The 228,029-nt window shown below is 68.7% G+C and carries 208 protein-coding genes and 1 riboswitch (1 of these 209 running past the window's edge); of the genes, 111 read left to right on the forward strand and 97 right to left on the reverse strand.

Annotation, left to right across the window (positions count from 1 at the left end):
* The 3 genes from LTT66_RS10485 to LTT66_RS10495 form a co-directional block, all read left to right on the forward strand.
* Positions 1-165, forward strand: the end of a protein-coding gene (locus LTT66_RS10485; RefSeq protein ID WP_233066320.1) for an alpha/beta fold hydrolase. The gene continues 777 nt to the left of window position 1, outside the view; only the last 165 of its 942 coding nucleotides appear in the window; its start codon lies off the left edge, out of view; it ends in the stop codon at positions 163-165.
* A 154-nt stretch (positions 166-319) separates the two neighbouring features.
* Positions 320-1,528 carry a hypothetical protein gene (locus tag LTT66_RS10490; protein WP_233066323.1) on the forward strand — a complete coding sequence of 403 codons (1,209 nt, stop codon included), beginning with the start codon at positions 320-322 and terminating at the stop codon, positions 1,526-1,528.
* A gap of 42 nt (positions 1,529-1,570) precedes the next feature.
* Complete coding sequence (locus LTT66_RS10495) at positions 1,571-1,873, forward strand: DUF1905 domain-containing protein (protein ID WP_181724937.1); 303 nt, start codon at positions 1,571-1,573, stop codon at positions 1,871-1,873.
* Positions 1,874-1,932: 59 nt separating this feature from the next.
* Here the strand turns inward: LTT66_RS10495 and LTT66_RS10500 are convergent, their stop codons facing one another.
* The 4 genes from LTT66_RS10500 to LTT66_RS10515 all read right to left on the reverse strand — a co-directional run bounded on the left by LTT66_RS10500 (position 1,933) and on the right by LTT66_RS10515 (position 3,674).
* Entirely contained in the window at positions 1,933-2,529 is a 597-nt protein-coding gene (locus tag LTT66_RS10500) for a hypothetical protein (RefSeq protein WP_233066326.1), read from the reverse strand.
* 165 nt (positions 2,530-2,694) lie between these two features.
* Complete coding sequence (locus LTT66_RS10505; RefSeq protein WP_220136065.1) at positions 2,695-3,024, reverse strand: hypothetical protein; 330 nt, start codon at positions 3,022-3,024, stop codon at positions 2,695-2,697.
* 142 nt (positions 3,025-3,166) lie between these two features.
* The gene (locus LTT66_RS10510; RefSeq protein WP_043699943.1) at positions 3,167-3,463 is read right to left on the reverse strand and encodes a hypothetical protein; all 297 of its coding nucleotides are present in this window, start codon (positions 3,461-3,463) and stop codon (positions 3,167-3,169) included.
* Positions 3,450-3,674: a hypothetical protein gene (locus LTT66_RS10515; protein ID WP_159846189.1), complete on the reverse strand. Its 225-nt coding sequence runs from the start codon at positions 3,672-3,674 to the stop codon at positions 3,450-3,452. Before LTT66_RS10515 ends, LTT66_RS10510 begins: the two co-directional genes overlap by 14 nt.
* A 109-nt stretch (positions 3,675-3,783) precedes the next feature.
* On the opposite strand from LTT66_RS10515, the gene LTT66_RS10520 reads away from it, so the two are divergent.
* Positions 3,784-4,575 carry an alpha/beta fold hydrolase gene (locus LTT66_RS10520; protein ID WP_233066329.1) on the forward strand — a complete coding sequence of 264 codons (792 nt, stop codon included), beginning with the start codon at positions 3,784-3,786 and terminating at the stop codon, positions 4,573-4,575.
* Between the two features lie 13 nt (positions 4,576-4,588).
* Here the strand turns inward: LTT66_RS10520 and LTT66_RS10525 are convergent, their stop codons facing one another.
* From LTT66_RS10525 to LTT66_RS10535, 3 genes are read right to left on the reverse strand one after another with little or no spacing between them, the layout of a single operon-like run.
* Positions 4,589-5,230, reverse strand: coding sequence for a TetR/AcrR family transcriptional regulator (locus tag LTT66_RS10525; RefSeq protein WP_233066332.1), 642 nt, complete (start codon positions 5,228-5,230; stop codon positions 4,589-4,591).
* Positions 5,231-5,235: 5 nt separating this feature from the next.
* Positions 5,236-6,015 carry a crotonase/enoyl-CoA hydratase family protein gene (locus LTT66_RS10530; protein WP_181724929.1) on the reverse strand — a complete coding sequence of 260 codons (780 nt, stop codon included), beginning with the start codon at positions 6,013-6,015 and terminating at the stop codon, positions 5,236-5,238.
* Positions 6,012-7,541: an acetyl-CoA acetyltransferase gene (locus tag LTT66_RS10535; protein WP_233066334.1), complete on the reverse strand. Its 1,530-nt coding sequence runs from the start codon at positions 7,539-7,541 to the stop codon at positions 6,012-6,014. Before LTT66_RS10535 ends, LTT66_RS10530 begins: the two co-directional genes overlap by 4 nt.
* A gap of 115 nt (positions 7,542-7,656) precedes the next feature.
* Here LTT66_RS10535 and LTT66_RS10540 point away from each other — a divergent pair, with 115 nt between their 5' ends.
* The 4 genes from LTT66_RS10540 to LTT66_RS10555 all read left to right on the forward strand — a co-directional run bounded on the left by LTT66_RS10540 (position 7,657) and on the right by LTT66_RS10555 (position 11,717).
* Positions 7,657-8,412, forward strand: coding sequence for a crotonase/enoyl-CoA hydratase family protein (locus LTT66_RS10540; protein WP_233066336.1), 756 nt, complete (start codon positions 7,657-7,659; stop codon positions 8,410-8,412).
* A gap of 176 nt (positions 8,413-8,588) precedes the next feature.
* Positions 8,589-9,695 carry a DUF4185 domain-containing protein gene (locus tag LTT66_RS10545; RefSeq protein WP_408638770.1) on the forward strand — a complete coding sequence of 369 codons (1,107 nt, stop codon included), beginning with the start codon at positions 8,589-8,591 and terminating at the stop codon, positions 9,693-9,695.
* Positions 9,696-9,787: 92 nt separating this feature from the next.
* The gene (locus LTT66_RS10550; protein WP_233066338.1) at positions 9,788-10,996 is read left to right on the forward strand and encodes an erythromycin esterase family protein; all 1,209 of its coding nucleotides are present in this window, start codon (positions 9,788-9,790) and stop codon (positions 10,994-10,996) included.
* A 49-nt stretch (positions 10,997-11,045) separates the two neighbouring features.
* The gene (locus LTT66_RS10555) at positions 11,046-11,717 is read left to right on the forward strand and encodes a class I SAM-dependent methyltransferase (RefSeq protein ID WP_195066213.1); all 672 of its coding nucleotides are present in this window, start codon (positions 11,046-11,048) and stop codon (positions 11,715-11,717) included.
* A 9-nt stretch (positions 11,718-11,726) separates the two neighbouring features.
* Here the strand turns inward: LTT66_RS10555 and LTT66_RS10560 are convergent, their stop codons facing one another.
* Positions 11,727-12,317 carry an alpha/beta hydrolase family protein gene (locus tag LTT66_RS10560; protein WP_233066340.1) on the reverse strand — a complete coding sequence of 197 codons (591 nt, stop codon included), beginning with the start codon at positions 12,315-12,317 and terminating at the stop codon, positions 11,727-11,729.
* A 368-nt stretch (positions 12,318-12,685) separates the two neighbouring features.
* On the opposite strand from LTT66_RS10560, the gene LTT66_RS10565 reads away from it, so the two are divergent.
* The 3 genes from LTT66_RS10565 to LTT66_RS10575 all read left to right on the forward strand — a co-directional run bounded on the left by LTT66_RS10565 (position 12,686) and on the right by LTT66_RS10575 (position 16,619).
* On the forward strand, positions 12,686-14,521 hold the full coding sequence (locus LTT66_RS10565; protein WP_233066341.1) for an acyl-CoA dehydrogenase: 1,836 nt from the start codon (positions 12,686-12,688) through the stop codon (positions 14,519-14,521).
* A 191-nt stretch (positions 14,522-14,712) separates the two neighbouring features.
* A complete protein-coding gene (locus LTT66_RS10570) occupies positions 14,713-15,465 on the forward strand; it encodes a helix-turn-helix domain-containing protein (protein WP_233066343.1) in 753 nt (250 codons plus the stop codon).
* A 68-nt stretch (positions 15,466-15,533) separates the two neighbouring features.
* Complete coding sequence (locus tag LTT66_RS10575; RefSeq protein ID WP_233066346.1) at positions 15,534-16,619, forward strand: DUF4185 domain-containing protein; 1,086 nt, start codon at positions 15,534-15,536, stop codon at positions 16,617-16,619.
* Between the two features lie 35 nt (positions 16,620-16,654).
* Here LTT66_RS10575 and LTT66_RS10580 read toward each other — a convergent pair whose 3' ends face one another.
* Entirely contained in the window at positions 16,655-18,553 is a 1,899-nt protein-coding gene (locus LTT66_RS10580) for a VanW family protein (protein WP_408638771.1), read from the reverse strand.
* Positions 18,554-18,869: 316 nt separating this feature from the next.
* On the opposite strand from LTT66_RS10580, the gene gnd reads away from it, so the two are divergent.
* Positions 18,870-19,898, forward strand: a complete 1,029-nt coding sequence (gnd, locus tag LTT66_RS10585) for a phosphogluconate dehydrogenase (NAD(+)-dependent, decarboxylating) (RefSeq protein ID WP_233066351.1) — start codon at positions 18,870-18,872, stop codon at positions 19,896-19,898.
* Positions 19,899-19,963: 65 nt separating this feature from the next.
* Here the strand turns inward: gnd and LTT66_RS10590 are convergent, their stop codons facing one another.
* Entirely contained in the window at positions 19,964-21,286 is a 1,323-nt protein-coding gene (locus tag LTT66_RS10590) for an acetyl-CoA C-acetyltransferase (protein ID WP_233066355.1), read from the reverse strand.
* A 208-nt stretch (positions 21,287-21,494) separates the two neighbouring features.
* Here LTT66_RS10590 and LTT66_RS10595 point away from each other — a divergent pair, with 208 nt between their 5' ends.
* Together LTT66_RS10595 and LTT66_RS10600 are read left to right on the forward strand one after the other, a co-directional pair.
* Entirely contained in the window at positions 21,495-22,853 is a 1,359-nt protein-coding gene (locus LTT66_RS10595) for a 3-oxoacyl-ACP reductase (RefSeq protein WP_233066358.1), read from the forward strand.
* Positions 22,850-23,740: a MaoC family dehydratase gene (locus LTT66_RS10600; protein WP_233066361.1), complete on the forward strand. Its 891-nt coding sequence runs from the start codon at positions 22,850-22,852 to the stop codon at positions 23,738-23,740. Before LTT66_RS10595 ends, LTT66_RS10600 begins: the two co-directional genes overlap by 4 nt.
* Before the next feature lie 77 nt (positions 23,741-23,817).
* Here the strand turns inward: LTT66_RS10600 and LTT66_RS10605 are convergent, their stop codons facing one another.
* The 3 genes from LTT66_RS10605 to LTT66_RS10615 all read right to left on the reverse strand — a co-directional run bounded on the left by LTT66_RS10605 (position 23,818) and on the right by LTT66_RS10615 (position 27,067).
* Positions 23,818-25,089, reverse strand: a complete 1,272-nt coding sequence (locus LTT66_RS10605; protein WP_233066363.1) for a DUF5685 family protein — start codon at positions 25,087-25,089, stop codon at positions 23,818-23,820.
* 111 nt (positions 25,090-25,200) lie between these two features.
* Complete coding sequence (locus LTT66_RS10610) at positions 25,201-25,800, reverse strand: TetR/AcrR family transcriptional regulator (protein WP_043700032.1); 600 nt, start codon at positions 25,798-25,800, stop codon at positions 25,201-25,203.
* Between the two features lie 100 nt (positions 25,801-25,900).
* Positions 25,901-27,067, reverse strand: a complete 1,167-nt coding sequence (locus LTT66_RS10615) for a glycoside hydrolase family 3 N-terminal domain-containing protein (RefSeq protein WP_233066364.1) — start codon at positions 27,065-27,067, stop codon at positions 25,901-25,903.
* A 365-nt stretch (positions 27,068-27,432) separates the two neighbouring features.
* Here LTT66_RS10615 and LTT66_RS10620 point away from each other — a divergent pair, with 365 nt between their 5' ends.
* From LTT66_RS10620 to LTT66_RS10640, 5 genes are all read left to right on the forward strand, one after another.
* On the forward strand, positions 27,433-27,906 hold the full coding sequence (locus tag LTT66_RS10620; RefSeq protein ID WP_233069112.1) for a universal stress protein: 474 nt from the start codon (positions 27,433-27,435) through the stop codon (positions 27,904-27,906).
* Between the two features lie 67 nt (positions 27,907-27,973).
* The gene (locus tag LTT66_RS10625) at positions 27,974-29,068 is read left to right on the forward strand and encodes an isochorismate synthase (RefSeq protein WP_233066366.1); all 1,095 of its coding nucleotides are present in this window, start codon (positions 27,974-27,976) and stop codon (positions 29,066-29,068) included.
* Between the two features lie 182 nt (positions 29,069-29,250).
* Complete coding sequence (locus LTT66_RS10630; RefSeq protein ID WP_195066204.1) at positions 29,251-29,421, forward strand: DUF2613 domain-containing protein; 171 nt, start codon at positions 29,251-29,253, stop codon at positions 29,419-29,421.
* A gap of 4 nt (positions 29,422-29,425) precedes the next feature.
* Complete coding sequence (locus LTT66_RS10635; protein WP_408638836.1) at positions 29,426-33,703, forward strand: alpha-(1->3)-arabinofuranosyltransferase; 4,278 nt, start codon at positions 29,426-29,428, stop codon at positions 33,701-33,703.
* A 53-nt stretch (positions 33,704-33,756) separates the two neighbouring features.
* Entirely contained in the window at positions 33,757-34,257 is a 501-nt protein-coding gene (locus LTT66_RS10640) for a DinB family protein (protein WP_408638772.1), read from the forward strand.
* A gap of 13 nt (positions 34,258-34,270) precedes the next feature.
* Here the strand turns inward: LTT66_RS10640 and LTT66_RS10645 are convergent, their stop codons facing one another.
* On the reverse strand, positions 34,271-35,455 hold the full coding sequence (locus tag LTT66_RS10645) for an acyltransferase family protein (protein WP_233066368.1): 1,185 nt from the start codon (positions 35,453-35,455) through the stop codon (positions 34,271-34,273).
* Between the two features lie 204 nt (positions 35,456-35,659).
* Here LTT66_RS10645 and LTT66_RS10650 point away from each other — a divergent pair, with 204 nt between their 5' ends.
* Positions 35,660-36,811 carry a DUF3068 domain-containing protein gene (locus LTT66_RS10650; RefSeq protein ID WP_233066370.1) on the forward strand — a complete coding sequence of 384 codons (1,152 nt, stop codon included), beginning with the start codon at positions 35,660-35,662 and terminating at the stop codon, positions 36,809-36,811.
* A 258-nt stretch (positions 36,812-37,069) separates the two neighbouring features.
* On the opposite strand, the gene LTT66_RS10655 is transcribed toward LTT66_RS10650, so the two are convergent.
* Positions 37,070-38,245: a polysaccharide biosynthesis protein gene (locus LTT66_RS10655; protein ID WP_220135596.1), complete on the reverse strand. Its 1,176-nt coding sequence runs from the start codon at positions 38,243-38,245 to the stop codon at positions 37,070-37,072.
* Positions 38,246-38,599: 354 nt separating this feature from the next.
* Here LTT66_RS10655 and LTT66_RS10660 point away from each other — a divergent pair, with 354 nt between their 5' ends.
* Positions 38,600-40,876, forward strand: a complete 2,277-nt coding sequence (locus tag LTT66_RS10660) for a hypothetical protein (RefSeq protein ID WP_233066372.1) — start codon at positions 38,600-38,602, stop codon at positions 40,874-40,876.
* 1 nt (position 40,877) lies between these two features.
* Here LTT66_RS10660 and LTT66_RS10665 read toward each other — a convergent pair whose 3' ends face one another.
* Positions 40,878-42,050 carry a glycosyltransferase family 4 protein gene (locus LTT66_RS10665; RefSeq protein ID WP_233066374.1) on the reverse strand — a complete coding sequence of 391 codons (1,173 nt, stop codon included), beginning with the start codon at positions 42,048-42,050 and terminating at the stop codon, positions 40,878-40,880.
* Between the two features lie 116 nt (positions 42,051-42,166).
* On the opposite strand from LTT66_RS10665, the gene LTT66_RS10670 reads away from it, so the two are divergent.
* Positions 42,167-42,952, forward strand: a complete 786-nt coding sequence (locus LTT66_RS10670; protein WP_233066376.1) for a class I SAM-dependent methyltransferase — start codon at positions 42,167-42,169, stop codon at positions 42,950-42,952.
* Here the strand turns inward: LTT66_RS10670 and LTT66_RS10675 are convergent.
* Positions 42,949-43,260: a hypothetical protein gene (locus tag LTT66_RS10675; RefSeq protein WP_159923239.1), complete on the reverse strand. Its 312-nt coding sequence runs from the start codon at positions 43,258-43,260 to the stop codon at positions 42,949-42,951. The genes LTT66_RS10670 and LTT66_RS10675 overlap by 4 nt on opposite strands.
* Positions 43,261-43,469: 209 nt before the next feature.
* Here LTT66_RS10675 and LTT66_RS10680 point away from each other — a divergent pair, with 209 nt between their 5' ends.
* Positions 43,470-44,921, forward strand: coding sequence for an aldehyde dehydrogenase (locus LTT66_RS10680; RefSeq protein WP_233066378.1), 1,452 nt, complete (start codon positions 43,470-43,472; stop codon positions 44,919-44,921).
* On the opposite strand, the gene LTT66_RS10685 is transcribed toward LTT66_RS10680, so the two are convergent.
* Positions 44,922-45,125, reverse strand: a complete 204-nt coding sequence (locus tag LTT66_RS10685) for a hypothetical protein (RefSeq protein WP_233066380.1) — start codon at positions 45,123-45,125, stop codon at positions 44,922-44,924.
* A gap of 345 nt (positions 45,126-45,470) precedes the next feature.
* Positions 45,471-46,421, reverse strand: a complete 951-nt coding sequence (locus LTT66_RS10690; RefSeq protein WP_233066382.1) for a GlxA family transcriptional regulator — start codon at positions 46,419-46,421, stop codon at positions 45,471-45,473.
* Positions 46,422-46,534: 113 nt separating this feature from the next.
* Between LTT66_RS10690 and LTT66_RS10695 the strand changes: the two genes are divergently transcribed.
* Entirely contained in the window at positions 46,535-47,287 is a 753-nt protein-coding gene (locus LTT66_RS10695) for an HD domain-containing protein (protein WP_233066384.1), read from the forward strand.
* A gap of 113 nt (positions 47,288-47,400) precedes the next feature.
* On the opposite strand, the gene LTT66_RS10700 is transcribed toward LTT66_RS10695, so the two are convergent.
* The 4 genes from LTT66_RS10700 to LTT66_RS10715 all read right to left on the reverse strand — a co-directional run bounded on the left by LTT66_RS10700 (position 47,401) and on the right by LTT66_RS10715 (position 53,051).
* Positions 47,401-49,233 carry a phosphoenolpyruvate carboxykinase (GTP) gene (locus LTT66_RS10700; protein ID WP_233066386.1) on the reverse strand — a complete coding sequence of 611 codons (1,833 nt, stop codon included), beginning with the start codon at positions 49,231-49,233 and terminating at the stop codon, positions 47,401-47,403.
* A 219-nt stretch (positions 49,234-49,452) separates the two neighbouring features.
* Positions 49,453-51,000, reverse strand: coding sequence for a hypothetical protein (locus tag LTT66_RS10705; RefSeq protein ID WP_233066388.1), 1,548 nt, complete (start codon positions 50,998-51,000; stop codon positions 49,453-49,455).
* Positions 51,001-51,067: 67 nt separating this feature from the next.
* Positions 51,068-52,201, reverse strand: a complete 1,134-nt coding sequence (locus LTT66_RS10710) for a P-loop NTPase family protein (RefSeq protein ID WP_233066390.1) — start codon at positions 52,199-52,201, stop codon at positions 51,068-51,070.
* A gap of 67 nt (positions 52,202-52,268) precedes the next feature.
* Positions 52,269-53,051: an SDR family oxidoreductase gene (locus LTT66_RS10715; RefSeq protein ID WP_233066392.1), complete on the reverse strand. Its 783-nt coding sequence runs from the start codon at positions 53,049-53,051 to the stop codon at positions 52,269-52,271.
* Between the two features lie 151 nt (positions 53,052-53,202).
* Here LTT66_RS10715 and LTT66_RS10720 point away from each other — a divergent pair, with 151 nt between their 5' ends.
* The 4 genes from LTT66_RS10720 to LTT66_RS10735 are packed head-to-tail and all read left to right on the forward strand — an operon-like array spanning position 53,203 to position 59,157.
* A complete protein-coding gene (locus LTT66_RS10720; RefSeq protein ID WP_233066395.1) occupies positions 53,203-54,549 on the forward strand; it encodes a lipase family protein in 1,347 nt (448 codons plus the stop codon).
* 59 nt (positions 54,550-54,608) lie between these two features.
* Positions 54,609-55,421 carry a tRNA (guanosine(46)-N7)-methyltransferase TrmB gene (gene trmB / locus LTT66_RS10725; RefSeq protein WP_233066397.1) on the forward strand — a complete coding sequence of 271 codons (813 nt, stop codon included), beginning with the start codon at positions 54,609-54,611 and terminating at the stop codon, positions 55,419-55,421.
* On the forward strand, positions 55,418-56,146 hold the full coding sequence (locus tag LTT66_RS10730) for an NYN domain-containing protein (protein WP_174189172.1): 729 nt from the start codon (positions 55,418-55,420) through the stop codon (positions 56,144-56,146). Before trmB ends, LTT66_RS10730 begins: the two co-directional genes overlap by 4 nt.
* Positions 56,146-59,157 (forward strand): MMPL family transporter, encoded by a 3,012-nt coding sequence (locus LTT66_RS10735; protein WP_233066399.1) that lies wholly within the window; start codon positions 56,146-56,148, stop codon positions 59,155-59,157. Before LTT66_RS10730 ends, LTT66_RS10735 begins: the two co-directional genes overlap by 1 nt.
* 24 nt (positions 59,158-59,181) lie before the next feature.
* Here LTT66_RS10735 and LTT66_RS10740 read toward each other — a convergent pair whose 3' ends face one another.
* Positions 59,182-61,521, reverse strand: coding sequence for a DUF2339 domain-containing protein (locus LTT66_RS10740; protein WP_233066401.1), 2,340 nt, complete (start codon positions 61,519-61,521; stop codon positions 59,182-59,184).
* A 142-nt stretch (positions 61,522-61,663) separates the two neighbouring features.
* Positions 61,664-62,116 (reverse strand): hypothetical protein, encoded by a 453-nt coding sequence (locus LTT66_RS10745; RefSeq protein ID WP_233066403.1) that lies wholly within the window; start codon positions 62,114-62,116, stop codon positions 61,664-61,666.
* 372 nt (positions 62,117-62,488) lie between these two features.
* On the opposite strand from LTT66_RS10745, the gene LTT66_RS10750 reads away from it, so the two are divergent.
* Positions 62,489-63,679, forward strand: a complete 1,191-nt coding sequence (locus LTT66_RS10750; protein WP_233066405.1) for a helix-turn-helix domain-containing protein — start codon at positions 62,489-62,491, stop codon at positions 63,677-63,679.
* Here the strand turns inward: LTT66_RS10750 and LTT66_RS10755 are convergent.
* The gene (locus tag LTT66_RS10755) at positions 63,676-64,044 is read right to left on the reverse strand and encodes a MerR family transcriptional regulator (RefSeq protein WP_233066407.1); all 369 of its coding nucleotides are present in this window, start codon (positions 64,042-64,044) and stop codon (positions 63,676-63,678) included. The genes LTT66_RS10750 and LTT66_RS10755 overlap by 4 nt on opposite strands.
* Positions 64,045-64,192: 148 nt before the next feature.
* Here LTT66_RS10755 and LTT66_RS10760 point away from each other — a divergent pair, with 148 nt between their 5' ends.
* A complete protein-coding gene (locus LTT66_RS10760; protein ID WP_233066409.1) occupies positions 64,193-64,684 on the forward strand; it encodes a beta/alpha barrel domain-containing protein in 492 nt (163 codons plus the stop codon).
* A 9-nt stretch (positions 64,685-64,693) separates the two neighbouring features.
* Here LTT66_RS10760 and LTT66_RS10765 read toward each other — a convergent pair whose 3' ends face one another.
* From LTT66_RS10765 to LTT66_RS10780, 4 genes are all read right to left on the reverse strand, one after another.
* Positions 64,694-65,338, reverse strand: coding sequence for a DUF1707 SHOCT-like domain-containing protein (locus tag LTT66_RS10765; RefSeq protein WP_195066505.1), 645 nt, complete (start codon positions 65,336-65,338; stop codon positions 64,694-64,696).
* Positions 65,339-65,457: 119 nt separating this feature from the next.
* Positions 65,458-66,123 carry a response regulator gene (locus LTT66_RS10770; protein WP_233066411.1) on the reverse strand — a complete coding sequence of 222 codons (666 nt, stop codon included), beginning with the start codon at positions 66,121-66,123 and terminating at the stop codon, positions 65,458-65,460.
* Positions 66,124-66,142: 19 nt separating this feature from the next.
* Positions 66,143-67,336 carry a MacS family sensor histidine kinase gene (macS, locus tag LTT66_RS10775; protein WP_233066413.1) on the reverse strand — a complete coding sequence of 398 codons (1,194 nt, stop codon included), beginning with the start codon at positions 67,334-67,336 and terminating at the stop codon, positions 66,143-66,145.
* Positions 67,296-68,591, reverse strand: coding sequence for an AI-2E family transporter (locus LTT66_RS10780; RefSeq protein ID WP_408638773.1), 1,296 nt, complete (start codon positions 68,589-68,591; stop codon positions 67,296-67,298). The genes macS and LTT66_RS10780 overlap by 41 nt, the downstream gene beginning before the upstream one ends.
* A 142-nt stretch (positions 68,592-68,733) precedes the next feature.
* On the opposite strand from LTT66_RS10780, the gene LTT66_RS10785 reads away from it, so the two are divergent.
* Genes LTT66_RS10785 through LTT66_RS10795 form a run of 3 tightly spaced genes read left to right on the forward strand, consistent with a single transcriptional unit; the run spans position 68,734 to position 71,757 of the window.
* Entirely contained in the window at positions 68,734-70,254 is a 1,521-nt protein-coding gene (locus LTT66_RS10785) for an adenylate/guanylate cyclase domain-containing protein (RefSeq protein ID WP_181722373.1), read from the forward strand.
* 4 nt (positions 70,255-70,258) lie between these two features.
* Positions 70,259-71,347 (forward strand): lysylphosphatidylglycerol synthase transmembrane domain-containing protein, encoded by a 1,089-nt coding sequence (locus LTT66_RS10790; protein WP_233066416.1) that lies wholly within the window; start codon positions 70,259-70,261, stop codon positions 71,345-71,347.
* 38 nt (positions 71,348-71,385) lie between these two features.
* Positions 71,386-71,757, forward strand: a complete 372-nt coding sequence (locus tag LTT66_RS10795; protein WP_233066419.1) for a DUF3054 domain-containing protein — start codon at positions 71,386-71,388, stop codon at positions 71,755-71,757.
* On the opposite strand, the gene LTT66_RS10800 is transcribed toward LTT66_RS10795, so the two are convergent.
* Complete coding sequence (locus LTT66_RS10800; protein ID WP_233066420.1) at positions 71,758-73,437, reverse strand: NTF2-like N-terminal transpeptidase domain-containing protein; 1,680 nt, start codon at positions 73,435-73,437, stop codon at positions 71,758-71,760. It lies immediately after the preceding gene.
* A 375-nt stretch (positions 73,438-73,812) separates the two neighbouring features.
* On the opposite strand from LTT66_RS10800, the gene LTT66_RS10805 reads away from it, so the two are divergent.
* Both LTT66_RS10805 and aroQ read left to right on the forward strand, forming a co-directional pair.
* Positions 73,813-74,412, forward strand: a complete 600-nt coding sequence (locus tag LTT66_RS10805) for a hypothetical protein (RefSeq protein WP_233066423.1) — start codon at positions 73,813-73,815, stop codon at positions 74,410-74,412.
* 53 nt (positions 74,413-74,465) lie between these two features.
* Positions 74,466-74,921 (forward strand): type II 3-dehydroquinate dehydratase, encoded by a 456-nt coding sequence (gene aroQ, locus LTT66_RS10810; RefSeq protein ID WP_233066426.1) that lies wholly within the window; start codon positions 74,466-74,468, stop codon positions 74,919-74,921.
* 2 nt (positions 74,922-74,923) lie between these two features.
* On the opposite strand, the gene LTT66_RS10815 is transcribed toward aroQ, so the two are convergent.
* From LTT66_RS10815 to LTT66_RS10825, 3 genes are all read right to left on the reverse strand, one after another.
* Complete coding sequence (locus LTT66_RS10815; RefSeq protein ID WP_233066429.1) at positions 74,924-75,370, reverse strand: nitroreductase family deazaflavin-dependent oxidoreductase; 447 nt, start codon at positions 75,368-75,370, stop codon at positions 74,924-74,926.
* A 159-nt stretch (positions 75,371-75,529) separates the two neighbouring features.
* A complete protein-coding gene (locus LTT66_RS10820; RefSeq protein WP_233069118.1) occupies positions 75,530-76,336 on the reverse strand; it encodes an ArsR/SmtB family transcription factor in 807 nt (268 codons plus the stop codon).
* Between the two features lie 167 nt (positions 76,337-76,503).
* Complete coding sequence (locus tag LTT66_RS10825; RefSeq protein ID WP_233066431.1) at positions 76,504-77,379, reverse strand: NAD(P)-dependent oxidoreductase; 876 nt, start codon at positions 77,377-77,379, stop codon at positions 76,504-76,506.
* Positions 77,380-77,523: 144 nt separating this feature from the next.
* Between LTT66_RS10825 and LTT66_RS10830 the strand changes: the two genes are divergently transcribed.
* Positions 77,524-77,874: a winged helix-turn-helix transcriptional regulator gene (locus LTT66_RS10830; RefSeq protein ID WP_408638774.1), complete on the forward strand. Its 351-nt coding sequence runs from the start codon at positions 77,524-77,526 to the stop codon at positions 77,872-77,874.
* Here LTT66_RS10830 and LTT66_RS10835 read toward each other — a convergent pair.
* Positions 77,871-78,995 (reverse strand): glycerate kinase, encoded by a 1,125-nt coding sequence (locus LTT66_RS10835; RefSeq protein WP_233066435.1) that lies wholly within the window; start codon positions 78,993-78,995, stop codon positions 77,871-77,873. The two genes, LTT66_RS10830 and LTT66_RS10835, sit on opposite strands and share 4 nt — an antisense overlap.
* 131 nt (positions 78,996-79,126) lie before the next feature.
* A complete protein-coding gene (locus tag LTT66_RS10840) occupies positions 79,127-80,713 on the reverse strand; it encodes an alpha/beta fold hydrolase (RefSeq protein WP_233066437.1) in 1,587 nt (528 codons plus the stop codon).
* Positions 80,714-80,871: 158 nt separating this feature from the next.
* Here LTT66_RS10840 and LTT66_RS10845 point away from each other — a divergent pair, with 158 nt between their 5' ends.
* Positions 80,872-81,183, forward strand: coding sequence for a GNAT family N-acetyltransferase (locus tag LTT66_RS10845; RefSeq protein WP_181722339.1), 312 nt, complete (start codon positions 80,872-80,874; stop codon positions 81,181-81,183).
* Between the two features lie 4 nt (positions 81,184-81,187).
* On the opposite strand, the gene LTT66_RS10850 is transcribed toward LTT66_RS10845, so the two are convergent.
* Positions 81,188-81,940 (reverse strand): lysophospholipid acyltransferase family protein, encoded by a 753-nt coding sequence (locus tag LTT66_RS10850; RefSeq protein WP_233066439.1) that lies wholly within the window; start codon positions 81,938-81,940, stop codon positions 81,188-81,190.
* 138 nt (positions 81,941-82,078) lie between these two features.
* Here LTT66_RS10850 and LTT66_RS10855 point away from each other — a divergent pair, with 138 nt between their 5' ends.
* The 3 genes from LTT66_RS10855 (at position 82,079) to LTT66_RS10865 (ending at position 84,135) form a co-directional block, all read left to right on the forward strand.
* Positions 82,079-82,723 carry a YqgE/AlgH family protein gene (locus tag LTT66_RS10855; RefSeq protein WP_181722341.1) on the forward strand — a complete coding sequence of 215 codons (645 nt, stop codon included), beginning with the start codon at positions 82,079-82,081 and terminating at the stop codon, positions 82,721-82,723.
* Positions 82,724-82,909: 186 nt separating this feature from the next.
* Positions 82,910-83,395 carry a sigma-70 family RNA polymerase sigma factor gene (locus tag LTT66_RS10860; protein ID WP_181722376.1) on the forward strand — a complete coding sequence of 162 codons (486 nt, stop codon included), beginning with the start codon at positions 82,910-82,912 and terminating at the stop codon, positions 83,393-83,395.
* Entirely contained in the window at positions 83,392-84,135 is a 744-nt protein-coding gene (locus LTT66_RS10865; protein WP_233066441.1) for an anti-sigma factor family protein, read from the forward strand. Before LTT66_RS10860 ends, LTT66_RS10865 begins: the two co-directional genes overlap by 4 nt.
* 65 nt (positions 84,136-84,200) lie before the next feature.
* Here LTT66_RS10865 and LTT66_RS10870 read toward each other — a convergent pair whose 3' ends face one another.
* Positions 84,201-84,731 carry an EXLDI protein gene (locus tag LTT66_RS10870; protein ID WP_195066176.1) on the reverse strand — a complete coding sequence of 177 codons (531 nt, stop codon included), beginning with the start codon at positions 84,729-84,731 and terminating at the stop codon, positions 84,201-84,203.
* A gap of 135 nt (positions 84,732-84,866) precedes the next feature.
* On the opposite strand from LTT66_RS10870, the gene LTT66_RS10875 reads away from it, so the two are divergent.
* The 4 genes from LTT66_RS10875 (at position 84,867) to LTT66_RS10890 (ending at position 89,368) form a co-directional block, all read left to right on the forward strand.
* Positions 84,867-86,555: a thiamine pyrophosphate-binding protein gene (locus LTT66_RS10875; RefSeq protein WP_233066442.1), complete on the forward strand. Its 1,689-nt coding sequence runs from the start codon at positions 84,867-84,869 to the stop codon at positions 86,553-86,555.
* Between the two features lie 56 nt (positions 86,556-86,611).
* Positions 86,612-87,271 carry an SRPBCC family protein gene (locus LTT66_RS10880; RefSeq protein WP_233066445.1) on the forward strand — a complete coding sequence of 220 codons (660 nt, stop codon included), beginning with the start codon at positions 86,612-86,614 and terminating at the stop codon, positions 87,269-87,271.
* Positions 87,272-87,290: 19 nt separating this feature from the next.
* Positions 87,291-88,325, forward strand: a complete 1,035-nt coding sequence (locus tag LTT66_RS10885; protein WP_181722377.1) for a 3-oxoacyl-ACP synthase III family protein — start codon at positions 87,291-87,293, stop codon at positions 88,323-88,325.
* 125 nt (positions 88,326-88,450) lie between these two features.
* Entirely contained in the window at positions 88,451-89,368 is a 918-nt protein-coding gene (locus tag LTT66_RS10890) for an aminotransferase class I/II-fold pyridoxal phosphate-dependent enzyme (protein WP_408638837.1), read from the forward strand.
* A gap of 235 nt (positions 89,369-89,603) precedes the next feature.
* On the opposite strand, the gene LTT66_RS10895 is transcribed toward LTT66_RS10890, so the two are convergent.
* Positions 89,604-90,686, reverse strand: coding sequence for an ABC transporter ATP-binding protein (locus LTT66_RS10895; protein ID WP_195068745.1), 1,083 nt, complete (start codon positions 90,684-90,686; stop codon positions 89,604-89,606).
* A gap of 183 nt (positions 90,687-90,869) precedes the next feature.
* Here LTT66_RS10895 and LTT66_RS10900 point away from each other — a divergent pair, with 183 nt between their 5' ends.
* The 6 genes from LTT66_RS10900 to LTT66_RS10925 all read left to right on the forward strand — a co-directional run bounded on the left by LTT66_RS10900 (position 90,870) and on the right by LTT66_RS10925 (position 96,116).
* Positions 90,870-91,664: an LLM class F420-dependent oxidoreductase gene (locus LTT66_RS10900; RefSeq protein WP_233066449.1), complete on the forward strand. Its 795-nt coding sequence runs from the start codon at positions 90,870-90,872 to the stop codon at positions 91,662-91,664.
* Between the two features lie 148 nt (positions 91,665-91,812).
* The gene (locus LTT66_RS10905; protein ID WP_233066451.1) at positions 91,813-93,609 is read left to right on the forward strand and encodes an ABC transporter substrate-binding protein/permease; all 1,797 of its coding nucleotides are present in this window, start codon (positions 91,813-91,815) and stop codon (positions 93,607-93,609) included.
* Positions 93,610-94,335, forward strand: a complete 726-nt coding sequence (locus LTT66_RS10910; RefSeq protein ID WP_181724092.1) for an amino acid ABC transporter ATP-binding protein — start codon at positions 93,610-93,612, stop codon at positions 94,333-94,335.
* Positions 94,336-94,444: 109 nt separating this feature from the next.
* Positions 94,445-94,741, forward strand: coding sequence for a hypothetical protein (locus LTT66_RS10915; RefSeq protein ID WP_233066453.1), 297 nt, complete (start codon positions 94,445-94,447; stop codon positions 94,739-94,741).
* 32 nt (positions 94,742-94,773) lie between these two features.
* Positions 94,774-95,613, forward strand: a complete 840-nt coding sequence (locus LTT66_RS10920; RefSeq protein WP_233066455.1) for an alpha/beta fold hydrolase — start codon at positions 94,774-94,776, stop codon at positions 95,611-95,613.
* Between the two features lie 98 nt (positions 95,614-95,711).
* Positions 95,712-96,116, forward strand: coding sequence for a nitroreductase family deazaflavin-dependent oxidoreductase (locus LTT66_RS10925; protein ID WP_233066458.1), 405 nt, complete (start codon positions 95,712-95,714; stop codon positions 96,114-96,116).
* A gap of 38 nt (positions 96,117-96,154) precedes the next feature.
* Here the strand turns inward: LTT66_RS10925 and LTT66_RS10930 are convergent, their stop codons facing one another.
* The 5 genes from LTT66_RS10930 to LTT66_RS10950 all read right to left on the reverse strand — a co-directional run bounded on the left by LTT66_RS10930 (position 96,155) and on the right by LTT66_RS10950 (position 101,784).
* Positions 96,155-96,394: a hypothetical protein gene (locus LTT66_RS10930; protein WP_233066461.1), complete on the reverse strand. Its 240-nt coding sequence runs from the start codon at positions 96,392-96,394 to the stop codon at positions 96,155-96,157.
* 219 nt (positions 96,395-96,613) lie between these two features.
* Positions 96,614-97,870 (reverse strand): CHAT domain-containing protein, encoded by a 1,257-nt coding sequence (locus LTT66_RS10935; RefSeq protein ID WP_233066464.1) that lies wholly within the window; start codon positions 97,868-97,870, stop codon positions 96,614-96,616.
* On the reverse strand, positions 97,867-99,393 hold the full coding sequence (locus LTT66_RS10940) for a tetratricopeptide repeat protein (protein WP_233066466.1): 1,527 nt from the start codon (positions 99,391-99,393) through the stop codon (positions 97,867-97,869). The genes LTT66_RS10935 and LTT66_RS10940 overlap by 4 nt, the downstream gene beginning before the upstream one ends.
* A 1-nt stretch (position 99,394) precedes the next feature.
* Positions 99,395-100,417 (reverse strand): hypothetical protein, encoded by a 1,023-nt coding sequence (locus LTT66_RS10945; RefSeq protein WP_233066469.1) that lies wholly within the window; start codon positions 100,415-100,417, stop codon positions 99,395-99,397.
* Positions 100,417-101,784, reverse strand: a complete 1,368-nt coding sequence (locus LTT66_RS10950) for a hypothetical protein (protein WP_233069120.1) — start codon at positions 101,782-101,784, stop codon at positions 100,417-100,419. Before LTT66_RS10950 ends, LTT66_RS10945 begins: the two co-directional genes overlap by 1 nt.
* Before the next feature lie 260 nt (positions 101,785-102,044).
* Between LTT66_RS10950 and LTT66_RS10955 the strand changes: the two genes are divergently transcribed.
* Positions 102,045-102,659 carry a hypothetical protein gene (locus LTT66_RS10955; RefSeq protein ID WP_233066471.1) on the forward strand — a complete coding sequence of 205 codons (615 nt, stop codon included), beginning with the start codon at positions 102,045-102,047 and terminating at the stop codon, positions 102,657-102,659.
* Positions 102,660-102,870: 211 nt separating this feature from the next.
* Here LTT66_RS10955 and LTT66_RS10960 read toward each other — a convergent pair whose 3' ends face one another.
* The 3 genes from LTT66_RS10960 to LTT66_RS10970 all read right to left on the reverse strand — a co-directional run bounded on the left by LTT66_RS10960 (position 102,871) and on the right by LTT66_RS10970 (position 104,260).
* The gene (locus LTT66_RS10960; protein ID WP_233066473.1) at positions 102,871-103,308 is read right to left on the reverse strand and encodes a DoxX family protein; all 438 of its coding nucleotides are present in this window, start codon (positions 103,306-103,308) and stop codon (positions 102,871-102,873) included.
* A 302-nt stretch (positions 103,309-103,610) separates the two neighbouring features.
* Positions 103,611-104,069 (reverse strand): hypothetical protein, encoded by a 459-nt coding sequence (locus tag LTT66_RS10965; RefSeq protein ID WP_233066475.1) that lies wholly within the window; start codon positions 104,067-104,069, stop codon positions 103,611-103,613.
* Positions 104,070-104,083: 14 nt separating this feature from the next.
* Positions 104,084-104,260 carry a hypothetical protein gene (locus tag LTT66_RS10970; RefSeq protein WP_233066476.1) on the reverse strand — a complete coding sequence of 59 codons (177 nt, stop codon included), beginning with the start codon at positions 104,258-104,260 and terminating at the stop codon, positions 104,084-104,086.
* A gap of 424 nt (positions 104,261-104,684) precedes the next feature.
* On the opposite strand from LTT66_RS10970, the gene LTT66_RS10975 reads away from it, so the two are divergent.
* Positions 104,685-105,056: a hypothetical protein gene (locus tag LTT66_RS10975; RefSeq protein ID WP_233066478.1), complete on the forward strand. Its 372-nt coding sequence runs from the start codon at positions 104,685-104,687 to the stop codon at positions 105,054-105,056.
* Between the two features lie 19 nt (positions 105,057-105,075).
* A complete protein-coding gene (locus LTT66_RS10980) occupies positions 105,076-105,441 on the forward strand; it encodes a hypothetical protein (RefSeq protein WP_233066480.1) in 366 nt (121 codons plus the stop codon).
* 247 nt (positions 105,442-105,688) lie between these two features.
* Here the strand turns inward: LTT66_RS10980 and LTT66_RS10985 are convergent, their stop codons facing one another.
* The 3 genes from LTT66_RS10985 to LTT66_RS10995 form a co-directional block, all read right to left on the reverse strand.
* Complete coding sequence (locus tag LTT66_RS10985; protein ID WP_233066482.1) at positions 105,689-106,231, reverse strand: hypothetical protein; 543 nt, start codon at positions 106,229-106,231, stop codon at positions 105,689-105,691.
* A 98-nt stretch (positions 106,232-106,329) separates the two neighbouring features.
* Positions 106,330-106,551 (reverse strand): hypothetical protein, encoded by a 222-nt coding sequence (locus tag LTT66_RS10990; RefSeq protein WP_233066485.1) that lies wholly within the window; start codon positions 106,549-106,551, stop codon positions 106,330-106,332.
* Positions 106,552-106,555: 4 nt separating this feature from the next.
* Complete coding sequence (locus LTT66_RS10995) at positions 106,556-107,044, reverse strand: DNA-directed RNA polymerase subunit beta (protein WP_233066488.1); 489 nt, start codon at positions 107,042-107,044, stop codon at positions 106,556-106,558.
* Between the two features lie 258 nt (positions 107,045-107,302).
* Between LTT66_RS10995 and LTT66_RS11000 the strand changes: the two genes are divergently transcribed.
* The 5 genes from LTT66_RS11000 (at position 107,303) to LTT66_RS11020 (ending at position 112,462) form a co-directional block, all read left to right on the forward strand.
* Positions 107,303-108,184: a helix-turn-helix domain-containing protein gene (locus LTT66_RS11000; RefSeq protein WP_233066491.1), complete on the forward strand. Its 882-nt coding sequence runs from the start codon at positions 107,303-107,305 to the stop codon at positions 108,182-108,184.
* Complete coding sequence (locus LTT66_RS11005) at positions 108,184-108,390, forward strand: DUF397 domain-containing protein (protein ID WP_233066494.1); 207 nt, start codon at positions 108,184-108,186, stop codon at positions 108,388-108,390. Before LTT66_RS11000 ends, LTT66_RS11005 begins: the two co-directional genes overlap by 1 nt.
* A 340-nt stretch (positions 108,391-108,730) precedes the next feature.
* Positions 108,731-109,267, forward strand: a complete 537-nt coding sequence (locus LTT66_RS11010) for a lipoprotein LpqH (protein ID WP_233066497.1) — start codon at positions 108,731-108,733, stop codon at positions 109,265-109,267.
* A gap of 98 nt (positions 109,268-109,365) precedes the next feature.
* On the forward strand, positions 109,366-110,166 hold the full coding sequence (locus LTT66_RS11015) for a hypothetical protein (protein WP_233066499.1): 801 nt from the start codon (positions 109,366-109,368) through the stop codon (positions 110,164-110,166).
* A 232-nt stretch (positions 110,167-110,398) separates the two neighbouring features.
* Positions 110,399-112,462, forward strand: a complete 2,064-nt coding sequence (locus tag LTT66_RS11020) for a PhoX family protein (RefSeq protein WP_233066501.1) — start codon at positions 110,399-110,401, stop codon at positions 112,460-112,462.
* A 124-nt stretch (positions 112,463-112,586) separates the two neighbouring features.
* Here the strand turns inward: LTT66_RS11020 and LTT66_RS11025 are convergent, their stop codons facing one another.
* Both LTT66_RS11025 and ggh read right to left on the reverse strand, forming a co-directional pair.
* On the reverse strand, positions 112,587-113,327 hold the full coding sequence (locus tag LTT66_RS11025) for a glycoside hydrolase family 25 protein (RefSeq protein WP_195097579.1): 741 nt from the start codon (positions 113,325-113,327) through the stop codon (positions 112,587-112,589).
* Positions 113,328-113,393: 66 nt separating this feature from the next.
* Positions 113,394-114,731 (reverse strand): glucosylglycerate hydrolase, encoded by a 1,338-nt coding sequence (ggh, locus tag LTT66_RS11030; RefSeq protein WP_233066503.1) that lies wholly within the window; start codon positions 114,729-114,731, stop codon positions 113,394-113,396.
* Positions 114,732-114,959: 228 nt separating this feature from the next.
* Between ggh and LTT66_RS11035 the strand changes: the two genes are divergently transcribed.
* Entirely contained in the window at positions 114,960-115,649 is a 690-nt protein-coding gene (locus LTT66_RS11035) for an SDR family oxidoreductase (RefSeq protein WP_233066505.1), read from the forward strand.
* Between the two features lie 283 nt (positions 115,650-115,932).
* Here LTT66_RS11035 and leuS read toward each other — a convergent pair whose 3' ends face one another.
* Positions 115,933-118,779 (reverse strand): leucine--tRNA ligase, encoded by a 2,847-nt coding sequence (gene leuS / locus LTT66_RS11040; RefSeq protein ID WP_233066507.1) that lies wholly within the window; start codon positions 118,777-118,779, stop codon positions 115,933-115,935.
* A 162-nt stretch (positions 118,780-118,941) separates the two neighbouring features.
* Between leuS and LTT66_RS11045 the strand changes: the two genes are divergently transcribed.
* A complete protein-coding gene (locus LTT66_RS11045; RefSeq protein ID WP_233066509.1) occupies positions 118,942-119,349 on the forward strand; it encodes an SdpI family protein in 408 nt (135 codons plus the stop codon).
* Between the two features lie 106 nt (positions 119,350-119,455).
* On the opposite strand, the gene LTT66_RS11050 is transcribed toward LTT66_RS11045, so the two are convergent.
* Both LTT66_RS11050 and LTT66_RS11055 read right to left on the reverse strand, forming a co-directional pair.
* Positions 119,456-119,839, reverse strand: a complete 384-nt coding sequence (locus tag LTT66_RS11050; protein ID WP_233066510.1) for a cupin domain-containing protein — start codon at positions 119,837-119,839, stop codon at positions 119,456-119,458.
* Between the two features lie 572 nt (positions 119,840-120,411).
* The gene (locus LTT66_RS11055; RefSeq protein WP_408638775.1) at positions 120,412-120,891 is read right to left on the reverse strand and encodes a winged helix-turn-helix transcriptional regulator; all 480 of its coding nucleotides are present in this window, start codon (positions 120,889-120,891) and stop codon (positions 120,412-120,414) included.
* Positions 120,892-120,990: 99 nt separating this feature from the next.
* On the opposite strand from LTT66_RS11055, the gene LTT66_RS11060 reads away from it, so the two are divergent.
* Positions 120,991-122,160, forward strand: coding sequence for a thiolase family protein (locus tag LTT66_RS11060; protein ID WP_233066514.1), 1,170 nt, complete (start codon positions 120,991-120,993; stop codon positions 122,158-122,160).
* A 418-nt stretch (positions 122,161-122,578) separates the two neighbouring features.
* On the opposite strand, the gene LTT66_RS11065 is transcribed toward LTT66_RS11060, so the two are convergent.
* Positions 122,579-122,917 (reverse strand): hypothetical protein, encoded by a 339-nt coding sequence (locus tag LTT66_RS11065; RefSeq protein WP_233066516.1) that lies wholly within the window; start codon positions 122,915-122,917, stop codon positions 122,579-122,581.
* Between the two features lie 44 nt (positions 122,918-122,961).
* On the reverse strand, positions 122,962-123,372 hold the full coding sequence (locus LTT66_RS11070) for a hypothetical protein (RefSeq protein ID WP_233066518.1): 411 nt from the start codon (positions 123,370-123,372) through the stop codon (positions 122,962-122,964).
* A 104-nt stretch (positions 123,373-123,476) separates the two neighbouring features.
* Here LTT66_RS11070 and LTT66_RS11075 point away from each other — a divergent pair, with 104 nt between their 5' ends.
* Positions 123,477-124,442, forward strand: coding sequence for an o-succinylbenzoate synthase (locus LTT66_RS11075; protein WP_233066520.1), 966 nt, complete (start codon positions 123,477-123,479; stop codon positions 124,440-124,442).
* Positions 124,443-124,883: 441 nt separating this feature from the next.
* Here the strand turns inward: LTT66_RS11075 and LTT66_RS11080 are convergent, their stop codons facing one another.
* Entirely contained in the window at positions 124,884-125,387 is a 504-nt protein-coding gene (locus LTT66_RS11080; protein ID WP_233066522.1) for a TIGR04338 family metallohydrolase, read from the reverse strand.
* Positions 125,388-125,511: 124 nt separating this feature from the next.
* Positions 125,512-126,354 carry a DUF2786 domain-containing protein gene (locus LTT66_RS11085; RefSeq protein WP_233066523.1) on the reverse strand — a complete coding sequence of 281 codons (843 nt, stop codon included), beginning with the start codon at positions 126,352-126,354 and terminating at the stop codon, positions 125,512-125,514.
* A 121-nt stretch (positions 126,355-126,475) separates the two neighbouring features.
* Here LTT66_RS11085 and LTT66_RS11090 point away from each other — a divergent pair, with 121 nt between their 5' ends.
* The 8 genes from LTT66_RS11090 to LTT66_RS11125 all read left to right on the forward strand — a co-directional run bounded on the left by LTT66_RS11090 (position 126,476) and on the right by LTT66_RS11125 (position 134,053).
* Entirely contained in the window at positions 126,476-127,777 is a 1,302-nt protein-coding gene (locus tag LTT66_RS11090; RefSeq protein WP_195068673.1) for an ABC transporter substrate-binding protein, read from the forward strand.
* A gap of 46 nt (positions 127,778-127,823) precedes the next feature.
* A complete protein-coding gene (locus tag LTT66_RS11095) occupies positions 127,824-128,852 on the forward strand; it encodes a carbohydrate ABC transporter permease (protein ID WP_233066527.1) in 1,029 nt (342 codons plus the stop codon).
* Positions 128,852-129,745 (forward strand): carbohydrate ABC transporter permease, encoded by an 894-nt coding sequence (locus LTT66_RS11100; protein ID WP_181724080.1) that lies wholly within the window; start codon positions 128,852-128,854, stop codon positions 129,743-129,745. Before LTT66_RS11095 ends, LTT66_RS11100 begins: the two co-directional genes overlap by 1 nt.
* 314 nt (positions 129,746-130,059) lie before the next feature.
* Positions 130,060-132,345 carry a transglycosylase domain-containing protein gene (locus LTT66_RS11105; RefSeq protein ID WP_233066530.1) on the forward strand — a complete coding sequence of 762 codons (2,286 nt, stop codon included), beginning with the start codon at positions 130,060-130,062 and terminating at the stop codon, positions 132,343-132,345.
* A 251-nt stretch (positions 132,346-132,596) separates the two neighbouring features.
* The gene (locus LTT66_RS11110) at positions 132,597-133,055 is read left to right on the forward strand and encodes a GyrI-like domain-containing protein (RefSeq protein WP_233066533.1); all 459 of its coding nucleotides are present in this window, start codon (positions 132,597-132,599) and stop codon (positions 133,053-133,055) included.
* Between the two features lie 9 nt (positions 133,056-133,064).
* The gene (locus LTT66_RS11115) at positions 133,065-133,490 is read left to right on the forward strand and encodes a GyrI-like domain-containing protein (RefSeq protein ID WP_043700307.1); all 426 of its coding nucleotides are present in this window, start codon (positions 133,065-133,067) and stop codon (positions 133,488-133,490) included.
* 39 nt (positions 133,491-133,529) lie between these two features.
* Positions 133,530-133,787 (forward strand): type II toxin-antitoxin system Phd/YefM family antitoxin, encoded by a 258-nt coding sequence (locus LTT66_RS11120; protein WP_043700309.1) that lies wholly within the window; start codon positions 133,530-133,532, stop codon positions 133,785-133,787.
* Entirely contained in the window at positions 133,784-134,053 is a 270-nt protein-coding gene (locus LTT66_RS11125; protein ID WP_233066535.1) for a type II toxin-antitoxin system RelE family toxin, read from the forward strand. Before LTT66_RS11120 ends, LTT66_RS11125 begins: the two co-directional genes overlap by 4 nt.
* A gap of 60 nt (positions 134,054-134,113) precedes the next feature.
* Here the strand turns inward: LTT66_RS11125 and LTT66_RS11130 are convergent, their stop codons facing one another.
* The 4 genes from LTT66_RS11130 to LTT66_RS11145 all read right to left on the reverse strand — a co-directional run bounded on the left by LTT66_RS11130 (position 134,114) and on the right by LTT66_RS11145 (position 137,791).
* The gene (locus LTT66_RS11130; RefSeq protein ID WP_195068676.1) at positions 134,114-135,214 is read right to left on the reverse strand and encodes an inositol-3-phosphate synthase; all 1,101 of its coding nucleotides are present in this window, start codon (positions 135,212-135,214) and stop codon (positions 134,114-134,116) included.
* Positions 135,207-135,764: a PadR family transcriptional regulator gene (locus tag LTT66_RS11135; protein ID WP_039803160.1), complete on the reverse strand. Its 558-nt coding sequence runs from the start codon at positions 135,762-135,764 to the stop codon at positions 135,207-135,209. Before LTT66_RS11135 ends, LTT66_RS11130 begins: the two co-directional genes overlap by 8 nt.
* Before the next feature lie 112 nt (positions 135,765-135,876).
* Positions 135,877-136,674: a DUF1707 SHOCT-like domain-containing protein gene (locus LTT66_RS11140; protein ID WP_233066537.1), complete on the reverse strand. Its 798-nt coding sequence runs from the start codon at positions 136,672-136,674 to the stop codon at positions 135,877-135,879.
* Positions 136,675-136,678: 4 nt separating this feature from the next.
* The gene (locus LTT66_RS11145; RefSeq protein ID WP_233066539.1) at positions 136,679-137,791 is read right to left on the reverse strand and encodes a DUF1707 SHOCT-like domain-containing protein; all 1,113 of its coding nucleotides are present in this window, start codon (positions 137,789-137,791) and stop codon (positions 136,679-136,681) included.
* Positions 137,792-137,904: 113 nt separating this feature from the next.
* On the opposite strand from LTT66_RS11145, the gene LTT66_RS11150 reads away from it, so the two are divergent.
* Positions 137,905-138,324, forward strand: coding sequence for a DUF5318 domain-containing protein (locus tag LTT66_RS11150; RefSeq protein ID WP_043734321.1), 420 nt, complete (start codon positions 137,905-137,907; stop codon positions 138,322-138,324).
* A 709-nt stretch (positions 138,325-139,033) separates the two neighbouring features.
* A complete protein-coding gene (locus LTT66_RS11155; RefSeq protein WP_233069122.1) occupies positions 139,034-141,226 on the forward strand; it encodes a transglycosylase domain-containing protein in 2,193 nt (730 codons plus the stop codon).
* 174 nt (positions 141,227-141,400) lie between these two features.
* Here the strand turns inward: LTT66_RS11155 and LTT66_RS11160 are convergent, their stop codons facing one another.
* Positions 141,401-141,700, reverse strand: coding sequence for a hypothetical protein (locus tag LTT66_RS11160; protein WP_233066541.1), 300 nt, complete (start codon positions 141,698-141,700; stop codon positions 141,401-141,403).
* A gap of 211 nt (positions 141,701-141,911) precedes the next feature.
* Here LTT66_RS11160 and LTT66_RS11165 point away from each other — a divergent pair, with 211 nt between their 5' ends.
* The gene (locus LTT66_RS11165; RefSeq protein WP_233069124.1) at positions 141,912-143,582 is read left to right on the forward strand and encodes a glycosyltransferase family 87 protein; all 1,671 of its coding nucleotides are present in this window, start codon (positions 141,912-141,914) and stop codon (positions 143,580-143,582) included.
* Between the two features lie 26 nt (positions 143,583-143,608).
* Here LTT66_RS11165 and LTT66_RS11170 read toward each other — a convergent pair whose 3' ends face one another.
* Both LTT66_RS11170 and LTT66_RS11175 read right to left on the reverse strand, forming a co-directional pair.
* The gene (locus LTT66_RS11170) at positions 143,609-145,174 is read right to left on the reverse strand and encodes a TerD family protein (protein WP_233066543.1); all 1,566 of its coding nucleotides are present in this window, start codon (positions 145,172-145,174) and stop codon (positions 143,609-143,611) included.
* Between the two features lie 28 nt (positions 145,175-145,202).
* Positions 145,203-146,633 carry a TerD family protein gene (locus LTT66_RS11175; RefSeq protein WP_233066544.1) on the reverse strand — a complete coding sequence of 477 codons (1,431 nt, stop codon included), beginning with the start codon at positions 146,631-146,633 and terminating at the stop codon, positions 145,203-145,205.
* 179 nt (positions 146,634-146,812) lie between these two features.
* Between LTT66_RS11175 and LTT66_RS11180 the strand changes: the two genes are divergently transcribed.
* From LTT66_RS11180 to LTT66_RS11195, 4 genes are all read left to right on the forward strand, one after another.
* Entirely contained in the window at positions 146,813-147,436 is a 624-nt protein-coding gene (locus tag LTT66_RS11180; protein WP_181721445.1) for an AIM24 family protein, read from the forward strand.
* A 7-nt stretch (positions 147,437-147,443) separates the two neighbouring features.
* Positions 147,444-148,142 carry an AIM24 family protein gene (locus LTT66_RS11185; protein WP_233066546.1) on the forward strand — a complete coding sequence of 233 codons (699 nt, stop codon included), beginning with the start codon at positions 147,444-147,446 and terminating at the stop codon, positions 148,140-148,142.
* Between the two features lie 2 nt (positions 148,143-148,144).
* Complete coding sequence (locus tag LTT66_RS11190) at positions 148,145-148,909, forward strand: AIM24 family protein (RefSeq protein ID WP_043734331.1); 765 nt, start codon at positions 148,145-148,147, stop codon at positions 148,907-148,909.
* 133 nt (positions 148,910-149,042) lie between these two features.
* A complete protein-coding gene (locus LTT66_RS11195) occupies positions 149,043-149,888 on the forward strand; it encodes a hypothetical protein (RefSeq protein WP_233066548.1) in 846 nt (281 codons plus the stop codon).
* Positions 149,889-149,897: 9 nt separating this feature from the next.
* On the opposite strand, the gene LTT66_RS11200 is transcribed toward LTT66_RS11195, so the two are convergent.
* Positions 149,898-150,695 (reverse strand): MBL fold metallo-hydrolase, encoded by a 798-nt coding sequence (locus LTT66_RS11200; RefSeq protein WP_233066551.1) that lies wholly within the window; start codon positions 150,693-150,695, stop codon positions 149,898-149,900.
* 47 nt (positions 150,696-150,742) lie between these two features.
* On the opposite strand from LTT66_RS11200, the gene LTT66_RS11205 reads away from it, so the two are divergent.
* Complete coding sequence (locus tag LTT66_RS11205) at positions 150,743-151,141, forward strand: MerR family transcriptional regulator (RefSeq protein WP_233066554.1); 399 nt, start codon at positions 150,743-150,745, stop codon at positions 151,139-151,141.
* Between the two features lie 68 nt (positions 151,142-151,209).
* On the opposite strand, the gene LTT66_RS11210 is transcribed toward LTT66_RS11205, so the two are convergent.
* From LTT66_RS11210 to LTT66_RS11235, 6 genes are all read right to left on the reverse strand, one after another.
* The gene (locus LTT66_RS11210) at positions 151,210-151,899 is read right to left on the reverse strand and encodes an esterase/lipase family protein (protein WP_233066557.1); all 690 of its coding nucleotides are present in this window, start codon (positions 151,897-151,899) and stop codon (positions 151,210-151,212) included.
* A 182-nt stretch (positions 151,900-152,081) separates the two neighbouring features.
* Positions 152,082-152,870, reverse strand: a complete 789-nt coding sequence (locus LTT66_RS11215) for an HAD family hydrolase (protein ID WP_233066560.1) — start codon at positions 152,868-152,870, stop codon at positions 152,082-152,084.
* 59 nt (positions 152,871-152,929) lie between these two features.
* Complete coding sequence (locus tag LTT66_RS11220) at positions 152,930-154,069, reverse strand: cysteine protease StiP family protein (RefSeq protein ID WP_233066563.1); 1,140 nt, start codon at positions 154,067-154,069, stop codon at positions 152,930-152,932.
* Complete coding sequence (locus LTT66_RS11225; protein ID WP_233066565.1) at positions 154,066-155,535, reverse strand: phosphoribosyltransferase domain-containing protein; 1,470 nt, start codon at positions 155,533-155,535, stop codon at positions 154,066-154,068. Before LTT66_RS11225 ends, LTT66_RS11220 begins: the two co-directional genes overlap by 4 nt.
* The gene (locus tag LTT66_RS11230; RefSeq protein WP_195097629.1) at positions 155,532-156,746 is read right to left on the reverse strand and encodes an HpcH/HpaI aldolase/citrate lyase family protein; all 1,215 of its coding nucleotides are present in this window, start codon (positions 156,744-156,746) and stop codon (positions 155,532-155,534) included. Before LTT66_RS11230 ends, LTT66_RS11225 begins: the two co-directional genes overlap by 4 nt.
* Before the next feature lie 13 nt (positions 156,747-156,759).
* Positions 156,760-157,977: a hypothetical protein gene (locus LTT66_RS11235; protein WP_233066568.1), complete on the reverse strand. Its 1,218-nt coding sequence runs from the start codon at positions 157,975-157,977 to the stop codon at positions 156,760-156,762.
* Between the two features lie 145 nt (positions 157,978-158,122).
* On the opposite strand from LTT66_RS11235, the gene LTT66_RS11240 reads away from it, so the two are divergent.
* The 3 genes from LTT66_RS11240 to LTT66_RS11250 all read left to right on the forward strand — a co-directional run bounded on the left by LTT66_RS11240 (position 158,123) and on the right by LTT66_RS11250 (position 160,678).
* Positions 158,123-158,698, forward strand: a complete 576-nt coding sequence (locus LTT66_RS11240; RefSeq protein ID WP_043734335.1) for a TerD family protein — start codon at positions 158,123-158,125, stop codon at positions 158,696-158,698.
* A gap of 161 nt (positions 158,699-158,859) precedes the next feature.
* Positions 158,860-159,960, forward strand: coding sequence for a DUF475 domain-containing protein (locus tag LTT66_RS11245; protein WP_195097742.1), 1,101 nt, complete (start codon positions 158,860-158,862; stop codon positions 159,958-159,960).
* A 94-nt stretch (positions 159,961-160,054) separates the two neighbouring features.
* Positions 160,055-160,678, forward strand: a complete 624-nt coding sequence (locus LTT66_RS11250) for a TerD family protein (RefSeq protein WP_233066571.1) — start codon at positions 160,055-160,057, stop codon at positions 160,676-160,678.
* Positions 160,679-160,742: 64 nt separating this feature from the next.
* On the opposite strand, the gene LTT66_RS11255 is transcribed toward LTT66_RS11250, so the two are convergent.
* Positions 160,743-162,128 carry a hypothetical protein gene (locus LTT66_RS11255; RefSeq protein WP_233066572.1) on the reverse strand — a complete coding sequence of 462 codons (1,386 nt, stop codon included), beginning with the start codon at positions 162,126-162,128 and terminating at the stop codon, positions 160,743-160,745.
* Between the two features lie 215 nt (positions 162,129-162,343).
* Here LTT66_RS11255 and rpsF point away from each other — a divergent pair, with 215 nt between their 5' ends.
* From rpsF to LTT66_RS11285, 6 genes are all read left to right on the forward strand, one after another.
* Positions 162,344-162,631 (forward strand): 30S ribosomal protein S6, encoded by a 288-nt coding sequence (gene rpsF / locus LTT66_RS11260; protein WP_043700353.1) that lies wholly within the window; start codon positions 162,344-162,346, stop codon positions 162,629-162,631.
* A gap of 88 nt (positions 162,632-162,719) precedes the next feature.
* Positions 162,720-163,256 (forward strand): single-stranded DNA-binding protein, encoded by a 537-nt coding sequence (locus LTT66_RS11265; protein ID WP_233066574.1) that lies wholly within the window; start codon positions 162,720-162,722, stop codon positions 163,254-163,256.
* 55 nt (positions 163,257-163,311) lie between these two features.
* The gene (gene rpsR / locus LTT66_RS11270) at positions 163,312-163,563 is read left to right on the forward strand and encodes a 30S ribosomal protein S18 (RefSeq protein WP_043700357.1); all 252 of its coding nucleotides are present in this window, start codon (positions 163,312-163,314) and stop codon (positions 163,561-163,563) included.
* A 17-nt stretch (positions 163,564-163,580) separates the two neighbouring features.
* A complete protein-coding gene (rplI, locus tag LTT66_RS11275; protein WP_043700360.1) occupies positions 163,581-164,033 on the forward strand; it encodes a 50S ribosomal protein L9 in 453 nt (150 codons plus the stop codon).
* Between the two features lie 711 nt (positions 164,034-164,744).
* Positions 164,745-168,530 carry a replicative DNA helicase gene (locus tag LTT66_RS11280; protein WP_233069126.1) on the forward strand — a complete coding sequence of 1,262 codons (3,786 nt, stop codon included), beginning with the start codon at positions 164,745-164,747 and terminating at the stop codon, positions 168,528-168,530.
* Positions 168,531-168,656: 126 nt separating this feature from the next.
* Positions 168,657-170,327, forward strand: coding sequence for a cutinase family protein (locus LTT66_RS11285; protein ID WP_233066576.1), 1,671 nt, complete (start codon positions 168,657-168,659; stop codon positions 170,325-170,327).
* A gap of 134 nt (positions 170,328-170,461) precedes the next feature.
* On the opposite strand, the gene LTT66_RS11290 is transcribed toward LTT66_RS11285, so the two are convergent.
* Complete coding sequence (locus LTT66_RS11290) at positions 170,462-171,694, reverse strand: phthiocerol/phthiodiolone dimycocerosyl transferase family protein (protein ID WP_233066579.1); 1,233 nt, start codon at positions 171,692-171,694, stop codon at positions 170,462-170,464.
* Positions 171,695-171,943: 249 nt separating this feature from the next.
* On the opposite strand from LTT66_RS11290, the gene LTT66_RS11295 reads away from it, so the two are divergent.
* The 5 genes from LTT66_RS11295 to LTT66_RS11315 all read left to right on the forward strand — a co-directional run bounded on the left by LTT66_RS11295 (position 171,944) and on the right by LTT66_RS11315 (position 176,868).
* Positions 171,944-172,849: a DMT family transporter gene (locus LTT66_RS11295; RefSeq protein ID WP_233066581.1), complete on the forward strand. Its 906-nt coding sequence runs from the start codon at positions 171,944-171,946 to the stop codon at positions 172,847-172,849.
* A 77-nt stretch (positions 172,850-172,926) separates the two neighbouring features.
* Entirely contained in the window at positions 172,927-173,364 is a 438-nt protein-coding gene (locus tag LTT66_RS11300; RefSeq protein ID WP_233066584.1) for a nuclear transport factor 2 family protein, read from the forward strand.
* 21 nt (positions 173,365-173,385) lie between these two features.
* The gene (locus LTT66_RS11305; RefSeq protein ID WP_233066587.1) at positions 173,386-174,051 is read left to right on the forward strand and encodes a class I SAM-dependent DNA methyltransferase; all 666 of its coding nucleotides are present in this window, start codon (positions 173,386-173,388) and stop codon (positions 174,049-174,051) included.
* Positions 174,052-174,184: 133 nt separating this feature from the next.
* Positions 174,185-175,525, forward strand: coding sequence for a WS/DGAT/MGAT family O-acyltransferase (locus tag LTT66_RS11310; protein ID WP_233066589.1), 1,341 nt, complete (start codon positions 174,185-174,187; stop codon positions 175,523-175,525).
* 218 nt (positions 175,526-175,743) lie between these two features.
* Entirely contained in the window at positions 175,744-176,868 is a 1,125-nt protein-coding gene (locus LTT66_RS11315; protein WP_181721424.1) for an NAD(P)H-dependent flavin oxidoreductase, read from the forward strand.
* A gap of 309 nt (positions 176,869-177,177) precedes the next feature.
* Here the strand turns inward: LTT66_RS11315 and LTT66_RS11320 are convergent, their stop codons facing one another.
* The gene (locus LTT66_RS11320) at positions 177,178-177,954 is read right to left on the reverse strand and encodes a GntR family transcriptional regulator (protein ID WP_233066592.1); all 777 of its coding nucleotides are present in this window, start codon (positions 177,952-177,954) and stop codon (positions 177,178-177,180) included.
* A 105-nt stretch (positions 177,955-178,059) separates the two neighbouring features.
* On the opposite strand from LTT66_RS11320, the gene LTT66_RS11325 reads away from it, so the two are divergent.
* Positions 178,060-179,550, forward strand: a complete 1,491-nt coding sequence (locus tag LTT66_RS11325; RefSeq protein WP_233066594.1) for an ABC1 kinase family protein — start codon at positions 178,060-178,062, stop codon at positions 179,548-179,550.
* A 135-nt stretch (positions 179,551-179,685) separates the two neighbouring features.
* Here the strand turns inward: LTT66_RS11325 and LTT66_RS11330 are convergent, their stop codons facing one another.
* The gene (locus LTT66_RS11330; RefSeq protein ID WP_233066596.1) at positions 179,686-180,285 is read right to left on the reverse strand and encodes a DUF459 domain-containing protein; all 600 of its coding nucleotides are present in this window, start codon (positions 180,283-180,285) and stop codon (positions 179,686-179,688) included.
* A gap of 86 nt (positions 180,286-180,371) precedes the next feature.
* Between LTT66_RS11330 and LTT66_RS11335 the strand changes: the two genes are divergently transcribed.
* Both LTT66_RS11335 and LTT66_RS11340 read left to right on the forward strand, forming a co-directional pair.
* A complete protein-coding gene (locus LTT66_RS11335; protein ID WP_233066598.1) occupies positions 180,372-181,160 on the forward strand; it encodes a 2OG-Fe(II) oxygenase family protein in 789 nt (262 codons plus the stop codon).
* Positions 181,147-181,917 carry an SDR family NAD(P)-dependent oxidoreductase gene (locus LTT66_RS11340; protein ID WP_233066599.1) on the forward strand — a complete coding sequence of 257 codons (771 nt, stop codon included), beginning with the start codon at positions 181,147-181,149 and terminating at the stop codon, positions 181,915-181,917. Before LTT66_RS11335 ends, LTT66_RS11340 begins: the two co-directional genes overlap by 14 nt.
* Positions 181,918-181,924: 7 nt before the next feature.
* On the opposite strand, the gene LTT66_RS11345 is transcribed toward LTT66_RS11340, so the two are convergent.
* Together LTT66_RS11345 and LTT66_RS11350 are read right to left on the reverse strand one after the other, a co-directional pair.
* The gene (locus LTT66_RS11345) at positions 181,925-182,794 is read right to left on the reverse strand and encodes an SDR family NAD(P)-dependent oxidoreductase (protein WP_233066601.1); all 870 of its coding nucleotides are present in this window, start codon (positions 182,792-182,794) and stop codon (positions 181,925-181,927) included.
* A 50-nt stretch (positions 182,795-182,844) separates the two neighbouring features.
* Positions 182,845-183,714 (reverse strand): polysaccharide deacetylase family protein, encoded by an 870-nt coding sequence (locus LTT66_RS11350; protein ID WP_233066604.1) that lies wholly within the window; start codon positions 183,712-183,714, stop codon positions 182,845-182,847.
* Between the two features lie 267 nt (positions 183,715-183,981).
* Here LTT66_RS11350 and LTT66_RS11355 point away from each other — a divergent pair, with 267 nt between their 5' ends.
* Positions 183,982-186,354 (forward strand): lysylphosphatidylglycerol synthase transmembrane domain-containing protein, encoded by a 2,373-nt coding sequence (locus LTT66_RS11355; protein WP_233066607.1) that lies wholly within the window; start codon positions 183,982-183,984, stop codon positions 186,352-186,354.
* 54 nt (positions 186,355-186,408) lie between these two features.
* Here the strand turns inward: LTT66_RS11355 and LTT66_RS11360 are convergent, their stop codons facing one another.
* Positions 186,409-187,092 carry a class I SAM-dependent methyltransferase gene (locus LTT66_RS11360; protein ID WP_233066610.1) on the reverse strand — a complete coding sequence of 228 codons (684 nt, stop codon included), beginning with the start codon at positions 187,090-187,092 and terminating at the stop codon, positions 186,409-186,411.
* A 98-nt stretch (positions 187,093-187,190) separates the two neighbouring features.
* Between LTT66_RS11360 and LTT66_RS11365 the strand changes: the two genes are divergently transcribed.
* Positions 187,191-187,769 (forward strand): TetR/AcrR family transcriptional regulator, encoded by a 579-nt coding sequence (locus LTT66_RS11365; RefSeq protein WP_233066612.1) that lies wholly within the window; start codon positions 187,191-187,193, stop codon positions 187,767-187,769.
* A gap of 15 nt (positions 187,770-187,784) precedes the next feature.
* Here LTT66_RS11365 and LTT66_RS11370 read toward each other — a convergent pair whose 3' ends face one another.
* The 3 genes from LTT66_RS11370 to fadD5 form a co-directional block, all read right to left on the reverse strand.
* The gene (locus LTT66_RS11370; RefSeq protein WP_233066614.1) at positions 187,785-188,549 is read right to left on the reverse strand and encodes a hypothetical protein; all 765 of its coding nucleotides are present in this window, start codon (positions 188,547-188,549) and stop codon (positions 187,785-187,787) included.
* 122 nt (positions 188,550-188,671) lie between these two features.
* Positions 188,672-189,274 (reverse strand): cysteine hydrolase, encoded by a 603-nt coding sequence (locus LTT66_RS11375; RefSeq protein ID WP_233066616.1) that lies wholly within the window; start codon positions 189,272-189,274, stop codon positions 188,672-188,674.
* A 67-nt stretch (positions 189,275-189,341) separates the two neighbouring features.
* A complete protein-coding gene (gene fadD5 / locus LTT66_RS11380; RefSeq protein ID WP_233066619.1) occupies positions 189,342-190,913 on the reverse strand; it encodes a fatty-acid--CoA ligase FadD5 in 1,572 nt (523 codons plus the stop codon).
* Positions 190,914-191,254: 341 nt separating this feature from the next.
* Between fadD5 and LTT66_RS11385 the strand changes: the two genes are divergently transcribed.
* Positions 191,255-192,232, forward strand: a complete 978-nt coding sequence (locus LTT66_RS11385; protein WP_233066621.1) for an NAD(P)H-dependent flavin oxidoreductase — start codon at positions 191,255-191,257, stop codon at positions 192,230-192,232.
* A gap of 6 nt (positions 192,233-192,238) precedes the next feature.
* Here LTT66_RS11385 and LTT66_RS11390 read toward each other — a convergent pair whose 3' ends face one another.
* Positions 192,239-193,210: an MBL fold metallo-hydrolase gene (locus tag LTT66_RS11390; protein ID WP_233066625.1), complete on the reverse strand. Its 972-nt coding sequence runs from the start codon at positions 193,208-193,210 to the stop codon at positions 192,239-192,241.
* Between the two features lie 154 nt (positions 193,211-193,364).
* On the opposite strand from LTT66_RS11390, the gene LTT66_RS11395 reads away from it, so the two are divergent.
* The 3 genes from LTT66_RS11395 to LTT66_RS11405 are packed head-to-tail and all read left to right on the forward strand — an operon-like array spanning position 193,365 to position 200,574.
* On the forward strand, positions 193,365-193,661 hold the full coding sequence (locus LTT66_RS11395) for an acyl carrier protein (protein WP_181721411.1): 297 nt from the start codon (positions 193,365-193,367) through the stop codon (positions 193,659-193,661).
* Entirely contained in the window at positions 193,658-198,718 is a 5,061-nt protein-coding gene (locus tag LTT66_RS11400) for a type I polyketide synthase (protein ID WP_233066628.1), read from the forward strand. Before LTT66_RS11395 ends, LTT66_RS11400 begins: the two co-directional genes overlap by 4 nt.
* Entirely contained in the window at positions 198,715-200,574 is a 1,860-nt protein-coding gene (locus LTT66_RS11405; RefSeq protein ID WP_233066631.1) for a fatty acyl-AMP ligase, read from the forward strand. The genes LTT66_RS11400 and LTT66_RS11405 overlap by 4 nt, the downstream gene beginning before the upstream one ends.
* A gap of 73 nt (positions 200,575-200,647) precedes the next feature.
* On the opposite strand, the gene LTT66_RS11410 is transcribed toward LTT66_RS11405, so the two are convergent.
* The 3 genes from LTT66_RS11410 to LTT66_RS11420 all read right to left on the reverse strand — a co-directional run bounded on the left by LTT66_RS11410 (position 200,648) and on the right by LTT66_RS11420 (position 202,369).
* Positions 200,648-201,052 carry an RNA-binding S4 domain-containing protein gene (locus LTT66_RS11410; RefSeq protein ID WP_233066633.1) on the reverse strand — a complete coding sequence of 135 codons (405 nt, stop codon included), beginning with the start codon at positions 201,050-201,052 and terminating at the stop codon, positions 200,648-200,650.
* Positions 201,053-201,055: 3 nt separating this feature from the next.
* Complete coding sequence (locus LTT66_RS11415) at positions 201,056-201,643, reverse strand: C40 family peptidase (protein ID WP_181721409.1); 588 nt, start codon at positions 201,641-201,643, stop codon at positions 201,056-201,058.
* A 78-nt stretch (positions 201,644-201,721) separates the two neighbouring features.
* Positions 201,722-201,890: riboswitch (cyclic di-AMP (ydaO/yuaA leader) on the reverse strand.
* A gap of 221 nt (positions 201,891-202,111) precedes the next feature.
* Positions 202,112-202,369, reverse strand: a complete 258-nt coding sequence (locus LTT66_RS11420; protein ID WP_233066635.1) for a hypothetical protein — start codon at positions 202,367-202,369, stop codon at positions 202,112-202,114.
* Positions 202,370-202,536: 167 nt separating this feature from the next.
* Between LTT66_RS11420 and LTT66_RS11425 the strand changes: the two genes are divergently transcribed.
* From LTT66_RS11425 to LTT66_RS11455, 7 genes are all read left to right on the forward strand, one after another.
* Entirely contained in the window at positions 202,537-203,718 is a 1,182-nt protein-coding gene (locus tag LTT66_RS11425) for an ATP-binding protein (RefSeq protein ID WP_233066637.1), read from the forward strand.
* A gap of 157 nt (positions 203,719-203,875) precedes the next feature.
* Positions 203,876-205,831, forward strand: a complete 1,956-nt coding sequence (locus LTT66_RS11430; protein ID WP_233066639.1) for an acyl-CoA dehydrogenase family protein — start codon at positions 203,876-203,878, stop codon at positions 205,829-205,831.
* Between the two features lie 305 nt (positions 205,832-206,136).
* The gene (locus tag LTT66_RS11435; RefSeq protein WP_233066641.1) at positions 206,137-207,099 is read left to right on the forward strand and encodes an alpha/beta fold hydrolase; all 963 of its coding nucleotides are present in this window, start codon (positions 206,137-206,139) and stop codon (positions 207,097-207,099) included.
* A 191-nt stretch (positions 207,100-207,290) separates the two neighbouring features.
* The gene (locus LTT66_RS11440; RefSeq protein ID WP_043700481.1) at positions 207,291-207,578 is read left to right on the forward strand and encodes a hypothetical protein; all 288 of its coding nucleotides are present in this window, start codon (positions 207,291-207,293) and stop codon (positions 207,576-207,578) included.
* Between the two features lie 770 nt (positions 207,579-208,348).
* Positions 208,349-209,179, forward strand: coding sequence for a hypothetical protein (locus LTT66_RS11445; protein ID WP_181721406.1), 831 nt, complete (start codon positions 208,349-208,351; stop codon positions 209,177-209,179).
* 25 nt (positions 209,180-209,204) lie between these two features.
* On the forward strand, positions 209,205-211,145 hold the full coding sequence (locus LTT66_RS11450; RefSeq protein ID WP_233066643.1) for a fumarate reductase/succinate dehydrogenase flavoprotein subunit: 1,941 nt from the start codon (positions 209,205-209,207) through the stop codon (positions 211,143-211,145).
* Positions 211,146-211,147: 2 nt separating this feature from the next.
* On the forward strand, positions 211,148-211,894 hold the full coding sequence (locus tag LTT66_RS11455) for a succinate dehydrogenase/fumarate reductase iron-sulfur subunit (RefSeq protein WP_233066645.1): 747 nt from the start codon (positions 211,148-211,150) through the stop codon (positions 211,892-211,894).
* Between the two features lie 48 nt (positions 211,895-211,942).
* On the opposite strand, the gene LTT66_RS11460 is transcribed toward LTT66_RS11455, so the two are convergent.
* The 5 genes from LTT66_RS11460 to LTT66_RS11480 form a co-directional block, all read right to left on the reverse strand.
* Entirely contained in the window at positions 211,943-212,080 is a 138-nt protein-coding gene (locus LTT66_RS11460) for a hypothetical protein (RefSeq protein ID WP_233066648.1), read from the reverse strand.
* 144 nt (positions 212,081-212,224) lie between these two features.
* Entirely contained in the window at positions 212,225-212,449 is a 225-nt protein-coding gene (locus tag LTT66_RS11465; RefSeq protein ID WP_233066651.1) for a DUF397 domain-containing protein, read from the reverse strand.
* A 198-nt stretch (positions 212,450-212,647) separates the two neighbouring features.
* Positions 212,648-212,980 (reverse strand): DUF1616 domain-containing protein, encoded by a 333-nt coding sequence (locus LTT66_RS11470; protein ID WP_227954530.1) that lies wholly within the window; start codon positions 212,978-212,980, stop codon positions 212,648-212,650.
* Between the two features lie 348 nt (positions 212,981-213,328).
* Positions 213,329-214,270 (reverse strand): DNA-3-methyladenine glycosylase family protein, encoded by a 942-nt coding sequence (locus tag LTT66_RS11475; protein ID WP_408638838.1) that lies wholly within the window; start codon positions 214,268-214,270, stop codon positions 213,329-213,331.
* Positions 214,271-214,586: 316 nt separating this feature from the next.
* A complete protein-coding gene (locus tag LTT66_RS11480) occupies positions 214,587-217,376 on the reverse strand; it encodes an FAD-binding and (Fe-S)-binding domain-containing protein (RefSeq protein ID WP_408638839.1) in 2,790 nt (929 codons plus the stop codon).
* A gap of 183 nt (positions 217,377-217,559) precedes the next feature.
* On the opposite strand from LTT66_RS11480, the gene LTT66_RS11485 reads away from it, so the two are divergent.
* On the forward strand, positions 217,560-219,440 hold the full coding sequence (locus tag LTT66_RS11485; protein ID WP_233066657.1) for an ABC transporter ATP-binding protein: 1,881 nt from the start codon (positions 217,560-217,562) through the stop codon (positions 219,438-219,440).
* A gap of 12 nt (positions 219,441-219,452) precedes the next feature.
* On the opposite strand, the gene LTT66_RS11490 is transcribed toward LTT66_RS11485, so the two are convergent.
* The 4 genes from LTT66_RS11490 to LTT66_RS11505 all read right to left on the reverse strand — a co-directional run bounded on the left by LTT66_RS11490 (position 219,453) and on the right by LTT66_RS11505 (position 224,094).
* Positions 219,453-220,937: an alpha/beta fold hydrolase gene (locus LTT66_RS11490; RefSeq protein WP_181721401.1), complete on the reverse strand. Its 1,485-nt coding sequence runs from the start codon at positions 220,935-220,937 to the stop codon at positions 219,453-219,455.
* A 151-nt stretch (positions 220,938-221,088) separates the two neighbouring features.
* Entirely contained in the window at positions 221,089-221,808 is a 720-nt protein-coding gene (locus LTT66_RS11495; RefSeq protein ID WP_233066659.1) for a TetR/AcrR family transcriptional regulator, read from the reverse strand.
* 182 nt (positions 221,809-221,990) lie between these two features.
* Positions 221,991-222,986, reverse strand: a complete 996-nt coding sequence (locus tag LTT66_RS11500; RefSeq protein WP_181721398.1) for an oxidoreductase — start codon at positions 222,984-222,986, stop codon at positions 221,991-221,993.
* 37 nt (positions 222,987-223,023) lie between these two features.
* Entirely contained in the window at positions 223,024-224,094 is a 1,071-nt protein-coding gene (locus LTT66_RS11505) for a DNA polymerase IV (RefSeq protein ID WP_233066661.1), read from the reverse strand.
* A gap of 176 nt (positions 224,095-224,270) precedes the next feature.
* Here LTT66_RS11505 and LTT66_RS11510 point away from each other — a divergent pair, with 176 nt between their 5' ends.
* Both LTT66_RS11510 and LTT66_RS11515 read left to right on the forward strand, forming a co-directional pair.
* The gene (locus tag LTT66_RS11510) at positions 224,271-224,855 is read left to right on the forward strand and encodes a TetR/AcrR family transcriptional regulator (protein ID WP_233066663.1); all 585 of its coding nucleotides are present in this window, start codon (positions 224,271-224,273) and stop codon (positions 224,853-224,855) included.
* Positions 224,852-225,304 carry a PaaI family thioesterase gene (locus tag LTT66_RS11515; protein WP_233066666.1) on the forward strand — a complete coding sequence of 151 codons (453 nt, stop codon included), beginning with the start codon at positions 224,852-224,854 and terminating at the stop codon, positions 225,302-225,304. The genes LTT66_RS11510 and LTT66_RS11515 overlap by 4 nt, the downstream gene beginning before the upstream one ends.
* 131 nt (positions 225,305-225,435) lie before the next feature.
* Here the strand turns inward: LTT66_RS11515 and lon are convergent, their stop codons facing one another.
* Positions 225,436-227,766 (reverse strand): endopeptidase La, encoded by a 2,331-nt coding sequence (lon, locus tag LTT66_RS11520; RefSeq protein ID WP_233069130.1) that lies wholly within the window; start codon positions 227,764-227,766, stop codon positions 225,436-225,438.
* Positions 227,767-228,029 lie beyond the last annotated feature (263 nt).

Here is a 228,029-nt window from a genome sequence, read left to right on the forward strand (position 1 = left end):
GTGCTCTGGGGCGGCGACGACCAATGGCTGCCGTCCGCACAGGCAACCCGATTGGCCGATCGCATCCCCCAGGCCCAAGCGGTCATCCTGCCCGGCTGCGGCCACACCGTGCACGAGGACTGCCCCGCCGCGACCATCCCCCGGATCACGACCTTCCTGAACTGATCACACGAACGAGAGCAGTTCGCAGGTTTCCAGAAGTGGGAAAGGAGATGCCGGATGGTCACGCTGGGACGTTAGCGTGGGAATCTCCGCCCCAACGGGGTGGTGATCCGCCTCTGGGACGGGTCGGTGGACGCGGTGCGAAGGCAAGGTGTGGATGTCGATACACGAGGAGCGGACTGCGCAACGGCAGTTCGCGTTGCAGGTCTATCAGGAAATGATGAAGGCCGGCGCCACCCGCGTGTCCTATGACCCGGATGAGTTCGTCATCCGATACGACGGCGACATGGTGCTCAATCTGAGCAACATCTTCCAGCAGGTGCGGGATTCCTCCGCCGAGGAACGACGAGCTGAGGTGGAGCGGTTCGTCACCGCGATGCTCGCTCCAGCTCTGACACTGTCGAGCTGGGACCAGGTCCGTCCGCTGTTGCGACCCGTTCTGCGGCCCTGCACGTACCTGCTCGAAGATTCCGTTTCCCGGTTGCGGCGGCCCGCTTTTCCGTTCATCGATGAGATGGTGGCGATCGATGAGCCGGGCCGGATCCGACTCCCGTCACAAGAGCAGCTGGTCGAATGGGGCGTGGACGCGGAGGAGGCGTTCGACGCCGCGCGGCAGAATCTCGCGGAAACGGTCATCACCACCGAGTTCGATGACGATGCCATTGTCCGCATCGTCGTGGACGACTCGAGCTATCTCCCGTCGTGGCTGCTGGTTCCGGGCTGGCTGGCGGCGTGCACCAGCAGCTACCGGCACCGGCCGGTGGCGTTCATTCCGGATCACACGTCGTTGATCGTCGCTCCAGGTGATCCGGCACTGCTCGAGCATCTGTATCAGACCGTGGAGCAGGAAGTCCGTGAAGCCGACCGCCCCCTGTCACCGCAGGCCTACACAGTCGACGACAACGGGATGGTGGTCCCACTGGATCGGGCGATCACCGGACCGTTGCCGCCCGCCGTCGCCCGAGCCCGTACGCTGCTGGCCTGCACTCGATACGGCGCGCAGCGGGAGTGGCTGGAAAGCAAGTACGACCTCGCCGGGGACTTCGATGACGACGAGTCCGCGTCTCTCTTCTTCGCCGACATCATGGTGCGGCAAGAGGAGGAAGACAGTTCGCCGCAGATGGTGACGGTGTGGGGCGAAGGGGTGCGCACCTCGCTGCCCGAGGCGGATTACATCGCATTCATACGTGAGGACATGGAACAGACACTCTGGGTTCCGTTCGAGACCGCCGTCGAGATCACCGGCATTACGCCGATCCCCGGGCTTCGCCCGACTCGATACCGTGCGGTCGACTGGCCCGACCAGGTGGCATGGTCCCGCCTTTCGGAGGCGGCTGTGCCGATCGAACCGGCACACCGAAGCTGAGTCGAGGTAACCGATGTCGGTGCCCGCCGCTACTGTCGCGGCGTGACTGGTTCGCGGTACTCGTTCACGGCGGAAGTGTGGGAACACCAGGGGGATGCCGCCTGGCACTTCGTCTCGCTGCCCGAGGACGTGGCCGATGAGATCGAGGAGCGGTACGCGCATCGTTCGGGTGGATTCGGCGCGGTGCGGGTGCACGTGGTCATCGGCGGCAGCCGGTGGTCCACTTCGCTGTTCCCGGACAAGTCGCGGTCGACCTACGTGCTGCCGGTCAAGAAGGCGGTGCGGGTCGCGGAGGGGCTGGAGGCGGGATCGGCTGCGCGAATCGAGCTCACCGTCGCACTCTGACGGGCGAATCCGCGCCGACGTCGAACCACTTCGCTGGACGCGCGCGTCGGGTTCGGGATTCAGTACTCGACCGAACGTCCCGGCGGCGGGAACCCTCCCGTGCGCTTGCTCGCGCTCCGCTTGACCGCCACCACCACGATCACGAGCACACCGAGCACCACGCCACCGAAACCGAGGGCGAGCGCACCGAGCAGGGTGCCCACGAACGACGAACCGAGTCCTCGGCCCACGGCCACTGTCACCTCGGAGCTACCGGCCGTCGTGACGCGGTATGCGCCCGGCTCGACGGCATCGAACGAGAACCCGGCCCGTCCCTCGTGCTTGCCGAAGGAATAGGTGACGGAGGCGTCGTATTTCCGCAGCTCCACACGCTTGCCAGCCGGATCGAGCACCCGCAGGTCGACCGTGCCGGAGGTGCCCCGTGACGACGCACCCGGGTACTCGAAGTACACGGTGTAGCCGCCGGACTCCGCCAGGTTCACCATGCCGGAGCCGGGCACCCTGACCCGCTGGAAATCATCGATCCGGCCGGAGGTCTGCAGGAAACCGACGGCCCCGAGCACGATCCCGCCGATGATTCCGAGGGCGATCAGCGCGCCGCCCAGCACGAACCAGCGGCCGGAGGGAGTGATCGGTGGCGGTGGCGGCGATCCCATCGGATAAGGCGACGTCGGGAAAGGCGGCTGTGACACGGTCGAATCCTCGGCTTCTGGTCGACTCCCGCGTCGACGTAGCGACAGCGTACGGTCTGCTCCGCCGCCCCGCTACGCGAATCGTCGGCTACCCGGCCGAGACCGCGGTGCACCGGCGATCGCGCGCGCTCAGCGCGGCTGGGCCGCCGACATGCACTCGCCGGCGATGCGACCGCTGGCGGCGCGCGCCTTGTCCGCGTCTTCCTTGGTCATCCCCAGCGTCTCCTGGTTGGGAGCCTTGGTGTCGTACTCGTCGCTGATCATGATCCGCAGTCCGGCCTGCGAGATTCCCTGGTCCACGAACACCTTCGCGGCGCAGTCGGCCAGTTGCTTGTTCTTGAGGCCCTTGTCCTGCAACGACTTGGCGAGATCGGCCTGCGTCACCGTGGGCGCCGCCGTGTCCTTGTCGCTGCCGCATGCCGCGAGCACCGGCAGCGCGATCAGCGCCGCGGCGATCATGCAGATCCGCACCTGACTCCTCTTCCTCGACTGACCACTGTCGGTGGCGTGGCCACCATAATGCCGTGCGGCGTCCAGCGGTAGTCGTTCCGGGCCTCGGGCACGGGATACCTTGCGACACAGCGATCACCGGGGACCGATCTCAGAGGTCCATCGCGGCGCGCAACGCGGTGTCGAGGCGCTCCAGGGTTTCGGTGTCCACCACATCGACCCGCTCGGCCAGCCACCCACGGAAGATGCGCCCGATGTTCCCGGCATGCACCCAGCCGTGTTCCTTTACCGGAACCGCGAGGATGTCCTGCGGATCGTCCTCGATGACCTCGGCCGCGATCAGCCAAGGGCGGGGCGATTCGTTGATGCCGTCACTGCTGATGAGCACGACCGTCCGGCGTCGCGGCGAACCATGCGGGTTGTAGATCCACAGTTCACCCCGACGCACGCATCTCCTCCTCGGCAGCCGCCAGCTCGGCCGCGTCGGCGGCGGCTTCGGCGGTCACATCCGACACCGGACCGACGCCGGTGCGCACGGCTTCCCGTCGCGCGGCCTTCGATATCCACGCCGACGGCGACATCCCCGCGCGAGCGGCCGCCTGTTCGGCGTATGACCAGGCGGCTTCATCCAGCGAAAGGGTGACCTTACGCGTTGCCATACCAATTATCGTACCGGGGGAAGCGCCTGCGGCGCCAGCCCTCGGCCCACCCGCCACGCCACCTGCGTGATCCCAACTGATGACAGGTGACTGCTGTTAGGGTTGGCCCATGACGACGTTGCACCATCACCGCGTCGGCGCGGGCGAGCCGCTCGTGCTGGTCCACGGGGTCGGAAGCCGGTGGCAGGTGTGGGAGCCGATCATCGACACCCTGGCCACGTCGTACGAGGTGATCGCGGTCGATCTGCCAGGCTTCGGCGGATCGACGCACCCGCTGGCGCACACCACGGTGCCCAACCTCACCGAGGCGCTCGCCGAATTCCTCGCCGCGCAAGGGATCGACCGGCCGCACCTGGCGGGTAATTCGATGGGCGGGCTGATCACCCTCGAACTGGGCGCTCGCGGACTGGCTCGCTCCGTCACGGCCTACTCGCCGATCGGGTTCTGGGACACCGCGGGTCGCGTCTGGTGTCAGCAGTCGCTGGGCAAGTCACGGGCGCTCGCGCGCCTGCTGCGGCCCGCCCTGCCGTCCGTCCTCGGCACCGCCGCTGGCCGGACCGCATTCCTGTCGCTGATCTTCGGCAAGCCGTGGGCACTGGACAAACAGGTGGCGCTGGAGACCGCCATCGGCGCGGCGGACTCGGCCGGATTCGAGGAGGCGCTCGCCTCGTTCACCGATGTCCGGCTGCCGGAAATCCGCGCTCTCGCCGACATTCCGGTGACCATCGCCTGGGGCAGCCGCGATATTCTGCTCACCTACGCGACCCAGAGCCGTAAGGCGCGCAGCGCGCTGCCGCACGCCGAGCACGTCACGCTGCACGGCAGCGGGCACACGCCGTTCTTCGACGACCCGGCCGGCTGCGCCCAGGTCTTACTCGAGACGATCACCCGCACGCGGTAGGCGTCCGCCCGGCTCAGCGTGCGGGCGGATCGAGCAACGTGTCCGCGGCCGCCGTGCCGAGCAGGACGCGTACGGCGTTGCCCCATCGGTGCCGCAGGATCTGATTACGGCTCGCGTCTCCGGTGAGCAGCACCCGCAGGGCCAGGCCGGTCATGATCTCGATGGTGAACTCGGTGATCGTGGGAACCCGTGGGTCGTCCGGGAATTCGCGGCGGAAGCTGTCGCGGATGCTGGTGTGCATCAGTTCGAACAGGCGAACCTCCAGCGGCAGGAACGCCGCACGCAGTTCCGGATCGGTGCGCGCGCCGACCCACATCTCCAACGCCGCCCAGAACGACGGCCCGCTGAGCATGCGCATGGTCAGTTCGACGGCCGTCTCCAACCGGTCCGCCTGGTCGGGGATCGCCTCGAATTCACTGGTCAGCTGGTCGAATCGGCGCTGCGCCACGTGCTCGACGGCACCGGCCAGCAGGTCGGCCCTGGTCGGGAAGTAGTGCTGCAACGTCCCGCGCGGCACGCCTGCCCGTTTCTGCACCTCGAGCGTGGTGGTGCCCGCGTAACCGACCTCCACCAGGCTCTCCACCGCCGCGTCCAGCAGCCGCGTGCGCATGCGCTCTCTGCGCTGCGCCTGCGGCTGCCGGACCGGTCGCGGCATGCCCCTCAGCGTCCCTGCCACTTCGGCTCGCGCTTCTGCGCGAACGCCAGCGCGCCCTCGGCGGCGTCTTTGGACAGCAGCGCGGGCAAGGCGATCTCGCCCTGCTTCGCGAAGGCCTCCGCGACCGGCCAATCCGGCGACTCATCGATGATGCGCTTGCTCGCGGCCACCGCCAGCGGTGCGGCGGCGGCGATCTCGGCCGCGAGTTCGAGCGCCGCCGACAGCGCCGCACCCGGCTCGGTGACCCGGTTGACCAAGCCGAGCTGATAGAGCCGCTCGGCTCCGATCCGCCCGCCGGTCAGCGCGAGTTCGGCGGCCGTGCTGCGCGGCAGCCGCTGGGTCAGCCGCAGCACACCACCGCCCGCCGCCACCAGACCGCGCTTGACCTCGGGGATGCCGAACTGCGCATCACGGGCGGCGACGATGAGGTCGCCCGACAGCGCCAGCTCGAAACCACCGGCCAGCGCGAAGCCCTCGACCGCGGAGATCATCGGTTTCGCCGGAGGCTTGGCCGAGATGCCGAGCGGACCGCGGCGCTGCGTCATCGGCATCTCGCCTTTCGACGCGGCGACCAGATCCATACCGGCGCTGAAGGTTCCGCCCGCACCGGTGAGCACGAGCACGCGCGCGGCGTCGTCGGCCTCGAACTCGTCGACGGCGGCCTCGATGGCCTGCGCGGTGGCCAGATTGATCGCGTTGCGCGCCTGCGGACGGTTGACCGTCAGCACGGTGATCGCGTCGCGCCGCTCGACAAGGACGAAGTCGGGCCTGCCCGCCTCGGTCATTTGACGCTCCTCTCGGTGAGCAGGGTGAACGAGTCCGCGGCGATCTCGGCGTCCGCGCCGAGCGGATCGCCCGCGGTGAACGCCGCGAGGGTGTCGGCATCCGACGCCCGGACCAGTATGCGGGTTCCCGCCGGTGTCAAGGCGCTCACCACAACGGCTTCCGGCTCGTCGGCACGGTCCGGCGCGGGACCCTTGCGGTAGGCGACGGTGTACGCCTCGACCGAGGCGGGACCGGTATACCCGGGCGCCGGTTCGCGCCGGGCCCGCGGCACCTCCGCTTCGACCGCGCGGAACAGCCGCTCGGGTGGCCGGGCCGAGTACACGCCGACGCCGTGCTTGGTGCTGTACCAGCCGAGCGCCGTCGCCAGGCCGTAGGCGCCCGGGTCCGCGCGCAAGATGCCGGACAATGTCGCGATCGAATGGGTCGTGTAGTTGTTGCCCGGTCCGCCCGCGAAGGTCAGTCCGCCGGTGACCGACAGCGGCCGTGCCGGATCATCGATCGGCAGGCCGAGTTCCTCGGCGGCGATCTGTACCGCGACCGGGAAGCAGGAGTAGAGGTCGATGTGGGCCACGTCGTCTATCGCGATTCCGGCCGCGCCGAGCGCCGCTTTCCCCGCCGCCGCGATGGCGGGCGAGCGGGACATGTCCATACGTTCGGAGACGAACCACTCGTCGGTCGCGGTGGCGCCGCCATGCGGGAACACCCACCGGTCGCGCGGCACTCCGGCGGCGTCGGCGGCCGCGGCGCTGCACAGGATCAGACCGGCGCCCAGGTCGACGGTCAAGTTCGCGACCATCAGCTTCGGATACGGCGTCGACACCATACGGTTGGCGGGCGCGGGCGTCACGAGGTCGGCTGCGCTGTGCGGGATGGGCTGCCACGCATACGGATTGTGGGCCGCGATCCGCGACAGCCGCGCCCACAGTTCACCGATCCGCTCCCGGTGCGCCGCCTCGCTCGATCCGAGCCTGCGGCGCAACGCGGTCTCCATGAGCGCGTAGAAGTACACCGGACCCCACAGACCGGCGGCGGTCTCCATGTCCGAGTTCGGCCCCCGGTCGGAGCCGATGACCTCGTCGGGGCCCACATCCTCCGCCTGCTCCGGCCAGTCCACCGCCGTGCCGGTGCGGGTAGCGGCGTTCCAGGAGGACACCGCTTCGGCTCCGGTGAGCAGTGCGACGTCCGAACGGCCGTCGGCGATGGCCTGCGCCACGGTGTTGAGCAGCCGCTGCGGTGCGTCGCCGCCGAAGCGCACCGACTGCACGGTCTTTCTCGGAGTGGCGCCCAGATCGGCGGCGACGAGCGCGCCCAAGTCACCGTAGGGACGGCTGACCGGGGCGACGGCGGCGATCAGGTCGGCCGATCGCAGTAAACGGTCACCGACACCGCTGTCGGCGCCCGCCCGGCGCAGCGACTCGGCGGCGAGGTGGACCGGGCCGGGCAAACCGGGCTCATCCGGTCGATGTACGACCTGCCCGGCGCCGACGAGCACCGGCGTCCTCGGGTCCATTCCGGCTGGCAGCATGCGTCCTCCGCTCGATAACCGTCAACATTGACGGTAACTTGAGTCCGATTAGAACAGAGCTCGAGCGCTCGGGCAACAGCCGCATCCAGAACTGACTCGCGAGTAAGATTCGCGCATGGGCACCAACATCGCATTGCGGTTCGACGACCACCGCGCGTACGTCACGCTCGACCGGCCGGACAAGCACAACGGCCTGACCGTCGACATGCTTAGCGGTCTGGTTGCCAGCGCTCGGAACATAGCCCGCCGCAGCGACGTGCGCGCGGTCATCCTGTCCGGCAACGGCCCCAGCTTCAGCAGCGGCCTGGATATTTCCGCGGCCGCTAGCGATCCACTGGCTATCATTCGGAACTTCGTACCGCGGCCCTGGCGCGGCACCAACGCCTTCCAAGAGGCGTGCTGGGCTTGGCGCCGCCTGCCCGTGCCGGTCATCGCGGCGGTCCACGGACGCTGTTACGGCGGCGGTCTCCAGCTAGCGCTCGCCGCGGACTTCCGCTTCGCGACCCCCGACGCCGAGTTCTCCGTCATGGAAACCAAGCACGGTCTCGTCCCCGACATGACCGGCGCGGCGACGCTGTCCAGGCTGATCGGGATCGACAAAGCCCTCCTGCTCACGATGACCGCGGACACCGTCGACGCGGCCTACGCCGCGAAGATCGGCTTGGTCACCGAACTGGCGGCAGACCCCGTCGCCGAGGCCGAGAAACTCGCCGACCGCCTCGCGCCCCGGTCGCCGCATGCCGTCGCCGCCGCCAAGCGACTGTTCGAGAAGTCGTGGCAGGCATCCACTCGGCGAACCTTCGCCGTGGAACGCGCGACCCAGCTCCCGCTGATCCTCCGCAAAGCACTCGGCCGCACCGAAGATAGATAGCTGGAAATTCGCCAGTCTTTGACATAAGCCCTCCGGCGACCGGTTCCGCTGCTAACATTTGCACGATTTGCCAGCCAGTCGACTAGTGGTGCACGGCACACTGCGAAGGGTCTGTGTATCGCGGGAAGTCCGTGGTTCGCACCGCTCTCGGGAAGAAACCGGAGGGCTCACAGACAGTGATCAAGACCGCATCCTTCCTACTCTCGGCGATGGCGGGTGTCTCGGCCTTGCTCGTCACGGCGACCACCCCCGCCATCGCCAACCCGAACGCCATCAATCCGATTCCAGTGCTCAACGGAACGACCGGGTTACCGAATCTGCTCGGCCGCACCAAGGCGGTCTTCCAGGTGACCGGCATGGCCAGCCCGAACAACACCCAGACCTATAACGTCCTCGGCACCGATCTCGGCATCATGTGGGACAACGGGCACGGCGAAATGCTCACCGCTTTCGGCGACACCGCGGGCGTCGGAGTCCCGAATCTCCTCGCGGGCAGCATGTGGTCCTGGCGCAGCAATATCCTGCTGCGCAGCCACACCACGGATCCCGCCGAGGGCATCTTCTTCGACAGCGTGGTGCGCGACGTGTTCGGTCAGGCGCGCGACCTGATTCCCAGCCCGAAGATTCCGTTCCTGGAGATCAGCCGGATTCCCACCGCGGGCATCGCTGTCGACGGCGCGCAGTACATGAGCCTGATGTCGGTGAAGACCTGGGACGACGTCGGTCAGTGGAGCACCAACTTCTCCGGCCTCGCCGTCTCCGGAGACAACGGCGAGACCTGGGCCGAACTGCCCGAAACCCGGCGTAACAACGAGGGCGGGAACGCCAACTTCCAAATGAACGCGTTTCTCGCCGACGGCGGATACATCTACGAATACGGCACCCGATCCGGACGGGGTCACACCGCGCACGTGGCCCGGGTGCGCGGACCGGACATCGGGAATCTCGCCGAGTACGAATACTGGGACGGCCGCGCGTGGCGGAAGAACGACGTCGATGCCGCCGCACCGATCATGTGGGGCGTCGGCGAACTGTCGGTGATGTACAACGCTTATCTCGGACAATACATTTCACTCACCACCGACCGATTCAATTCCGTGGTGATGCGGCGCGCTTCCTCCCCGGTCGGCCCGTGGAGCGATCCGGAAGTACTGATCGATAGCAGGGAATTGCCCACCGCCTACGCGCCTTCGATCTTTCCGTACCAGACAGGGCGTGATCTGTACTTCCTCACGACGGTGCACAGCCAGTACAACGTCGTGCTCATGCGTACGACGCTGTAACCCGTGGCGGCGATCCGGCGCGGCGCTTGACCTCAACAATGGTTGATGTATGAGGCTGAGCCGCGTCGGATCGTTCACATTCGGGAGGCATCATGCTCAGCACCACCGCCGACGTCCGCGCCTGGCTGCGCGACAACGCCGTCGCGATCGACAGCTCCGATCCGGAGGCTCCCGGCCCGGAGCTCGACACCTTGATCGCGCGGCTCGGCGCCGCCAGTGTCGTGGGGCTGGGTGAGTCGACGCGGTTCTCCCGGCAGACCTTCGGTGTGCGGGAGCGGATATTCCGCGGGCTCGTCGAACGGCATGGCTTCCGCGCCTTGGCGATTCAGGACAGCGCGCGTTCCGGCGAGCGCTGGGACCGGTTCGTCACCACGGGCGAAAGCGACCCGGAAACCGTGCTCGCCGGCGCCTGGCGCCCGTGGCGTACCGAGGAATCGGTGGCCACGCTGCGTTGGATCCGCGAATACAACCTGGCGCATCCGGAAGACCCGGTGCGCGTCTTCGGCGTCGAACCGCCCCATGCCGAGCCGAGCGACTACGACGCGGTGCTGGACTATGTGCGCCGTGCGGCCCCCGGCCGATCCGCCGCGATCGAGGCGCACCTCGCGCCGATCCGCACCGCGCACCAAGTCGACGAGCACGTCCAGCGCCACCAGGGCATCCATCCCGGCCGTCCGTTCGCCGAGCACGCCGAAGACGTCCTCGCGCTGCTCGCGCAGTTGCCGGACACGAAGGAGCGCGCCACGGCGTTCGCCCACGCCCGCCTGATCCTCGACTTTCACCGGCACAGCGTCGCGAGCCAGGGGTTCGCCCGGGACGAACGGCCTTCCGCCGAGACCGTGCTGCGGTGGCGACACTCGACCGGCGCCAAGATCGTCTACTGGGACGGGCTGGCGCACACCACCAACCTTCCGATCGTCTACGACACGGCCGAATTCCGCGGGGCGGGAAGTCATCTGCGTGCCGACCTGGGCGACGGATACCTGTCCGTCGGCATCGGCTTCCACCACGGCGACCTCGGTGTGGCCGTGGCGCCCGACCCGCAGCCGGACCTGGTGGACGCCGCGCTGGGCGCAGTCGACCTGCCCGCGTACTACGTGGACCTGCGCGCCGAGGCGCCGGACCCGGTGCGCGGCTGGCTCAACGCCCCCGCCAAATTGCGCACCATCAGCGGCGTCTACGACCCGGCCGCGGACGCCACGGCGAACGTCCGCCTCGCCTCGCTCGCCGACGCCTTCGACGTGCTGATCCACGTGCGCGAGACCACGCCGGTGCACTGGCTGTCGCAGGTATCGGCCTAACTCGAGCAACCCCCGGGGTCGCGGGCCGCGCGATCAATAGACTCGAGACATGGATGCGGCCGACTGGGACGAGCGCTACGCGCAAACGGAATTGGTCTGGGGCGCACCGCCGAACAACACCGTGGTGGAGCACGTCTACGGGTTGGAACGCCGTGCGCCGCTGCAGACCACACCCGAGGGCGAGGCTCCGGAGTTCCCCCGCGCCCTCGACTTGGCCTGCGGGGAGGGGCGAAACACCCTCTGGCTCGCCACGCACGGTTGGCAGGTGCACGCCGTCGACTACTCCCAGGTGGGCATCGACAAAGGCCGCACCGTGGCCTCGCGCTTGTCCCGCTCGGTCCGCAATCGCATCACCTGGCAATGCGCCGACGTCACCGACCTGGACGAGGCGGGGATCACCGGACCGTTCGAGCTGGTCTTGATGGTCTTCCTGCATCTGCCCGCCGAGCAGCGCCGCGCGCTGGTCCGCCGAGCGGCGGGGTTGCTGGCTCCGGAAGGCACCCTGCTCGTGCTCGGCCACGACACCACCAACATCACCGATGGCTGCGGCGGGCCGCAGGACCCGGCCATCCTGTTCACCCCCGACGACGTGGTCGCCGACCTCGGTCCCCTGGCGGCGGCGAGCCGGATCCGCGTCCGCATCGCCGACCGCGTCTACCGTCCGACCGAAACCGGCGACGCCATCGACGCTCTGGTCATCGCCACCCGGCCCGCCGAATAGGGTCGAAATTCAGGACCAGCGCTCCAGCCATGGCGCGACGGTCTCGGCGATCAGATCGAAACCGGCACGGAAGGCGTGCGGCTGCCCGGGAATGACACGCACTTCGGCGGCGTCGGCGGGCTCGGGAATGCCGAACGGGTCGTTGGCTCCATTGACGACCACCACGTCGATGTCGCCCGGGGCGAGCAGCTCGTCCCGGCGCGAGTTCTCCGGCTTACCCGGCGGATGCAACGGGAAGGACAACGCGAGCACGCCACGGGCCCGCGCCGCGACCGCCGTTCGACAGGCCACCCGCGCCCCGTTGCTGCGCCCGCCCTGGATCAGCGGAATGCGCTTGCGCCCGCGCAGCTGAGCGACGATCTCGAGCCAAGCCTCGTCCTGCTTGACCGCCGACCCCGGCGCGCGCCGCCCGGCGACCCGATACGGCTGCACCACCCGCCCCACCGCACCCCCCAGCCGCAGCGCCACATCACGCACCGCGAGCAGGTCCTTCGCATCCACCCCACCACCAGCGCCATGCGTGAGCAGCAGCAGGAACGCGGGCCTGCGCGGCTGTTCGAGCTCCACCTCAGCCGGCCCAGCACTCGTCTCGATGCGCATTGTGGCTATTTTGGCAGTTCCGGCGGCGCGGCGTACCCCTACCCCGCACGATCGCGACAGCGACTGCCCTGTCCGGCGAGTTCGAAGTCTCGGCCAGCCTTAACCAGCGGTAACGCATCGGCCCGGCTCCGTGGGCGCCGAAAGACCGAGCATGCGCCGTTCGCGACGAAGTCGCGGCCATCAAACACTGTAAAACGCGTCACATTGCCTGCTCAGCTCTTTGCGCAGTCATTACCGGTCGGTAATATGACGGATAAGTTACCCGCGAGTAGCATGCGGAAAACCGGCACGACTACCCGGTGGAGCGAACAACGGGCGGGAACGGCAACAACCGACCGCACCAACTCAACGGAGAGTGAGTACTGACAATGGGTCACTACAAGAGCAACGTCCGCGACCTGGAGTTCAACCTCTTCGAGGTTCTCGGCCTCGGGTCGATCCTGGACAGCGGCGCCTACGGCGATCTCGACACGGACACCGTGAAGGAGATGCTGAACGAGGTGCGCCGCCTGGCCGAAGGCCCGCTCGGCGAGTCGTTCGCCGACGCGGACCGCAACCCGCCGGTCTTCGACCCCGAGACCCACACGGTCACCCTGCCCGAATCCTTCAAGAAGAGCTACCGCACGCTCCAGGACGGCGGCTGGGACAAGCTGGGCATCGCCGAGGAGCTCGGCGGCCTGCCGATCCCCCGCGCGGCCTACTGGGCCGTCGCCGAACTGATCCTGGGCGCGCAGCCGGCCGCCTTCATGTACGCCGCCGGCCCCGGTTTCGCGAACATCTTCTACAACAACGCCACCGAAGAGCAGAAGGGCTGGGCGCAGATCGCCGCCGAGCAGGGCTGGGGCGCCACCATGGTGCTGACCGAGCCCGACGCCGGCTCCGACGTCGGCGCGGGCCGCACCAAGGCGATCAAGCAGGAAGACGGCACCTGGCACATCGAAGGCGTCAAGCGGTTCATCACCTCCGCCGACTCCGACGACCTGTTCCCGAACATCATGCACCTGGTGCTGGCCCGCCCCGAGGGCGCCGGTCCGGGCACCAAGGGCCTGTCGCTGTTCTTCGTGCCGAAGTTCCACTTCGACCACCAGACCGGCGAGCTGGGCGAGCGCAACGGCGTCTTCGTCACCAACGTCGAGCACAAGATGGGCCTGAAGGTCTCGGCCACCTGTGAGGTCACCTTCGGCGGCCACGGCATTCCGGCCAAGGGCTGGCTGGTCGGCGAGGTGCACAACGGCATCGCGCAGATGTTCGACGTCATCGAGCACGCTCGCATGATGGTGGGCACCAAGGCCATCGCGACCCTGTCCACCGGTTACCTGAACGCGCGGGACTACGCCAAGGAGCGGGTCCAGGGCGCCGACCTGACCAAGATGACCGACAAGGCCGCCCCTCGCGTCACCATCACCCACCACCCGGACGTCCGTCGTTCGCTGGCCACCCAGAAGGCGTACGCGGAGGGCCTGCGCGCGGTGTACCTGTACACCGCCGCCCACCAGAACGCCGATGTGGCCCAGCATGTTTCCGGCGCGGATGCCGACTTGGCCGCGCGGGTCAACGATCTGCTGCTGCCGATCGTCAAGGGTGTCGGCTCCGAGCGGGCCTACCAGTACCTGACCGAGTCGCTGCAGACCCTCGGTGGTTCCGGCTTCCTGCAGGACTACCCGATCGAGCAGTACATCCGCGACGCGAAGATCGACTCGCTCTACGAAGGCACCACCGCCATCCAGGCGCAGGACTTCTTCTTCCGCAAGATCGCCCGTGACCGCGGCGTCGCGCTGGCGCACGTGGCCGGTCAGGTGCAGAAGTTCATCGACGCCGAGGCGGGCAACGGCCGCCTGAAGGCCGAGCGCAAGCTGCTGGCCACCGCGCTGGAGGACGTGCAGGCCATGGCCGCCACGCTCACCGGCCACCTGATGGGCGCCCAGGAGCAGCCGAGCGAGCTGTACAAGGTCGGCCTGGGTTCGGTGCGCTTCCTGCTCTCCGTCGGTGACCTGCTGATCGGCTGGCAGCTGCTGCGTCAGGCCGAGATCGCCATCTCGGCGCTGGACAACGGCGCGACCGGCGCCGACGAGGCGTTCTACAACGGCAAGATCGCGGTCGCGCAGTTCTTCGCGCGCAACGTCCTGCCGGAGCTGACGGCCACCCGCGCGGTGCTGTCCAACCTGGACAACGACATCATGGAGCTGGACGAAGCCGCGTTCTGACGCTCGCACGACTACAACGACAACGGCCCGGAGATCTTCTCCGGGCCGTTGTCGTCTAGATTTGTCGATTCGTGACGTTCGATCACCGCTCGACGCCGATCCTCTCCGGTAGATTGCGTGCTCCCGGGGGGCAGCAGGAACCTCCCGCTTCACACAGTTCGACACGAGAATTGTCGGCAGGGGTGCCCGAGGTGACGCGCAACGCAACTGGCATCGGCGCTTATCTGCGCGAACGACGCCTCGCCGCGGGGTTGACGCCTGCCCATCTGGCCCAGCGCGCCGATCTCACCGAAGCGATACTGGACCAGGTCGAGACCGGTGCGAAAGCACCGGATCACGCGCTGCTGCAGCGGTTGTTCGACGCGCTCGAGGTGCCGATCCGGTACCGCAGGCACATCGTCGTGCTGAGCCTGCCGAGCTTCTGCACCGCCGCCTACGGACCGGGCCCCGCCGCGCCGACCCCGGACGACCGAGCCGATCTGCACAGCCTGCCCGATCCGGCCTGCTTTCAGCGGATGCCGACCCAGGATCTGGTGGAGGCCAATTCCGCCTACGAACGCGTCTTTCCCGGCGCGGTCGCGCGCGCGAACGTGCTGGAGTGGATGTTTCTCGACGCGGCCGCCCGGCGGGTGATGGTGGACTGGGCCGTGGAGGCGCACCTGCTCGTCGACGCCTTTCGCATCCTGTCGCCGCTGGCCCCGCGTGAGCGCGTCGAGGAGATCGCCGAACGCTGCCGCCGCTCCCCCGATTGGGACCGCATGTGGACCACCGAAGTGCGCGCCGCGGACATCCCGCGCGGCAGGTTGCAGGTGCGCGACCTGCGCACGGGACGGGTCCGCTCGATGAGCATGCGCGTCTACAGTCCCGAGTTCCCGGAACGGCCGTGGTGGCTCTACCGGCTGGTGACGATCGGCGGAACGCGCGCAGCGCACGCGTCGATGTAGGCGACATCGCGGCGGCGAGCGGGCACAATGACCGAGCAGACTGCGTCCCAGAGGAAGGGAATGTCCGGATGACTCGCTCGCTGTCCGCACTCGCCGGAGCCGGTGCGCTCGCCGCGGTCCTCGCGCTGGGCGCGGCCGCGCCCGCCGGAGCCGATCCGAACAACGTGATACCGATCCCGGCGCTCAACGGGATTCACGGACTGCCCAACCTGCCCGGACCGACCGAAGCGGTGTTCCAGGTGACCGGCATGGACAGCCCGAACCGCACCCAGTCGGTCAATGTGCTCGGCACCGATCTCGGCATCATGTGGGACGACGGCAACGGCCGCATGATCACCGCGTTCGGCGACAGCGCAGGCATCGGCATCCCCAACCTTCTCGCGGGCAGCGTGTGGGCCTGGACCAGCAACGTGCTGTTCCGCAGCTCCTCGCACAACCCGGCCGAGGGCATCATCTTCGACGACGTGGTGCCGAACCCGTTGCCGAGCCCCAAGATTCCGGGCATCGAGATCAGCCTGATTCCCACGGCGGGCATCTCGGTGGGCGGCGTGCAGTACATGAGCATGATGTCGGTCCGCGAGTGGGGCGATCACGGCAAGTGGCACACCAACTTCTCCACTCTGGCCGCCTCCGGTGACGGCGGCACCACCTGGTCGCAGCTCACCCACACTCGTCGCGCCAACGTCGACGGTCACGAGAACTTCCAGCAGAACGCCTTCCTGAAGGCAGGCGGCCACATCTACCGCTACGGCACGCCCGCGGGCCGCAACAATCCCGGGTTCGTCTCCCGCGCGAAAGAATCCGATATCGCGAACATCGACGCCTACGAATACTGGGACGGCAAGGAGTGGAAGCCCACCGACGCCAAGACCGCGACCCCGATCGTCGGCGGCGTGGCCGAGCTCTCGGTGATGTGGAACGAACATCTGGGCCAGTACGTCATGCTGACCACCGACCCGGCCAACAGCGTCGTCCTGCGCACCGCACCCGCCCCAGAGGGGCCGTGGAGCGAGCCCCGCGTCCTGATCGAGGCCCGCTCCCTCCCCACCGCTTACGCGCCGATGATCTACCCCTACCAAACCGGCCGGGATCTGTACTTCCTGGTCACTCAGCACACCCAGTACAACGTGCTGCTGATGCGAACACCGTTGTGAGCCCGCGCGACCGGTGAGGCCCGCTCAGGAGCTCCCTACTCGCATTTCACGACGGGAATCGGGTCGTACTTCACCGTGCGGGTCTTGCGGGAGACCTCGCGGCCTGTCTTGCGGTCGGTGATTACCCGAGTGTCGGAGATCGTGAAGCCGGGTGCGCCTTCGGAGGCGATGCAGTCCTTGCCCTTGGGCAGGGTGATGGTGTTGGGTTCGGTCGGTTTGGTCTTCTCGCCGGTGATGGATTCGACGTCGACCGTCTTCGTGCCCCACAGGCGGACGGTGATCTCGGAGTCGGTCGCGAAGGTCTCGATGTAGACACCGGTTTGGCCGTTGTTGCGGAATTTCAGATCGATCGCGCCGTCGAAGACGGTGGCTTCCCGGGCGGCTGGGTAGCGGGAGATGTAGTAGCTGTGCTCGGTGTGCCCCGCGTCCTCGAGGCCGGCGAAGTACGCCGCGTTGTAGAGCGTGGTGGCGAACTGGCTGATGCCACCGCCGACGGCGGTGCTGGGACGGCCGTGGTCGATGATGCCGGACTCGACATATCCCTCGGCGGTGCCGCGCGGACCGGTGAAATCGTTGAGCGAGAACGTCTCTCCCGGCTTCACGACCGCGCCGTTGACCTTCCTGGCCACAGTGCGGATGTTGACGCCGGAGGGGCCACTGAAACCGCTGGTGGTGAACGATCCGACGGTCTCGATCACGCCGAGGCCCTGCGCGGCCTCGGTGGTCAGTTTCGGCTCGATCCGCTCGTAGGCCACCTGCGCGGTCCGCTCGCCCGGTGCGGTCAGCAGCGCGGTGAACTGTTCGAAGGTCTTCGGCCAGTTGATCTTGTCGCCGACCACGGCGGGCACGACCGACGGCTTGCCGCCCGAGACCGCGAACGTCGCGTCCTTGGGCTCGACTTCCGTGGTGGCCAATTGCGGCGCGAGCAGACCGATCGCGGCGTCCTGATTCACCGACATGGCCAGACCGCCCTGCCCGTCCGGCGCGAAGGTCAGCACGGACGCGATCTGCTCGGGATCGAGCCTGCCCGCGCCGCCCTTGCCCGCGAACGAGATCGGCGCCCGCACGGCGGGCTGGGCGATCTCGCGCAGCGCCGTGTCGACGGCTTCCGGACGCACGCGCAACGGCGCGGGAACGACGGGGAGATCCACCGTGGTACCGGTGATCCAGCGGTCGGCCAATTCCGTTCGCGCGGCCGCGGCGTCGAGCACTCGTCCCGGCACCGGCGGCACCGCGACAGGTCTGGCCTTGTCGAAGGTGATGGTGCCCTCCACCGAGGGGCGGTCGTGCACCCGCAGCTCGGACAGCTGGCGATCCAGCACCGGCTCATCGATCGCGCTGACGATCGCCACGTCGCGCGTGGTGAAGAAGGACGCGAGCCGGGTGAACGGGTTGAGCGGCTGGGAACCGATTCGCGACCAGGTGGCGTCCCAGTCCACCGACAACCCGGCGGCGCTCGGCACGATGCTGGTCTGCACGTCGCCGATGTGCACCGGCAGTTCCCGGCCTGCCCTCGGGTCGAGTTCGGCGCGCAGGCGGGCGTCGGCGGCCGAGGTGTCCATGCCGCCCACGTCGACGCCCGCGACGACGGTGCCGCGCGGCACCTCACCGGAGGAGAGTGCCCAGTCCACCGCGTATCCGAGACCGACGACCGCCAGCACCGCGCCGACCGCGATACCCGCCCGGCGCACGACGGCACTGTCCAGGCGCTTCGGCGGTGGGGTCGAGATCGGGCGACGCGCGGACGCACGGCGGGGTGCGGGTGGCACGGGCCTGCGTCGGGTAGTTTGCAGGGGCTGCGTGAGCTGCGCGTCGTCGCTCCATGCGACCGACCGGTCCGATTCCTGGGGGCGCTCCGCCCCGAGGAGCTGGCGCCATCCGACTTCGCCACCAGGTTGTGGGCCGTGTCCTCCGGTGCTCGGCTGGCTCGTCACGAACCCGTCCTCCCCGTTCGATTGAGTTGTGGACCCGCACGATGCGAGTCCCCACCAACGATAGTGGTCCTCACCGACAGCGGTCGGCACAGCTCGGGCGTAGAGCAAATCCCGCGCAAAGAACCGGGTACACCACACAAAGAGGCCCGCGCAGTTGCCGGGTCGGGGGTCTGGCAACTGCGCGGAGCCGACCTGTTTATCGGCCTATGCGAAGCCGCGTTACACCCGCACGGCGAACCGTGACCGATCCCACGCGGGAGAATCGAGAAGGACCACCCCGCCGCAAGACTTCGCATACACGAGGGAGATGGATGGCATGCAGCTGGGAATGATCGGCCTCGGCCGGATGGGCGCCAACATCGTGCGCCGCATCGTCGGGGACGGGCACACCGCCGTCGGATACGAACGTCGCACTTCCCACATCGATGAGCTCCGCGCGGAGCTCGAAGACGGCTTCCGTGGCACCACCGACCTCACCGAGTTCGTGGGCATGCTGGACACGCCACGCGTGGTGTGGGTGATGATCCCGGCCGGCGCGACCGGGGCGGTGATCGAGCAGGTCGCCGAACTGCTCGAGCCGGGCGACATCGTGATCGACGGCGGCAACAGCCGATACCACGAGGACCTGGCACGCGCCGAGCGGCTGAAGCCCAAGGGCATCCACTACGTGGACATCGGCACCTCGGGCGGCGTGTTCGGCCTGACCCGCGGCTTCTGCCTGATGATCGGCGGCGAGACCGAGCCGGTGAAGTACCTGGACCCGCTGCTGAAGTCGATCGCGCCGGGTCTCGAGGCGGCGGAGCGCACACCGGGACGCACCGGCGAACCGTCCACCGCCGAATTGGGCTATCTGCACTGTGGGCCGGTGGGTGCGGGCCACTTCGTGAAAATGGTGCACAACGGCATCGAGTACGGAGCGATGGCCGCCTACGCCGAAGGACTGAACATCCTGCACCGGGCCAACTACGGGGCCGAGCACGCGGGCGAGTTCTCCGCCGAGGAGACACCGCTCGAGCACCCCGAGTACTACCAGTACGACCTCGACCTGCCCGAGATCACCGAGGTGTGGCGACGCGGTTCGGTGGTGGCTTCCTGGCTGCTCGACCTCACCGCCGCGGCGCTGCACGCCGACCCGAACCTGGACTCCTACAGCGGCCGGGTGTCCGATTCCGGCGAGGGCCGCTGGACGATCGATGCCGCCATCGACACCGGCGTGCCCGTACCCGTCCTGGCGTCCGCCCTGTTCGCGCGGTTCTCCTCCCGAGGCGATTCCCTATACGCGGACAAACTGCTCTCGGCGATGCGAAAAGCTTTCGGCGGACACCTCGAGCTGCCGGGCAAATGAGCGCGAAGGTGGTCCGACCGAGGATCTCGATCGGACCACCTTCAACGGTGCGGCTATCTCAGCCGTCAGCGCTCGAGGATGGCGACGACGCCCTGGCCGCCCGCCGCGCAGATGGAGATGAGCGCGCGGCCGGAGCCCTTTTCGGCCAGCAGCTTCGCCGTGGAGGCGACGATCCGGCCACCGGTCGCGGCGAAGGGGTGGCCCGCGGCCAGCGACGAGCCGTTGACGTTGAGCTTGCTGCGATCGATCGAGCCGAGCGCGCCGTCGAGACCGAGGCGCTCCTTGCAGTAGGCGTCGGACTCCCACGCGGCCAGGGTGGCCAGCACCACCGAGGCGAAGGCCTCGTGGATCTCGTAGTAGTCGAAGTCCTGCAGGGTCAGGCCGTTGCGGGCGAGCAGGCGCGGCACCGCGTAGGTCGGGGCCATCAGCAGGCCGTCGGGGCCGTGGATGTAGTCGACCGCCGCGACTTCGCTGTCGACCAGGTGAGCCAGCACCGGCAGCTTGCGCTCGGCGGCCCACTCCTCGCTGGACAGCAGCACCGTCGAGGCGCCGTCGGTGAGCGGGGTGGAGTTGCCCGCGGTCATGGTCGCGTCGCCCGCCTTGACTCCGAAGACCGGCTTCAGGGTGGCCAGCTTCTCGACGGAGGAGTTCGGCCGCAGATTGTCGTCGCGGGTGAGGCCGAGGAACGGGGTGATCAGGTCGTCGAAGAAACCGCGGTCGTAGGCGGCCGCCATGTTCTTGTGCGACAGGTAGGCCAGCTCGTCCTGCGCCTCCCGGGCGACGGCGAATTCCTTGGCGGTGATGGCGGCGTGCTCACCCATGGACAAACCGGTGCGGGGCTCGGCGTTGCGCGGGATCTCGATGCCGAGCATGCTCGGGCGCAGCTGGCCGACCAGCTTGAGGCGCTGGGAGTTGGTCTTGGCACGGTTGGCGTCGAGCATCCACTCGCGCATGCCCTCGCTCACGCCGATCGGGGCGTCGGAGGTGGTGTCGGTGCCGCCACCGACGCCGGCCTCGATGCGGCCCGCGGCGATCGCGTCACCGACGGTGACGATCGCCTGGAGCCCGGTGCCGCAGGCCAGCTGCAGGTCGTGTGCCGGGGTGTAGGGGCTGAGCTTGCTGCCGAGCACGCTCTCCCGGATCAGGCCGTGCTCGCCGACCCGCTTCAGCACGGCGCCGCCGACGACCATGCCGAGCCGCTCGCCCTGCAGACCGAAACGGCTGACCAGACCGTCCAGCGCGGCGGTGAACATGTCCTGGTTCGAGGCGTGCGCGTACGCCTTGTCCGAGCGAGCGAACGGAATCCGGCTTCCGCCCACGATCGCGACCGGGCGGGTGGTCTTACCGGTCTTGGCGGTGCTCTTCGCCGAACGGGCTTTGCTAGTCACTCGAGTCTCCAAGGTCTCGTGGATGGATGCCCCGGCGGCCCGGTCCAGCGCGGAATTCCACGCTGATCGGCGCCCCGTCGCGGTTGTTTACATTAAACTTACTCTGGAGTAAGTTTAATGTCGACACATACCCCCGCAAAAGTGCGCCAGTTGACCACGCCGGGGCGACCCCAGACCCGAGAGACAGAACTCAGAAAAGGTAGGAATAGTGGCAGCCAGCAAGAGCAAGGGTGCTCCCAACCTCTATGGATCGTTCGTACACTCCGCACCTGGCGCGTTCCTGGCCAGCAAGCTCGGCCTTCCGAAGCCGGAGACACTGCGCCGCTACGTCCAGGGCGAGCCGCCGCTGTCCGGTCCGGTGCTGATCGGCGGTAAGGGCCGGGTCGCCGAGCCGGTGCGCGCCCTGCTGTCGGACTACACCTTCGCCGACGCGCCGAGCCAGGGCGCCAAGTACGGCGCGCTGGTGTTCGACGCCACCGGCATCGGCAGCATCGAGGACCTCTCGCAGCTGTTCGAGTTCTTCCAGCCCGCCCTGCGCAGCCTCACCTCGTCCGGACGCATCGTGGTCATCGGCACCACGCCGGAGCTGGCGGGCGGCGTGGACGAGCAGATCGCCCAACGCGCGCTGGAGGGCTTCACCCGCTCGGTGGCCAAGGAACTGCTGCGCGGCTCGACCGCCCAGCTGGTCTACCTGCATCCGGAGGCCTCGGCCACGGCCACCGGCCTGGAGTCGACCTTGCGCTTCCTGCTCTCGGCCAAGTCGGCGTTCGTCGACGGCCAGGTGATCCGGGTCGGCAAGGACGACGCGAGCGCACCCGCCGACTGGGACCGCCCGCTGGACGGCAAGGTCGCGGTGGTCACCGGCGCGGCGCGCGGCATCGGCGCGACCATCGCCGAGGTGTTCGCCCGCGACGGCGCCCAGGTGATCGTGGCCGACATCCCGGCCGCGGGCGAGGCGCTGTCGCAGACCGCGAACAAGGTGGGCGGTACCGCCCTCGCGCTCGACGTGACCGCGCCCGACGCGGCGGAGAAGCTGGCGGAGTTCGCCACCGAGCGTTTCGGTGGCATCGACATCATCGTGCACAACGCGGGCATCACCCGCGACAAGCTGCTGGCGAACATGGACGAGGGCCGCTGGAACGCGGTCATCAACGTCAACCTCGCAGCGCCGCACCGGATCACCGAGGGCTTGGTGGCCAGGGGCGCGCTGCGGGAGGGCGGTCGCGTGATCGACGTGTCCTCGATCGCGGGCATCGCGGGCAACCGCGGCCAGACCAATTACGGCGCGTCCAAGGCGGGCGTCATCGGCATGGTGAACGCCGAGGCGCCGAAGCTGGCGGAGAAGAACATCACCATCAACGCCGTCGCTCCCGGTTTCATCGAGACCGCGATGACCGCGGCCATCCCGCTGGCCACCCGGGAAGCGGGCCGGCTGATGAGTTCGCTGCTGCAGGGCGGACAGACCGTCGACGTCGCCGAGACCATCGCCTACTTCGCGAGCCCGGCCTCGAACGCGGTGACCGGCAACGTCGTGCGGGTCTGCGGGCAGAGCCTGATCGGAGCATGATGACGCAGGCTCCAGCAGGCCGGGAGAAGACCCAGGTGATCACCCTCACCGAACCGCCGAAGAACAGCCGCCTGTTCGCCAAGGCCGCGCTCGGCGCGGTGCCGCTGCTGTCGGCGCGCAAGCCGACGCTGCCGGACCGGGCCGTTCGGCTCGACGGCCTGCGGGTGGATCCGGATCACCTGGCCGCCTACTGCCGGGCGACCGGCTTGCGGTTCGGTGACGCGCTGCCGCTGACCTATCCGTTCATCCTAACCTTCCCGCTGGCCATGCAACTGGTGGTGGCGCGGGACTTCCCGTTCGTCGCGGTGGGGGCGGTGCACGCGCAGAACGTCATCGAGCGCACCCGGGACATCTCGGTGAGCGAGCCGCTGGACATCCGCACGCACATCGAGAACCTGCGCGAGCACCCGAAGGGCTTGCTCGTGGACGCGATCAGCGATGTGAAGGTGGGCCGGGAGCTGGTGTGGCACCAGGTCACCACGTTCCTGCACCAGCAGCGCACCTCGCTGTCGGGCGGGCCGAAGCAGGAGCCGAAGCCGGACGAGGTTCCGCCGCCGCCGCTGCGCACCCTGCGGGTGGATCAGAAGACGATCACCCGCTACGCCGCCGCGTCCGGTGACCACAACCCGATCCACACTTCGGCGTTGGGCGCCAAGGCGTTCGGCTTCCCCCGATCGATCGCCCACGGCATGTGGTCGGCGGCGACCGTTCTCGGCGCCGTCGAGGGGCGCATTCCGGAGCAGACCACATACTCGGTCAAGTTCGGTAAGCCGATTCTGCTGCCTTCCACCGTCAACCTGTATGCCGACCAGGTCGAAGGCGGTTGGGATCTGGCGCTGCGCCACCCGAAGAAGGGGTACCCGCATCTGACGGCGACCCTGCGCTGAGCAATCCGAAGCCGCATCCCGATTCCCGCGAATCGGGATGCGGCTTCGGGCATGTCAGCGAGCTTCTCCGGGGCCGGTCAGCAGTCGCAACCGCAGTCACAGCAGCCGCATTCGCCGCAATTGCAGCAGCCGCAATCGCATTCGCCGCAATCGCTGCAGTCGCAATTCTTGATCCAAGCGTCCTTGCGTTCGCCGGTGCACGGTTGCGTGTGGTCGGCGCAGCACGCGTAGCCGGTGCAGTAGCCGCCCAGGATGAGTGCGAGGGACTCACCGACGCCCGGACGACGGGTCGGCGGACGGTGCCCGGTTCCGCGCCGGTGGGCGCGGACTTCGGCGCGCGGTGATTCCGCGGTATCGGGCGACATCGAGCAGGTGGGGGCGGCGAAGGTTCCGAGTCCGCCGCCGAGCCGCCGCAGCACCGCCGTCAGCGGGTCGAGCAGCATCCAGCGGACGGTGGGCACCCGGCTCAGCTCGGCCTCCGCGACGGCCGCGCGCAGGCGCGAATTCGATTGCCGCAGCAGGTCATAGGCTTCGGTCACGGTGGTGCCGGTAGCCGCGAGCGGGTTGAAGCGGCCGTGGGTGGCGTCGACGTCGTAGTCGGCGACGGCGTCGGCCAGATGCGCGATCCGGCCGAACTGCCATCCCGCCGCACGCAACGCCTCGATATTGTCCGGGCGCTCGGCCAGCACGGCGGTGTGGGCGAAGAAGGCCGACGCGCACAACTGAGTGGGGGCGGTCAACCGGTCCAGCGGGTCCGCCGAAGGAGCCATCGCCGAGCGCCAATACGGCGAAGCGGCAAGCGGTTCCGGCACGTACCCGGCCGATCGCGCCGCCGCCTCGCGCGAACCACCAACGGCGACCGGCTCTTTCGCCTCCTGCTCCAGTCGCACCTGCGCGTCGAGCGCCGCGACGAGCGGGTCGACGTCGAGACCGATCCGCGCCGCGCCCGCGCGGGCCTCCCGGCCCCATCGCGCCGCGGCTTTCGCCAGCGGCCTGCGCGCGAGCCCGGCCACGTCGCCATCGTCCACGTGGTCGCGAATCTTGGCCGCCGCCAGCAACAGCGAGGCGGTGGTGGCGAGCTGAACGCCTGGCGAGCCGGCGGTGACCACCGGCGCGCGGCGCATCCCGCGCAGCGGACACGGCGCGGCGGTGACGCGTGCGGCCGAACCGGACTGCGCCTCGGTGAGCATGCTCAGCACCAGCGCGTCCTTGTTGGTGGTGGCGCGAGCGAGCTGACCGTGCCCCTCCCGCAGCCCGAGACACAAACCGCACAGATGCGCCTGCCACTCGGCCGCATCGATTCCATACTTCTGAGCGCCGTGCGCACACGGCCTGAGCAACCCGAACACTTCCGCCCCGTTTCTGCCCGACTCGATCGAATGAGCCGGTCCGCGTTGTGCGAACTCACGCACTGTGGCAAAAGGGCGGCGCGGAAGCAACCGGGATGGGCAAAAGGCGGGTTACTCGGTTTTCTTCCGGCCCGCGAGACCGCGCCAGGCCAAGTCGTCGAGCAGATCGACGGCCTCGGCGACCTCGATCCGGCCACTGGCCAGCCGGTCGGCGATGGCCTCGCCCGCACCGATCACGGCGACCGCGACGACGTCGAAGTTCGTGCCCGGCTCGGCGTGCTTGGCGCTGGACTCCAGCAGTTTGGCGGTCAGCTCGATGACGCGTTCGCGCGCGTTCTCGATCTCCGAGGCGAACGCCTGCTGGCCGATCGCCTGCCGGTAGAGCACCTGCCAGGAGTGCCGGTTGCGGTCGACGAAGCCGAGGAAACCCTCCAGCGCGGTGCGGACCTGCTCATGCGGCGTCAGCAAGGGGTTTCCCGCGGGCGCGACGGACTCGATGAACCGCATCCCCTCCCGCTGGATGCACGCGCGGAACAATTCGTCCTTGGAGCCGTAGTACAGATACAGCATCGGCTTCGAGATCTTCGCCTCGGCGGCGATCGCGTCCATCGACGTGTCGTGGAAGCCTTTACGCGAGAAGACCTCCACGGCGGCGTCGAGCATCTGCTGCTCGCGTACCGCTCGCGGAAGCCGCTTCGTACCGCCCGCCATCAACACTCCTACCACAGGTGAATCTCATATATTACTCCAAGGTAAGTTCCGGTCGGTCCGATTTGCTCACCAGTCGCCCGACTCGGCCGTGCGGCCCGCCTCAGCAGCGCGGTAGCGCACCCTTGTACGCGGCCACGCGCAACACCGAGGCATCCACCTGCGCCATCGGCAGTCGTCCGCTCGACACCGCCTGCTCCAGCCGGTCGAGCACCTGCGGCACCGCGTCGGTGGTGATCCACAGGGCATTGTCCGCCCCGGCGACCAGCGCGGCCTCGACGGCGTCCTCGATCGACATCCGGCTGGTGATCGCCGCCATGCCGCCGAGATCGTCGGTGAAGATCGGGCCCTGGAACGGCGCGGCGCCGTAGCCGCTGCCCTCCCGCAGCAACCGCATCGCCTCGGGGCTGATGCTCGCCGGGACGTTCGGGGTGGTAAGTCCGGGCACGTCCAGGTGGCCGACCATCACGGCCGCGCCCGAACCGATCAGATTCCGGAACGGCACCAGGTCCACTTGCTGCAACTGGTCCAGCGGCGGGGTGCGCACCTCCCCGGTGTGCGAGTCGCCCGACCCGGAGCCGTGGCCGGGGAAATGCTTCATCACCGTGCCGAGACCGACCTCGCGCATGGCGCGGATGTAGGCGTCCGCGTAGCGGGTGACCTTCTCCGGATCGTCGGAGAAGGATCGGTCGCCGATCACCGAGTCGTCCGGCTGGGAGCTGACGTCGATGTCGGGGGCGAAATCCACCGTCACGCCGAGGTCCTTCAGCGCACGGCCTCGGACGAGCGTCGCGCTGTAGAACTGCTCGGGACTCATGGTCTGCGCCGTCTCCCGCGCCGACGGAGCCGCGCCGATCAGGTCGCGCACCCGCGAGACGCGGCCGCCCTCCTCGTCGATGGTCACCATCAGGGGCACTTTGGCGGCCTGCTGGACCTGCGTGATCTGTCCGGACGCGAGCAGCGCCTGGTCGGTCCATCCGCCCACGAAGATGCCGCCGATCTGCTCGTCGCGCACCACGTTCGTGGCGTCGTCGGCGCCGGTGACGCCGACCGTCAGCAGCTGGGCGAGCTTCGCGCGGGTGGTGAACTGCGCGAGATACCCGGCGTTGCAGTCCGGCGGCGCCGAACCGGTGGCCGGAACTGCGGCGGTGGTCGCTTCCCCTGTCGTGGTGGTGGGACTCGACGAGGCCGACTCGGTGGAGCCACCGTTCGAGCAGGCGGTCGCGACGGCGGCGAGAACGGCGAGGACGAGCAGAGGCGTCTTCCGCATAGAGGCCAACCGTACTCGCCGAGACGTGCGCGACCGCAGCCGCTACGTGGCTACCGGGCGGGTAACTCACACACCGGTATCGAATCGTTGTTCGAGAAATGGGCCGGATCGGACCGATCGGGCACGGACTCGTGCGTCGTGCGCCCGCACGCTACGCACCGTCGCAGTCTACGAGCCGCTCGGCGTGGTTGCGATCGCAGAAGCCGGTCCGGCAGCGCCACTGCACCCGTGCGGCCGAACCAGCGGGGGCGCGGGTCGGGCACGCTTGGCTTTTGCGCAGGTCATACCCAGAAACAAGCCGGTTCGAGCGGGCCCGAGCGGGGTAATCTCGGGGTGTCGCCGTGCGTCTCCCTCAGGAGGTCATCGTGCCCTGCGATTCGATGCTCATCGCCTACGACGGCTCCGAGAACGCCAAGCGTGCCGTCGAATATGCCGGGCGTTTCCTCAGCGCGAATCGAGCCGTCGTGCTGACCGCGTGGGAACCCATGGTGCGGCAAGCCGCTCGCCTGTCGGGGCTGTCGGGTGTCATGCAACCGGAGTGGGTGCCCGACGACGAGATCGAGGACATCGCCTACGTCGACGCGCGCGCCACCAACGCCGAGGGGGTGCGGCTGGCCGAGCTGGCGGGTCTGCGCGCCGAGGCGCGCACCGCCGAATGCACCACCACCATCTGGAACGCCATCGTCGATTGCGCCGACGAGCTGGACGTCGACATCATCGTCGCGGGCACCCGTGGCGCCACCGGGCTGCGCGCGCTCCTGCACAGCAGCGTCGCCGACGCCGTCCTCAAGCATTGCCACCGTCCGGTCCTGCTCGTCCCACCCGGCAAGAACTCGTGACCGCGCCCGCGTGAGATCTGGGTCGCTCCCGCGCTGCGGGACGCTGCGACGGAGCTAGGTTGGGGTCATGGATGGGTTCCTGCTTGCTCGGGCCGACGGGGTTGTTCGGGGTCATGGGAGCCGGTTCCGCTTCGACGACGCGCGACCAGCGGCGGCCGCGCTGCGCGAGGGCCGCGCGGAACTGATCGTCGGTGCGCTGCCCTTCGATCCGCGGGAGCCCGCCGCGCTGTGTGTGCCCGAGCGCGCCGAGCACACGGCTGGTCCGTGGCGGCCCGCCGCACTGCCCGACCTGCCCGCGGTGCGCGTGGTGACCGAGATACCGAGTCCGGCAGAGCATGTGGCGCGGGTGACCAAGCTGGTCGAGCAGCTCAACGATCCCGCGCAGCCGCTGCGCAAAGTGGTCGCGGCGCGTTCGGTGCTGGCCGAGGCGCGCTCCGCGCTCGATCCGGAGGTCGTCGCCGGGCACCTGCTGACCAGGCATCCGCACGCGAACGTCTTCGCCGTGGACCTCACAGCCGCCGGACGCGCCGGTGCGACCCTGGTGGGCGCGTCGCCGGAGGTCCTGGTCGACCGGCAGGGCGAGATCGTGACGCTACGGCCGCTGGCAGGAACCCTGCCGCGCCTGGCCGACCCGGACGCGGATGCCGCCCAAGCCCGAGAACTGCTGGCCAGCACCAAGAATCGCGCCGAGCACGCGTACGTCATCGACTGGATCCGGGAGCGGCTCGAGCCGGTGTGCGCGCAGCTGTCGATTCCCGCGAGCCCGGAGCTGATCAGCACCCATGAGGTGTGGCACCTGGCGACGCCGATCCGGGGCCGCCTGCGCGACACCACGGTCACCGCGCTCGACTTGGCGCTGCTGCTGCATCCCACGCCCGCGGTCTGCGGCACCCCCACCGATCTGGCACTGGACACCATCGCGCACGGCGAGGACGACCGCGGGTTCTACGGCGGCGCCGTCGGCTGGTGCGATGCCGACGGCGACGGCGCCTGGGTGGTCGCGATCCGCTGCGCCGAACTCGCGGCCGACGGTCGCACCGTGCGGGCGTACGCGGGCGGCGGCATCGTCGCGGCCTCCGACCCGCAGGCCGAGCTGGACGAGACCACCGCGAAGCTGCGCACCCTGCTCGGTGCGCTGCACTGCGCTCTCCCCCCGGGCTGACGCTCCCGGTCCGAACCGTCCCGAGCATCGCGTCGAGTCGTCGCGGAGCCGGCCGGTGCGTGCTCGCGGGCGACCCGCCGGAGAAAGTCGGCGGGGATTCCATGGCCTGAACGCATACAAATACCGGACGTCCTGCTAGGTTGACCGGGAACGTGCCTGCATCGACGTATTGGAGTGCCGCGATGAAGTTTGCTGTCCCTGGTGTTGCGAGTGCCGTCGCGGGCGCCGTGCTGGGCGTAATCGGTGTCTTCCTCATCACCATCGCGGTCCAGCAGAATTCGCGCCCGGACATCGACCGCAGCGGCGACAAGGACTCCTCGCTGCTGAACAACGTTGAGTACGGCAGCCGCTGACCCGCTGACCTCCGCTTCACCCGCCGACTCGCTCGGATACCCAACGGCGCCGGGGCAGAGCAGCACCGCGCCGCTGGGCAGACGCTGGTTCGCCGCGACAGTCGTCGTAGCGTTCCTGCTGACCTTCGCGCAGGCGCCCGGACTCACGGTCGCCGACACGAAATACGACCTGGCGCAGAATCCGCTCGGCTTCCTCGAACGCGCGAGCCATCTGTGGAGCAGCCAGGCGCCGATGGGCCAGGTGCAGAACCAGGCCTACGGATACTTCTTCCCGCACGGCGCGTTCTTCTCGCTCGGCCATGTGCTGAACGTGCCCGCCTGGGTGACGCAGCGGATCTGGTGGGCCCTGCTGCTGCTCGCCGGATTCTGGGGGATCGTCCGCCTGTGCGAGGCGCTCGGCATCGGCACGCGCGGGTCGCGCGTCGTCGCCGCGCTCGCGTTCGCGCTGTCGCCGCGTGTCCTGACCACCGTCGGATCGATCTCCTCGGAGACGCTGCCGATGATGCTCGCGCCGTGGGTACTGCTCGCGCCCGCCGCGCTCGGCGTCGCGCGGCGTAACCGGCGACCGGGCGCGGCCTCGCCCGCGATCAGCGCGCTGGCGCTGGCCTTGATGGGCTCGGTCAACGCGGTCGCCACGGTGGCCGCCTTCCTGCCCGCGCTGCTGTGGTGGATCTCCTACCGGCCGAACCGGCTCTGGTTGCGTTTCACGGCGGCGTGGATTCCGCTGCTGGTGCTGGCCACCTTCTGGTGGGTGGTGCCGCTGCTGCTGCTCGGCAAAGTGAGCCCACCGTTCCTGGACTACATCGAGTCCTCGGGCGTGACGACGCAGTGGGCCTCGCTCGGCGAAGTGCTGCGCGGCACCGACAGCTGGACGCCGTTCGTCTCGCCCGAACGCATCGCGGGCGCGGTGCTGGTGACCCAGCCTGCGGCGGTTCTCGCGACGGGCTTGGTCGCGGCTGCGGGCATGGCGGGCCTGGCGCTGCGGTCCATGCCGTACCGGGGCAGGCTGGTCCTGATCCTGTGTGTCGGGCTGGTCGGCATCTGCGCGGGGTTCGTGGGTGAGCTGGGCGGGCCGTTCGCGGAGTCGGTGCGCGTCTTCCTCGACTCCGGCGGGGCCCCGCTGCGCAACGTGCACAAGCTGGAGCCGCTGATCCGCATACCCCTCGTGCTCGGCCTGGCTCAGCTGCTCGCCCGGGTCCCACTGCCCGCGTCCGCCGCGCTGCCGGTCTGGCGTGGGGCGTTCGCGCACCCGGAACGGGACCGCGCGGTCGCGGTCGCGGCGCTGATCCTCACCGCGCTGGCGCTGTCCACCTCGCTGGCCTGGACCGGGAAGCTCGCCCCGCGCGGCGCCTACGATCACGTGCCCGAATACTGGCAGCAGACCGCGGACTGGCTGAAGGACAACGCCGCCGACACGCGCGCCTTGGTGGTGCCCGGCGCGCCCTTCGGCAGCCAGGTGTGGGGACTCACCCGCGACGAACCACTGCAAGCGCTGGCCGAAACCCCGTGGGCGATCCGGGACGCGGTGCCGCTGAACCCACCCGGCACCATTCGCGCGATGGATTCGGTGCAGCGGCTCATCGCCGACGGCAGGCCCTCGGCAGGCCTGGCCGCGACGCTGACCGCCCAGGGCATCGGCGTCGTCGTCGTGCGCAACGACCTGGACCCGGAGACCTCCCGCTCGACCCGGCCGATGCTGGCCCATCAGGCGCTCGACTATTCGCCGGGCCTGCGCAAGGTGGCCGAGTTCGGCAATCCGATCGAATCGCTGGTGATCGCCGACGGCCTGGTGGCCGACGGTGACCTGCGCCCGCCGTACCCGGCGGTCGAGATCTACCGGGTGGACGCGCCGGGGCGCGGGATACCCGCCGAGGTGCGGGGCGGTACCGGCGCGCCGGAGGCGTTCCCCGGCGCGTACACCGTTCCGCTCGGGGATGTTCCGATCGTGCAGGGCGGACCCGAAGTGCTCGAGCGGATGCACCGCGATCCTGGCGCCGCCCGTACCCCCGCGTTGCTCGCCGCCGACGCGACCCGGGCCGGGTTACCGACCGGTCCGGTGACCGTCACCGACACACCGATGGATCGCGAGGCCGATTTCGGCCGGGTGGACAACCACAACTCGGCGCTGCGCGCTCCCGACGACGCGCGCCGTACCCACAACCTGGTGCCCGACTATCCGGTGCCCGGCGCCGAGTTGGTGCGCGGTGAATGGTCCGGCGCCACGATCACCGCGTCGAGTTCGGCCGCGGACGCCACCCAGCTCGGCGGCGCGGCGCCGGGAAGCTCGACCGCCGCCGTCGTCGACGGCGATCCGGCCACCTCGTGGATCAGCAGCGGCATCGAACGCGCCTTGGGGCAGTGGCTCCGGCTCGATCTCGATCGCCCCATCCAGACCGGGCAACTGACCCTCACCACCAGTTCGGCCGCCATCGGCGACCCGGTCAAGTGGATCGAAGTGCGCACCGCCAACGGCACCGTCTCGGTCCGGGTGTCCGAACCCGGTGCGCCGGTCTCGGTCTCGCTGCCCGCCGGTCGCACCGAATGGCTGACCATCACCGCCATCCGCACCGAGAACGGTTCCGGAGGCGGGCAATTCGGCATCAGTGAGCTGAGGCTGGACGACTATTCGCAGCGCAACGCGCCGGTCCTGGTCGACATCCGGCATCGGACGGTGGTGCCGGCCGCTCCAGCGGGCGCGCAGGTGCGTGGCTGGGATCTCGGTCAGGAATTCCCCGGCCGCAGCGCGTGTTTCGACGCGCCCGACCGGGTGCGGTGCAGCAAGGGACTGGCCTTGGCGCCCGAGGAACCGGGTACGTTCCAACGCACGCTGACGGTTCCGGAACCGATGTCGGTCGTTCCGGAACTGACCGTCCGCACCAGGCAGGGCCCGGCCCTGGAGGCGCTGCTCACCGACAGCGCCCGCCCGGTGGCGCGGGGTAAGGCCGACGTCGGCGACTTGCGCGGGGCCGCTTTCGCCGCGACCGACGGCGATCCACGCACGAGCTGGACCGCGCCGGAGGACTCGGTCCGGGAAGTTACCGGCGGCAGGCCGACGCTCACCATCGAACTGCCCGAACCCACGCTGGTGACCGGCCTCGAGCTGACCCCCTCGCTCGGCGGCCTGCCCGCGGCGCCCACCTCGGTGACGGTGAATCTCGGAGACGGCCCCCAGGTCCGTGAGCTGGACGACGAGGACCCGGGCACACCCACGCGGATCTCCCTGCACCCCACCGTGACCGACCGGATCGAGCTCAGCTTGCGGACCTGGCGGCCGGTGCTCGACCAGACCGCGCTCGGCTTCGCCCAGACCCAGCCTGCCGGGTTGGCCGAGGTGACGGTCCTGGGACCGGACTATCCCGCGGCCGCACCGATGGACCGCGAGATCACCGTCCCGTGCGCACTGGGGCCGACGATCGACGCGGGCGGACGGACGCTGCGCACCACGGTGACCGCCACCGTCGGCGAATTGCGCTCCGGGGCCCCCGTTCCCGCGCGGGTCTGCGCCGACGAGGCGACCGAGCCGCAGGCGGGCACACCGGACGAGCTCGCGCTGCCGCAGGGCCGGGCCGACGTGGCGGTCGGGCCGACCGACCTGTTCTTCGTGGATCGGCTCCGCTTGCACCGCGCCGGGACGGAAGCTCCCGCTCCGCCCGGCTCGGATACGGGCACCCGGCTGCTCGTGCTGCCGCTGAGCACCAACGTCGGATGGCGCGCGACCAGCGCGGACGGACGCGTGCTCGAACCGGTGGTGGTCGATGGCTGGCAGCAGGCCTGGCTGCTGCCCGCCGACGCCACCGGACCGGTGACGGTCTCATTCCCGGTGGACCGCTGGTACCGCCTCGGCATCTTCGGCGGCCTGCTGCTGCTCGTACCACTCGCGGCCCTGGCCATCCCCCGTCGCGCGCGGCGGGACACCGCTCATGCCGAGGCGGGCGGAGCCGATCAGTCGGATCCGCGCACCGAAGCGCCCCGCACCTGGGGCCGGCGCTGGATGGGCGCCGTGGGGCTCACCGGAGCGGCCACTGTCATCGCGGGGCCGGTGGGCGCGGGCGCGACGGTGATCGCCTTGGCCGCAACCCGTTTCACGCCGTATCTCACGCCCCGGGTGCTGGTCGTCGTGGCGGGCGTGGGCACCACGCTCTCCGCCGCGGCACTGTCCACCGGCCCATGGCGCTCGGGTGACGAATATATGGGCGGGTCCGTGCTGGTACAGCTGCCCGCGCTGATCGCGATCATCGCGGTGGGCATCGCGGTGCTGCCGCGACGCGTCACCGCTCGATAACACCCCCGATTCGCCGTGCGCCGCAATAGCACTCGTTGCTAACGTGACCATGCGTGAACACCTGTGCCGAATGCGGTTTCGTCTACGACTTGACTTCGGCGGCCGACGTGCCGTCGTTGGCGCGGGAGCACGCCGTGGAATACGCCGACCTGCTCGGCGCCGACAGCGGCAAGTTACGGCAGCGCGGCAAGCCCGACGTGTGGTCGCCGTTGGAATACGCCTGCCACGTCCGGGATGTGCTGCTGGCCCAGCGTGAGCGAGTGCTTGCCGCCCGTCGTTCGGACAACCCCACCATCACGCCGATGGGCCGGGACGAGCGAGTCGAGCACGACGGCTACGCCCAGCAGAACCCCACGGACGTGGCCCGCCAGATCCGCGACGCCGCCCTGCTGTTCGCGAACGTGCTGGAGCGACTCGGCGACGACGACTGGGAGCGGACCCTCGGCTTCCCCTACCCCGAGCCCGCGGATCGTTCCCTGCGCTGGCTGGCGGTGCACACCCTGCACGAGCTGCGCCACCACCTGCTGGACATGCACCGGCAACTCGACGGCTGACCTCGAACGGAGATCAGGGCGCCGGCTCGGGTTCGGGAGTTCGCCGCACCCGGTCCCGGTGCCGCACCCAGCGCCGCACCGGCTCCTCCACCAGTGCGTAACTGGCCGCGGCGACCGGAAGGGTGATGGCGATCGTGAGCACCAGGACGTAACCGAAGTCCCCCTGGAAGGGCAGGATGCCGAACACCGGGAACACGATCGACAGCACCGCGAGGTGCCAGATGAAGATGCCGTAGGACCAGCGTCCGAGGGTCGCGGCCACCGGCGACTCCAACCAGCGGTGCCCGCGCGCCGCCCGGTCCCGCAGCACCAGCGGCGCGAGCAACGCGAACCCGATGACCGCGCCCAGGCCCATCTTGACCACGTACTGCCAAGGCTCGGCGCGGGTGAGCCCGGCGGGACCGGCCAGATCGGTCGCCGCGAGCAGGAACGCGACGGTCGCGACGGTCCACATCAGCGGCTGATTCGCCCCGATTTTCCACCAGCGTGATAGCCGAACGCTATGTTCGGCGAGTTCCGCGAGGAGCATGCCCGCGGCAAACCAGGGCAGATAACCCGGCAGCCAGTTGTCCGCGTGAATCGCGTCGGGAGTCGGCACCGGAATGAAATTCCAGCCGAGGCTGATGAGGGCCACCGCGAGCAGCACCGGCACCCGAAGGCGCGCCGCCGGTCCGCGCAGCCGCACCAGCGCGAACGCCAGCAACGGCAGCACCAGATAGAAGGCCACCTCCACCGAGAGACTCCACATCTGGGTGAGTCCGTCGGTGAGCGTCAGCGGTACGAACACCTGCAACAGCGCCAGGTTCGACACCCAGACCCGCAGGCCCGCGGTCCCCGCTGCGCTGGGCAGCAACACCAGGACCGCGCACACCACGACCCAGTACGCGGGCAGGATGCGGGCCGCACGATGCCGCAGGTAGTAGCCCACAGGCGGTGCGGTGTCGAGCCCGCGCGCGGCCGCGGCGTGCGGGCGCCAGAGCAGGAACCCGGACAGCGCGAAGAACACCGCCACCGCCATGTCGAACCGCCCCCACACCCGGCCGAGGATCGGCGTGCCCGAGGCGCCGGTCTGGAAGGCGACGTGGGTCAGCAGCACACCGAGCGCGGCCATTCCGCGCATGCCTTCCAGCGCGGGCACGAACGAGCGCGGGCGCACCCGTTCGGTCGCTGGCGCGGCGGTGGGCAGGGTGGCGGTCATCGATCTCCAGTCTGCCGGGTGAATCCACAGTTGATAACCCGACGTTTCAGATTTCGCGTTAGACTCGGGCGATTTCTGGGCCGTTTCCGGCCTCGACGCCGCATAGTACGACATCGGACTGTTAGTGTCGGGGCTCACGAGTGCCGCGGCATGCCCGCAGTGCTCGCCGGAGCGACCTGCTGTTCTACGACGAGGAGAGTTTGCATGGCACTGAGTGCCGGTACCAGAAGGACGGTGGCCTGCCTGCTCGTGGGTCTCGGCGCGTTGCTGATCGTCGCCGCAATCATGATCCCGACTTACACCGTCGACAAGCTGGCGAAAACTCCCCTCGATCTGGAGATCACCACGATCGCGACGAACCAGCCGGGTGAGGACAGCCTCGTGCTCGACTCCAAGTCGCTGACCGCGCCGGAGGGTTCGGCCAAGGTCGACACCAACGTCCCCCTGGTCTCGCAGCGCTTCCTCACCGTCGAGGACCCGGCCGACGCCGAGCAGATGACGGTGCAGGCGGGCCAGACGCTGCGGCGCATCGACAAGCAGGGCGACACCGGCCTGCTCACCGCGACCATCGACCGCGTGACCATCGACCGCGTGACCGGCGAACCGGTCGCCACCGACCCCAACGGCTCGATCGCGGTGTCGGCGAACCTGGAGGGCCAGAGCATCGCCGAGCCGGTGCAGCACACCGGCCTGCAGTACCGGTTCCCGATCGGCACCGAGAAGAAGACCTACCCGTACTTCGATCTCAACGTGCGTAAGACCTACGACGCCAACTTCCTCGAAGAGACCGAGATCAACAACACGAAGGTCTACCACTTCCAGATGTCGGTCCCGGCCACGAGCCTGTGGGACGTCGTGCAGGCGCCGACCAACCGGCTGAGCCTGCCCGCCGCCAAGTGGGGCGTCGAGGGCGGCGAGGCCCCGGTGACCATGACCCGCTACTACACCAACACCCGCGACCTGTGGGTGGAGCCGGAGACCGGCACGGTGGTCAAGGGTGGCGAGGCGCTGCACCTCTACTACTCGCGCACCGCCGACAAGCCGGAGGTCACCGCGCTGAAGTCGCACATCGTGTTCGACGAGAACACGATCGAGTCGCAGCTGGCGGTGGCCAAGGAGAACATCGACAAGCTGTCGCTGTACGGGCGGGTCATGCCGATCATCCTGGGCGTCCTCGGTGTGATCGCCCTGATCGCCGGTGTGGTCCTCGGTATCCGGGGCGGCTCGGCTCCGACGCCCGCGCGTGCGGGTGGCGCTCCGGGCCAGCGCCCGAGCGGCTCGGCTCCCTCCCGCCCGGCTCCGCGCGGCGGCGACGACGCGCCGACCGAGCAGATTCGCATCAACAAGCAGCCCTGACCGGCTGAACGCCCTGAATTCGGCTCCCCCGCCCTCCGGCTGGGGAGCCGAATTCGTTGCGGGGCCCTACCGCACCGAACTGAGTGCATTCATCAGCTGGGCGACGCTGCGTCACCTGTTTGCTGCTCGACTCCCAGTAGGCGGTTGACCGGCTTATGGGCACGGGTCAGGGCGCCGCATAGACCACCGGATGTACCGGATTCTGTAGCAGCGCGTTTGTTCGCGGCCGCCGACCGCGATGAGGTGCAGCGGTGCCGGTCAGCCGACCGGGCGCAACGGCTCCGGACGCGTCGAGTGGTCGGCCGCCCGCAGGACGACGACGGCGACCAGGACGGTGGTGGTGGCCGCGACCGATACGGCCGTGATGATCAGCGCCGGGATGGAGCGGGCCAGCGACAGCATCAGGGTGACTTCGACGGCCAGCCCCAGCCAGGTGACCAGCGCCAGGGACGTGCGATCGACGGCGATGGCCGAGAGCACCGCGCCCTGCAGCACGGCCAGCAGCGCGCCGTGCAGCGCGAAGACCCACAGCAGGCCCTGGATCGGCGCGTAGTCCTCGCCTGCCAGCAGCGGAGCGACCGGCGCGGCGAGCGCGGCCCCGAGCACCGCGATGAGGCCGATCCCGCTGAGCACCGCCAGCGCCGCCCGGATCGCGCTCGCCGAGTGCGTCGGCTGGGCCATGCGCGGGTAGAGCACGACGCCTACCGCTTGGGGCAGCCAGAAGGCAATCTTGGTGGCGATGGTGCCGAGCGCGTAGCGGCTGGCGTCCACGTCGTCGAGCACGATCCGGACCACGATCAGGTCGGCCGACGACAGCGCCATCATCGCCGCCTGCACCTGGGCGGCCCGCAGCACCGGCAGCACGCCGGGGGCGGCGGCGATCTTGCCCGGGTCGATCGCGGCGCGGGCGCGCGCCGACCGCGCACCGGCGACGAGCCTGGCCAGCAGCGCCGCCGCCGCGATCCCGCAGGCCGCCGCCCAGAGCGCGAGCGTCGCGCCGCCGCCCAGCGCGAGGACCACCAGCGCGGGCGTGACCCGGGCGATGCCCGCGGCACCGAGCACCACCCCCAACGCGCGAAACCGCTTGCCGCCCTGCAGCACTCCCTGCTCACCGGACAGCAGCACCAGCGCGGGCGCGGCACCGAGCGCCGCGGCCGTGGCGGCCACCCCGACGTTCAGCGTGAGGGCGACCAGCGGGACCAGCACCGCCGCCACCGCGGCCACGATCACCGCGCACCGCCATTGGAGCCCGCGCAGCGCCGCCGTCCCCGCACCGCGCACGAGTTCCCGGGCGACCACGTTCTGCAACGCCAGGGCGGGCACCGCGCACAGCAGCTGCACCGCGAGCAGACTGGCGAACTCGCTGTACCCGGTGACGCCCAGCCACCGTCCGGCCAGCAGTTGCAGCAGATACCCGGCGACGTTGGCGGTCATCGCGCCCGCCGTCACCCACGTCAGATCCGCCACCACAGGTAACCGACGGACAGCAGACACGCTCCCCCGCCTCTCCGGGTCTTCAGGCCGTACCAGCCGGGTGACGCTGTCGCAAGCCACTCTCGGCGCGAGGGCGGCTGGCTGCCCTGTCTTCGAACCACCGACCGATGACGCCCGGCACACAATACAGCGTGCGGTCGGCGTCCTGGTAGGCCGACTCGAGCCGGGCGAGGGTCGTCGCCGATTCGCCGAGCGGGGCCGGACGCGGTTGGCGAATATCGCGCGACGGACCGAACCGGCCTTCCTCGTCGCTCGCTCCGCGGCGGCGGGGATCGGGACGTACAGTGCTCAGGCGTGAGTGGGAGCGGTCGAGACCGGGCGGTAGCCGCGGGATACAGCGCGGCTGGGGCGCTGCTGGTGACCGCGCCCCTGCTGGCGCCGGGTTACCTGCTCCTGCGGGACGCGGTGAGCACGCCGCGCAGTTATCCGACCGCCTCGGCGCTCGGTCTCGGCGACGCGGCGCCGCGGGCGGTGCCGCAGGACGCGCTGCTGGCCGTGCTGTCGGCGTTCGTCGACGGCGGCCTGCTGGTCAAGACGATTCTGGTCGTCGCGCTGTGGGCCGCGGGGTACGGCGCGGCGATGCTGGCCCGCGCGCTGCTGCGCGCTTCGCTCGGGCCGCAATTGGTCGCCGCGACGGTCGCGCTGTGGAACCCCTACGTCGCCGAGCGGCTCTTGCAGGGACACTGGAGCCTGCTGGCCGGATATGCCGCGCTGCCGTGGACAGCGCTGGCCGCGTATCGCCTCCGATCGTCCGCCACCGCGAAACGGCGTCGGCGAATCCTGGCGAACGCACCGGTACAGCCCGGAAACGGCCTGGTCGGACCGGCCGCACCGCAGGAGGCCGAACGCGCCGAAATTGCCCCACCGATCGACCCCACACAGCACGATCGGCAGGCCGGACCCACCGGCCGAGCTGAAACACCGCTGGCTACGCCCGGCGCATCCGAGCCCCCCGATGGCGCTGCCCCAGCCGGCACTTCTGAACACCCCGGCGGCGCTACCTCAGCCGACACCTCTGAAAGCCCCCACAGCTCCACGCCAGCCGACGAACCTGAACATCCCCACGGCGCTACACCAGCCGACACGCCGGACAAGGGCCAGGTAGATCAGCCCCTCGTCACCGCGCCAACCGACACGCCGGGCAAGCACCAGGCGGATCAACCCCGCGTCACCGCACCAACCAACACGCCGGGCAAGCACCAGGTAGATCAACCCCTCGTCACGGCTGCACGGCGCAGGAGTATCCGGACGGTGTCCGCTTGGGCCGCCCTGGCCGGATCGCTCGCCGCCGCGGGACTCACACCGACCGGAGCGCTGCTGGCGGGCGTGACCGCGCTCGCCTTGGTCCATCGACGCCAGTTGCTCCCGGCGCTCGTCCTCTGGGTCGCGGCCTCCGCGCCATGGCTCGCCGCGACCGCGCTGTCGGGCGCGGGCGCCGAGCCGTCCGATCCCGCGGGCATCGCGGCCTTCGCCGCACGGGCCGAGCCCGGCCTCGGCACCCTCGGCAGCGTGGCCGGTCTCGGCGGGATATGGAACGCGGAGGCGGTTCCCGATTCCCGCACCACGCCGCTGGCCGCGATCGCGACCTTGGCGCTGCTGGGGATCGTCGCGCTGGGCGTGCGCGCCGTCGCCTCGGGCGGCGCCGATCCGGACAATCGCCACGTGCGCCGCGCGCTGCTGCTGCTCGCGGCGATCGCGGTGCTGTTCCCCGCGCTCGGCGCGACGGTGTGGGGCATGCACGCACTGGAGTGGCTGGTAGCCCACGTGCCCGGTGCGGGTCTGCTGCGAGACACCCAGAAGTACGTGGCCTTGGCCGTGCCCGCCTACGCCCTGTGCGCGGCGGCGGGCTGCACGGTGGCCGCCCGGCGGCTTTCATCCGCTCCGGTGGATCGCCCCACCACGGCGCACCCGGCCGTGACGTCCGCGATCGCGGCGGTATTCGTCGCGCTTCTCGTGCTGCCGCTCTACGATCTCGCCTGGGGTGCCGGTGGAGCCGTCCGGACGGTGCACTACCCCGCTGGCTGGCAGCGGGTCGCCGAACGGATCGACGGTCCCGGCGACGTCGCGGTGCTGCCGGGCGGGATGTTCCGCAAGTTCCGCTACAGCGGCCCGGCGCCCGTGCTCGACCCGGCGCCGCGCATGCTGCCCAACGACGTCTTACAGACCGGCGAGCTCCCGGTGCGCGGGCGTACGGTGTCCGGCGAGGGAGACCGCGCCGGAAAGGTGGAAGCCCTTCTCCTGCAGGGTGGTTCGGCCCCGGACCTGGCCCGCCTCGGCGTGGGCTGGGTGCTCGTGGAGCGGACCACTCCCGGCCCGCTCGGCGCATCGGCGACGACGCTGGCCCAGCTCGAGCGAAGTTACGAGGACGCCGACCTCGCGCTGTATCGCGTGCCCGGAGTCGTCGAGCCCCGCGGATCGACAACGGCACAGCGTTCCGTCATCGCCACGGCCCATTCGCTCTGGGGCGCGTTGCTCGTCGCGAGTCCGCTTGTCGTCCTGGGCATTCGGGCACGATCCCGTACGAGAACGCGGCGCTGGAACCGAGCCGCGCACGGCAGTCTTTCGCAGTAGTTCAGTCGGCCGTCCGGGGCGCGATCAAACCGGTCACCTGTTCGCCACGGGCGGCCGCGGCCAGCACCTCGTAGACGCCGATTCCGGTTTGCTCCCAGGAGAATTCGCGAGCGCGGGCGCGCGCCTTCTCGCCCATGACGGTGCGCGCGCCCGGATCGTCCAGCAGATCGCCGACGGCTTCGGTCAACTGCGCGACGTCGTCGACCAGGATGCCGGTGGCGCCGTCGACGATGGAATCGGTGAGCCCGCGTGAACTCCGGTAGCCGACCGTCGGCACGCCGTGCTGGGCGGCCTCGATCACCGCGAGCCCCCACCCCTCTTTCCGGGAGGGCAGCACGTGCACCCATGCGCGGGCGAGCAGTTCGTGCTTACGGCGCTCGTCCACGTGCCCGTGGAAGGTGACGGCGTCGGCGATGCCGAGTTCGCGAGCGTTGTCCCGCAGGTTGTCCGCCCACCAGCCGTCGCCGATCACGTCCAGGCGCAGGCCGGGGACGCGGTCGCGCAGCCGGGCCACGGCCGCGAGCGCGTCCTCGATCTGCTTGTGCGGCACCAAACGGGACAGCACGACGACGGTGGGTGCGGAAGTGCGGGTCTCCGCGGCGCCGGTGGGCGCGTCGAATGGAACCGGTTCCGCTCCGTTGCGGACCACCGCGATGCGCGAACCGTCCACACCGAGCGCGGCCAGCTCCTCCGCCGAGGGAAGCGAGACGGTCAGATATTGGTTACGCCGATGCACGCGGGGCGACAGCCGCGACTCGATCCACCAGCCCACGCGACCGACCAGCTTGCCCGCCACCGGCCACTGCTCGCGATGCCCGTGGTGCACCAGCACCACCGACGGCGCCTTGGTGACGGTGGTGGCGAAGAACGGGATGCCGTTCTGGGTGTCGATCACCGCGTCCGGGCGCACCCCGCGCAACGAGCCGAGACCGATCTTCCCGAGCAAGATCGCGGCGAGCGCCCGCGGATACACGGTGTAGCGGCCGCCCGCCCGGCTGATGTCGATGCCGTCGATGCGCTCTCGCCGCGGCGCCCCGGGGTAGCGTGCGGTGCGCAGGGTGACCTTGACCCCCCGGGCCGCGAGGTGCGCGCCGACCTGCTCGAGGTACCGCTCGCTGCCGCCGCCCTGCGGGTGCCCGGTGTCACGCCAGCAGAGCAGGAGGACTTCGCGCACGGTGGAGCTTCTCTCGGTCAGTAGGTCCCGGTGGGGAACGTCGGATGTCGCGGTACACCCTAACCCGAGCACCCGCCCGCGATGCCCAGCATCGGGGTTGTGCGAGACTCGGCGCCGTGCTCAAAGCCGAAAACACGCCTGCACGCGGCAGCTCGCCACGGTTCGCCCGCCGGGCGACCCTGCGCCGGTCGCTGCGGCTGCTCGGCAGCTTCCGGTTCGAGCAGACCGATCCGGCGCTGTTCTACGGCGGCCTGGCCGCCGACAGCACGGCGATGATCGCCGACTTCTACGCCGACCTCACCGGCCGGTCGCTGGACGGTGCGACGATTCTCGACGTCGGCGGCGGACCGGGCTACTTCGCCGACGAGTTCACCCGCACCGGCGCGCGCTATATCCCGGTGGAGCCCGACCCTTCGGAGATGCACGCCGCGGGCCTCTCGGTAGCAGGCGCGGTGCGCGGGTCCGGGATGGCGCTGCCGTTCCGTGACGACGCGCTCGACATCTGTTTCTCGTCGAACGTCGCCGAACACGTCTCGAAGCCGTGGGTGATGGCCGACGAGATGGTGCGGGTGACCAGGCCGGGCGGGTTGATCGTGCTCTCCTACACGGTGTGGCACGGCCCGTTCGGCGGGCACGAGACCGGGCCGTGGCACTACCTCGGTGGCGAGTACGCCGCACGCCGGTACCGGCGCAAGCACGGACGCGAACCCAAGAACAGGTTCGGCCGGTCGCTGTTCGCGGTGCGGGCCGCGGACGGATTGCGCTGGGCGGCAGGCACTCCGGCCGAGGTGCACACCGTCTTTCCGCGCTACCACCCCCGCTGGGCGTGGTGGTTGGTCCGGGTACCCCTGGTGCGCGAGTTACTTGTCAGCAATCTGGTCGTTGTGGCAACTAAAAGTTAGCCGAGGTAAGGCTCCAGCCATCCGCGACGCCAGTGCCGCTTCCCGCACGGCGCGTGCACGGGCTCGCTCCACGGCGATTCCCGCATAGCCAACCCGACGGTCTCGAGCGTGGTCAGACCGACCATGTCGGCCAGCATCCCGACGGCGGCGACCGCCTCCGCTGCCTGCATAGCCGCGGTCGCCTGCTCGATCGTCAGGGTGCGGCCGGGTAGGAAGGAGACCACCCACCCGCCGCTGCCGACACACTTAGCCTGATGCTCGGTTTGATCACTGGTCATCAGCGACCGGCCGATCACTTGCACCGCCATGACTCGGACTCCCCAGTTTGCGGTAACGATTCAGTAATGGAGCGAGCTGATATGTCGCTACAGCATCCCTCCTCCAGCAACAGAACGCAATAGTGCGTTCGGCGAAAAGCGAACCGAGAGGTCGGGATTCACACTGGCCAGAGCGTCGCGGGTGCGCAAAACTGGAACAGGTTACAGACAGAAGGCGGGCAAAACTGTAACGTGTTCTCATGCATTACGAGAGCTTGTTCATCGGCGGCCGCTGGACCGCGCCAGCCACCGCCGAGCGCATCCAGGTCATCTCGCCGGCCACGGTCGAGCCGGTGGGCAGCGTCCCCGCGGTGAGCCGGGCCGACGTCGACGCCGCGGTCGCCGCGGCCAGGCACGCTTTCGACCACGGCCCGTGGCCCGCCACGCCGCCGAAGGAGCGCGCCGCGGTGCTCACCCGCGTGGCCCGGCTGATCGAACAGCGCTCCGCCGACCTGCTCGCCGCGCTGACCGCCGAGGTCGGCGCGCCGCAGATGATCGCGATGACGCTGAACCAGATCCCCGCGGTCGCCGCGCTCGACGCTTACGCCGCGCTGGCCGAGACCTTCCCGTGGCGGGAGACCCGGGTGGGCGGGTTCGGCACCACGCGGGTCACCCGCGAGCCGCGCGGGGTCGTCGCGGCGGTCACCGCATGGAATGTCCCGCTGTTCCTCGCGGTGAACAAGCTCGCCCCCGCCCTGCTGGCCGGCTGCACCGTGGTGCTGAAGCCCGCCCCGCTCACCCCGATCACGGCCAACATGGTCGCCGACATCTTCACCGAGGCCGGACTGCCCGAAGGCGTGCTCTCGGTGCTGCCCGCCGAGCCCGACGCGGCCGAGTACCTCGTCTCGCATCCCGGCGTGGACAAGGTGACCTTCACCGGAAGCACCGCGGTCGGCCGCAAGATCGGCGCCATCGCCACCGGCCAGCTCAAGAGCGTTTCGCTCGAACTCGGCGGCAAGTCCGCGGCGATCCTGCTGCCCGACATGGATGTCGCGGCCGGCATCCCGGTGCTCGCATTCTCCGGCTTGATGAACAGTGGGCAGGGCTGCGTCGCGCAGACCCGCATCCTCGCCCCGCGCGGACGGTACGACGAGATCCTCGACGCGCTGGTCGAACACGTGAAGACGATGAAGGTGGGCGACCCGAACGACCCGAGCGTGCAGCTGGGCCCGCTGATCTCCGAACGGCAGCGCGACCGGGTCGAGGGCTACATCGCCAAGGGCAAGGCCGAGGGCGCGCGACTCGTATTCGGCGGCGGACGCCCGGAGGGCCTGGACCGAGGCTGGTTCGTCGAGCCGACGATCTTCGCCGACGTGGACAACAAGTCGACCATCGCCCAGGAGGAGATCTTCGGGCCGGTGCTGTCGGTCATCCCGTACGAGGACGAGGACGAGGACGAGGCCGTGGCCATCGCCAACGACTCGGTCTACGGCCTCGCAGGCTCGGTGTGGACGGCCGACATCGAACACGGCGCCGAGATCGCGGCGCGGGTGCGGACCGGCACCTACGCGATCAATTGGTATGCGTTCGACCCGAGTTCGCCGTTCGGCGGCTACAAGGCCTCCGGGCTCGGACGCGAGAACGGCCCGGAAGGTCTCGATGCGTTCTGCGAGCAGAAGTCGCTGCTCATGCCACTCGGCTGGACCGGGTGATCAGTCGGGTGGCATGACCACCCGTAGCAGCGGCGCACGGTTGCCGTAGCGCCGGGGTGGCGCGTCGACGATTTCGACGCGCCATCCGGGCGGCAGCACCGCCAGCAGCCGCCCCGCGGCCCGGCGCAGCGGTGTGCTCGCGGTCGCCAACTCGAATTCGGCAACCATGGGGGCAAGCGATCTCGCCGTCTCCAGATCGGCCATGCTCCAACCACCTCTCGCGCGTCGATCTCGCCGTACGCCGCGGGCATCGCGGGTCCGATGTCGGTAGGGAAGTAGTTCAGTCGATCAGTTAACCGTTGGTAATCCGACTGTGTGATGGGAAGGGAAGAACACGCCAAGCATAAGTCACGAGTACACGAAATCTCTCAACAAGATCATTACCCCGTTCCGCACGCAGCTAAACCCATCGAGCCGTGCAAAATTCGCACATTCCCGCCGCACACTGACAGGCCCCTGCGCGGTCTCCGAAAAGCACCCTCGCGCAGAACATTCGATTGACCTGCTCCACAACGGCATTCGCCCTCGGGGACAGTGGACTCGCCGGGCTCACGTGCCGAGCGACCGGCGGTACGCGGCAGGTGTGGTGCCGGTCGCCGCGCGCAGGTGCACCCGCAGCGCGGTGACGCTGCCGAAACCTGCCCTGGCCGCAACGACTTCCACTGGCAAACGTGTGGTTTCCAGAAGTTCGCGCGCACGCGCGGTGCGCTGAGTGTCCAGCCACCGCCGCGGCGTGGTGCCGACTTCCGCCTTGAAGCGGCGGATGAAGGTGCGCTCGCTCATCAGCGCGTGCGCGGCCAGCGCCGAAACATCCGCCGCCGCAGTGGGTTCGGCGACCGCCCAGGCCAGGGTGGCGGCGAGTCCGCCGTGCGCGGCCGCAGCGCCCGGCGCGTTCGGAACGTACTGCGCCTGGCCGCCCTCTCGATGCGGCGCGGTGACGTTCCACCTGGCCAGCTCCGCCGCCGCGTGGGCACCCAGCTCCCTGCGCACGATGTGCAGGCACAGATCGAGGCCCGCCGACAGACCGGCCGAGGTCAGCACGTCACCGTCGTCCACGTACAGCGCCGTCGGGTCCAGCCGCACCGCCGGATACAGCTGCGCGAACTCGCCGCAGTAGGCCCAGTGCGTGGTCGCCGGTCGTCCGTCCAGTAGTCCGGCCTCGGCCAGGATGAACGCGCCGACGCAGATGCTCACCATGGTCGCGCCGCGCGCCGCCGCGCCACGCAAGGCGATCAGCGCCGCCCGCGGGGTAGGCAGCGTCGGGATGCCGATCCCGGGCACGACGACTACATCCGCCTCCGCCAGCGCTTCCAGCCCGTGCTCCACCCGCAATTCGAAGCCATTGGGCGTCCACACCGGCCCGGGGCGCAATCCGCAGGTCCGCATCTCGAACCCGGACGGCTCGCCGGTCTTACCCGGTCCGTGCCGGAACGCCTGAACAGCACAGGCCAGATCGAAGGCCATGACCCCGTCCAGCGCGAGGGCGACCACTTGCTTCATCCTCGCAAGTTTGACACGAATCCGAGCATCACTGTCATTTGCGCCACTCGTCGCCGACCTCATCGCACACTTGACTCCAAGTGCACACCGGATTCGATGAGAAGGAGGGCAACGTGGCCGGACCGACAGGCCTCGATTGGGCATGGGCCACCAGCTCCGGTGGTGCGCTGTCGGGGGCGCAACGCCGCCGATTGGCTGTTGCGACCGCTCGTACGCTGCCCGCCATGGTGCCCAACCGGGTCCGGCTCGCGCTGGGCCGGCGGGGGCGCGGGAAACTGGAGTTCGCCGGTCTGCGGCTACCGGATTCCAAGCTCGCCGTCGCGGCGGAAACCGAGGCGCGCGAGGCGCTTTCCCCGCACGTGCTGCACCATTCGCTTCGCACCTACTATTTCGGACGGGTTCTAGCCGATCTCGACGGTGCCGCCTATGACGACGAACTCGTCTACGTCTCCTGCCTACTGCACGATTTGCGGCTCGAACACCCTACGCCCGGACGGTGTTTCGCAGTGGCAGGCGGGGAACGGGCCGTTACCGTCGCACTCGGCGCGGGTGCCACCCAGGAACGGGCCGACGCGATCGGCGCGGCCATCGCCGCCCACATCACACCCGGCGTCGCCGAAGATCTCAGCGATCCGGGGGGCTTCGTCTCCGCGGGGGCTTCAGTGGACGTGCTCGGGACGCGGCTGGCGGAGCTGGACCGGGATTGGGTCGCCGAACTGCTGCGACGTCATCCGCGCCAGGAGTTCAAGCGGCACGTCGTCGCGGCATTCCGAGCCGAAGCGAAGGCGATGCCTGCGGGCCGCATTCACTGGCTCAACCGCGCGGGCTTCCTGATGATGATCCGGATGTCGCCGTTCCCCGAATAGCCTCGCCGCCCAGCGGGATTCCGGATCGGATCGGCAAAACTTTTGTCGCGCAGAACAAATCGCCCCGCACCAGCTGTCCGATGGTGCGGGGCGATGCTACTTTGGGTGGAGTGTCAGCCCAGACGCTGCTTGAGCGCCTCGAACTCGTCGCGTACGCCGGACGGCAGCTTGTCACCGACGAACTCGAACCACTCTTCGATCAGCGGGATCTCCTTGCGCCATTCCTCGGCGTTCACGGCGAGCGCCTCGTCGACGTCCTCGGCATCGACGTCCAGCCCGTCCAGGTCGAGCTGCGTGGCGGTCGGCACGTTACCGATCGCGGTCGCCTCGGCCTCGGCGGAACCCTCGATGCGGCCGACGATCCACTCCAGCACGCGCGAGTTCTCGCCGAAGCCGGGCCAGAGGAAGCGGCCGTCCTCGCCGCGGCGGAACCAGTTGACGTAGAAGATCTTCGGCAGTTTGGCCGCGTCGGCGTTCTTGCCGAGGTTGATCCAGTGCCCCAGGTAGTCGCCGACGTGGTAGCCCAGGAACGGCAGCATGGCCATCGGGTCACGGCGGACGGTGCCCACCTTGCCCTCGGCGGCCGCGGTCTGCTCGGAGGACAGCGTCGCGCCCATGAACACGCCGTGCTGCCAGTCGAAGGACTCGGTGACCAGCGGGACGGTGGTCTTGCGGCGACCGCCGAACAGGATCGCCGAGATCGGCACACCCTGCGGGTCGTCCCACTCGGGCGCCAGGATCGGGCACTGCGCCATCGGCGTGCAGTAGCGCGAGTTCGGGTGGGCGGCCAGCGTCTCGGTCTCCCGCAGGTACCAGTCGTTGCCCTTCCAGTCGATCAGGTGGTCGGGCTCGCCCTCCAGGCCCTCCCACCACACGTCGCCGTTGTCGGTCAGCGCGACGTTGGTGTAGACGGTGTTGCCCGCTTCCACGGTGGCCATGGCGTTCGGGTTCGAGCTGCGGTTGGTGCCCGGCGCGACGCCGAAGAAGCCGTACTCCGGGTTCACCGCGTAGAGGCGGCCGTCCTTGCCGAAGCGCATCCAGGCGATGTCGTCGCCCAGGGTCTCGGCGCGCCAGCCCGGCACGGTCGGCTGGATCATCGCGAGGTTGGTCTTGCCGCAGGCGCTCGGGAACGCGGCGGCGATGTAGTACGCCTTGTTCTCCGGGGAGATCAGCTTGAGGATCAGCATGTGCTCGGCCAGCCAGCCCTCGTCGTGGGCCATCGCCGAGGCGATCCGCAGCGAGTAGCACTTCTTGCCGAGCAGCGCGTTGCCGCCGTAGCCGGAGCCGTAGCTCCAGATCTCCCGGTCCTCGGGGAAGTGGGTGATGTACTTGGTGTCGTTGCACGGCCACGGCACGTCGGCCTGGCCATCGGCCAGCGGCGCGCCCACGGAGTGCAGCGCCTTCACGAACGGGCGGTCGGCGCCCAGCTTCTCCAGGGCGGCGGCGCCCATGCGGGTCATCACGCGCATCGACACCACGACGTACTCGGAGTCGGTGATCTCGACGCCGAGCTTGGGGTCCTCGGCGCCCAGCGGACCCATGCAGAACGGCACCACGTACATGGTGCGGCCCTTCATCGAGCCGCGGTACAGCTCGGTCATGGTGGCGCGCATCTCGGTCGGGTCGACCCAGTTGTTGGTCGGGCCCGCGTCGGCCTCGGACTTCGAACAGATGAACGTGCGGGATTCCACCCGGGCCACGTCGGAGGGATCGGAGAGGGCGAGGAAGGAGTTCGGCTTCTTCTTCTCGTCCAGGCGCTTGAACGTCCCCGCCGCCACGAGCTGCTCGGTGAGCCGCTCCCATTCCTCGTCGGAGCCGTCCGCCCACACCACACGATCCGGCTGGGTGAGTTCGGCGACTTCTTGTACCCAGGCGAGTAGTTCGCTGTGCTCGGTCGGCGCCTTGCCGTCGGATCCACGAAGACCAGGAATGGTCGCTGACGTCATGAAAACTCTCCTGAGATGGGCGACTACTCGCTGCTTCGCCGCCTGGCCCTAGGCCCATGACCAGCGCGAATGCACCGAGCGCCACCGTTGGCGGGAAGGCGCCCGCTCCGACCGGTCGAATGCGCACCCTCAGCAGGGCGGCAGATCAGGACTTAGCGGACGCCCAAGTTCCTGAATAGAGGTTAACGCGATGTGACGGCCGGTACGGTATCGGGTTCCTCACTGTGTACCCAATTGGTCGTTCGTTTCAACAGGTGGAAGCCAGCGATCGAGAAGCCGGAGATCGCGCTCGCATGCGGCGAGTTGACCAGGCTGCGCGGCCGCGATCCGGCGCAATTCGGCCTCCACCTGGGCCACCCGGCGATCGGTCTCGACCATTCGCGCGGTGCTTGCCTGGACCACATGGTCGGCCAAAACCGTCTCGGCTTCCACGAGCGCGGTCGCCACTCGCTGCTCGAGCTGGGCTTTTACGTTGACCAACGCGTCGGCCACCCATTGCCGGATGTGCGCTCGCTCGGCGAGCTGGCCGCGGGCGCGCACCACCCACGCCGCCGCACCACCGCCGAGCAGCAGGGTGACCGGCACGGTCGCGACGTCCAGAGCGGGGACGAGCGAGAACGGAGCAACCAGCAGGCGACCGAGGCCGACGCCCGCCGACGCGCCGAGCGCGATCATAAGGTGATCTTCGACACCCCGGTGGCGGGGCCCGGGATCCGGTCCCACCCGAGGGGCCGGGTCGCGCCGTCGCGGCGGTATCTCCCGATCCGCACCCGCGATCCGGGCGCTCAGTTCGGCGAGGCGCTGATCGATGATGGGGTCGAAAGCGCCGGTCAGTTCCGTGACGGCTCGCTGGAGCCGGGCGGGGTAATCGGCGATCGCCGCGGTGCGCAGCCGGTCCAGTTCGGCGCGCGCGGTGGCGTGCAATGCGCGGACTCGCGCGCCGATGTCGGTCATCAAGTCCACCCGGGCCAGCTGCAACTGCCCGCGCAGGGTGGACATCGCGGTGGCGCGTCCGCCGTCCCGGCCGGCCAGCAGAACGGCGCGTTGCTCGCGCAGCCGCGCCGGTTCGGCGCCGGAGCGCAGCGCGGCCACCTGCTCGACCACCCGCTGGCGGGTGTCGGCCAAGACCCGCGCGGTGACCGCGCCCGGCCGGTCACCCCCGGCGGCGGCCGCCGCGGTGAGCCGCGCGTGCAGGGCCCCGAGACCGGAGCGGTCGAGCAGTCCGGCGTCGCCCGCGGTACGTGCGGCGGCGGCCAACCGCGCCGAGACCGGGACGATGTCCAGGTCGGCGGCACCCTGCTCGGCGAGCAGCTCCAGGTCACGCGTCCACACCGCGCGCCAGTCCTGGTAGGCGTGGATGCCGTTCATCGCCAGCAGCAGGTGGGTGCCGTCCGCGCGCAACCGGTGGATCACCCCCAGCAGGTCCGCGCCGAGGGTGGTGCCGGCGTCGAGCAGGATCAGCGCCACCGCGGGCGGAGCGGCCCCGACGGGCGAGGCGGTCTCCACCGCGTCCGGGTCGGCGACCGGTTCGGACAGCGTGACGCGCGGTTCGAACCGGGCCAGCTCGGTGCGCAGCAGGGTCGTGTTGACGTCGGCGGGGCCGATCACCGTGACCGCACCCGCCGCGCCGGACCCGTGCACCGCGCGCAACAACGCCATACCCTGCGGGTTCCAGCGCTCCACCACGGCCGCCAGCTCGGGCGAAGCGGCGACCGCCGTCGTCAGGGCCGCGCGATCGGATCCGCCCCCGACGGCCGGGCCTGACATTTCAGGTCCGGCGGCCGAGGCCGGATCCGCCCCGGCAGGCGCGGCCGCCGTCGCGGATTCCGGGGGCTCAGAGACCGGCACTACTCATCCGTTCCCATAGTCGGACGTACCCGTTGTGCACGCGCAAGGCGGCGCGACGGGCCGCCGGGGGCATATCGCTGGTGACGACGGCGCGCCAGCGGGAAGCGCGGGTCAGCGCGTCGTCGGCGTCGGATGGCGCGGGAGCGGGATATCCCGCCGCGAGGTGAGCCACCTCCGGCCCGGCGAGTCCCGCGCAGAGCCCGAGCCAGAGAGCGTCGTCACTGAAGAGATAGGACTCCAAGAGGTCGCGGGCACGGCCGCCCTCCTCCGGTACCGCGCGGGCCGCGAGCCGGGCCAGCTCGTCGAGCAGTTCGCCGCCGCGCAGCGCGGACACCTGCTCGTAGCGGCGCTGCAGCAGCCGGTGCAGCGCGTCGATGCCGCTGGCCGCGTGCAGTATCTGCAGCAGCGCCTGCGGGGTGAGCTGCGGATCATGGCGAAGGGCCGCGCACGCGCAGGCCACGCCGTACAGGTCCCAGCGGCGCAGCAGCTCCTCGCGCTGCGCGGCGTCCGGCCCCGGCGCGACGAACAGATCCGGGGAGAGGATCAGCGCCGGGTCGGCTGCACCGGCCAGCTTGCGCAGCAGGTCCAGTTCGGCGCCGGTCAGCGCGCCCGCCCTGGTGCGCATCGCCAGCGACGCGACCACCGGCACCACCGGAATCCGCAGTTGGCTGCCGTACTGTTCGGCCGCGGCCACCGCGTCGCCCCAGCGGGAGCCGATCGCGTCGGCCTTGTTCAACACCGCGATCGTGCGCTGCGGCGGCAGCGTGGCCAGCACCCTGCGATCGGCGGGCGACGGCGCGGCCGACAACACGTAGACGACGATGTCGGCGTCGAGCGCCGGATCGGGCGCCCCCGGCTGGTCCACCGGATCGGTCTCCACCGCGGACATGAGCGCGAGCGCGTGCAGCACCGTGGTCCGTCCCGCGTGCGCACGCCCGGTCACCTGGATACGCGGCGGTTTGCGCCAGGCGCTGACGGCCGCTCCCGCGGCGTACCCGATCTGGGGATCGCGCCCCTGCCCGAACCGCAATTCGGCGAGCAGCTTGTCGAGCTGATCGTGATCGGACGTGGGAACGCCGCGCTCCCGCAACGGCCCGTCGGAATCAGTGGCTGTCGGCATGCTGCACACCCCCTTATTACGGTGCGCAATTGTGTCAGAAGTCCGGTCGCGGGACAGGCTCGACCGCTCAGCTGCCGCTGAAGTACTTGTTCGCGGTGCGCACCGCCCAGTTCGGGGCGTATTTCGCCACCGTCGCCAGTACCTTCGCCTGCGTGCCGACCTCGTAGTGCACCTTCGGCAGCCGGGCGCGCTTGCGCGTGGCCTCCCAGATCCCGGTGGCGACGTCCTCCGCCGACAACCGCACACCCAGCGACTTCGTCGTCCCGGTCGTCACACCGTCCACCATGGCCGTGGCCACGAACAACGGCCAGATCGCCAGCACCCGGATGTCGTAGCGCTCCCACTCCAGGTCCAGCGCCTCGGTGAAGCTCTTGACCGCCGACTTCGTCGCGCCGTAGCTCGCGAGTTCGGCTTGGCCGTAGATCGCCGAAGCCGAGCAGAGGTTGACCACCTGGGCGCCCGGAGTGTCGCGCAGATAGCGGAACGCGCTGTGCGTTCCTGCGAGCACTCCGACCAGGTTGACCTCGACGATCGCCCGATGGGCGGAGAGCTCGAGCGACTCGAACGGCCCCGCTCGCAGTATGCCCGCGTTGTTGACCAGGATGTCCAGCCGCCCGGTGGCGGCATGGAACTCGGCCAGCCGCTCCGCCCACTGCGTGTCGTTCGTCACATCCAGCACCCCGGTGTGCACGATGCCGCCCTTGTCGGCGATATCACCAGAGAGCCTGGTCAAGCCCACTTCGTCGATGTCGTAGGCCCCGACGTGGTACCCCTGCGCAGCGAAAAGCAAGGCCGTGGCTCGCCCGATACCGGCCGCCGCGCCGGTGATGAACACTGTCGGTCTGCTCATGCCGGGGAGTCTAGTGCCGCGGACGCCGTGTACTCCGGGGTTCCCAGACGCCCGGTCGGTCACTTACCCTGCTGAAGTGGTCGGCACCACAACCGGTGCGCAGCTTCACCTTTCGCATGCGGCAACCGACCTCGACGATGAGGAGGTTGCGATGACCGCGAATGTCATCGGCGCTGCCGACCCGGAACCCGGCTGTCCCACGGACCGCAAACCCTTGCTGCCCAGCCTGGACCCGTTCCATCGACCGCCGAAGGGATTCGCGGCCAAGGCACCGGGCACCATCCTGCGCAGCAGGAAGATCGAGGTGGCGCTGTTCGGGATCGTGCCGCAACAGGTGTCGGCCTGGCAGCTCCTGTATCGCAGCTGTGACCTGCACGGAGCCCCGGAAGCGGCGATCACCACGGTCCTGCTGCCGCTCGGCGCGGAGCCGGACGAGGATCGCCCGCTGCTGGCCTTCCAGACCGCGATGGACGCGGTGGCCGAGAAGTGCTCCCCGTCCTACGCCCTGCGCTACGGCGCGCGAGCGCTCGGGTCGGTCACCCAGCTGGAATGGCTGCTGGTCGCGAACGCGCTGCGGCGCGGCTGGGCGGTCAGCATCGCCGACCACGAAGGCCCGCACGGAAACTTCGGCGCCCCGCGGGAGCCCGGCTACCGCGCGCTCGACGGTATCCGCGCCGCGCTGCGCTTCGGCCCGCTCGGGCTCGGCCCCGAAACCCGCGTCGCGGTGTGGGGCTACTCCGGCGGCGGCATGGCCAGCTCGTGGACGGTCGAGATGGCCCCCACCTACGCCCCGGAACTCCACATCGTCGGCGCGGTGCTCGGCGCCCCGGTCGGCGACCCGCGCCAGGTCTTCGACCGGCTCAACGGCACCCCCTTCGCGGGCCTGCCCGCCATCGTGATCGCCGCCCTGCGCAGGCTGTATCCCGCGTTGAGTTCGGTCATCGATGACGAACTCGACTCCGAGGGCCGCCGGTTCGTCGTCCGCGCGGAGAACGCGACGCCGCTCGGCGCGATCCTCGGGCTCGCGGGCAAGAAAGTGGACGACTTCCTCAGCCGCCCGCTCTCCGAGGTCCTCGACACCCCGGAACTGCGGGCGATGTTCGACGATCTGCGGCTCGGCAACGCGGCGCCGACCTGCCCGCTGCTGGTGGTGCAACCCATCCACGATCAGGTCATTCACATGGACGGTATCGACGGTCAGGTGGCGCGGTACCGCCGCGGCGGCGCCGCGGTGACCTACGTCCGCGACCGGCTCAGCGAGCACTTCTCGCTGCTGCCGCTGTCCACGCCCATCAGCCTGGACTGGCTGGCCGACCGGCTTGCCGGGCAACCGGTGAGCGATACCGGCGACAGCACCGTCTGGTCGGTCGCCGCCTCGCCGTCGGGCGTGCGCGGCCTGCTGGAAATGGCGGTGACCGCGGCCAAGGTCGCGCTGGGCCGTCCGCTGCGTCAGGAGCAGCCGACGGCCGCCAGGATCGCGCCCGCGCGCGCCGCCTGACCTCCTGCTCAGCGGCCCGTGCACAACCGCTTGCCGCACGGATCGCCGGATGCTGGACAATGGACGCCGTGAACGACGCCGCGAACCATACTGCCGAGTCAGTTCCGGGCCCGCCGTCCACAGCTTCGGCTCCGGCCGAGGGCGGGCCCGGGCACAAGACCGGCTCCCGCCTGTACCCACGAGTCACCAGCTTTCGGTCGCGCAGGGGCGCGCTGACCGCGACCCAGCAGCAATCCTGGGACCGGATGTGGCCGTCGATCGGCCGCGAGGTCGCCGACGAGCCGCTGGACGCGGCCGCCTGGTTCGGCCGGGACGCGCCGCTGGTCATCGAGATCGGCTGCGGCACAGGCACCGCGACGGCCGCCATGGCGCAGGCCGAACCGCACCTGAACCTGATCGGCATCGAGGTCTACCAACCCGGCCTCGCGCAGTTGGTGCAGCGCATCGAACGCGAAGGGATCGGCAACATCCGCCTGCTGCGCGGAGACGCGGTCGACGTGCTGGAGAACATGATTGCTGAACAGTCGCTCACGGGCGTACGCGTCTTCTTCCCCGACCCGTGGCCGAAGGCACGCCACCACAAGCGGCGGCTGCTGCAGCCCGCGACCGTTGCGTTGATCGCCAGCCGCCTGAAGCCGGGCGGTGTGCTGCACGTCGCCACCGACCATGCCGGCTACGCCGAACACATTCACCAGGTCGGAATGGCGGAGCCCCTGCTCAAAGGATTGAACGAGGCCACGGGCGGGGTCAGCGAACAGCATCGCGCCACGGCCCCCATCGGTTTCGAACGCCCCGTCACGAAATTCGAAGGCAAGGCACATCGCGCCGGTAGCGCCATCACCGAGCTCATATGGGGGAAGATCGACCGATGAGCGTCAGTGAGATGGCCCACGAAGTGGTCGATGTTGCCGGGGAGGTGCACGGAGGCGGAGCGGAAGGTCTGGGCGGCTCGGCGCCGGACGTGCGCCGCGTCCTTTTGGTGTGGGACGCCCCGAACCTCGACATGGGTCTCGGCGCCATCCTGGGCGGTCGGCCGACCGCGGCCTACCGCCCCCGGTTCGACGCGCTCGGCCGCTGGCTGCTGGCCCGGACCGCGGAACTCTCGGTGGGCGCGGTGCACCGGGTGGAACCCGAGGCCACCGTCTTCACCAACATCGCGCCCGGCACCGCCGACGTCGTCCGGCCCTGGGTGGAGGCGCTGCGCAACGTCGGCTACGCGGTCTTCGCCAAACCCAAGATCGACGAGGACTCCGACGTCGACGCCGACATGCTGGGGCACATCGCCCTACGCAGCCGTGGCGCGGGCCTGGCGGGCATCATGGTCGCCTCGGCCGACGGCCAGGCGTTCCGCGAACCGCTGGAGGAACTGGCCGCCAAAGGAGTGCCGGTCCAGGTACTCGGGTTCCGCGAGCACGCGAGTTGGGCCGTCACATCCGATACTCTCGAATTCATCGACCTCGAGGACATTCCGGGCGTGTTCCGTGAACCACTGCCCCGGGTGAGCCTCGACTCGCTGCCCGACGAGGGTGCCTGGCTGCAGCCGTTCCGGCCGCTGTCGGCACTGCTCACCTCTCGCCCCGCCCAAGGAGTCGCTTAGTGTTCACACGCTGGGGCGATCTGGTATACCGGCTGCGTTTTGTCACCATAGGCATCGTCGTGGCCGGTCTTCTGGCTCTCGGCGGCTACGGCCTCGGGTTGGAGGACCACCTCAGCTCCAGCGGGTGGGACGACCCGACCTCCGAATCGGCGCGCGCGGCGCGGATCAAAGACGGCGCCTTCGAGCGCGATCACAACTCCGACGTCATCGTGTTGTACACGGCGCCGGAGGGCAAGACCATCGATGATCCGGAATTCAGCGGCAAGATCGTCGAGAATCTTTCCGCCCTGCCCCGCGAGCACCCGGACGAGATCACCAAGATCAACGGGATCTACTGGCGCAACGACGCGAACATTCCGGTGCAGACCAGCGTTTTCGCGTCGAAGGACAAAAAGTACGCTTTCGCGTCCATCGCCATCAAGGGCGACAACGACACCGAGATGGTGCGTAACTACCGCAAGGTGAAGAACGTCTTCTTCATCCCCGGAGTCGACGTGCAAGTGACGGGGTTGCAGGCCGTCGCCGGCACGCTGAACGACACCATGGCCGACGACCAGAAGCGCATGGAGATCCTCGCCATCCCGGCCGTGGCCATCCTGCTCTTCCTGATCTTCGGTGGCATCGTCGCGGCCGGGCTCCCGCTGATCGTCGGCGGCCTCACCGTGATCGGCGCCTGGGGGATCGTCCGCTTCATCACCGAGTTCACCGAAGTGAATTCGTTCGTCTCACCGGTCGTCTCGATGATCGGCCTCGGCCTGGCCATCGACTACGGCCTGTTCATCGTCAGCCGGTTCCGCGAAGAACTCGCCGAGGGATACGACACCAGGGCGGCCGTCCGCAGATCGGTGATGACAGCCGGCCGCACCGTGGTGTTCTCCGCGACGATGATCGTCGCCAGCCTCGGCGGCATGCTGCTGTTCCCGCAGGGCTTTCTGAAATCGGTCGCCTACGGCGCCATCGCGACGGTCACCCTCGCGGCGCTGAGCTCGATCACCGTATTGCCCGCCATGCTGGCGGTCCTGGGCAAGCGCGTCGACATGCTGGGCCTCAAGCGGTTCCGCAAGACCAAGACCGCCGACGAGGTGGAGAGCGGCTTCTGGGGGGCCTCCACCCGCTGGGTGATGAAGCACCCGCTCAAGATCGCCATCCCGCTGTGCATCGTTCTGCTGCTGCTGATCATCCCGGTCAAGAACCTCAGTTTCGGCGGCATCAACGAGCGGTATCTGCCGCCGGACAATCCGACCCGGCTGGCGCAGAAAGAGTTCGACTCGGTCTTTCCGCTCCGCAAGTCGGACCCGATCGAGCTGGTTTTCGTGGTCGACGATCCCAGCCTCGCTCCCGCCGTGGGCAAGGTGGTGAAGGAGGCCAGCCAAGCGCCCGGCCTGGCCGGCGAATTCGCTTACCCCCCGAGTACGGCGCCCAACGACAAGACCATCTTCAAAACCTCCACACCATTGGCCAATTCGGAGGACTACGACCCGACCATCGATTACCTCCGCTCGATGGAGGTACCCGACGGCGTCACCATGCTCGTGGGCGGTCAGCCGACGATCCAGAAGGACAGCATCGACGCGCTGCTGAGCCGGATGCCCTTGATGATCGCGCTGGTGCTGTTCGTCACGACACTGCTGATGTTCCTGACCTTCGGCTCACTGGTGCTGCCGATCAAGGCCGCGCTGATGAGCGCCCTCGGTCTCGGGTCGACGCTGGGCATCTTGACCTGGATCTTCATCGAGGGCCACGGCGCAGGCCTGCTGAACTTCACTCCGCAGCCGATCATGTCGCCGGTGCTGGTGCTGATCATCGCGATCATCTACGGCCTGTCGACCGACTACGAAGTCTTCCTGATGTCGCGCATGGTCGAGGCGCGCGCGCAGGGTGCGAGCACCACCGAAGCCGTCCGGATCGGTACCGCGCAGACCGGCCGGATCATCACCGCGGCCGCGTTGATCCTGCTGGTCGTCACCGGTGCGTTCGCCTTCTCCGACCTCGTGATGATGCAGTACATCGCCTACGGCATGATCGCCGCGCTGTTCATCGACGCGACGGTGCTGCGCATGCTGCTCGTCCCGGCCACCATGAAGCTCCTCGGCGACGACTGCTGGTGGGCGCCGGCCTGGATGAAGAAGGTGCAGGAGAAGGTCGGGCTCGGCGAACCCATCCTCGACGACGAGCGCGTCGGCGGGGGCGACGTCGTGGACCTGGTCAAGACCACCCCGATCACCGACCCGGTGACCATGCAGATCCCCGCCGTCGCCGCCGCCAACAAGGTGCCGCGCAGGCGCAAGCCGCGTACGGTCGCCGAGATCGAGGCCGACGCGCCCACCAGGCGGCTGGACCGGATCCCGCCGTCACCCGCACCGCAGGCGCCGCCCGCACCGCCGCCGCTCGATCCGGCCAGGCAGCGCCCGGAACCGCCGAGGAATTCCACTCCCCCGCAGGGAGAGCCGATTCGTCCGCGGCGAATTTCGCAGGCTCCGAACGCGCCCCGTCCGGACCAGGCGCAGCTGTGGCCACAGTCGAGTCCCCCTCTGCCGCAAGATCCCCCGGCGCCGCGGCCGGTGCCTCCCACGGGTCTCCCGCCGGAGCAGAACGCACCGCACGTCAGTGTGCCGTCGATGATCTTCCCCGAGCACAGCCCGGGCGCGGCCGTCTCGCCGGTTACGCCGCCGGTGCCGCGACCGACTCACACACCGGAAGCCCGCCCACTGTCCGCCATTTCGCAGGACCCGACCGTCGACCTGGCACAGCAGCCCGCTGCGTCCCGCGAGGCGCGGTACTCGCCGCCCGACGTGCCGGGCGCTCCCGCGCATCGCGCGCCCGAGCCCGAGCCGCCCGTCGAGCCGAACAATGGACCGGACACCACGAATCGCAGCAGCATCGAGAGCTGGATGGCCGAACTGCGCTCTTCCCGGCGCCACATCGGCAGGCCCGAGGAAGGCCGGCACCACAGCGGCGACGGCCGCACGGTGAGCGTGAACGAACTCCTGCGCCGCCGCGACCGCGAGTGAACGGACGCCACTGATCGAGGTCGGCTACTCGGCATGCGGGTCACGACTCGCTCCCGCGTCGGCGAAAGCGCGGGCGTAGCGGGTTCCGGCCAGGAGCAGCAGGATGCCGACGACGAGGAAGGCGGCGACGCGGACCAAGCCGTCCAGGGTGGCCAGGTCGAAGAGGAACAGTTTGGCCAGAGCGGCTGCCGTGACCGGTAACCCCGAACCCAAGGCGAGTTTGGCTACGGCGGGTGCGGTGGCGAGCCTGCGCAGTCCGAACAGGAGGGCGCCGGTCGCGGCGGCCATCCACAGGATGGTCGCGCCGCTGTGGCCGATGAGGAACCCGTTCGGCGTACCGGTCGCGACGCCGATGGAGACGGTCGTCGCGGTCACCGCGTAGAGCCCGGCGACGCTCGCGGTGATCCATTGCCACTCACTGCCCGCGGCCGACCCGGCCATTCGCCGCGCGCACCACAGCGCGACCGCGACCACCCCGAGGGCGAGCACCGCGCCGAGCACGGTCGCCACGCCCAGGTTCGTCTCCGAGCGATGCTGCGAGGCGAGGACTTCCGGGCCTGCGATATTCAGCAACGCGAAGCCGCCGAGCACGGCGAACGCGGCGCCGATGCCGGCCGCGGTGCGGGAGATCCGCTGGCCCGCGACGCCGAGGAAGGTCAACGCGACCAGGAACAGTGCCGTGGGCAGCGTCCGGGTCTCGGTCGCGCCGACGCACGCCTCGAGCAAGGCGATCGAGCCCGCGACGGCGGCCACGAGTGCGGTGTGTCCGGGAAGGCGCACGGCCGCATTCAGTTTCGGCACCATGCTCATCGCGGCGACGAGCAACAGCACCGTGGCGGCGACCGTCGCCACCGCTACCGCGACGGCCCGTTCCTCGAACATCCCCGGGGCGAGCAGCACCGGCACGAGCGCTGCCGCCATTGTCAGCGAGGCGGTGAGATCGTCCGGCCTGTGCCGGACGACGACGATCGTCCCGGCGAGCCCGACCAGCGCGACCGCCGCCGCGGCGACGAGCAGCGTGATGCGCTCCCCGGCATCGGGTGTACCGACAACCGCCGCGGTGATGAACGCGAACGTCGCCAGCACGGCGGGCAAGGTCCGCGCCACATGCAGGTACGGCCAATTCCTGGTCAATTGCACCGGCACGCAGGCCGACTGCAACACGATCAAGAACGCGAGCAGCACCAGCCGTGTGGTCAGCACCGGGGACAGCGCCGCCGCGGCGAGCACCACCAGCACCGCGAAAGGCTGTGAGCGCCATTGCATCGCCAACGCTACCCCCGCGGCCGCGACACCGAACGCGACGGCGAGCCCGAGCACCGGATGCAGCCAGTGGTAGATGGCGGTCACCGCGACGACATCGAGATAGGCACCCGCGATGCCGGTGGCCGCCAGAGCGATACCGCCGACCCGCCCGCCGGTCTGCCCGAAAACCCGCACGCCCGCGCCCACCAGCGCCACCGAGAAAACCGCCCCGGCCACCACTCTCGGCACCGGTCCGAAGAACCCCGCCTGCGCGGCCAATACCAGCAGCATCGCGACGCCGATCAGCGTCACCCCGACACCGGCCAGCGCCAGGATCCGGCTGATCACCCCATCGCGCTGCCACCACGGCGTGTGCGGCACCGATGGCCTCGCACGCGGGGGAACGGGCGGACGCGGCGGCACCGCGCCCGGCATCAGCCCCTGCGCGTTCGGCGGCCACGGAGCGCCACCCCAAGCGCCGCCGGGTGGGGCGAAACGTGGTGCGTAGGCGGGTTGTGGCGGGGGAACGGGCATGCCACCGGTCGGTGAATGGCCGGGCCAAGGCGGCATGACCGGTGGTACCGCGCCGGAGGGCGCGGGCTCCGATCCAGCGAACTCACCTCGCGCGGGCGAATCGGTCGACGCCGCCCCCGCGACGGGACGGCCGGTCGCACCGGATGCCGGCTCCCCAGGCACACCCCACGCCACGCCGCTCTTACCTGGTACCGAACTCCGCGCGACCGGAGCGCCACCGCCCGCACCGGATGCCGATTCCACAGGCACACCCGACTCCCCGCCAGGTACCGAACCGCCCCCGACCGCAGCACCACTGGATGTCGATTCCGCAGGCGCACCCGACGCCCGGATACCGCCCCCACCTGGTACCGAGCCGCCCGCAACCGCAGCGTCCGGGACGCCGGATACCGAACCGCGTGCTTCCCCGGTCCCGAACGCACCGGGCGCCACCGATGGGCCGGAATCCCTCTGGACGCCCGAATTCGCGGCCACTTGCTCGCGCAGCAGCTCCAGATCCCGCCCGAGCACGCCCAGCTGTGTCCCCAAGGTGGTGAACTCGCCGGAGAGCCGCGCGAGCAGCACCGGATCGATGGAGGTAGTCATGCCTTCATGCTGGTTTCCGCGACGCGCGCGAGCATGAGTAGTTACCCCCGGTAGACAGCAGAGTTCTACCCGGCCGCCCAGGTGGCCCCGCCCGACCGGCCCGCACCCGTGCAGTCGGATACGGGCCGGTCGCGCCAGGTGGTCAGTGGGCGCGCAAACCGATGACCTCGTGGACGGCGTCGATCACCGCGGAACGAGACGGCATGCGCAGGACGCCCGGCGCGGGCTCGCCCGCCCAGTGCCAGCCGAGCGCCGAATCGGAACTCGGAAGCAGCACGATGCGACCGCCCGGGACCACGGTGACCTCGTGGCCCGCGAGGCAGCGCCGGACCGGTACCTCGACCGGCCGAGCGGGGCTCGGCGGCGTGACGAGAAAGGTCCACGTGCGTTCGCCCGGGTCGGCGATCACGGGGGCGGTGTGGGTGCGGCCCAACTGGGACAGCACCATCCGCCCCAGTTCCGGCGGCATGACGATCGCCCCGATGATCGAACCGGTGGTGACGGTCGGGCGGCCGGCGAGAAGCTGAACCGGCAGCCCGTAGGTATGCCGCAGCAGATGCGCGATTTCATGGGGAGTGTGACAGCCTTCGAACATCGCCCTACTCCGCATCGCAGAAGCCGAATACGGTCGAGACGACGGGCTTTCGGCGTAGCAACCCGCGCTGGTCACGCACCCGTGTTCTGGTGTTCGCGGACAGAGCGCTGACCTGGCGTAGCGATCGAGTTGCGCTGTGGCGCGCCGGTCGCGTGGTCTGTGCACCGGGCCGCCACGCGCGATCGGCGCGCCCGGCCTGCACGGTGTTATTCGGCATGATTTTCATCGCCGCCGCCCTTTGCAGTCAAAGTTGCAGAAAGGCAACGGTATTCCAACCAGCAGCGAACGAGTCGTACGCAATGTCCCACTTCGTTCGTACCGGATAACATAGCGTCGTACTCTGAAACCCAGATTTAACAAAAGGACTTGGGTATGGACGAATCGTCGATCGGAGTTCGGATCCGCCAGTTCCGCGGCAAGGCGCTGACCCAGCGCCAGCTCGCCGACCAGGCCGGAGTCAGTGTGGATCTGGTGCGCAAGCTCGAGCAGGGCGGCCGCCAGACCGCCTCCATCGCGAGCTTGCAGAAGATCGCGCGGGCCCTCGACGTGGACATCGCCGATCTGATCGGCAAGCGCCACGGCGTGCCGTCCGCCAACCCGGACGCGGGCATCGTGGCCATCCGCCGCGCCCTGACGCCGGTCGACGACCTGCTCGGCGAGACCAAGGAGGAGGCGGCGGTCAGCCTGGACGACGGTCGCCGCGCGGTCGAATACGCCTGGGGCGCCTACTGGTCGGGCCGTTACGAACTGCTGACCTCGATCCTTCCGCCCGGTTTGACCCAGCTGCGCGCCACCGTGCACTCCGCGCGCAACGGCTCGGTCGCGCCCGCCAACGAGTTGCTGGCCAGGATGTACTGGGTGACCGGATGCACGCTGGTGCATCTCGGCCAGACCGATCCGGCGTTCCTGGCGATCCGGGAGGCGCTCGCCGCCGCCGAGTTGGGTAACGACCCGCTGCTGCTCGCCACCATCCGCGGATCGGTCGCCTGGCAGTTGCTGATACAGGGCCGCTACGACGAGTCACGCGGTGTCGCGTTGAACGCGGCCGCGACCCTGGAGCCCTCCGGCGAGGTCACGCCCTCGCACCTGTCCGCCTACGGCTCACTGGTGCTGCAAGGCGCGACCGCGGCCGGCCGGGCGCAGGACGTCCACGACGCCTTGTCGCTGGTCGAGACCGCGAGCGAGGTCGCCCTGCGCATCGGCGCGGATCGGCAGGATTACGAGACCTATTTCGGCCCGTCCCAGGTCGTCATGCAGACAGTGGATGTCAACGTCTCCTCCGAGCGCTACCCGGAGGCGCTGGCCGCCGCCAAGGACATGCCGGTCAACGGCAGTCTTCCGCAGGCGTCGCGGGCACGCCACCTGGCCGACACGGCGGTCGCGCTCACCCGCACCGGAAGGCACCAGCGCGCGCTGGACGCTTTGCTGACCGCGGAACGGGTGGGCGGCGCGGACTGGTTGAAATACCAGACGCTGCCCCGCCATATCGTCACCGAACTGCTCGACCACGACCGCAAGGTGCCGCTGCGCGCGTTCGCCCGCCGGATCGGGGTCAACACCTAGGTCGCCGGCCGTTCGCCGGCTCGTTCGATAACCTCGTCCAGCACCTCGCGCGAGCGCAGCAGATCGGCGATGGTGCGGGTGATTCGCTCCCGCTCGGTTCGCAGCTCGGTGACCAGTGCGGGCGTGGCGTACTCGTTCGGACCGCCGTCCGTGTCGCGCATGCAGGGCAGGATCCGCGCGATCTTCTTGCTGGTGAGTCCCGCCGCGAGCAGCTCCTGAATGTGGATGACCCGGTCCACCGCCCGCTCCGGATAGTCGCGGTGACCGCCGGGCGTGCGCTCGGAGGCCAACATGCCTTGCTCCTCGTAATAGCGCAGCGACCGCTCACTCACGCCGGTACGCTCGGCGAGCTCTCCGATCCGCATCTGCCACCTGGCCTTTCACGTCCGGGCTTGGATCTCACATCAGTGTCAAGTTTTACCGTCTGACCCATGACGAACGCAGCGGACTCGGGCATCCGGACAACAGCGGGCTGACTCCGGTCCGCCCTCGCCGATCCCGCTGCCCGGCGCCGTGCACGCTCCCACCGGCGCGCAGGATGCCATCGTCCCGCTGGAGATGTCCACCGTCGATATCCGGGCCACCATCGCCGATTTCGTGCCGGCGGCCCGAAACGCCATAGCCGCGGGGGTGGAGGTGCACAGCGCGAATGGCTATCCCGTCACCGCGCTGGCCGACCGTGGCCTCGCCTACCTGCACTACGTCTTCGCCGACCCGGATCATGCGCTGTTGCAGCGCATCCGGGCGCTGTGGCCGGGCGTACTGATCGCCGACCCGAACCTCGGCTGGGGCGTCCCCCCGGCCCGAGGACGGCGGCAGGCAAGCCGCGCAGCGCCTGCTCGCGGGCGGCGCCGACCTGATCTCGCTGGGCCGTTCCTTCCGGCCAACCCCGATCTGGTCGAGCGGTTCCGCACCCCTGAACCCCGTGCGCGACGCGTACCTGATGTACGTGGGCGGCGCCGAGGGATACACCGCTACCCGGCGCTCGCCCCCGCGGCGGGCTGACTCCTGGGCTCAGCGCCCTATCAACCGGCGCCACTGCGCGCTGAACGGATGCTTCGCGGTGACCGAGCCGAATCGCATCCGGCCGTGCACCACCAGGTGCAGCGGGCCGAGCGGCGGCCCGGTGCGGACCTTGTTGTTCACGCTGGAACCGATCAACTCCAGCCCGTTCAGGTCGACGGTGGCCTCCGCGGGCACGATCAGGGTGAGCGATCCGCAGAAATCATCGACGCGGATCTCCACCACCTGGGTCGACATGATCGCCTCGGTGAAGTCCAAGGTGACCCCGGACATCCAGTTGTTCAGGTGCAGCGTGGGCGGCACCTGCCACGGACCGCGGCGGTTCACCCCGGACATGCGCGAACGGATGACGTTTCCCACGGAGTTCGCGCCGGGCACGGGATGGGCCCGCGCGGCGAAAGCGGGCGCGGAGTTCACGAACGGCGACCGCGGTGCGGCGGGTTGCCCGACCAGGCGGACCCCGGGCAGATCGATGAGTACGGCGTTCAGTTCGCCACGGGTCTTGGCGGCCAGCGCGGTGTCCATCCGCTCGGTGAACTCGCCGAGCGAGAGCATGCCGAGGCCGACCGCGCGCTGCAACAGCTGACCGACGTGTTCGCGCTCGGCGTCGGACACGCGCAGTTCCCGGTCGCCCACCGCGCCGCCGGAGCCGACCGCATTGGATACCGATTCGGGGCCGCCCATACGTTCGAGGTTACCGAGCGCGCGGCCACGGCCGCATCAGGGCGATCCCTGATTCGGGGGGTTCGCGTGGGCTATTCCAGCCCCTGTTCGATGGCGTAGCGGGTCAACTCGACCCGGTTCGCCAGCTGCAGTTTGCGCAACGTCGCCTGCACATGGTTCTCCACCGTGCGATGGCTCAGACCCAGCCGCGCCGCGATCTGCTTCGCGGACAGTCCTTTCGCCACCATCCGCAGGACCTCGGTCTCGCGCTCGGTGAGCGCGGGCCGGTGCGGCTCGTCGGGTCGCGCGGGCGCGGTCGCCATTCGCCGGTATTCGCCGAGCACCAGGCCCGCCAGGCCGGGCGTGAACACCGCTTGACCGGCGGCGGTGGCGTGCACGGCAGCGATGAGCTCGGCCGCCGACGCGCTTTTGACCAGGTAACCCGAGGCGCCCGCCTTGATCGCGTCGAGCACGTCGTCGCGTTCGGCGGACGCCGACAGCACCAGCACCCGGGTCTGCGGTGACACCGCCAGTACCTCGGCGGTGGCCTGCGCTCCGTTGCCGTCGGGCAGTTGCATGTCCATCAGCACCACGTCCGGGCGCACCGCCGCGGCGCGCCTGGCCGCCGAGCCGACCCCGTCGGCCGTGGCGGTCACCTGGAATCCGGCCTCGGTGAGATCGCGGGAGACGCCGTCCCGCCACATCGGGTGGTCGTCCACCACCATCACCGAAATGGAACCGGCCGCTCGGTCCGTCATCCGTGTCTCCCGTCTACGCTCATTTCGGCACCCGGAATTCCCATTCGGTACCGAACCCGACCCCGCCGTCGATCTCGGTGAGCAGGTCCGCGCTGCCGCCCAGGGCGGCGATCCGCCCGACGATGGACCGGGAAACCCCCATCCGTCCTTCGGCTTCCGCCTCGGCCAATCGTCCCGGCGGGATGCCGACGCCGTCGTCGCGCACACTGATCACCAGTTCGTCGCCGGTGTCCTCCAACAGCACATATGCCCGAGCATCGGGTCCGGCGTGCAGTGCCACATTGGACAGCGCCGTCGCCACGGCCGAGGCGATCTCGTTCGCCATCCAGCGGCCGACCCGTACCGGATCGCCCGGCGTGGACACCGACACCGTGGGCGTGGACTGCGCGGTCAGCAAGGGCCGCAGGTCGACCTCGGCTCCGCCCACGTCCCGGTGATCGGCCTGCTCGGTGATCAGCACGCGCAGCGCCACCTCCTGCTCACCGGCGCGCAGGGCCAATTCCTCGGTGGGGCCGCCGATCTCGCTGCCACGGCGCTTGATGTAGCTGAGCACCTGCAACACCCCGTCGTGCACCTCCCGGGAAAGCCGTTCACGCTCCTCGGCCGCCGCGGTCAGGCGCACCGCTCGCTCCAGTTGGTCCTGGGCGCGGCGCGCGGTGTTCGCGGCCAAGCCGAGCGCCAGACCCACCGACACGAGCACCGGCACCGTCGCATCCGTCCACACGTCCTCACCCCACTGATCGCGCACGGTCAACGACACCGCGGCGATCAGTGCGCCGGACAGCACGCCCGCGAACGGTCCGCGCAGGATCGCCGCGCCGATCACCGCGTTGGTGGCCCACAGCGTGGTCGGCAGCGTCTGATGCCCGTGGTACCACCCGTAATCGGCGACCAGCCGCGTGGCGGCCATCAGTCCGATCACGACCACGTGGTCGCCGATCACCACCCAGGTGCGCAGCCGGGCCACCTCGGGGAAACGCCACTGCGACAGCATGATCGCCGAAGCGCCCGACCACACCGCCATCAGAGCGACGAGCACCCAGCTCAACCGCTGGTTCGTGTAGTACGGCACCGAGGCGACCTGCTGACCGACCGCGTACAGCAGCGTGACCAGCCGCAGCGCCTGGGCGGCCCGCCACAGCGGTGTGGTCGCCACGTCGGCCGAGCGCAGCTCAGTCCTTCGCCGTGCCGTCGGCGGCTTGCGCGCCGTCATCGGACTCCGCTTTCTGCTGCACCGCTTTCCGCTCCACCGCCCGCTTCTGCGACGCCTCCATGAGCGTCGCGGCCAGGTCGAACCGGCCGGGATCGGGTCGATCCGGATCCGCCGAATACAGCCCGCGATGGTCGTCGCCGGTCTGTAGTTCCTCGTACAACTCCTCGGGACTTTCCAGCAATGACCGGATCGCCGTGTTCATCACCGCGACGAGCGGCACCGCGAGCAGACCGCCCGCGATCCCCCCGATCACCAGGCCCGCGGTGATCGCCAGCACCACGGCGAGCGGATGGATGCTGACCGCCCGTCCGAGCAGCAGCGGTTGCAGCACATGGCCCTCGAGCTGCATGACCGCGATGATGATGCCGAGCACGATCAGTGCGGTGACCAACCCTTTGGTCACCAGCGCGATGAACACCGCGATGAACCCGGCCAGAAACGCGCCGATGATCGGGATGAACGCGCCGATGAACACCAGCGAGGCCAGCGGAAGCGCCAAGGGCACCCCGAGAATGGCCAGCCCGGCCCCGATGCCGATGGCGTCCACCGCGGCGACCACGACGGTCGCGCGGACGAATCCGACCAGCGTGCCGAACCCGAGCTGCCCGGCGGTGCGCACCCGCTCCCGGTGGTCGGTGGGCACGATCCTGGTGACGAACTCCCAGATCTGGTCGCCGCCGTAGAGGAAGAAGATCAGGATGAACAGCGTCAGGAAGGTGCCGGTGAGCAGTTCGGTGATCACGGTGGCCGTGGTGAGCGCCCCGCTGGTCAAGCTGTCCTGATTGGACTGGATCGCCTTGACGATGGCGTCGCCCGCGTTGCGGATCTGCTCGTTGCTCAGATGCAGCCTGCCGTTGATCAGCCAGTCCTGGATCTGATGGATGCTGTCGGTGAACTTGTTCGACAGCTGCGGCACACCGGCGACGAACTGTTCGACGACGAAGGTCATGATGCCCGCGACCACGCCGATCGACCCGACCAGCGCCACGAAGACACCCACCCCGCGCGGCACGCCCAGGCGCTGCATCCAGTCCACCAGCGGTGCGAGCAGGGCCGCCGCGAGCAGCGCGATGGCCAGCGGGATGACCACGGTGGCCAGCTTCTGCACGATCGCGGTGACCGCTATCGCCAGCGCGAACAGCACGAGCAGCCGCCAGCCCCACTCCGCCGACACCCGGACGATGGGATGCACCGTATCCGCCGCGGGCCGTGCCAGCGTGATTCTCCGCTCTGGACTTGACTTCGGGTCGGTCACCTTCGTGAGCCTAACCGGCTCGGCCGAACCCCGTCCGCGATCAGCGGCGGCACGACCGGCGGCCAGCGCCCCGGACATGCCGACATGATCGAAACGCTAGATTGGACCCGTGTCAGCGCCTCTGGAAGCGGTCAAACAGACCATGCGAACGCGCTGGCCGCTGTACCTGACATCGATGCTGCTGGCGAACGCTTTCGGCGCGGTTCTGTTGTGGGCCTTCATCCAGTACGGACTACCCGTCCCCGAGGGCGAGCCCTCCGGTGCCAGGCGCGCCGGCCTGCTCATCCCGGCCGTGGTCTTCGTGACCGGCGGCCTGCTCAGCATGGCCGCCTCCGCGTTGATGCTGCGCCCGGTGATGCGCTGGCAGATGCGCGGCGGACCGCCGAGCCGCCAGGAGCAGATGGCCGCGCTGCACGCGCCGCTGCGCCAGGCGATCCTGCATCTCGCGCTGTGGCTGATCGGCGGAGCCGTGCTGGCCACCCTGATCATCAAGGACACTCCCGCCCTGGCAGGCGCGGTCATCGTCACCGAATGCATGGCCGCGACCATCGTGTTCGGTTTCACCTACATGCTGGGCGAACGCATCCTGCGTCCGGTCGCGGCCCAGGCGCTGACCGAAGGCACCTTCGACCACACCCTCACCCCCGGCGTCGGCACCAGGATGGCGATGACCTGGGGCATGGGCACCTTCGCGCCCACCATCGCGATCGTGCTGCTGTGCGTCACCCAGATCTCCTCGGACGTGAAGTTCTCCGCGCAGTCGCTGGCCATCTCCATCCTGCTGCTGTGCGGAGTGGTGATCATGCAGGCCCTCGCGCTGTCCATGCTCACCGGCTCGAGCATCTCCGACCCGGTGCGCCAGCTCAGCCAGGCCATCGACCGGGTCCAGGCCGGGGCGCGCGACGTGCAGGTCGAGGTCTTCGACGGCAGCGAGATCGGCCTGCTGCAGGTCGGCTTCAACCGGATGATGGAAGAGGCCGCCAAGCGCCGCCAGCTGCAGGAGCTGTTCGGCCAGCACGTCGGCGAGGAGGTGGCGCAGCGGGCGCTGGACTACGGCACCGAACTCGGCGGCGAGACCCGGTTCGTCGCGGTGCTGTTCGTCGACATGGTCGGCTCGACCGCCGCCGCCGCGGAGCGCCCGCCCACCGAGGTGGTGAGCCTGCTCAACGAGTTCTTCCGCATCGTGGTCGATGTGATCGACCGCCATCACGGCTTCGTGAACAAATTCGTCGGTGACGCGGCGCTGGCCATCTTCGGCGCCCCGCTGGACCGGCCGGACGCGCCGACCGCCGCGCTCGCCGCCGCGCGCGAACTGCGCGAGACCCTCCGGGAAGTCCCCGGCCTGGACATCGGAATCGGCGTTTCCGCGGGCTTGGCCGTCGCGGGGAACATCGGCGCCGCCAACCGCTTCGAGTACACGGTGATCGGAGATCCGGTCAACGAGGCGTCCCGTCTCACCGAACTGGCCAAAGAACGTCCCGGACGGACGCTTGCCTCCGGCAGCGCGCTGTATTTCGCCGAGGAAAGCGAGCAGGACCAGTGGGAGACCGGCGACGAGGTGCAGCTGCGCGGCAGACGCAGGAAAACGCTGTTGGCCTGGCCACGAGAACGGGCCGACGCGCCCGACGATACCGATGTCGAAACGGCGCGTTCGTTAGGCTGACCGCGTGACGGCCGACGGGGAACTGGCAGGAGATCCTGCGCCGCCGCCCACGGCGGGTTCCCGCCGTGGCAGATTCCGCTGGGTGAAATGGGTGCTGGGGGCCGCCCTGCTGGCCCTGCTGATCGCCGAGGGCGTGTATCTCTGGCCGCGCTTGCACGAATCCTGGCGCAAGCTCACCGAGATCCACTGGGGCTGGCTCGCGGCCGCGATCTGGCTGCAGGCGTTGTCGATGAGCGGCTTCGCCAGGGTGCAGAAACAGTTGCTCAGCGCGGGCGGTGTCGCGGTGAGTCAGCGCAGGTCCGTCGCGGTGGTCTACGGCGCGACGGCGATGTCGGTGACGCTGCCCGCGGGCCAGGTGTTCTCCACCGCGTTCACCTATCGGCAGACCAGGCGCTGGGGCGCGAGTCCGATCGTCGCCTCCTGGCAGCTGGTGTTCTCCGGCGTGGTCGCCGCGGTGGGGCTGGCGCTGCTCGGCGTCGGCGGCACGCTGCTGGCGGGCGGGCGAGTCGGCCCGCTGAAGCTGATCCTCTCGCTGGCCGCCGTGGTTGCCCTGGTGTGGGCGGGCAATCACGTCTCGCGCAAACCCGGTTCGCTCGAGGCGCTGCTGCGCAAACTGCTGGCGCTCGCCAACCGGGTGCGCAAACGCCCGCCCGACCACGGCGTGAACAAGATCGCCGACGTGCTCGACCAGCTGGAATCGGTAGAGCTCGGCAAGCGCGACGGCGTCTTGGTCACGCTCTGGGCGCTGGTGCACCGTTTCGCCGACGTGGCCTGTCTCGGCGCGGCCTGCTACGCGGTCGGCGCCGATCCGCGCATCGCCGGACTGCTGCTCGCGTTCGCCGTCGGCAAGGCGGTCGGATCCATCCCGTTCGCGCCCGGCGGCATCGTCTACGTCGACGCGACGCTGATCTACGGTCTCACCGCGGCGGCGGGCCTGCCCGCCGCGCAGGCGGTCGCGGCGGCATTCGTCTATCGGATGGTGAGCTTCATCCTGGTCGCGATCGTGGGCTGGATCGTCTTCCTGTTCCTGTTCCGCACCCCGCAGGCCGACGACGCGGAGTTCGAGAAGGAATTCGAGCAGCGGCGGCTGTGACCGCCGGCCGCGCCTCGGCTCCCGTTACGCTGGCCCGCGTGAGGAAACTGTGGCCGTTCCTGGTCGATGCGCTGCTCGTGGTCGTGTTCTGCGCGATCGGCAGACGCAGTCACGACGAGGCGGTGCTCGCCGGACTGCTGCGCACCGTGTGGCCGTTCGCGACAGGGTTGGTGGCGGGCTGGCTCGTCGTGGTGTGGCTCAGGTCGCGCGCCGCCGCGGGCGACGCGCGGTTCGACATCACCGCCCTGTGGCCCAGCGGGGTCGTGGTCTGGGCCTGCACCCTGGTCGGGGGCATGCTGCTGCGCGTGGTCAGCGGTCAGGGCACGGCGGTCAGCTTCGTGCTGGTCGCCGGGGTGGTGCTGGCCGTATTCCTGCTCGGCTGGCGCGCGGTGCACAAAGCCGTGCGGTGATCACGGTTCCGGAGTGGCCAGCGCCTGCAGCATCCTGGCCGCCATCCGCGCCGTCGCGTCCTTGCTGTCCACGTCGTTGATGTGGATCGCGAAGACCAGATCGCCCATCGACCCGATCAGCCACCCGTCCGGGCCCGCCGTCGCGGCGAACGCGTCGACGTCCCGGTAGCGGCGCACGCTCGCCAGCTCCGGCGTGTTGGCCGCGTCGCGCAGCATGCCGCGCAACCGGTCGGCGGTCTGCGGTGGCAGCGGGTCGAGCTTGGCATCGGTGGCGCTCGGGCGTCCGGCCTCGATCATCGGCGGCGGCACCGTACCGCGCACGATCGTCGCCGCGGCGATGGCCATGCCGAACGGGCTGGCCAGCACGGCGTCCGAGCCACCGCCCTGGAGTACCTGCTCGGCGCTGCGCCCCGCGGTGGCCAGGCGGCCGGTCACCTCGTCCAGCCCCGGCACCTTGAAGTCGATGCCGACGCCGAGCGCGGTCGCCGCCTCGGCCACGTCCTGCACGGAGACGTCCTGCGGCGCCTTGCCTTTCGCCGACGCCGCGACGGCGCGGAACAGCTCCATGTTGCCGCCCACCGGATACAGCCCGGTGAACGCCACCGAGCCGTGCTCACTGGCCTGGCTGTTCTGCGCGACCGCGACCACCGCTCCGCTGGACGGCTGGATCGCCACGATGGAGGCCTGCGTCGCCACGCTGACCACGGCGTCCTCGGCGGCACGCTGTAAGCGCTGGTCCATCGTGCCCGCGATATCCGGTCCCGGCGGCCCCTGCTGACCGGCGAGCTGGGTGATGAACCGCCCGTCCTGCTCGAACAGCTGGACGCCCCATCCGGAATGCGCCTCCTGGCTCTCCTGCTGCACCTTGCGCAGTGCGTCCAGCATCGGCGACCAGACCCGGCGGTCGGCGGAGATCAGGCGCGGCTGCTTCTCCATCACCACACCGGGAATCGGCGCCATCCGCGGTTCCAGGATCGCGAAGTCGCCCTCGCGCAGATTCACCGCGACGATCGGCTTGCCCTGTGATGTGGCCAGCTGCTGCATCAGCGCCGGACCGGTGATCAGCGGCGCGACCGGCTCGATGGCCCTGGCCAGCGCGTCGGTCGACGCGACCGGGTCGGGCATCTTGGCGGGATCGAGCTTGACGACGTTGATCACCTGCTCGGTCATCAACGGCTCACCGGCGATGTCGTTGACCCGCGGCGCCGGTGTCGGGTAGGTGCGCGCCAGCCGCACCGTCCGGTTGTGCGCGAGCTGCGGCATCACGACCGCGGGCTCCCAGGAGATCCGCCAGCCGATGGCCAGCTTGCGCACGTTGCCCTGCACGCTGTAGTTCCAGTTCTTCCGCTCGCCGAAGCTCCATTCGACGTCCATGCTGAAGATCGCGGACTGCGCGTCCAGACCGATGAACTGGGTCTTGCGGTAGTCGACCTCGCCGCTCTGCAGGCCGCTGAACATTTGCTTGAGGGTTGCCGAGGCCGCAGTAGGGTACGACGTCAGGTCTGCCGCCTTCGTGTAGTCCTGATCGTCGAGCAGATCCGTGAAGCGCTCTACGACCGCTTCGGCTTCGTTCTGCTTCTCGTGTATCCCGCACGACCCGATCCCGAGCGCGAGCGCCGCCACCCCCATGAGTGCCATTGCGCCGCGAACACGAAAGCGGCGGGATCCCCACACGTCCATGTCGCCCACTCTTCACTCTTGTCACTCCAGTAACAAGACCACCGTACCCGAAAAAGACCAGACCGCGATGCCTCCGTAGCGCGGACGTTACCCATGCTCAGCATCCCAATTCTGCCCCGGGATCTCGCATCTCGGGTGGCCTTTCATGATCATCGTCCAGCCGGTCGGCGGCAACCGGCGCCGCTACCGTACCGGCCTTCCCGAAAAGTCGCGCGGTTACTACCGCAGTCGACGTTTCGAATCAATAAATACCCCGAAGCGTGCGGATCGAAGCAATCGGACCCCTGTTCGCACAGAGCGGAACCCGCGTACCGAGTTGCGAAGTAATCTTGTAATCAATGAAAGCAACGCACCACGGTAAGTAGGTGACCCACCATGAGAAACACACACCGCGGCGGCCGGGGTTTCGGTCGCACGGGCGGCTGGCAGCAGGCCGACCTGCCGGACCCCTCGGACGTGCCCGACTGGTTCGCCGGAAGGTTGCCCAGTGACTGGTTCACCGGTCCGCCGGTGATCGAGATCGACCGGGACGAGATCGTGGTCATCGGTGAGCTGCCGATCCCGCAACCGGAGAAGCAGGCCACCGACGAGGCCGAGGCCCCGGCCGACGAAGTGCCGCGCGCGACCAAGGAGGGCGCGGTGGCCCGGTTCCGCGAGTCCACCCGGCCCGCCCGGATGCAGATCGCGAACGAAGCGCAGCACCGCTACCGGCGCAATGTGGCCTGGGGCGTCTCCGTGGACGGGGAACGGACCCTGTTCACCCACCTGGCCGTTCCCGTCATGACCCGCCTGCGTCAGCCGGAACGCAAGGTCCTCGACACCTTGGTCGATGCCGGTGTGGCCCGTTCCCGCGCCGACGCGCTGGCCTGGACCGTGAAGCTGGCGGGCAAGCACGCGGAGACGTGGCTGGAGGAACTGCGCGAGGCCATGCGCAAGGTCGACGACCTGCGCTCGGAAGGTCCGCAGGGGCTGTAAGCCAGGCCGGGCCCGGTCGAGGCGGCGCGGTACGGCGCGGTATCTTGCCGTGCATGGCTGTGACCTCGGACGCGACACCGGGCCCGATCCTGGTTCTCAACGGCCCGAACCTCAACATGCTCGGCACCCGGCAGCCGGAGGTGTACGGGTCGGCCACCCTGGACGACGTCGTGGAGTTGTGCAAGCGGACCGCGGCGAGGTTCGACCGGGAGATCGTGGCCTTCCAGTCCAATTCCGAGGGCGCGCTCATCGATCGCATCCATCAGGCGCGCGGCGCCGAGTCGGGCATCGTGATCAATCCCGGCGGCCTCACCCACACCTCGGTGGCGCTCCGGGACGCGCTGGTGATCCCGGAGCTTCCCATCGTGGAGGTGCACATCAGCAATGTGCACGCCCGCGAGGAGTTCCGGCACCACTCCTACATCTCTCCGATCGCGACCGCGGTGGTCGCGGGAATGGGCATCCAGGGTTACGCCGCCGCCGTCGAATTCCTGGCCCGCTCGGCCTGAGTTCACCGCAGCTGGAAGACCGGAAAACCCGGCGCGATAGCGGCGAGTTCCTCGTCGGTGGCGTCCTTGGTCACGCCCTCGAAGAATCTGCCGACCTCCCAGCCCCACTTCCTCAGGTAGAGGCGCAGCAGCGGCACCTTGTCGGCATCGGCCACCTCGGTGGCGGTGAACGTCTCGGCCTTGCGTCCGAGCCGCAACTCGCCCCCGCCCGCCGCGCGGAGGTTGCGCACCCACTGCGTGTGCCCACGCGGCGCGACGAGGAAGCGTTCGCCGTCTTCCCGCACCATCACATTGACCATCGTCGTGCGCCACTCCCCGCTCTTGCGCCCGCGTACCGCGAGCAGCCGCGACCCCATCACGCTGATGCCCAGCTTGGGCAGCAGATTGGCGATCCGGTTGAAGATCGCGTCGAATCCGGCGGGGCCGATGTAGCGGGTACTGAGGTCCATGACAACTCCTTTGTGAGCACTGCTCTCTATAGAGAGAAGTGTTCCACGGAGTGTGCGATGAAGTCAAGAGCACTGCTCTCTGTTAATGGGCCTGCCCGCGATCGTGCGAACACTTCTCGTGCGCATTCCGCGAGCGAGTCCTCGACCACGTGCCGTTGATCATGAGTTCACAACCGGGGCCGGGTCCGGCAACGGTTGCCCTGTCTCCAGCAGCGTTTTCAGGTTGGACAGGATGCCGGGCCAGCCGCCGCTGATTCCTTCCAGCACCGGACTTCCGGGCTCGAAGCCGTCGTGCACGACCGTTAGTTTGACGATCTCGCCTTGGGGCTCGATCTCGAACGTCACCTTCGATCGCGGCTCGCGCGCCCAAGCCGCGACGTCGTCGGGGTTCATCTCGAAAGTCGCGGCGAAGGCCGGGTCGAAGGTGTGCCAGGTGTAGGAGAGGCGGCGGTAGGGATCGGCTTCGAGGACGACTTGTTCGGGGTCCTTGCTGGTCCAGTCCTGCTGATGCCAGACCATTTCCGAGCCCGGACGCCAGTCCGTGTCGAAGCCGGCGCCCCAGTAGCGATTGGTGAACGCCGGATCGGTCAGCGCCTGCCACAGCTTCTCGGCAGTGGTCCTGATGTAGGTCGTGTAGACGAATGCGTTGTCGCCCATGGGTTCTTCCTCCAGTGCTCGCTTCAGGTCGGCGAGTGCGTTCACCCGCGCGCGGTCGTACCGGTTGATCCAGCGGTCGGCGATGGCCTTGATCGGCTCGGCATTGAGGTAATGCAGCTTTTCCCGGCCGCTGCGCCGGGTGGTGATGAGGTTGGCCGTCTCCAGTACCGCGAGATGCTTACTCACCGACTGGCGGGCCATCGCCAGCCCGGCGCACAACTCCCGCAGCGTCTGCCCATTGCGGGCGTTCAGGCTGTCCAGCAACCGCCGCCTGCTCGGGTCGGCCAGTGCTCGAAACACCTCGTCCATCGCCCACCTTCCCAACGTGCAGCCTTCTGGCTGCCTATTGCCACAATAGGCAGCCACATAGCTGCATATCAACCCCTGAAATCGAACCGACCTCGCAAAGGCGGTGGTTTCCGCACCTACGTGCGTGGAACCCACCGGCTCTGCGAGGTCAGATCCGGGATCGGAGGTCAGGGATTGCGAAGGAGGGCGTAGGTGGAAACGGGTGTCCCGGCCTCCTCGCTGGCGGCGATGGCTTTACGCCAGAGCGCCTGGGCGGCGTGCGAGAGAACGGCGTCGACGCCGACTTCCTCACTCGCGTCGATGACGTGCTGCGCGCCCGCGTCCATCATCTTCAGACTGGCCAGCGAAGCCCAGCCGCCGTTCTGGTTGGCGACCGAGAACTCCTCCATGAAGTAGGGGAAGGCGGCGGCCGAGCGGATCGCGAACGGCACGAACGCGGCGATGTCGTGACCGGCGCGGTCGATCATCGCGGTGGCCTGGTCGAAGGCGAGCAACCAAGGATGGAAGATGGTCAGCAGGCCCTGGTAGAAGACCTGTGCCAGACCGTCGTCTTCGCCGAGGTATTCCTGCGGGCTCAACGGTCGCAGCAGCTCGGCGTGCGCGTCGAAGACCTCGCGGGGACCGCTGTAGAAGATGTAGGACGCCGGGTGCACGATATTGTCCCCCGCCGACATGACGCCGCCGGAGAGGAACTGGGCGCCGTGCGAGCGAACCCACTCCGCGCCCTTGCGCGCCTTCTCCGGCGAATCGGAGGACAGATTCGCGATCACCTTGCCCTTCAGGTGGCCGGTCGCCTGGCCGAGCACGTCGTACATGGCCGCGTAGTGGGTGAGGCTGAGTACGGTGACCTCGTTGGCGTCGAGCGCGTCGGCGACGGTCGCGGCGCGCTTCGCGCCGAGTTCGACCATGGCGTCGACCTTCTCGGGGCTGCGGTTCCACACCGTCACCTCGACGCCGGCGTCCAGGAAGGCCCGGACCATCGCCTGCCCCATCGGCCCCAGGCCGACGACGGAGACAGCACGGGCGGTGGTCTGCTCGGACATGATGGGTCCCTTCGGTTCTCGTTGGATGTTCGGGTCGGCGCCGGAATCCATCGTCGTTCTCGCAGGTAGAGTCGGGAAGACCGAACGTCGAGGTGCGGTTGCTTACCTCGAGGTTCGAAACGAGGTCAAAGGAGCGCGGTGGGCATGAACAGTGACGCGGATCACGATGTATGTGGCATGACGGTCGCTATCGATGTCGTCGGCGGCAAGTGGAAGATGCACCTGATGTGGGTGCTCGGCACCGGCCCCCAGCGCTTCGGCCAGATCCGCAGGCTGCTCGACGGAGTCAGCGAGAAGGTTCTCGCCGAGAACCTGCGCCAGCTGGAGTCCAGCGGCGTGGTGCATCGCGAGGTCTATCCCGAGGTTCCGCCCCGGGTCGAGTACTCGCTCACGCCGCTCGGCAAGGAGCTGGCCGTGGCGCTGCGTCCGCTCGAGGAATGGGGCGATCGGCACCGGCACGAACTGGCCGCGAACCTTCTGGCGTCGGCGAGCTAACCCACCCACTCGGCGGCGATTCGCGCGCCCACCCGCTCGAGCAGCGCCGCCGCCTGCGCCATCGAGCGTTCCGGGTCGGGTTCCAGCTCGGCGAGCGCGTAGCAGTCCGAAAAGCCCGCGGCCCGGATCTCGTCGGGCGCGAGCAATGTGCGGCCCGCCACCGCGAGCACGGGCACATCCGCCTTGCGAGCCGCCGCGCATACGCCGATCGGCGCCTTGCCGTGCAAGCTCTGCCGATCGAGTGAACCTTCACCGGTGACCACGAGGGTGGCGTTCGCGAGCAGGGCGGGAAAATCGAGCAATTCGAGCACCACCTCGATGCCGCTGCGCACCCGCGCGCCCAGCACGGCGAGCGCGCCGAACCCGGTACCGCCCGCCGCGCCCGCGCCGGGATGCCGCGCGAACTCGGGGCCGACGAGTTCCGCCCAGGTCGCGAGCGCGGATTCGAGGACGCCGACGTCGGCGGGCCCCGCACCCTTCTGCGGCGCATACACCGCCGCCGCTCCGGTCGGCCCGAGCAGCGGATTGTCGACATCGCAGGCCAGCGTGAACCTCGTACCGGCGACACCCGGGTGCAGCGCCGAACGGTCCAGTCGCGCAGCGCGGGCCAGAACCACTCCGCCGCGCGGCAACTCCTGTCCCTCGGCATCCGAAACGCGGACGCCGAGTGCCTGCAACATGCCCGCGCCCCCGTCGGTGGAGGCGCTGCCGCCCAGACCGAGCAGGATCTCGGTGACCCCGTGGTCCATCGCGTGCGCCAGCACGACCCCGAGCCCGAACGTGCTCGCGCGCAACGGATCGAGCCGCCCCTCGGGCAGGATCGCCAAGCCGACGACGGCGGCCAGTTCGACCACCGCGGTGGCACCGTGCCGGGCATACGACGTGCGGCGCGGCACGCCGGTCGGTCCAGGAGCGGTCAGTTCCACGCGCGTCCAACCGGCCGCGACGAACGCCTCGACCGTGCCGTCCCCACCATCGGCGACCGGCACCTGCCGGATCTGGGCCTCCGGTGCGCTCCGCCGCAATCCCGCCGCCAGAGCCGCCGCCACTTCCGGCGCGGCGAGCGACCCCTTGAACTTGTCCGGAGCGACGATCACTCGGGCGGTGGATGCCGGCGTCATCCCCACATTGTCGGCCGCGACCGGACCCGCCGCATCACGACCCATCCGCCACGAGCCACCGTCGTGCAAGCCGCTGACCTCCGGCGACCGTGGAAATCCACACCCTGCCTCAGGAGGAGGGCCGAGTCCGCTCAGCTCGCGGGCAGTGGAGCCTGGGCGGCCTGGGTGATCGCGACCTTTCCGGTCCGCAAATAGGTGACCACGGCCTCGTCCACCGCCGGGTTGCCGCGACCGAACGTTCCGTGGTCGCCACCCTCGACGACGACCAGCGCGCCGCCCAGTGCCGCGGCCATGGCGGGACCGCCCTCGTACTTGGTCAGCGCGTCGTGGCGGCTCTGCAGAACCAACGGCGGCGTGCGCAGCCCGGCACCGGTGATCGGCACCGGCTTCGTCACGGGTTTCCACAGCCCGCACGCCATTCCGGAACGCACCAGGTCGGCCCGTGCGTCCATGGCGTTGCCGCCGGAGGCGATGGTGCCGACCGCGGCGCCGAGCAGCTCCGGCCTGCCTGCCACGGCGTTCTCGTTGCAGGTGATGGCGCTGAAGACGAAACGACCGGTGGGATCGGTCGAGGTCGCGCCCTCGATGGCCCGCAGGCGCTGCACGTTCGCCGGATCGGCGGCGGCGTCGGCCATCGCGCGGGCGAAGGTGGGCCAGAAGGCGCGGGTGTAGGTGGCCACGGTGGTCGCGCCGAGCAACGGCACTTGCGCGGAGACGCCACCGCTCACCAAGGTGCGCAACAGGTTCTGCACTTTGCCGAGTTGCTCGACGCTGCCGGTGTAGCCGTCCCGCGCGATCTCGGCCAGCGGCTCGGGCAGCGCGCCGGGCAGGTCGGCGAGGCTGGCGGGCGGTGGGGTCAGGTTGGCGTACCAGCCGCCGCCCTGCGCGGCCGCCAGCCGGACCCAGTTGCGATAGACCTGCAGGGCGGTGTCGCCGAGGTGGTATTCGTCGTCGTGTTCGGCGATCCAGGCGAACAGATCGTCCAAGCGCTGTTTGCCCGCGACCTGCTGCTGAGCGAATTCCTCGGTCCACACCCAGTCCGGGTTGACGTTGGAGTCCAGGATCATTCGGTCCACCCGGTCACCGAACAGCGCCGCGTACACCGCGCCGAGGTAGGTGCCGTAGGACGTGCCGAGGTAGCCGATCCGCTGCAGACCGAGCGCGGCGCGCACCGCGTCGAGGTCGCGCGCGGTGTTCTCGGTGGTGATGGTGTCCAGGTAGCCGGGCTGCGCCGCGTCACAGGCCTTCTTGATCTCGTCGCGGTTACCGCCGCCCAACGAGACCTGTTGACCTTCCTGGTTCTTCGTCCCCCCGCATTCCAGCGGTGTTGCCCAGCGCAATCCACGCGGCTGGACGGCGATGCGGTCGTAATGCTCGGCGAGCGCCGCGGGGAACACCTCCACCCGGCGCGCCCAGAAGTCCAGAGCGTCCGCACCGGGGCCGCCGGGGTTGGCGAACAGGACACCCTCCCGCTCGCCCGTGGCGGCGATCCGGCTGACGGTCAGCTCGATCTCGGTGCCGTTCGGATCGGCGTAGTTCATGGGCACGCTGACGACGGCGCACTGCACGCCCCGATCGGCGGATACGGCGCCCTCGGGACACTTACCGAAGACGACTCCCGGCGCGGCCTCCGCACCGCCGGTGACGATCGATCCCCCCAGCAGGCCCACGGCGACGACGGTGGCCGCGACCCGCGAAACCCGCAGTGTCCTCATCATGTTCCGTACCTCCCCGAGCCTGCCCGCTCGCGCGCGACGACGGACCCGACCAAGAGCATTCTGCGCAGGCCCGCCGGGACAGACAAGTCGGTGGCGGGATTCCGCCCCGCCCGGTGTGTGATTTACCGGGACAACGGCGCACAGAGTAGCGTCGAGCCATGGCGACCGAGGTCAGCAACAACACCGCACTGGAACGCTTCGAGATCTACGTCGACGGTGCGATCGCCGGTTACGCCGAATACCAGGACACAGCCTCCGAGCGCGCGTTCGTGCACACCGAGATCTACCCCCGGTACGAGGGCCAGGGCTATGCGCGGCTCCTGGTGGAGACCGCGCTCAACAGCACTCGCGACGACAAGCTCGGCACGCTGCCCATGTGCCGGACGGTGCATCACTTCATCGAGACCCGTCCCGAATACCTCGAGATGGTGCCGCACTGGGCGCGCGACCGGCTGAATCTGCCGCAGTAGCCGTTCAGTACGCCGCGACGGCGGCGTCGAGCGCTTTCTGCAGATCGGTGCGCACCAGCCGGGCGATGTCGCCGGGCCGGGGCGGCAGCTCGAGCACGGGCACACCGAAGTGGAAACTGGCCCCCTTGGCCTCCTCCTTCGTTGCCCGCACCGTTCGCGGTCCGTAGCTCAGCGCCATGGAGACCAGCACGGGCTCGGCGCCGAGCTTCATCGCGCGGAACGCGATGTGCCCGATGCCGCTGCCCACCGCCTGCACGCGGGCGGGGTCCACGTCGTTGCAGGTGCCCTCGGGGAACACCGCGATGCCGTCGCCGCGGGCCATCCGCTCCGCGCAGACGTCCATCATGCGCTGGCCGGCCGCGTTCACCGCGCGGATGCCGTGGTCCTTGCCGCGGAACACGGGGATGCCGCCCATCATGTCGATCTTGCGCCGCTGGTCGGGATCGATGAACAGTTCGTCCTTGGCCAGCACGCGCACCCGGCCGATCACCCGCCGTAGTCCGCTGCGCCAGGCGGCCGCGGCCACGGTGTAGGGATCGCTCTCGGAGAGATGATTGATCGCGAGCAGCAGCGGCCTGCCTTGCGCGACCACCGCGCGAAGCGCTTCACGGGCACCATCGGCGTAGGTGACGCGCGGGTGATAGCGGCGGCCGAGAATGGCGTAAGCCCCCCATGCCTTCAGGCGGTTCTGGCGATGATCGCGGTAGAAGTCGTACACGGTGTCGCTGTTCTCGAGGCGCACCTCGGGCGGTTCCATGACCTGGACTCTACGAGGTCACGTCGGCAGCGCAACTGGGCCTCCGGTGTCCGGTGCGCGTTCCGGCTCGGCAAATCCGGAACACAGAAGTGGGCCGCAGAAGGCGCATTGTGAGCGAACAGCTGCGATGATGTCGGAGTGGCACGCGCAGAAGACCCGGACGATCGGAAGACTCGCGGCGGGCACGGCGACCGTAGGCGACGCGATTTCCGGCACGGCGAACAGGTGGTTCGTGCCGGGACGCTGCTGGTGTCGGCCACCGAACTGGTCGAACCGACCTTCCGGCGCACCGTCGTCTACATCATCGAGCACAACGAGGCGGGCAGTCTCGGGGTCGTGCTCAACCGCCCGAGTGACACCGCGGTGCACGAGGTGCTGCCCCGCTGGACCGACGCCGTCGCGGCGCCACGCACGCTGTTCATCGGCGGCCCGGTGAAACGCGACGCCGCGCTGTGCCTGGGCACCGTCCGGGTGGGCGCGCGGATCGAGGGCGTATCCGGCCTGCGCCGCATCGACGGACGCGTCGTCCTGGTCGATCTGGACGCCGACCCCGAGCGGGTCGCTCCGCTCGTCGAGGGCATCCGGATCTTCGCGGGCTACGCGGGCTGGACCTTCGGGCAACTGGAAGGGGAGCTGGAGAACAACGACTGGATCGTGCTGTCGGCACTGCCGTCCGACCCGATCAGCACGGGCCGCCCCGACCTGTGGGCGCACGTGCTGCGCCGCCAGCCGCTCCCGCTGTCCCTGCTCGCGACACACCCGATTGAACTCGAACGCAACTGAGACCGTGTACTCCTCGAAGGGACCGAAGGAGACACGACATGAGACACGACAACTGAACCGGCGAGAGTATGGGTGACTCATCGGCTGCGCCCACCGACCGGCCCCGCAATTCGAGCGGAGAGGTATCCAGTTGTGCGCAAGATACGCGGCGAGACGGGCCAGCCCGACGACCAGTCCGACGAATTGATGCGGGCTCTCTATCGCGAACACGCCACGCCACTGTGGCGGTACACGCTCGGCCTGGTTCGGGACCGGGGCCGGGCAGAGGACATCGTGCAGGAAACATTGCTGCGGGCCTGGCAACGCCCGAACGTCTTGGATCAGTCCACCACGTCGGCGCGGGCCTGGTTGTTCACCGTGGCGCGCAATCTCGCCGTGGATGAGCACCGCAGCGCCCGCAGCAGGCGCGAGTTCCGCACCGACAGCCCGCCCGAACGGGCGACCCCGGACCAGTCCGACCGCGCGCTGGACGGCTGGCTGGTCGCCGACGCCCTCGGCAGGCTCAGCGCCGACCACCGCGAGGTGATCGTGCGGGCCTACTACCGGGGACTGTCCACCCAGCAGATCGCCGAGGAACTCGATGTCCCGGCGGGCACGGTGAAATCCCGGATGCACTACGGCATGCGCGCATTGCGCCTGGCACTACAGGAGATGGGGGTGACGAACCAATGACGGATATCACCGACGACTACACCACGTGGGACGCGGCGTACGTGCTCGGCTCCCTCACCCGCGACGAGCGCCTCCGGTACGAGAGCCACCTCGCAGGCTGCCCCGACTGCCGGGCCGCCGTGGCCCAACTCGCGGGCCTGCCGGGCATGCTCGCCCTCGTGGAGACCGACATCGCGACCGCGATGATCGAGCCGCCGGCGCAAGCGGGCGAGTTCGCGGCGGAATCGGCTCCACCGCCGATGCCTTCGCTTCCGCCACCACCGCGGCTCGCCGACGCCGCCGAACGACGCCGCCGCCGCGGCGGGTGGACGTCGGTCGGCATCGCGGTGGCCTCGGCCGCGGCCGCTGCGGCGATAGCGGTGCCGATCGCCGTCTCGCTGTCCGGATCGGACGACTCACCGGGGCCGGGCACCAGCGAGCAGGCGTTCGTCGAACGTCAGATGACTCCGCTGGAACCGACGCCGGTCTCGGCGAGCTTCAAACTCGTCCCCGCGGGTGATCGCACGCGGCTCGTGATGTCCTGCAGCTATCCCGCGGGGGAGCAGTTGCGCTACAACTGGGATCTCGCGCTGTACGTCACCAGCACCAGCGGCCAGCAGCAGAAACTCGACGAGTGGCCCGCGGGCCCCGGCACCGAGCTGACCATCGACCGGACCATCGACGGCACGCCCGACCAGGTGCGCTCGGTCGAGATCCGCACGGCGAACACCGGGAAGGTGCTGCTCACCGGCACGATCTGACCGATCGGACGATCCCCCGCCGGGCACTGTCCAGCGGGGGATCGCTCGCGCGCCGAGCGCGGCGGTCAGATGTCCAGGTCCTCGATCTTCGGCCCCTCGGCCAAGTCGGCCACCCGTCGATAGAGCTTGTCGGGCAGTTGGCCCTTCAACTCGTCGAGGGAATCCACCACCACGAAGATGAAGTCACCCCAGTCCTGCTGCCCGACGCCGAGCAGACGGCGCCAGCTCTTCGGGTCCTTCCAATCCTTCAGCCAACTCGAACCCGCGTCGGCGGGATATTCGTCCCAGTTCGAATACTGGGCGTGCATCACGTACTTGCCCTTGCGGCTGCGATACACCTTGACGTGCTCGATCCGCGTATCGTTGACGTCGTGCCATTCCCCGAGCAGGGTGCCGGAGAAGCGCACCTGCCGCACACCATCACGACCGACTTTGAGCACAATCTCGTCGTGGCCCTCCAGTCGGCCCTCTTCGAGTTCGATGAACCGGCGCAGCGCCGTGACCACCGCCCCCGAGAGGTTGCCGCCGACCAGTTCCTGCGCGCGCTGGAAAAGCGGCAGATCGTCGTCGGCTACGTAGATCGTCTTGTTGGGCATGTTCCAACTATACGTAGATGTATACGTACACGCAACACCTAGGGTGAATCTTCAGCCACCCTTGAACCGTTTGACGGCCGACGACGTATATCACAGGTGTACGCAGTCGAATTTCGTCAGCGGAAGGGAGGGCCGATGCGGACTCGGGCCGTGGACTATCTGGTGCGAGCGGTTTCGGCACTGGGGGTGCGACACATCTTCGGAGTGGACGGCGCCAACATCGAGGACCTCTACGACGCGATCTTCGACGCGCCGGACCACGTGACCGGGGTGGTCGCCAAACACGAGTTCTCCGCGGCCACTATGGCCGACGGTTACGCCCGTACCACTGGCGGACTCGGCGTGGTCGCGGCGACCTCGGGCGGTGGCGCGATGAATCTGGTCGCCGGACTTGCCGAATCTTTCGCTTCGCGGGTGCCGGTCCTCGCGCTGGTCGGGCAGCCCCCGACCCTCCTGGAAGGCAACGGCGCGTTCCAGGACACCAGCGGACGCGCGGGCGCCATCGATGCCGTCCGCCTCTTCGGCGCGGTCAGCACCTATTGCGCACGCGTGGAATCGGCCGCTGACCTGCCGGATCAGCTGGACCGGGCGGTGCACGCCGCCCGGCGCGGCGGCCCGGCGGTACTGCTGTTGCCCAAAGACGTGCAGCAGGCCGACGTGGGCGACCTCGCGCGGTTCCGTCCGGCCCCCAAAGAACACAGATCCGACCGAGCCGGTATCGCCCGCGTCCGGGCCGCGCTCAGCACCGCCCGGCACACCGGAAAGATCGTGATCATCGCGGGCGATCAGGTGGCGCGCGACGACGCGCGCGACGAGCTCGCCCGCTTGGCGACCGCACTGGACGCCGCCGTGGGCGTAGCGCCGGACGCGAAGGACACCTACGACAACACCGATCCGGGCTTCTGCGGTGTCGCGGGCAGCATGGGTCATCCCGAACTCGCGGCGGCCATCCGGTCCTCGGCACTGTGCCTGCTGGTCGGCACCCGATTGCCGGTCCCAGCCCGCGCGGGCTCGGAGACCGCGCTCACCGAACGCACGGTGGCCAGCATCGGCGTCGCGCCGCCGTACCTGCCCGCCATCCACGCGACCAGCACCGATCTTTCGCGGACGCTCACCGACCTCGCCGACGAACTGGAGGACGGCGGTCGCGGACCCGAACGCGTCCCCGCGACGCAACCACCGACTTCCCTGCGCGTGCCCGCCTCCTCCGGTCCCGGTCTGCGCTACCGGGATGTCGTGGAGACGATCGATGCCTCCTTGCCGGAAGGCACCGATGTCTTCGCCGACGCGGGCAATACCGGCGCGGCCGTGGTGCACCACCTCCGGGTGCCACGGGACGGGCGGTTCGTGGTCGCGCTCGGCATGGGCGGGATGGGTTACGCGTTCGGCGCGGGCATCGGGTCCGCGTTCGCGCGGCACGCGAGAACGGATGGCGTACGACGCACGGTCGTCATCGCGGGTGACGGCGCGTTCTATATGCACGGGATGGAGTTGCACACCGCGATCGAGCATGCCCTGCCGGTCACTTTCGTCGTGCTGAACAACAACGCGCATGCCATGTGCGTGACCAGGGAGCAGCTGTACTACCGGGATCGCTACAGCTTCAACCGATTCCGTCCGGCGCACCTGGGCTCGGGCGTCGCCGCGATGTTCCCCGGCCTGCCCGCGTTCGAGGTGCACACCGTGGGCGATCTCGGCGCCGCGCTGCGCCGCTGCCTGGAAACCGAAGGGCCGTCGTTCCTTTCGATCGAATGCGACCCCGACGAGATCCCCCCGTTCCTGCCGTTCCTGAACACCGTCGAGCAATCCCGGAACCCCAGATGAACACCCGCTTCGCCGGCAACGGTGCCGCGCCCATGCCTGCCAAGAGGAGTATCACCATGACCACGAGTTCCCTCCCTGCCCTCGGCGACATTCCGGAAGGAGAGTTGCCGGGCGTGCTCCGTATCGAGAACTCCGACAAGGAAGCTACCGAGCCGATCATCATCGAGAGGCTGCGGTCGGTGTATCCGCACGACCAGATCTACGGCGAATACTGTCCGGTGCAGGGGTATATCAATGCGCCGCCGCGCGAGGTCTACGAATACCTCGCCGATCCCCGGTCGATGGAGGAGTGGACCTACGGCCTGCGCGAATTCGCCGAGACCGACGAGCCAGGACTTTGGCTGGCCTACGACCGGCTGGGCGCGGATACCAAGATCTACACCCGCACCGTCGCCAATCCCGACGCGATGACGGTCGACTACCACTGCGCGTGGGACCAGTCGAAGCACCTGTGGATGATCTACCTGCTGCGCGTGATCGATGCGCGAGTGGTGTTCGACAAGCCGGGTTCGGTGGTGCTGTGGGTGAACTGCAAGCACCCCTTCTACGACGAGAACCCCTATCCCGAGACCGCGCCGCCGCAGCGGCCGGAGTGGGTCGGCGACTTCTGGGAGATGTTCTCGGCGGGTCACCAACTGGAGATGGACAACCTCAAGGCCATCTGTGAGTACCGGGCCGCGCACGGACTGCCCGTCAAGCCCGACTGGATGAAGTGAGAAGCAAGTGATCACCCCGATGCACCAGAACATCCCCGGCCTGCCGCAGGTCAGCCTCGTAGACGTGGCCTCTTACCTGCCCGGCGAACCGGTCGGCACCGAATACTTCACCCAGTTCTCCCGCTCGGACCGGATGGCGAAGAACGTCATGTTCCGCGCGCCCAAGGGCCGCCACCACGTGGCCCGCGACGAGACCGCGGTGGACATGGTCGAACGCGCCGTCGCGCCGCTGATCGAGCGCAACGGCGCCGACGCGATCGCCGAAGTCGACGTTCTCATCACCCATACCCAACTGCCGGACAATCCGGTGCTCGGTTGCGGTCCCGAGGTGGCGCGACGGCTCGGCCTCCGTCCCACGTTCGTCTACGACGTGCACAACGGCGGGTGCGCGGCGTTCGTGCACATGATGGCGATGGCCCGCATGATCCTGCAGACCACCGCCGCCCGCACCGCGCTGATCGTGGCCACCCAGAACTGCGCGGGACCGGTGTTCACCCAGACCGAGATCCGCAAGCTGGCCCAGGCGCCGGTGCCGGGTGACGGCTGCGGCGTGGGACTGCTCCGTAAGGACGACAGCGCGCCGATTCTCGACCTCGAATGCCGCACCTATCCCGAATTCGCCGGGGACATGGACTTTTCCACTCGCGGCGAGCGCAAGTACTGGGAGCCGGGCGAGGGCCAAGCGTGCGTCAGCTTCACCGAGTCGAAGGTCAGCAAGGTCTTCGCCCGCGGCAACCGGCTGGTTCCGGAAGTGGCCCTCGCGGTGTGCGATCGGATCGGCGTGCGCGGGCGCGACGTCGACACGTTCGTCACCAACCAGCCGAACCGGCTGTTCCTGCGCAACTGGCACGACGCGCTGGAATTGCCGCCCGAGCGGCACCCGGACACCTTCGACTCCTGCGGGAATCTGTTCGCCGCCGGTATCCCGGTGACCCTGGACGTGGAGAACCGGGCGGGACGGCTGCCCAACGGATCGCTGGTCCTGATGGCGGCGTTCGCGCACGCGGGCGACTTCGCGGGTGCGGCCGCCGTCCGCTGGGGGGCCGCGCGATGAGTGTGCTCGTCGACGGCACCCGGCCCTCCCGCCGGCTCCGAGCGCCTCGGGTGGCGCCGCGGTTCGACCTCACGCTCAGCGAGAATCCGTACCCGCCGCTGCCTTCGGTGCTGCGGGCCGTGCACATGACGCTGGCTCACGCCAACCGGTATCCGGAGTTCCTGCCGCGTCGGCTGCCGTCGCTGATCGCTCGCCATGTGGGTGTGGGGGCGGATCAGGTGGTGGTCGGCTCGGGGGCGACCGGCGTCGCACTGCAGATCATGCAGACGCTGACCACGCCGGGAGCGGAGATCCTCTACAGCGCGCCGACGTTCGACGGGTACCCGATCATGGCCGAGATGACCGGGCTCGACGCCGTGCCGGTGCCGCTGGACACGGCGGGCAACCAGGATCTGCGGGCGATGCGCCGCGCCATCGACCGGCGCACCGCACTGGTCGTGGTGTGCCGTCCGCACAATCCCACCGGAACGGTGATCGCGGCGGACGAGTTGAAGGCGTTCCTGTCCGGCATGCCCGCCCGGATTCCGGTGATCCTCGATGAGGCGTACGTCGAATTCCTCGGCGCCGCCGAGTGCGTCGACCCGCTGGCCCTCATCGCCGGGCACCCGAACCTGCTGATCCTGCGTACCTTCTCGAAGGCGTACGGCTTGGCCGGGCTGCGGATCGGTTACGCCTTCGGCAGGCCCGAGCTGATCGCGCGGGTGGGCAAACTGCAACTGCCGTTCGGGCTGAGCGCCGCGGCGGTGGCCGCGGTCACCGCTTCCTACGCCGCCCAACCCGAACTCGCCGCACGGACCCTCCGCATCACCGAGGAGCGAGACGCGCTCCGTGGCGCACTGGTGGCTCGCGGATTCGCGATACCGGAGAGCCGCGCGAACTTCCTCTACATTCCCGGGCCCGGCACGAGCACCGCCCTGCGCCGCGCGGGCATCGCCGCGAAGTCCTATCCCGACGGCAGCGCCCGGATCGCCGTCGGCGACCCCTCCGCAGACAATGCGGTCCTCCAGGCGCTCACATCGGGTCCGGTTGTCGGAACGTCATAACCGCAGCACAGCGGAACAGGCGGGCGGCACCGGGGGTTTCGTGCGGCTCAACGAGGACTATGCGCAGCAGCGGCGCGAACGCCGCCGATCGAACGCGACGGACTGATCGCACCGGGCCCGCTCACGGCGCGAGCGAGTCGCAGCCGCCGAGCCGCGGGCGCACTCCTTCGCCGGGTGCGGGTCGGCGAGCAGCTCGGCGGCGGAACCGCCGAGCTGAGCCGCCATCGGCGATGAGCTAGTTGAGCCTGCGCCCGTCGGTGTCGAAGAAGTAGATGTGCTCGGCGTCGGTGGACAGCCGCAGGCGCGTGCCCTTCGCCGGCGGATTGCGCCAATCCGCGCGCGCCACAATGGTTTCCCCGGCGCCGTTGGTCGCGCCCTCGGCGACGGTGCGGCCGTAGATGTAGGCGTCGGAACCGAGTTCCTCCACCACGTCCACCTCCATCTCGATGCCGGAGCCGTCGCCGAGCTCGAAGTGCTCCGGCCGGATGCCGACCGTCACGGTGGCCCCCGCGGCATCCGCGACCGTTCGCGGCAGCGCGAGCGCGTGCCCGCCCAGCTCCACCCGGCCATCGGCCACGGGGAGCGTGAACAGGTTCATGGCCGGTGAGCCCATGAATCCCGCGACGAACACGTTGGCCGGATCGCGGTAGAGGTCGCGCGGCGTGGCGCACTGTTGCAGCAGGCCGTCCTTGAGCACCGCGACGCGATCACCCATGGTCATCGCCTCGACCTGGTCGTGGGTGACGTACACCGTCGTGGTGGCGAGCCTGCGCTGCAACTGGGCGATCTGCGTGCGGGTCTGCACACGCAGCTTGGCGTCCAGGTTGGACAGCGGCTCGTCCATCAGGAACACCTGCGGCTGGCGCACGATGGCGCGGCCCATCGCCACCCGCTGGCGCTGACCGCCGGACAGCGCCTTCGGTTTGCGATCCAGGTAGGGCTCCAGGTCGAGCAGTTTGGCCGCCTCCAGGACCCGCTTCTGCTTCTCCGCTTTGGCGACCTTGGCCAGTTTCAGCGCGAAGCCCATGTTCTCCGCGACGGTCATGTGCGGGTAGAGCGCGTAGTTCTGGAACACCATGGCGATATCGCGTTCCTTCGGCTCGGCGTGCGTCACGTCGTTGTCGCCGATCAGGATGCGGCCGCCGTTGACCTCCTCCAGCCCGGCGAGCATGCGCAGCGAGGTCGATTTCCCGCAGCCGGACGGGCCGACCAGCACGAGGAACTCGCCGTCCTCGATCTCCAGATTCAACCGATCCACCGCGGGTTTGGCGGAGCCGGAGTAGAGCCGCGTCGCGTTGTCGAAGGTCACCGTGGCCATGCCGAATTCACATCCCATCCCGGCAGGAACGTGCCGGACGATCCGAGTAAGGGTTGAGCGGCGATCCTATCCGCCCGGGCGACGATGAGCCACGTCAGCGCCCGCGCCGGGCGGCTACCTGCGGGCGTCCGACCGCGCCGGTAGCCTCGGGGCGGGGGCAAGCCGAGCGACGAGGAGCATGTCATGAGTCGTCCAGTTCGTATCGGAGTTCAGCTGCAGCCGCAGCACGCGCCCGAATACGGGCTCATCCGCGACGCGGTGCTGCGCTGCGAGGACGCGGGTGTCGACATCGTGTTCAACTGGGATCACTTCTATCCGCTCACGGGGGACCCCGACGGTGCGCACTTCGAATGCTGGACGATGCTGGGCGCGTTCGCCGAGCAGACCGAGCGGGTGGAGATCGGCGCGCTGGTCACCGGCGGCGGTTACCGCAATCCGGACCTGCTGGCCGATATGGCGCGCACCGTCGACCACATCAGCGGCGGCAGGCTCATTCTCGGTATCGGCGCGGGCTGGTTCGAGAAGGACTACGACGAGTACGGCTACGACTTCGGCACCCCGGGCAGCAGACTCGAGCTGCTGAAGGAGAATTTGGCCCGGATCAGTGCCCGGCTGCCGAAACTCAATCCGCGCCCGACCCGCGACCTTCCGATCCTGATCGGCGGAGGTGGCGAGAAGAAGACCTTGCGGCTGGTCGCGCAGTACGCCGACATGTGGCACACCTTCGCCGACCTGGACGTGCTTGCGCACAAGAACAAGGTGCTCGCCGAGCACTGCGCCGCCGTCGGCACCGACCAGGCGCGCATCGAGCGCTCGGTGCAGTGGCCGGGCCTGGCCAAGGCGCCCGCGTTCGTCGAGGCGGGCGTGACGACCTTCACCCTCGGGGTCAGCGGACCGGACTACGACCTGAGCGAGGTCGCGACGGCCGTCCGGTGGCGCGACGAGGTCAACCCGGAACCGGTCAGCGGACTGGCTTGAGCCGGATTGCCTGGCGGCCGTCGCGCCGCGGCGCGGAATTCGGATCAGGCTGATCGAAATCTCGACCGCAGGCCGGGCACGGCCGCACGGGCCACCCGCCTCGGGGTAGCTGCGAATTAACAGATTCTCGGGGCTAGGGTTGTCCGTCATGGCTGTTCTGCCCGCTGTGCGGTCTCGTGCGTTGATCGCCGTGCTATTGCTTGCCGTCGGTCTCAGCGCGACGGCGTGCGGTACCGGCTCCGACGACGCGGCCACCGAGCGCAACCTCTGCGCACCGCCCGGCCTGGCCGCCGCCTCCGCCGCGCCCACCAACCTGGCCGAATCGGCCGCCGCGGGCAGCGACCGCTACACCACCGCGACCACCGTGGCGCCGACATCGATCGACGTCTCGAAGCTCGGCTTGATCACCTCCGGCAAGCTCAGCGTCGGCACGCTCTCCGACGCGCCGCCGAGCATCTGCGTCGACCGGCAGGGCACGTTCACCGGCTTCGACAACGAGCTGCTGAAGGCGATCGCCGCCAAGCTCGGCCTCCAGGTGGAGTTCTCCGGCACCGAGTTCGCCGGGCTGCTCGCCCAGGTGTCCGGCGGCCGTTTCGATGTGGGCTCGTCCAACATCACCACTACTGACGCGCGCCGCCGGCTGGTCGGTTTCACCAACGGCTACGACTTCGGCTATTTCTCCTTGGTCGTGCCGAACGGCAGTCCGATCAAAGGGTTTTCCGACCTGAACCGCGGCACCCGGATCGCCGTGGTGCAGGGCACGGTGCAGGACGAGTTCGTGGTGAACCAGCTGCGGCTGGACCCGGTGAAGTTCCCGGATTACAACACCGCCTACGCCAACCTGAAGTCCGGCCAGGTGGACGCCTGGGTCGCCCCGTCCGCCCAAGCGGAAGGCGCGATCAAGCCTGGTGATGGCATATCGGTGTCGCAGAACACCTTCAGCCTGGACAACTTCGTCGGTTACGCGGTCGCCAAGAACAACCAGCCGCTCATCGACGCGCTCAACAGCGGTCTGGACGCGGTGATCGCGGACGGCACCTACGCCGAGCTCTACGCCGAGTGGGTGCCCCGGCAGCTGCCGCCGGGCTGGAAGCCGGGCTCCAAGGCCGCGCCCGCCCCGCAGCTGCCGGACTTCGCCGCGCTGGCCGCGGGCAAGCAAACGGGCGAGTCGGAGCAGAACGCGCCGAAATCCACCGTGCAACAGTTGAAGGACACGTTCTTCGATTGGTCGCTGTACCGCAAGGCTTTCCCTGACCTGTTCAAGACCGGTCTGCCGAACACTTTGATCCTCGCGGTGGTTTCGGGTGCGCTCGGCACCGTCCTCGGCATGCTGCTCGCGGTCGCCGGAATCTCGCGGACCCGCTGGTTGCGCTGGCCGGCAAGGGTGTACACCGATATCTTCCGCGGCTTGCCCGCCGTGGTGATCATCCTGCTGATCGGTCTCGGCGTCGGCCCGGTGGTGCGCAACCTCACCGGCAACAACCCGTACTGGCTCGGTGCGGTGGCGCTGGCGTTGCTCGCCTCGGCCTACATCGGCGAGATCTTCCGCTCCGGTATCCAATCGGTCGAGGCCGGGCAGCTGGAGGCGGCGCGCGCGATCGGTTTCGGATACCGCCAGGCGATGACGCTGGTGGTGATCCCGCAAGGCGTGCGCCGGGTGCTGCCCGCGCTGATGAACCAGTTCATCGCGCTGATCAAGGACTCGTCGCTGATCTACTTCCTCGGCCTGCTCGCCACCCAGCGTGAGCTGTTCGCCGTCGGCCGCGATCTCAACGCGCAGACCGGCAATCTGTCGCCGCTGGTGGCCGCCGGATTGGTCTACCTGATCCTCACCGTCCCGCTCACCCACCTGGTGAACTACATCGACCGCCGGATGCGGACCGGACGGCCCGACCGGCCGATCGACCAGGTGGAGGCGGCCACGATCACGGAAGGGCGCGGATAGATGAGTGCCTCCCTCACCGGTACCGGACTGCATCTGACGCTGGGGCACAACCACGTGCTGCGCGGGATCGACATCCACGTCGACGCGGGCAAGACCGCTACCGTCATCGGGCCGTCCGGCTCGGGTAAATCGACCCTGCTGCGGGTGCTGAACCGGCTCTACGAGCCGGACCGGGGCGACGTGCTGCTGGACGGCAAGTCCGTGCTCACCGAGAATCCGGACCGGCTGCGCCAGCGCATCGGCATGGTGTTCCAGCACTTCAACCTGTTTCCGCACAAGACCGTCGCGGAGAACGTCGCGCTGGGTCCGCGCAAGCTGCGCGGGCTGTCCAAGGACCGGGCGCGGGCGCTGGCCGTCGAGCAGTTGGAGATCGTCGGTCTGGCCGACAAGGCCGACACCCGGCCGGCCAACCTGTCCGGCGGGCAGCAGCAGCGCGTCGCCATCGCGCGGGCGCTGGCGATGCAGCCGGAGATCATGTTCTTCGACGAGGCCACTTCGGCGCTGGACCCCGAGCTGGTGAAGGGGGTGCTCGCGCTCATGGCCGACCTCGCCTCCGGCGGCATGTCGATGGTCGTGGTGACCCACGAGATGGGCTTCGCCCGCTCGGTGTCCGACAGCGTGGTGTTCATGGACCAAGGGCAGGTCGTGGAGACCGGCACGCCCGACGCTTTGTTCGACGACGCGCAGACGCCGCGATTACAAAGGTTCCTCTCCCAGGTGCTCTGAGTCGCGCGGCGCGATCCAGCACACGCAGGGCAATCTTCATTGATGCGCATCTGCTAATGTATCGATCATCACGATTCCAGCTATCCGATCGAGGAAAGAGGGAAATTCGATGACCACAGCACATGCGCAGCACACCGGCCACGACCATGTGCACGGCCCGGACTGCGGGCACACGGCGTTCCAGCACGGCGATCACATCGACTACGCCCACGATGGTCATCTGCACCGCGAACACCAGGGACACTACGACGAATGCGAGCGTGCCGGGCACACCGAGTGCGCCGATCATCCCCATCAGCACGGGCCGAACTGCGGCCACGAGACCGTCCAGCACGGCGACCACGTCGACTACGTGCACGACGGACACCGTCACGCCGCCCACAACGGCCACTTCGACGAGCACTGATCGCGTCGGTACCCGGTTCTAGAGTCGAGCGGGTGATCGAAGAACTCGAGATTCGCACCGAGGCAGGCACCTTCGACGTACTGGCCGTCGGCGCTCCCGGCGGCCGGGAGCTGCTGTTGCTGCACGGGTTTCCGCAGGGCGCGCGGGCGTGGGAGTTCCAGCTCGGCTTGCTGGCCGACGGCGGATGCCACGCTGTCGCGCCCGACCAGCGCGGGTATTCACCGGGTGCGCGGCCCGAGCGGGCCGCCGAGTACCGGCTCGAGGAGCTGGTCGGCGATGTGGTGGCAATCGCCGACGCGCTGGGATGGGAGCGCTTCGACCTGATCGGCCACGACTGCGGGGCGCTGGTCGGGTGGGCGTTGGCCGCCGAGCTGCCGGAGCGGGTCCGCACCTTCAGCGCGTTGTCGCATCCGCATCCCGCCGCGCTCGCGCGGGCGATGGCCGAGGACGAGGACCAAGCGCAGCGCTCGCACTACCTGACCAGGCTGCGTGAGCCGCGCACCGCGGAGCGGACCTTGCTCGCCGACGACGGGGCCGCGTTGCGCCGGATCTTCGAGTGGAAGGTTCCGGAGGAACGCGTCGAGGACTATGTGCGCAGGCTGGCCGAGCCCGGCGCGCTCACCGCGGCGCTGAACTGGTACCGCGCCATGCCTCTCGCTGGTCCGATCGGCCCGGTGGAGGTTCCCACCCTGTACGTGTGGGGCACCGAGGACGCGACCGTCGGGTCCACCGCCGCGCTGGCCACCCAGAAATACGTATCCGGCCCGTACCGATTCGAGATGCTCGAGGACGTCTCGCACTGGATTCCGGAGGAGGAGCCCATGGCGCTGGCTCGGCTGCTGATCCAGCACCTGCTCGCTCACCCCGGCTGAAATCCCCTGATGCCGCCGCCGATCCCGGCGTTTCCCGGACAGCGTGTGCGACCAGAGAGAAAGCTGATCCTCGTCCACCACATCCCGGGAGGTGAACCGTGGACGTCAAGGAAATCAATAGGCGAACCATCGCGCAGTTCCGAGCGGGCGGCGAGATCGACGGCATGCAGCGCGACCGCCTGGTCTTGCTGACCACGACCGGCCGCAGCACCGGCGCCCCGTACACCACCCCGATGATGTTCCACCGCGACGGCGACCGGCTGTTGATCGTCGCTTCCAACGTCGGCGCACCGAGGCACCCCGACTGGTACCTGAACCTGCGGAAAGACCCGCATGTCACCGTCGAGGTGGGCGAGGAGACCTATCCGGCGCTGGCCACCCCGCTGACCGGCGAGGACCGTGCCCGCACCTGGGCGATGCTGAAGAACACCTATCCGTTCTTCGCCGAGCACGAAATGGCTACCTCCCGCGTCATTCCGGTGGTGGCCCTCACGCGGGCGTGACCAGGCGGCTCAGCACCGCGCTGCGCACCGGCGACCGATCAGCGGGCCGCCGTGTCGGTATGGGAAGTCGCCGCGTCGACTCGGCGGTCCGCGACCAGGTCGAGCAGCGCGGTCAGGTTGTCCGGGTCGGCGGGGTCGAGGATCCCTTCCGGTAGGGCCAGTTCGGTGAGCCGTTGCCCCCGGTGGAAGGCGGCGGGGCGCAGCGGCGGCGCGTCGTCAGGTTGTCCGAGGATGGTGGCGAGGTTTCCGTCGTTGTCGTAGACGGCGTAGTAACGCATTGTTGGGCTCCTCAGAGGCCGGTCGAGGCGGTGGTCCGACTGGTGTAGCTACGTCTCCTGCTCAGAATTCGTGATGGCTGACGGCGTTCGAGCTTATCCACAGGTTCGATGCTGAGTGTCGGTTTGCGCAGTAGTAGCGTTACCCGTTTTTTCGCGAATATCGCGGCATCGTCGCACGTAGATCGGTATATGGAGACCGGGCAGTAGGATTTGCCGGGGTCAGGCGCAGACGGTCGCGAATGCCGCCCACAGCACCGGGGAATGCTCGATCCGGCCGGTGTCTCGCCAAGCGGCCAGGCGTTCGCGCTGCCATTCGGCGAGTGCGGTCACCGGATCGGGCTGTTCGTGCGCGCCGTCGATGGCGCAGACGGCCTGCTGTAGCGGTTGGGCCTGCGGCGGCGCGCCCGCGACGCGCTGGAAGGCGAAATCGGTAGGCAGCGCCCACCTGCTCGCGGTGACCAGTTCCGCACCGCCGGTGATCATCGCGGCGGTCAAACCGAGCGCCTCGCTGAACCGCAGGTCGCCTCCGCTCTCGCAGGCGATCAGCGCGACCCGGCTCGGCATCGGCCACAGCTGCGGCCCGGCAACCGGATCCGCGTCGATGGTGTGCGTGCCGAGCAGCAGGTCTTTGGCCGAGAGCGGCCGGTGCGTGCGGGACGGCTCGGCGAAACCGACGGCGTCGGCGGTGCAGGCGAGATGCAATTCGGCATCCTCGCTCCGGCCGGATTCGGGTGCGGCGGCGGTGACGTGCCCGACGTAGACCAGGCGGCTCGCGCCCGCGCGCAGGGTTGCGCCGAGCCAGGCGCGGTCCACATCGGTGCGCCGGAACGCGTCCACCGGATTCGGGACCGCCGGACGCAATCGGTCCTGCGCGGCGTACGCCGCGATCCGTTGCGCTAGCGGGGCTTCGGCGGTCATCCGGCCCAGTACCGAACCGAGCGTCGAATCGGCGCGGAAGCCGGGGATGCGCGGATCCAGCACCGCGACGACCGGAAGCGCGGCGCTCTTCGCCCACTCGCGCGCGATCCGTCCCGGCGCTTGCACGACACTCGCCGGAGCGAGCAGGCTGACGTCGGCGATGTCGATCAGCCGGACATCGCGGTCGGGCGCGATGAGTTCCCACGGCACCTGCGCCAGACGCGGTGACGGTTGCAGCCGGATATGCGGGCGCACGCCGCCCTGCCACAGCTCGTAGAGCTGTACGGCCAGGCCGTAGGGCAGCAGCGCCCGGGAGAGTGCTTGCGCGACGGCGTATTCCCGCTCGTAGTCGGCGAACGCGCCGGTGGTGAGGGCGTGCGTGAGACCACCGGTCTCGGCGGGCCGCGGGAGCGCCTCGGCGAGCAGTCCGACCGCCCGCACGGCCGCGTCTTCCGGGAGCACGCCCGCGCCGCGGGGCGCGCTGTCGTCGACCCACCGCCACGACACGTAGACGTCTCCCGCGTCCGCCATGCGGACGAGCACGGTCGGTCGCGTCATACCGTCAGCACCCGATCGTCGCGGATCACCCGGCCGTAGCGCTGTTCGGCGGCGACGATGAACGGCGCGAGCGCGATCCGGCCTTCCGCGGCCAGCGCCAAGCGCGGCGGCGGCGCGACCGGCAGACCCGCTCCGGCCGCGACCTCGGCCAGTGCCGCGCCCAGTTGCAAGGCGGCGCTGCCGGGATGATCGGTGAAATCCTCCGGTGCGTCCAGCAAATCGAGCGGAAGCCGCGCGGGAGTATCCCGCTCCGCTTTATCGATAGCTAAAGCGGTTCCAGCACACTGTGTTTCGATCAGATCAGCCACGAGCACCCCATTGCCGGACAGGTAGGCGAAGCGGAACGCCAGCCGCATGGCGGGGTCGGCGATCTGCCGGTTCCACTGCTCGCGCTGTGTGCCGTTCGGCAGGGTGTAGCGCACGGCGTCGATGGCCAGCGCGGCCGGAACGGCTATGCCGACCGCCTGCGCGAGCATCTCCCCTGTCGGCGGCTCGGTAGCGGTGAGCACGCCCTCCAGTAACGTCGCATGCCAGAAATCGAGCTGGGCGCAGTGCAATCCGAGGCCGCGCTCGGCGTAGGTCGCGAACGCCGTGGCGAGCAGCCGCTCGCCTTCGGCGACCCTCCCGGTACGGAACGCCACGGTGGCCGAACGGATGCGCAGGTCGGCCGCGTCGAGTACGGCAGCGCTGGCCACGAAATACGCCAAGCTCCGTGTGTAGCAGTCCTCGGCGCTCGCCAGATCGCCGCGACCCTCGGCGAGGAACCCCATGGTCTTGAGGCCGACTCCGGCTCGGTGCCCCAGACCGGCCCGCTCGAAATACCGCTGACTCGATCGCAGCGGCGCCTCCGCCTCGTCGTACCGCTCGATGCGAACGAGCATGATGGCGAGGTTCTGTTCGGTCTCGGCGACCGCGTTCCGATCGCCCGCGTCCTCGAACGCGGCCAGTGCCTGCCGCGCGAAGTCGACGGCCAAGTCGCGGCGTCCGGTCTCGAAATAGGTGGCGGCGAGATTCATCAGCGGGTGACCGGCCAGCTGCGGCGCGAAATGCCGGGCCGCCTCCAGCGATTCGGTGGCGAGTTCGGCGGCGTAGGCCCAATTGTGCCGGTGCAGCGCGACGGCGGTCAGCGAGAGCAGGCAGGCCACGCGCAGCACGCCGAGGTCGGTGTCGGTGTTGTCGGCGAGCAAGGCCCGTGCCTGCTCCAGCGCCGCTTGCGCTTGGTCGAGCTCGCCGAGATGCTGGAGCGCCTGGGACATGTTGACCAGGGCGTTCGGACGCAATCGCGATGCGTCATCCGGCATTTCGGCCAGCGCCGAGCGGTAGAGCGCGAGCGAGGCGGCGTGGTCGCCGAGTTCGTCGGCCATGCTCGCGGCATTGATGATCGCGCCGAGCCGGATGTCTCCCGTGGTTCGTTCGGCAGCATCTTCGAAGAGCCGCTTGGCCTCGACCGTGTCCCCGCGGGCGTACGCGTCGGCGCCCGCGGCGAGTAGTTCACGGCCGTCGCCCGCGGTCTCGTCGATCATGTCAGAAGTCCGAATCCGACGCGGCGGCGGCGACTTCCGCCAGCAGCGGCGCGTCGACGGGGGTGTCGGGTGTGTCGGCGGTGCGCCGCAGCCGTGCCGTGACCAGTTCGCGGATCCGCGCGCGCCGGGCCGCGGCGTCCGGCTCCTGCTCGTCCACGCCGACGCCCGGCACGTAGACGCGCACGGCCACGCCCGCTTCCGCACCGGCCGGTGCCGTTGTCTCGGCCTGCCACAGTTCGCCCGCGCGGATCAGCGGCACGTCCGCGGCATCGGCCGTGGTGCCGATCGTTGCCCGGGGATGCAGGTGCGCCGGGACGTCCGCGGCCGACAGTGGCGCCGCGACCGCGCTCACCCGCACGATCGTCGTGCCCGCCTCGCGCACCACTTCCCAGGACACAGCGCGTTCGGAGGCGTCGAGCAGCCCGGGCGGGCAGCGATTCCAATCCCAGCCCGCGGTGCCGCGGGCCAGGACGAGGGCGCCGGGCGCGACGATCGTGGCCGGTCCCGCGGCCAGCGCGTAGTCCTCCGCGCGGCCGAGCGCCTCGGCGGGGGTGCGCTCCTCGGCCACCGCGTCGGCGCCGTCGACGATCAGGTCGCATTCCTCGCTCAACGTGGCGATTTCGTCTTCCAGCAGGCTCTCGTCCAGCGGGGCGATGCCGTCCAAGGTCGAGGCGGGCCACCAGCGCGCCGCCCAGCGGGCGTAGCCGAGCCGCCACGCGCGCGCGGCGAGGTCCGGCAGCGCGGGCTCGGACGGGAATTCCCCTTCGCTCGCGGCGGATTCGTCGAGTGCGACGGACACCTCAGGGCCGTACACCGCCCAGATCCACTCCTGCGCGAGGGCGAGATCATCGATCACCGCCGCCGGTGTCACCTGCCCGGCGAGCAGGCTCCAGGTCAAGTGTCCGCCCGCCACCTCCAGCACGAGCACGTCCACCCCGGGCTTGTCGTCCACCACGGTCGGAGCGTCGTCCGGCGCGATGATCCACAGGTCGTCTCGGCGGCGGACGCGTACGGTCGTGCTCATCAGCTCGCCTTCGATTCCGCCGCGTCCGGCTCACCCGCGCCCGCGCGCACACTGAGCGCCCGCTTCACCCGCGTGCGATGGTCGAGGATGACCGACCGCGCCACGCCATCGAGCAGGTCCCACAGTTCGTCCGGATCGTGGATCGCGAACTCCCGGACATCCCTGCCGTGCAGGCGAACCCACAGTCGGCGCAGGTACGGCCGCCACGGCGTGACCAACTCGGCCGCGATCGCGGCCAGTGGACCCGCGGGTGGTCGCGCGGGGTCGGCGCTCACCACCAGCCGCCGGGCCTGCAGCACGTAAGCCTCCCGCTGCCAGCGGCTGTTGACCACGTGCTGCGCCGTGGACCGTGCCGCGCCCGAATCCGTTTCGGCCAGGCGCAGCCGCGGTCGGACCTCCCGCGCGCCGCTGTGCTCGATGGGCGACAAGCCGGTCGCCAGTGCGGTGCCCGCCGTCGCGGCCACGCGCAGCGACTCCTCCAGCAGCGCCCAGGGCGCGCAGCTCCTGGCGATCTCGGCGTCGACCAGTTCGGGGATCGGCGGCAGCTCCGCGCGCTCGGTGGACGCCTGCAGCACGGTGAACACGCGCTCGTAGACGGTGCGATCGAACGGAAGCCCGAGGGTCGATTTCGAGGCCGAGGAGCCGATCGCCGGACGCAGCGGCACCGGGTGCGTGGTCAGCCCGAGCTCCTGGGCCGAATAGCCGGAGGTGTCCTGCCACAACCGGATTCCCGCGTGGGTACCGGCATGGGTGGCGACCAGCCGATCCAGCACGGGTTGTCCGTCGGCGGCGTCCTGGCCCAGTCGTGCCGCGGCGCAGGCTTCCAGCAGCGCGGCAACCTCCGCGGCGTGGTCGGCACCCTGCGGTCCGGTCGGTGGGCGTCGCCGCCAGGCCAGCTCGAGCAGTCCGGCCAGCTCGCGCTCCCGGGCGCGGTCGGTCAGGTATTCCTTCAGCGCTTGGGTGGTGCGTCCCGCGGTGTATTCGTGGATTTCCCGCAGCGCGTCCTCCGCGGCGGCGCGTGCCTGTGCCGGATCCGGCATACCGGAGGTGGTCGCCAGCTCGAAACAGCGCTGGAAGTACAGATCCTGCGGGTGTCCCTCGGTGATCCGCAGCGTCCGCCGCACCTGCTTGAGTACCGTGAACCAGGCCGCCGTCGCACGAAGCACATCTGCCGCGGCCTGGATGCGCGCCTCCAGCAATACCGCGCCGTCGGCCGTCAAGATCGGCCCCGCGCACGAGGGATGTTGCACGGGGCGGATCACCAGCGGGTCGAGCACGAGCTTCACGGTCCGGCGCAACGGCCCCCCGTGCGGGCCGCTGAGCGGCTCCACGCCATCGAGCCTGCGCCACACCTCATCGAGCACCATGGCGCGCGGTCGTCGCATGGATGCATTGTATTTGCCGCGACTTCGTCCCGGCGTGTTCATGGCCCGCTTATGGTGCTGGAAGACGGGACTACGCGGGGGCAGGGCTGGTCGCACTGCATGCGCGGAGTACTGCGCTCCAGGGAAACAGGAGTGCAGGGACTTCGAACTATGTGTGTGGCGTACCACACGCCACTGAATTCGGCGCCTAAGGTCTGACTCGGTCCGCCCATCAGGGGCAGCTGAGTGGAGGGATTCGACTAATGAAGTTCGAGAAGTTCACCGCTGCCGTATTCATGGTCATCTCGGCCGTGGGTATCACCGCGGCGACCGCCCATGCGGCGCCGACCGTAACGAGGCAGCCGAACGCGATGACCGCTGGCGACACAACTTCCGGTGTGGATCATGGAATCAACTACCGGATCACCGTTTCGCCAGTGGACAGGGTCATTATCGCCACCGTAGAGAATGGCAAGTTCCAGATCGCGCGGAACGGTGCGGTGGTGCTCGAGTCCGGCGACGGAGCGGCGGTGACCGAAGTGCCGCAATGGTTCGCCGTCGACGGGCGTTCGATCGCGATCGCACAGCAAATCGGTGCGGACGGCCGCACCCTGACGCTGACACCGACGGCAGAAGATGGCGGGCAACCGAAGGACATCAGCTCCTACGACCGGCTCAAGGAACAGATCAACAAGAATTTGCCCGGCGTCGTCACCGGTGCCATCGTGGGCGGCCTCCTCGGGGCATGCATGTTCCTGATCTGGGGGGTCAGCATCCCTGTGGGTGCGCTGATCGGTGGAACCGTCGGCGGCTACGCCATGGGCGGCCCGGAGTTCCTCGACGCCGTACAGGCGTTCGTCACCAACCAGGGCAGGTGAATCAGCGGCCAACTGGTGGTCCGATACCGGACACTTCGAGGCCATCGAGTCATTTACCTGCGGCCACCTGGTGCGGCGCCCGGGGCGGGCCGCCGCGGACCAGATGGCCGCTGAACCGATCGCCGCCAACCCGACAGGCGACCGATCCGGGAACGCACGAGGGGCGATCGGTGGGCTCGGCCACCGATCGCCAGTCGTGCTCATGGATTGATCATCGCGACAGCGAATTACGCAGATCGGTGATGGTGGCGCGGCGCTCGTAGGCGATCCAGGCGAAGATCGCGGCCAGCACCAGCGGGAAGATCCCCATCACGGGCTTGTCGGCGATGAAAGCCTGCGTCCCGGCGGCGAGCACGGTGAGAACGGACAGGCCCGCGGCGGCAAGGGCGCTGAGCCGTGGCACCATCAGCCCGATACCGCCGGCGACCTCCGCGACTCCGATGAAGATGAGCAGCCCGAGGGGGATGGTCAGATTCTCGGGGGCGTTGTCCGCCAAGGTGTTCGGGATCACGAGCTTCGGCCCGCCGGAGGCGATGATGAAGAACAGGCCGAGCACGATCTGCAGGGTCCACAGGACGCGGTTGCGAATTTTGCCGGGACGGTCGGTGACATCGGCGGAGAAGTCGGCGGAGGCGTTGGCGGTGGTCATTTCTGGTCCTTCTGGTCGGTCGCGCCGGGTTGGTAGCGCGTTCAACAGATAGGACGGAGCACCGGCCGAAGACTCATCGCTGTCCGCAAAGATCCGTCACAATGCAGGCCCTTTGGGTAAGGGGCTCGAGCCCACTCGACATGGCCATCACCGGAGGTACAGACGCCTACCGCGATGCACGGGGCACTGTTCGCTTCAAGCACTCGACACCGAGACGGTCCCGGAACACTCCTCCGGGACCGTCGGGTGCGAATTCCCGGACTCGATCCGATGCTGCTCGATGATGTCGTCGTACTGCGTAGTCAATCCGTGGTGGGTTGATCTCGACACTGGTCGACGAGGTGCTGGTAGAAGGCGTTCTCCGGCGATTCCAACGAGATGGCCCGCAGGCCTAGGGTGACCTTGCGGCCAACTACTGTCGAGTATCCGTCCTGGTCCAGGCCGAGATCCTCTGCAACCGCCAGTACCAGTTCATCCAGCTCGTCATCCGTCACATAGACGGCGAGACGGCATTCGACTGGGACGCGCGCCGGGTCGTACGCGTCCCCCCACGCGCGCTGAGCGAACTCATCGACCGCCGTGACCGGTCCGAAGCTGGTGAAGCACGGGATACGGTTCACCCCGCGGATCCGATGGGTGCTCTCTTCGAGCGCCAGCGCGACCGGGTGGATTCCCTCGCCGTCGAGGGCGCCGGGCCCGGTCGCGTCCGGCAACCCAAGTCCTACCGCGAACTCCCACACTTGGCGTTCGTCGTCGTCCACGTACAACCTTCCTGTTATTTCTTCGATGAGTTCTCGACGCGGCAGTGCTTGACCTTCCGCCCCTTGGGCGCAGCCGCCTGGACCTTGTTCCAGGCGTCCTCCTCGGCCGCGTCCTTGGTCTTTCCGGTCCCGGTGTACTTCTCTGGGCCGGTGGCGTCTGTCCGGTCCAGATTCTCGAAGTAGCAGGACAAACACCCGCACTGACACCTGGCCGCGCGACCTTCTCTCCACCGGAAGCTCCCCGCAACCGGCACCCCGATTCAGCAGTTCTTCTGAAATGGTTAGCAGAGACTGCTGTAGCCGCGATCGCGGCCCGGCGGCGCGCCCGCGTAACCGCCTCGGGCTCAACGGCAGCGAGCAGCTCGACCTGTTCGGCGACATCGCCATGTCGTCCTGAGCTGCGGGGTCGGGCCACCGTGTTACAGATCACTCGAGGTTCCTGCGCAGTAGTGGAACCGTTTCCCTGGTGCCTCCGTCCAACTCAATTGACGGACAACGACTTCGGGTTCCTCTTGTCGGAGCTGGATTTCGTCGGCCGTCGCCATTTCAGATCAGATCGCCCGCCTGGCGGAGAGGTTTCCGCCGGGTGGGGGTCGAGAGCAGACGGGGGATGTCATGAGAAGTACGCGACTGGCATCGGCGATCGCTTTCGCGGTGGCCGTGCCGTTCACTGTCGGTTTCGCGGGCACGGCGGTAGCGGCTGCCGCGCCCGCGGACTACCAGATGCCCGCAGCGACCGCCGCCACGCTGGCCCAGCCTGTGGCGGAGGGGCTTTCGCCGGTGCAGCGGAAGCCGAAGAAGGTCACGGTCACGGTGCGCTGCGACAAGGTCAAGAACGGTACGCCGGCCAACGGGCACTCCGAAGAGAAGATCGAGGGGACCGGCCGGGCCTTCAACCGCAAAGACGCCGAGAAAGCCGCCGAGCAGGACGTCGACAATAAGATGCCGCAGGGGTATCACAAGCGGCACTGCCGTGCCATCAACTGAGAGGATGGAACCAGTAAGCGTGAGTAGCTATCTGGTTGTCCAGCTGTACTGCACGCCCACCGAGGCAGAAGCGACCCGATCGGCCCTGGCCGACGAGATCGCGACGTTCCCGGAGTTCACAAGCGCGCGGATCACCTTCGAGCAGAAGGCCGAAACCGACTACGAAATGCATCTGCACTGGGCCGCCCAGCACCCAGACCAGGACCCCGGAGACCGGGCCTACCACCTGCTGCGAGTCGACACGGACAACGATGTCCCAGAACCGGTGCTGCGGGAGGCGGAGTCGAAGATTACCGACTGGATCGACTCGACCTACAACGACGACTCCGACGACATCGTCGAGCTGCAATGGGGTAGCTACGCCGGAACCAAGCTGCTGAGCTGAGGTAATCCCCACCGGAGGGTCGCCACCGCAAGCGGTGGCGACCCTCCGCTCGCAGATACGCTGAAACATCGACCCGCAGGAGACCGGCGCCCGGGACTACCAATCAGAAGATCAGGAGCCCAGTCGAATACGTCAGAATGATGCTAACGGCATTTCAGCCGGACTCTTCGCCTCTTCTCCAGGTGTAGCGTTCGGGTGTATCCCGCTCGTACACACTCGGCGACTCCTGTGGTCCGGGGCCAATGGTTCACGGCCCGTCGTACAGCCTCTCGTTCGGCAACCGCCGTAAGCCGGTCGTGTCGCCAGGGATGACCTCCACGGAGTCGACGAAGGGGCGCCGGTGCTGCTCTTGGAGGAACCATAATGCGGATGTGAGGCAGGCGGCGAAGTCCAGCCGGTGCCCATCGATCACCACCGCCAGGCGCACGTCCGGTTGCTCCGGGTGCGGCGACATCTGCTCGCGGGTGCGGCCGAGGGCCGGTTGGTGCTTTCGCCGCACGGCAGATCCCGGGCGAGCGGCTTGCATGATCACTCCCTGACGATGGACTTCGGAAGGAACGACTGGCGCACCCTGAGCACCTTCCCATTTCCTGATTTTGTAAAGCGCCGCTATGTAGGTGGCGCAGGTCATGGGTGGGCAATCTTGGTGATGGTGGTAGGCCGTGCGCGCGGCCTCGTAGCTCTGCATCGGCCAGTGCGGGTTGTTGTGGTCCAGCCACGAAAGTGTCCGGGCGAGGACGTTGGTGTCGTAGCACGGCCCGCTCGAGTCGGCCTCGCTGTCGGTGACCATTGTTCGGAGACCTCCCCACGAAACGGCGGCGCGGAGCCGCGACGGAACTTCGGAGTTATGTGCGTACGGCCGCCACGCTTCGGGTGGAGCGGCAGCGGTTACGCCGGGACCAGCTCCGCGCGTACCCACGGATCGCGGCGAGGCTCGGTGAGGTCACACAGGCGCTCGAGATCAGCGTCGGATGGAAGCGATCGGCTCGCGGCCAGCTCCAGATAGAGCATTTCCGCACGGGTGACGCGGTACTCGAGGACCGCCGTGCTCACGAGAAAACAGATCGCGAGCCACGAGACAACGCCGAAAGCGATCAGTACAGGCAGCATTGCGCTACCGCCCATGGCGCGGAGCCGCAGGCTGCGGCACTACTGCGGACCAAGCCCGCACGGCATCGACGACAGCAAGGCCGGACGGAACAAAGGCGCTGCGAGCCGGGACAACCCATTGCCGGATGGAGTCGTTCGGGCTCGGGGAGGGGAGTGCGATGACGGCTCCCTCTCGCGCGATGCTCACGTCCTTGCGGAACATCTCAGCGAACAGCTTGACGTCGTCGTCTCCGATATCGGGACGGATGAGGAACGTCCAGCGATCCGAACGCGAATGTCCGACAATAGGTCCGAGTGCGACGCCCCTACTCTGCATGTGCGTCTTCACCGCTCGGCCCAACCTGCTGGGCATCGTCACCGCCCACACCGACCCGGCCCGCATCACGATCCGGCCGAGTTCCGGTGGGTCGATCACGGCATTGAAGCCGCAATTCCTGCGATAGAACATGCAGCGGGACAGCGGTGTGTCCCCGAACGCATCCTGTTGGTCCATCAAAGACCTCTGCTCCCATCGAATGACGGTTAGGTGTGCGCCCAGCCCGTGCCCCTGCCGATGTCCGAGTGCGGAGGACTCCTCCACCTCCTACTGGGCGCGCTGTCCAGAACACCATGGGCAGGCCAAAATGGCATTGCCATTTCAAATATTGTGGGAATCTCTTCCAAACATGCAGGACAACTGCCAAACTGGCGAAGTTGGATGTCCAAAATGGCAATGCCAGAGTGTCAGACTGAACACGCCTAGGAGCATGGAATGGTAGGAAGCACGGCCCGAAAGGCGCTACCGCGCCGCGCACTAGGCCGGTACCTTCGCGAGCAACGCAACAGTCAGGGGCTCAAACTGGCGGATGTCGCCGAGCTCATGGAGTGGAGCATCAGCAAACTGGGCCGCATCGAGCGCGGCGAAGAAGGCAAGCTACGGAAGGCCGATGTACAGCAGCTGTGCGAGATTCTGGGCTTCAGCGAGGACCGAACCGCCGTCATGGTCGGACTCGCGCAGCAAGCCGATGTGAAGAACTGGTGGCACGCTTTTGGTGATCTGATCCCCGATGGCTTCGTGATGTACGTCGACATGGAGTCGTCCGCCCATGAGATGACGATCTACCGTCCGGATCTGGTTCCAGGCTTGTTGCAGACGGCCGCCTACGCCCGTGCGCTGGACCGGATTTATTTTCCGCATGATTCCGAAGACGAGCAGGAGCGGCGTATCCGGCTGCGGATCGAACGGCAATCCATCCTTACCAGGAAGACCAAGCCGACCCGCATCGACGTGGTGCTCCACGAGTCGGTGTTGCACACGATTGTCGGAGATCGCGCGACCATGGCCGCGCTGCTGCGTCACCTAGCGGATATGAGTACTCGACCCAACGTGAGCATCCGGGTCTTGCCGTACACCGCTGGCATCCCGATCGGCGTACCTATCGGCCCGTTCGTGATCCTCGACTTCGCGCCAGATGTGGATGGCGTTATCGAACCGACCGTGGTCTACGTCGAGAACTTCACTGGAGACTTGTACCTTGAGCGTGAAGAAGACGTGAGCAGTTACCGTGAAGCGTCTGCAACAATCCAACGTGCTGCGTTGGACGCCGTGACAAGCCGGAACGTTCTCCGGCGGGTAGCAAGGGAGTTTTCGTAGTGACCGTTGAGTTGTCGGGGGCGCGTTGGTTCAAGAGCAGCCGCAGCTCGGGAGGCAAGGAATGCGTAGAGGTAGCGTTTCTTGACGGCGGTCAGGTCGGCGTGCGTGACTCGAAGAATCCGACCGGCCCCGCGCTGGTGTTCACCCCCGGCGAGTGGGACGCGTTCACCGCTGGCGTGAACGACGGCGAGTTCACGCGCCCGTAGCAGTAAGCAAACCATCGCGGCCCGGCCCGCTGTCCTCGAATGGACAGGGGCCGGGCCGTTTTCGTTGTATCCGTCCAATGAGCCCAGAGGGGCCGGTCCGAACGGACCGGCCCCTCTGCGTTTTGACCTCGGCCTGCGAATAGGCAAGGGGTCGTCGCGTTCGAGAACCGCGGTCGGTCCCCGATTGCTCTGGGTCGCAAGTCGTCTACCTGCGGAAATGCGGAAAACCTGGGATCGGTAGGGCGTGCACCGTTCCTACCTTTGTCTCATCGGCCCCACACGGAGGGGCCGGAGAACAAAGACCAGGGGCGCCGCCCCTCGAACGACAAGGACACACACCATGAACGCCACTTCGCTCCGCTTCGCCGCCGCCGCTTTCGCCGCCACCGCCGCCGTCGCGGTGCTCACCGGATGCAGTGACAGCAAGGGCAGCTCCCCGGCCGCGCCCGCGCCGTCCTCGGCGCAGCCGGATCCGTCCGCACCGGCGGGCAAGTCGATCGCCTCGGTCGACGGCAAGGCCTTCGACGCGAAGTTCACCACCACCTGCGCGAAGCAGGGCGGCACCCTCGCGCTCGCACTGACCGACACCGAGAACGCCGCCTACGGCAACCTCTCGGTGAGCGCGACCATCACCGACGCGAACACCGTGCAGGCAGTCGGGATCGCGGGCAGCAAGGGCGGCGACAACGGCCTGCCTTACGCGGTCGGCTTCGGCAACGGCATGCCGGGCGGCTCCGCCACGGTGGTCAAGGACGGCAACACCTACAAGGTCACCGGCGAGGGCGTGGGCGCCCCCGACCTGACCAACCCGCTGGCCGGGCCGAAGACCTCGAAGTTCGAGATCACCTTCGCCTGCTCGTCCGTCGTCGGCGCCTGATCGCCGCATGTCCCTCGATCCGCCCCGTCATCCCGCACGAATCTCAGGGATGACGGGGCGCGGCGAACCCCGAACCTTCGCACCGAAAAGGAAATGTCATGAAGAAGATCCGTCTGCTCACCCTCGCCCTCGCCGCCGCGGCGATCGGCTACTACGTCTACCACGCCGTGACCTACGTCCCCACCAGCGAATGGGAGCCCTCCGGAATGGGCTGGCTCGGCTTCGAGATGGCGCTGCCGATCATGGCGCTCACCCTGGTGCCCATGGTCTTCGCCTTCACCGGCGAAGGCATCATGAGCGCGTTGACCGGCCGCAACAGCGCGGAGTTCCGTGACGGGCTCACCGGCCTCGGGACGGTCCGATCGGTGCGGCAGACCGGCGTCACCGTCAACGACCAGCCGCAGGTCCACATCGAGTTCAGCGTCGAAGGCGCGGACGGCAAGATCTTCCACTCCTCGGCGAAGATGATCGTGCCGTTCACCGAGTTGGCCCTGCTGCGTGCCGGAGTCGTGCTTCCGGTGCGTTACCTGCCCGGCCGGACCGACAAGGTCGAGGTCGACCTGTCCGGCGACGCGTCCGCCGCGCAGCGCGCGATGAACGAGTCACTCATCCGCAAGGGCATGACCACCCGGCACAAGCTCGACATCGCCGAGCGCGGCATCGCCACCCAGGCGGTGGTGCAGTCGCTGTCGGTCACCGGCACGATTCGCGACGGGCACTCCGAGGTCGAACTCGGCTTGGTGGTCACCCGGCCGGACGGATCGACCTTCGCGACCCGGGTGACGAAGTTCCTCGCACCCGCCAGCGTCGGCCAAGTGCAGGTGGGCCGCGTGCTGCGGGCGCACTACCTGCCCGAGAACGAGAGCGAGGTCGTCATCGCCCTTCCGGTCAACGCCTGATGGGCGAGCCGGACGCACTCCGCGCACGGCCGACCGAAAACGAGGCAGCCGACGGTAGACACAAATGCCGCGCAGATTCGAGATCATCGAGTCGGCGCGGCATTCGTTGTTCCCAGGTCTGGCGGCCGGGCAATTTGAGGGTTACCTAATTGGGCGGCTGTTCACTTTGCCGTCTATTACGGATTGTCCGGATGGTTTACCGTGCGGCCGTCGGCCCAACCCAGGAGTCACCGTGAGTCTTCAGCCACTCGCCCTTTTCGTGAAGCACGACGGACAGTCGTCGCGCGCCGCCGTCACATGTGAGTACAAGTGCGCGAACGCGTGCTTCCACGAAGCGCCGAACACCTCCGCGGGCGCCTACTTCGGTGACATCGTCAGCTCGCTGAACCGGCGCGGGCTGATCAAGGGCGGTGCCGCCGCCGTGCTCGCGGTCGGCGCGGGCGGCGTGCTCGCGGCCTGTGGCGACGACGAGCCGACCGCCGTGGTGTCCACCGCGCCCGCGGGCCCGCCAGGAACCGGCACCGATTTCACCGCCGTAGCGCCGAACAAGGAAGACGCCGTGGTGATCCCGGACGGCTACGAGCAGTCGGTGGTGATCCGCTGGGGCGATCCGCTGTTCCCGGACGCGCCCGCCTTCGACTTCGACAAGCAGACCGCCGCCGCGCAGGCCAGGCAGTTCGGCTACAACAACGACTTCGCCGCCCTGCTGCCGATCGAGGGCCAGGCCAATGCCTACCTGCTCGTGGTCAATCACGAGTACACCACCAGCCCGCACATGTTCCGGGGCTACAACAAGGACGCGCCGACCGAGGAGCAGCTCGCGGTCACCATGGCCGCCCACGGCCTGACCGTCGTGGAGGTGAAGGGCGAAGCCGGTTCGGGCAAGCTGGTTCCCGTCTTCGGCAAGTACAACCGCAGGATCACCGCGACCACCGAGTTCAAGTTGACCGGTCCCGCCGCGGGCAGCGACTTCGTGAAGACCTCGGCCGACCCGACCGGCACCAAAGTGCTCGGCACCTTCGCCAACTGTTCCGGCGGCCTGACGCCGTGGGGCACCGTGCTGTCCGGCGAGGAGAACTTCAACGGCTACTTCGCCAACGGCGACAAGGTGACCGACCCGGTCGCCGCCGCACGGCTCAAGCGCTACGGTTTCCCCACCGGCAAGACCGCCAACTTGTGGGAGCGCGCGGACAAGCGTTTCGATCTGGCCCAGGAACCCAACGAGGCCAACCGATTCGGCTATGTGGTCGAGGTCGACCCGTGGGACCCGAACTCGACGCCGATCAAGCACACCGCGATGGGACGGCTCAAGCACGAGGGCGCCAACATCTACGTCACCGAGAACGGCGACGTCGTCTCCTACACCGGTGACGACGAGAAGTTCGACTACATGTACAAGTTCGTGTCCTCGCGCAAGATTCAGCCGGGCACCGGTGCGGCCAGCATGCGGCACAACCTGACCATCCTGGACGCGGGCACCCTGTACGTCGCCAAGCTCGCCGGCGATCACGCGGACAAGATCGACGGCACCGGCGCCAAGCCGTCGGACAAGGGCTTCACCGGCACCGGCCAGTGGATTCCGCTGCTGGAAACCGGCGCGGACGGCAAGGGCAAGTCGCTGGTCGAGGGCATGAGCGCGGAAGAGGTCGCGGTCTTCACCCGTCTGGCCGCCGACAAGGTGGGCGCCACCAAGATGGACCGTCCGGAGGACTTCGAGGCCAACCCCTACACCGGCAAGGTGTATGTGGCGCTGACCAACAACGACAACCGCGGCGCGGAGGGCAAGCAGGGGCCGGACGAGGCGAATCCGCGCAAGCTCAACAAGAACGGCCAGGTCCTGGAGATCGACGACAACCACACCGGCACCACGTTCACCTGGTCGCTGCTGCTGGTTTGCGGCGATCCCGCCGCGGCGGACACCTACTTCGCCGGATACGACAAGTCCAAGGTCAGCCCGATCTCCTGCCCGGACAACCTGGCTTTCGATCCGTACGGCAACCTGTGGATCTCCACCGACGGCAACGCCCTGAAGTCGAACGACGGCTTGTTCGCGGTGGTGCTCGACGGCCCGAACCGCGGTCAGACCAAACAGTTCCTCACCGTTCCGCGCGGCGCGGAGACCTGCGGCCCGGTGGTCACCGAGTCGCGAGTGCTGGTGTGCGTGCAGCACCCCGGCGAGGCCGACGACGCCACTCCCGAGAACCCGTTGTCGCACTGGCCGGATGGCGGCACGTCCCAGCCGCGCGCCTCGGTCGTGGCGGTGTGGAAGAAGGCCGGCGGCCGCATCGGAGCCTGATACCACAGCCGCGGCACCCAACCGGCCCCCTGCGACCACGGCCGACCATCCTCCGCGGCTCTTCCCGCGGGGTGGGGCCGCTACCCGACTGGGCGGGTAGCGGCCCCACTCCTGTGGCAGGCGGTCAGCCACTGCCGGTGACGCCGCTGATGTTCGCGAAACGGGCGAAATCGCCTTGCGCGCCGCTGTATACGTTGAGATCGACGCGGCCCGCTATGCCGGGGAGGCTGCCGCTGTCGGTGGTCTGCCAGAACGTCCAGGTGGACCAGCCGCCGGGAACTTCGGGGTGAGCGTTGCCACGGTAGTCGGCGATCCACAGGGGGTAGCCGGCGAACTCGGCGGTGTCGGCCATCGCGGTGCGCCAGAAGTTGGGATAGGTGTAGAGGATCGGGACGCGGCCGGTGAGCGCCCGCACGGTGGTCAGGTAGCGGCGGGTCCAGTCGATCAGGGCGGCCGGGCCGAGACCGCCGGAGTCCTCCAGGTCCAGGACCGGCGGCAGGTCGAGCGGTCCGTTCTGCCCCAGCACCACCGCCGCGTACATCGCGGCCTGCGGTTCGGGTGGCAGATTGGGCCGAGCGTAGTGGTAGGTTCCGCGCGCCAGGCCGGCCGCGCGCATCAGCAGGCTGTCGGGCACGAAATACGGGTTGACGTAGCTGAGCCCCTCGGTGGCCTTGACCATGGCGAAGTCCTGGCCGGAACGCTTGACCGCGAACCAGTCGATCGGGCTTCCGCCGGTGTGCTGCCAGGACGAGACATCCGGGCCGGTCGGCGCGGCCGCCGCGGGCAGCGTGGCGACGAGGATGCCGGACAGTGCGATCAGGGACAGCGCCGCGCCGCGGCGGGTGGTCGACCTCCAGGTGTCCATGCCGGACGACGATAGCCATTCGCTCTGGCTGTTACCAGTGTGACGAATGAGGTGTGTCTGCGGCGCTCACCCCAGCCAATCCAGGACCGATGCCGCCGTCCACGACTGCTGCATGCTGCCGAGCGGTTCGCCCGTGAACGGCTCGTAGTACTCGGCGAAACTTCCGTCGCTGGCCTGCCGCAAGCCCTCGGCGCGCAGCATGAACGAGCGCTCCGCCCAGCCGCGCCTGGCGAAGACCCAGGAGAACAGCCAGCTCATCACCGGCCACACCGGTCCGCGCCAATACTCTCGGGAGCGAAAGTCCTTGGACACCGGGGAGGTCGAGGGCGGCAGCGCGTAGCGCAGATCCGGATGCCCGCAGAAGCGCGGGCCCTCGAACAACCGCAGCAAGCTGCGCTCGGTGTCGCGGGGGAGGCCACCGCACAACAACGGCGCGAACATCGAGAGCGTCTCGGTGTTGATCCACCGCTGTAACCGCACGTCGAAGTCCCGTGCCGCGCCGGTGCGGGCGTCGGCCGTCGCGACGACGCCCGCGCGGAACCGGTCGGCCCACGCGTACAGATCGCGCACGTCGGCGTGGGGCTGCTTGTACTCCTCGCCGATATTGGCCAGGACCTCGCAGGCCAGCGCGAAGATCCCGGTGACGAACACGTCCTCGACGGCGAAACTCATGGTCGAGGCCAGCTGGAAGTCGTCGTAGCCGGCCCGGCGCATCTGCTCGACGAGCCAGAGGTAGCGGTCGTACTCGCGGTCGGTGGGGCGCTGGGTCGGATCGGCGACCACCAGCACGTCCTCGCGGCGATAGGCCGGCAGGTCGCCGGGGATCACGTGCTCGTAGGCGCGATCCCAGCGTGGTGAGTTGTCCATCCCGGACTCCCAGCCGTGATACAGCGTGATGCGGCCGGTCTCCTTGGGATCGCGGGCGTGCGCCAGCCAGCGGTGCCAGCGCACCAGATCCGGCCACCGCCGGTTGAGGAACTCCTCGGCCACGGCCCTGGTACTGCGGCCGTGCCTGCGCGAATGATCCAGAATCCGCTGTACCGCGATGGCGTGCACGGGCGGTTGGGTGATTCCCGAGGTGTCCGGGCCGTCCGGCGCGTTGGCGGCCAGTTTGCGGCACTCCCAGCGGGCCGGGCCGGGGAAATAGCCGTCCACGCCGTTGGCGAAGACGATGTGCGGGATCATGCCGTTCTTCCACTGGGCGGAGAGCAGGGTGTCCAGCTCGATCACCGCCCGCTCCACGCTCAGCGGCGCCAGCCCGACCGCGACAAAGGCCGCGTCCCAGCTCCACATGTGCGGGTACAGCCGCGGCGCCGCGCTGGTCATCGTGCCCAGATCGTTCCCGCGCAGCAGGTAGGCAGCGCGGGCCGCGAGCTGGGTCGGGGTGAAGCCCGGATGTGCCATCCCCCTATTCTGCGATGTCACCCGCAGATATGCCCGCTCAGCGGCGTCCGTTTCGTCTCCATCCGATCGGCCCGTGGCCGGTTCGTGTTCGGCAACTCTCACTCTCGAATGCCCCGTCCGTGATTCGCTGATCGAGATTCTCGCCTCGATTCAGCCTGCATCGCCAGTCGTTCGTCCAGTGCTACGGGTTTTTACGCCTTACTTACCCAGCCGGTTACGGTGGGGCCCATGACTTCGGCCGCGACCCCGAAACCGACCGCCCTGATCACCGGCGCCAGCCGAGGACTCGGCGCCGCGATCGCCCGCGAACTCGCACCCACGCACGACCTGCTGCTCGGCGCGCGCTCGGCGGAGTCGCTGCGCGACATTCTGGCGGAACTGCCCGGTGCGCAGGGCTGGCCGGTCGAGTTGACCGATTACGCCGCCGTCGCCACGGCGGTCGCGCCGATCCGGAGCCTGAACGTCCTGGTGCACAACGCGGGCATCGCCGATCTCGGCACGATCGCCGGTTCCACGGTCCAGCAGTGGCGCAACACCTTGGAAGCGAACCTCGTCGCGGTGGCCGAACTCACCAGACTGCTGCTGCCCGCGCTGCGGGCGGGCCAGGGTCACGTGGTGCTGATCAACTCGGGTGCGGGGTTGCGCGCCAACGCGGGCTGGGCCTCCTACGCGGCGAGCAAGTTCGGGTTGCGCGCCTTCGGTGACGCACTGCGGCTGGAAGAGCCGCAGTTACGGGTGACGTCGATCCATCCGGGCCGCATCGACACCGACATGCAGCGGGAGATCATCGCGGGGGAGGGGCGCGAGTACCGGGCCGAGGAGTTCCTCACTCCCGAGACGGTCGCTTCCACTGTGCGTTGCGCCATCGATACCCCGCGCGACGCGCACCCCACCGAGATCGTGCTCCGGCCGTACTGATCACCGGCGCCACAGCTGTCCGCGCGGGCTTGCTCGCCGTGGGCGGGTGTACCGGCAGTTCGGTGCGGAGGCGGCTTCCGCGCGAGCGTGCGCGCCGCGCTGGGCGGCGTGCGAGGTCAGCTCACCGTCGCGGCCGGTTGTCGCCCGATGCGAGTCCCGGTTCCCATCGAGCCCGCCGCTTCCCGTCGCGGAGGTTCGAGCGGACGAACTGGATCGGGTGCGGATGAGCGCCGAACGCCGACCCGGTCACCGCGGGCGCCTCGCTCACGGTGACCGGAACGCCTCAGGCGACGATATTGACCAGGCGACCGGGCACCACGATCAGCTTGCGCGGCGGGGCCCCGTTCAGCAGCGCGGCGATCTTCTCGTCCGCCAGTGCGGCCGCCTCGATGGTCGCGTTGTCGGCATCCGCGGGCACCTGAATCCGGCTGCGCACCTTGCCGTTCATCTGGATCGGGTACTCCACCGACTCCTCCACCAGCAGCGCGGGATCGGCGACCGGGAACGGGCCGTGCGCCAGGGACGCGGTGTGGCCCAGCCGCTCCCACAGCTCCTCGGCGATGTGCGGGGCCAGCGGCGCCAGCATCAGCACCAGCGGCTCCACCACCGAGCGCGGCGCGCCGTCCGGATAGCTCTTGGTCAGGTGGTTGGTCAACTCGATCAGCTTGGCGCCCGCCGTGTTGTCGCGCAGTGCGGCGAAATCCTCGTCCACGCCCGCGATCGTCTTGTGCAGCAGGCGCAGCGTCTCCTCGCTCGGCGTGGCGTCGGTGACCCGCAGCGCGCCGGTCTCCTCGTTCACCACCAGGCGCCATGCGCGCTGCAGGAACCGGTGCGCCCCGACGACGTCCTTGGTCGCCCACGGCCGCGAAGTGTCCAGCGGACCCATCGCCATCTCGTAGAAGCGGAAGGTGTCCGCGCCGTACAGATCGCACATCTCGTCCGGCGAGATGGCGTTCTTCAGCGACTTCCCGATCTTGCCGTATTCCTGGAAAACCGGGATCTCGGTGCCGGTGGCGTCGGTCCAGAAGAACTTGCCGTCGCGCTCGAGCACCTCGGCGGCGGGCACGTACGCGCCGCGCTCGTCGGTGTAGGCGTGCGCCTGGATGTAGCCCTGGTTGAACAGCCGCCGGTACGGCTCGCTGGCGGACACCTCACCCAGGTCGAAGAGCACCTTCTGCCAGAAGCGGGCATACAGCAGGTGCAGCACCGCGTGCTCGACGCCGCCGACGTACAGGTCCACGCCGCCCGGATCGTTCTCCCCGCCGACCTCCGTGCGCGGGCCCAGCCAGTACGCCTCGTTCTCCTTGGCGCAGAACGTCTCCGCGTTCGTCGGGTCGGCGTAGCGGATCTCGTACCAGGAGCTGCCCGCCCACTGCGGCATGACATTGGTGTCCCTGCGGTAGCGCTTCGGCCCGTCGCCCAGGTCCAGCTCGACTTCCACCCAGTCGGTCGCCTTGGCCAGCGGCGGGGACGGCTCGGAATCCGCGTCGTCGGGATCGAAGGTCACCGGGGCGAAGTCGTCCAGCTCCGGGAGCGACACCGGCAGCATGGACTCCGGCAACGCGTGGGGGGCACCCTGCTCGTCGTACACGATCGGGAACGGCTCGCCCCAGTAGCGCTGGCGCGCGAACAACCAGTCGCGCAGCTTGTACTGGATGGTGCCCTTGCCGTGGCCGTCGGCCTCGAGCCGGGCGATCATCGCCGCTTTGGCCTGTTCGACGGGCATGCCGTCGAGATAGTCGGAGTTCACCAGCGCGCCCTCGCCGGCATGCGCGCCCTTCTCCAGGTCGCCCCCGCTGATGACCTCGATGATCGGCAAGCCGAGGACGGTCGCGAATTCCCAGTCGCGGTGATCGTGCCCGGGCACGGCCATGATCGCGCCGGTGCCGTAGCTGCTGAGTACGTAGTCGGCGATGAAGATGGGCACGGCCTTGCCGTTGGCCGGGTTGATCGCGTAATTGCCCAGGAAGACGCCGGTCTTCTCCTTGTTCTCCTGGCGCTCCAGATCGGACTTGGCCGCGATCGACTTGCGGTAGGCGGCCACGGCGTCGGCCGGTGTGGCAGCGCCCTCGTTGGTCCACCGTGGGTCGGTGCCCGTCGGCCACGCGGCCGCGGTCAGCTTGTCGACCAGCTCGTGTTCCGGGGCGAGCACCACGTAGGTGGCGCCGAACAAGGTGTCGGGCCGGGTGGTGAATACCTCGATCTGCTCGCCGTCGGCGTCGAACTTCACCTGCGCGCCACGGGATCGTCCGATCCAGTTGCGCTGCATGGCCTTCACGTTCTCCGGCCAGTCCAACCGGTCCAGGTCGTCCACCAGTCGATCGGAATAGGCGGTGATGCGCATCATCCACTGCCGCAGCCGCTTACGGAACACCGGGAAGTTGCCGCGTTCGCTGCGGCCGTCGGCGGTGACTTCTTCGTTGGCCAGCACGGTGCCGAGACCGGGACACCAATTGACCACCGAATCGGTCTGATACACCAGGCGATACGAGTCCAGCAGCGCGCCGCGCTCGGCGGGCGACATCGTGTCCCAGGACTTGCTGTCGGGGACGGCCCGTGCGCCGGAGGCGAATTCGGCCGCCAGCTCGGCGATCGGGCGGGCCCGGTTCAGTTCCGGGTCGTACCAGGCGTTGTAGATCCGCAGGAAGATCCACTGCGTCCAGCGGTAGTACTCCGGGTCGGTGGTCGAGAACGAGCGGCGGCGGTCGTGGCCGAGGCCGAGGCGGTCCAGCTGGCGCTGCATCGTGGCGATGTTCGACTCGGTGGTGTCGCGCGGGTGCGCGCCGGTCTGTACCGCGTACTGCTCGGCGGGCAGGCCGAAGGCGTCGTACCCCAGGGCGTGCAGCACGTTGCGGCCGTGCATCCGGTGGTAGCGCGCGAAGACGTCCGTGGCGATATAACCGAGCGGATGCCCGACATGCAGGCCCGCGCCCGAGGGGTACGGGAACATGTCCTGGATGAACAGCTTGTCGGCCGGAGTGGGGCCCGACAGCGGCCCGACCGGGTTCGGCGCATGGAAGGTTCCGCGCTCGTCCCACGCCCGCTGCCACCGGCGCTCGATGCGGCCGGCAAGCTCCGCGTTGTACCGGTGCTCTGGTACATCGCTTTCGGTTGCACGTGTGTCCTGCACGGTCCTGCCTTCTTGTGGTCGCCGATCCCCGACAAACTTCGTCTATCAGGGTAGAACGTCCCCGCCGCAGGACCGAAAATTGGGCTGGCCTGGACTTGGACCGGGTTCCCCGCCGGGCCGCCCGTCGGCGGTCCTTCGGCGCCGATGCGCTAGCCTGCATGGGTGTTCGTCGTCGCTCTCGTCCTGTTCGTGCCGGCTGTCGTGGCCGTCACAACCGGCGCACTCGGGCTGACCGGCCGGTTGCCCCGCAACCGTTTCTTCGGGGTCCACACCGAGGCCGCGCTGGCCACCGACGACACGTTCCGCGTCGCCAACCGAGTCGCCGCGCCCACGTCGATCGCGGCGGGCGCCTTGCTGTTCGCCGGTGGTCTCGTCGCGCTGGCCGCCAGTGGGATCGTCGCGCTCGTTGTGGCGGCCGGCGTCGCGATGGTCGCGCTGTTCACCCTCGGCGCGGGCGCGAATATTGCCGCGCAAGCGGCCGACGCCATCGCCCCAGCCGCCGAGATCGGCGGTTGCGGCAGCTCCTGCGGCGCCTGCTCACTCCGCGACGCCTGCCAGCCCGCGAGCTGAAGTCGATCGCCGGTTCCGGTGGCGCGCGCTCGCGCCTCCGCTCAGCTCCGACCTCATCCGCGCGCCTGCTGCCTGCACTACTGCGTGTGCTCGAGCGGGACGCAGGTCACCGCATATCGGCTGCGCAGGGCGGCGGCGCAACGCTGTGCGACAGCGGACGGCCCACCGGAGTGATGTAGAGCACGCACAGCAGCACCGGCACCGCTGCGAGGTTGCGAGCCACGTGGGGATAGCGCGGCCCGCTCGGTTCCCGGAAGGCCCGCCCACGCCGATACGTGACCGGTGTGCAATCCGCGCCGGGATGATCGAGCGAGCCCCGCGCGACCAGGACGAACAGCGTCCCGTCGTGGTAATGCCAGCCACTGCTGCCGCCGGGCTCGATGATCGTCTGGCGCAGCACGAACGCTCGCCTGCCCAGCGCGAACCGGAACAGCACTCGGCTCGCGGTGCCGCGAGCGGGTGCCGCGTTCACCTCGAATTCGGGCCACATCCTTCGATCGAACCATTCGTTCGACGCTCGGGCCACAGGCCACAGGCCACAGGCCACGGACCACGGGCATGGACCACGGGCCACGGGCCACGGGCCACGGGCCACGGGCCATGGGCCATGGCCATGGACATGGGCCACGGACCACGGGCATGGACCACGGGCCATGGACCAAGGACATGGACCATGGGCCACGGGCTGCCTGCCGTGGGCTGCGTGCCGTGTGCCGTGTGCTGTGTGCCGTGGGCCATGGGTCATGGGCTACGTGCCGCGTGCCGCGTGCCGCGTGCCGCGTGCCGCGTGCCGCGTGCCGCGTGCCGGGTGCCACGGACCGCGTGCCGCGTGCCGCGTGCCACGGACCGCGTGCCGCGTGCCACGGACCGCGTGCCGCGTGCCGCGTGCCACGGGCCGCAGTCGTGTCGGTCGGGCTGCTGACCGGCGACGTTCACAGGTGCCGCCGCGCCCCGCACGGGGCAACCCGAGGCCCGCTGCTCATGGGTGTCCGATCACTCAGCGGGCCGCCCGGATGCACGGCGACATCGCCGCCCTCGCGCTGCCGGAACCGGACTGCGGATCTAGACATGCTGAGCGCCGAGTTCCTCCAGTTCGATCTCGCGGCCGGACGCGCTGCGCACCTGCACCCGCACCGGAGCGCCGGTCGCCTCGTCGACCAACAGCAGCGGCGCGGGCCCCGGTTGCAGGTAGGCGTCACCCCACTGCATGAGCGCCAGCACGGCGGGCAGCAGGTCCCGTCCCATCCGGGTGAGTACGTATTCGTGCCGGGTGCGCTTGCCTTCCTCTTGGTACGGCTGTTTCGTCAGCAAGCCCGCCTCGGTGAGCTTGCGCAACTGTGCGGCGGCGGCCGCGTCGGTGATGCCGACCCGGCTGGCGAACCCGTCGAAGCGCCGGGTCCCGTAGTACGCCTCCCGCAGGATGAGCACGGCCGAGCGCGTGCCGACGATGTCCATCGCCTTCGCGATCGAGCATTCCTCGGCTTTCCACGCGCTGAGATCGGCCAACGGTCCTTCCATCACGGCTGCCATGACGAACATCATACCGATGCTGACTTGCCTCAACTATTGTCAGATGTAGTCTGACTATGTGTTGATAGAGCCAGGCATGGCGGCCGGGCTCTCGGTCCGGAAGGAAGCACCATGAGAGACGCGGTGATTGTCGAAGCGGTACGCACCCCGATCGGCAAAGGCAAGCCGAACGGCGCACTGCACAATGTCAACGCGGTGGATCTGCTGGCCCACAGCCTGCGCGAGGTGGTGGAGCGCAGCGCGATCGATCCCGCCCTCATCGATGACGTGATCGGCGGCGTCGTCACCCAGTTCGGTGAGCAGGGCGCGAATATGACCAGGCGGGCCGCACTGGCCGCCGGATACCCCGAATCCGTGCCCGCCACCACCGTCGACCGGCAGTGCGGCAGCAGCCAGCAGGCGATCCACTTCGCCGCGCAAGGCGTGATCGCGGGCGCCTACGACATCGTGGTCGCCGCGGGCGTGGAGTCGATGGGCCGGATTCCCATGGGCGCCAATCTGGTCGGCTCCGACGACATCTCCGGCGTCGGCTTCACCGAGCGATACCCGGAGGGTCTGGTGTCGCAGGGCATCAGCGCCGAGCTGATCGCGGCCAAGTGGGGACTCACCCGTACCCAACTGGACGAGTTCGCGCTCGCCAGCCACGAGAAAGCCGCGCTCGCCACCAAGAACGGTTCGTTCGCCAAGGAACTCGCGCCGATCAACGGACTCGCCACCGACGAGGGCATCCGGGTCGGCAGCACGCTGGAGACGCTGGGCGCACTCCGTCCCGCCTATTACGACCCGGCCATGGCCGCCCGGTTCCCGCAGATCGGCTGGGCGATCACGGCGGCGACGGCCAGCCAGGTCAGCGACGGCAGCGCGGCGGTACTCATCATGACCAGCGAGCGCGCGAAGGAACTCGGCTTGCGGCCGCTGGCCCGGCTGCACAGCTTCGCGGTGGCCGGTGACGACCCGCTGCTGATGCTCACCGCCGTGATCCCGGCGACCGCCAAGGTGTTGCAGCGCGCCGGTTTGCAGCTGTCCGACATCGATCTGATCGAGATCAACGAGGCCTTCTCACCGGTGGTGCTGGCCTGGGCGCAGGACACCGGCGCGGATCTGGCGAGGGTCAACGTCAACGGCGGCGCGATCGCCATCGGCCACCCGCTCGGCGCATCCGGCGCACGCCTGATGACCACGCTGGTACACGCCATGCGGGAACGCGGCGCCCGCTACGGCCTGCAAACCATGTGTGAGGCAGGCGGATTGGCCAACGCCACCATCATCGAAAGGTTGTGATCCCACGCCACCGGCGCCGCGTGTCCGTCGAGGGCCCAGGCGAACACGCTCGCCGATGGCGTACCACCCGCTGTCGGGGCCGGGGTTCGTCGTCGTTCAGACGAACACGCTCACCGATCGCGTACCACTCGCTGTCGGGGCCGGGGTTCGTCGTCGTTCAGACGAACACGCTCACCGATCGCGTACCACCCGCGGCCGAGCACCCAGCATGTCCACGGCGCCCCGGCGTCCATCGTCGTCACCGTAGCGCCGCGAGCCTCCAGCCGCACGATCGCCCTCCACGCCACCGGCTCACCTCGACTCCAGGTTTCGAGCGAAGCGAGACCGAGCATTCGCCGTTCGCGGCCCGGCTCGCGTCACAAAGGGGCCGCGAACACCCAGCGCCGCAGGCGCTGGAAAACCAACACAGCGCTGCCAATCAATACCTCACGAGCACGATCGCGATCAGAAACCCGACCAACCAGGACTCGAGGATCAAAGGGACTGCGATGAGCGGGGTCCAGGCGATCGGCCTTTTGTCGCGCACTTTCTCCAGCACCGCGGCGACCGCCGCGAGCACCGACGCCGCGATGCCGGTCCACGCGATGACCTGCGCCCACGGCAGATACTCCACGCCGCAGCCATCGCGGCCGTCGCGCGCGAGCACTTCGTAGAGCCGCACGAAAGACGCGATCAGCCAGCCGAATCCGAGGACGATCACCGAACCCAGCGCCACGCGCAAGGCATCCGTCATTCGCCGCCGCAATCGCCACGCCATACCTTCAGGATGACCGGCGCGAGGCCGCACGGCATTTCGACGGTTCAGGCTCCCGGGTAGACCTTGGACGCGAGCGCGAGGCCGCCGCAGAACGAGGCGACGATCAGCACCATCGCCAGCACCGGCCAGTACCACATGTACCAGCGCTTGACGGCGGCCAGGATGAGCATCCCGGTCACGCCGACGATCGCGAACGCGGTCCCGCCCCACGACACCGCGAAGGCCCAGCCCAAGTAGTCGGTGCGGCAGTTGTCCGGCCCACACGGATCGGTGGCGAAGGCGAAGAAGACCGTGAAGTAAGCGGCGGCGAGTCCGAGGACAGCCGCGAAGCAATACAGCACGACGGCGAGCACCACGTCCCAAGTCCGCACCGGCCGCTGCCCGGCGGGCCACTGCGCGGGCCCCGGGGCCGTGCCGTAAGGCGGCCAGGGCTGTGCGGTACCGGTCTGGATCATGCCTCAACGATCCCGCTCCGGGCGCCACCCCGACTCCGGGAAACTACTCGAGTCCGCATGCGCAATCCCCCGATCGGCCGCAGCAGCCGAATAAGCTGGCGGCGATGAGCGACTCCGCAGAGCAGAACGTCGTCTACGCCATCCCGATGCGCACCCGTTTCCGTGGCATCACGGTACGCGAGGGAATGCTGATCCACGGACCGCTCGGGTGGGGCGAGTTCTGCCCGTTCCCCGAGTACGACGACCGGGAGGCCGCCGCCTGGCTGGCCACCGCGATCGAGCAGGTGACGACCGGCTGGCCCGAACCGGTGCGGGATCGCATTCCGATCAATTGCACCGTGCCCGCCGTCGGCGCGGAGCAGGCGCACGCGATCGTCGGTCGATCCGGCTGCCGCACCGCCAAGGTGAAGGTCGCCGACCATCCTGAATCGCTCGCGGAGGATCTGGCCAGGGTGGAGGCGGTGCGCGACGCGCTCGGCCCGAACGGCGCGATCCGGGTCGACGCCAACGCGGTCTGGGATGTCGACACCGCGGTGCGCCACATCGAGCGTATCGACAAGGCCGCGGGCGGGCTGGAGTACGTCGAACAGCCGTGCCGGACCATCGAGGAACTCGCCGCGGTGCGCCGCCGCGTAGACGTGCGCATCGCCGCCGACGAATCCATCCGCCGGGCCGAGGACCCGCTGCGAGTCGCGGTCGCCGGTGCCGCCGACATCGCCGTCCTCAAGTGCACGCCGCTGGGCGGCGTCCGCCGCGCCCTCCAGGTAGCGGAGGCGGCGGGCCTGCCCTGCGTGGTCTCCTCCGCCTTGGAGACCAGCGTCGGCCTCGCCGCGCAGCTGGCCCTGGCGGGCGCGCTCCCGGAACTCGACTTCGCCTGCGGCCTCGGCACTTTGAGCCTGCTCACCGGCGACGTGACGCCGGGCTCCCTGCGTCCGTCGGACGGTTATCTCCCGGTCCTGCGCACCCCGCCCACACCGGACCCGGCCCTGCTGGAACGCCACCGCCACCCCGACGCCGAACGCACCGCGTGGTGGCAGGAACGGTTGGCCCGCGTCACCGCCTTGCTCTGATAATCCCCGCGCCATAACAGGGCGTAGACCGCGGCCATCCGCCCTGGCCACGGTACGCGCGACACTCCATGGCGGCGCCGCCTATTTCCCGGACACGCAGCGCCTCGTCCGTGCGACGGCCGCAGGAAGGAGGCGCCCGCGCTCGACCATCGCGCCCCCGACTTCGCCGAGTGGTGAACACCTTCTTCGACAACGGCGTCACGAGTTCTGACCGTCATCAACAACGCCGCCGGCGCGACCGAGGGCCCCGACCGGCTGCCCGCGGGGGCCGAAATCGCCGTCCTGGCGTAACGGCCCCCCGCCGACCGCGACTCCGGACATCGTTTCCGGTCAGCACTCCGACTGCGCACGCTGGAACGCTCAAACCCCGATCGCGAATCGTGGCGAGCGATAGACCACGCCGGGCTCTTCCACTCGTCGTGCACATGATTGATCGTCGACTCACCCGATCCGCACGCCGCAGCCCAGCATGGTGGTGCGCAAGAGCAGCGCCGCCTCGGGACCGACCACACCGTCGACCAGTTCCAGGTAGCGGTCGCAGAATTCCGGGCCGTGCGCGGCCACCGATCCGGGCGCGGGCTCCAGGTGATGCGCGAGTTCGTGCAGGATCACCAGTTCCCGCAGTGCCCAGGCGGTGTGCAGCGGAACGGCGAGGACGGCCTCGGCCGCCTCGTAGTGCGCGGCGGTGGTCCCGGCGCGCGAGCGGACGCGCACGGCGACGGCGGCCCGATCCCAGCGCGCCCGCACCCAATTGAGGTCGAGCACCTTGTCCGTATAACTCTGCACGGATTCCACTGAGGCGAAGCGGCGCTCGATAGGCAGTGTGAGATGCGAACCGTAGAGTTCCACGGTGCGCGTTCCGTGCTCATCTGCGCGATCGAACACCCCGCGCACCAACTGCTCGGCGTCGTACACCTTGGCGCGCTGACCATCGCGCACCGTCATCGCGGCGACGCCGATCGCATCGCGCCGAGCCCCGGCCAGTTGCCGACCCGCGCCGGCGCGACGGCCGGCCACACCCGGTCGAGGTGGCCCGCTCGCACCGGACAGCCCGCGATGCGCACGCCGATCAGCCTCCTTCGGAGGTCAATTTCGCACGGGCGGCCGGGAGTTCGGGTGACGTCCCGATCCGCGCGGCCCGGCCCGCGCGATCGCCCGCCGCCCGCGCCGCCGCCGAATGTCCGGTCGACGCCTGCGGCCCGCGCCAGGTGCCGCGCGCCTCCGACGTCCGGGCGTAGAAATCTGTGAGCTCGATCTCTTTGTCGCGTAACGCCAGCGCGGTGCCGGTCGCGCGCCCATCCCCGGGCAATACCTCGGCTTCGACCTCCGCCTTCACCTCGGCCAGCCGCCGCCCGATTCGCGCCGCGAACGCCATCTGGAAGTTCAGCCGCGCCGTCACGCCCGCCACCGGCGCCTGCACCCGCCGCCGGACCTGCCGACCCCACCGCTTCTCGACCACGATCTTCTCCACGGTGGCCGATCGGTAGGCGCCGGACTTGATGTACTGGTCGGACGCACGCACCATCTGCACGATCAGACTGGCGTAGAGCGCCTCGCAGGTATCGATGTCGGAGTCGAAACCATATGCGTAGACCTGCGTCGATGTCCTGGCAACATCGCAGCGCACGTCGTTGGCCGCGGCGATCGCGACGAACAACTGCACGTAGGTGCGCAACCCGCGTTTGCCCGGCTCGCCGATCGGGATGATCCGCTGCACGGGGGTGGGCCTGCGCTCGCGTCCCGCGATGTGCGCCCGCGCCACGGTGAGGTCGATGGACGACTTGGTAGCCAGTCGCTGAGCCGCGGCGAGGAACGCTTCGGCCTCGTGTTCGTTGTCCGTGGACTCGGCCTTGCGCAGCAGCCCACCGATGCGGGTGAGCATCCGATCGGGAACCACGTTCGGCGAAGTCATCGCGGTCAGCCTAATAGGCGACTTCCCGCCACTGTCCCGCATGCCGGATCGACACCATGTATCTTGCCTTGTGCACCGGCAGGGTGTGCTGCCGCTCACGAACGATCCTGGAGTGTTTGCGATGGCTGTGAAGAAGGTGTCGTCCCTACGTGCGACGCTCGTGCCACGGGCCGCGGTCGCGGTCGCGTCGGTCGGGCTGCTGACCGCGACGTTCACCAGTGCCTGCTCCAGCGACAGCGGCGGCAGCCCGACCAGCCAGAACCTCACCGGACGTGGTCCGATCACCTACGTCGAGGGCAAGGACACCACCGAGACCGGCGCGGTCAAGCAGCTGATCGAGCGCTGGAACGCCGCGCACCCGGACGAGCAGGTGACGTTCAAGGAACAGTCGAACGACGCTTCGCAGCAGTACGACGACCTGGTCGAGCACATGCGCTCCAAGCAGTCCAACTACGACGTGGTCGCCTTGGACGTGCCCTGGACCGCCGAGTTCGCCGCCAAGGGCTGGATCCAGCCGCTGAAGGACTCCTTCGCGATCGACACCAGCGCGCTGCTCTCGCCGCCGGTCGCCAGTGCCACCTACAACAACACGCTCTACGCCGCACCCCGGAACACCAACGGCGGCCTGCTGTTCTACCGCAAGGACCTGGTGCCGAACCCGCCCAAGACCTGGAACGAACTGCTGGCCCAGTGCCCGATCGCGCGCCAGCAGAACATCGGTTGCTACGCGGGGCAGTTCGCGCCCTACGAGGGCCTGACCGTGAACGCGGCCGAGGTGATCAACGCCTACGGCGGCAGTTTCGTCGGCGCCGACGGCAAGACCCCCACGGTGAACAGCGCGCAGTCGCGTACCGGACTGAAGGTGCTGGTCGACGCGTTCAACAACGGCGACATCCCCAAAGAGGCCATCACGTTCAAGGAGCCGGAATCCAGCAACGCCTTCGCGCAGGGCAAGCTGATGTTCCTGCGCTCGTGGCCGTCCACCTTCGGCGACGTCGGCGGTGAGGCCTCCGCCGTGAAGGACAAGTTCGCGGTCGCTCCGCTGCCGGGGGACAACGGCGTCGGCGCCTCCACCCTCGGCGGCTACAACGCGGCGATCAGCGCGTACTCCAAGAACAAAGCCACCGCGCTGGACTTCCTGCGCTTCCTGATCAGCGAGGACGCGCAGCACATCGTCGCCTCCGGCGCGCTGCCCTCGGTGCGCGCGTCCATGTACGACGACCCGGCGCTGATCGCGAAGATGCCCTACCTGCCCGCGCTCAAGGACTCCATCGCCAGCGCGGTCCCGCGCCCGGTGACACCCTTCTATCCAGCGGTGAGCAAGGCCATCCAGGACAACGCCTATGCTGCGTTGAACGGAACCAAGTCCGTCGACGACGCGATCACCGGTATGCAAAAGGGCATCGAGACCGCCGGATCGTAAGTGATCGAGCGCCATGGACCCGACGAACCCGCAGGAGAGAGAAACGGTGTCGGATCCTTCGGGAACGGCGACTAGCGTGCCGAAAGACGACGAAGTTGTTCCGGCCCGGCGTGGCTTCGCCGCGCGGCTGGCACTGGACCTGCGACGCTCCGGGAAAGCCTGGGTGTTCGTCACACCGGTGCTGATCGCGCTAGCGGTCGTCATCGGGTATCCGGTGTTCCGGGCCCTGTGGATGTCCTTCCAGAAGGACCCCGGGCTCGACCCGGCGACCGGCATGTTCGTCGAAGGGGGCAGCGCCGGGTTCTCGAACTACACGCACTGGCTGCTGCAGCAGTGCCAGGTCGCGACCGGCGAGACGGTGCCGTGCCCGACCGGCAATCTCGGCTCGCAATTCTGGATGGCCATCGCGGTCACGCTGTTCTTCACGGTCGTGACCGTCGCACTGGAGGCGACGCTCGGCCTCGGCATGGCCATGGTGATGGGCAAGACCTTCCGCGGCAGGGCGCTGCTGCGCGCGGCCGTGCTGATTCCGTGGGCCATCCCGACCGCCGTCACCGCACGGTTGTGGGAGTTCATGTTCCAGTACGACGGCGTGGTCAATCGCGTTCTCGGCACGCACATCCTGTGGACCTCCGACGCCTGGCCTGCCCGGTTCGCGGTGATCGCGGCCGACGTCTGGAAGACCACGCCGTTCATGGCGCTGCTGCTGCTGGCCGGTCTGCAGGTGATCCCGGCCGACGTGTACGAGGCGGCTCGCGTCGACGGCGCGTCGGCCTGGCAGCGGTTCACCCAGATCACGCTGCCGCTGCTGAAGCCGGCCCTGCTGGTCGCGGTGCTGTTCCGCACCATGGACGCGCTGCGCATGTACGACCTGCCCGCGATCATGACGCTGGGCAATCCGTCCACCCGCACGGTGTCGATCCTGGTGGTCGACCAGGTCCGGCAAGGCCCCAACAGCGCGGCCGCGTTGTCCACCATCACCTTCCTTTTGATCTTCGCGGTGGCGTTCGTGCTGGTGAAGATTCTCGGGGCCAACGCAGTTCGCACCCAGGAAGAACAGCGGGAGGCGCACTGATGTCCGTGCAGACAGCGGAAAAGCCCGTGACGGGGCAGCGCGGCGCGCAGCCGGTTCCGTGGACCAAGCGCCTCGGCTCGGTACGGCTGTACCTCGGCGCGCTGATCGTGCTCGTCTGGGGCCTCGCGCCGTTCTACTGGATGGCGGTCACCGCGTTCCGCGACCCCGCCTACACCTTCGACAACACCCCGTGGCCGACGCACGTCACGCTGGAGAACTTCCGCAACGCGTTCGACACCAGTCGCGGCAACAACTTCGGCAAGGCGCTGGTCAACAGCATCGTCATCGGCTCGATCACCACGGTGATCGCACTGGCGGTCGGCGTACTGGCCGCGTACGCGCTCGCCCGGCTCACTTTCCGCGGGAAGTACGTGGTGTCCGGCCTGATCCTCAGCGCCTCGATGTTCCCCGTCGTCGTCCTGGTCACCCCGCTGTTCCAGCTGTTCACCAACCTCGGCTGGATCGGCGAGTACCAGGCGATGATCATCCCGAACATCTCGTTCGTGCTGCCGATGACGGTCTACATCCTCGCGTCCTTCTTCGCCGAACTGCCGTGGGAACTGGAAGAAGCCGCGCGGATCGACGGTGCCACCAAGATGCAGGCGTTCCGCTTGGTGATGCTGCCCTTGGCCGCCCCCGCCGTGTTCACCACCGCGATTCTCGCGTTCATCGCGGCGGTCAACGAATACCTGCTGGCCCGTTTGCTTTCCAGCGACAAGACCGAACCGGTCACCGTCGCGATCGCCCGCTTCTCCGGCAACAACCCGCTGGTGCAGCCCTACGCGGCGATCATGGCGGCAGGCACGATCGTCACCATCCCGCTGGTCGTCATGGTCCTGCTCTTCCAGCGCCGGATCATCTCGGGCCTCACCGCGGGCGGCGTGAAGAGCTGAATCTTCGGCCGCGCGGGCGCGGCGGGTTCGCATGCTCGGTCTCGCTTCGCTCGAAACCTGGAGTCGGGGTGAGCCGGTGGCGTTGCCGAGGTAACCACTGGACAGCGGGGTTCGCCGTCCTTTCGCAGCACGCGGCCCGAGCGGCCCACGTGCATCGGCGATTCTGGGGCCCACACGCGCAGGTGATGCATGCGGCTGTGTCGATCGGCTGGAAAGTGGAAAGCCGCTTGTGAACCAACGCGGTAAACTCTGGCTTTCGATGCTCTTTTTCCGTTCGTTCGTGCAGGTGAGTTCGTCCGGCGCTCCGGGAGGAGATGATCGTGAGCTCGTTCCGCAAACCGCGAGAACGTAGACGCGGCGGCAAGGGGGCTCCCCCGCCCGCACCGTATGCCTCGATCGCGGGCTGGAACGAGCGGCCGGAAGCGGCGAAACGCGACGCGCGGAGCCGACGCGAACGCATGGCGGACCGCAGGAAAACGCGTCCGCCCGTGCCGCGCCCTGCGCCGGCGGAGAATCGGCCGCCGCGCAGCAGAGCCGAACGTATCCGCCGCCTGCTGCTCGCCTTGTTCATCCTCTTCGGCGTGGTGCCCGCGCTGCTGTCGGTCCTGGCGTACTGGAGTGCCGAGATCCCGGATCCGAGTGCGGTGCAGACGAACCAGATCGCGACCATCCTGGCGGCCGACGGCAGCACGGTGATCGCGAAAATCGTGCCGCCGGACGGGAATCGGATGCCGGTCCCGCTGTCCGACGTGCCGCAGCCGGTGCGCGACGCGGTGCTGTCGGCCGAGGATCGCAATTTCTACACCAATCCCGGCTATTCGACGTCCGGCTTTCTGCGGGCCGTTCGCGACAACCTGCTCGGGAAGGACAACGCGGGCGGCGGCTCCACGATCACCCAGCAGTACGTCAAGAACGCGTTCCTCGGCTCCGAGCGCACGGTCACCCGCAAGATGCGCGAGCTGATCATCGCGGCGAAGATGGCGCGGCAGTGGAGCAAAGACGACATCCTCGCCGCCTACCTCAACACCATCTACTACGGCCGGGGGTCGTACGGCATCGCCGCGGCGGCCAAGGTGTACTTCGACAAACAGGTGAACCAGCTGACCCTCGCCGAGGGCGCGGTGCTCGCCGCGCTGATCCGTACACCCTCGATTCTGGACCCGGAAACCCATCTCGCGGAGTTGAAAGCGCGCTGGCGCTACGTGCTCGACGGGATGGTCGAGATGGGCGTCCTCGCGCCGGGTGATCGTGACGCGACCACCTTTCCGCTGATCATCCCGCTCACCCAGATCCCGGACGACGACGTGGCCCGCGGCCCGGAGGGACTGATCCGCAACCAGGTGGTGCGCGAGCTGCGCGACTCCGGCATCAGCGAGCGCGACCTGAACAAGGGCGCGTTGCAGATCACCACGACCATCGACGCCAGGGCGCAGCAGGCGGTCCTGGGGGCGGTGCGCGACCGGCTCGGCGCCCAGCCACCGGAATTGCGCGCCGCGGTGGTGTCGATCGATCCGCGCTCCGGCGCGGTGCGCGCGTACTTCGGCGGCTACGACGGCATCGGCTTCGACTTCGCCCAGGCGCCGTTGCAGACCGGATCGGCGTTCAAGGTCTTCGCGGCGATCGCCGCGCAGCAGCAGAGCATTCCGCTCTCGCGCGTGCTGGACAGCTCCCCGGTGACCGACCGCGGTACCCGGATCACCAACGTGGACGGCGAGTCCTGCGGCAAGTGCACCATGGCCGAGGCGCTGAAGCGCTCGCTGAACACCAGCTTCTACCGGTTGACCATGACGATGTTCGACGGGCCGCAGGCCATCGCGGACGCGGCGCACGCAGCCGGTATCCCGGAAGAGCTGCCGGGCGTGGCGGGCAAGACCCTCAGCGAGGACGGCGGTAAACCGCTGAACGGAATCGTCCTCGGACAGTATGTGGTCCGGCCCATCGACATGGCCTCGGCCTACGCCACGCTCGGTGCGGCGGGTGTGCACCACCAGCCCTATTTCGTGCAGCGGGTGGTGACCGGCGATGGGCGGGTGCTCCTGGATCGCGGCGGCGACCCGGACCAGCAGGTCGGCGAACAGCTGCCCGAGGGGAAACAGCGCATCCCCCGGAAGATCGCGGAGAACACCACGGAGGCGATGCTCCCGATCGCGGCCTACTCCAATGGGCACGCGCTGAAGAACAACCGTCCCTCCGCCGCCAAGACCGGCACCACACAGCTCGGCGAGAGCGATTCCAACAAGGACGCGTGGATGATCGGCTTCACCCCGTCGCTGTCCACCGCGGTATGGATCGGCACCGAGCGGTCACAACCGATCCGCACCGCGCGCGGCGCCGACATCTACGGCTCCGGCCTGCCCGCCGACATCTGGAAACAGGTCATGGACGACGCGCTCGACGGCACCCCGATCGAACAGTTCTCGGGCACGCAGGCCCCGGCCGGGCCGAATCAGAGCAAGCCGCCCTCCGGCGGGCCCTACGACATCCTGAATCCACCGCAGCGGTCGCCGCAGCGCGAACCCGCCGTCGTCATCCCGCCGAGCGCGCAACCGCCCAGGGAGGTGGAGATTTTCCCGGGGCTGAGCATTCCGGTTCCTGGATAGCGATGATGCTGTGACCTTCCGTCGCCCGGTGGAACGCATGACGTGGCAGCATCGTTTGCCAGAGTGAGAGCGAACAGCGAGTGCGTCGGTACGGGCCGACGCCGAAACCGCGGAAACGATGCGGAAGGATATGCGCTCGAGCGACGGCAGCGCGGCGCGAGCGACGGGCCCGGAGGCGGTAGCCTGCGTCACCATGGAGGGCACCGGGAGCGACGCCGATTGAAGACAGACGAGACATAGGGGCTACGCCGGTGGATTTCAATGTCGTTGACCAACCCGAGACGCTGGTGGCGGGAACAGTGCTTCGCAGCCCCGCGCTCGCGGTCGAAGGACCGCGCCGCGCGAAAGTCGAAGAGGCGTGGAAGCGCAACCTGGCCCGCAAGCTGCCCGGACCGCCGACCACGGCGTACGTCGACCACGCGCCGGAGATCAATTCGTACCTGACCCACATCGTCGGCTACCGCTGCCACAGCCTGGCCGACCTGCTGCCCGGCGACGTGCTGGCCCGGGTGTCGGCCGGGCGCTTCGCCCGGTTCATCGCCAGCGGCGACAATCTCGGCGACACCATCGTGAGCATCTGGCGAGCGGTGTGGGACGCGGAGGCCTCCGGGCGGCTCGTGCGCGCCTACACCGGCGACTGGGAACACTATCCGGACGCGCGGACGGTGGAAGTCTTCGTGGCATTGGCAGACGATCAGGGCAACGGGTAGGAACAGACAGTGGACTTCGAGATCGTCACATTGCCGCAGAGCATGGTCGCGGGCCTGACCGTGCCGCTGGCCGGCCGCGAGGTGACCGCGCGTGACCTCGACCTGGTGAACTTCACCTGGGATCGGTACCTGGCACGGGAGAAGAACGTGCAGCGAGTGGCCGCCTACATCGGCCAGAACGATCACGCCGTCGCCGTGCTGGGCTACGAGATCGGCGCGATGGGCGAACTGGACCCCGGCGACGTGCTCACCATCATCCCGCAGGGCCGCTACGCCAAATTCGTCGTCGCCGACAAGCCCTACGACCTGCTGCGAACCGCATGGGCACAGGTGGCGAAGGCCGAGAGCGCGGGAACCATCACCCGCTCCCACACCGCCGAGGTGGAGCGCTACACCGGCCCCGCGTCGGTAGAGGTCTACGTCTCGCTGGACTGAATTCGCTGACGTGTACACGACAACGTGTACACTTCAGATATGTCGGAGATCAGTATCCGGGAGCTGCGCGCCAACCTCGCCGCCCACGTCCGCGAAGCCGAATCCGGCGAGCAAGTGATCATCTTGCGAGACGGCGCGCCCGCCGCGGCGCTGGTGCCATTGTCCATGGTCGAGGCGTTCGACGCAGCCGAGGATGAGCTTCTCGCGCGGGAAGCCGAGGTCAGGCTCGCGGCCGACGAGCGGACCTTCACCATGGCGGAGGTGCTGGCCGACCTCTTCGAGGACGACACGAAGTGAAATACCGCTTCCACTTCCTGGAGTCCGCGGGCCGAGAACTACGCGCCATCGAGCGTCTGGACGCGATGCGTATCCTCACCGCCCTCACGGCACTCGGCGAGGACCCCTATGCGCCCGGGCTGGACGTCAAGAAGTTATCGGGGCACGAGGACTTGTTCCGTCTGCGGGTCGGCAGATACCGGGTCGCGTACCGGGTGGACAACGGCGTGCTGGTGATTCTCGTGGTGAAGGTCGGCCGGCGGAAAGACGTCTACCGAGGCCTGTAGTTCGACGGCAGGCCGGCCGAGGGCAATTGCCCTTCGGCCGGCCTCATGCCGGTGCGGTGCCTACTCCGCGCCGATGATGAACGCTTCCAGCTGCGTGCGCGCGATGTCGTCGGCGAGCTGCTGCGGCGGGGACTTCATCAGGTAGGCCGAGGCGGGGATGACCGGTCCGCCGATGCCGCGGTCCTTGGCGATCTTCGCCGCGCGCACCGCGTCGATGATGATGCCCGCGGAGTTCGGCGAGTCCCACACCTCGAGCTTGTACTCGAGGTTCAGCGGCACGTCGCCGAAGGCGCGACCCTCCAGGCGGACGTAGGCCCACTTGCGGTCGTCGAGCCAGCCGACGTGGTCGGACGGGCCGATGTGCACGTCGTTGGCGCCGAGTTCCTTCTTCAGGTTGCTGGTGACGGCCTGGGTCTTGGAGATCTTCTTGGACTCCAGGCGCTCGCGCTCGAGCATGTTCTTGAAGTCCATGTTGCCGCCGACGTTGAGCTGCATGGTGCGGTCGAGCTGCACACCGCGGTCCTCGAACAGCTTGGCCATCACGCGGTGGGTGATGGTAGCGCCGACCTGGCTCTTGATGTCGTCGCCGACGATCGGCACGCCCGCCTTGGTGAACTTCTCCGCCCAGACCGGGTCGGAGGCGATGAACACCGGCAGCGCGTTGACGAACGCGACACCGGCGTCGATGGCGCACTGCGCGTAGAACTTGTCGGCTTCCTCCGAGCCCACCGGAAGGTAGGACACCAGCACGTCGACCTTGTGGTCCTTCAGCACCCGCACCACGTCGACCGGCTCGGCCTCGGACAGCTCGATGGTCTCGGCGTAGTACTTGCCGATGCCGTCGAGGGTCGGACCGCGCTGCACGACGACATCGCTGGGCGGCACGTCGGAGATCTTGATCGTGTTGTTCTCGCTGGCGAAGATCGCCTCGGCCAGATCGAAGCCGACCTTCTTCGCGTCCACGTCGAACGCGGCGACGAACTTGACGTCGCGAACGTGGTAGGGCCCGAACTTCACGTGCATCAGGCCGGGGACGGTCGAGGTCTCGTCCGCGTCCTTGTAGTACTGCACGCCTTGGACCAGCGAAGAGGCGCAGTTGCCCACACCTACGATGGCGACGCGAACTTCTGTGGCGTTGTCAGCCTTGTCGATGTCACTCATGGCCGATATTTCCCTCTTTCTGTGGTGCCGCCTTCGTCGATTGCTCCGCCGCAATCAACTCGTTGAGCCAGCGCACTTCGCGCTCGCTTGATTCGAGTCCGAGTTGATGGAGCTGCCGGGTGTAGCGATCCAACGACCCGCTGGCCTTCTTGATCGCCTCCCGGAGCCCCTCTCGGCGCTCCTCGACCTGACGCCGCCTGCCCTCCAGGATCCGCATCCGCGCTTCCGCGGGGGTGCGGCTGAAGAAAGCCAGATGAACGCCGAAGCCGTCGTCGGTGTAGTTCTGCGGTCCGGTGTCGGCGAGCAGCTCGCTGAACCGCTCCCGCCCGGCCGGAGTCAGTTGGTAAACCCGTCGCGCACGGCGCGTCGTCGCGCCCGCGGGGATCTCCTCGGCGATCAACCCGTCCGCCTGCATGCGGCGCAGGGTGGGATAGAGCGACCCGTAGGAGAAGGCCCGAAACGCCCCGAGCAGGCCGGTCAGCCGCTTGCGCAGCTCGTACCCGTGCATGGGCGCTTCGAGGAGCAGCCCGAGGATTGCCAGCTCGAGCACCGGGCTTCACCCCCTGACTGTGTACAGACCTAACCGATGGATGCGACTTTCCACTATATCGGAGCGATACATCTGTGCACAGTCGTCGCTACTACCCGGACGACATACGGATTCAGCGAGAGGACGGGAAGACCGCGAGCGGCTCGCCCGCGAGAGTGACCTTCGCGTACCCGGTCGCGCCGCCTTTGCACTTCACGTGGATATCCACCACGGGACCGGGATCGACCGCGCCGGGGGAGTCGACCTCCACGCTGACGTAGTTGATCACGCCGTCCGGGCATCGCACCGTCTGCGGCGCACCGGCCAGCAGCCGGGCGATGGCGGGCACGTCGAGGGTGGCGAGGTCGAAGGTGCGCGTCCCTGTTTTGCGCTCGGAGGTCGTCGAAGTGCGGAAGCCGCCGTTGTAGCGATAGTCGCTGGTCTCGGATGTGCGGCCGGGAGTCTGCCGGTCCACGCGCACATACTTCGGATACAGCGTGACGTCGTCGGCGATCAGGTCGCCGAACTCGGCCCGGTACTCCGCGAGGAAGTAGGCCAGGCCCGCACCGGTGGTCATATCGGGAACATTCTCCGACGACCCGGGCATATCGATGCCACAACGGCTGATCGCGCCCACCATCGCACCCACCACCAATGCCGCGACGACAGTCGAGACCGGCGCAAGCCAGCGCCGCGGCCGACGCCGGTCGACGCGCACCACGGGGGCGTTCACCAATTCGTCCGGGATTTGCAGGTCACCGATCAACGCGTCCAGCTCGCCGAAGGACTTGGCCCGCATAGCCTCGGCCGTCCGCGCGGCGTGCTCGTCGGCGGTCAGCTGCCCTTCGGAGAGCGCGGTGTCGAGCAATCCGCACACGTCGGCGCGGTCGGTGTCGCGGGCGCGGATGCCGCTGTATCGGGTTGTCGTCATTGCCTTACCCCTCGAACGGCCAGACGCGGCGCACCTCGCCGGCCGGCGTCATGAGGAAGTGACCGTTCTCCTTGACGGAGTTGTTCACGTAGACCTCGATGATGGGTTGCCCGGCGGGAATGCCGTACTGGCCGTAGAAACTGACGTCGTTCACGCTCACCGCGAAATGCGACACGGCACCGCCGGGAACCCGGGTGATAGTGGCCGCGTCGGCGAGCGCTCGACCGATCGCCTCCACGTTCAACAGGCCTAGATCCACCGACGGGGTGTCGGCCTTGCGCGTCGTGATCTCCCGGGACTGGGTGAAACCCCCGCGGTAGTCGTACTCGACCTTCCGGTTGGACTCCCCGGGCACCGACCGGGCGAATGAGGCGTGCTCGGGGTACATGCGCAGTTCGTCTACTCGGAGGTCCCCGAACTTCCGCTGATAGTTACGCAGGAAGGTGGCGACTCCGTCGGCGGTGACCAGGCTCGGCGTCGGAACCACCTGCGGCTGTACCACCCCGAGGTCCACCGCGGGCGCTGCTTGCGCCGAGTGCGGCGGTTCATCCGCCACCCGGGTGACCGCGAGAAATCCGGCGCAGGCCGCCAGCACCGCGGCCACGGTGACCACGCCCAGGTACCACTGGCGGCGGCGTGAGCGCGGCGGACGCGGCGCGGGCGCGGCATCGCCGGGCCGCTGCAAGTCCGCGACCAGATCCGCCAGATCCCCCAGGGTGCGCGCCTCCGCGACGAGTTCGGTGAGGGCATCGTGCTCTTCTTCGGACAGCTGGCCGTCGGCACGGGCGCGGTCCACTAGCTCGCGGGTAGTGGCGCGATCGGCATCCCGGGCCCGAGTGTGAGCAGGATAACTTCCACCGGATCCCGCGCGGCGCAAGGCTTTTCGCGTCACCGACGATCGATCCGCGGTGAACCGCCGCGGCACGGCGGAGGTTTGCAGATCGGCGGTGAGCGCGGCCAACTCGCCGAGCGTTTTCGCCGTCGCGGCCTGCGCGATTCGGTCGTGATACTCATCGGCGCCGAGCTGGCCCTCGGCGTAGGCGGCATCCAGCACACTGGACGCGGCGGCGCGGTCGAGGTCACGCGCTCGCGTGCGCCCGGATGCTGCGGTGGACACAGACGGATCGTAAACCGGATAACTGCGCGGCGCGCTGGTTCGGGCGCTGATCCGGACCGGTCAATCCGAACAGCCCGGGGCGGCGGGATTGCAACACCGCTACTCTGGTTCTCGTGCGAATTCAGCGGCAAGTTGTCGACTACGCCCTCCGGCGCCGGTCGCTGCTGGCTGACGTCTATGCGGGCCGGGTCGATGTCGCCGAGGTGTGTGATGCAAATCCTTATCTCTTGCGTGCGGCGAAGTTCCACGGTCGGGGGAGCGAGGTCACATGCCCCATCTGCCGGAAAGAACAACTGACCCTCGTATCCTGGGTCTTCGGCGACGGTCTCGGGCCGGTCGCCGGATCGGCTCGCACGCCCGAGGAGCTGGTGCGCCTCGCCGAGACTCGCGAAGAGTTCTCGGTCCATGTCGTCGAGGTATGCCGGACCTGCAGCTGGAATCATCTGGTGCAGTCCTATGTGCTCGGTTCCGCGCCGGCGCCGCCGCGCCGTCGCACCGGGACACGCGCGAACCGGCGCACTGCCGCCGAATGAAGTGCCTGGTCACCTGCCCGTCGGGTGACTCGCGGAGCCGGCTCGCGTCCGCTCCGGCGACGACTACCGCTGATTGCCACCTGGACCGCTACGAGTTATGGAGATCTTGTCAGTGAATTCGCCCTACGAGACTTCCCCCTACGGCGATGAGCCACATGGCGGCCGTCCTCCACGGAGTTCACGTCCAAGTCCCAACCCGTACCAGAATCCTCGCCCCGGCCCCCCGCCCGGCGCTCGTCCGGGCCCGCCGCCCGGTGCGCGGCCCGGCGCACCCTTCCCAGGTGAGCCACGCGGCCCGCAGCCGCCACGCCGTCCCGGTCCCCCGCCGCAAGGCCGACCTCCGCAGCAAGGCGGCCGTCCACCCCAGCCGGGCCGGCCGCCGCAGCCGGGCCGCGCCGCGCCCAGCGACGGCGCCCCCGGCCCGCAGTCGACGCAGAAGATTCAGCGCCCCGGTTCACTGACCGAGGCGGTGGCCGAGCGCAACCGTCGCGGTCCGGCCACCGGGCCGCGTCCGGTTACGGGCGCCCGCCCGGCCGTTGACCGAGAGGGCCGTCGCGTCCCCGGCAGCGGCCCCAGCACCGGCGAGCGCAGGCAGACCGCTGGCGGCCCGCCGTCCGGCCCGCCGCCGCGCCGTGGCGGCGGCAACGGCGACGGGTCCGACGGACCCGGCCGCCGCAGGCCCGCCCAGCAGAAGAAGTCGCCGTGGCGCATCGTGCGCCGCACCCTCTACGTCCTGGTCGCGTTGGCCATCCTGGTGCCCAGCGGCATCTTCCTGGCCGCGTACACCACCGTGTCGGTGCCGCAGCCCGGCGATCTGAAGACCAACCAGGTCGCGACCATCCTGGCCGCCGACGGCACCACGGTGCTCAGCAAGGTGGTTCCACCGGAGGGCAACCGGACCGACGTCACCATCGAGCAGATCCCGCCGCACGTGCGCAACGCGGTGATGGCGGCCGAGGACCGGGACTTCTACACCAACCCCGGCTTCTCGATCTCCGGCTTCGCGCGCGCGGCCAGGGACAACGTCCTCGGCAAGGAGAGCGCGGGCGGTGGCTCGACGATCACCCAGCAGTACGTGAAGAACGCGCTGGTCGGTGACGAACGCTCGTTGACGCGCAAGATGCACGAGCTGGTCATCTCGGCGAAGATGGCGCGGCAGTGGAGCAAGGACGAGATCCTCGCCGCCTACCTCAACACCATCTACTTCGGTCGCGGCGCCTACGGCATCGATGCGGCGGCCAAGGCGTACTTCGGCAAGCCGGTGCAGGAACTGACCGTCGCCGAGGGCGCGGTGCTCGCCGCCACCATCCAGCTGCCCTCCAGCCTGGACCCGGAGAAGAACCCGGAAGGTGCGAAGACCCGCTGGAACTACGTGCTCGACGGCATGGTCTCCGGCGGCAGCTTGAACGCGGCCGAGCGCCAGGGCCTGCAGTACCCGCAGGTCGTCTCGCTCGCCTCCACCCGGGACAAGGAGCAGGACTCCGGCCCCGAAGGCTTGGTCAAGACGCAGGTGCTCAAGGAACTCGCCGCGGCGGGCATCAGCGAGCAGCAGCTGAACACCTCGGGCTTGCAGATCACCACCACGATCGACCCGAAGGCGCAGCAGGCCGCTATCGACGCGGTGAACAAGAACATGGACGGCGAGCCGGAGAACTTGCGCACCGCTGTGGTCTCCGTCGATCCTCGTACCGGTGCCGTGCGGGCCTACTACGGTGGCAACGACGGCCAGGGCTACGATTTCGCCAACGCCGGCCTGCAGACCGGTTCCTCGTTCAAGGTCATCGGCCTCGCGGCCAACCTGGAGCAGGGTATCCCGCTGTCGCAGCTGTACGACAGTTCGCCGCTCTCCGTGAACGGCATCAAGATCACCAACGTCGAGGGCGAGCAGTGCGGCATGTGCACCATCGCCGAGGCGTTGAAGCGGTCGCTGAATACGAGCTTCTACCGGATGCAGCTGGACATGCAGAACGGTCCGCGCAAGATCGCCGACATGGCGCACAAGCTCGGCATCCCGGAGAGCATTCCAGGAGTCGGCAAGACGCTCACCGAGTCGGACGGCTCCGGCCCGAACAACGGTATCGTGCTCGGCCAGTACCAGGCTCGTCCGCTCGATATGGCTTCGACCTACGCGACCTTGGCGGCCTCCGGCGTGTACCACGCGCCGCACTTCGTGTCGAAGGTGGTGACCGCCGAGGGGCAGGTCCTGCTGGATCGAGGTGAAGTAGCCGGGGAACAGCGCGTCTCCGCAGCAGTGGCCGACAACGTCACCGCCGCGATGAGGCCTATCGCCGCCTATTCGCGCAACCATGGTCTGGCCGGCGGCCGTGACTCGGCAGCGAAGACCGGCACCGCCCAGCTCGGGGATACCGGCGAGAACCGGGACGCGTGGATGGTCGGCTACACCCCGTCCTTGTCGACCGCGGTCTGGGTCGGCACGGAGCAGGGCGAGCCACTGCGCAACGCCAGCGGCGGCTTGGTCTATGGATCCGGCCTGCCGTCGGACATCTGGAAGGCCACCATGGACGGTGCTCTGAAGGGCACGCCGAACGAGAACTTCCCGAAGCCCGCCCCGATCAAGGGACAGGCCGGTGTGCCGGAATGGTCGGCGCCCTACACTGCGCCGTCCACTGTCGATTCCCCGCTGCTGCCTCCAGTCGTGGTCGCGCCGACCCAGGTGGAGATCCTGCCTGGCATCACGATCCCGGTCCCGGGCGTTCAACCCGCTCCGCAGCAGCAACGCCCGCAGCAGCAGCGTCAGCAGGACTCGGGCCCGCTGCCCGGCCAGCCGGTTGCCCCCACAGATGGCTCGTCGCCGTCAGCTACCGGTGCACCCCGCCCGGGCAACCAACGCAATGACGACTCCAGTCAAGAAGAAGGCACACCGCCGACTCGCGGCAGATAGTCGACACACGATGTCGGGCCGGCCACGTTGTGGCCGGCCCGACATCGTTCAACGCCAGAGAATCCGTTTGCAGTCGATTCGGAGCAAATCTCGTAGTTTCGCGATTATCGCTCGGACCAGTATTTCTCCAACCTGCTGACAAACTTCGCAGGATACTTCGGGAATTCGTCAGAATTACCGATTAGGCGTCTTGTACCAAAATCCGTTCGGATCCTGATAGCAGTCCTCGAAGACTCCCTTGTCACTCAAGCAGTCGGTGAACTTCCAGTAACCCCGCAGCACTACCCAGGTGCCATCCGATATCTGAACGCACTTGTCGGCGACCCCTTTCCCGCCGAGGCACGCCGCATAAGATGGGTGCCCCGCACTCGCGTTACCCGCGAATCCGACCAAAGCCGCGCCGGCAACAATCGCCGAGACAAGTAGTTTTCTGAACATATCCACCCCGATCTTCGAAATCAACGCGTCCTCCATGCGCGCCGATCGCACTCAACTCTAACAGCCATCGAAAATACTCCAAAGGGAATACACGTGCACGTCTTCCCTACTCGCACGGACGCTCCTGGTCTAGCGCGGATCGAGTCGACACCAGCCGGAAGCCGCTCCCAAGGTAGCCTCGGGTTCCGTGACCGATCAGCAGCTGGTGGTGCTACGGAGGAGCGGGAGGGCGCCGCTGTCGGACCAGATGGGGCCCGGTGGGGCGTACTACGCGGCACCTGCCCCGCTCGCGTCCGATCTCCGCTCGGCGGATGCGCGAGACCGGCCGAGTCGCAACGATTCCCTCGCGGCGCAGCTGTCCACGGTGATCGGCGGGCCGGTCGGGGATCACGCCTTGATCGGACGGGTGCGGTTCTGGACGCCCATGCGGGTACTGCTGGCGTTCACGGTGGTATTCCTGGCGCTCGGCTGGTTCGGCAAGGCGGGATGCATCCAGCAGACCGACGGCGCGGACGGTCCCACCCTCGACTGGAACAACGGCCGCCAGTACGTGGCGATGTGCTATTCGGACACCGTGCCGCTCTACGGCGCGGAACGACTGAACGAAGGCGCTTTCCCGTACAAGAAGCAGTGGACCGAGCAGACTCCCGACGGTGGCCGGGAGACGCGATACATGGAGTATCCGGTGCTCTCGGGCCTGTACCAGTACTTCGCGATGCGGATCGCCAAGAGCTGGGACGCGTCGCCGCTGCCCGGCGCGCTGCAGGTGGTGATCTACTTCAATGTGGTCGCGTTCGGTCTCGCGTTGGCCTGGCTGACCACGGTGTGGGCGTCGGCGCTGCTGGCAGGCCGCCGAGTCTGGGACGCGGCGCTGATCGCCTGTTCGCCGCTGGTGATCGTGCACGCGTTCACCAACTTCGACGCGCTCGCGACAGCCTTCGCCGCGACCGGCTTGCTCGCCTGGGCTCGGCGCAAACCCGTGCTCGCCGGCGTCCTGCTCGGTCTGGGCGGCGCGGCCAAACTGTATCCCCTGCTGCTGCTCGGCCCCATAGTCGTGCTCTGCCTGCGTACCGAGACCATGCAGCGCACGCCGCGCACCCATCTCGGCCTGCGGATGCGCGACATCGACGGCTGGCCGGCCTTCCTGGCGTGGGTGCGCGAGACGCCCTACCGCATCCAGTTCCTCGGTGCCCGTCCGCTCGGCGCCGCGTTCGTCACGGTGTGCGCCGCGCTCGCGACCTGGCTCGCGGTGAACCTGCCGATCGCCGCGCTGTATCCGAACGGCTGGCGAGAGTTCTTCCGGCTGAACACCACCCGGCACGCCGACCCGGACTCGATCTACAACGTGATCTCCTCGTTCACCGGTTGGCCCGGCTTCGACGGCGTACTCGCGCACGGGGAGCAGCCCGCCATCCTGAACGCCGTTTCGCTGCTGGCGTTCGTCGCGGCCTGCGCGGTGATCGCCTACATCGGCCTCACCGCGCCGCGCCGGCCGCGGCTGGCGCAACTGTGCTTCCTCGTGGTCGCGGCCTTCCTGCTGACGAACAAGGTGTGGAGTCCGCAGTATTCGCTGTGGTTGGTTCCGCTCGCCGTGCTGGCGCTGCCGCACCGGCGCATCCTGCTGGCCTGGATGACCATCGATGCGCTGGTCTGGGTGCCGCGCATGTTCTACTACCTCGGCTTGGACCGCAAAGGCCTGCCCGAAGAGTGGTTCACCGGTACCGTGGCGCTGCGCGACCTGGCGGTGCTGGGACTGTGCGCGCTGATCGTGCGCCAGATCTACCGCCCGGAGGAGGACTTGGTGCGGCGCGACTTCGTCGACGATCCCGTCGGCGGCATCGTCGACCGCATGCCCGATCCGCTGCTGGCCTGGCTGCCGGAGCCGCTGCGGCCGCGAGTGGCGATCGCACGCGGCTGACCGGCCGCTGCGGGGGATTCAGGCGCTCACCTGGTGCGCAGGAACCGCGCCTGACGTTCCGGCTCGTGCGGTAGGAGATCCAGATCGAGTTGCCACGCGCTGCCGGTCCACGGATCGAACAGCGGCGTGCCGCCGATGGTCGGCAGGTGGCGGCACGACTGCGACAGCATCGCCACGGTGGTGTCGGCCGAGTCGGATTCGTTGGCGCCCACGATGACGATGGACAGTCCGATCAACTCCCCACGCGTGATCAACACCCCGATCCGCTGCGCGTCCGAACTCTGGTAACCGTGCGGGAAATCCGCGGCCAACAGCACCCGATGCTCGCTGGGCGGGGTGAACGCACCGCTCGCGTAGGCCAATTCGGCCAGCTCGGCCGCGTCCACCAGGGTTTGCAACCGCGCGGAGATGTCGGCGTGGTCGGTGATCGGCGGGCCGTTCAGCACGGGTGCGAGCAGGCCGGTGATGCCGCTGAACGCGTCGGTCAGATCGATGATGTCGACCAGCGTCCTGCGCTGCGGCGCCGCGGCGAGCAACCGGGCCAGCAGCGCGCCCACGACGGGCGCGACCGCACGGGTCGATTCGGCGTCGATCCACAGCGGCCGATTCAGCGGAACCGGAACGCAATACGGGATGCGCAACCGACCACGGTCGAGCGCGTACAGCTCGCCGAGCCGGATGCCGTCGCTGGGCGCGGGCGGCTTGTCCCAGGCGGGCGAGTCCCAGGACGCCAAGGCGGGTGGCAGCACCTGGTCGGCCTCGGCGAGTTCGCGCATCAGCTGTTCGGCGTCGCGCTCATGGTTGTGCTCGGCGGTGCCGATCAGTTCGTCGTGCCGTTGCTGCGCGGTACGACGAGCCTGCTCGGCTTCCGGAGTATTCCTGGTCGCGGGATCGGAGACGGCTTGCGACAGTTCGTGATCCAACCGCTTGGCCGCGTACTCGCGCGCCGAGACCAGCGCGGCGGCCGACCGCGCGGCGTCCTCGAACACCATCCACAGCCGTTCCAGGCCGTGACCGACCTCCAGCGGCGCACCCGCGGTCGCGATCTGCGCGTCACCCGCCAGCGGACCCGCCATGGTGTGCGTACCGGGCTCGGCAGCCTGATCCGCACCGTCCACCTCGACGCCGTGCGCCGTGAGCAGTACGGCGAGCCCGCCCGCGTAACCCTGGCCGACGGCGCGCAGCTTCCAGGCCGGGCCGCGCCGGTAGACCTCGAGACAGATCAGCGCCGTCTCGCCGGACGACGGGGTGATCGCGAATTCCGCGGTCACACTGTCGTTCTCGGACATCGTGGCGGTCACCGGCCCCAGCCCGTCGGCCCGTGCGGGGGCGGCCGGATCGGCGCTGACCACCAGGAGCACGGCCTTCGCGTCGGCGCGTACCTCAGCGAGGGTGATCGTCACCCCGTCGGCGGCCAAGGCGACCCCCGCCGCGGCGGGCTGGTTGTAGAACACGAAATCGTCGCTGGAGAACACCTCGAGGTTCTCGGCGACCACCAGCGCGGAAACGTCGAGGGCAGCCTCGGCGTTCGCACTGAAACGAACGACCTCACCGGTCAGCGGGATGTTCTGACCGGCCTGCAGTTGAATCACGATGTCTGTCCTGCTGTCCCGTCGCCGGTCAACCGTTGACGAGGAACCGGCCGAGCTGCGGCACCGCCTCACCCGGATGCTTGGCCTGGAAACCCTCGCCGAGCGCCTGCAATTTCCAGTCGTTGCCCACCCGGTACAGCTTGGACATCGCCATCGCGGTGAACGGCATGCCGCCGGCGAGGGTGTACCTGGCCAGCTCGCCGTTGTTCGTCCCGTCCACCAAGCGGCAGAACGCGTTCTGCACCTGCTCGAAGGTGTGGCCCTTGTAGGAGGTCACGATGAACACCAACGTGGTGACATGGACGGGGATGCGGGTCAGGTCGACCAGGATCATCTCGTCGTCGCCCTCGCCCTCGCCGGTGAGGTTGTCGCCCTGGTGGCGGATCGAACCGTCCTTGGAGGTCAGCTGGCCGTAGTAGGCGACGTCCACCGGGTTCATGTCGGCGAACAGGATGACCGACGCGTCCAGGTCGATATCGACCGTGCGGCTGCCGAACATGCCGCGGCTGCGCACCGGATCCCAGCCGAGGCCCATCTTGACGAAGGTCAGCGCGGAGCCTTCCTTCCGCAGCGTGACCCGCTGGCCCTTGACCAGGCTGACCGGACGGTCCTTGCTCAAGCTGACCTCGGCCGGCGGCTGCTGCGGCTGCGGCGGCGCGGGCTGCCCGGGCGGCGGGTAACCGGCCTCGGGACCGGGCGGCGGCGGATAGCCCTGGCCGGGCGGGGGGTAACCCGGACCACCCTGCGGCGGTTGACCGGGAGCGCCCTGCGGCGGGTAACCGGGGCCGGGCGGCGGATAGCCGCCCGTCGGCGCGTACTGCGGCGCCTGCTGCTGGGTCGGGTACGCCGGGGTGGTCGGCGGCGGGTAGTTCGGCGGCTGCTGCTGAACCGGCTGCTGCGGGGGCGGGGGCGGAGCCTGCGCGGGCTGTGGGGCCTGCGCGGGCTGGGCGGGCGCGTCGTCGACCGAGACGCCGTGGTCGGTGACCAGCGCGGCGAAACCGCCCGCGTAGCCCTGTCCGACCGCGCGCACCTTCCAGGCGCCCTGGCGGCGGTAGAGCTCGAGCGCGATCACGATCGACTCGCTGTTCAGCCCCTCGATCCGGTACTCGTACAACTGATTACCGGCCGCGTCCGACACGATCGCGGTCGGAGCGGGGAACCTGCCGAAATTGCTGTTCGCGTCGTCCAGCGTGATCACCGCGCGGATCTGGTCGATGTCCGCGGGCACGGCGTTCAACGACACCGCCAGCGACGCGGGCTGACCGGCCGGCGCGGGCTGCAGATTGACGCCGGGGCCGCTGGGCTGGTTGAAGAAGACGAAGTCGGCATCGGAACGGACCTTGCCCCGCTCGGTGACCAGTAGTGCCGACAGATCCGCCGGCGCCGAGAGCTGGACGGAAATCACCACGTCGTTGGTGGCCAGCGGACCGTTCTGGCCCTTGGCGAGAGTTGCGGACAAGTTCGACCCTTCGCTTGTCGGTGCGTTCGCCTGACACTCTACGAGAAACGCGCTCGGCGCCGCTCGGACTGAACGGACGCGCTGCCCCGACACCCGCGCGAGCATCGGTTAGGGTGACGGCACGCAGATGGAATGCGGCGATCCCACCGTGTTCCCGAACGAGACAGCAGGCAAACTCCATGGCGCAACTTTTCGAGCAATCGAAGAAGGTGATCGAGGCCCATCTGGCCGGCACCAGCCTCCGCGCGATCTCCGGCTCGATGATCGCCTACGAAGGCAATGTGCAGTTCAAGGCGGCCGGTTTCGGCGGCGGCGACGGTGTGCTCGCCGGGCTGAAGCGCCGGGCCACCGGCGAGAAACTGTCGCTGATGGAGTGCGCCGGGCACGGCCGGGTGTTCTTCGCGGTCAGCGGCCAGCACGTCACCGTCGTGAACCTGAACAACGAGACGTTGCAGGTGGAGTCGCAACAACTGCTCGCGTTCGCCGGGAACCTGCGCACCGATGTGCGTTTCGCCGGGTTGCGCGGCGCGTCCAGCGGGCAGGGCCTGTTCACCACGACCGTTTCCGGCCAGGGCCAGGTCGCGCTGCTCTCGGCGGGTGGTCCGCTGATCCATCTGGAGGTCTCCCCGCAATACCCGCTGACCGTGGATCCGGACGCGTTCGTCGCGGCGCGCGGCAACCTCAACCAGTCCTTCGTCTCCGACGTGTCGTGGCGCAGTTTCGTCGGCCAGGACGCGGGCGAGGCGTTCTCACTGCGCTGGGACGGCCAAGGCGTGGTGTTGATCCAACCGGCGGAACGGTAGGCGAGCGGTGTTCGAGAAGGTCAACGGCAAAGTCGTCAAGGTCAACGTCGGGATGGCGGGTGGAGTGGTCGCCCGCAACGGCGCGATGCTGTTCTACACCGGCGACATTTCCTTTGCCCCCCACCAGATTCCGGGCGCACAGGGGATGGGCGGCATGGGCGGGCTGATGGGTCTCGCGGGCCGGGCGATGGCGGGTGAGCACGAGCGCACCATGCTGGCGCAGGGCAACGGTGAGGTGCACTACGGTCTCGCCGGCCTGGAGGTCCACGTGGTGCAGATGCAGCCGGGCGCGGCGCTGCGCGTCGAGGCTTCGCGGCTGCTGGCCAATACCGCCGGGTTGCAGAGCTCGGTGGTCTCCGTGATGAGTTCGGGTGGTGGCGGCGGTGGCGGCGGCCTGATGGGTGCGCTGCGTGGCGCCGCCTCGGGCGCGTTGACCGGGCAGGGCATGTTCACCACCCAGCTGTCCGGGCAGGGCGCCGCGGTGCTGCTCGCGCACGGCGGATTCCTGGAGTTGCAGGTGGGCGGCCCGAATCCGATCGTGGTCGATCCGCAGGCGTTCGTCGCCGCCTACGGCAACGTGCAGACCGAACTCAAGTCGGCGATGAGCTGGCGCGACGCCGTCGGGCGCGGCGCCGGGGAGGCGATGCAGCTGCATTGCGTCGGGCAGGGCGTCGTCTACGTGCAGGCCTCCGAAGAGAAGTTGTGAGCATGTCCCAGATCCTCAATCCCATGAATCTCGGTGAGAGCGACAACATCCCGGGAAACAGCTACGCGTACTGCATCGACCTGAACAAGCCGTGGTTCATGCGCAAGGGCGCGATGATCGCCTACTACGGCGACATGCGGTTCCAGACGCTCACCCACGGGTTGCACGGCGGCCTGCTGCACATGGTGTCGCAGCAGTTCTCGGCGCCGCTGTTCACCGGTGATTACGTCGTCGCGGAGGGACACGGCAAGCTGATCATCGGCGACCGCGGCTACGACATCAACTCCTACGACCTCGAGGACAACGGCAACCTGACCATCCGGGCGGCGAACCTGCTGGCCTTCGAGCCGGGCCTGTCGCTCAACCAGTCCATCGTGCCGGGCTTCCTCACCCTGATCGGCACCGGCAAGTTCCTCGCCTCGTCCAACGGGCCGGTCATGTTCGCCGAGCCGCCGCTACGTGTGGACCCGGAATCGCTGGTCGGATGGGCGGATTGCCCCTCCCCGAGCCACCACTACGACCAGCGGTGGGTCACCGATTTCCTGGCCGCCGGTGCGGCGCGCCTCGGCGTCAACTCCGGTGAGGAGCGTCAGTTCGACTTCACCGGCGCGGGCACGGTGCTGATCCAGTCCAGCGAGAAAGTACTCAGCGACTCGGCGCTGGTGCGCACCATCGAGGGGCAGATCCAGAGCGGCATCACCGTCGGCGGCCTGCAACGGCTGCAAGGGCTCATCGCGCAGCAACTGGCCGGGCAGCAGCAGTACTGATCCGCGTAAACCGCGTCAGGGTAATTCGGGCCGACAGGCGAATCGCATACGGACAGCAAAGGATTCGCGACGGAACGGTGAACTCGTCTCGATGTGCACCGGCGCCGGTGCATGGTCGGCGCAGAATCGGGTCATGGCTGACTTGGCGCTTTCGCCGCAGCGTCGCACGGCGCTGACGAACCTGGTCCGGGACGAATCCACCTTCGCGACAGCGTATCCGCGGGTGGCCGACTACTGGTCCACCGCGTGCCGGTTGCCCGGCACCGGAGACGACATCGCCGACGCCACATTCGACCTGCACCTGCTGCACTACTTGACCGGCGGCGCCAGCGCGAATCCCTACTGGGACATCGTCGCCGCCGCGGTGTCGCCCGGGCCGCGGGAGCGCGCCCACCGCCCGGAGGTGAACGGCGGAAACCCGAAAGGTAGTGCGCGACTGGCCTACGCGCAGATCGTGTTGCAGGCGGCCTACGCCTATGCGATTCCCTCCCCTGCGACGCTGCGCTGGGTGGTGGACGCCGCGCAGGGCAGGCCGGTGCTGGAAGTGGGTTCGGGCCGCGGCTATTGGGCGCATCAGCTCACCCGAATCGGCGTTCCGACCAGCGCTTTCGACTCCCATCCTCCCGATCGGGCCACCAACACGGCGTTCCCGGCCGCCGTCGGGCAAACCGCGACATGGCATCCCACCGCCACGCCGCCTTCCTGCACGGCCGATCTGGTCGCCGCCCATGCCGAGGATGTCTTGTTTCTCTGCTGGCCGCCCGGCTGGGAAAATCCGATGGCCTCGACCACTCTCGCCGCCTATCAGGAGGCAGGCGGCTCGTCGCTGGTCTATATCGGCGAACCACGCGGCGGGCGCACGGCCGACAGCGCGTTCTTCGACATGCTGGAGGCCGGATGGACGCTGCTCGACCAGGACCCGGACTATGTCTCGTGGTGGAATCTCGGCGACACCGCGCAGTGCTGGCAGCGGCGATGAGCCTGCGACTCAGCGAAAGCGCTGGAATTCCCAGGGATCGTGCGCGCTGAGCAAGGTGACTTCGTGACCGTGGTCGCGGTGGAGTTCGCGCAACCGCGCCTGGGTGCCCACTCGCAGATCGTGATGGACCTCGGCGGAGGTTTGCACGATGTCCAGGATCGGGTGTGGCTGCGGCTGCGGGTCGAGTTCGCGATGGTAGTAGTAGGCGTCGCCACAGTGCAGCAGCCAACGTTCACCTTCGCGGACGGCGACCCCGGTGTGGCCCGCGGTGTGTCCGCCCAGCGGGATCAGCTGGAAGTCGTCCGGCAGATCCTTCGGTTGAATCGCGTCGAAGCCGAACCACTTGCCGGTCGGCTCCTTCGGGTAGGTGACCCAGTGCGGGTCGTGTGCCCAGTGCGCGCAGCGGTAACGGAAACTCGGGGCCTCGGTCCGCGCCGCCGCGAGTTCGGCGGCGAGGACATGGACGCGCGCGTGCGGGAAGTCGGGCAGTCCACCGCAGTGATCCACGTCGAGGTGGGTGAGGATGACGTGCCGAACGTCCGCGGGGTTGTAGCCGAGGCGTTGCACCTGCCGGACAGCGGTCTCGTCCTCCGACAGGACCGGCTGCGACATCGCGACCCAGTCGGCGCCGAGCGTGCCCGCCGGGTCGCGAACGTCGTCCAGCCCGATCCCCGTCTCGACCAGGACCAGCCCGTCGGATGCCGTCTCGACCAGTAGGCAGTGATTCACGGCATGGGCGGGCGCGAGTCCGTCGTAGGTGGCTTCGATCTGCCGCACCGAGCCGCAATTGAGGTGATGAACTGTCATGCCAGCTAGTCTGTGACTTGAAGCGCGGTTCAAGTCAAGGAGACGAGATGACCGACCTGCTCGATATCGCCGAAGTCGCCGACCACACCGGCCTCGCCCCCTCCGCGCTGCGTTTCTACGAGAAGCGCGGGCTCATCGCCGCGACCGGCCGCAACGGCCTGCGCCGCACCTACCACCCCGACATCCTCGGCCGCCTCGCCCTCATCGCCTGCGCCCGCGGCGCCGGTTTCACCCTCGCCGAAGTCGCCCGCTTCCTGCGCGCCTCTCCCACCGACGCCGAACTGCGCACCCGTATGGCGGAAAAAGCACGCCAACTCGATGACGACATCTCTCGCCTGATCCGCATGCGCGACAGCCTTCGCCACGCCTCCACCTGCACCCACGACCCCTTGGTCGAATGCCCGGACTTCAAATCCACGTTCGAAAGCGCCACCGACGCGGTATAAGTCCGCGAACCAAAGTATTCGGCCCCGCCTCGCGGATGTGAGACGGGGCCGAGCTGGAGTTCAGCCGACTACTTCACGAAGTCACGCACGCCCTCGAAAACCGTCGACGACGACAGCAGCGCGACATGGCCGATGCACGCTGTCTGGGTGTTGCCGGCGCCGTTGAGAATGGTGCTCGTATCGGGATTGATGATCTCGTCGCACGGTGACCACCAGGTGCCGTAGTTCACCCGGCCGGGAGTTTCGTCGGTGCGGTTGAGTTCGGCCAGAAAGGCTGAGCCGGGCCGCATCTCCTCGCAGGAGGCGTCCAGGCATCCGTTGGCGACGTCGGTGCCGTGATTGGGGCCGCCGATGGAGACCCAGTCGTCGACGAAATCGAGGCCGCCGAGGTTCTTCAGGTACCAGCGACTGTTGAGGCCGCCCATCGAGTGGGTGATGATGTCGACGTCGGCGGCACCGGTTTTCGCGCGCAGCGCGTCGACCTGCGCTTTCACCTCCAGTGCGATGTCCTTGTTCGACTGGGCGGTGTTGTAGCTGAATCGTGCCATCTCATCCGCGGAGTATCCCGCGTCCAGGAATCGGCCCCACATGTAATTCCAGTCCCACGCCGATCCCTGCCATCCGTGGACGAAAAGGATGGGATCTCGCGCCGGCGCAGCGGCCGCCTGTGGCGTGGCGATGCCGAGCGCAGCGGTAGCTGTCGCGACCAGGGTGATTGCGGCAATACCGAGGCGGCGCGTGATGGATGTGATGTGCATGAATTGACTCCGATCTGCTCGTCGCACTGCGAGCAGACAGAAAATAGCGCGAGGGCTCATCCGTGGACTGTGAAACGTGAAAATCCATTTTGCCGCCAGGCCTTTGAATCTATCGCGGCCTTCCGCCGACTTGGTCAGCTGCTAAAAGCACTGCGCCGATTACCGATTCGATGCCGTGCCGGTTACTCGGAGGACGGCGGGGCTCCCTTGATGAACCAGTTGATGATTTCCTCGCCTGCCAGGATGCCGGTGGCTCGGGTGATGGTGAGGTTCGGGTAAGTCCAGTTGAGTTGTTCGAGTTCGCCGTGGCGGGGGCGGATGGCCTCGTCGGCCGCGCGAAGCATTTCGGCGTCGAGGGCGCCGTCTCCCGCGGCGAGCGTGCGGGCGTCGTCGGCGAGTTCTCCGCTTTCCCAGAGGCGCTTGCGCACCTCGGCGACCGCGCGGCTCTTGCAGACCGCGAGCGGCATGGTGTAGATCTTGCGGCCCTGCTGTGACGCCGACCAGCCCCGGGGACGGCACCAGTCGTCCCACTCGGCCAGGAATCCCTCGGGGACATCCTTGGGCTTCACCACCAGGTAGCAGAACAGATGGTCGGCCACGCGGAACTTGGTCACCCACGAGTCATCGATGCGCTCGTGCAGTTCCTTGGTCACTTCGGAGAGGGTGGCGCCGCCCGCACGGACCTCGGCATCGATGTCGATGCGCCAGCTCAGGTCGGGCACGCCGTCTACCAGGATGTTCCCGCCGTTACTGGTGATCGCGTAACGCCACGGCGCCCCGGGTAGTCGAATACGGTCGAACTGTTTGATGGTGCGAGTCGTGGTGGGAACGACGGCGGCGGGTTCGGTCAGGGTCTGCATCCGCAGGGCCGCGGTGGTGGTCATGAACGACAGCGGCGCCCCTTCCAGATGCTCCACACAGACCGTCGGCACGTCGGCGGTGGTGCTGAAGGCGTTACGCGAGTAGATCATCGTCCGGTCCAGGTCGGTCGCGATCAGCGCATGTCTTCGGTGTGCTCTCGGAGATAGGTTCACTGCTGCACGTCCTTGATCAATCCCATGCACGAATATGCCAGGTCGGCGACGACCTCGACCGGGACACCCCGGGCCGCGGCGAGCATCCGGATGTGCGCGTGCTCGGGCGCGTCCGCCTCGCGCACCAGCACCATCCACGGCACCCGCCGCAGCAGCACCCGCGTGGTCTCGCCGACGCCGGGCTTCACGAAGTTCACCCCGGCGATGCCGTACTGCTCCCGTACCTGCTCTACCGACGCCCATCCGGTCCAGGTGGGCGTCCGGTCACTCGCGCGGATCGCGGCCACCTCGGCGGGCACCTGATCGCGGATCGCGTCGAAAGCGCCGCTCACGGTGTCCAGCAGACGCCCGGACACGTCGTCACCGGCCAGTTCGCGGTAGAACTTCGCGCCGTGGAAATCACCGGGGCCGATCAGCGTGTCGTTCAGGACAGTGCGCGAAATCAGTCCGGAGACGGTCGAATTGAGACAAGCCGAGGCGATCAGGAAGTCGTCGCGGGTGCCGTAGGTGCGCACGCAGTGCCCGGGGTCGGCCAGCACCGCCAGCTCGTCGTCGAACCTGGCGCCACCGGCGGCGTGATAGGCGTCCAGCGCCTCGGTCAGTTCGCGGGTGATCGCGCCTTTGCCGGTCCATCCGTCCACGAACACGACGGAGGCCGGGTCGTGCTGCTCGGCCAGATAGTCCAGCGCCACCGCGTCGATGCCGCGATCCCGCACGATCGACACCGCGTAGTGCGGCACCGCGAGGCTCGGGCGCCGCGACCGCAGCCAGCGGCGCATCAGAATGCCGACCGGCGTCCCCGCCCGCGCCAGCGACACCAGGACGACGTCCTCGCCGCGTTCGGCGACGACCAGTTCCGACACGGTCGCCACGGCGAGTGCGAGCCGCTCGGCGCTGGCGGCGAGCACCTCGTCGAACAGCGCCCGGTACGCCGCGTCCGGCTGATACTCGATCGGCAGCGACTCCGCGTAGTGCGCCTGCCCGGCCTGGATCTTCCGTTCCCGCTCGGCGACGTCGGCCTCCAGGTCGACGTCCGACAGGTCCTTCAGCAACCAGGAAACCTCGTCGGCCGCGTACGAGCCGAACGCCGGACCGTGCAGGGGAGTAGGTAGCGCACCCACCGTCCTACTTCTCACACCGCACTCCCGTCCGTTACCTGCGGCGACGCGGCACGTTCGGCGTGCAACCGCCGCGGATCGGCCCCCGGCAGCACGGCGAGCAGCACGTCGGCGCCGGAAGCGGTCAGGACGTCGACCAGTCCGCGCTCGGCCATCAACTCCGCCGTGTCGGCGGGCGAGTCGACCACGACGACGAGCACCGGATCGGCCGCGGGCGGACCGGCCGCCGCATCGCCGCCGCCGTCATCGGTGATCGTGCCGACGATATCGTCGGCACGCGCCGCGGCGGCAGGTCCGCCCAGGTCGGTTTGGAACAGATCGAGTGGATCGAGGGGCCAGTGCGCGTTGTACAGGTAGCGCGGCGCGACGTCGTCCGGCTCCGGCGCGACGAACCGGAAGCCGCGCCGCAACGGATAACCCGGCTCGTCCAGCACGTACGCGGGCGATCGCGTAGTGGTCTGGAAGCGGGTGGGCGTCCCCGACTCGGCGAGCAGCGCTGCCAACCGCAGTGGCAGGTACATCAGCTCCTCGTGCCCGAGCACGATGGCGGCCCGGCCCGGGAAATCGGCGGCGAGCCGGGCGGCCAGCACCTGCCCCGCGTCCAGCAGCGCGGCTTCGAACGCGCCGGTGTCGGAGGCGAGTATGCCGTGCCTGCCGCCCTCCGGAACGGAGTCCGGCCAGGGCAGTTCCATCCGGCGGAACGAACCGGGATGTCCGGCGGTCGGATTCAACCGCGGCTCGGGAAGAGCGCCGACGGCCTCGACCAGTTCCTCCGGCAGTGACGCCCGGCCGGTGGCGAGACAGACCGTGTCGATGCGCGCCCCGAGTTCCGCGGCGGCAGCGTCGAATTCGGCGCGATCGGCCTGGTTGCGCAGGTCGACCAGCGACGCCAGCACGTAATGCGCGCGCGGCGAGAACGCGTGCAGCGCACGCACCGCATCGATCGCGGTGGCGCCGGTGGAGATCTCGTCGTCGACCAGCACCAGCGGCAGATCGTTGACGAAGATGTCGGCCGGCGCCGGTTGCAGCAGGTGCGAGGTGGCGTGCGAATGCCCCTCCTCGAACCCGGCGAGCGTCTGCGCGTGCGGCACCTCGCGCCGGGTCGAGTGCAGATAGCAGCTCGCGCCGATCCGCGCCGCCACGCAGTGACCGAGCCCCGTCGCGGTCTCGGCGAACCCGAGCACGACGGCTTCGCGTTCACCGAGCACCGCGCGCACCAGGTCGCCCAACCGATCGCCCGCGCCGAGCACGACCCGCGGATCGGTCGGCAGGTGCTTGCCGAGCACGGTGGACACCAGCAGGTGCGCCCGGCGCGGATTGTTGTGCCGGATACCCGGCCGCACCAGGGCCGTGATCGGCAGCTGCGCCGAACGCAGTCGATCCGAATCGCGTTCACGCACCGGATCATGATGCAGCGCTATACCGAGATTTTTTGTCGCCCAGGGGATTTCGTTGTCGCCGAGTTCGGTGGCCGGCCCGCTCATACGGTGACCAACGCCGTCAGCAGATCCACGAACGACACTCCCTTGTTCGCCACACCGAACACCCGCGCGCGCAACAGGGTCTGGCGCGCCCAGCTGCGATGCGGACGCATCTCGTTCATCTTGTTCCGGTACCCCGAGGCCGCCACGCCGCCGACATCCTCGCGGAGGATGTCCAGCGCGTCGGAGTACTCCTCGTGCGTCACCACCGACAGCGCGTGCACGGCGGCCACGTGCGACGGGTGGATCACCGTCTTGCCCTGGATGCCGTTGGCACGGTCCAGCGTGATCTCGCGCAGCAAGCCATCCAGATCGCGGCTGACCAGGTATTGCCGGAACGGCACCGCGTCGGACTCCTCGAACGGCGCGGTCCGCAGCAACGGCCGGAACATCCGCTCGTGGTCGGCGAAGTACTCCCACACCGGTCCGGTGATCACGAAACCCGTTCCGTCCGCGCGCCCCAGGTAGTTCACGATGTCGGCGATGACATCGGCGACCACGCGCACGTCGTAGATGGTCAGGTCGCGGTCGCGCCGGATGCCGAAGGTCGAGCACATGTCGGTCGCACCGACCCGTACCGCGAGCACCCGGTCCCGGTGCGCGGCCAGCAGCGCCGCGATCTGAGTGAGCTCGTAATCGCGGGTCTCCCGGTGTACCAGCCCGGGCGACTCCAGCACCGGCATCCCGTACAGCGGCCGCTCCACCCGCTGGGCCGCCACGTTCAGCGCGTTGAGGTACTTCGGTCCGGTGACGCTGTCGAACTTCGGGAACACGAACCCGGTCAGCACCTTGGCGCCCGGTCCGAGCTGCTCGATGAGCTCGGTGATCGTGTCCGCGTCGCGCACCCGGACGAACAGCAGCGGATTGGCGTCGTGGCTGCTCGCGAGGAGATCGAGAGCGGCGACGGTCTGCTGCTTGGCGTACTCCACCTCGTGATCGGCGACGGCGTCCTCCAGGTCGATCACCATCGAACACACACCGTGCGCGGCACGCCTGCCGATCGTCAGCGCGAGGTCGGGCCTGGTAGCGGGCGCGTACAGCGTCGCGCCGAGCCCGATCGCGAGCAGCTCGCGGTCGGTGTGGTCGTCACCGAACGGCTCCGGCTCCCGGTGGAAAAGTCGCCGAGCCTCTGGGCCGTGCAACTGCCGGAAGTGGCGCAGCGGCATTCGCTTCCGCAGGGAAACCTCCTGCTGGACGGCGATGCCTGCGGTCATCGTTGCCCCATCCTCATTCTCGTCGTGGTCCTGCTTGTTTTCTCATTCGATCCACTACTCCGGCTATGAATTCGGTGACGGCATCCAGTTCCGCCACATAGGCCCAGTAGTCGGGGTTACGCCCCGACAGTGTTTCGCTGATTCGGTCGATTCGTGCTGCTTGCGCGTCGAGCACCGAACCCCATTCGGCGACCAGCCCGCGGCTCACCGCGAGCATCTGCGCGTCCCGCAGCCGGAATCGTACGGCCTTGGCCTGTTCTTGCGGGTCGGACCGGATCGCACGCAGCAGGGCGAGCCGCTTGGTCACGGCGTCGACCCGCTGCTCGGCCTCGGTGAGGAACCCGCGCGCGGATGTGGTCAGATCAAGTGCAAACTCCGGATTGTTCTCGGCCGCCGCCGCACGCGCCCTGCCCAGGACCGCGGCCGCGGCCTCGATGGCTCGCTGACTTTCCCGCTCATTGTTAGCCAGATCGGCCGAACTCGCAGCATTGAACTCGCGTAGCAGCGCCGAGAAGGCGGGCGGAACTCCTTCGGCCCTGGTCCGGACGGCGGCAAGGCGGGTTGTCACCGACGAGATCGCGGTGTTTGCGGCCGCGGCCCGGGATGGAGCTTGCGCCAACGCATCCGCCAGCTCCTTGGTCACCGCCGCCAGCCGGTTGGCAGCCTCGCGCACCGCGCCCGCGGGCCTGTCCACCCCCGCCGCCTCCAGTGTGACCAGCGCCTCATCGACCGCGGCGGCGCCCTTGCGCACCGAGGGGTAGCTCGCGAACTCCGATTCGGCGGCCTGTGTGCGCATCACCGCCGCGGCGGCCTTGACCTGCTGAACCAACTGCGGCACCGCGCCGAGCACGGCCACCGCTTCTTCCAGCCTGCTCTGGTCGCCGCGATAGAACTCGTCGACGGCCCGCGCCGCGGCGGTCAGTCGACCGACCGCGGCGTCGGCTCGTTGCTGCCCCTGCGGAATCGGCGGACCGCCGCGCTGCGCGGCCTCCAGCTCCGCGCTCAGCGTCAGGTAGACCTCCGCCGCGTCATAGCAACTGTGGCGCACCGGTTCCCAGCGCGCGCCCGTTCCCCGCTCCGGGAAGACCTGATCGGCGGCATGCACCGCCGCGTCGGCCGCGCTCTGACGACGGTCCATGTCGAGGAACGCGGTGGCCAGCCTCGCGCGGGCGTGCTCGATCCACTCGTCGTTTCCCGACGAACGGAACCATCCGCGCCTCCGGCCTGCCACGCTGCGATGGTAGGAGATCTTCCTGTTCGGCGAGGGTTACGCCGGTTCCTACGCAAGTTCGCGGAAACCTACTACTGTCGTATGACGTACCCGGCGATTCGGACATGCTGGGAACCAATGACGGACTATTGAAAGGGAATCCCGCATGGGTGTCAGTTTGTCCAAGGGCGGCAATGTCTCGCTGACCAAGGCGGCGCCTAACCTCACTGCTGTTGCAGTCGGCCTCGGCTGGGACGTCCGGACCACCACCGGCACCGACTTCGACCTCGACGCGAGCGCCATCGCGACCGGCGCGGACAAGAAGGTCGTGTCCGACCAGCACTTCGTCTTCTTCAACAACCTGCGTTCCCCCGAGGGCTCGATCGAGCACGCGGGCGACAACCGGACCGGCGAGGGCGAGGGCGACGACGAGGTCATCAACGTCGACCTGGCGAACACCCCGCCCACGATCGAGAGCATCTTCTTCCCGGTCTCGATCTACGACGCCGACTCCCGGTCGCAGTCCTTCGGCCAGGTTCGCAATGCCTACATCCGCGTCGTGGACCGCAGCAACGGCGAGGAGCTGGCTCGCTACGACCTCAGCGAGGACGCCTCGACCGAGACCGCCATGGTCTTCGGCGAGCTGTACCGCAACGGCGCGGAGTGGAAGTTCCGCGCGATCGGCCAAGGCTATGCCTCCGGTCTGTCCGGCATCGCCCGTGATTACGGCGTGAACGTCTGAAAACACTTCGCTGTTCGCGGGGGGCCCGGCGACGGGCCCCCTCGTCGTGTGGCCCAGGCATGCCGGGCGCCCCGGGGGGCAGCGTTGGACAACCGGCGATTCAGCAGCCACGCTGGTAGCAACCGTCGCCGCCTCGTCTTCACTTCATGAAAGGTCCCAGCGTGGTCCTGCGCATATTCGGCATGTCCTTCATCGTCACGGTGGTCTCCCTCGTCGTGGCGGTGTTGTACGGCGGACCGACCGCCCTCGCGCTCGCCGCGATCCTCGGCATCCTCGAGGTGTCGCTGTCGTTCGACAACGCGGTGATCAACGCCACCGTGCTCGAACGTATGAGCGCGTTCTGGCAGCGGATCTTCCTCACCATCGGCGTGTTGATCGCCGTGTTCGGCATGCGACTGGTCTTCCCGCTCGCCATCGTGTGGATCACGGCCGGACTGAGCCCGGTGGAAGCCTTCGACCTGGCCCTCAACCCGCCCCCCGGCGACGCCCTGACCTTCCCGGACGGCAGCCCGAGCTACGAGAAACTGCTCACCGACGCGCATCCGCAGATCGCGTCGTTCGGTGGCATGTTCCTGGCGCTGCTGTTCCTCAACTTCATCTTCGAAGAGCGCGACATCACCTGGCTGAGCTGGCTGGAGCGGCCCCTGGCCAAGGCGGGCAAGCTCGACATGCTCTCGGTGGTGGTCGCGGGCACCGGCCTGATCCTCACCGCGGAGTTCCTCGCCGACGAGGCGCACCGCTCGACCGTCCTGGTGGCCGGCCTGCTCGGCATGATCACCTACATCGCGGTGGACGGGCTCGGCTCCATGTTCCACACCGAGGAGTACACCGAAGGCGGCCCGTCCGAGCTGGCCAAGGCCACCGGTAAGGCGGGTTTCTTCCTGTTCCTCTACCTGGAAGTGCTCGACGCGTCGTTCTCCTTCGACGGCGTGATCGGCGCGTTCGCCATCACCTCCGACCCGATCATCATCGCGCTGGGCCTCGGCCTGATCGGCGCCATGTTCGTCCGATCGATCACGGTGTACCTGGTGCGCAAGGGCACCCTGGCGGAGTACGTCTACCTGGAGCACGGCGCGCACTGGGCGATCGGCGCACTGGCGGCGATCCTGCTCGTCTCGATCGGCGTGCACGTCAACGAACTCATCACCGGCATGATCGGCGTCGCGTTCATCGGTGCGGCGTTCGTCACCAGCATCCTGCGCAACCGCGGAGCGGACGAAGAGGAACTGGACAGCGAACGGGAACCCACGCCGGTAGGCTGATCCACGGCAAGCAGCCGAAGACCTGTTGCGGCAGCGGCCCCATCCCGACGGATGGCCGCTGCCGCTCTCGTTTCCACAGAGGGGGGATCGCGCCATGGCGATCGACGGCAACCCCGGCGGCGTCAACCTGTCCAAGGTGACCCTGTCGAAAGCGACACCGAGCATCAACCTGACCAAGCCGGGTGAGCAGCAGGGCACCATGCGGGTCAACCTGAACTGGTCGAGCGGATCCCGGGGATTCTTCCGCCGCGCCAAGCCCGTCGATTTGGACCTGGGCTGTCTCTACGAACTCGCCAACGGCGCCAAGGGCGTCGTCCAGGCGATCGGCGGCAATTTCGGTGCCTTGGAGGCCGAGCCGTACATCGTGCTGGACGGCGACGATCGCAGCGGTTCGGGCACCACCGGCGAGAACATGCACGTCAACCTCGCCCGGCCCGAACTGTTCAAGCGCATTCTGATCTTCGCCCTCATCTACGAGGGCGTGCCCAACTGGGCCGCCGCGGACGGCGTGGTGACGCTCTACCCGACCTCGGGCCCACAGATCGAGGTCCGCCTCGACTCGCCGGTGGACGGCGCTCGTTCGTGCGCCATCGCCCTGTTGCAGAACCAGGGGGCCGGGATCACCGTGCACCGGGAAGTGCACTACGTCCACGGCGCACAGCGCGAACTCGACAAGGCCTACCAGTGGGGCATGAAGTGGCACAGCGCGCGCAAGTAGGTCAGCGCGCCGTGGGTACGGGCCGCGTCGAGAGCGCCGCCTTCCGCGCCCGGCACGGAGTCCGCTAGACCACGGGGACCAGATCGGCGGGGTCGGATCGCCGCACCGGCGGCGACGCCGACCGATACCCGCGCGGCAACGCCCATAAGAACACGAAGAACAGCACGATCAGCAGAGTCGCGCGCCCCCACACCCCGAATTGGACGATGTGCTCCATGAGCTCGACCGAGTTACCCGACCCCATCGAGTAGAAGTAGCGGAACACCCCGACACCGATGGCCGCGTCGGCCACGAGATAGCTGCCGATCAGCCACCAGGGCACCTCCAGCAGCACCAGGAACGGCACCAGCCACAGCGTGTACTGCGGCGAATGCACCTTGTGGAACAACAGGAATCCACACAGCATCGCACCGCTCACACCCACCCAGGGGAAGACGCCCGTCGTCAGGTAGCGCCTCCAGCCGAGCCACATTGCCAGTGCGAACGCCAGGAGCACGAGCACGGGCGAGGCGACCGAGACCAACTGCTGGAACGCCACCTCGCTGCGCAAATCCGGACCGAACATCGGCCGGATTCCCCAGTACCAGATGGAATTCGTGGTGATGTCGGCCTGCCGCAATTGCTGGAAGGTGATCGACGCGCGCCAGCCCTCGTACCCCAGCAGCGCGAACGGCAGGTTCACCGCGACGACGGTGCCGATCGCCGCGGCCGCGGTGAGCAGAGCGCCGCGCACGTCCAGTCCCCGATCCTCGGGATCGCGCTCGACGCCTCCGGTCAGCACATACGCCAGCAGCGGCAGCACGAAGATGCCCGGGTACAGCTTGAGACAGAACCCGAGACCGAGCAGCACCGCGGCGAGGACACCTCTGGTGCGCACCGAGTAGCGGGGGAGCGCCGCCATCACGTAGACGGCCGCGACCGCGGTGCACACCACCGGGAGCTCCCAGTTGTGGAAGGCATAGAGCACCAGCGGCGTGCCGGCCGCCCACAGCAGGGCGGCGGCACCGGCCAGGCGAGCGAGCATCCAGGCGGTCAGCAGCGCGAAGGGCGCGAGCAGCAGCGCGGAGTACCGGAGGAAATCGGCGTCGTTGTCCGCCTCGACCGCGCCGAGCCACATCAGCACGCCGCTGAGCACCGGATATTCCACCGCCCCGCCGACCAGCGCACCGTCTTCGGTGATACCGCCGCTCACATACGGAAAGACGTGCTTGTCGATATCCCGGCCGAGCCATAGGAATTGGATGTCCGAATAACAAACGTCCGAATCCTTGATGACATCGAAAGCCGTGCTGCGCCCGTCCCGGTCGAACGGCTCCCCCGCACAGCGAGCCTTGTTCGCGTATGCCAGCGCCAAGACCACGGCACAGAGCAACACCACCACCGCGGCCAGCGCCGCGCGGCGTCGCACACGGCCTGCGGGCAGGTCGCGGGCGGCGAGTCCGGTCGGCATGGATCCACCCTAAGCCGACCGGCCGGGCGATGCCGCCGTTCCCCTCCCTACGAAGGCGAACACGAGGGCCGGGTCTCCTGCGCGCACGAGTGGCCAGCGGGGCGATTTCTCTGCTCAGCTGCCGCTCATGTAGCCTGTTCGGGTTGCTGACGCAACGACCCTCCTGCCACGGACCGTCCGTGGCCGTTTCCTAGTCCACAGGAGGTGATTGGTCCGTGCGTCATTACGAAGTGATGGTTATCCTCGATCCGAGCCTGGACGAGCGCACTGTTGGTCCGTCGCTGGACAACATGCTCAGTGTCGTTCGCACCGAAGGCGGCAAGATCGACAAGGTCGACATCTGGGGCCGCCGCCGGCTCGCCTACGAGATCGCCAAGAACGCCGAGGGCATCTACGCCGTGGTCGATCTGACCGCCGAGCCCGCCACCGTGAGCGAACTCGACCGCCAGCTCGGTCTCAACGAGTCGGTGCTGCGCACCAAGGTTCTGCGCCACGACAAGTAGTCCGGCAACTCTCGTTTGCGTCGGAGCCTGTGCCTAGGCTCTAGCGCAACAGCGAGACGCGGACTGCACACCGAGCAGGAGGAACCACATGGCAGGCGACACGGTCATCACCGTCATCGGCAATCTGACGGCCGACCCGGAGCTTCGATTCACACCGGCGGGAGCGGCGGTGGCGAATTTCACCGTCGCGTCGACCCCTCGGGTGTTCGACCGTAATTCGAACGAATGGAAAGACGGCGAAGCGTTGTTCCTGCGCTGCAATATCTGGCGCGAGGCCGCGGAGAATGTCGCCGAAAGCCTGACCAGAGGTTCCCGTGTCATCGTGAGCGGACGACTCAAGCAGCGCTCCTACGAAACCCGCGAGGGTGAGAAGCGCACAGTCGTCGAGCTCGAGGTCGACGAGGTCGGTCCCTCGCTGCGCTACGCCACCGCGAAGGTCAACAAGACCAGTCGCGGCAGCGGTGGCGGCGGCTTCGGGTCCGGGTCCGGCAGCGGTGGCAACTATGCCTCCTCCGGTAGTAGCGGTGGGCGTTCCGGCGGTGCCGAGGACGACCCTTGGGGCAGTGCGCCCGCGGCCGGCTCCTTCGGGGGCGGCGGCCGCATGGATGACGAACCGCCGTTCTGAGAACGGCCACAACGGCCCGCGATTAGGGCCATCACTGATTACGGAGTACAAGACCATGCCTAAAGCGCCAGCGCGCGAAAAGGTGCTCAAGAAAAAGGCCTGCTCGTTCTGCAAGGAGAGCAAGACCGGAACTGTCACCATCGATTACAAGGACACGGCGTTGCTGCGCAAGTACGTCAGCGACCGCGGCAAGATCCGCGCCCGCCGTGTCACCGGCAACTGCGTGCAGCACCAGCGCGATGTCGCGGTTGCGGTCAAGAACTCGCGTGAGGTCGCTCTGCTGCCTTACGTGTCGACGGCTCGCTGAGAAAGGGAGGCACGCAAATGAAGTTGATTCTGACTGCTGATGTGGACAACCTCGGCGCCCCCGGCGACACCGTAGAGGTCAAAGACGGCTACGGCCGCAACTACCTGCTGCCGCGCGGCCTGGCGATCGCGGCCAGCCGTGGCGCGCAGAAGCAGGTCGAGGGCATTCGCCGGGCGCAGGAAGCCCGTCGGGTCCGCGACCTGGACCACGCCAACGAGCTGAAGCAGGCCATCGAGCGCCTGGAGTCGGTCACGCTGTCGGTCAAGACCGCGGGCACCGGCAAGCTGTTCGGCTCGGTGACCCAGTCGGACGTGGCGGCGGCCGTCAAGGCGGCGGGTGGCCCCGTCGTCGACAAGCGCAGCATCGAGCTGCCGAAGGCGCACATCAAGACGACCGGCAAGCACGCCATCGTGGTGCACCTGCACCCGGACGTGGTGGCGAAGTTCGACCTGACGGTCGACGCCGCCTGATTCGAGCAACACGTCGAGGACCGCTCCCGCCTGCTATCGGGAGTGGTCCTCGGCTGTGCCCTGCTGCCTCGGGTCGATTAATAGCTAATTGTTTGCCGAATGGCGGAGGGCGCCATTCGGGGCAATTGAGCGTTTCACCGCCCGCGATGGCGCCACATTTCCCAAGCCTGTGGATTACCGACCAAACCGACCGACCGCAATGTGATTCATGTCATATGCGGCTCACGTGCTGTTAACCCAACACGCCCGGCTGTTCAACTTGGCCGACACGCCGGAACTTCATTAATCCACACGTGGAAAACTGCGGAAGCCGCTATCTATCTGCGGCTTTGACCCCGCCGACCTGGGTTTTCCCCAAGTTGTACACAGGGGCTGCACACGGTTGGGTGAACTCTCCCCAAGTTATCCACAGCTGTGTGCACAGCACGGTTTGGCGCATCCCCATGGGGTCGCCTAGGTTCGTCGCAACGCCGTGCGCGGGCCGCTCCCAACGGTGCGCACGAGCGGGTGCCGCGCTGGTAGCTGAGCCCCTGGCCACCGGTTATGCCGAAGGTGTCGGTGCATGGGAGTAGAACGAGCCAACAGGGTGGAAACCCGATCGTGGGGTAGAGAGGACGGTCGAGTCTGGTGACAGCCACCGATGACCGCGGGCACAGGGATTTCCCACCCGAACCTCCCGGTGAAGACTTCGGCCGCCAGCCCCCGCACGACATGGCGGCCGAGCAGTCGGTGCTCGGCGGCATGCTGTTGAGCAAGGACGCCATCGCCGATGTCGTCGAAGTGATTCGTCCCGGCGATTTCTACCGTCCCGCCCATCAGGCGGTCTACGACACGATCCTCGATCTCTACGGTCGCGGGGAACCCGCCGACCCGGTCACCGTCGCCGCCGGCCTCGACCGCCGTGGCGAACTCAAGCGCATCGGCGGCGCGCCGTACCTGGTGACGCTCACCCAAACCGTGCCGACCGCGGCCAACGCCAGCTACTACGCCGAAATCGTCGCGGAGAAAGCCATTTTGCGCCGCCTCGTCGAGGCGGGCACCCGCATCGTCCAGTACGGCTACGCGGGCGCCGACGGCCAGGACATCGCCGAGGTCGTCGACCGCGCCCAGGCCGAGGTCTACGAGGTCACCGAACGCCGCACCAGCGAAGACTTCCTCCCCCTCGAAGAATTGCTCCAGCCGACGATGGACGAGATCGACTCCATCGCCAGCCGCGGCGGCATCTCCCTCGGCGTCCCCACCGGTTTCACCGAACTCGACGAAGTCACCAACGGCCTGCATCCAGGCCAAATGATCATCGTCGCGGCGCGGCCTGGTGTGGGCAAGGCGCTGGCCCTGGACACTCCGCTGCCCACGCCCACCGGATGGACCACCATGGGAGAGGTCCGGGTAGGCGATGAATTGCTCGATGCCCAGGGTCATCCCACCCGTGTCGTGGCCGCCACCGAGGTCATGTCGGGGCGTCCCTGCTATGAAGTCGAGTTCTCCGATGGCGCCGTACTCGTCGCGGACGAACAGCATCAATGGCTTACGGAGACGAGAGCGTCTCGCCGATCCAAGCGCGCACGCGCCGAAGTGCGTACCACCGTCCAGATCGCGAAGACGCTGCGATGCGACACCGCCGATCGCAGACTGAACCACTCGGTCACCAATACCGCCCCCCTTCGACTGCCTCCGCGCACGTTGCCCGTGCCGCCCTACACGCTGGGCGCCTGGCTCGGCGACGGCACCTCGGCCGCCGCGCAGCTCACCTGCGCCGATCCGGAGATCGTCGCGCGGATCGAAGCCGAGGGGATCGTCGCGGTGCCGTCGCGCTCGGCTCGGCTGCGTTACCAGCTCAGACTGCCCGCCGACGAGCCGGTCGCCGCACGCGAGTGCGTAATCTGCGGGAAGGAATTCGTTCCCTTCACCAGCGAGGTACGCACCTGTGGACGGTCCTGCGGCGGAAAGGCCCGGTTCCATTCGGCTCCGGTACCACCGCCGCGCTGCCCGAATTGCGGCGAGCGTTCGATCGGTCTTCGCCTGTGCCAGAAATGCCGGAACACCGTCGGGAGCTTGCAGGCGCGTCTCCGGTCGCTCGGCGTGCTCGGTGACAAGCACATCCCGACCGACTATTTGCGGGCATCCGAACAGCAACGCCGCTCCCTCCTGGCCGGTCTGTTGGACACCGACGGAACTGTGACACACGGCGGCTCCGTCCAGTTCTCTGTCACGAACGCCCGGCTCGTCCGAGACGTGCACGAGCTGATCGTCAGCCTCGGCTACCGCTGCCACATCTCCACCAAGCGAGTTGCCGGTCGCTCCGAGGAATCGTCCACCGCCTACACCATCACGTTCGCCACCGACGACGTAGTGTTCGGTCTGCATCGAAAGGCCGTACTGCAGAAGGAACGGCGGGCCGGCCGCAGCACCGTGCGATCGGACTCGCGATTCATCGTCGACGTGCGCCGGATCGACAGCGTGCCGGTGCGCTGCCTCGAAGTGGACAACGCCGACCACCTTTATCTGGCCGGACGCTCGATGATCCCGACGCACAATTCCACTCTGGGAATGGATTTCATGCGCAGTTGCTCGATCAAGCATGGCTTGGCGAGCGTTATCTTCTCGTTGGAGATGAGCCGGACCGAGATCGTCATGCGGTTGTTGTCGGCGGAGGCGAAGATCAAGCTCGGGGATATGCGCTCCGGGCGGATGAGCGACGATGACTGGACCAAGCTGGCGCGGCGGATGAGTGAGATCAGCGAGGCGCCGCTGTTCGTGGACGATTCGCCGAACCTGACCATGATGGAGATCCGCGCCAAAGCGCGGCGTCTCAAGCAACGCCACGATTTGAAACTCGTCGTGGTGGACTACCTCCAGCTGATGACCTCCGGAAAGAAAGTCGAATCTCGCCAGCAGGAAGTGTCGGACTTCTCCCGGAATTTGAAACTGCTGGCCAAAGAACTCGAAGTGCCGGTGGTAGCGATCAGCCAGCTCAACCGCGGTCCCGAACAGCGAACCGACAAGCGGCCCATGGTGTCCGATCTCCGCGAGTCGGGCTGTCTGCCTGCCAATACCCGGATCCTCCGCGCTGACACCGGCGACGAAACCACCCTCGGCGCTCTGCTGTCCAGTGCGGAGCAGCCATTGGTGTGGTCGCTCGATGAGCGGATGCGGATGGTCGCGCGGCCGATGGTGCGGGTGTTCCCCAGCGGCCGGAAAGAGGTGTTCCGTCTGCGCCTCGCATCGGGCCGTGAAGTGGAGGCGACCGGAAACCACCCATTCTTGACGTTGGATGGCTGGATTCCTCTGGACAAGCTGGCGGTCGGCGACCGGCTCGCCACTCCTCGCCGGGTCCCGGAACCCGTGCACACGTCGCGGATGCCCGACGCCGAGGTGATCCTGCTCGCGCACATGATCGGCGACGGTTCGTGCGTCAAGCGGCAGCCGCTCCGGTACGCCAGTGTCGATGAGGAGAACCTGACGGCAGTCACCGAAGCCGCGACACATTTCGGCGTCACCGTCGCTCGTGACGACTACGCCGCAGCGAAGGTCACAACGCTTCGTCTGCGCGCTCCCAGCCGACTTGCGCGCGGCAAGCGCAATCCGATTGCCGCCTGGCTCGACGAACTCGGGTTGTTCGGTCTGCGCAGCTACGAGAAATTCGTGCCCAAGCCCGTTTTCGCACTTCCCAACGACCAGGTCGCACTATTCCTGCGCCATCTCTGGGCAACGGATGGCTCCGTGCGCTGGGATGCGAAGGGGCGCCAAGCTCGGATCTATTACGCATCGACCAGCCGCCGCTTGATCGATGACGTGGCTCAGCTGCTGCTTCGCTTGGGCGTGCACGGCCGTATCAAGAAAGTTCCGAAGACCGGCTACCGCGATTGCTGGCATCTCACCATCGACGGCTCGGAAAATCAGACGATCTTCCTACGCGATATCGGAGTGCACGGCGAGCGCGGACGGTCGGCCCGGGAAGTCCTCGCCGAGCTGGAGCCGATGGCGCGCAATACCAATGTCGACACCGTTCCCCGCGAGGTCTGGTCGAAGGTTCGCACCCTCCTCGCCGCGAAGAGCATGACGCACCGCGAATTTTCGGCGGCGATGGGCTCCCGCTTCTGCGGATCGACGATGTGGAAGCATTCGCCTAGCCGATCCCGCCTCGCTCGCGTGGCGGCGGTGCTGGAAGATGCGGAGATAGAGATGTTCGCCAGCAACGATGTCTTCTGGGACAAGATCGTCGAAATCACCAGTCTCGGCGAGCAAGACGTCTTCGACGGCACCGTACCCGGCACTCATAACTTCGTCGCTCAGGGTATTTCGGTGCACAATAGTTTGGAGCAAGATGCGGACATGGTGATCCTGTTGCACCGCCCCGATGCCTTCGAACGCGACGACCCGCGCGGCGGTGAGGCGGACCTGATTCTCGGCAAGCACCGTAACGGGCCGACCGCGACGATCACCGTCGCCCATCAGCTGCACTTGTCGCGCTTCGTGGACATGGCGCGCGGGTGATCTGCCGCTCCTGATCGATCTGCCCGAGTAACGCTCGGGTTCCCAACTGCGACGTCCTCGGTGACGTATGGCCCGTCGGGGGGCTTGTCCGTCCACTTTGTCGGTGTATGGAATGGGGATCAGGACATGGCTCTTCGCGAGTTCTTCGCGCGGCATCGCATCGCTTCGGCGGTGGCCGCGCCGGCAGTGCTGGGGGTGGCGGCGGTCGTCGCCGCCTCACTGGCACTGACAGCTACGCCGGAAACCAGGGATACGCAGCTCACCTCGTCGGTCACGGAATGCCACGACATGGTGACCATCTCGGTGGCCGGTCGGAATGACACTCCTGTGGCGGGGACCACGAAGATGCTCGTCGACGCCAACGGGCAACCGTTGCCCGCCGCGCTGTCCGGTGACCACAGCAGTGAATGGGTGGATCCGGTCGTGAACGCACCGGCCGACGACGTCGATCCCGGCGCGTACGCCGCGGTCTACATCGCGTACCCGGCGAACATGGCGACTTACGAGGACGCCGTCAACGCGGGTGTCGCGAACACCGAGCAGGTGATGCGGGAAATCGCGCAGGCTTGCCCCGATACCAAGTTCTCCATCGTCGGCTACAGCGAGGGCGCCGACGTGGTGCGTCGCGTCGCGATGAAGATCGGCCATCAGGAGCCGGGCCAGGACGGGGAGTACGGGATCGTCGATCCGGACGATGTCGTCGGTGTCGTCATCCTCGCGGACTCGGGTCGCTCGCCGGGAGACGGGCCGTTCCCCGGATCGAAGGATCCTTTCGGCAACCCGGACGGCTTCGACCAGCAATATCAGAACGGCTCGAATCCCGTCCCCGGTCAGGGTGCGGTGCAAGGGACCAGCGGTGACTTCGGTGCGCTGAACGGCAAGATCGCGTCGTTCTGCTCCGACGGGGATCTCACCTGCTCGGCGCCGGAGAACATCTCGCTGCTGCAGCTGGTGGTCAACGTGGGCAGGCAGCTGAACGTCGACGCGCTGGAACGAGACGGGCTCACGCCGGCGACCGGGCAGGACGTAGCGGTGGTGCTCAGCCGGATCGCGTTGGCGGCGTTCGCCGACATTCAGTCACAGCCGAACTGGATGCAGAGCGACGAGACCTTCCTGCAAGTACTGCTGCGGGTGTCGGATCCGGCGTACAAACCGGGTGAGCAGCCGAAGGCACCGGCGAAGGCGGACTCGATTTCGACCGAGCAGATGTCGCCGCTGGCCTACCTGCCGCAGAAGGTGCTCAACGAGATCATCGGCCTCATCGTGACGAACCAGAACACGATCCCCGTGATCTTGAGCGACCCCTACAATCTCACGCTCGGCCCGAACCACACCGGTCACCACTTCGACTACTGGCACGACGCCGACCCCGACGCGGGCAAGCCGCTGACGTCCGCCGAGTACGCGGCTGCCTGGCTCACCCACCTGGCGAAGCAGGCGCAGGCCGGTAAGCAGGTCGACCCGACGTCCAAGCCGCAGGAGGCCGACCTCGCCGCGGTGTACAAGGCGGTGACGACCTCCTCGGCGGCGCCGACCACCGAACCCGCCAAGGAATCGACCACGGCACCGAAGACCACGAGCGCCGCGCCCACGACCACCGGCGGGGCGACGACTGCGACGCCGCCGTCGGAAACCTCGAGTGCGACGACGACACCGCAGGTCACCACCACCACGCCCGCGCCGTCTTCGGTCGCGGCGCCGGCCGAGGCCCCGAAGACGACCACCACCGAGCCGGCCACCACGACAACGCCATCCGCGGCGGCGAGCACCAGTTCCACCGCGAAGGCATCGAACTGATCGACCCGCCGGCTCGCGATCACCGCCGACAGGGGTGCTCGCGAGCCGCGGCGTCTTCGATCAGTGGCGGCAGGCCGGAATGCCGGGAGTATCGGCGCAGGACTCCGGTGCAGACAGCGAGTGCGGTCGCACCGTCAGGAATGCGCGCCGCGCAGGTGGCGGCCCAGCACTTCGATGCGGTGGCGCTGCAGGTCGGTGAATTCCTCGGGGTGGTGGATCTCCACGCTCAGCCGTCCGTCGAAGGTGCTGATGACGCAGGTGCCGCCGCCCGGTTGCTGGGGACGGCGGCCGGTCAGGTCCGGTTTCGCGAGCATGGTGGAGTGGAAGTCGTCGATGCGCAGCGTGTCCTGCTCGGGTAGCGGCGGGATGGTGCCCCAGTTGGTCGCGATGACCACGCCGGGCAGGGCGGGCCTCGGTGCGGCCGCCATGTCGGGGATGCTCAGGGGCGTGCGTTGCACGATGCCCGCGGTCAAGCCCGCGTGCAGCGCCTCGCTGATGCCGCGGGCCGATTCCACCAGCGTCACATCGGACGCGGGGGAGAGGTAGTTGGCGAAACCGAGGACGTTCGTCCCTTCGGTGGCGGCGATTTCGGGGCTCACCCTGGTCCGCAGGTCCACGGAGTACAGGTAGAGCAGTCCGGTCAGTGGCAGTTCACGAATCTCGGCTTCGGTCCGCAGCAGAGCCGCCGACACCAGACCGTGCACCGTCACGTTCTCGCGATGCCCCAGTGCGACCAGCGCCGCGGTCTCGTCCCGGGTGAGCAGGCAGCGGGTGGTGCGCAGTAACGGGTACTCGTCGTCGCGCGGCTGCGGAATCGATGTCTCGGTGGCGGAGGTCTCACCGGCGGGCACGGAGCCGGGCAGCGCCATCTTCTCGATGCCCCGCACCGCGAGCAGGTGCTCCACCGGTTCGGGGAACGCGTGCACCGGCAGCTCGAGCGCGCGACCACCGACCATGTCCCGGTACCCCGTCCAGAGTTCGGTGACGATGGCGAAGGCATGATACGCGTCGGCGATGCTGTGATGGATCATCAGCGTGACACCGGCGGTATCGCCGTCGCGCACCACGCACAGCGCGCAGACACCAGCGCGCTGGTCGAATTTCGCGCCGGTGAGCGGGAATTCGAGCGCGGCCTCGGTGACGAATACCTCGGGCGTGGCGTCTGTGACGGCGAAGACGTGACCGCCCTCGCCGGATACCTCGATGCGGGCGCGCAGGATCGGATGCGCCCGGGCGACGGCCTCGAAAGCCGCCATCAGGGCGGGCAGGTCCAGCCGACCGGATACCCGGGCCGAATAACCGATGAAGACCTCGCCCGCGGCGAACATTTCCTCGCTCGGGGCAAGCCGGCGGATGACGTCGACCACGATGATGCATTCCCTTCGCTCCCGGCGAGACTAGCCCGAACCTTTTGCCCGCGCGGATCATTCGCCGAAATCGGGCGAACGGGACAGGTGAAACCGTCCAGAATCGGCCTTGTCACGTGCGGGAACTGAATCTGTCGGATGATCGGATCACCTGGATAGGCTCCGACCGGTGGGAAGCGAGCGGAGTATGTCCCGAACCCAACAGATTCAGTCCGAACCGGCCGGTCCGCACCCAACGGCGGTCCCGCGATGACGCGCCGGGGGTGGGCGCTGTTCCTGGCGATGGGCGTGATCTGGGGCGTGCCGTACGCGATGATCCGGATCGCGGTGGAGGATCTCGACCCGATCGTGGTGGCGTTCGGCCGCACCCTGATCGGCGGCCTGCTGCTGTTGCCGATCGCGCTCTACCGCGATGTGCTGGCCCCGGTACTGCGGCGGTGGCGGCCGTTGCTGCTCTACACGCTGGTGGAGATCACCGGTCCCTGGTTCCTGATCGGCCACGCCGAGACCACGCTGAACAGCTCGACCGTCGGCTTGCTGATCGCGGCGGTGCCGCTGATCGCGGTGGTGATCGTGACCGCGCTCGGCCACGACCGGTTCGACGCGCGCCGGGTGATCGGCTTGCTCGTCGGATTCGCGGGTGTCGCCGCACTCGTCGGCCTGGACGTCGACCTGGGGAATCCGGCGGCCATCGCCGCGATCGGCTTGACCACGATCGGATACGCGGTGGGTCCGATCGTCATCAGTCGCGCGCTGGCCGACCTGCCCCCGTTGGGCGTGGTGACCGGGTCGCTGCTGCTCGCGGCGGCGATCTACGCGCCGTTCGCGGGCTGGCTGTGGCCCGCGCGCATCACCGCCGATGCGGCCTGGTCGGTACTCGGCCTCGCGGTGATCTGCACGGCCGTGGCATTCCTGTTCTTCTTCGCGCTGATCGCCGAGATCGGCCCCGCCCGCGCGACGGTGATCACCTACATCAATCCCGCGGTGGCGATACTGCTCGGCGTCACGGCACTCGCCGAGCCACTGACCGCGGGCATGGCGATCGGCTTCCCGCTGGTCATCCTCGGTTCGGTGCTCGGCACCGCGCGCGGCCGCGACGAGCGAGCGGCCGCGCCGCCCACACCGGAGGCAGCCGTCCCATTACCCGAGAGGTAATCGCCACGGGGCATGCGCACATCGAGAATGGGAACGCGCCGCACGATTCGCGCGGCATCGCTTCGAAAGGACTCCTCGTGTCAGTCACCGTGCCCGCCACTCGAGCGGTGGTCGAAGAGTTGTTGCGGCGAATCGGTTCCGGTGACGCGGAAGCGGTGGCCGAGCTGTACGCCGAACACACTGATTGGCAGCTCAATTGGCCGGAGGCGGAGCACGGCCGGACGGCGACGCCTTGGATCCGGCACCGTCGCACCCGCGCCGACGCCGCTGAGCATTTCCGCTCGATCGCCGAACACCATGTGCCGGAGGAGGTGGCCACGCGGGTCGACCGGGTGCTCGTCGACGGTGACGACGCCGTGGTGCTCGGGGAGATCCGGCAGACCGCGCGCCGCACGGGCGTTGCCTATCGCGCACGGTTCGCTCTGCACCTCACGGTGCACGACGGCCTGATCACCCGGCACCACGTCTACGAGGACAGTCTCGCCGTCGCCCAGGCATTCGCGCCGGGGGAATGAGCACGTAATACGCTGCTCAGGGTGCTGGATTCAACGGGAGATTTCGCAGACGAACTCGCCGATGTGGCCGCCACCCGCGCCGCCTACGACGACGTCGCCGAGCTGTATACCGAGCTTTTCCGGCACCACCTCGCCGGCGCGACGCTCGACCGGGCAATGCTCGGCGCGTTCGCGGAATCGGTGGCGGGCAACGGTTCCGGGCCGATCGCCGATCTCGGCTGCGGCCCCGGACGGATCACCGGCCATCTCGCGTCGCTGGGCGCGCGGGTGTTCGGCATCGATCTCTCGCCACGGATGGTGCAGCTGGCTCGCGTGGATTATCCACAGCTGTCCTTCGCGCAGGGCTCCGTGGAACAGCTACCACTGGGCAATGAGGTGCTCGGCGGCATAGTGGCGTGGTATTCGTTGATCCACACCCCACCGGAGCGAGTGCCGCACGTGTTGAACGAGTTCTATCGGGTACTCGCGAGCAAAGGGCACGTATTGCTGGCTTTCCAAACGGCCGACCAGCCCGATGCGGTGGAAGCCTTCGATCACAGAGTGATTCGCGCGTACCGGTGGGCGCCCAAACGACTCGCGCGTCTGCTCGGCGCCGCCGGGTTCACGATGATCGCTCGCATGGTGCGCGAGCCGGAACCCGAGGAGCGGTTCGGGCAAGCCTACCTACTGGCATCGAAGGATCGGTGATTCACCGAACACGGTCCATCCCGTCCGGGTAAGTTCGTCGTGTCGCGGCGGTTTCTCGGCTGCACGAGCCCACCGACAACGTGGTCGATCTGAAATCCAACACTTGCACCATGTCGTCAGGGGGCGACTCATCATGGAATTCATCGCGCCGGTCGATGCCGTCTTCTTACTCGCCGAATCCCGCGAACAGCCGATGCACGTCGGAGCGCTGCAACTGTTCGAGCCGCCAGAGGGCGCCGGAGACGACTTCGCCGCGCAGGTGCACGAGAAACTATTGGGCAGCACGGACGTAGATCCGAGGTTCCGCAAGCATCCGGCAACGCTCTTCGGAGCGCCGCAGATGGCGTGGACGTATGCCGAAGAGGTCGAGCTCGACTATCACGTGCGGCGGCTGGCCCTGCCCGGTCCGGGGCGGATGCACCAGCTCGTCGACCTGGCCTCCGGGCTGCACAGCAGTTTGCTCGACCGGCATCGCCCGCTGTGGGAGTTCCATCTGATCGAGGGCCTCGCCGATGGCAGATTCGCGCTGTACTCGAAGATGCATCACGCGTTGATCGACGGCGTTTCCGCACAACGCCTACTGCGCCGCACGCTGACCAGCGATCCGGCCTCCAGCGCCACCCTGGTGCCGTGGCATCTGCCGCGTGGCAGGCGCAGGGCGGCGACCGCCGGGGGTGCGGCCCGGAATCTGGTCTCCGCGGCGGCGTCCGGCGCCGCGCTGCTGCGCGCTGCCCGTACCGCCCTGCTGCGGCAGCAGTTGAGCTTGCCGTTCGCGGCCCCGCGCACCATGTTCAACGTGCCGATCGGGGGCGCGCGCCGATCGGCGGTCCGCTCCTGGTCGCTGGATCGGCTACAGCAGGTCAAGAAGGCGACCGGCTCGACGCTCAACGATGTGGTGCTCACCATGTCGGCGGGCGCGCTGCGGCGGTACCTGATCGAGCGGGACGCCCTGCCCGACAAGCCGTTGATCGCGATGGTGCCGATGTCGCTGCGCGGCGAGGACGACGACGACACCAACGGCGTGAAGGTCGGGGCGGTGCTGTGCAACCTCGGCACCGACATCGCCGATCCACTCGACCGCCTGCACGTGGTCAGCGCGTCGATGCGGGACGGCAAGGACATCTATCGCACGCTGTCGTCCAATCAGACGATGGCGCTGTCGGCGCTGATGCTCAGCCCGCTCGCCCTCAATCTGGTGCCCGCGCTGATTTCGTGGGCCAATCCGACCTTCAACATCGTCATCTCGAACGTGCCGGGGCCGCGCGAACCGATGTACTGGAACGGCGCCCGGCTCGACGCGAGCTACCCGCTGTCGATCCCGTTCGACGGCCAGGCGGTGAACATCACGCTGACCTCCAACGCGGACAACCTCGACTTCGGCCTGGTCGGCTGCCGCCGCAGTGTGCCGCAGCTGCCCCGTCTGCTCGATCACCTGGAGTCCTCGCTCGCCGAATTGGAGCGCGCCGCCGTCTGACGCCACGCCTCATTCCGCAGAAAACTAGAACGTGTTACTGTCGATGCATGGTGCGCAGGCCAGTTGGGGACGCCGCAGCCGCTTCATGGCGATATTCACGGCTCGCGGCGACCTCGATGTGCAGCTGCCAGGCCGCGCCCCACGGAAATTATGTAACTCGTTCTAGTACACCTGCGCCGCGCCGTTCGCGGCGGAGCAGTTAGGGAGACCAACACGCCATGCGTACCGAAATCTGCGAACGGCTCGGGATCGAATTCCCCATCTTCGCCTTCACCCACTGCCGCGACGTGGCGGCCGCGGTCAGCAACGCGGGCGGACTCGGCGTGCTCGGCGCCGTCGGCTTCACCGCCGAGCAGCTCGAGGTCGAGCTGGCCTGGCTGGACGAGCACGTGCAGGGCGTGTACGGCGTCGACCTGGTGATCCCCTCCAAGTACGAAGGCAAGGGCATCGACGGCCTGTCCCCGGAGGAACTCGAAGCCAAGCTGGCCGAACTGGTCCCGCAGGGCCACCGTGATTTCGCCGAGAAGATCCTCGCCGACCACGGCGTGCCCAAGCTGCCGGACGGCGAACACCACAACCAGCTGCTCGGCTGGACCGCCACTACGGCGGGACCGCAGGTGGAGGTGATTCTCCGGCATCCGAAGGCCAAGCTGGTCGCCAATGCGCTCGGCACCCCGCCCGATGACGTGGTCAAGCAGGTGCAGGACTCCGGCAGGCTGATCGGCGCGCTGTGCGGTTCGGTCAAGCACGCGCTCAACCACAAGCGAGCGGGCCTGGACTTCGTGGTCTGCCAGGGCACCGAGGGCGGCGGCCACTGCGGCGAGGTCTCCTCGCTGGTGCTGTGGCCGCAGGTCATCGACGCCGTCGGCGACCTGCCGGTGCTGGCCGCGGGCGGTATCGGCAACGGCCGCCAGGTGGCCGCCGCGATGGCGATGGGCGCCGCGGGCGCGTGGACCGGTTCGGTCTGGCTGACGGTGGAGGAGGCCAACGTGCCGCCCGCGCAGATGCAGACCTACATCGAGGCCACCAGCCACGACACCGTTCGATCGCGCGCGTGGACCGGCAAGCCCGCCCGCATGCTGCGCAACGACTGGACCGAGGCGTGGGAGCAGGCCGACACCCCCGATCCGCTGCCGATGCCGCTGCAGATGATGGTCGCGCTGGACGGCGTGAAGCGTGGCCACCGCTACCCGGAGGCCGCCAAGGACGTGAACTTCAACCCGGTCGGCCAGATCGTCGGCATGATGAACCGGGTCGAGCGCTCCGCCGACGTGATCAACCGGCTGATCCAGGAGTACGTCGAGGCGTGCGAGCGTCTCAACAAGCTCAACGGCGGGATCTGAAGCCCGAGCCGCGAATCCGGGTCGGCGATGTCGTGCGGATCTCCGCCGGCGTCCCGCCCGGTTCGGTCTTTTCGTCGTGCGACCACCGGCCTTCGGCGTGATGCACTGCGGCAGCGGTTGATTCGCCGTGGCCGGATCGAGCCCGGCCAGGCGACGACCCTTGGGTCGCCATCCGAACTTTCGAGCCCTATCGTCTGGGACGGGCCTCTTCGGCGAACTGTGCGACTATGCCGTTTTCGGGCCGCACACGGAATCCGCCGCGGATGACCGACAGCAACCGTCTCAGACGCATTGTGCAGTGTACGAGAGCTAGGCGGTGGCAGCGTGGGACCGGCTGTCGCCCTCCTCGGCGATGGCCACCAGCTCCTCGAACCGCGCGATGACCTTCTCGTGGTACATGCCGAACAGATCCTCGAACAGCGCCAGCTGCGCCTCGCTCGGCCCGGAGCCGGAATCCCACACCGCGGCCAGCGCCCGCCAGACGAGCACGTGCAGGTCCGGTGCGCCCGCGAAGTACGCCTCGACCGCCTCCGGTACCTCGAGCACCATCTCGCCGATCGAGTTCATGATCGCGCGCTGCATGGGAAGGCCGAGCAGGGTGAGCAACCTGCGCACCAGCGCGACCTCGAGTGCCAGGATCTGCCGCAAGTCCGGTTCGTCTTGGCGAGCGATCGTTTCGAGTTCATCGATCGTGGCTTTCATTTCGGCCGGATCGATCCGCTGCGCGCCACCGGTATAGCCGAGCAGCGCCTCCAGCACGAGATTGCGCTCGACGTCGACGATGTCGCGGAACATCTCTATCGCGATGTCCGGCATGGGAATCGAGAACCGGAACAGCTGGCGGTACACCTCGACGCCGCCTGCCTCCCGGACGTCACGAATCGTGAATCCCTTGCCGCGCCGGGCTTCGACGAAGCCGTACGACTCCAGCCGACCCAAGGTCAGCTGCGCGGTCGCGCGGTTCATGTCGAACTCCTCGGCTACCTGACGAACCGACGGCATGAGATCCCCCGGCTGATATTCCCCCGCGGCAACCCGGCGCGCCAACTCGTCGGCAACGTCGGCGACCACCGTTTGGGATCCCATCGAAGTCACCTTTCGACTGGTTTCGAACACGTCCCAGACAGTCTAGGGCCTACTGTGCAGTACTGCACGTGTGTCACACTGGTCCGCGCGACTGTGAGGTGAGTCATGACCATCCGGCCCTTCGGAGAGCGCCCCGAGGAGGGGTCGACGGGTAGGCGATCCCGGCTTTTCGCCGCGAGGTCACACGGTAAACCTCCTGTTCACGGCGTTGTTCGCGGCGCGAAGCTGGCCGCGCTGCCGATGGCGTTCGCCGGGCGGCAGGCCGCGGGCGCCGGCAAGCGGGCCCTCGGCAGATCGGCCGAAGAAGTCAATCGCGACATCCAGCTCCGCACCGCACAGCACATTTTCGAGGTGCTCGGCGAGCTGAAAGGTTGCGCCGCGAAGCTCGGGCAGCTGTTGGCCATCTACGAGCTGGCGCTGCCGCCGGATCTCGCCGAGCCGTACCGGATCGCGCTCAGCAGGCTGCATGACGCCGCGCCCGCCATGCTGCCGCACACGGTGCATGACGCGATGGCCGACAGCATGGGCACCCAATGGCGTTCCCATTTCCGCGAATTCGATGATCGCCGCGCCGCGTCGGCCTCACTCGGGCAGGTGCACCGAGCGGTTTGGCACGACGGCAGGCCGGTCGCGGTCAAGGTGATGTACCCCGGCGGCAGGCAGGCGGTGGAGCGCGATCTGGACCACCTGCGCCGGATTTCCTATCTCGCATCGGTATTCCTGCCGGGCGCGGACGTGAAATCGGTGACCGAAGCCATCTGCGCGTCGGTCACCGGGGAGCTCGACTACGCGGCCGAGGCCGAACATCAGAGAGCATTCGCCGCCGCGTATGCCGGCGATCCGGACCTCTACGTGCCCAATGTCGTTGCCCAGCACGGTGACGTGCTGATCAGTGAATGGATCGACGGCACGCCGGTGCCCCGCATCGTCGCCTCCGGCACGCGGGCCGAGCGCGACCGGGTGGGCATGCTCATGGTCCGCTTCGTGACCTCGGGTTGGGGCAGGCACGGGCTGCTGTACGCCGATCCGCATCCGGGCAACTTCCGGTTGCTGCCCGACGGCAGGCTCGGCGTCATGGATTTCGGCGCGTGCTGCGCGTGGCCGCCCGCGGGTTTCGATGAACTGACGCTCGACTGTTGCAAGGCGATCTTCCAGGGTGGGCCGGGAGAGCTGGCGGCGGCCACGCGCAGGCACGGTTTCGTGGAAGCCGGGCGGGCCTTCGACAGCGAGGCGCTCTACGCCGCGATCATTCCGTGCGGTGAACCGCTGCGGCACAAGACCTATCGGATCACCACGCGCTGGCTGCGCCGACAGGTGTTGCGTACCACGAACCCTCGCCTGACCAACGTGATCCGGCAGATGACCATGCCCGCCTACTTCACGCCGTTCGCGCGCTCGTTCCTCACGCTGGTGGGCGTGCTCGGTCAACTGGAGACCGAAGGCTCGTTTCGCGACGAGATCGTGCGCTGGCTACCGCAATTGAGCGAAGCGCTCACCGTGGCCGAGGAGCCGGAGGCCACCCCGCCGACGGTGAACCTGGCCGCCGTACGGAGGCAGCGGCTCGATACGGGAGAGCGGGGCCTGCCGATCGGGTGACCCGATCGGCAAGGCAGGCAAGCGTATTCGATATGCTGCGCAGCGCGCGCGATCAACGCTGGAATTATCCACCTACGGGGCGCCCGTCCCAGACAGCTGGCTCCGGCTTCCGCGCCGGCCGGGGCGCGGTTCGCCTCAGCGCGACAACCACGCGTGCCATTCCGGCGCGATGATCGCCGCCATCTCGTCGTACCCCGCCGCCCCGGGATGCGCGCCGTCGCCCGCGCGTACCTCCGCGGACCACACCGGATTGCCACGTAGCGGCTGGTGCACGCGGACGTACGGCACGTCCGCCGCCGCGCAGACCGGCGCGAACCGCTCGTCCAGCGCGGCGGTGCGGGCATTGTGCTCGGCGTCCGCGATCGGCGGCGCAGCGACCAGCAACACCCGCCAGCCCCGCTCGGCCGCCTGCGCGAGCAGCTCGTCCAGGTTGGCCACCGACTCCTCGGGGCCCACCCTCGGGCCGCCGTTCTCGTGCATGGCGTCGTTCACTCCGAACGACAGCACGACCCTGGCGTCCACACCCTCCGGCAGCCTGGGCGAGCATTCGGCCCGGAAACGCGCCAGGATCTCGGCCGAGGTCTGCCTGCGCACCCCGAGGTTGTACGCGGTCAACGGCATTCCCTGCGCATACGCGGCGGACACGAGCCGGCCCGCCCAGCCCAGGCCGCGCGGGTCGCCGACACCGGCGACGAACGAGTCTCCGACAAAGCACACACGCAGATCACGGCTCACCCGAACGATCCTCGCAGCGCCGAGACCGGCCCGCGCGCACCGGCCGCGGGCAATATGATCGCGAAGGGTTCGACCGGGAGGGAGTTATGGTGACAAGCGAGCCGGGACTCGCGACGCCGCCGCAGTGGTTCGCGGAGTTGTTCGCCCATCGGCGCTGGATCCGCCGCACCCACCCGTTCCCGCACGTGTACGCCAGGGACGTCTTCGTTCCTGAGTTCTACCAGCGGTTGGCCGATGAACTGGAGCGGCTTCGCCGGGAGCGCCCCGGCCTGTTCGAGACCGTCGCCGCCGGCTACAGCGCCGACGGCATCCGGTTCGCCGACCTGCGCGACGGTCCGCTCGGGGTGTTCAGCTCGCGGGAGTGGCACGACTTGGTCGCCCGGCTCGGCGGCGTGGAGGCGACCGGCGACGTCGAAGGCTCGGTGCATCATCACGGGCCGGGCAGCCCGTTCGGCTGGCCGCACAACGATCTCAACCCGGCCTGGTTTCCCGGGCCGGCGCCCGGCCCCGGCGAAGTGCGCCTGCCCGACGGCACGGTCGACACCAAGACCGGGGTGCGGGCGGCGGGCGTCGTCGCCCGCGAGACCGTGCGGGCCGTGGCGGTGCTGTTCTATCTCGGCAATCCGGGGTGGCAGCCGGGCGACGGAGGCGAGACCGCGCTCTACGACCACGTCGCCGACGCGTCCGCGCTGCCGTCGGTGGTTCTCGTCCCGCCGCTGGACAATTCGCTGCTGCTGTTCGAGGTCACCCCGCGCACGTGGCATACCTTCGCGGGCAACAACGTCAGAGACCGCAACAGCGTGGTGATGTGGGTGCATCGCCCGAGAGCGGATGCCGAAGGGCGCTGGGGAGGAGACAAGATTGTCCACTGGTGAACGCCGTGTCTGCCTGCTCACCGGCGCGAGCGGCACCCTGGGCGACGCCTTCTGCCAGGCCTACTACCGCGACTACGACATCGTCGCGGTGTGCCGCACACGCACACCCGCGGTGCCCTCGCAGCTGGAGTGGTACGTCGATCCGCTGGCGCCGGAAGCCGCGGTGCCGGAGAACGACGCACGCGTCTTCGTGGTCCGGTCCGATCTGACCGAGCCGGGCGAAGTGGAACGGGTGGTGGACCTGGCGCTGGCCCGGTTCGGCCGGGTCGACCTGCTGGTGAACAACGCGGCGCACGTCCGTCTGCACCCGCGCGGCATCGTCGACGGCGATGCCGCGCTGGACGACTTCGATCCCCATTTCAGGCTGAACGTCGCGGTGCCACTGCGCCTTTCGGCGCGACTGGCACAGCGCTGCTGGTTGCATGCGGGACCCGAGAATCGCGCGCGCAACCGCAACATCGTCAACGTCTCCAGCATTTCCGGGTCCGAGGTCTACCCGGGCCAGACCCTGTACTCCGCGTCCAAAGCAGCGCTCAACCAGCTGACCCGCACGGTCGCCGCCGAGTTCGCCGAGTTCGGGGTGCGCGTGAACGCCATCGCGCCGACGACGTTTCCCATCCTGGTCCCCACCGAGCTGGTCGCGCGGGCGATCGCGGAACTCGACGCCGGCGACCGGTCCGGTGGGGTGTACGGGGTGGGCGTCGAGCTGGACCGGACGGACGGTCACTCGTTGCGCCTGGCCGACGCCGAACCGTAGCCGCGGGCTATTCGCTCGCGTCCAGCCCCGTGGCCCGCTCGGACAGCGTCCACAGTCGCCGGGCGAGCTCGGCATCGGTCGCCTGCTTGTTGCGCGGCGGCTCCAGCTCGAAACGATGGAAGTACCGGCCGTTGATCGCCGCGCCGTCGGCGGTGGTGGCCAGGTGCACCAGCGGTTCGGCGCCCTTGTCCGGGCGGATGAAGAACGGGCGCGACAGCGGAGACCGGATGAACCAGCCGAGACCGAGCGGGGCCCGGTCGTAGACGTGGGTGGCGACCGCCCCGGGATGGAAGGCCGCCGTGGTGATTCCGGTGCCCGCGGTGCGGCGGGCCAGCTCCCTGGTGAACAGGATGTTGGCCAGCTTCGACGTGCCGTACGCGCCGAGCTGGCTGAACGAGCCGGTAGCAGCGTTGGCCGTGTCCAGATCCAGCTTGGCCATCCGGTAGGTCATGCTCGCGGTGTTGACCACCCTGGCGTCGGACCGGGTCAAACGCTCCAGCAGCAGGTTGGTCAGCAGGAACGGCGCCAGGTGGTTGACCTGGAAGGTGAGTTCGTTGCCGTCGTCGGTGACCGTGCGCTTCGGCCACGCGCCGCCGGCGTTGTTGGCCAGCACGTCGATCCGGGGGTACCGGTCGAGCAGCTGATCGGCCAGCTTGCGCACGTCGTCGAGCCGGGCGAAGTCGGCGACGAAGGGCTCCGCGCCCGCCTTCGCGGCCACCTCGGCCGTCCGCTCCGGCGATCGCCCGACGACCGCGACGGTGGCGCCGCGCGCCGCGAGCCGCTGCGCCGCCGCGGCGCCGATACCCGAGCTCGCGCCGGTCACCACCACCGTCTTGCCGGTTAGGTCCTTCTCCTGTGCCTGGTCCTGCGCTGTCATTCCTGCCTCCCGAGCATCGGTTACGTGACCCGATCGTCTTCGGCTCATGCCTATTCGGCAAGTATCGACGCGTTCGAGTAGTGCTCGGCGATCTCGTCACTGGTGGTCAGCCACACCCCGGGGTGGGCGGCCACATACTCGAGCGCTTGATCCAGGTATTTGATCCGGAATGCCTGGCCGATCACGAACGGGTGCAGGGCCAGCGCCATGACCCGCCCGCTGTCGGCCGACTCGGCGTAGAGCTGGTCGAGCTGATCGCGGACGATCCGCACGAAGTCGGGGCCGCTGGTGGCCTTGCCGAGGAAGAGCGTGTTGTCGTTGAGCTCCACCGAGTAGGGGACACTGAGCAGGCCGGGTACCGACAGGGGATAAGGCTGGTCGTCGTTGGTCCAGTCGAGGACGTAGCCGAGGCCGAGTTCGGCCAGCAGCGACGGGGTTCGGAAGGACTCGGTGAGCGCGGGCCCCATCCAGCCGCGCGGCCTGCGGCCGGTCGCGCGCTCGATGGTCGCGACCACGTCCGCGAGATACCCGCGCTCCTCCTCCGCGGGCAGGTCCGCCTGGAAGACGGAGTTGTTCTTCCCGTGCGCCAGCCACGCCCAGTTCCGGCGTACCCCCGCCGCCACGATCTGCGGATTGTGTTCGACGACATCGGAGTTGAGCAGCGCGCTGGCGCGGATGCCGTGCCGGTCGAGCGCCTCGATGACCCGCCAGATGCCGACGCGCGGCCCGTAGTCGCGCCAGCCGTAGTTCAGCGGGTCGGGTGCGAGCCCGGCGGTGCCGGGAAAGATGCTCGTGGACGGCCGGTCCACCTGGTAGTGCTCGACGTTCAGCCCGACATAGAACGCGACCCGGGCGCCGCCGGGCCACCGCAGCGGCGGGCGGTCGATGATCGGGCTGTAATCGAAGAGTTCGTTGTCCATGCCCCCATGCTCGAACTTGACACCAATGTGAGGATCAACCTCGGGAATAGTGAGATAGGGCACATCAGGCGGCCGATGCACGACACCACGGGCAACTCGGCGAGCACATCGGCCGGTATCGTGCAGCGAACGTACCAACTGATTTCGTACGCACATGGGTAACTCACCGGGTACGCCCAGAAAAGGAGTGGCACCCACGCCGGACCTGTACGCAGCTCCCGTGCCACCCAACCAGTACGGCCTGAATACCCGGAGAGGCGGAACAGCATGCGAGTGGACGGGCGGGAGATCCCGGTCACGGGCAGCCTGCTACAGCCACTGATCCGGCGCACCAGCGACATCGTCCGGGTGGTCCTCGCAACGCTGTGGGTGGCGGTCGTGATCGCGGCCTCGCTGATCACCCGCCCGGAGTGGCTGGACCTGGAGCGCTCGGTCTCCAATATCGTCGGTTTTCTCAATCCGGACCAGTCGAACCTGGTGTACCTGGTCTACGGCATGGCGATTCTCGCGCTGCCGTTCGCGATCCTGATCGAGCTGATCATCGGCAGGCAGTGGAAGCTGCTGGCAGGCTACGCCGCGGCCGGGGCCGTCGCCGGGCTGCTGCTGTCCATCACCGGCACCGGACTGTCCGCGCCGAAATGGCATCTGCAGGTGCCGGATCGGCTGGACACCTTCCTGTCCCAGTTCCTGGACGACCCGCGCTGGATCGCGATGATCGCCGCGATGCTCACCGTCGCCAGCCCGTGGCTGCCCATCCGCCCGCGCCGCTGGCTGTGGTTCCTGCTGCTCGCGTTCGCTCCGATGCACCTCGTGGTCAGCACCGTGGTGCCCGCGCGAGCGATGTTCGGCCTTGCGGTCGGGTGGCTGGTCGGCGCGGTGATCGTGCTCGTGGTGGGCACGCCCGCGCTGGAGGTCCCGCTCGACGCCGCCGTCCGGCTGCTCGCGCGACGCGGTCACACGGTCACCGGTTTCGCCGTGGTGCATCCGGCGGGCCGGGGGCCGCTGGTGCTCGCCGCCGCCACCGAAGGGCCGGAACGCGAGCTGGTGGTCGAGATGTTCGGCAAGAACCAGCGCAGTTTCGGCGCGCTGCGGCAGCTGTGGCGCTGGCTCACGTTCCGCTCCAGTGAAACCGCGGCCATGCACGGTTCCATGCATCGCGCGGTCGAGCACCGTGCGCTGATGACGATCGCCGTCGGCGACCTCGGGCTCGCCAGCTGCGCCCCCGTCGCGGTCGCCGCGCTGTCGCGTGGCTGGATGTTGTACGCGCGCACCCAGCCCTGCGGTACGGCGATCACCGAACAGTCCGCCGATGCGCTGCCCGGGGTGTGGCGAGCACTCGACACCTTGCAGCAGAAGCAGATCTCGCACGGCGACCTGCGGCCGGCCGACATCCGCGTCGCGGACGGCGCGACGCTGTTCGGGGGCTTCGGCAACGCCGAGTACGGAGCGTCCGAAGCGCAGCTGCAGTCCGACATCGCCCAGTTGCTCGTGACGACCACCGCGACTTTCGGCAAGGAGCCCGCGGTGCGGGCGGCGATCGAAACCCTCGGCTCAGCGCGGGTGCTGGCCGCGGCGAGCCGATTGACCAAGTCGGCCATACCGGCCGGGATCCGCAAAGCGGTCCCGGAATGGAAGTCCGCGCTGTCCGACGCCCGCGACGAGGTGCGCAGACAGACCGGTCAGGATCGGATAGAGGCCGAGCAGATCACCCGGTTCTCCCGCAACCAGATCATTCAACTGGTCCTGCTGATCGCGCTGGTGTACGTCGCGTATCCGTTCATCAGCGCCGTGCCGACCTTCTTCACCCAGTTGCGAACGGCGAACTGGTGGTGGGCGCTACTCGGGCTCGCGGTCTCCGCACTGACCTACGTGGGCGCGGCGGCGGCGCTGTGGGCCTGCGCGTCCGGTGCGGTCAGCTTCCGCAACCTGGTGATCATGCAGATCGCGAACACCTTCGCCGCGACGACGACGCCCGCGCGGGTGGGTGGGCTCGCGTTGAGCGTGCGCTTCCTGCAGAAAGGCGGGGTAGGCGCGGTGCGCGCCACGGCCGCGGTGGCGCTGCAACAGGCCGTGCAGGTGATCACCCACGTCAGCCTGCTGCTCGCGTTCAGCATCTTGGCGGGCACTTCGACGGACCTGTCGCACTTCGTCCCCGACGCCACGGTGCTGTATCTGCTCGCCGGTGTCGGCGTCGGCATCGTCGGCACGTTCATGTTCGTGCCGAAACTGCGCCGCTGGCTGAACAACGCGGTCCGGCCGCAGCTACAGGAAGTTCTCGGCGAACTCGCCGCCCTCGCTCGCGACCCCAAGCGGACCGCGGTGATCGTCCTCGGTTGCGCGGCGATCACCCTCGGTTTCGCCGGCGCGCTGTGGGCCAGCGTGGAGGCGTTCGGCGGCGGCACCACCTTTATCACCGTCACCATCGTCACCATGATCGGCGGCACCCTGGCCTCGGCCGCGCCGACCCCAGGCGGTGTCGGCGCGGTCGAGGCCGCGCTGATCGGCGGATTGGCCGCCTTCGGCCTGCCCGCGGACATCGCCGTGCCCTCGGTGCTGCTCTACCGGGTGCTGACCTGCTGGCTCCCGGTGTTCTGCGGGTGGGCCACCATGCGCTGGATGGCGAAGAAGGATCTCATCTAGGCGGCTGCCGACCCTCCGCTCGGCCCGGCGCGGGCTGTCGACGGGCGTGGTGCTTCATGGCTTGGTCGCCATGAGGACACCGGTCGCGGGACGCACCATGACGAATTCGACATCCGCGAATCCGGTCGCACGCAGCAAGTCTCGATACCGTCGGATATCGATGGCCGCCAGGGGATCGTCGTGATCGTGCGCGGTCTCGCGGGTGCGGTGGGCCGCGAACCGCGCCATGACGCGCACCACGGCGGAGAGCAACGGGTCGGTCGGATGCGTGTCGGCGAGCAACAGCCGACCGCCCGGCCGCAGCACCCGGAACATCTGCGCGACGGCATCGGCGCGATGTGCCGCGGGAATGTGGTGCATCGCGAAGGTCGAGGTCACCAGATCGGCTGAGGTGTCGGGCAGGGGAAGCGCTTGCGCCGTACCGAGTTCGAATCGGCAGTTCGCCAGGTCGCGGGAGCGTGCCTTCGCGTAGTCGATCATCTGTGGCGACGGGTCGACTCCGGTGACCCGGCCGACCCGGCGAGCCAGCACGCGAGCGAGGTCGCCCGGACCGCAACCGATATCGACGACGTCGGCGCCGGGCGCCGGACCGGCCAAGCCGGCGAGCCGGGCGTTCAGACGCCCCCCGCGGCCGAGCAGGAAGGCTGATTTGAACGCGCGGTAGCGGCGCGGCTGGGTGAGCAGCACGCCGACGTCGCTGTGCGAATTGGTGGCAGACTGGGGTTCGTTTCCGGACATGAGTTCAGGATCGGCCGGTTCCGCGCCGCCGACCAGGGGCAATGCCACGGAATCCGTCCGGAACCGGACGCATACGAGACTTTTGTCCGGGAGGTACCGTGCCGGGAGAACAGGACACCGCCGACAGCGCCGATCGCCGGGTGCGGCGCACCAGGGCCCTGCTGCACCGAGCGCTGATCGAGCTCATGGTGGAACGCGCCTACGACCGGATCACCGTCCGGGACATCCTGGAGCGCGCGGACGTCGGGCGGTCCACGTTCTACGCGCACTACCGGGACAAAGACGACCTGCTCCTGCGCAGCAGCACCGACTACCTGCGCGCGGCCATGACCGCCGCGGAGACCGATGCCCCCGAATTGCTCGCGCCGGTTCGCACACTGTTCCAGCTGGCCGCCGACCACCCAGACATCTACCGGGCGTTGCTGGGACGCAAGAGCGGCACCGTGCTGCTGCGCACCACACGGGTAATGGTCGCGCAGATCCTCGCCGAGCGGCTGCGCGACCGGCTGGCGATGCCGGAAGACGAGTTCGCCACCACCGTGACGTTCCTGTCCTGGGGTGTGGTCGGCCTACTCGGTGCCATCGCGGAGGGGCACCCACCGCTCTCGGCCGAGGAGGCTTACCGCCGTTTGGTGCGCTTGGTCGGCCACGGGCTGACCGATCGGACCCGCGGCTGAACCGGTTCCTGCCGATCACGCGTTCCGATCGCCGAGTTCCAGTCGCTGCAGGCGGGGATGATCCCTGCGTCCGTGCATCCACTGGGCGACCACGGCCAGAGCGGAAAGAAGCGAAATGCCGACGGCGAACATCGCAGACCGAGTCAGGCTGTAGGTCGCGTAGGAAACTGGGCGGAAGCCAGGCGCCGGATAGTCGTCGTGTCCCCTGGCCCATCGGATCAGCAATCCGACCTGAGTGCCCGGATCGCGGGCCGTCCCATACGACACCACTCGCGTCAGTTCGTCGCCTTTGCTGTTGAGGTAGAGCACAGTGGCGATGGTGAAGATCGCGACGAGAACCGTGGCGACGATCGCCAGATACGCGAACGCCTCGGTGCGGGCCACGCTGTCGACCGCCATGCTTCCAACAGCGATGACTATCGCGACGCTGGTGAGGATGCCCCAGGTGCCACTGGCCTTCGGGCTGGGCACTGATGCTTGCGCCCAGAGATCGACCCAGAAGGTGGTCACGTGAATGCGGCCGAAGGCGTTCGCGTGGATCACACCGTCCGTGCCTCCGGTGCCCGTGGTCAGCCACGGCTGGAACAGCAGTACCAATGTGATGATGCAGCCGACCGCGGCGGACAGGTGAACCCAGTTGCCGCCGAGCACGATGGCCAGCCGCCTCCGTCCGAGCGCCGCCCGCCGCCGCGCGTCGGCCCATCGACGTCGCGCCACCCCACCGGCCGAGTCGACCTGCTCGTCTCGAGCTGCTCTGTTCTGCCACGGAGTAGGGCGCACGATTTCAGCCTAAGCGCGCGGCTGTATGGAACTCGTCAACGAAAAACGCCGTGCACAGTAAGATTTCGTCAAAGTCCGGCGGCTAGGGTTCGTGGTCCGGGATTACACCCCTGGCGAGTCCCTCAGCCGCTGACCAGTTCCAGCGCCTGTGCGGCGCTCACGCTGCCCGCCGTGACGAGTTCGAGGTTGGCCAGCGCGGCTTCGTGCGCTTCCGGGGTGGCGGCGGCCACGCAGTCGACCACGGGATGCACCGTGAACCCGAGGTCGGTGCCGTGCCGGGCGGTCTGCTCGACGGTGAGGTTGGTCGCGACGCCCGTGACGAAGAGCGTCTCGATGCCCTGATCCGCCAGCCACTCCGGCAGTTTGCCGCCCGCGAGGCCGGAGAGCTTCTGATTGTCGAAGACTTCCGACGGCTGCGCCGACATCTCCGGAATGATCGCGGTGCCGGGCGAATCGGGCCGGAACTCGGTCTGCGCCGCGCCCACCGAGCGCATGAATCCGGTGTTGCGCACCAGCTCACCCTCGCCGACCGGGATGGTGAACCGGGTGAAGATCACCGGCAGCTGCGCGGCGAGCGCCGCGGCGTGGAAGTCCGCCGCCCGCGCCACCACGCCGCTCGCCGCCACGGGTGCGGCCAGCATGGGACCGAAAAAGCCCTCGGGCCGAATGACATTCACCTGCCAGTGCAGCGCCAGCACGGCGGCGCGGATGCGTCGGATCGCCATGCGACGACCTTACGCATCCGCGCCCGCGCGCATCGTCCGATTCACGTGAAACGAACGCACCCGACGTTCAGGACGAATAGTCCTTGCGCAATTGCACTTTCACTACCTTGCCGCTGGCGTTGCGGGGCAGCTCGGGCACCAAGACCAGGTCCTTGGGGTGCTTGTAGCGCGCCAGGTTCTCGTTGAGGAACGGTTCCAGCTCGGCGAGGGTCAGCTCGTCGTCGGGATTGTGCAGGGCGACCACCGCGACCGGCACCTCGCCCCACTTCTCGTGCGTGCGGCCCAGCACCGCCGCCTCCCGGATCTTCGGGTGCGCGAACAGGACGTTCTCCACTTCGGCGCAGTAGATGTTCTCGCCGCCGGAGATGATCATGTCCTTCTTGCGGTCGACCACGTAGACGAATCCCTCTTCGTCCTGGCGGACCAGGTCGCCGGAGTGGAACCAGCCGCCCGCGAACGCCTCGGCGGTGGCCTCCGGCTTGTTCCAGTAGCCCTGCATGAGCGTCGGCCCGCGGTAGACGATCTCGCCCACCTCGCCGGGGGCGACGTCGTTCATCTCGTCGTCGACGATGCGCGCCTGGATGGTCGGGATGGGCTTGCCGACCGAGCCGATCTTGCGGATCGCGTCCTTGCCCTCCAGCACACAGGTGATCGGCGACATCTCCGTCTGCCCGAACACCGCTACGTTGAACGCGTTCGGGAAGGACTCGGCCATCGCGCGCAACACCGTGTCCGAGGCCGGCGCGGCGCCCCAGCTGAGCACCTCCAGCGCGAGCTTGCGGTCCCGCACGGTCGGGTGGTCGCAGACCAGTTGCCACTGCGCGGGCACGCAGAAGGCGGAGGTGGCCTGCTCGCGCTCCAGCGCGTCGAGGAACTCGCCCGCGTCGAAGGCGCCCAGCGGGTGCAGCACCGTCTTCGAGCCGAGCAGGAAAGCCGGTGCGAGACTGCCGAGTCCGGCGATGTGGAACAGCGGCGAGGTGCACAACCCGATCGAGTCCGGTTGCATCGCCAGCGCGCGGATACAGGTGAGCGCCTGGGCGTTCATATTCGCGTAGGTGAGCACCGCGCCTTTCGGGCTGCCGGTGGTGCCCGAGGTGTACATGATGAGGCTGGGGGTGTCCTCGGGGATGTCCAGCGGGATGTGCGGGTCGCCCGGTTCGGCGAGCAGGTCGTCGAAGCCGATTACGCCATCGCCGGAGGCGCCGCCGATCACCACGCAGGTCTCCAGGGCGGGCGCCTGCGCCCGCACCGCGGTGGCCAGCGGCTGCAGCACGGTGTCGGTGACGACCGCCTTGGCTCCGCTGTCGCTGACGATGTAGGCGACCTCAGGCGGCGTGAGCCGGAAGTTGACCGGGACCGCGATCGCGCCGAGCGCGTTGATGCCGAATACTGCCTCGAGGTATTCCGGGTAGTTCAGCGCCAGGATCAGCACCCGGTCGCCGAACCCGACACCCCGGCGCGCCAATCCGTCGGCGAACTTCAGCGACCGCTCGTGCAACTGCCGCCAGGTGGTGTCCACGCCGCGGAATCGCACCGCGACCGCGTCCGGGCGCATCTGCGCGTGCACGGCGATCTGGTTGTTCCAGTGGTTGCGCCGCGACCTGATCGGCTCGTCGAGCGCTACTGCCCCGGTGGTCATTGCCACGAACTCCTCTCGGACCGCCATCGGCCCGCCGGGATGTCCGACGGCGGCGACGGGCTGAATCGCGTGCAGAATATCAACTAACTTAAATGCCCGGCAAGCGATTGCGGGATGAATCCCGGTTAATCAGGCCGACTCGGCACCTCCTTCGGGCGATCGGTCTTCTAGCAGTAAGTTTCCACTCGTCCGCGAAGGTTGCGAAGCGGAAACGGCACCGGGAAAGATCATCAAACATGCGAACCTCCGCTCACTTATGAGTTGAATACGAGGCGATCCTCATGTCACCATCGACCCCAACGGGCGAACCGGCACGCCCGCGCGAGTATTAGGAGAAGCGCATGCTGCGGACCAGGTTCACCGAGAAGTTCGGCGTCCAACACCCGATCGTGCAGGGCGGCATGATGTGGGTCGGGCGGGCCGAACTCGTCGCGGCCGTCGCCAACGCGGGCGGGCTCGGCTTCATCACGGCCCTGACCCAGCCGACCCCGGACGACCTGCGCCGCGAGATCGAGCGCACCAGGGAGCTGACCGACAAGCCGTTCGGCGTGAACGTCACCATCCTGCCGTCGATCAACCCGCCGCCGTACGCGGAATACGTGCAGGCGATCATCGACAGCGGCGTCAAGATCGTCGAGACGGCAGGCAGCAACCCGGAGCCGTTCCTGCCCTACTACAAGGACGCGGGCATCAAGGTGCTGCACAAGTGCACCAGCGTGCGGCACGCGCTGAAGGCCGAGCGGATCGGCGTGGACGGCGTGAGCATCGATGGCTTCGAGTGCGCGGGCCATCCCGGTGAGGACGACGTCCCCGGCCTCGTGCTCATCCCGGCCGCCGCCCGTGAGCTGAGCATCCCGATGATCGCCTCCGGCGGCATCGCCGACGCCCGCGGTCTGGTCGCCGCCCTGGCCCTCGGCGCGGACGGCGTCAATATGGGCACCCGGTTCCTGTGCACCCAGGAGTCCTCGATCGATCACAAGGTCAAGGAGAAGATCGTCGCGAATTCCGAGCGCGACACCCAGCTCATCTTCCGTACCATGCGCAACACGGCGCGGGTCGCGGACAACGAGATCAGCCGCAAGGTCGTCGAGATCGAGAAGGCCGGCGGCAGCTTCGACGACGTGCGGGATCTGGTCGCGGGAGCGCGCGGCCGCCGGGTGTTCGAGGAGGGCGACCTGGACGCGGGCATCTGGTCGGTCGGCCTGTGCCAGGGCTTGATCCACGACATCCCGACCTGCGCGGAGCTGATCGGCCGGATGGTCACCGAAGCCGAGCAGCTGATCACGGCCCGGCTGGCCGAAACCGTGGTGGTCGGCTGACCGGAGTCACTTGGCCGCGCGGGCGGTGACGGCCGCGTAGTCGTGGCTCGCGACGAGTTCGATGCCGTCGGGCAAGGCGTGCAGGCGGTGGATCGTGGTGAAGGCGGCGTCCCGGTCGGCGTCGAACAGCTTGCCCGGCATCGGCGCCTTCTCCCGCAGCAGATCGACCTGCAACTTGCTCCAGACGGCGTCGCCCGCGAACAGCACGCGGCTGCCGTCGTCCACCGCGAGCAGCACGCCGATACTGCCGGGTGTATGGCCCGCGAGATCGACCAGCAGCACCGAACCGTCGCCGAACAGGTCCTTGCTGCGCGGGAAGGTCAGTACCGGCGGTCCGTCCAGTTCGAAGCAGTCGAAGCCGCGGCCCCGCAGCGGGCCGCGCGCCACACCGGCCGGTGCGTGCGGACCGCCCATCGCCCAGTCGTATTCGACTCCGGGCAGACGGATCTGCACCGAAGCGGGCAACTCCAGCAGGCCCGAGACGTGATCCCAGTGCAGGTGCGTGGGTAGCACGAAATCGATGTCCGCGCCCGCGATGTCGTGCGCGGCGAGTGCGTCGGACAGGCCGAGCACCGGCTTGTCCGGCGCGACGAGCAGCGGGACCGGGAAAGGCAGTTCCGGCAATACGCGCTCGTGCACGCCCGCGCACAAGGCCGGATCGATCAGGAAACGCGCTTTCGGATGCTCGACCAGGAACGCCGCCATCGACAGCCGCATGTGCTTCAGGCTGCGCACGCCCTCGGCCACGATGGTGGTCGGCGCGGACATGGTGGCCTGTGTCAGCACGGTCAACCGGACCGCGGCGCTCGCGGTGGGCGGCGGCAACACTTCGAGGTTCGCCAGCAATGCGGTGTCGGGGCGGCGCGGCCGCAGCAACCGGCCCGGCGTGGCCGCCAGCGCGGCGCAGCAGCGCAGCAAGGTGGGCAGAGTGGGCGTGCGCTCGGCACGGGTTGCGGCACCGCTGTCCGGTTCGGTCACGATGCCACGGTATGTGATCTCCGCCGGTTCGCGAAAGAGCCGGACAGGCGGCGGAAACGCGACCTTGCTCCGGCCGATTTCTCCGGCATAATCGCGTGGGTACCGTTCTTCAGTGTGGGGTAACAGCAGCCGGGAGACGGGGAGGGAGGACGCGATGCGGCCCAGTCTTCCGGACGGGCACAGCGGTGCGCAGGAAACCGAAGGTTCGCTCGGCTATCGCCGGCGCACCGCGCTCACCTGTGCCGCCGTTCTGGCTGTCGCGGATCTACTAGGCGTCGACGCCGCCGCGGTGTCGACCAGCTCGCCCTTTACCGATCTCGGCCTCAGTTCCACTCAGCTTGCGAGGCTGACCGCCCAACTCGAGGATGCCATGGGAGTCGAGGTTCCGCTGACCGCGATCTACGACCATCCGGACATCGAACAGCTTGTCGAGTATCTCGCGATGCGATGAGCAGCGCGCCTACTGATTCCGTCGGCTCGCATCCACCCGTCTCCATCATCGGCATCGGCTGCCGACTGCCCGGAGCGGCGAGCGTCGCCGAGTTCTGGCAGCTGCTGGTCGAGGGCCGGGACGCGACGTCCACCCCGCCCGCCGGGCGGCTGGGCTCCCGGCGCGGCGGGTATATCGACGACGTCGAGTCCTTCGACAACGACTGGTTCACCATCTCCGATCGCGAGGCCGCGGTCATGGATCCGCAGCAGCGGCTCGCGCTGGAAGTCGCGGTCGAGGCGCTCGACGACGCCGGAATCGGTTATCGCGCGCGCGGTTGCGGCGCCGCGGTCGTGTTCGGCGCGTCGGGATACGACCACGGCATCGCGGTGCTCGGCCGCGCGGGCCACGACGCCCCCTACGCGGTCACCGGGTCCGCGCTCAGCATCATCGCCAACCGGTTGTCGTACGTGCTCGATCTGCACGGGCCGAGCCTGGTGCTCGACAGTGCCTGCTCGTCCTCGCTGGCCGCGGTGGACCTCGCGGTCCGGCTGCTCGCCGACGGCACGGTCCCGTTCGCCATCGTGGGCGGCGTCAATCTCGTATTGCTGGAGCACACCTCGGACTATTTGGCCGAGGGCGGTTTCCTCTCACCCGGCGGACGGTCGGCCCCGTTCGACGTCACCGCGGACGGCTACACCCGTGGCGACGGCTGCGCCGTAGTGATCTTGCAGCGCAGCGCGGACGCGGTGCGCGAGGGCAACCGGGTGTACGCGGAGATCGTCGGTACCGCCGTCGGGTCCGACGGGCGCTCGAACGGCTTGTACGCGCCGAACGGCCGCGCGCAGCAGGAGACGCTGCGCAACGCGTGGGCGCGGGCCGGATACATGCCGAGCAGCGCGCGCTACATCGAATGCCACGGCACCGGAACGCCGCTGGGCGACGCGGTGGAAGTCGGCGCGCTCGCCGCCGCCCTCGGCGACGGTGCGGACGATCCGGTCTGGATCGGCTCGGTGAAGTCCAACATCGGACATCTCGAGGCCGCGGCCGGAGTCACCGGGATGGTGAAGACGGCGCTGTCCATCCACCACGGGGTGATCGCTCCGACGATCAACGTCCACACCGAGCATCCGCTGCTGCACTTGGCCGAACGTGGGCTGCGCGTGCCGACCGAGCCGGTGGACTGGAGCCCCGTGCCCGCGCCGCGGCGAGTGGCGGGGGTCAGCTCGTTCGGGTTCGGCGGCACGATCGCGCACATCGTGCTGCGCGGCGTCACGCCGGCCCGATCCGAGCACGGCGAACACTTTCCGATGCTGCTGCCGCTCACCGCGCGCGACGACGAGGAGCTGCGCGAGCGCGCACTGCGGCTGGCCGACGCGGTAGACGAGGCGCGGCCGTCATCGCGTGCGCTGATTTCGGCGACAGGCCGGTTGCTGCCCGAACCGGCCCGTGCGGCGGTCCTCGCGCACGACCATGGCGACGCGGTGCACCGGCTGCGCGCCCTCGGCCGCGGCGATGCCGAGGCGGCGTTCGGTCCCGTGGCGCACCGCCGCCGCGGCGGTCTGTTGTTCCTGTTCTCCGGGCAGGGTGGCCAGCATCCGAAGATGGGCCGCGCGCTGGCGGCGCGGTATCCGGTGTTCGCCGCCGCGCTCGCCGAGACGACCGACGCGATCGTGGCGGCGGGCGGGCCGCGGGTCTGGACGCCGCGGCACGGCTTCACCTCCGCGGGCGACGCGCAGGCCACCGATCTGGTGCAGCCCGCGTTGTTCGCGTTCCAGGTGGCGCTGGTCAAACTGCTGGCGGCGTGGGGGATTCGTCCCGACGCGGTGGCCGGGCACAGCCTCGGCGAGATCGCCGCGGCCGCCGTGAGCGGCGCGTTGTCCCTCGCGGACGCGGCGCGGGTGGTGGTGCTGCGCAGCGCGACCCTGGCCCATCTGGACGGGCACGGCGCGATGGCGGTGCTGGAGGCGGCCCCGGACGAAGCGGCGAAACTCGTGGAGCCGATGCGCGCGGAGGTGGCCGTCGCCGCGGTGAACGGCCCGAGGTCGGTGGTCGTGTCGGGCACGCCACGCTATGTCGACACACTGGTGCGCCGAGCCACCCGGCGCAACATGTTCGCGCGCAGGCTCGCGGTGGCCTTCGCCGCGCACAGCCCGCAGGTGGTCACGGTGCTCCCGCCGTTCGTCGCGGCGTTGACCGAGATCACCCCGCTGGCGCCGCGCGTGCCGGTGTACTCGACGGTCCGGCGTGGCGCGAAGCTGACCACGGCGGCCATGGACCGCGAGTACTGGGCCCGCAACGCCGCGGACACGGTGGAATTGGCCGCGGCGATGGAGCGCGCGGCCGAAGACGGAATCGCGACGGTGGTCGAGATCGGCCCGCATCCGGTGTTGCTGTCGGCGGTGCGGGAGTATCCCGATTTCCGCGACGGCACGCATGCCGTGGCGCTGCGCGACGACGAGGCGAGCGGCTTCCTCACCGGCTTGGCACGGCTGTATCTGGAGGGTCGGCCGGTCGACTGGTCCGCATTGGGCCCGTTCGGCACGCCCACACCGCGAAAGTGGCGCAAGCGAAAGTTCCCGCTGCTGGTGGCCGGACCCGCGAGCGCGCACATCCCCGAATCCGCTTTCGAGGCCGAGGATCTCACCCAGCACGTAGTGCAGGGAGAGGGCACGGTTCCCGCCGTCTTCTGGCTGCGGCGGCTGTTGCAGCTGGCCCGGGACACCGCTGGTGCGGCAGCCCTGGCCGACTTCGCCGTGCACGAGAGGACCGATCCGGCCGTGCTGCCCGAGGTCGTCTATCGCGGCCCGGGAGCGGAGGAAAGCATGCGGGCGGAGGTCACGGGCACCGGGACGCTGGCTTCGGCCCGGCCCGCCGGTGACCCCACACCCGCGGATATCGTCGCATGGATGCGGGTGGTCGACGCAAATCGGGCGGCCCGGCACCACATGCGCGTCATCACCATCGGCGCCTTCTACCAGGAATTGCGCCGCAGGCGACTGGAGTACGGTCCGCGATTCCGTGCGCTGCGCGGCATCGCGGCGGGCACCGGACGGGCACTCGGCCTGTTCGACGCCGCCGAATTGCATCGCACCGCGACGCTGGACGGCTGCTTGCACGTGCTCGCGGCGGCGGTGTTCGACGAATTGCCCACGACATCGATTCCGTTGCCGATCGGCATGGACTCGGCCTGGCTTTCGCACGAACCGAATCGCCATGTGCTCGAGGTGCACGCGCTGATCCGGGAGCGCAGCGACACCGGACTGGTGGGCGATGTCATCGCGACCGATCAGCACGGTGTGCCCTGTCTGGCCTTCTCGGGTGTGCACATCCGTTACGCCGACCCCGGCGCCGAGGAGGGCCTCGGTGCGGTTCGCGCGACACGTGCCGAGCACGACGCGCACTTCCGTCAGGAGACATGGGCAGCGCGTGATCCCGAAACACTCGGGCTCGGCGATGCCTCCGTTGACCAGCCCCTGGTGCGGCGCGCGGTCGTGGTCGGCGCCTCCGACCTCGCGGTCCGGTTGGCCCGTGCACTGGACGCCGAGGTGCCGACCGAACGCGTCGCCCGCGAACCGGATGACGCGCGCCCACTCGTCGGCGCGGTACTGACCGGTCGCGGCGGCGGCCACGCCGTCGCGGTGGTCTGGCCCGCGGATTCCGCGGTGGGCGAAGGCAACAGCGGCGCCCCGGCGACCGGTCGCGTCCTGGAGCTGCTGCAACTGATCTCCGCGCACGAGGCCACCGCGTCCGTGACGGTCGTTCTGCCGCAGGACCAGGTGGCACACTCGCGGCCCGCCGAAGCAGGCCCGCCGGCCTCGGTCGAGGCCGCGGCGATCGCGGGGCTGGTGCGCTCGCTCCAGCTGGAGACCGGCCGGACGGTGCGGTTGATCTGGACCGATGCCGACCCCAGGAACGTACCGCTGCTGACCAGCCTGGTGACGGCCACCGACAGTGCGGTTCCGGACGAGCTGCGCCTGTGGGCGGGCGAGATCGCCGTCCGGCGTTTCACGCCGGCGCGTGCGCGAGCGCTGCCGGTCGCGGCGGTCGACGCGAACGGAACCTACGTCGTCACCGGCGGACTGGGCACCCTCGGTTCGGTCGCCGTGCGCTGGTTGCTCGACGCGGGCGCGCGAGACGTCGTGGTGCTGACCCGCGCGCCCCGCCCCGTGCCCGCGCTGCTGGACGGCCTGGAGGACCGCATCGTCGTGGTGCGCTGCGACGCGGCCGACCGGGACGACCTGGCCAACGCGCTCAGCGACATCCGCGCCTCCGACTCGGCGATCCGCGGCGTCGTGCACGCGGCGGGCGCGCTGGAGGACGCCGCGTTCGACGCGGTCACCGCGGGACAGCTGGCCAGGATGTTCCTGCCCAAACCCACCGCGGCGGCCAATCTGATCGAGCTCACCGCGACCGACGCCACCGACTTCGTCCTGCTGTTCTCCTCGGCCACCGGCGCGCTCGGAGCGCCGGGGCAGGCCGCCTATGCCGCCGCCAACGCGGCGATGGACGCCCTGGCACAGCGAGATCCGGGCAGACGCATTGTCAGCATCGGCTGGGGGCTCTGGGATTCCGGCCTCGCCGCGGCGGCCGGCGGGGCCGGCCATCTGCGGCGAGCGGGCATCGGGGCATTCGACCTGCGGCGTGGCAGCACCGTACTGGCCCGGGCTCTGCGCTATGACGGGCCGTACCTGCTCGCGCTGGAGCACACCCCGACCGCCGACACGTCGCCGGTCGCGTCGCGCTTGGCGAATCTGCTCGTACCGATGCTCGATCCCAGCCCTGCGCCCACCAGGAACACCGCGCCCGCGCCGCCGGAGCCTGCCGAACCGTTGACCACGATCATCCGCCGCGTGCTGGCGAGCACGCTCGATCTGCCCGCCGAGCACATCGACCCGGCGGCCGACTTCAACGACCTCGGGCTCAGCTCACTGCTGGCGATCGAGATGCGACGGAACCTGGAAGCCCGGCTGCGCGTCCGGATCGCCACCGCGGAGTTGTTCAAGCATCCGACCATCACCGCCCTCGGCGCCGCCCTGCTCGATCGGGTCGCCGGTAACACCGAAGAGACCTCGTGACCACCGCCGACCGCCCGGCAGGCGACGGTCTCGCGACTTCGGTGGCCGCATGGGCCGCTGCCCGGCCGGACGAGCCCGCCTTCACCGAACTGCGCTTCCGCGTGCGGGAACCCGTGCCCGTCACGCTGACCTACGCGGACCTGCACGCCGCGGCGGGCGCGCTGGCCGCGCGGCTGCGCCAGGAAAGCGCGCCCGGCGACCGGGTGGCCATCCTCTGCGAACACGGAGTCGACTACGCGGTGGCCTTTCTCGCCTGCCTGTACAGCAATCGGGTCGCCGTACCGCTGTTCCCGGCGGCGGGCGCGCGCAACCGCGACCGCCTGCATGCCGTCCTGGCCGACGCCCGGCCCACGCTCAGCCTGCTCTCGGCCCACGACGAGACCACCGCGCCGACCCTCGGGCACGCACTGGGCCGGACACTCGCCTTGCCTGCGGAACTGTCGGCGCCTGAATGGAACGCGGCGGGGCGGATCGCGCCGGCCACACAGTCCGTGCTGGCGGCCGCGGGCATCACCGATCCGGTCGCGCGGTACGCGGGAGCAGTGCCGCCGCGTTTCGTCACGCCGGGTACGGGTTCTCTCGCGCTGGACGCCGCGGTCATTGATCCGGTATCCGACGAGCTGGCCTATTTGCAGTACACGTCCGGGTCGACCAAGTCCCCCGCAGGCGTCCGGGTCACGCACGAGAACCTCGCGGCGGCGTTGACGCAGCTCGGGAACGCCGTATCGACCGCGGCCGATCGGCCCATCGTGACCTGGCTGCCTTTCTTCCACGACATGGGTTTGATCCTCGGCCTCTCGCTACCGCTGTTCCTCGGCGTGCACGGCATCACGCTGGCACCCGCGGAGTTCGTGAAGCGCCCGGTCCGCTGGTTGCGCGCGATCGCCGACTACCGCGCCGGTACCACGGGGTGCCCCAATTTCGGGTTGAAGCTCGCGGTTTCGGGCACCACCCCCGCCGAGCGGGCCGGGCTGGACCTGTCCGGACTGGACATCGTGCTCAACGGCTCCGAGCCGGTCCGCGCGGATGCGCTCACCGAATTCACCGAGACTTTCGGCCCGTACGGTTTCCGCCATCACGCGCACACTCCGGGCTTCGGCTTGGCCGAGGCCACCCTCACGGTCACCGTCTGCGACCCGAACGAGGCCCCGGTGTGGCACCGCTTCGACCGGGCGGCGCTGGCCGAAGGGCGCGCGGTCGCCCTACCTGAGGACGCGCCGGAATCCCGCAACGGTGTGGCGCTGGTCGGGTGCGGCGCACCTGTCGGACAGGAGCTGCGGATCGTCGATCCGGTGGACGGGGCCGCGCTGCCCGCGGGCCGCGTCGGCGAGATCTGGGTGGCCGGAAGCAATGTGTGCGACGGATATTTCGGCAGGCCGGATGCCACCGAGGAGATCTTCGGCGCCTCGGCGCCGGGCAGCGTCGTTCGCTGGCTGCGCACCGGCGACCTCGGGTTTCAGCACGAGGGGCAGCTCTACATCGCCGGACGCCGCAAGGACGTCATCGTGGTCGACGGACGCAATCACTATCCGGCTGACATCGAGGCCACGGTGCAGGCGTGCGCCGCGCAGGTCAGGCCGGGCCATGTGACGGCGTTCGGGCACGACGACGGGCGGCGCGAAGACCTCGTCGTGATCGCCGAACTCGTCACTACCGGCGGCAGCGACCCCACCGAACTCTTCGCCTTGGCCCGCCGCATCCGCACCGCGGTCGCATCCACACACGAGGTGATGCCCGGCGCCGTGCTGCTCGTGGAACCAGGACGCATCCCGAAGACCAGCAGCGGCAAACTTCGCCGCGGCGAGTGCCGAGCCCGTTACCTCGCGGGCCATCTGCGCCCGGTCGCCATGATCTGACACCACCGCATCAGGCGAATCGCGCCCGCCGGGTTCGTGCGACGCGAACGGACTCGATAACGGGCAAACTTGCTCAGGACTCGTCCCGGCCCATCAGGCGATCGGTCTCGCGGCGCTCACGTTTGGTGGGGCGTCCCGCACCGCGATCCCGGCGCGGCATGCTCGCCACGATTTCCCGAGGCGGCGGAGGGGGACTGCGATCGATCAGGCATTGCGCGGCGATCGGGGCGCCCACCCGCTTGGTGACGATGCGCTCCACAATGACGATGCGCTCGATGCCGCTCGACCGGATGCGTACCTCGTCACCGGGGCGCACAGGCTGCGCGGGCTTGGCCGGCGCGCCGTTCACTCGAACGTGCCCACCACGACATGCTTCCGCTGCAGCGGATCTTGTTTTGAACAGACGCACCGCCCAGGTCCACGAATCGACGCGGGCCTGGGTCGCGGTGTTCTGGATGCCGGATTCGGCGCGGGCCACTCGTTAGACGATACGGCGTGCGGTGACCACCATGTCGGGGCGCAGCGGCGTGTAGGACACCGGCGTACCCGACTGCACCGCATTCAGCAGCTTGTTGTCGCCGGCGTAGATGCCGACGTGACCGCCGCCGTTGGTGATGACGATGTCACCCGGCTGCAGGTCGTGGTAGGCGACCGGAGCGCCGACGTGCGACTGCTCGAAGCTGGTGCGGGGGAGTTCGACACCCGCCTGCCGGAACGCCCACTGGACGAGGCCGGAGCAGTCGAAAGCGCGGGGACCCGCAGCGCCCCAGGAGTACTGGGCGCCGACCTTGGTCCTGGCCGCGTCGAGGGCGATATCGCCCGCGGTGTTCTGCTGCTGACCGAACAGTCCCGGCAGCATCGGCGCGAAATTGGGAGCCTGCGGAGCGACCGCCTGCGGGGCAGGGGCGGCGGGAGCGGCCGCGAGCGCCTGCTGAATCTGCTGGTTGAGCTGCTGGACCGGCTGTTCCCATTCCTGCGGAACATCGAAGTTGCCGACACCGGGAACGTTGATGGTCGCGGCCATGGCCGGAATCGCGGGCATGGCGCCGGTCGCGGCTACCGCACCCATGACTATCGCACCCTTGACGGAATTCGGTACCCGAGAATCCCGCTGCAAGCTGTGTTTACCCACCGAGCTACGTCTCCGATCTTGCTGCTCTTCCGCCGACCGGGTTAGCTGACGGGTTCGGGCCGGGAGAGCGGCCCTACCTCGCGACCGAAATGGCCGCAAGGATTCACCCCAGACGAACCTGTGGGTCCCCGGCACGACAGTCGAGACCGGTTGGCCCCGACAGCCGTTTAGGCGGTAACTAGTGGCGCCGTTTCTCTTACGAAGCGACTGGTTCCACTAAGTCACGAGAAGATTACGGTGCCGACGCGATGTTGTCCAGCGCACAGAGCTGCGACTTTTCCAGCACCGGCGGACCCGCTACCCGATCGGCGGAAAACGGTCGGGCGCCTCGGGTCACGAACCGATCTCGTCGCGCGGCGATAGATCACCGAACGGGCAACGCCCTTCCGGGTACCGGCGCGGCACTCAGGATCGAGCGCCGTACACCGCGCGCTCGAGCTCATCGATCCTGCGGCGCGCTTCGGCCAGTTCGACCTCGAGCTTGCCCAGCGCCATGACCAGCGGACCGACCGCGAGATCGGCCACCAGTTGGGGATCGTCGTAGCCGCGTTCGATCGCGACGAGGATGTTGGACCGGATGCGCTGGGCCACCGTGGCGCCGGCCGGAACGTTCCAGGACCCGACCACTTCGGCGATACCGGCGGCCGTGGGTTCGTCGGACATGCCCCTCCGTTCCCGCGCGCCGTGACGCGCGACCATTCTGGCGAACCGCCACCGGCCTGAAGAACCGACGGCGAGAGCCATAGTGCAATACCGGCCGCTAAGGCTCTCTAGGACGCGCCGTAGATGTGCCCAGATTATCCGGACGAAACGCGCTACGGTGTCGGGGCATGGACCCCGTGCGCAATCCGTATGCCCCCGGCGCGGGACAGCGCCCGCCCGAATTGGCCGGGCGCGACAAGCAACTCACGGCTTTCGACATCGTGCTCGAACGCGTGGCACGCGGCCGCCCGGAACGCAGCGTCGTGCTCACCGGCCTGCGCGGGGTGGGAAAGACGGTGCTGCTCAATCAACTTCGTTCGGCGGCGATATCGCGCGGCTGGGGCACCGGCAAGATCGAAGCGCGACCGGACCAGGAACTGCGCCGCCCGCTGTCCTCGGCGCTGCACATGGCGGCGCGGGCGATCGCCACGTCGCACCGCAATCCGGAACGGGTGGACGATTTCCTGGGCATCCTCAAGGCTTTCGCGTTGCGGGCCACCGCGGACAAGGGCATGCGGGAACGCTGGCAGCCAGGCATCGACGTGCCCGCGGTGAGCGGCCGGGCCGATTCCGGCGACATCGAGATCGACCTGGTGGAACTGCTGGTCGAGGCCGCGGCGCTGGCCGGCGACATCGGCGTCGGCATCGCGATCTTCATCGACGAGATGCAGGATCTCGGGCCCGCGGACATCTCGGCGATCTGCGGCGCGTGCCACGAACTGAGCCAGGACGCCGCGCCGCTGATCGTGGTCGGCGCGGGTCTGCCGCATCTGCCCGCCGTGCTGTCGGCCTCGAAGAGCTACTCAGAGCGACTATTCAGCTATCACCGCATCGATCGGTTGGACCGGGAGTCGGCGGACCAGGCGCTGATCGCGCCCGCCCAGCGCGAAGACGTGAAATTCACCGACGACGCGCTGGACGCGCTGTACCGCAAGGCCGATGGCTACCCGTATTTCGTTCAGGCGTACGGCAAAGCCACCTGGGATCAGGCGCCCGAGAGCCCGATCACGGCCGAGGATGTCGAGGTGGCCTCGCCCGCTGCCGAAGAGGAGTTGGCCGTCGGGTTCTTCGGTTCCCGTTACGATCGGGCAACACCGGCCGAACGGGAGTACATGCGCGCCATGGCCGACCTGTCCGGCGACGACGGCCCGGTGGCGACCGCGGCCGTGGCCAACGAACTCGGCCGGAAACCGGCCTCGCTCTCACCCGCCCGCGACGGCCTGATCAAGAAGGGTCTCATCTACTCCGCCGAGCGCGGCACGATCGGCTTCACCGTGCCGCACTTCGGGCGCTATCTGCGCTCGGTCTGACCGCCGCCCGGCCGAGCAGCGATGAATTGCTCGGTATGCGTCTGTCTTCCAAGATCACTAGATATTCGTAGATATCCGTCGAGCAGCAGGGCTACCGGTGGGTAACAAACCCTCCTACACTCGGATGTGACCCTGATCACGTCCGAGGGAGGACATCATGGCGACAGCCGCGAAAGTCGACGCCACCGAAGAGCAGGCCCGCGCACTGGTCGAGGAGTCCCGTGAAACGAGCTGGGCCAAGCCGTCGTTCGCCAAGGAGATGTTCCTGGGACGGTTCCGGCTCGACCTGATCCACCCGTACCCCCAGCCGGGGCCGGAGGACGCCGAGCGGACCGAGGCGTTCCTGACCCGGCTGCGGACGCTGTGCGAGTCCATGGACGGCTCGGTGATCGAAGCGGAGGGCCGGATACCGGAGGAATACGTGAAGGGCCTGGCCGAACTCGGCTGCTTCGGCCTGAAGATCCCACAATCGTATGGTGGCCAGGGGCTTTCCCAGTTCGGCTACAACCGCGCGCTGATGATGGTCGGCTCGACGCATCCGAGTCTGGGCGTCCTGCTCTCGGCGCACCAGTCCATCGGCGTGCCCGAACCGCTCAAGCTGGCGGGCACCGACGAGCAGAAGGCCGAGTTCCTGCCGCGCTGCGCGGCCGGTGCGGTCAGCGCGTTCCTGCTCACCGAGCCCGATGTCGGCTCCGACCCGGCGAGGATGGCCAGCACCGCGATGCCGACCGAGGACGGTGAGGCCTACGTGCTCAACGGCGTGAAGCTGTGGACCACCAACGGCGTGGTCGCCGAACTGCTGGTGGTGATGGCCCGGGTGCCCAAGAGCGAGGGGCATCGCGGCGGCATCTCGGCCTTCGTGGTCGAGGCCGATTCACCGGGCATCACCGTGGAGCGGCGCAACTCCTTCATGGGCCTGCGCGGCATCGAGAACGGCCTGACCCGGATGCACGACGTCCGGGTGCCGAAGCGCAACCTGATCGGACGGGAGGGTGACGGGCTCAAGATCGCGCTCACCACGCTGAACGCGGGCAGGCTCGCCATCCCCGCGTTGTGCACCGCCGCCGCCAAATGGTCGCTGAAGATCGCGCGGGAGTGGAGCACCCAGCGTGTGCAGTGGGGCAGGCCCGTCGGCGAGCACGCCGCCGTGGGACAGAAGATCTCGTTCATCGCGGCCACGACGTTCGCGCTGGAAGCGGCACTCGACCTGTCGGCCAGCATGTCCGACGAGGGGCGCAACGACATCCGCATCGAAGCGGCGCTGGCCAAGCTGTGGGCCAGCGAGATGAGCTGTCAGATCGCCGACGAACTCGTGCAGATCCGCGGCGGCCGCGGCTACGAGACGGCGGCCTCGCTAGCCGCGCGGGGCGAGCGGGCCGTCCCCGCCGAGCAGCTGGTGCGCGACCTGCGGATCAACCGCATCTTCGAGGGCTCCAGCGAGATCATGCGGCTGCTGATCGCCCGGGAGATGGCCGACGCCCACATGGCGGCCGCGGGCGCGCTGGTCGACCGGAAGGCCGAGTTCAAGGACAAGGCGAAAGCGGCGGTCGGCGCGACGGGGTTCTACGCCAAGTGGTTCCCGCAGCTGGCGGTGGGAGCGGGTACCGTTCCCGCGGCCTACACCGAGTTCGGGGTGCTGGCCCGGCACCTGCGGTTCATCGAGCGCAGTGCGCGCAAACAGGCCCGGTCGCTGATGTACGCGATGGGCCGCTGGCAGGCGGGCTTGGAATACCGGCAGAATTTCCTGGGCCGGATCGTCGACATCGGCGCCGAGCTGTTCGCCATGTCGGCCGCCTGCATGCGAGCCGAGGCATTGCGCGCCGCCGACGCGCCGGAGAGCAAGGCGGCCGAGGAGCTGGCCGACACCTTCTGCAGGCAGGCGCGGCTGCGCGTGCGCAAGCTGTTCGACGCGCTGTGGGAGAACACCGATGACGACGACCGCACGCTCACTCGCGGCGTGCTCGACGGCCGCTACCAATGGCTGGAGGACGGCGTGCTCGATCCGAGCGAGGGGACCGGGCCGTGGATCGCGGAGTGGCAGATGGGCCCCTCGACCGAGGAGAACCTCTTGCGCCCGTTCCTGCCTTCGACGCGCACCCGTGCGGAGGCTTGACCCACGCCGATTGCGCATTATCAACCAGTCTCGGGTTTCTACTAGAAAGCCGCAGATTCGCCCCGCGACCCGAGCGGGGCGAAGCCTGCACGGACTCTGGGCCAGGGAAATCTAAAGGAATCTACTGTCTGAGCTATTGCCCCGTAGATTTTTCGGACGAACGCGGGGGCGACTACTGGATCGACCGGCAGCCTCAGTTGGGCAACGTGTCCATAACGGCAGGTGTGGCGCGTTAACGAGATGGAAATTCAGCTCGACAACCGGGCAAGAAGCGCCTGCCGGGCGCCTCGCCTCAGGAGAGCGTCATGTCCTCGACCATCGCCCGCCGCGCCGCCGATCACGACGGCCACCGCGTCACGGTGTCGGCCGCGGACGGTGTCCCCCTCGCGGTGCGCGTCTTCGGCACCGAGGAAGCCCCCGCGACCGTCGTCTTCGTCCACGGCCACTGCCTGCACACCGAATCCTGGTCCTACCTGCGCGACCACCTGCTGCAACGGTGGGGAAGCGACACCAGGATGGTGTTCTACGACCACCGGGGCCACGGCGCATCCGGAGCGGCGCATCCGTCGACGTACACCATCGAGCAGCTCGCCCACGACCTGGAGACCGTGCTGCGGACGGTGGCGCCGGCCGGGCCGGTGATCCTGGTCGGCCACTCCATGGGCGCGATGGTGGTGCTCGCCTACGCCCGGCTCCACCCGGAGACCATCGGCACCCGCATCGCCGGAGTCGGACTGCTCGCCGGCGCGGCCAACGCGATCACCGAGGTCGGGCTCGCGCGCCTGCTGAACCGGCGGACGGTGACCTCGTTGCAAGCCGCCGTCACCCGCGCTCCGCGTGCGATGCGGGCGTCCCAGCGCCTGACCCGTCGCCTGTGCGCGCCGTTGCTTCGCGAAGCCGGCTTCGGGACCGGAAAGGTGAACCCGAGAATGGCCGCGCTGGCCACCGCGATGCTGAACGACACGCCCCTGCTCACCATGGCGGGCTTCCTGCACTCGCTGATCACCTTCGACGAGACGGCGGCACTGCACCGCCTCGGGGCCATTCCCGCGCTGGTGCTGGCGGGCTCGGCGGACCTCATCGTGCCGTTCGCGCACTCGGTGGCGCTGGCCTCCCAGCTGGCCGGTGCCGAGCTGGTGCGCCTGGAAGGCGCTGGTCACAGCGTGATGCTCGAGCGGGCCGAGGAGGTCGCGCTGTCCATTGCCGCGCTCGTCGAACGCGCCTTCACCACGGTGCCCTCCCACACCGGCTACGCCGCCGCCGGCTGACCTTCGGCAATCGGACGGCAACTATCGGATTTCGACCTGATACGAGCCACCGGCGGATTCTTTCGGTACTGTGTTAAAGATCACGTTGTGTGGTGGGTCACACAGCTCGGTGTTGCGCGGTCCAAGGCAGACGGGCAACCGCGCGCCACGGCACCGAGTTCGCATGCCCGCCAGGGAATTCAGGAGGATCGATGACTCGCAGCGAATTCGCGGAACTACGCTACGCGGTCGGCCAGCTCCGGCAATCCATCGGCGTACTGCGCACCCAGTTCGGCGACGCCAGCACGGTGCGCCGGTTGGAGAACGATCTCGAGCGCCTCGTCATCGACGCCGACGAACTCGAGCAGTCCCCGCCGCCGGAGGTGCAACGCCGCCCCCAGGACGTCATCTACGTACCGGACAGCAAGTCCGACGAGGCCGCCTGGATGGGTGCGCAGGACGAAGGGCTCGGCTTCCACTCCCGGCCACGGACGAAGTAACCCGGATGGGCGGCACGCGCCGCCCATCCCGGTGCGCTCCGGGCCAGGGGCCCCACCGCCCGGGTCGGCGACGAGCGCAGCGCTGCGCCCTGGGGTGACGAGCCCCATCCCGCAACAGCTGGGCCTGCGGCGACCACCGACGCGCACACACCGAGGCGCCCGGGACCGCGGATGATCTCCGAGCTCCAGCGCACCATCGGCGCGCGCCGCGCATGCCGCGGTCCCGTGAATTGCCACGGCGGCGACGCACAGAGGCGCGGTGGCCGCACTCGACAGGGTTCTCCGAAGCCATCGCAGTCGGGCCGAGTAACGCAACCGCGGCTTTGGTCGTTATGGCCGCCGGACGATCGTTCATGCTCCCCCGGGTGCGCGTGGAGCCGGACACGCAGAGCCCAAACCGGCCCAGCCGCCAGCCCCACAAAGCTCGCCTCGCTCCGTAGCAGCGCCCTTCGGCCACGTGCCTCCGCGCTGACCAGCCACGCCGTTCGAATTCAGAACGGGCCCGATCCGCCCCGCCTCGGTCGCCTGCCGGTTTCACTCGAAACTCGTTCCGCTCGAGTCGAGTTCGAAAAGTCCGGTTGGCCCGCTACCCGGCGCAAGCAATCAGGCGGCACACCGCTATGTGGCGCAAATCATACGGTTGACCTTGGGGCGGGTTTGTCGAGACCCCGCTCGATCAATAGCGGACGTGTCGTATGGTGCTCAGCATCACATTCGATTGCGGAGGTAACGATGACCACCCGCACACAAGATCAGCGAGGCATCCACCTGTGAGTGCCGCACCGACCGCCGCCCCGGAAGAGGGCACCGGCGTTTTCAGCAGAACAAGGGCCCGGATCTCGGAACGCACATTGCGCACCGACCGATGGTGGATCCCCCCACTGGTCACGGTGCTCGGCCTGGGCGCGTTCCTTGTCTACGGCTTGATCAGATCGTATGTGCGCACGGCATATTGGGTTCCGGACTACCACTACCTGACACCCTTCTATTCGCCGTGCCTGAGCACCTCGTGCGTGGCAGGTTCGAGCCATTTCGGGACGCCGTTCGGTGAGCTGCCCGCGATACTGCCACTCGGCTTCGTGGTGCTGCCCTTCCTGCTCGGCTTCCGCCTGACCTGCTACTACTACCGCAAGGCCTACTACCGGTCGGTGTGGTTCTCCCCGCCCGCCTGCGCCGTGGCCGAGCCGCACGCCAAGTACACCGGCGAGACCAGGCTGCCGCTGATCGTCCAGAACGCCCACCGCTACTTCTTCTATGTGGCCTTGGTGGTTTCGGTGATCAACACCTACGACGCCATCGTCGCGTTCCACGGCAAATCCGGCGGCTTCGGCTTCGGCCTCGGCAATATCGTGCTGCTCGGCAACGTCATCCTGCTCTGGGCATACACGCTGTCCTGCCACTCGTGCAGGCATATCGCCGGCGGACGGTTGAAGAACTTCTCCGCGCATCCGGTGCGCTACTGGTTCTGGACTCAGGTCTCCAAGCTGAACACCCGGCACATGACGCTGGCCTGGACCACCCTCGGCACCCTCGTGCTGACCGACTTCTACGTCATGTTGGTGGCCAGCAACACGATTTCGGACCTGCGGTTCATCGACTGACCGCCTCATCGAGGAGTTTCTCTGCATGGCAGAAGTGGAACGGCACAACTACGACGTCGTCGTGATCGGAGCGGGCGGCGCCGGACTGCGCGCGGTCATCGAAGCCAGAGAGCACGGGCTTTCGGTGGCGGTGGTGTGCAAATCGCTGTTCGGCAAGGCCCACACCGTGATGGCCGAAGGCGGCTGCGCGGCGTCGATGGGCAACGCCAACGAGAAGGACAACTGGCAGGTTCATTTCCGCGACACGATGCGGGGCGGCAAGTTCCTCAACAACTGGCGCATGGCCGAATTGCACGCGCAGGAATCGCCCGACCGGGTGTGGGAACTGGAAACCTACGGCGCGCTGTTCGACCGCACCGCGGACGGCCGCATCAGCCAGCGCAATTTCGGTGGTCACACATACCCGCGGCTCGCGCACGTCGGTGACCGGACCGGCCTCGAGATCATCCGCACCATGCAGCAGAAGATCGTCTCGCTGCAGCAGGAGGATTTCGCCGAGACCGGCGACTACGAAAAGCGCATCAAGGTCTTCGCCGAGTGCACCATCACCGAATTGCTCAAGGACGGCGACCGCATCTCCGGCGCGTTCGGCTACTGGCGCGAATCCGGCCGCTTCATCCTGTTCGAGACCCCCGCGGTGGTGCTGGCGACCGGTGGCATCGGCAAGTCGTACAAGGTGACCTCGAACTCCTGGGAGTACACCGGCGACGGCCACGCACTGGCGCTGCGCGCGGGCGCGACGCTGATCAACATGGAGTTCCTGCAGTTCCACCCGACCGGCATGGTCTGGCCGCCCAGCGTGAAGGGCATCCTGGTCACCGAGGGCGTGCGCGGTGACGGCGGGGTGCTGAAGAACACCGAGGGCAAGCGGTTCATGTTCGACTACATTCCGCCGGTCTTCAAAGGGCAGTACGCCGAGACCGAGGAAGAGGCCGACCAATGGCTGCGGGACAACGATTCCGCACGCCGCACGCCGGATCTACTGCCGCGCGACGAAGTCGCCCGCGCGATCAACGAAGAAGTGAAGGCCGGACGTGGCACCGAACACGGTGGCGTCTATCTGGACATCGCCTCCCGGATGCCAGCCGACGAGATCGTGCGGCGGCTGCCTTCGATGCACCACCAGTTCAAAGAACTCGCGGACGTGGACATCACCAAGGAGCCGATGGAGGTCGGGCCGACCTGTCACTACGTGATGGGCGGCGTCGAGGTCGATCCGGACACCGGTGCGGCCACGGTGCCCGGGCTGTTCGCCGCGGGCGAGTGCTCCGGCGGCATGCACGGGTCGAATCGGCTGGGCGGTAACTCGCTGTCGGACCTGCTGGTGTTCGGTCGCCGGGCCGGACTGGGCGCCGCCGCCTATGTGGAACAACTCGGCGCGCGGCCGTCGGTCTCGGACGACGACGTCTCGAAGGCCGCGAAGGCCGCGGTAGCGCCGTTCGATCCGCCCACCGACGGCAAGGGGGAGAACCCCTACACCTTGCACACCGATCTGCAGCAGACGATGAACGACCTGGTAGGCATCATCCGCAAGGAGCACGAGGTCCGCGAGGCGATCGACAAGCTCAGCGAGCTACGCGCGCGATTCCGTCACGTGACGGTGGAGGGTCATCGCCAGTTCAATCCCGGCTGGCATCTGGCGCTCGACCTGCAGAACATGCTGTTGGTCAGCGAATGCGTGGCACACGCGGCGCTGTTGCGGACCGAGAGCCGCGGCGGGCACACCAGGGACGACCACCCCTCGATGGATCCGGATTGGCGAAACAAGCTGTTGGTCTGCGCCGCGGACCCGGGCACGATCGGTGACCCGATCCCCGACGTCACGGTCACGCGCAAGGAACAACAACCGATGCGCTCGGACCTGCTCGCCCTCTTCGATCTCGGCGAGCTCGAAAAGTATTACACCCCGGACGAACTCGCCGGGCACCCGGCTGCGGCCGGGAATTCGACGGAGCGAGAGGCGTAACGATGGGTTACGACGCCAAATTCCGCGTGTGGCGCGGCGATCTCGACGGCGGAGAACTGCACGATTTCACCGTGCTGGTGAACGAGGGCGAGGTGGTGCTCGACATCATCCACCGGCTACAGGCCACGCAGGCGCCCGACCTGGCGGTGCGCTGGAACTGTAAGGCGGGCAAGTGCGGTTCTTGTTCGGCCGAGGTGAACGGGCGGCCGCGTCTGCTGTGCATGACACGAATGTCCACCTTCGGCCAGGACGAAGTGATCACGGTGACGCCGATGCGCACGTTCCCGGTGATCAAGGACCTCGTGACGGACGTGTCGTTCAATTACGAAAAGGCGCGACAGATACCGTCTTTCACGCCGCCCGCCGATCTCAAACCGGGCGAGTACCGGATGAAGCAGGTCGACGTGGAGCGCTCGCAGGAATTCCGCAAATGCATCGAGTGCTTCCTGTGCCAGGACACCTGTCACGTGGTGCGTGACCACGAGGAGAACAAGACCGCGTTCGCGGGACCGCGCTATTTGATGCGGATCACCGAATTGGAGATGCATCCGCTGGACGTCGGCGATCGGACCGAGCTCGCCCAGGACGAGCAGGGGCTCGGCCTGTGCAACATCACCAAGTGCTGCACCGAGGTCTGCCCGGAACATATCAAGATCACCGACAACGCCCTGATTCCGTTGAAGGAACGAGTGGCCGATCGCAAATACGACCCGGTGGTTTGGTTGGGCAACAAACTGTTCCGCCGCTAGGCCACAGAGACGACCGGCCGGGACGATTCCCGGCCGGTCGGCGCACCCTTATAGTATTGCCACTACACCGAGGGCGACGATCCACACCAGCAGGCCGACGAGCAGCGCCGATAACAGCGAGTTGGTGAGGACGAAGACCCCGACCGCCGACACCGCGAACAACAGTGCGACGATCAGCCATTCCACCCAATCGTCCGGAAACAATTTCTTGTACCGGGGATGGGAGCTCTTGAGCCCTCGGTCCACGAATAGTGGGCTACCCGTAATTCAGCTGCGGCAAACGTCTTTTCGTTGTCGAATATCTGTCATTTCGTGATCTTCGAGAGCGCCCTACCGCGGCCGATCGAACTCGCCGTCGTGCACCCCGGCCGTGAAAGCGGCCCACTCTCCGGGGGTGAAGACCAGCACCGGCCCGTCTGGGTCCTTCCCGTTGCGCAGGCCGACGTGCCCGTCGGCGAGCAGTGCCACCTCCACGCTGTCATCGCCCGGACCTTCTCCGGCCTTGCGCCACGTGGCGCCGGTCAGGTCGATGTTCGCGTTGCCTTGAATGCTCACGAATTGGACTCCTTCGCTGTCTGCCGGGGCAGACGTGTACGGACCGAGAATCCAGCACAACTGCTGGACGCATTCACGCGCGCCCGATAGTACCGCCGCTGACCGGCACTGTCGGGCGAACAACGAGGCCGGATGATCGGGCCGGTGACACCGGCCCGCCAGACGATTCCGGCGCAATACTCAGCGGATCACAAGCTCTCAGCGGCGGCGCTGCACCGGCTCGGCCCACGCGCGGATAGCCGCGACCACCACCCGGCCGGAAGGGCGAAACCGGTTGCGCGGCGGCACGATCCACCGGCGGATGGCGCCGACCGACGCGGTGGGAGACGGCAACGCGATCGTCGATCCGGTGCGGGAGACCGAGACGTCCAGCCGAAACAACTCCGCGAACAGTCGCGTATCGCTTTCGGGCAGGTCCGGCGCGATCAGGAAGGTCCACCGGTTCGAGCGCGGGTGCGCCAGGATCGGGCCGAGCCGAACGCTCTTGCTCTGCATGTGTGCCTTGACCGCCTGCCCCAGGCTGCTCGGCATGGTCAACGCCCAGACCGATCCGGCGCGCATCATGATGCGGCCGAGTTCTGGTGGGTCGACAACGGCGGGCAGGTCACATTCCCGCCGATAGAACTGACATCTGGACCGTGGTGTATCTCCAAGTGGCCTCTGCTCCACCGACAACCCCCTGCAGTTGTGTGGTTCGACAATTAGGTGCGCGCCATACCGAAAGCCCCTGCGATCCGACTGCGCCCCCGCTCGTGCCGAGATGCATACGGAGATGGTGCTACCTTCAGTTTCGCGTTGCCACCGCCCGGATCAAGCGATAAAGACAGTGCAAAAGTGGGGAAAATACGTTTGAGCCGGGACGTATGTGAAAGCTGTGACTCAGCGCCGGCTGTGGTCGGTGAGCGGAGTGCGGGGGCCGAACTTCGGTTTGTGGAATTGGCCGCTGATTTCGAGCAGGCGGATCGCCCGGTAGCGATGCGGGCGCAGCGGTTCCAGATATTCGACCATCGCCTCGTCGTCCATCGGACGGCCGAGCAGGGTCCAGCCGACCGCGGCGGCGAGGTGGTAATCGCCGACCGAGAGCGCGTCCGCGTCGCCGAAGGCCCGCTGCGCGATCTCCGCGGCGGTCCACACCCCGATTCCGGGGACACTGCACAGCATGCGCGCCGCCTCGGCCGGATCGACCCGCGCCGCACGTTCCAGCGACTCGGCGAGCCGCGCCGCGCGCACGATGGTCTGCGCGCGCTGTGGTCCCACATTGGCCCGGTGGTACACCCAGGAGGGGATGCGCCGCCAGGTATCGGCGTCCGGCGGCAGCAGCATCCCTTCCGGCGCGGGGCCCGGCGCGGGTTCGCCGAACCGCCGCACCAACTTCCGCCACGACGCGCGTGCGGAGATGGTGTGCACTTTCTGCTCCAGCACGGCGGGCACCAAAGCTTCGAAGACCAGACCCGTGCGCAACATGCGCAGTCCGGGGAAGCGGCGATGGGCGTCGACGAGCTTCGGATGAGCGGGGAGAAACGCCGAGACGTCCTCGTCCAGACAGAGCATGTGCTCGATACCGTCGAGGAATTCCGCCGCGCCCGGCCCCCACGCACGCGCCTGTACCGCGCACGGGCCGGACTGGGTCAATCGGTAGGTGACCGGCCCGGTCGGCAAACGGGAGGCGTGCCAGTGCGCGCCGTCGCCGGTCACTCGATGGCACGGATCTCCGGTGCCGCGGCCGAGCGGCGCGACGGTGCACGCCAGATCGATCGGACGATCCGTGATCACGGTCCGGCTCGCTCCCGGCTCGACCGTCACGCTGCGCACCCGCATCATTCTGCCCGGTGCGGCGCGCGGGGGCGCCTCCCCCTCGACCCGCGTGCCGCGGATTATTATCCGAGACACACCATAAGGCTTTTCATACCATTTGCGCATAATCGAAGTTCTCGCAGTCCGATGTAACAACAGGCGATTCACGACGATATCGATCTCGATCGGCAAATAGCTGGCAGAAGCCATTACGGAGGTTATGGAGATGATCACCAATCTGCTCAACTGGCTGCTCAATGCCTGGGGTGGGGTTTTCGCGGGCAGCTCGGGTTACCAGATCCCTCCCGGCATCCTGCCGTTCGGTAGCTGAACCGCGCGAAGGTCAGCGACCCGAGAGGAACTGCACGATATGCCACGCCTGTCGTCCGGCCAGGGCAGCGGCCTGGGTGCGACAGGAGATGCCGTCGGCGAGGAGGATCGCGTCCTCGCCCGCGGCGCGCAACGCGGGCAACATGCCGTTCTCGGCCACCGCCACCGAAATGTCGTAGTGGCCCGCCTGCATTCCGAAGTTTCCCGCCAGACCGCAGCATCCGGTGATTTCCGTCACCCGCACTCCCATACTGGCTAATAATTGGCGATCTATATCGAATCCGAGAATCGCGTGCTGGTGACAATGCGGCTGGACCACCACGGATTGTCCGGTTCGCGTCGGCGGGCGCCAGGTCGGCTGTTCGGCGAGGAACTCGGCGAGGGTGCGCACCGCGGCCGCGGTCGGTGCGGCTCTCGGGTCGTCCGGCAATAGTTCGGTCAGGTCGCCACGCAGGACCGCGGTGCAGGACGGTTCCAACCCGACGACCAGACCACCTGATCGGACGTGGTCTTCCAGCGCCGTCAAGGTGGCCCGCAACCGCGCACGGGCGCCGTCGAGCTGCCCGGTGCTGATCCAGGTGAGACCGCAGCAGACGCGGCGCTCGGGGATCTGGACGCGGTAGCCCAATGTCGTCAGCAGCCGGGCCGCGGCCAGCGCGATCTCCGGATCGAACGCGTCGGTGAAGGTATCGATCCACAGCATCACCTCGCCGGAACCACCCGCCCCGGGCGGTACCTCGGGCGCATAGGACGACTCGGCAAGCAGTGCGCCCTGGTCCAAGTCGCGCCAGATCCGGCGGAAGCTGCGCTGTGCCAGGCGCGGGACGTTCCGCCGCGGATCCATCCCCGCCGCTCGTAAACCGGCCCGGCGCAGCGTGTCCCGGCCGGCCAGCGCGTTGACCACGCGCGGCAGCCGGGCGGCCACGGACAACCACCGGGGCAGCCAGCCCAGCGAGTAGTGATCGATGGGGCGCAGCCGATGACGGTAGCGCCGATACAGCGTCTCCGACTTGTAGGTGGCCATGTCCACGCCCGCCGGGCAGTCCTTCTGGCACGCCCGGCAGGACAGGCACAGGTCCAGCGACTCGGCCACCGCATCCGAGGACCAGGGCAGCGCGCCGCGCACCACCTCCTGCAGAATCCTCGCGCGGCCGCGCGTGCTGTCCTTCTCATCCCGGGTGGCCAGATAGGACGGGCACATGAAACCGCCGTCGGCCCGGCATTTGCCGACGCCGACGCAGCGATGGACCGCGACGCCCACGTCGCCGCCGTCTTCGGCGAACGCGTAACCGGTCGACGGCCGTACCCGCGGTAGTCCGGCCAGCCGCAGGTCGGCGTCGATCGGACGCGGTGCGACGAGCACACCCGGATTCAGGACGTCACCGGGATCGAACAGCGCCTTGTACCCGGCGAAGACGTCGAGCACCGCGGGGGAGTACATCACCGAAAGCAGTTCCGAGCGGGCTCGGCCGTCGCCGTGCTCGCCGGAGAGCGAACCGCCGTGCCGGACGACCAACTCCGCGGCGTCGAGGAGGAAAGCGCGGAAACGGCGCGGCGCGTCGGTGATCGGGAGATCGAGGCGGACGTGGATGCAGCCGTCGCCGATGTGCCCGTACAGCAGCCCGTCGACGCCGTGGTCGTGGGTCAGCGCGGCGAAATCACGCAGGTAGGCGCCGAGGCGCGCGGGTGGGACCGCCGCGTCCTCCCACCCTGGCCAGGCCGGCTGCCCATCGGGCGTGCGACCGGCGAGCCCGGCGCCATCGGCCCGGATCCGCCAGAGCGCGGCGGCGGTGCCGGGATCGGTGACGATCCGGGTGTCCACCGCGCCTGCCGTCCGGCACAGCCGCTGTGCGGCGGCCAGCGCGTCGGCCTTTGTCTCGCCCGCCGTCTCCACGAAAAGCCAACCGCCGCCACGCGGCAGGTCGGGAACCAGTCCCCGATGCGCGCGGACCACGTCGACCAGCCGCGCGTCGATGCCCTCCACCGCGATCGGCGCGCAGGCCAGCACGGCGGCGACGTCGTCGGCCGCGGTGGCGATGTCCGGGTAGCCGAGCACCGTCAGCACGGTGGCCGCGGGCAACCCGACCAGCTCGACAGTCGCGTCCAGCAGCAGGCCGCAGGTGCCCTCGCTGCCGACGAATGCCTTCGCCGCCGACGCGCCACGTTCGGGCAGCAGGTGTTCCAAGCCGTAGCCGGAGGCCTGCCGGTCGAAGCGCCCGAGATCGGTACGCAGTACCGCGAGATTCGCCCGGCTGAATTCCGCGAGACCCGGGACCGCGGACAGGTCGGCGGCCAGGGTGCGTTCGGCGCCGGTGCCGTCGAGGACGCGTAACGCGCGCACGGTGTCGGAGGTGCGGCCCCACGCGACGGCGCGCGGTCCGCAGGCGTTGTTGCCGATCATGCCGCCGAGCGTGCAGCGATTCTGCGTCGATGGGTCCGGTCCGAAGCGCAGGCCGTGCGGGCGAGCCGCGCGCTGCAACTCCGAGAGCACCACGCCGGGCTGCACAATGGCGACCCGCGCGGCCGGATCGATCGTGACGATCCGATTCATGTGCCTGCTGAAGTCGAGCACCAGCCCGGAGCCGATCGCGTTGCCCGCCACCGATGTTCCCGCGCCACGAGCGGTGACCGGCAGTCCGTGGTCCCGGGCGAACTCCAGGGTGTTCGCCACGTCCTCGTCGCCGCGGGGGAAGACGACCGCGGCCGGGACAACCCGATAGTTCGACGCGTCCGAGGAGTACTCCGCACGACGCCGCTCGGAGGTGTCGACCTCACCCGCGAGCGTGCCGCGCAGTGCCGCCATCCGGTTCTCGGTCACCACGTAAGCCTAGGTGGGGTTTTCCGGGGCGGAGGCCCGGACCGCGGCCGGTTTTCGCTGTCGGCGGAAACGGCGAACATCCGGAATCAGCTTGAACTCAACCATTGTTCAGGTCTTAGTGTCGGTGGCCAGGTCTTTGATGAGTGGGGGAGCGAGAGGGAGAACAACGTGAGCATCGAATCCGTGGCGTGGAGCCAGATGTACCGGCGGGCGAACGCGCCGCAGGAACAGCGGCCGTTCCGCCGCGCCACCGCCGAGCGCATCATCCGGTTCGCCGCTCCGCACCGCCGGAGGATCGCCTCGTTCCTGCTGTTCAGCGTCGTGTCCGCGGTGCTCGCCGTGGCGACGCCGGTGCTCGCGGGCCGGGTGGTCAACGACATCGTGGGCGGCGCCGCGCCACGGGTGGTGATCATCCTCGCGCTGGTGATCGGCGCGCTGGCGGTGTTCGACGCGGGGCTCGGGCTGGCGATCCGGTGGATGTCGGCGCGGATCGGTGAGGGGCTCATCCTCGACCTGCGCACCGCCGTGTTCGACCACGTGCAGAAGATGCCGGTCGCGTTCTTCACCCGGACCAGGACCGGCGCGCTGGTCAGCCGCTTGAACAACGACGTCATCGGCGCCCAGCGCGCGTTCAGCGACACGCTGTCCGGCGTGGTGGCGAACCTGGTGACCCTCGCGCTGACGCTCGGCGTGATGGTCAGCATCTCGTGGCAGATCACGCTGCTCGCGCTGCTGCTGCTCCCGGTGTTCGTGATCCCGGCGCGCCACATGGGCAACCGGCTGGCCCAGATGCAGCGGGAAGCGGCCGGGTTGAACGCGGCGATGAGCACGCAGATGACCGAGCGGTTCTCCGCGCCGGGCGCGACGCTGGTCAAGCTCTTCGGCCGTCCGCAGCAGGAGTCCGGCGAATTCGCCCTGCGGGCGCGCCGGGTACGGGACATCGGCGTGCGCACCGCGATGTTGCAGACCGTCTTCGTCACCTCGCTCACGCTGGTGTCCGCGCTGGCGATCGCGCTGGTGTACGGGCTCGGCGGCTGGTACGCGCTGCGCGGGCAGCTGGACGCGGGCGCGGTCGTGTCGCTGTCGTTGCTGTTGACCAGGCTCTACACGCCGCTGACCGCGCTGGCCAGCGCCCGGATGGAGATCATGTCCGCGCTGGTGAGCTTCGAGCGCGTCTTCGAAGTGCTCGACCTGAAACCGCTGATCGAGGAGGCGCCGGGCGCGCGAGCGGTTCCGGCGGGTCCGGTGGCGGTGGAGCTGGACGGGGTGAGCTTCGGCTACCCGTCGGCCGACAAGGTGTCGCTGGCCTCGCTGGAGGACGTGGCGACTCTGGACACCCGCGGTGGCGTGGAGGTGCTGCACAACGTGTCGCTGCGCGCCGAGCCCGGGCAGCTGGTCGCGCTGGTCGGTTCGTCCGGCGCGGGCAAGTCGACCATCGCGCAGCTGGTCTCCCGGCTCTACGACGTCGACGGTGGCGCGGTCCGGTTGAACGGCGCCGACGTGCGCGAACTGACCACCCGCTCGCTCCGCGAGACGGTCGGACTCGTCACCCAGGACGGGCACCTGTTCCACGACACCATCCGGGCCAACCTGCTGCTCGCCCGGCCGGAGGCCGCCGAGGACGAGCTGTGGGACGCGCTGGAACGGGCCCGGCTGCGCGAGCTGGTCGCGTCGTTGCCGGACGGGCTGGACACCGTGGTCGGCGAGCGCGGCTACCGGCTCTCCGGCGGTGAGCGCCAGCGTCTGACCATCGCGCGCCTGCTGCTCAAGCAGCCGCGCGTGGTGATCCTGGACGAGGCGACCGCGTCGCTGGACTCCACCTCGGAGGCCGCCGTGCAGGAGGCGCTGGCCGAAGCGCTGGAAGGCCGGACCGCGCTGGTGATCGCACACCGGCTGTCCACCATCCGCGCGGCCGACCAGATCCTCGTGCTGGAGGAGGGCCGCATCGTGGAGCGCGGTACGCACACGCAGCTGCTGGCCGCCGACGGCCGCTACGCGGAGCTGTACCGCACCCAGTTCGCCGAGGAGCCGGTCACCGCGGCGGCCTGACCCGCCGTTCGGCTAGCTCGCCGTCTGATCCGCCGTACAGGTGGTGTCGGTGTCCGGCAGCGCCCCCGCACCGAAGTAGGCGTTGATCGCGTCGTTCACGCAGCTGCTCAACTCGGGCCGGAATGTCATGTGGATGCGGACATCTTGCAGGGTGACCAGGCGCGACTCGGACATGTACTGGTGCAGTCGCACGGCGTGGGCATAGGGAGTGCGCGGATCTCCCGTCGCCTGGACTATGAGCGCGGGCACCGCGTTGCGGACCACGGTCGGCGCTTCGACCGGCCGAGGCCAGAAGGCGCACGGTTGGATGTTGCCCGCCAGCGCGCCGAAGACCGGTTGCGTGGCCCTGGTCTGTTCGATGTTGCGCCAGTACCAGGTGGGATCGATCGGTGCGCCGACGTCACCGCAGGCGATCTGCGCCAGGACGGAGTTCTCGTTGTCCCGCAGCGCCTGCACGATGGCGCGCAACCGGGGCGTGCGCGCGGTCGTCGGCGGGCCGCCCGCGTCATCGGCGATCTCACGCACCGTCGCGGCCAACGGCTCGTTCAGCCGGAAGTTCGTCAACAAGGCGTGCAGGATGAACGGAAACCAGTGGTCATCGATCGCGAACCCATCGATCACGACCGGTTGACGGGCGACGACGCGAACCAGCTCCTCGACCGTCGCCCGCACCTGCCGCGGCGTCGCGCCGAGCCGGAACTCGTCGTCGCGGGCCGCGGCCCACACCGCCCAATCGTCCAGCGCGATCTCGTCCGCGGGACCCCAGTCCTGCACCAAGCCCGTCCAGTACCGGTCCGGATCGATCGCGCTGTCGAGCACGATCCGATCGCCGCGCTCCGGGAACATCTGGGTGAACACCGCGCCGAGGTACGTGCCGTAGGACAAGCCATAGAAGTTGATCTTCTGCTCGCCCAGGGCGGCCCGGACGATATCGATGTCGCGCGCCGTGTTGCGAGTGGTCAACTGCCGCAGCATGATCGGATCCCGGATGACGCAGGCCGCGGCCATACCCGCGGACTGAACCGTGTCGTGCACGAAACCGAGCGGTTCCAGGCCCGCCGACCGGACCATCTCACCGACCGGCCACCCGCACCGCGGAGTCCGGCCGGACTCGCCGACCCCGCGCGGATCCATCCCGATCAGGTCGTGACTCGCCAGCACGTCCGGCGACAGCACGTCGCCGAGCAGGTCCACACTGTCCAGTCCCGGCCCGCCGGGACCGCCCGGGTTCGACAGCAGGACTCCCCGCCGCCGTGCCGGATCGCCCGCCTTCACCCGGGATATCGCGACGGTGATGGTGCGATCGCCGGGCTGCCCGTAGTCCAGCGGCACCAGGACGTCCGCGCACTCGCCGCCGGCCTTGTCCAGATTCTCGATACCGCACGGCTTCCACTCGAGTTGCTGACGATAGAACCGGTCCAAGCCCGCCGGGTACGCCTCCTGCACCGGATCGGCCTGACTGTAGGCGGGCACCGCCAGCAGTACGGACACCGCCATGACCGAAATCGAACGCCAGAACAGCTTCGCGGACAACAGACTTCGCCTCTCGACCGGAGCGAGCACGTGGGTGGATGCGGAAGAACCGTATCCGATCGGGGCTTCCAGTGGTGGCACCCCTTCCCGCGTGCGGCGTGATCGGAGATTCGAGTCAGATGTTCCGGCGTGCCTCTAACCCGTCCAGCACGCGGTCCAACCCGTAGCGGAACTTCCGCTCGCGCAGCTGTTCCGGGTCCTGGTCCCACTCTTCCTGCGCGACCCGCGGAAACTCCCGTGCCGCTTCTTCGGCGACGGGCCGCAACGCGGCCAGCCATTGCTTCTCCGTCTGCCCACTGCGGGCCAGCATGCTCAGATACGCCGCCTCGGAGATGCCGAGGCCGACCACGTAGCTGACGACGGTGCCGATGCCGTCGGCCGCCTCCGCGACGGGGAAGCCGCCCGCTTCGAACAGACCCACCATCCGGTCGTTGAGCCGCATCACGTTCGGCCCCAGATAGGACAGCCCGACCTGACCCAGGGTCGAGGCCATCCAGGGATGCCGGAGGATCATCGCGCGCAGGCTCCGCGCGCACTCCTGCGTCGCGGTGCGCCAGTTCGCCGGGTCATCGATCTCCGGAACGCTGATCTCGCCGTAGACTTCGTCGACCACCAGCTCGATCAACTCGTCGCGATTGGCCACGTGGCGGTAGAGCGACGTGGCGCCCGCGTTCAGGCGGGCGCCGAGCTGGCGCATGCTCAGCGCGTCCATGCCCTCCGCGTCCAGCAGCGCGACCGCCTCGGCCACGATCTGCTCCCTGGTCAGCGCCGGTTGTTCCCGGCCCCGGCGTGGGCGCGTCCACACCGATCCCACCTGCTGTTTGTCCGCGGGCATGGGCACTCCTTCCGTCGAGCGCCAGCCTAGCGCACAACGTTCGCTGATGCGCACACCCGTCTTTGACGCGTACAGCGTTCTCGTCGCCGAAGGCGGTCGCAGCGCGGATCCGGCGCCGGGAACCGAAGAAGCCCGTTACGGCAGCCCGGCGCGTACCGACATCGCTGGAACGCGGGTGACTGTCAGAATTCGCCCGCGACGCGGAGAACGGTTCGGCCCGAGTGCGTGCCTTTCCGGATGCCGTGCAGCACCTTCTCCGCGTCGGTGATCGGGGAGTGCTGCCGCAAGGCCGAAAGATGCTGCGGGCGCAGCTCTTTGCCGAGCTGCGACCACACCTCGCGGCGGCGCTCGATCGGGAGGTTGACCGAATCGATGCCCTCGAGGGCGACGCCGCGCAGGATGAACGGCATCACGGTGGTGGGCAGTTCGGAGCCGCCGGTGAGGCCGCTGGCCGCGACCACGCCGCCGTAGCCGATGGCGCTCAGCACGTAGGCGAGCGAAGCGCCGCCGACGCTGTCGAGGGCCGCGGCCCACCGCGCTTTGGTGAGCGGACGTGGCTTGGCGTCCGGGTCCTCCGGCAACCGCCCGATCACCTCGTTCGCGCCGATCTCGCTGAGCAGATCGGCCGCGTCGGTCTTACCGGTGGAAGCGATGACTTCGAAGCCGAGGCCGGACAGGATGTCGATGCTCACGCTGCCGACGCCGCCCGTCGCGCCCGTGACCAGCACCGGGCCCGCGTCCGGGGTGAGACCGCGCTCGAGCACGGCCAGCACGCTCAGAGCCGCGGTGAAACCCGCGGTGCCCAGCGTGGCGGCATCGCGCAGACTGAGGTCCTCCAGCTTGACCACCCATTCGGCGGGCACCCTGGCGTATTCGGCGAAACCGCCGTTGTGCGAGACGCCGATGTCGTATCCGTGCGCGATCACCGGGTCGCCGGGTGCGAAATCGTCGTCGGCGGACTCGACCACCTCGCCCACGAGATCGATCCCCGGCACGATCGGGTAGTTGCGGACCACCCCGCCGCCCTTGGTGATCGCCAGACCGTCTTTGTAGTTCGCGCTCGAGTAGTGCACTTTGATCGTCACGTCGCCCGGCCCGAGGAAATCCTCGCCGACCTGCTGCCGGGTGAGGACGATCCCGCTATCCGTTTCGTGTGCCACCATCGCCCAGAACTCCATGCGGACGAGCATACGAGGGTCCGGACCGGTCCGGGAGCTACTGCGGCAGGAGTTCCAACCGGACGCCGAGCAGACGAACCGGACGGTCGAGGTCGAAGCGGTCGACGATCCGCACTGCGGTCTCGGCGATGCGCGCGACATCGATCGTCGGTTCGGAAAGTTTCTCCTGCTTGCTGCGGGTGTAGAAGGTGTCGGTCCGCACCGTCACGCTGACGCGGGTACCGACCCGGCCCGCGGCGGCCATCTCCTCGGCGACCTCGGTAGCCAGCCGCGCGACCTGGGCGCGAATCTCGCCCGGATCGGTCAGATCGTGCGGGAAGGTCTCGGACTTGCTGCGGCCCACCGGAATTCGTGGTTCAGTGGTGACATCGGTATCGCCTTTGCCGTGGCCGAGCACCCACAGATACGGACCGGTGTTCGGCCCGAACTCCGCGGCCAGCCGATGCCGATCGGCCGCCATCAGATCGCCCACGGTCCGCACGCCGAGGTCGGCGAGGCGCGCGGCGATCCGATTGCCGATGCCCCAGAGCGCGCTCGTCGGACGATGGGCCATCACTTCGGTCCAGTTCGCGGCGGTGAGCCGGAAGACGCCCGCGGCGGCGCCCGGATCGGTGCCGGGTTCGGCCGACGTCTTGCCCGCGGACTTGGCGAACCCGGTGGCGAGCTTGGCGGTGAGCTTGTTGTCGCCGATGCCGATCGAGCAGGTCAGTTCGAGTCCGGCGATGGCGGCGCGCACCTGCCGCGCGAGAGCCTCCGGATCGTCGGTGTCGGCGGCCAGGAACGCTTCGTCCCAGCCCCACACCTCGACCCGCCCGGGAAACGTCCGCAGCAGCGCCATCACCTCGTCGGAGGCATCTTCGTAAGCGGTCATGTCCAAGGGAAGGAACACGCCCTCGGGGCACCTGCGCTGGGCGCTGCGCAGCGGCATGCCCGCGCGCACGCCGAACGCGCGCGCCGGATAGGACGCACAGGTCACCACCTTGCGCGGCTCGGTGGGATCGCCGTGGCCGCCGACGATGACCGGCAGTCCCCGCAGTTCGGGATGACGGCGGAACTCCACCGCCGCCTGGAACTGGTCGAGATCGACGTGCAACAGCCATCTGGCCACATGCCGTTCTTACTCCAGTGCTCCGGCATCCTGCCGCGATTCCGGTGCGATCGGCCCGGGACGACCTGCCCGCCTGATCGCGACCGGCGAATTGAGCGAACTGCGCGCCTGCATCCGCCGGAAGGGCGATCCACTCGGCCTTGCCACGGCGGGGAAAACAGAACTAAATTCTGGATATGAAGATTCGAGATCGGTTACTGCTGGCGGCCGAGCGGCAGTTCGCCGAGCACGGGGCGCTGGACGCGACACTGACGCAGATCCGCGACGCGGCGGGCGCCAGTGTCGGGGCGCTCTATCACCACTTCCCGGACAAGGCCGACCTGTACCGGCAGGTGTGGGCCAACGCGCTGGTGGACTACCAGCGGCATTTCTGGGCGGTAGTCGGCGAGAGCACCGACGCGCACGACGGCGTCGCCTCAGGTGTGCGCGAGCACCTGCGCTGGGTGAGCGAGAACCAGTACCGGGCGACGGTGCTCACCTCCGCACGGCCGCCAGGGGTCCGGGAGAGCGAGAGCAATCGCCGCTTCATGTCCGACGTGACGCGCTGGTGGCGCACGCACGCCGGATACGGCACGGTGCGCGATCTTCCGATCGATCTGGTCTACGCGCTGTGGCTGGGCCCCGCGCAGGAATACACCCGGCAGTGGCTGGGCGGCGAGATGCGCATCGCCCCGGCCGACATCGCGGGCGAACTGGCCGACGCCGCCTGGCTCGCCCTCGCCGCCGATCGCACCCGAGCCGCGAAAGAGGTCTCCCAGTGACAGTCACCACGGCCCTCGACATCGACAGCGCCAGAAAGGTGCTCGCCGCCCAGCCCTTCGCCGCCCTCGTGGGCACCGAGCTCACCGCGTTCGGCGACGGCGCCGCCACCCTGATCATCCCCTTGCGCCGCGAACTGACCCAGCAGTTCGGCTACGTGCACGGCGGCGTGCTCGCCTACGCCGCGGACAATGCCCTCACCTTCGCCGCCGGAACCGTTCTCGGCGCGAACGTGCTCACCGGTGGTGTCACGGTCACCTACCTCCGTCCCGCCGCGGGCGCGCGGTTGCGCGTCGAGGCATCCGTCACGGGCGCGACCCGGCGCCAAGCGGTTGCCCACTGTTGGATCTACGCGGAGAGCCCGGACCGCGAACCGGTCCTGTGCGCGGTGGCCCAAGGCACCACCCGGCTCGCTGAAACCGACCTGACCGGCGCGAACACCACCCCTTGACCGCGCCATGCCGTCCCGTCGCCGACTGCCCGAGCCAGGGCGCGTTGCGCATCGCACCACCACTCCGCCGGAACGGACGTGCGAAAGGCCGAGCACGGAGAGTGTTCCGTGCCCGGCCCGTTCGGCGCAGGTCAGGCGGTCGCGGCGAAGGCCGGGCCCAACGCCGGTTCGGCGACCGGCTCGATGGCGTAGGCCAGGATGTCGGCCACGTCGGCGACCGGGCGGACGTCCAGTGCGGCCAGCACTTCCGCCGGGACGTCGTCCAGATCCGGCTCGTTGCGCGCCGGGATGAACACCGTCCGCAGTCCGGCCCGCTGGGCGGCGAGCAGCTTCTGCTTCACGCCGCCGATCGGCAGCACCCGGCCGTTCAGGGTGACCTCGCCGGTCATACCGACGTCCGATCGCACCTGACGCCCCAGCGCCAGCGACACGAGTGCCGTGACCATCGTGACGCCCGCGGACGGTCCGTCCTTCGGCACCGCACCGGCCGGGAAGTGGATGTGGATGTTGCGATCCAGGACCGACGCCTCGATGCCGATCTCCTCCAGGTGCGAGCGCACGTAGGTCAGCGCGATCTGCGCGGATTCCTTCATGACGTCGCCGAGCTGGCCGGTGAGGGTCAGCGAGCGCTCGCCCTCGGCGGCGTTCGCCTCGATGTAGAGGACGTCGCCGCCGGCGCCGGTTACGGCGAGGCCGGTGGCCACACCGGGGACCGCGGTGCGTTCGACCGAGTCGGGGGTGAAGCGCGGGCGCCCCAGGTAGTCCTTCAAGTCGCCCAGGCCGATCGTCAAGGCATCGGTATCCACCTCGTAACCCAGTTCGGGGTCGTAATCTGATGCGGCAGGCGCGGTTTCGCGCTCGGACAGCCGGGTGGCCGCCTTGCGCAGCGCCTTGGCGATCAGCCGCTCCATCTGCCGGACGCCCGCCTCCCTGGTGTAGTTGGCCGCGATCTCGCGCAGCGCTTCCTCGCTGACGGCCACCTCGGCGGCGGTCAGCGCGTTGCGCTCGAGTTGCCGCGGCACCAGGAAGTCACGCGCGATGGCCACCTTGTCGTCCTCGGTGTAGCCGTCGACGGTGATCAGTTCCATCCGGTCCAGCAGCGGGCCGGGGATGGTCTCCATGACATTCGCCGTGGCGATGAACAGCACGTCGGACAGGTCCAGGTCCAGATCGAGGTAGTGGTCGCGGAACGTGTGGTTCTGCGCCGGGTCCAGCACCTCGAGCAGGGCGGCGGCCGGATCGCCGCGGAAATCGGAGCCGACCTTGTCGATCTCGTCCAGCAGGACGACCGGGTTCATCGAACCGGCTTCCTTCATGGCGCGGACGATGCGACCGGGCAGCGCGCCGACGTAGGTACGGCGGTGGCCGCGGATCTCGGCCTCGTCGCGCACGCCACCCAGGGCGACGCGGACGAACTTGCGGCCGAGGGCTCGCGCCACGGACTCACCCAGCGACGTCTTGCCGACGCCGGGCGGACCGACCAGCACAAGCACCGCGCCGGAGCCGCGTCCGCCGACGACCTCCAGGCCGCGGGCGGCACGGCGGGCCCGGACGGCCAGGTACTCGACCATGCGGTCCTTGACCTCGTCCAGGCCGTGGTGATCGGCGTCCAGGACCGCGCGGGCGGCCGACACATCGGCGCTGTCGGTGGTCTTCACCGTCCACGGCAGCTCCAGCACGGTGTCCAGCCAGGTCCGGATCCAGCCGGATTCCGGGCTCTGATCGCTGGCCCGCTCCAGCCTGCCGACCTCGCGCAACGCGGCCTCGCGCACGGTGGCGGGCAGGTCGGCCTGCTCTACCCGGGTGCGGTAGTCGTCGGCGCCGTCCGGCTCGTCCTCGCCGAGTTCCTTGCGGATGGCGTTGAGCTGCTGGCGCAGCAGGAATTCGCGCTGGCTCTTCTCCATGCCCTCGCGAACGTCTTCGCTGATCTTCTCGCTGATCTCGGCCTCGGCGATGTGCGCTTTGGTCCACTCGATCAGGGTGGTGAGCCGCTCGGCCACGTCGGAGGTCTCGAGCAGTTCGCGCTTCTGCTCGAAGGTCAGGTAGGTGGCGTAGCCCGCGGTGTCGGCGATGGCCGACGGGTCGGTCAGCTGGTTGACCGCGTCGATGACCTGCCAGGCCTCGCGGCGTTGCAGTACCGAGACGACCAGCTTCTTGTATTCGGCGGCCAATTCCTTGGTGCGGCCGTCGGGTGTGGGCGTCTCGACCGGCTCGGCCTCGACCCACAGCGCGGCGCCGGGGCCGGTGACCCCGTGCCCGATCTTGGCCCGCCGTTCCGCCTTGAGGACGGCCGCCGGGGCTCCGCCGCGCATCCGGCCGACCTGCTCGATGGTGGCGACCACGCCGTAGGTCGCGTAGCCCTCGTTCAGGCGCGGCGCGAGCAGTACGGCGTCGGTCTTGGCGGCGCGCGCGGCATCGATCGCGGCCTGCGCCGATTCGTCCAGTTCGATGGGCACGACCATGCCCGGCAGCACGATCGGATCGGTCAGGAACAGCACCGGCAGGTTCTGTGGTGTAGTCACGTCTTCGACCCTTCCAAAAGTTGAGCGTTGCCTACTCAACCCACGGGTATCCGGGTTTGTTCCACTCCGGTGCCTCGTTCGCTGAGGGCGAAGGGCCACGCCACCCGCGCTCGCCGTTCGCGTTGACACCCCATCCAAGGCAATGAGAACGTTGTGGCCTTGATATCTCATACCGGCGGTACCGCCGGATCGGCTTAGGGAGT

Source organism: Nocardia gipuzkoensis (assembly GCF_021183645.1).
Lineage (GTDB): Bacteria > Actinomycetota > Actinomycetes > Mycobacteriales > Mycobacteriaceae > Nocardia > Nocardia abscessus.

Bases quoted from the DNA above. Each gene is read 5' to 3' on its own strand.
- LTT66_RS10490 (WP_233066323.1), top strand. From the start codon at position 320: ATGTCGATACACGAGGAGCGGACTGCGCAACGGCAGTTCGCGTTGCAG.
- LTT66_RS10500 (WP_233066326.1), bottom strand. From the start codon at position 2,529: ATGGGATCGCCGCCACCGCCACCGATCACTCCCTCCGGCCGCTGGTTC.
- LTT66_RS10505 (WP_220136065.1), bottom strand. From the start codon at position 3,024: ATGATCGCCGCGGCGCTGATCGCGCTGCCGGTGCTCGCGGCATGCGGC.
- LTT66_RS10515 (WP_159846189.1), bottom strand. From the start codon at position 3,674: ATGGCAACGCGTAAGGTCACCCTTTCGCTGGATGAAGCCGCCTGGTCA.
- LTT66_RS10520 (WP_233066329.1), top strand. From the start codon at position 3,784: ATGACGACGTTGCACCATCACCGCGTCGGCGCGGGCGAGCCGCTCGTG.
- LTT66_RS10525 (WP_233066332.1), bottom strand. From the start codon at position 5,230: ATGCCGCGACCGGTCCGGCAGCCGCAGGCGCAGCGCAGAGAGCGCATG.
- LTT66_RS10530 (WP_181724929.1), bottom strand. From the start codon at position 6,015: ATGACCGAGGCGGGCAGGCCCGACTTCGTCCTTGTCGAGCGGCGCGAC.
- LTT66_RS10535 (WP_233066334.1), bottom strand. From the start codon at position 7,541: ATGCTGCCAGCCGGAATGGACCCGAGGACGCCGGTGCTCGTCGGCGCC.
- LTT66_RS10540 (WP_233066336.1), top strand. From the start codon at position 7,657: ATGGGCACCAACATCGCATTGCGGTTCGACGACCACCGCGCGTACGTC.
- LTT66_RS10550 (WP_233066338.1), top strand. From the start codon at position 9,788: ATGCTCAGCACCACCGCCGACGTCCGCGCCTGGCTGCGCGACAACGCC.
- LTT66_RS10555 (WP_195066213.1), top strand. From the start codon at position 11,046: ATGGATGCGGCCGACTGGGACGAGCGCTACGCGCAAACGGAATTGGTC.
- LTT66_RS10560 (WP_233066340.1), bottom strand. From the start codon at position 12,317: ATGCGCATCGAGACGAGTGCTGGGCCGGCTGAGGTGGAGCTCGAACAG.
- LTT66_RS10565 (WP_233066341.1), top strand. From the start codon at position 12,686: ATGGGTCACTACAAGAGCAACGTCCGCGACCTGGAGTTCAACCTCTTC.
- LTT66_RS10575 (WP_233066346.1), top strand. From the start codon at position 15,534: ATGACTCGCTCGCTGTCCGCACTCGCCGGAGCCGGTGCGCTCGCCGCG.
- gnd (WP_233066351.1), top strand. From the start codon at position 18,870: ATGCAGCTGGGAATGATCGGCCTCGGCCGGATGGGCGCCAACATCGTG.
- LTT66_RS10600 (WP_233066361.1), top strand. From the start codon at position 22,850: ATGATGACGCAGGCTCCAGCAGGCCGGGAGAAGACCCAGGTGATCACC.
- LTT66_RS10610 (WP_043700032.1), bottom strand. From the start codon at position 25,800: ATGGCGGGCGGTACGAAGCGGCTTCCGCGAGCGGTACGCGAGCAGCAG.
- LTT66_RS10615 (WP_233066364.1), bottom strand. From the start codon at position 27,067: ATGCGGAAGACGCCTCTGCTCGTCCTCGCCGTTCTCGCCGCCGTCGCG.
- LTT66_RS10625 (WP_233066366.1), top strand. From the start codon at position 27,974: ATGGATGGGTTCCTGCTTGCTCGGGCCGACGGGGTTGTTCGGGGTCAT.
- LTT66_RS10630 (WP_195066204.1), top strand. From the start codon at position 29,251: ATGAAGTTTGCTGTCCCTGGTGTTGCGAGTGCCGTCGCGGGCGCCGTG.
- LTT66_RS10645 (WP_233066368.1), bottom strand. From the start codon at position 35,455: ATGACCGCCACCCTGCCCACCGCCGCGCCAGCGACCGAACGGGTGCGC.
- LTT66_RS10650 (WP_233066370.1), top strand. From the start codon at position 35,660: ATGGCACTGAGTGCCGGTACCAGAAGGACGGTGGCCTGCCTGCTCGTG.
- LTT66_RS10655 (WP_220135596.1), bottom strand. From the start codon at position 38,245: ATGACCGCCAACGTCGCCGGGTATCTGCTGCAACTGCTGGCCGGACGG.
- LTT66_RS10675 (WP_159923239.1), bottom strand. From the start codon at position 43,260: ATGGCGGTGCAAGTGATCGGCCGGTCGCTGATGACCAGTGATCAAACC.
- LTT66_RS10680 (WP_233066378.1), top strand. From the start codon at position 43,470: ATGCATTACGAGAGCTTGTTCATCGGCGGCCGCTGGACCGCGCCAGCC.
- LTT66_RS10685 (WP_233066380.1), bottom strand. From the start codon at position 45,125: ATGGCCGATCTGGAGACGGCGAGATCGCTTGCCCCCATGGTTGCCGAA.
- LTT66_RS10690 (WP_233066382.1), bottom strand. From the start codon at position 46,421: ATGAAGCAAGTGGTCGCCCTCGCGCTGGACGGGGTCATGGCCTTCGAT.
- LTT66_RS10700 (WP_233066386.1), bottom strand. From the start codon at position 49,233: ATGACGTCAGCGACCATTCCTGGTCTTCGTGGATCCGACGGCAAGGCG.
- LTT66_RS10705 (WP_233066388.1), bottom strand. From the start codon at position 51,000: ATGTCAGGCCCGGCCGTCGGGGGCGGATCCGATCGCGCGGCCCTGACG.
- LTT66_RS10710 (WP_233066390.1), bottom strand. From the start codon at position 52,201: ATGCCGACAGCCACTGATTCCGACGGGCCGTTGCGGGAGCGCGGCGTT.
- LTT66_RS10715 (WP_233066392.1), bottom strand. From the start codon at position 53,051: ATGAGCAGACCGACAGTGTTCATCACCGGCGCGGCGGCCGGTATCGGG.
- LTT66_RS10720 (WP_233066395.1), top strand. From the start codon at position 53,203: ATGACCGCGAATGTCATCGGCGCTGCCGACCCGGAACCCGGCTGTCCC.
- trmB (WP_233066397.1), top strand. From the start codon at position 54,609: ATGGACGCCGTGAACGACGCCGCGAACCATACTGCCGAGTCAGTTCCG.
- LTT66_RS10730 (WP_174189172.1), top strand. From the start codon at position 55,418: ATGAGCGTCAGTGAGATGGCCCACGAAGTGGTCGATGTTGCCGGGGAG.
- LTT66_RS10740 (WP_233066401.1), bottom strand. From the start codon at position 61,521: ATGACTACCTCCATCGATCCGGTGCTGCTCGCGCGGCTCTCCGGCGAG.
- LTT66_RS10745 (WP_233066403.1), bottom strand. From the start codon at position 62,116: ATGTTCGAAGGCTGTCACACTCCCCATGAAATCGCGCATCTGCTGCGG.
- LTT66_RS10750 (WP_233066405.1), top strand. From the start codon at position 62,489: ATGGACGAATCGTCGATCGGAGTTCGGATCCGCCAGTTCCGCGGCAAG.
- LTT66_RS10755 (WP_233066407.1), bottom strand. From the start codon at position 64,044: ATGCGGATCGGAGAGCTCGCCGAGCGTACCGGCGTGAGTGAGCGGTCG.
- LTT66_RS10770 (WP_233066411.1), bottom strand. From the start codon at position 66,123: ATGACGGACCGAGCGGCCGGTTCCATTTCGGTGATGGTGGTGGACGAC.
- macS (WP_233066413.1), bottom strand. From the start codon at position 67,336: ATGACGGCGCGCAAGCCGCCGACGGCACGGCGAAGGACTGAGCTGCGC.
- LTT66_RS10785 (WP_181722373.1), top strand. From the start codon at position 68,734: ATGCGAACGCGCTGGCCGCTGTACCTGACATCGATGCTGCTGGCGAAC.
- LTT66_RS10800 (WP_233066420.1), bottom strand. From the start codon at position 73,437: ATGGACGTGTGGGGATCCCGCCGCTTTCGTGTTCGCGGCGCAATGGCA.
- LTT66_RS10805 (WP_233066423.1), top strand. From the start codon at position 73,813: ATGAGAAACACACACCGCGGCGGCCGGGGTTTCGGTCGCACGGGCGGC.
- aroQ (WP_233066426.1), top strand. From the start codon at position 74,466: ATGGCTGTGACCTCGGACGCGACACCGGGCCCGATCCTGGTTCTCAAC.
- LTT66_RS10815 (WP_233066429.1), bottom strand. From the start codon at position 75,370: ATGGACCTCAGTACCCGCTACATCGGCCCCGCCGGATTCGACGCGATC.
- LTT66_RS10820 (WP_233069118.1), bottom strand. From the start codon at position 76,336: ATGGACGAGGTGTTTCGAGCACTGGCCGACCCGAGCAGGCGGCGGTTG.
- LTT66_RS10825 (WP_233066431.1), bottom strand. From the start codon at position 77,379: ATGTCCGAGCAGACCACCGCCCGTGCTGTCTCCGTCGTCGGCCTGGGG.
- LTT66_RS10830 (WP_408638774.1), top strand. From the start codon at position 77,524: ATGAACAGTGACGCGGATCACGATGTATGTGGCATGACGGTCGCTATC.
- LTT66_RS10835 (WP_233066435.1), bottom strand. From the start codon at position 78,995: ATGACGCCGGCATCCACCGCCCGAGTGATCGTCGCTCCGGACAAGTTC.
- LTT66_RS10840 (WP_233066437.1), bottom strand. From the start codon at position 80,713: ATGATGAGGACACTGCGGGTTTCGCGGGTCGCGGCCACCGTCGTCGCC.
- LTT66_RS10845 (WP_181722339.1), top strand. From the start codon at position 80,872: ATGGCGACCGAGGTCAGCAACAACACCGCACTGGAACGCTTCGAGATC.
- LTT66_RS10850 (WP_233066439.1), bottom strand. From the start codon at position 81,940: ATGGAACCGCCCGAGGTGCGCCTCGAGAACAGCGACACCGTGTACGAC.
- LTT66_RS10860 (WP_181722376.1), top strand. From the start codon at position 82,910: ATGCGGGCTCTCTATCGCGAACACGCCACGCCACTGTGGCGGTACACG.
- LTT66_RS10865 (WP_233066441.1), top strand. From the start codon at position 83,392: ATGACGGATATCACCGACGACTACACCACGTGGGACGCGGCGTACGTG.
- LTT66_RS10870 (WP_195066176.1), bottom strand. From the start codon at position 84,731: ATGCCCAACAAGACGATCTACGTAGCCGACGACGATCTGCCGCTTTTC.
- LTT66_RS10875 (WP_233066442.1), top strand. From the start codon at position 84,867: ATGCGGACTCGGGCCGTGGACTATCTGGTGCGAGCGGTTTCGGCACTG.
- LTT66_RS10880 (WP_233066445.1), top strand. From the start codon at position 86,612: ATGACCACGAGTTCCCTCCCTGCCCTCGGCGACATTCCGGAAGGAGAG.
- LTT66_RS10885 (WP_181722377.1), top strand. From the start codon at position 87,291: ATGCACCAGAACATCCCCGGCCTGCCGCAGGTCAGCCTCGTAGACGTG.
- LTT66_RS10890 (WP_408638837.1), top strand. From the start codon at position 88,451: ATGACGCTGGCTCACGCCAACCGGTATCCGGAGTTCCTGCCGCGTCGG.
- LTT66_RS10895 (WP_195068745.1), bottom strand. From the start codon at position 90,686: ATGGCCACGGTGACCTTCGACAACGCGACGCGGCTCTACTCCGGCTCC.
- LTT66_RS10900 (WP_233066449.1), top strand. From the start codon at position 90,870: ATGAGTCGTCCAGTTCGTATCGGAGTTCAGCTGCAGCCGCAGCACGCG.
- LTT66_RS10905 (WP_233066451.1), top strand. From the start codon at position 91,813: ATGGCTGTTCTGCCCGCTGTGCGGTCTCGTGCGTTGATCGCCGTGCTA.
- LTT66_RS10910 (WP_181724092.1), top strand. From the start codon at position 93,610: ATGAGTGCCTCCCTCACCGGTACCGGACTGCATCTGACGCTGGGGCAC.
- LTT66_RS10915 (WP_233066453.1), top strand. From the start codon at position 94,445: ATGACCACAGCACATGCGCAGCACACCGGCCACGACCATGTGCACGGC.
- LTT66_RS10930 (WP_233066461.1), bottom strand. From the start codon at position 96,394: ATGCGTTACTACGCCGTCTACGACAACGACGGAAACCTCGCCACCATC.
- LTT66_RS10935 (WP_233066464.1), bottom strand. From the start codon at position 97,870: ATGACGCGACCGACCGTGCTCGTCCGCATGGCGGACGCGGGAGACGTC.
- LTT66_RS10940 (WP_233066466.1), bottom strand. From the start codon at position 99,393: ATGATCGACGAGACCGCGGGCGACGGCCGTGAACTACTCGCCGCGGGC.
- LTT66_RS10945 (WP_233066469.1), bottom strand. From the start codon at position 100,417: ATGAGCACGACCGTACGCGTCCGCCGCCGAGACGACCTGTGGATCATC.
- LTT66_RS10950 (WP_233069120.1), bottom strand. From the start codon at position 101,784: ATGGTGCTCGATGAGGTGTGGCGCAGGCTCGATGGCGTGGAGCCGCTC.
- LTT66_RS10955 (WP_233066471.1), top strand. From the start codon at position 102,045: ATGAAGTTCGAGAAGTTCACCGCTGCCGTATTCATGGTCATCTCGGCC.
- LTT66_RS10960 (WP_233066473.1), bottom strand. From the start codon at position 103,308: ATGACCACCGCCAACGCCTCCGCCGACTTCTCCGCCGATGTCACCGAC.
- LTT66_RS10975 (WP_233066478.1), top strand. From the start codon at position 104,685: ATGAGAAGTACGCGACTGGCATCGGCGATCGCTTTCGCGGTGGCCGTG.
- LTT66_RS10985 (WP_233066482.1), bottom strand. From the start codon at position 106,231: ATGGTCACCGACAGCGAGGCCGACTCGAGCGGGCCGTGCTACGACACC.
- LTT66_RS10990 (WP_233066485.1), bottom strand. From the start codon at position 106,551: ATGCTGCCTGTACTGATCGCTTTCGGCGTTGTCTCGTGGCTCGCGATC.
- LTT66_RS10995 (WP_233066488.1), bottom strand. From the start codon at position 107,044: ATGGACCAACAGGATGCGTTCGGGGACACACCGCTGTCCCGCTGCATG.
- LTT66_RS11000 (WP_233066491.1), top strand. From the start codon at position 107,303: ATGGTAGGAAGCACGGCCCGAAAGGCGCTACCGCGCCGCGCACTAGGC.
- LTT66_RS11010 (WP_233066497.1), top strand. From the start codon at position 108,731: ATGAACGCCACTTCGCTCCGCTTCGCCGCCGCCGCTTTCGCCGCCACC.
- LTT66_RS11015 (WP_233066499.1), top strand. From the start codon at position 109,366: ATGAAGAAGATCCGTCTGCTCACCCTCGCCCTCGCCGCCGCGGCGATC.
- LTT66_RS11025 (WP_195097579.1), bottom strand. From the start codon at position 113,327: ATGGACACCTGGAGGTCGACCACCCGCCGCGGCGCGGCGCTGTCCCTG.
- ggh (WP_233066503.1), bottom strand. From the start codon at position 114,731: ATGGCACATCCGGGCTTCACCCCGACCCAGCTCGCGGCCCGCGCTGCC.
- LTT66_RS11035 (WP_233066505.1), top strand. From the start codon at position 114,960: ATGACTTCGGCCGCGACCCCGAAACCGACCGCCCTGATCACCGGCGCC.
- LTT66_RS11050 (WP_233066510.1), bottom strand. From the start codon at position 119,839: ATGTGGCCCGAATTCGAGGTGAACGCGGCACCCGCTCGCGGCACCGCG.
- LTT66_RS11055 (WP_408638775.1), bottom strand. From the start codon at position 120,891: ATGATGTTCGTCATGGCAGCCGTGATGGAAGGACCGTTGGCCGATCTC.
- LTT66_RS11060 (WP_233066514.1), top strand. From the start codon at position 120,991: ATGAGAGACGCGGTGATTGTCGAAGCGGTACGCACCCCGATCGGCAAA.
- LTT66_RS11065 (WP_233066516.1), bottom strand. From the start codon at position 122,917: ATGGCGTGGCGATTGCGGCGGCGAATGACGGATGCCTTGCGCGTGGCG.
- LTT66_RS11070 (WP_233066518.1), bottom strand. From the start codon at position 123,372: ATGATCCAGACCGGTACCGCACAGCCCTGGCCGCCTTACGGCACGGCC.
- LTT66_RS11075 (WP_233066520.1), top strand. From the start codon at position 123,477: ATGAGCGACTCCGCAGAGCAGAACGTCGTCTACGCCATCCCGATGCGC.
- LTT66_RS11080 (WP_233066522.1), bottom strand. From the start codon at position 125,387: ATGACGGTGCGCGATGGTCAGCGCGCCAAGGTGTACGACGCCGAGCAG.
- LTT66_RS11085 (WP_233066523.1), bottom strand. From the start codon at position 126,354: ATGACTTCGCCGAACGTGGTTCCCGATCGGATGCTCACCCGCATCGGT.
- LTT66_RS11090 (WP_195068673.1), top strand. From the start codon at position 126,476: ATGGCTGTGAAGAAGGTGTCGTCCCTACGTGCGACGCTCGTGCCACGG.
- LTT66_RS11100 (WP_181724080.1), top strand. From the start codon at position 128,852: ATGTCCGTGCAGACAGCGGAAAAGCCCGTGACGGGGCAGCGCGGCGCG.
- LTT66_RS11105 (WP_233066530.1), top strand. From the start codon at position 130,060: ATGATCGTGAGCTCGTTCCGCAAACCGCGAGAACGTAGACGCGGCGGC.
- LTT66_RS11120 (WP_043700309.1), top strand. From the start codon at position 133,530: ATGTCGGAGATCAGTATCCGGGAGCTGCGCGCCAACCTCGCCGCCCAC.
- LTT66_RS11130 (WP_195068676.1), bottom strand. From the start codon at position 135,214: ATGAGTGACATCGACAAGGCTGACAACGCCACAGAAGTTCGCGTCGCC.
- LTT66_RS11140 (WP_233066537.1), bottom strand. From the start codon at position 136,674: ATGACGACAACCCGATACAGCGGCATCCGCGCCCGCGACACCGACCGC.
- LTT66_RS11160 (WP_233066541.1), bottom strand. From the start codon at position 141,700: ATGGAGGACGCGTTGATTTCGAAGATCGGGGTGGATATGTTCAGAAAA.
- LTT66_RS11165 (WP_233069124.1), top strand. From the start codon at position 141,912: ATGGGGCCCGGTGGGGCGTACTACGCGGCACCTGCCCCGCTCGCGTCC.
- LTT66_RS11180 (WP_181721445.1), top strand. From the start codon at position 146,813: ATGGCGCAACTTTTCGAGCAATCGAAGAAGGTGATCGAGGCCCATCTG.
- LTT66_RS11190 (WP_043734331.1), top strand. From the start codon at position 148,145: ATGTCCCAGATCCTCAATCCCATGAATCTCGGTGAGAGCGACAACATC.
- LTT66_RS11195 (WP_233066548.1), top strand. From the start codon at position 149,043: ATGGCTGACTTGGCGCTTTCGCCGCAGCGTCGCACGGCGCTGACGAAC.
- LTT66_RS11200 (WP_233066551.1), bottom strand. From the start codon at position 150,695: ATGACAGTTCATCACCTCAATTGCGGCTCGGTGCGGCAGATCGAAGCC.
- LTT66_RS11205 (WP_233066554.1), top strand. From the start codon at position 150,743: ATGACCGACCTGCTCGATATCGCCGAAGTCGCCGACCACACCGGCCTC.
- LTT66_RS11210 (WP_233066557.1), bottom strand. From the start codon at position 151,899: ATGCACATCACATCCATCACGCGCCGCCTCGGTATTGCCGCAATCACC.
- LTT66_RS11215 (WP_233066560.1), bottom strand. From the start codon at position 152,870: ATGATCTACTCGCGTAACGCCTTCAGCACCACCGCCGACGTGCCGACG.
- LTT66_RS11225 (WP_233066565.1), bottom strand. From the start codon at position 155,535: ATGAGCGGGCCGGCCACCGAACTCGGCGACAACGAAATCCCCTGGGCG.
- LTT66_RS11230 (WP_195097629.1), bottom strand. From the start codon at position 156,746: ATGACCGCAGGCATCGCCGTCCAGCAGGAGGTTTCCCTGCGGAAGCGA.
- LTT66_RS11240 (WP_043734335.1), top strand. From the start codon at position 158,123: ATGGGTGTCAGTTTGTCCAAGGGCGGCAATGTCTCGCTGACCAAGGCG.
- LTT66_RS11250 (WP_233066571.1), top strand. From the start codon at position 160,055: ATGGCGATCGACGGCAACCCCGGCGGCGTCAACCTGTCCAAGGTGACC.
- LTT66_RS11255 (WP_233066572.1), bottom strand. From the start codon at position 162,128: ATGCCGACCGGACTCGCCGCCCGCGACCTGCCCGCAGGCCGTGTGCGA.
- LTT66_RS11265 (WP_233066574.1), top strand. From the start codon at position 162,720: ATGGCAGGCGACACGGTCATCACCGTCATCGGCAATCTGACGGCCGAC.
- rpsR (WP_043700357.1), top strand. From the start codon at position 163,312: ATGCCTAAAGCGCCAGCGCGCGAAAAGGTGCTCAAGAAAAAGGCCTGC.
- rplI (WP_043700360.1), top strand. From the start codon at position 163,581: ATGAAGTTGATTCTGACTGCTGATGTGGACAACCTCGGCGCCCCCGGC.
- LTT66_RS11280 (WP_233069126.1), top strand. From the start codon at position 164,745: ATGGCGGCCGAGCAGTCGGTGCTCGGCGGCATGCTGTTGAGCAAGGAC.
- LTT66_RS11285 (WP_233066576.1), top strand. From the start codon at position 168,657: ATGGCTCTTCGCGAGTTCTTCGCGCGGCATCGCATCGCTTCGGCGGTG.
- LTT66_RS11295 (WP_233066581.1), top strand. From the start codon at position 171,944: ATGACGCGCCGGGGGTGGGCGCTGTTCCTGGCGATGGGCGTGATCTGG.
- LTT66_RS11310 (WP_233066589.1), top strand. From the start codon at position 174,185: ATGGAATTCATCGCGCCGGTCGATGCCGTCTTCTTACTCGCCGAATCC.
- LTT66_RS11315 (WP_181721424.1), top strand. From the start codon at position 175,744: ATGCGTACCGAAATCTGCGAACGGCTCGGGATCGAATTCCCCATCTTC.
- LTT66_RS11320 (WP_233066592.1), bottom strand. From the start codon at position 177,954: ATGGGATCCCAAACGGTGGTCGCCGACGTTGCCGACGAGTTGGCGCGC.
- LTT66_RS11325 (WP_233066594.1), top strand. From the start codon at position 178,060: ATGACCATCCGGCCCTTCGGAGAGCGCCCCGAGGAGGGGTCGACGGGT.
- LTT66_RS11335 (WP_233066598.1), top strand. From the start codon at position 180,372: ATGGTGACAAGCGAGCCGGGACTCGCGACGCCGCCGCAGTGGTTCGCG.
- LTT66_RS11345 (WP_233066601.1), bottom strand. From the start codon at position 182,794: ATGACAGCGCAGGACCAGGCACAGGAGAAGGACCTAACCGGCAAGACG.
- LTT66_RS11350 (WP_233066604.1), bottom strand. From the start codon at position 183,714: ATGGACAACGAACTCTTCGATTACAGCCCGATCATCGACCGCCCGCCG.
- LTT66_RS11355 (WP_233066607.1), top strand. From the start codon at position 183,982: ATGCGAGTGGACGGGCGGGAGATCCCGGTCACGGGCAGCCTGCTACAG.
- LTT66_RS11360 (WP_233066610.1), bottom strand. From the start codon at position 187,092: ATGTCCGGAAACGAACCCCAGTCTGCCACCAATTCGCACAGCGACGTC.
- LTT66_RS11375 (WP_233066616.1), bottom strand. From the start codon at position 189,274: ATGGCGATCCGACGCATCCGCGCCGCCGTGCTGGCGCTGCACTGGCAG.
- fadD5 (WP_233066619.1), bottom strand. From the start codon at position 190,913: ATGACCACCGGGGCAGTAGCGCTCGACGAGCCGATCAGGTCGCGGCGC.
- LTT66_RS11385 (WP_233066621.1), top strand. From the start codon at position 191,255: ATGCTGCGGACCAGGTTCACCGAGAAGTTCGGCGTCCAACACCCGATC.
- LTT66_RS11395 (WP_181721411.1), top strand. From the start codon at position 193,365: ATGCGGCCCAGTCTTCCGGACGGGCACAGCGGTGCGCAGGAAACCGAA.
- LTT66_RS11400 (WP_233066628.1), top strand. From the start codon at position 193,658: ATGAGCAGCGCGCCTACTGATTCCGTCGGCTCGCATCCACCCGTCTCC.
- LTT66_RS11415 (WP_181721409.1), bottom strand. From the start codon at position 201,643: ATGGGTGCGGTAGCCGCGACCGGCGCCATGCCCGCGATTCCGGCCATG.
- LTT66_RS11420 (WP_233066635.1), bottom strand. From the start codon at position 202,369: ATGTCCGACGAACCCACGGCCGCCGGTATCGCCGAAGTGGTCGGGTCC.
- LTT66_RS11425 (WP_233066637.1), top strand. From the start codon at position 202,537: ATGGACCCCGTGCGCAATCCGTATGCCCCCGGCGCGGGACAGCGCCCG.
- LTT66_RS11430 (WP_233066639.1), top strand. From the start codon at position 203,876: ATGGCGACAGCCGCGAAAGTCGACGCCACCGAAGAGCAGGCCCGCGCA.
- LTT66_RS11435 (WP_233066641.1), top strand. From the start codon at position 206,137: ATGTCCTCGACCATCGCCCGCCGCGCCGCCGATCACGACGGCCACCGC.
- LTT66_RS11440 (WP_043700481.1), top strand. From the start codon at position 207,291: ATGACTCGCAGCGAATTCGCGGAACTACGCTACGCGGTCGGCCAGCTC.
- LTT66_RS11450 (WP_233066643.1), top strand. From the start codon at position 209,205: ATGGCAGAAGTGGAACGGCACAACTACGACGTCGTCGTGATCGGAGCG.
- LTT66_RS11455 (WP_233066645.1), top strand. From the start codon at position 211,148: ATGGGTTACGACGCCAAATTCCGCGTGTGGCGCGGCGATCTCGACGGC.
- LTT66_RS11470 (WP_227954530.1), bottom strand. From the start codon at position 212,980: ATGCCGAGCAGCCTGGGGCAGGCGGTCAAGGCACACATGCAGAGCAAG.
- LTT66_RS11475 (WP_408638838.1), bottom strand. From the start codon at position 214,270: ATGATGCGGGTGCGCAGCGTGACGGTCGAGCCGGGAGCGAGCCGGACC.
- LTT66_RS11480 (WP_408638839.1), bottom strand. From the start codon at position 217,376: ATGGCGGCACTGCGCGGCACGCTCGCGGGTGAGGTCGACACCTCCGAG.
- LTT66_RS11490 (WP_181721401.1), bottom strand. From the start codon at position 220,937: ATGGCGGTGTCCGTACTGCTGGCGGTGCCCGCCTACAGTCAGGCCGAT.
- LTT66_RS11495 (WP_233066659.1), bottom strand. From the start codon at position 221,808: ATGCCCGCGGACAAACAGCAGGTGGGATCGGTGTGGACGCGCCCACGC.
- LTT66_RS11500 (WP_181721398.1), bottom strand. From the start codon at position 222,986: ATGGAGTTCTGGGCGATGGTGGCACACGAAACGGATAGCGGGATCGTC.
- LTT66_RS11510 (WP_233066663.1), top strand. From the start codon at position 224,271: ATGAAGATTCGAGATCGGTTACTGCTGGCGGCCGAGCGGCAGTTCGCC.
- lon (WP_233069130.1), bottom strand. From the start codon at position 227,766: ATGGTCGTGCCCATCGAACTGGACGAATCGGCGCAGGCCGCGATCGAT.